The following is a 230,686-nucleotide window of genomic DNA, read 5'->3' on the forward strand; positions in this document are numbered from 1 at the left end:
TCCTGGACGGCTTGAAGCCAGTGACCTGGCAGCGCGACCCCGATCTGGAGTGGTGTCCGCCGGGGCACGGCGACATCTACACCGCGCTGCGCGGCACCGGGATGCTCGAGCTGCTGCGGCGGCAGGGCTACCGCTACGTCTTCGTCTCCAACTCCGACAACCTCGGCGCGGTGCCGGACCCCCGGGTGGCGGGCTGGTTCGCGCAGAGCGGTGCGCCGTTCGCGATCGAGGCGGTACGACGCACGGCGAGCGATCGCAAGGGCGGCCACTTCGCCCGGCGTAAGAGCGACGGCCGGATCATCCTGCGGGAGACCGCGCAGACCCTCGATGAGGACCGCGCGAAGCTGGCCGACCTGGATCGGCACCGGTTCTGTTCGACCAACAACCTCTGGTTCGACATCGACCGGCTGGAGCAGGAGCTCGACCTGCGTGGCGGAATCCTGGGCCTGCCGCTGATCCGCAACGTCAAGCCGGTCGACCCCAGCGACACCAGTTCGCCGCAGGTCGTCCAGATCGAGACCGCGATGGGCGCGGCCATCGAGATCTTCGAGGACTCCGCACTCATCGAGGTCGACCGTGACCGGTTCGTGCCGGTGAAGACCACCAACGACCTCTTGGTGCTGCGCTCGGACGTCTACGACCTGGGTGGCGACTTCGTGCTCGACCAGGCGGCCGCCGCGGTTCCCTTCATCGATCTCGACGGTAGCCACTACAAGTTGGTGACCGAGTTCGACAAGCGGTTCCCGGACGGCACGCCCTCGCTCAAGGAGGCGGACTCCCTGCGCGTCTCCGGCGATGTGACCTTCGGTCACGGGGTGAAGGTCGTCGGCGCGGTCAGCGTCGAGGCCGAGGCGGCCCGCCGGATCGACCCCGGCACGGTGCTCACCCAGGGCTGAACTGGTTGCTCGCGACCCACGGCGGACGCCGCCCACTGCTCGGCGGGTGATCCCTTAGGGTCAGCACATGCCCGAGGCGATCACCCCCGACGAGCACCGGGCGCGCATCCTGGCGCGGATCGAACCGCTGCCGGCGCGCTCGACTCCGCTCCTCGACGCGCTCGGGCTCGTCTGTGTCGAGGACGTCCGAGCCGCGGTGTCGCTGCCGCGCTTCGACAACTCCGGCATGGACGGGTACGCCGTCCGCCGGGCCGAGGTCGCCGGTGCCGATGACCGGGCGCCGGTGACGCTCCCGGTGGCCGGTGAGATCGGCGCCGGCCAGGCGGGTCTGCAGCAGCTGCCGGTCGGTGCAGCAGCCAAGATCATGACGGGAGCGCCCGTCCCGGCCGGTGCCGACGCGGTGGTTCCCTACGAGTGGACCGACCGGGGCGCTGAGCGGGTCGTGATCACCCGGGCGCCCGACGACGGTCAGCACATCCGCGGTGCGGGGGAGGACCTCACCGCCGGCGAACTCGTCGTCGCCGCGGGCACGGTGCTCGGGCCCCGCCACTTGGGACTGCTCGCCTCGGTGGGGGTCGCCCAGGTGCAGGTCCGGCCGCGGCCCCGGGTCGTGGTCGTCTCGACCGGTTCGGAGCTGCGTGCGCCCGGTGAGGACCTGGCCCCCGACTCCATCTACGACGGCAACTCCTTCCTCCTGGCCGCTGCCGCTCTCCGCGCCGGTGCGCGCGTGGACCGGGTCGGGATCGTGGCCGACTCGGCTCAGGAGTTCCTCGAGGTCCTGCGCGACCGACTGGCCGAGGCAGACCTGGTGGTGACCTCGGGTGGCGTCTCCCAGGGCGACTTCGACATCGTCAAGGCGGCGCTGCGGCCCGAGGGCGTCTGGTTCGGGCCGGTGGCCATGCAGCCGGGCAAGCCGCAGGGGTTCGGGATGCTGACCGGGGCCGGCGGTGAGGTCCCGGTGGTGACCCTGCCGGGCAATCCGGTGTCCTCCTACGTCTCCTTCCACGTCTTCGTGCTGCCCGCCCTGCGCCGACGGATGGGTCTGGCACCGGAGGTGCCGCCCACCCTGCGGGCACGGCTTGCGACCGGGCTGACCTCGCCCGCCGGCAAGCAGCAGTACCTCCGCGGGCGCTACGACGCCGCCGCGGGTCGGGTGACCCCGGTGGGCGGTGCGGGTTCGCATCTGATCGGCGGGCTCGCGCGCAGCGACTGCCTGCTCGTCCTACCCCCCGGGACCACGGCCCTGGAGGCCGGAGCAGAGGTGGAGATCACGCTCCTGGACGGAGCCCAGTGGTGAGTCAGGAGCCAGCTGTGAACCAGGAACGATTGACCCACGTGGACGAGACGGGTGCTGCCCGGATGGTCGACGTGTCGGGGAAGGCCGTCACCGCCCGCACCGCCACCGCCTCGGGTCGGGTGCTCGTCTCGGGCCCAGTGGTCGCGCTGCTGCGCGGGGAGGGCGTGCCCAAGGGTGACGCACTGGCGGTGGCACGCCTGGCCGGCATCATGGGCGCGAAGCGCACGCCCGATCTCATCCCGCTGTGCCACCCGCTGGCGATCTCGGGAGTGCAGGTCGAGCTGGCGGTCGCCGACGACGCGGTCGAGATCACCGCCCGGGTCACGACCACCGACCGCACCGGCGTCGAGATGGAGGCCCTGACCGCGGTCTCGGTCGCGGCCCTCACGGTCGTCGACATGGTCAAGGCGGTCGACAAGGGTGCGGTCATCAGCGACGTACGGGTCGAGACCAAGACCGGCGGGAAGTCGGGGGACTGGTCCCGTGCCTGAGCTGCTGCTGGCTGGTGTCATCGTCGCCAGCAATCGCGCGGCCCGGGGTGTCTACGCCGACACCACCGGTCCGCTCATCGTCGAGGCCCTCGGCGAGCTCGGCTTCACCGTCGAGGAGCCGTTGGTGGTCGAGGACGGCGCCCCGGTCGGGCAGGCGATCGCGTCGTACGTGGAAGCGGGTGCCGCGGTCGTGCTCACCACCGGCGGCACCGGGCTGAGCCCCACCGACCGCACCCCGGAGTTCACCCGGCCCCTGCTCGACCGGGAGGTGCCGGGCATCGCGGAGGCGATCCGGGCCGCCGGCCTGGCCCAGGGCATCCCGACCGCGGTGCTCTCGCGCGGCCTGGCCGGCGTCGCGGGTGACTGCCTGGTGGTCAACCTGCCCGGATCCCGTGGCGGGGTGAAGGACGCGTTGACCGTGCTCCATCCGATCCTTCGACACGCGGTCGATCAGCTCGCCGGCGGCGACCACCCGCGTACGGAGCCGTGAGCTTTCCCCGGATCCCGGTGAGCGCGGCCTGGCCCGCGGTACTCCACACCGGCGAGATCACTCTGCGTCCGCTGCGCGGGTCCGACGCCGCGGCCTGGCGGGAGGCCCGGCAGCGCAGTGCGGCCTGGCTGCACCCGTGGGACGCCACCGTGCCGCCCCGGGGTGACTCCCGTCCCACCTCGTTCGCGGCGCTGGCCCGCAGGTTGCGCCGGGAGGCGCGGCGCGGGGCGGCGTACCCCTTCGCCATCGAGGTGGACGGCCGGTTCTGCGGCCAGGTCACGGTGAGCAACGTCGTCCGCGGCTCGGCGATGTTCGCCAGCGTGGGCTACTGGATCGACATCGCCTACGCCGGTCGCGGGATCATGCCCCGGGCCGTCGCCCTGGTCATCGACCATCTGTTCGTGACCGGTCTGCACCGCGTGGAGATCGCGATCCGACCGGAGAACTCCAACTCGCTGCGGGTGGTGGAGAAGCTCGGCATCCGCGAGATCGGCTACGCCCCCTACTACCTGCACATCGACGGAGACTGGCGCGACCACCGGATCTTCGCCGTCACCGTCGAGGAGTGTCCCGACGGGCTGCTCTCCCGCGTCCTGCCCTGACCGTCGCCGCGTCGCCGTGGATGGCGGGTACGTCGGTCGCCGGATGCCCCCGGGCACGCGGTCGTCACACCAGTCACACGCGCAATTTGCGACACACCTGCGAACATCCGCTCCGACCCTCCCGCGCGCTCCTAATCTCTGAGGCGTGGACCCGAGCGCACTCATCTTCGTCGCCCTCGCCGTGGCGTGGGCCGTCTACCTGATTCCGAAGGCGCTCGAGCACCACGATGAGAGTGTGCGGGCCCGCACCGTCGACAGGTTCTCCAAGACCGTGCGCGTCCTCGCGCGCCGCGACCGGTCGAGCAAGGAGGAGGCCGAGTTGGTCACCGCGGAGAGCGGGTCGAATGCCCGCGCCCGTCGGGCACCTGCCCAGGCTCGCCCCCAGGCCACGGAGGCCCCGGCGGTCTCTCCCGCGGCTGCCGAGACCACCGCGCCGGCGCCTCGTCGTACCGCTTCGAAGGTCGCCGCCCGCCGGCGCCGCAACGTCCTCGGCGTCATCCTGCTCGCCCTCGCGACCGTGGCGACCCTGGCCGGGTTCGCGGTCCTCGACTGGGCCTGGACCGCCGTGCCCGGGGGCCTGCTGATCGCCTGGCTGGTGGCGTGCCGGCTGATGGTGAAGCAGGAGCGTCGTGCCCGCGGGGGCACTCGGGTCACGCCCCCGGTGCCGGCCGCAGCGGCGTCCGCGCCGGCCGCCGACCCTGTCACCGAGGAGGTCGCGGTCGTGGAGGCCCCGCTGCCCCAGCCGCGCCGCGGCGAGCCGACCGCAGAGCCCGTCGCCGCGCCCGTCGCCGAGGGGATGTGGACGCCTGTGTCGGCCCCGCTGCCGACCTACGTCACCGCCCCGGCCGCGCACCGCAGCGTGCGCACCATCGACCTGGACTCCACCGGCGTGTGGTCCTCGGGCCGCAACGACGCCGACAGCGCGCTGGCCCGCGAGGCCGCCGAGGCCGCCCGCGCGAAGGACGGCGCACAGCAGCGCCGCGCCAGCGGCTCCTGAGTCGAGGGGCCTCACCGGGCCCGCGTCGATAGGGTAGGCCGAGTGCTCAGAGTCGACGCGATCTCCAAACGGTACGGCGACAAGCCGGCCCTCGATCAGGTCTCCTTCACCGTCCGGCCCGGCCGGATGACCGGCTTCGTCGGTGGCAACGGTGCAGGCAAGACCACCACCATGCGGATCATCCTGGGGGTGCTCGGGGCCGACTCCGGCACCGTGACCCTGGACGGCACCCCGCTCAGCCCCGCGGACCGCCGCAGGTTCGGATACATGCCCGAGGAGCGCGGCCTCTACCCGAAGATGGGCGTCACCGAGCACCTCGTCTATCTGGCCCGTCTGCACGGCTGGAGCGAGCCCGCGGCCACCCGGCACGCCGAGCAACTGCTGGAGGATCTGGACCTCACCCGGCATGCCACTGATGCGATCGAGACCCTCAGCCTGGGCAACCAGCAGCGCGCCCAGATCGCGGCCGCGCTGGTGCACCAGCCGGAGGTGCTGATCCTGGACGAGCCGTTCTCCGGCCTCGACCCGATCGCGGTCGAGCGGGTACAGCGGGTGCTGCATGCCCACGCCGAGGGCGGCCTGCCGGTGCTGTTCTCCTCCCACCAGCTCGACATCGTCGAGCGGCTCTGCGACGACCTGGTCATCATTGCTGCCGGCAGTATCCGGGCCGAGGGCGAGCGCGAGACGCTGCGTGACAGGTACGCCGGCGACCGCTGGGAGCTCGTCGTCGAGGACGCCTCGTGGGTCGCCGGCTGGCTGGGGGAGCGCGGCGAACTGCACGAGGACGACCCCGGGCGGGTGGTGGTCGAGGCCCCGGAACCGGTGCTCCGTCATCTCCTGTCGGCGGCCAGCGACCGCGGAGCGGTGCAGTCCTGGCAGCGCCTGCGCCCGCACCTGGCCGAGATCTTCAAGGAGGTGGTCGCATGACCGCGACCCGCGACACCCCCGATCTGCTGACGGCGCCCCCGCGCACGCCCACGTTCTGGGGCACCGTCCGGCTGGTCGCCCAGCGCGAGCTGCGCACCCGCGTCCGGTCCAAGGCCTTCCTGATCATGACCGGGCTGCTCCTCGCCGGCGCGGTGGCCGTGACGGTGCTGCCGAACGTCATCGGCGGGAGCGACCCCGACACGGTCGCGGTGGTCGGCGAACCGCCGCTCGACCTGTCCACGCTCGTGGACGCCGAGGGGACGCCGTACGTCGAGGTCGAGGAGTCCGGGCTCAGCCAGGCGGAGGCCGAGCAGTTGCTGCGGGACGGCGACGTCGACGCCGTACTCCTCTTCGAGGGCGGGCAGGTCACCGTGGAGGGGCTGCGGGAGGCGCCGGAACGGGCTGTCCAGGCGTTCTCCTCGACGCCGCAGGTCGAACTGATCGACGACAGCGGGCCGGACCCCGCCACGATGTACTTCGTCTCCATCGCCTTCGGGTTGGCCTTCTTCATGGGGGCGATGACCTTCGGCAACCAGATCGCGGCGAGCGTGGTGGAGGAGAAGCAGACCCGCATCGTGGAGGTGCTGCTCTCGGCGGTCTCGGCGCGGGCGCTGCTGACCGGCAAGGTGCTCGGCAACACCCTGCTGGCCGTCGGTCAGATCGCGCTGATCGCCCTCGCCGCCGGTGTGGGACTGGCCGTGACCGGGAAGAACATCGGCGTGGGTGAGCTGGGCCCCTCGATCGTGTGGTTCGTCGTGTTCTTCCTGGTGGGGTTCACGATGATCTCCTCGCTGTTCGCTGCCTCGGCCAGCCTGATCTCGCGTTCGGAGGACATCGGGGCCGCGACCACCCCGGTGACCACGCTGATCATGATCCCGTACCTCCTCAGCTTCGTCGCCAGCTCCAACGAGACCCTCCTGCACGTCCTGGCCTGGCTGCCGATCTCCTCGCCGATCTCGATGCCGACCCTGGTCTACTCCGGCGACGCGCTGTGGTGGGAGCCGATCGGTGCGCTGCTCCTGCTCGTGCTCACCACCGTCGCCGTGATCGCCGTCGGCGAGCGGGTCTACCGCAACTCCCTGCTGCGCACCGGTCGTCGGGTGCGCCTGAAGGACGCGCTCCGCTCCCGCTGACCGGAGTGCCGGCTGACCCGAGTTGTGAGTGTCAGCGAGGCCCATTGCCCTCGCTGACACTCACAACCCACCCGATTGGTTCACCGTCCGGCCGGGTGTTAATGTTCCTTCCGCATCCACGCGATGCGATGGGGCTGTGGCGCAGTTGGTAGCGCGTCTCGTTCGCAATGAGAAGGTCAGGGGTTCGAATCCCCTCAGCTCCACCAAACCTGCAGGTCAGCGGGCCGGTCCGGAATCCTCGATGAGGAGGACGGAGTGGAAAGTCGGCAGGAACTCGGCACTTCATCGCCGCTCGGGGCATCGCCCCGGCACTCTTTCGGGGCACCTCGGCCCGGCTCGGGCGCCCGGCGTACCGAGTTGTCTTGGCGTGTGGGCAGGATCGGGGTCGTCTCGCTGCCTGTCGAGGCGGATTGCGGCTGAGCCGTCTCAGTGAGCGCCTGCCGTGTCGCGCACGGCGGCCAGGGCGCGGCTCCACGCGGTGACTTCGACCAGTAGTTCGGTGAGGTCCGCGGTGTGCTGTTCGTCAGGGGTGAAGGCTCCGGCGATGGTCGGGTCGGTGACATCCAGACCGCTGTAGTCGAAGTCGGTGAAGACGTTGAGCACCACCTGGGCGCGCACGTCGGCGAGCTTCAGCTCGGCGGCGACCTGTCGGAGTTGTTCCACCGCGCGCACTCCGCCGTTGGTGCCGTAGCTGACGAACCCGGCGGCCTTGTCGTTCCACTCGTGCCACAGGTAGTCGATCGCGTTCTTCAACGGCCCGGGCACGCCGTGGTTGTATTCGGGCGTGACGAACACGAAGCCGTCGAACGACCCGATGGCCTGACCCCACCGCTTGGTGTGTTCGTGAGCGACCATGCCTGACATGGCGGGAGCGGGCTCGTCCAGTACCGGCAGATCGAAGTCAGCCAGGTCGACCAACTCGACCTGCACCCCTTCGGGGGCGACCTTCCGGGCGGTCTGCACGGTCCAGTCGGCCACGCTGTCTGCGCGGCGGTGGGTGCGGGTGCTGCCGACGATGACGGCGATGCGAGTCATAAGATTCTCCATCTGTAGATGTAAAGTACACCGATTACTCTACATATTAGGGTGAATGCAGCAAGCACCGAAGAGAGAGGGGGCGGTCCCTGTGAACCCAGACGAAGCGGGCAGGCCGGTGGGGCGACTGCGGCCCGAGAAGCGCGAGGCGATCATGACCGGCGCTCGGGAGATCTTCGCCCGCGAGGGATACGAGCGGGCCAGTGTCGACGCGATCGCCGCCGCGGCAGGCGTTTCGAATCGGACGCTCTACAAGCACTTCGCCGACAAGACCACCCTGTTCGCGGCGGTGATCGCCGAGTCCGCAGCACAGATCGCCGAGGAGGAGACCACGCTCATCGAGCGCCTGCTTTCGCCGGTGAGCACCGCCGAGGAGGTCGAGCCGGCGCTGGTCGCGTTCGCGACCGAGTGGCTGGCCGGAACGACGCAGTCGGCCACCCACCGCGCACTCATCCGCCAGGTCGGCGCCGAAGCGGCCCACCTCGGAGCCGACATCATCACCGCCTGGTGGCAGGCGGGGCCGGGGCGGGTGAGGGCCGAACTGACCGCAACACTGGCCCGGTGGGCCGACCTCGGACTCCTCGGCATCGAACATCCCGAACGTGCCGCTATCCACTTCTCGGAACTCGTCTCGGCCAGGCCGGGGCCGCCCGGCTCACCCTTCACTCAACGGCAGCGGCGTGCCTGGGCCGTCGACGGAGTGGCCGTGTTCGTCCGCGGATACCGCCCACAGCCGACAACCCGACGCCGGTGAACCTCGGGATCGGCCCTGGGCGTCCCGTTCCCCGGTAGGCAAGGTCCGGCTGAGGGCCCGACTGCAGCCTCAGCCGGCCTCCACCCATGGGTGGAGGCCGGCTGGAGGGAAGGCGGTCAGAGCACGAGGCGGCGTACGTCGGAGGCGACGTGTGCGAGGTGGGCGGTGAACCGTGCCGCGAGGGCGCCGTCGATGACGCGGTGGTCGTAGGACAGACACAGCGGGAGCATCAGCCGGGGCACGAAGCCCTCGCCGTCCCAGACCGGCGACATCTTGGAGCGGACGACGCCGAGGATCGCCACCTCGGGGGCGCTGACGATGGGGGTGAAGTTGGTGCCCCCGATGCCGCCGAGACTGCTGATGGTGAAGGAGGCCCCCTGCATCTCGGTGGCGGTGAGCTTGCCGTCGCGGGCCTTCGCCGAGAGCTCGCCGAGCTCGTGGCTGAGCTCGACGATCCCCTTGCGGTCGACATCGCGGACCACCGGGACGACCAGGCCGTCGGGGGTGTCCACGGCGACCCCGATGTGGATGTAGTCCTTGAGCACCAGGGAGTCGCCGGCCAGCGAGCTGTTCAGCTCGGGGTACTTGCGCAGGCCCGACGCGGCGGCCTTGAGCAGGAAGCTGAGCAGAGTCACCCGGTAGCCGTCGGCCTTGGCCGCGGTGTCGAGTTCGCGGCGGTAGACGTCGAGCTCGGTGATGTCGGCCTCGTCGGAGTGGGTGACGTGGGGGACATTGAGCCAGGAGCGGTGCAGGTGCGGGCCGGACAGCCTCTTGATGCGGGAGAGCGGCACCGTGCGGGTCGGCCCGAACTTCGAGAAGTCGACCTCGGGCACCGGTGGGATGCCGCCCCCGCTGGGCGCACCCGCCGGGGCGAGGCCGCGTTCGTAGTGGGTCAGCAGGTCCTGCTTGGTGATCCGGCCCTTCAACCCGGTACCGGTCACCGCGGCGAGATCCACCTCGAGTTCGCGGGCGAGGCGGCGTACGAGCGGGGTCGCCCGTACGCCGGCAGCCGGCTGCTCGTCCTCGGCCGACGCGGTCTCATCCTCGGCGGCGGCCGGAGACTGCACTGCCAGTGCGGGCTCGGCGGCCGTACGGGCCCGCGGTGCGGGAGCGGCCGGTGCCGCGGGCGCGGGCTCGGTCTTCTTTGCCTCCTGGACCTCCGGGGCCTCCGGGGCCTCCGGGGCCTCCGGGGCCTCGGCGGTCTCCGCGGTCTCCGCGGTCTCGGCGGTCTCCGCGGTCTCGGCGATCGCGATGACGCTGCCCTGGCGGACCATGTCGCCGACCTTCACCGACAGCGACACGATCGTGCCGGCGATGGGGGAGGGGATGTCCATGGTCGCCTTGTCGGTCTCCAGGGTGACCAGCGGGTCCTCGGCGCTCACCTGGGTGCCGGGCTCGACGAGCAGCTCGATGACGGGTACGTCGCCGAGATCGCCGATGTCGGGAACCTTGATTTCCATCGTTGCTGTCCTCACGCGTTGGCCGGGTCGTGCCGGTCGGGGTCGATGCCGTACTTCTCGATGGCCTGGGCGACGACCTCGGCGGTCACGACGCCCTCGGCGGCCAGGCTGCGCAGAGCGGCGACCGCGATGAAGTGGCGGTCGACCTCGAAGTGGCGGCGCAGGTTGCGGCGGTAGTCGGAGCGGCCGAAGCCGTCGGTGCCCAGCGAGGTGAAGCGGCCGGGGACGAAGGTGCTGATCTGGTCGGCGTAGGACTTCATGTAGTCGGTGGCCGCCACGACCGGCGTGCTCTTGGTGCCCAGGCACTGCGCGACGTACGGCGTGCGAGGCTCCTCGAGCGGGTGCAGGGTGTTCCACCGCTCGGTGGCCAGAGCGTCGCGGCGGAGCTCGGTGAAGCTGGGCGCGCTCCACACGTCGGCCTTGATCTTGAAGTCCGAAGCGAGCAGGTCGGCGGCGGCCAGCACCTCGCGCAGGATCGTGCCCGAACCGACCAGATTGATCTTCGCGGCCCCACGGCCGGTGCCGGGCCGCAGCAGGTAGAGCCCCTTGAGGATCCCCTCCTCGGCCCCCTCGGGCATCGCCGGGTGCTCGTAGTTCTCGTTCATCAGGGTGAGGTAATAGAAGACGTCCTCCTGCTCGGCGTACATCCGGCGCAGGCCGTCGGCCACGATCACGGCCAGCTCGTAGGAGTAGGTCGGGTCGTAGGAGACGCAGTTGGGGATCATCGCGGCCTGGAGGTGGCTGTGACCGTCCTCGTGCTGCAGTCCCTCGCCGTTGAGCGTGGTCCGCCCGGCGGTGCCGCCGAGCAGGAAGCCGCGGGCGCGCATGTCGCCGGCCGCCCAGGCGAGGTCGCCGATGCGCTGGAACCCGAACATCGAGTAGTAGATGTAGAACGGGATCATCGGGGTGTCGTTGGAGGAGTACGACGTCGCGGCCGCGATCCACGAGGACATCGCACCGGCCTCGTTGATGCCCTCCTGGAGGATCTGCCCGCTGGCGTCCTCCTTGTAGAACATCAGCTGGTCGGCGTCCTCGGGGGTGTAGAGCTGACCGCTCTGCGAGAAGATCCCGATCTGGCGGAAGAGCCCCTCCATGCCGAACGTGCGCGCCTCGTCGGGGACGATCGGCACGACCCGCTTGCCGACCTGCTTGTCGCGCAGCAGCTTGGTGAGGATCTGGACGAACGCCATCGTCGTGGAGATCTCGCGGCCGTTGGATCCGGCGACCTGGGCGGCGAAGGCCTCGACGCCGGGCACGGGCAGTGCGGCCGACTTCTGTCGGCGGCTGGGGAGGTAGCCGCCGAGTTCCTTGCGGCGGGCGTGCAGGTAGGTGTGCTCCGGCGAGCCCTCGGGGAAGGACACGTAGGGGTGGTCCAGCAGGTGCTCGTCGCTGACCGGGATCGCGAACCGGTCGCGGAAGGCGCGCAGCGCGGGCTCGGCGACCTTCTTGGCCTGGTGGGAGATGTTCAGGGCCTCGCCGGCGGCGCCGAGGCCGTAGCCCTTGACGGTCTTGGCCAGGACGACGGTGGGCGAGCCGGTGTGCGCGTGCGCGGCGGCGTAGGCGGCGTACACCTTCTGCGGGTCGTGGCCGCCTCGGGTCAGGCGCCAGATCTCCTCATCGCTCCAGTCGGCGACCATCGCCGCGAGCTCGGGGTCGACCCCGAAGAAGTGCTCGCGGACGTAGGCGCCGTCCTTGGACTTGAAGGTCTGATACTCCCCGTCGACGCACTCCATCATCCGGCGCTTGAGCGCGCCGGTGGTGTCCTGGGCGAGCAGCGTGTCCCAGCCCGAGCCCCACACCAGCTTGATGACGTTCCAGCCGGCGCCGCGGAAGACGCCCTCGAGTTCCTGGATGATCTTGCCGTTGCCGCGCACCGGTCCGTCCAGGCGCTGCAGGTTGCAGTTGACCACGAAGATCAGGTTGTCCAGGTGCTCGCGGGCGGCCATCGAGATGGCGCCGAGCGACTCGGGCTCGTCGGTCTCGCCGTCACCGAGGAACGCCCAGACCTTCCGGCCCGCCGTGTCGGCCAGGCCACGGGCGTGGAGGTACTTCAGGAACCGGGCCTGGTAGATCGACATCAGCGGGCCGAGACCCATCGAGACGGTCGGGAACTGCCAGAAGTCGGGCATCAACCACGGATGGGGGTACGACGAGAGCCCGGCGCCGCCGGTCTCCTGTCGGAAGTTGTCCAGCTGGGCCTCGGTGAGGCGGCCCTCGAGGAAGGCGCGGGCGTAGATGCCGGGGGAGATGTGGCCCTGGGCGTAGATCAGATCGCCGCCGTGACTCTCGGTCGGGCTGTGCCAGAAGTGCTGGAAGCCGACGTCATAGAGGGTCGCGGCGGACTGGAAGCTGGCCAGGTGGCCGCCGAGCTCGGTGGAGTCCTTGTTGGCGCGCAGCACCATCGCGATCGCGTTCCAGCGGATCGCGGACCGGATCCGCTTCTCGATCGCGTGGTCGCCGGGGTGGGTGGGTTCGGCGGAGCGCGGCACGGTGTTGACGTACGGCGTGGTCGCCACGAAGGGTGCTCGGGTACCGAGGCGCTGGGCCTCCTCGAGCATCTGGTCGAGCAGGAACCTGGTCCGCTCCTCGCCCTCGAACTCCAGGACCGCCGCGAGCGCGTCGCGCCACTCCTGCGTCTCCTCAGGGTCGATGTCGGTCATTCCGTGTCCTCCGCTCGGTGATGGGCGACACCATCATCCGAAATGGATGGACATGCGTCCAATGCCTGCCTCCGCAGCAAATCATGCGTTTGACGAATGGATAGTGCGACTTGCCTCGAGCGCATGCGCACGGAAGGCCGCGGAGGCCGGCGGCAACGTCCGGTCGCGTACCCAGGCGATGCCGATCTCGCGGCTGGCACGTACGTCGGTGACCCGCAGGTCGGGCACCGGCTGGGCGCTGCCGAGGCGCAGTTCGGGGAGGAGCGCCACCCCCAGGCCGGCCGAGACCAGCCCGCGCAGCGTCTCCACCTCCTCGCCCTCGAATCCGATCTGCGGGTCGAAGCCGGCCTCGGCACACAGGTCCTCGGTGACCCGGCGCAGGCTGAAGCCGGGCTTGAGGACGATGAACTGCTCCTCGGCCAGGTCGGCCAGGCGGGCGGTACGCCGGCCCGCGAGCCGGTGATCGGGCGGCACCACCAGCCGCAGCGGCTCCAGGAAGAGCCGGCGGCTCTCCAGGGAGGGCAGGCGGGGACGGTCGCCGGTGATCGCGATGTCCACGAGGCCGTTGACCAGATCCTCGACCAGGCCCGCGTCGCCGTACTGCCGCAGATCGAACCTGACCTGGGGGCGCTCGGCCCGGAACCCCCGGATCAGCTCGGGGACCAGCCAGGTGCCGAGGGTGTGGAGGAACGCCAGCGGGACGAACCCCGCATCGGGTGCGGCGATGTCGCCGACCGAGCGCACGCCACGGTCGTACGCGTCGACCATCTGGCGGGCGTGCAGGACCAACTCACGACCTGCCGGGGTGAGCACCAGCCCCCTCCCGGCGCGCTGGAACAGCGGGGTGCCGACCTCGCGCTCGAGCCGGGCCAGCGCCCTGGACAGGGACGGCTGGGTACGACGCGCGCGTTCAGCCGCTTCGGTCACCGTGCTGCCGACCGCCACATCCAGGAATGCGCGGATCGTCTCGATCTCCATGGATGCATGTTCTCACCGCATGGAATCCTCACGTGGGGACGACGTCAGCGACCCTCGCCCAGGCTGGGGACGATGAGGTACTTCTCGCCCGTCGCCGACTTCGCGTAGGCCTTCACCACATCGAGCGAGAGGGCCCGGTCCAGGGAGATCTCCTGGGTGAAGTTCGAGGCGAAGGTCGTGGTGAGCTCGTCCATGACCCGGGCCTGGAGCTCGGCCTGGCGCTGCGGGCCGACCTTCTCCAGGAACGGCATCAACAGCCAGCCGCCGATGCCCCACGCCATCCCGAACCGGCGGTCCAGGACGGTCGGCGAGACGTCGAGCGCGCCATAGACGTAGACCTGCTTGTGCGAGGCGGAGCCGTAGCGGCTGTACTCGCCGGACGCGCGCGAGGCCACTACCTCCATCGCGGCGAGGATCTGCGAGGTCAGGGTGCCTCCGCCGATCGCGTCGAAGGCCAGCGTCGCACCGGTCGCGGCGAGTGCCTCGACGAGGTCGGCGTCGAAGGTCGGCGAGGTGCTGTCCAGGACGTGCTCGGCTCCCTGGCTCCGCAAGAGTTCGACATGCTCGGCCTTGCGCACGATCGCGACCAGTGGGACCCCGTCGGCCAGGCAGAGCCGGTTGAGCATCTGACCGAGGTTGGACGCCGCGGCGGTGTGGACCAGCGCGGTGTGCCCTTCGGCGCGCATCGTGTCGAGGAACGCGAGCGCCGTCATCGGGTTGACGAACGAGGACGCGCCCTCGGCCGGCGTACGGCCCTCGGGCAGGACCTGGAGCTGCTGGACGTGGAGGCGGCGGAACTGGGTGTACATGCCGCCGCCGATCGCGAAGACGGTCTTGCCGAGCAGTGCCTGGGCCGCCTCGGACGTGCCGGCGGCCACGACCACACCGGCACCCTCGTTGCCGACCGGCATGGAGGTGTCCAGCCGGGAGGCCACCGCGGTGAGCGCCGCGGCGGGTACCTCGGCGGTGAGACGCGGTGCCTGCGGCGTACCGGTCTCGCGAGCGGTGCCCAGACGCCCAGGCCCGAGCAGGAGGCCCAGGTCGGACGGGTTGATCGGGGTGGCGTCGACCCGCACGATCACCTGGTCCGGTCCCATCGGTGGGAGGGGAACCTCCTCGATCGAGAGCTCGAGCGTGCCGGCTGAGGTGATCTTCGAGCGAAGCTCGCGGGTCGTGGTGGGGGTCGTCATGGCCAGAGCCTAGGGAACCCCCGATCGATCCCGCCTGCTCCGCGCCGCGATGTGGAACGCGCCGCCGCCGGACCGGCGTCGGTGCGGGGTAGCCTGCCGACAGGGAGGCGCTGATGTGTGAGCACTGCGGATGCCGGGAGATCGAGCCGATCGCCGAACTGATGGATGAGCACTACGCCCTGCTCGACGAGGCCCACCTGATCCGACAGGCACTGGCCGAGGGGGATCGGAGCGCTGCCCTCGGCCGCATCCAGCACCTGGTCGCCCACCTCCACACCCATGTGACCAAGGAGGAGGAGGGCATCTTCACGGCGCTGCGCAACCTGGACGAGTTCGTCGATGAGGTCGAGCAGCTCGAGAAGGAGCACGTCATGCTCGATGACGGCATCGGTGGGCTCGACCCCAGCAGCCCCGGCTTCGAGCAGGCGGTGACCGCGCTGCTGGCCGAGCTGGAGGAGCATGTCGAGAGGGAGAACCTCGGCATCTTCCCGGTCTCCGTGGTCACCCTCGGCGCCGAGGGCTGGGACCGTGTCGACCGGGCCCGCTCGGACCATCCCACCTTCTTGGACGGGGAGCAGACCGCCCGTTGAAGCGCCCGGGCGGAGTACGGAGCGGGCGGGTGCGCGCAGGCCGCAGCGCCCGGCTACGCCGGTGGGGTGGTGCCAGGCGCTCGCTACCTGGAGATGGCCTTGCGGTTCTTCGAGGTCACCGCCTCTGCGGTGCCCACCAGCGCGATGGAGGCGACCACGGCCAGGACGAAGCCGATGATGTTGAGCTCCCAGATGCTGCCGGTGCCGAGCAGCCAGGCGATGGTGCCGCCGATGAGGGAGCCGACCACGCCCAGCCCGAGGGTGGCGAGGATGCCGAGGTCCTGCTTGCCGGGCTTGATCAGGCGAGCCAGTGCTCCGATGATCAGGCCGGCGATGAGTGAACCGATCATGACTCAACCGTACTCACGACCGGTGAGGTCCGGGAGTTCAATAGCCACCCGGGGGCGGCACCATCTCCCCGCGGACGCCGAGCAGCCGGATCGGCCGGTCGTCCTCCAACCGGTCCAGGAGGTCCAGCGCGGTCGAGGCGAGGACCTCGGCGTCGTAGGTGGGCTCCGGCAGCTTGCGGCTGCGGACGGTGGTGAAGAACGGGGCGAACCGCACCTTGAGGTGCACCCTGCGGCAGGGGCGCGCCTCCCGGCGGAGGTCGGCCACCACGTCCCCGGCTAGGACGGCCAGGGCCGCGATCACCTCGGCCCGGGTGGTGAGGTCGCGCTGATAGGTCGTCTCGTGGCCGTGCGCCCGCGCCACCCACGGGGTGTCGTCGACCACGCCTTCTCCCAGGCCGCGACCGAGGGCGGCATAGTGCACCCCCATCCGCGGCCCGAACTCCTGCTGGAGCCGCTCCACCGACGTACCCGCGAGGTCGGTCACCGTGTGCACCCCGAGCGCGGCCAGCCGGGCGGCGACGCGCGTCCCGATCCCCCACACGGCAGTGGTGGGTCGAGCGCCCAGGACCTCGAGCCAGGTCTCGGCGGTGAGCCGGAACCGGCCGCGCGGCTTGCCGAGGTCGGTCGCGATCTTGGCGCGCACGGTGGTGTCCCCGATCCCCACCGAGCAGTGCAGTCCGGTGCTCGCCAGGACTGCGGCCTGGATGTCACGGGCGACGGCTTCGGGGTCCTCGGTGCGGAGGCCGAGGAACGCCTCGTCCCAGCCGAGCACCTGGACGGTGGCGCCCGGCACCTCCCGCAGGGTCGCCATCACCTGGTCGGAGGCGGCCTCGTAGACCGGCCGGTCGACGGGCAGGAGTACGGCGTGCGGGCACTTCCGCACCGCGATCCGGAGCGGCATCCCGGAGCGGACGCCGTACTCGCGCGCCTCGTAGGAAGCGGTGGACACCACCGCTCGCTCGGTGGGATCGCCCCGACCGCCCACGATCACCGGCTGCCCGGCCAGTTCGGGACGTCGGAGCACCTCCACCGCGGCCAGGAACTGGTCGAGGTCGACGTGGAGCACCCAGTCCCTCACCTCGCCCAGTGTGCCCGGTAGTAGGTCGGGCCGTCCGATCTCGCGAGGTGGTCCAGGAGGAACCGGCGCGGCCGGACTCGGCGGAGGGCGAGGCAGCGAGGGTGCGGGGCAGGCGGCGAGACACCGTTGACCGCACCCGAGCGCCTCCGTAGCTTGGCGGCAGCGCCCGGCAGGAGCTGTTGCGCGCGAACTCGAGAGTCAGGAGACTGCCGGTGGCGAGCGGGACGGAGCGGGAGATGAACGGCGCGGAGAGCCTGGTGCGCACACTGCTGGCGAGCGGGGTCGACACCTGTTTCGCCAATCCGGGCACCTCGGAGATGCACTTCGTCGACGCGCTCGACCGGGTGGGTGGGATGCGGCCGGTGCTGGGCCTGTTCGAGGGGGTCGTGACCGGGGCCGCGGACGGCTATGCGCGGATGCTGGACCGACCCGCGAGCACCCTCCTGCACCTGGGGCCGGGGCTGGCCAACGGGCTGTCGAACCTGCACAACGCGATGCGCGCGCAGTCGCCGGTGGTCAACGTCATCGGCGACCATGCGACCTACCACCGCCGCCACGACGCCCCGCTGACCTCGGATGTCGAGGGAACCGCGCGGCCCTTCTCGCACTGGGTGCGCACCAGCCTGAACGCCGACGCGGTCGCGACCGATGCGGCTGCCGCGGTCGCCGCGGCGCGCTCGACCCCCGGCCGGGTCGCCTCGCTCATCCTTCCCGCGGACGCGGCCTGGAACCCGATCTCCGCCGCGGGACGGCCGCTGTCCGAGGGGCTGCCCGCACCGACCCTGGCGCCGGCTCCGAGCGAGGAGACGGTCTCCGCGGTCGCGGCGCTGCTGGGTGCCGGTGCCTCCACCGCCCTCCTGCTGGGCGGCAGGTCCACGCGGGCGCAGAGCCTGGAGTGGGCAGGCCGGATCGCGGCCGCCACCGGCGCGACCCTGATCACCCAGACCCACGCCGCGCGGATCACCCGCGGGGCGGGCCGGGTGCCGGTCCAACGGCTGCCGTACCCGGTGGACCAGGCCCGCGCGATGTTGTCCCGGTTCGACAACCTCGTCCTGGTGGGGGCCAAGGCCCCGGTGGCCTTCTTCGCCTACCCCGATCGGCCGAGCGAACTGGCTGCTCCCGGGATGAACATCCAGGTGCTCAGCGACCCCACCCAGGACGCCGAGGCCGCGCTCGAGCTGCTCGCCGACCGGCTCGGAGCGACCGACGCCGAGCCGCCCCGAGCAGAGCTGTCGGTGCCCGACGTACCCACCGGAGGACCGCTCGACGCGGGCTCGCTCGGGCCGGTGCTCGCCTCGATGCTCCCGGAGGGGGCCATCGTGGTGGACGAGTCGATCACCACCGGGCGGTCGTTCTGGCCGAGCACCATCACAGCGGCACCGCACGACTGGCTGCTCGGCACCGGCGGGGCGATCGGCTACGCGATGCCCAACGCGGTCGGTGCCGCGATCGCCTGCCCCGACCGCCAGGTGGTCTGCCTGGAGAGCGACGGCAGCGGCCTCTACCAGCCGCAGGCGCTGTGGACCATGGCCCGCGAGAACCTCGACATCGTCACCGTCATCTTCTCCAACCGCCGTTACGCCATCCTCGACGGCGAGATGCGCAACGTCGGCGGCGCGGGGGGAGGCGCGGTGGCCGATCAGCTCTTCGGGCTCGACCGGCCGGCGGTCGACTGGGTGTCGGTGGCACGCGGCTTCGGCGTCGACGGGGTCGCCGTGGACGACGTCACCGGGTTCACCAAGGCGCTGCGGCACGGCTTCAACACGCCCGGCCCGTCGCTGGTCGAAGTCCTGCTCTGAGGTCGGCTCCCGTTGCCGCGTCCATCCCCTCAGACCGAGCGACTCGTCGAGGTGCTCGAACTCCTGGCCGGCGCCGAGCGGACCGGCCGGACCCTCGCCGAGATCTCTCGGCACCTCGGCGTCCACAAGGCGACCTGTACGCCGATGCTCGCCGAGCTCGTCCGGGTCGGCTGGCTGGTGCGCAACCCGCGCCGGAAGACCTACCACCTGGGGCCACGGCTGGTCCCGATCGGTGCGGCCGCGCGCTCGGCGATCGACATCGTCGACCTGACCCGCCCCCGGGCGGTCGCCCTGGCCGAGGAGTTCGACGCCGCCTGCATGACGGTGGCCTCGAGCCTGCCCGACCTGGTCGTGGTGGACATCGCGTCCGGGTCGCCGGCCGGGCGGCGGTGGTCCAGCGGACCCACCTCGATCGGGCTCCGGATGGGCGATGCGATCAGACTCCGGCCGCCGCTGGGGGCGGTCCTGGTCGCCTGGGCGGAGCCGGAGCACGTCGACCGCTGGCTCGCGCTGGGTGCGGAGGGTGATCGCGGCGACCTGACCAGGGCGCTGGAGGCCATCCGCGCACGGGGGTACGCCGTGGAGGAGTTCCGACCGACGCCGCAGTCCCTGGAGGAGTTGATCGTCGACGCCGCGGGGGACCTCAGCGGCTCGCGACGGGCCCATCGTCTGCTCGACCAGGGTGTCGCCTCGCTCGGCGCCGAGGTCCTCGTGGAGGAGCTCTCACCGACCGCGATGTATCACCCGGTGTCGGTCAACGCCCCCGTCTTCGATGCCGCCGGCGACGTCACGCACGCACTGTGCCTCACCGACCTGCGCGGCCCGGTCAGCGGCGAGGTGGTCGCCGCGATGGGGCGGGCGATGGCCGAGAGTGCCGCCGAGGTCTCCCGCGAACTCGGCCACCGCTGAGCGGCCCGCTCACCCGGCCGGCCTACCAGGGGTGGTTCCGGCAGGCGTCCACCGGACCGTCGCCCGTCCCGGTCCCGTTCACGGGCGGGGGCGGCGTGGATACGGGGAGCGGTCCCGCGGGGGGGGGGCACCGTTAATCGGTGACCACGAGCACCTCGACGAGGGGGTGGCACTATGCCACCGTTGACAGGCATATTGCCCACTCTTAGCGTGACGCCAGTCACCAGCGCGGGCAGGGCCGCCGGCGTACCTGCCGGCCGTGCGAGCCCGCCGTACTCGAGGGAGCACTGCCCATGACCGTCACCGGAGGGGAACTGCTCGCGCGGGCCCTGCACGAGGCCGGGACCACCGAGGTCTTCACCCTGCACGGGGGCCACCTGGACGCCTTCTACATCGCCTGCGAGCCCCACGGCATCCGGCTCACCGACACCCGACACGAGTCGAGCGCCGGTCACGCGGCCGACGCCTACGCCCGGCTGACCGGTCGGCCGGGGGTGTGCGTGACGACCTCGGGACCCGGCTTCACGAACACGCTGACAGCGATCACCAACGCCTACCTGGATGCGATCCCGACCCTGTTCGTCGTCGGCGCGCCGCCCCTGGGGGAGGTGGAGACGAACCCGCTCCAGGGCGGGTTCGACCAGATCGCGATGGCCGCGCCCGTGACCAAGTGGGCGCATCGGGTCACCCATCCGGAGCGGATCCCCGAACTCGTCGGGCTCGCGCTCCAGCACGCGGTCTCCGGCAAGCCGGGACCGGTGCTGCTCGAGGTGCCCATCGACGTGCTGTTCCGCCCGGTGGCCGATTCCCTGGTCCGGATGCCGGCGATCAGCGCGCAGCCGACCAGGTCCGCCCCGACCGGGGCGCAGGTGGCCGACGTCCTCGCGGAACTGTCCCGCGCCGAGCGTCCGGTGATCGTGACCGGCGGCGGCGCGATGCTCTCGGGGTGCTCGCAGGAACTGGCCGCCTTCGCCGAGCGGTTCGAGGTGCCGGTCTTCACCCCCAACAAGGGAGACGGCATCCTACCGGCGTCCCATCGGCTCTGGGCGGGCGGCGGTACGCCGCTGGCCATGCTCGCCGCGCTCGGCACCGCCCCCGACCTGGTCATCCTGCTCGGTATCCGCACCGGGATGTTCACCGGCGGGCGGCACGGCGTACTCACCCACGCCCGGATCGTGCAGGTCGATCTGGACGCGGCCGAGATCGGCCGGATGCACGACGTGGCGGTGGGTTTGGTGGCCGACTGCGGGGAGACGCTTCGGGCGTTGCTCGCGTCAGCACCGGAGGATGCCGGGAGCTCCGTCGCTCCGGACTGGGTCGAGCAGGCCACCCGGGTCCAGCACGCGCACCGGCAGGTCTTCACCGATCCCTCCACCGAGAGCGGCAGGATCCACCCCTACTTCGCCGCCCGTGAGATCGCCGCCCACCTGCCCGAGCGCACCGTGGCGATCCTCGACGGCGGCGAGGCGCCGGCCTGGGTCGGCATGCACCTGGCCGCGGAGGAACCCGGGTCGGTCCTGCGACTCGGCTATCTCGGCTGCCTCGGCGTCGGGCAGGGCTTCGCGGTCGGCGCGCATCGGGCCGCACCGGAACGGCCGATCCTGCTCGTCACCGGTGACGGCTCCGCCGCCTTCCACATCGCCGAGTTCGACACCATGGTGCGGCACGGCATCCCGGCGGTGACGGTGGTCTTCAACAACCTCGTCTGGGGAATGTCCATCCACGGCCAGGAGGCCGTGTACGGCGAGGGCGGTGTCGCGGTCACCCGGCTCGCCGACAGCGCCTACGAGCAGACCGCGGTCGCCTTCGGTGGGTACGGCGAGCGGATCGGTCGCCTCGAGGATCTCGGTCCTGCCCTGGAGAAGGCGTTCCTGGCCGGTGTACCCGTGTGCCTCAACGTCGAGATCGCCCCCGAGGTGGTGCACCCGATCACCACCGCGATGCTCGGTGATGTCACCTCGACCACCGAGGTCGTCGTGCCCTACTACCAGAACCTTCCCCTGTGAGCGCGGGGCGCCGCACCTGCGTCGTGGTGGGTGGTGCCTCCGGCATCGGCCTGGCGGTGGCGCACGCCTTCGCCGCCCTCGGCGAGAGCGTGGTCGTGGCCGACCTGGACGAGCAGCGCGCCGCCGCGGCGGCGGCCGAACTGGGGGAGGGGGGTCGCTCCGCGCGGGTCGACGTCACCGACGAGGCGAGCATCGAGTCGCTCTTCGCAGACCTCGGCGCTGCCGGACCGGTGCACTGCGTGGTCAACACGGCCGGGGTCAACCTGCTCGGCAGCGTGGTCGAACAGCCTCTGGAGCACTGGCGGACCGTGCTCGACGTATGCCTCACCGGGGCCTTCCTGGTGATCAAGCACGCCGCCCGGGTGCTCGGCGAGGACGGTGCGATCCTGACCGTGTCCTCGCTCAACGGGAGGCAGGCGGGCGCCGGCATGGCGGCGTACTGCTCGGCCAAGGCGGGCGTGGAGATGCTCACGCAGGTCTCGGCTCTCGAGTTGGGCGAGCGGGGGATCCGGGTCAACGCGGTGGCCCCCGGCCTGGTGGACACGCCGCTCGTTGCCCCCATCACGGCCTCGCCGGAGTTGCGTGCGGAGTTCCTCGACAACACCCCGCTGCGCCGGATCGGCACCCCGGAGGACATCGCCGAGGCGATCGTCTTCCTGTGCGCCCCCGGTTCCTGGATCACCGGGGAGACCCTGGCGGTCGACGGCGGAGCGCGCACCCGTCGCTATCCGGGGCTGTACGACGCCCTCACCACCGCCGCGGGCGGGACCGCGTGAGCGCGACCATGCGGGCGGCGGTCTTCCATGCCCGCGGCGACGTCCGGATCGAGCAGGTCGCCCGCCCCGAACCAGGGCCAGGAGAGGTCGCCGTCGCGGTCGCGTTCAACGGGCTGTGCGGCTCGGACCTGCACGAGTTCCAGGCGGGGCCGTTGGTGATCCCCACCGCACCGCACCCGCTGACCGGGGCGCAGCTCCCGGTCATCCTGGGCCACGAGTTCGCCGGCAGGGTCAGCGCGATCGGTCCCGGCGTCACGGGTGTGGAGCCGGGCGACGCGGTGTGTGTGGAGCCGCTGCACCGCTGCGGGGTGTGCTCGTCGTGCCGTCGCGGGCTCGCGCACCTGTGCCAGCAGCGTGCCTTCCACGGCCTCCAGTCGAACGGGGGCGGGCTCAGCGAGGTCACCGTGGTCCCGGACCGACTGGTCCACCGGCTGCCGGCCGATCTCCCCCTCGCGATGGGGGCGCTGGTGGAGCCGATGGCGGTGGCGCATCATGCCGTCGCGCGGGCCCTCGAGGGCGCCGGCCCCGATCCCACCGTGGTCGTCTTCGGGGGCGGTCCGATCGGGGTCGGCGTCTGGTTCGCCCTCCGCGCACGAGGAGTGCGGCGGGTGAGTGTGGTCGAACCGTCTGCCGAGCGGCGGGGCCACCTCGCCGCGCTGGGGGCGGATCCGGTACTCGACCCAGCCCGGGTGGACGTACCGGCGCTGATCCAGGAGGAGACCAGCGGCGCTGGTGCCGACGTGGTGATCGATGCGGCTGGTGTCGCCGCCGTCGTGTCCGCGGGACTCGCCAGCCTGGGGCCGCGCGGGCACCTGCTCTCCGTCGGGGTCTACGGCGGTGAGGCGAGGATGATCCCCAATCCGCTGGTGGGGCACGAGATCCGCTGGTCGGGTTCGATGGCCTACACCGCCGAGGACTTCGCGGCGGTGATCGACCAGATGGCGACCGGTGCCTACGATCCCCACGGCTGGGTCACCACGATCCCGTTCGACGCACTGGTCGAGGACGGGTTCGAACCCATGGCCGCCGGCACGGTGTCCAAGGTGCTGGTCGAGGTCGGCGGGGAGGAAGCGGGTCGCTGAGGCGGCACGGTGCAGGGTCGGAGGTCGTGCCTGACCGCTACTGTGCCGAAGTCACATCCGCGCTGCTGTCACGGAGGATCGATGGCCTACGGCGATTTCCAGAACGAGATCTACAACGCCGGACTCGCCGGGGTGGTGCCCGACCTGCCGATGACCTTCGCCGAGCTGGAACGACGAGCGGAGGCGGCGCTCCCGCCGAGCGTGTGGTCCTACGTGGCGGGCGGATGCGGCGACGAGCGGACCCAGCAGGTCAACCGCACCGCCTTCGACCACTGGGGGCTGATGCCACGGATGCTGCGCGCCAGCCGCGACCGGGATCTCTCGGTCGACCTGTTCGGTCTGCGGTTGCCGACGCCGCTGTTCCTCAGCCCGATCGGAGTGATCGGGCTGTGCACGCAGGACGGCCACGGCGACCTGGCCGCGGCCCGGGCCAGCGCCGCCACCGGCGTACCGATGGTCGCCTCGACGCTCACCGTCGACCCGATGGAGGACGTGGCGGCCGCGGCGGGGGACACTCCCGGCTTCTTCCAGCTCTACTGCCCGACCGACCCGGACCTCGCGGCCAGCCTCGTGCGGCGGGCCGAGGCGGCCGGCTATCGCGGCATCGTGGTCACCCTGGACACCTGGGTGACCGGCTGGCGGCCGCGGGACCTGTCTACCGCGAACTTCCCGCAGCTGCGCGGTCACTGCCTGGCCAACTACCTCACCGACCCGGTGTTCCGCGCCGGCCTGGCCGAGTCTCCCGAGGACGACCCGGCCGCTGCCGTCCGTGCCTGGGCCCGGACCTTCGGCCGACCGCTGACCTGGGATGACCTGGGCTGGCTGCGCGGACTCACCGAACTGCCGCTGATCCTCAAGGGCATCTGTCATCCCGAGGACGCCCGGCGGGCCGTCGACGGCGGGGCCGACGGGATCTATGTCTCCAACCACGGAGGTCGCCAGGCCAACGGGGGGATCCCGGCCGTCGACTGCCTGCCGGAGGTGGTCGCCGCTGTGCCGGACACGCCGGTGCTCTTCGACTCCGGGATCCGCTCGGGCAGCGACGCGGTCAAGGCCCTGGCGCTGGGGGCCACAGCGGTCGGAGTGGGACGGCCCTACGCCTTCGGTGCCGCTCTCGCCGGCACCCGGGGCATCGTGCACGTGCTGCGCAGCCTGCTGGCCGAGGCCGATCTGACCCTGGCCGTGGATGGTTACCCGACCTTGGCCGACCTCGGCCGCGACGCGATCCGGCGTACCTGAGCGGCGGGATTTGAAAGCCCGTCAGCCGGGGTCCTACCGTGGAGAGGTTGACGGGTCGACCGACAATCGGCCCGGTCGACCCGCCGCTCCGCTCGGGGCGGCGTCACACAGGTGTATCTACCTGGTTCTGCGACCTGCGCGGAGGCCAAGGCGGCACGCAAGCGTCGCGGGCGGACCGCGGAAGGCAGGTGGACGTGGCCGGAGCACCGAAGCGGACCGGGCGGACCGGCATCCCCGAGCCCGGCGGGGTCGCCTCGCACGCGCCCGGCGGAGCGGGGACGCCGACCGCGGAGACCGGCCTGATCGCGGCCGTCGGCTGGAGCTACTTCCCGCTCGCCTTCCTGGCCCGACTGCCCTACGCGATGATGGTCGTCGGCGTGCTGACCCTGGTGGTCTCGGGGCGTGACTCGCTGGCCCTCGGTGGACTGACCTCCGCCGCGGTGGGAGTGGGCGCCGCCGCGATGGGCCCGTTCCTGGGTGCGGCCGCCGATCGGTTCGGACAGCGCGCCGCCGTCCTGGTCGCGGGGTGCGGCAACGCCCTCGCCCTGTTGCTGATCGCCTGGGCGGTCTATGCCCCGGTGCCGGACGCCGCCGTGCTCGCGGCCGCCCTGCTCGTGGGCGCCACCGCGCCCCAGGTGGGCCCCATGTCGCGCAGTCGGCTGGTCGGGGCGATCCTGCGCACCGTCCCCGTGCTGCGCCGGGAGACGGCGATGAACCGCACGATGGCCTACGAGTCCGCGGTCGACGAGGTCACCTTCGTGGTCGGCCCGGTCGTGGTGGGCGTGCTGGCGGCACTGGTCAGCCCGGCCGCACCGGTCATCGCGGCGGCCGGTGTCACGCTCGTCTTCGTCACCGCCTTCGCACTCCACCCCAGCGTCCACCAGAGCCTCGGGCATGCCGCCGGCGAGGTCGCGCCCGCGCCGGCGCGCGACCTGTTCCGGGCCCCGGTGGTGGTGGTCGTGCTCGGCGTGCTCGGCATCGGGCTCTTCTTCGGCGCCAGCCTCACCGCGGTGACCTCATTCATGGAGGACGCCGGGCACGCCGAGGAGGCGGGTCTGGTGTACGGCGCCCTCGGACTCGGGTCCGCGGTGCTCGCCCTGGCCGCGATGCTGTTCCCGGAGCGGTTCCGTCTCACCGCCCGCTGGCTGGTCTTCGGTGTGGTGATGCTCCTCGGCGCCGGTGTCCTGGCCGCCTCGAACTCGATCAGCATGCTCCTGCTCGGACTGCTCATCGCCGGCGTCGGTATCGGGCCGACGCTGGTGACGTTGTTCAGCCTCGGCGCGCAGCGCAGCCCGCGCGGCCGCAATGCCACCGTGATGACGATCCTGGGCTCGGCGATCATCGTCGGTCAGTCCGCGGCGTCGGCGATCAACGGTCGGATCGGGGAAGGGCTGGGCACCGGGGCGGCGCTGCTGCTGCCCGCGGTGGCGGCGACGGTCGTGGTCGCCGCCGGCCTGACCAACGCCGTACTGGTCAGACGCTCCGGACCAGCGCGCTGATCTCCTTCACGTAATCGGGCCACAACTGTGCCGGGAGGTCGTGCCCCATGCCGGGGTAGGTGACCAGGCGGGCGCCGGGCACTGCGTCCGCGGTGGCCTGTCCACCTTCGGGCTGCACCAGGGTGTCGGCCTCACCGTGGATCACCAGGGTCGGCACGCTCACCGCGGCCAGCCCCGGACGCCGGTCGCGCGAACCGTAGATCGCGGCGAGTTGCCGGGCGAACCCGGCCGGGTCGTTGGCGCGACGGAACTGCTCCTGCGCCCGCCACACCACCCGCTCCTCGTCGAGCGGGAAACCGGTCGAGCCGAACACCGCCGCGTTCTGCACCGCCCGCTGGCCGGCCTCCTCCACCGTGGTGGCCGGCGGGCCGGTGAGGGCGGCCTGCGCCTCGGGCGTGGGCTTCCCGACACCGGAGGCCGGGGTCGAGAAGATCGAGGTGAGGGTGAGCACCCGTCCGGGGTACTCGATCGCGACCTCCTGGGCGATCATCCCGCCCATCGACCCGCCCGCGATGTGGGCCTGCTCGATGCCCAGCGCGTCGAGGACGGCGATCGCGTCGGCGGCCATGTCGGTGAGCGTGTACGGCGGCTGCGCCTCGTGCTTGGCCACGGCCCTCAGGTCCGGCCGGCCGGCCTCGTGGAGATGGGTGGACAGGCCGGCGTCCCGGTTGTCGAACCGGATCACGTGGAGACCCTCCTGCGCCAACTGCCGGCAGAGGTCCTCGGGCCAGCCGATCATCTGCGCCCCCAGCCCCATGATCAGCAGCAGCGCGGGATCTCCCGGATCGCCGAAGGTCTCGTAGGCGAGGCTCAGGTCACCGGACTTCGCGGTCGGCAGGGTGGGGATCTCAGAACTGGTGGTCACGGGGCGTCCTTCGTCCGTCGTCGGGGGTGAGGCCGGTCACATGCTAGCCAGCACCGGGTCCACCGAACAGGGTTCTAGTTCGGGTCTTTGGGGTGTCGGGACGAAATCGTCCGGATCGAGTCGCTGGATCGGACTGGCGGATCCCGTCATCCGGGTGCTGATCCGTCCCAGTCCAGTTGGCGAGTGGTGGGCCCCTCCGGCCGGCGTGGTCAGGGCGAGCACCCTGCCACGCGCCGCCGGGCCCCTCGAATCGTGTCGAGGGGCCCGGCGGGGAGGGGTGAGGAGGTTCAGCGCGGCTGGCGACCGTTGAAGACGGGGGCGCGGCGGCCGACGAAGGCCTCGACGCCCTCCTTGAAGTCGGGGGTGAGGCCGAGCTGGCCCTGGCCGTCGCTCTCGCGCTGGAGAGCGTTCTCCAGCTCGAACAGGGTGGCGTCGTTGATCGCCTGCTTGGTGATCTCGAAGGAGGTGGCGGCCCCCTGGGCGAGCCGGGTGGCGAGCGCCTTCCCCTCGGCGAGGAGCTGGTCGTCGTCGTACACGAAGGAGGCGAGCCCGTGCTCGAGCGCCTTCTCGGCCGGCAGCTTCTCGGCGAGCAGCGCCATCCGCATCGCGACGTGGCGTCCGGCGGAGGCAGCGATGAGAGCGGTGGCACCGCCGTCGGGCATCAGGCCGATCTTGGTGAAGGCCAGCATGAGGTAGGAGCTGCGAGCCATCAGCACCAGGTCGCAGGCCACCGCCAGAGAGCAGCCGACGCCGGCGGCCGCGCCGTTGACCAGGGAGATCACCGGTACGGGCGTCTCGCGGATCGCGCGGATGACCTCGTTGGCGACGGTGACCGAGACGCCCTCGCCGCTGCCGCTGGCCTTCAGGTCGGCGCCGGCACAGAAGCCGCGACCGGACCCGGTGATGGTCACCGCGCGGATCGAGGTGTCATCGGCGACCGAGCGCAGGGCGTCCCGCAGCTCGACGAACAGCGGCTTGTTGACCGCGTTCATGCTCTCGGGACGGTCGAGGCGCAGTTCGAGCACGCCGTCCTCGAACGAGCGGGCGAGGCCGTTGGCTGTGGTGGTCATGTCAGCTCACTTCCTGGGTTTCCTGGGTGACGAGATCACGCAGGGGGGTCTTGAGGATCTTGCCGGACGCATTGCGGGGGAGTTCGTCGAGGACCACCACGCGGGTGGGCTTCTTGTACGACGCCACCCGCTGGGCCACGAACGCGATCAGTTCGGCTTCGGTGGGTGGGGAGTCGGAGCGATGCGGCACCACGATCGCGACCGGGGTCTCGCCCCAGCGCTCGTGGGGAGCGCCGACCAGGGCGACCTCGCGCACCAGCGGATGGTCGGCGATGACGGCCTCGACCTCGGCGCTGTAGATGTTCTCCCCGCCGGAGATGATCATGTCCTTGAGCCGGTCGACGACGTAGATGAAGCCGTCCTCGTCCATCTTGCACAGGTCACCGGAGTGGAACCAGCCGCCGCGGAAGGCCTCCTCGGTGGCCTCGGGCTTGTTCCAGTAGCCGATCATCGCCTGGGGTCCGCGGTAGATGATCTCGCCGACCTCGCCGACCGCGACGTCGTTCATCTCGGCGTCGACGATGCGGACGTCGGTGAGTGCGGTCGGCTTGCCGACCGAGCCGATCTTGGCCAGCGCGTCCTCGCCGGGGAGCGTGGTGGTGATCGGCGACATCTCGGTCTGACCGAAGGTGCACACGTTGTCGACCCCGGGGAAGGCCTCGGCCATCGCGCGGAGCACCGCCGGGGTCGCCGGGGCGGCACCCCAGGACAGGATCCGCAGCGGCAGGTCGCGCTGGGGGATGGTCGGGCTGGCGCACACCATCTGCCACTGGGTCGGCACGAGGAACGCGTTGGTCACCCGCTCGCGCTCCACCAGGTCGAGGAACCGTTCGGCGTCGAAGGAGCCGGTCGGCACGATCACCGACGGCAGGCCGAGGATGAGATGGGGGACCAGTGCGCCGATCGCCGCGATGTGGAACATCGGGGAGGTCACCGCGCCGACCTCGTCGCGGCGGAACAGATGCCAGGCCTGGATCAGGGTCATCGTCTGACCGAGCAGGTTCTGATAGGAGAGCATCGCGCCCTTGGGCAGCCCGGTGGTGCCCGAGGTGTACATGATCAGGCAGCAGGTGCCCAGGTCGCTCGGGCCGTTGCCGGCGTACGCCGGGGCACCGGTCAGCGCGTCCTCGTAGGAGACCGCGCCGGGGCCGGCGGTGGTGGGGTCCTCGCCGATCACCAGGCAGGGGAGCGCTTCCGGAGCGGGCTCGCGCAGGGGGGCGATCAGGCCGCCGAGGGACTCCTCCACGATCACGCAGCGCGATCCGGAGTCCTCGGCGAGATAGGCGACCTCGCGAGCGGCGAGCCGGAAGTTCACGGGTACGGCGACCGCGTGGAGCAGGTGGACCGCGAGCATCGACTCCACGAACTCGGGCCGGTTGGTCACCAGCACGAGCACCCGGTCGCCGCTCCCCACACCCCGGTCGGCGAGGGCGGTGGCCAGTCGGCGGGAGCGCTCGTCGAGCGTGGCCCAGGTGGTGGTGGCGCCGTCGTACCGGAGAGCGACCTCGGTGGGGCGGCTCCTGGCGTGCTTGCCGACCTGGTCGACCCAGGTCAGGGCGGTGAACGGGGTGGGTGAATCCATGGGTGCCTCCGGATCGCGGGCGCCACGATAGGGCGATCTTGCTCTGAGCGAGCGGTCGCTCGGAACACTAAAGCAGGCATCGCGAAGAGCGTGAAGGGGATCACTAAATATCCGCCGGAACGCTTGACGTTCCACCGTCCGGTCGCTTCCCTAATGGAACGTTCGCTCGGTCCCGAGTGAAGTCCCCTTGAAATTGAGTGCGTGTGGAGGCCCCGATGAATCGACGTCTTGGAGCTCTGGCCGTGTGCAGCATGCTTGTCCTGGCGGCGTGCGGTGGCCGCGGTGATTCGGGCGGTTCATCCGCCTCGGGTGACTGCGACCCCGGCATCACCGATGACAGCATCAAGATCGGCGCGAGCCTCCCGATGTCGGGTGCGGGCGCTGTGTACGGCGCGCTGGCCCGCACCACCGAGGCGTACTTCGAGGACGTCAACGCTGCCGGCGGTGTCGAGATGGGCGACGGCAAGACCCGCAAGGTCGAGTTCGTCGCCAAGGACGACGCCTACGACCCGGCCCGCACCGTGAGCAACGTCCGCAGCCTGGTGGAGCAGGACGGCGTCTTCGGCCTGATGGAGGTCCTCGGCACCTCGCCCAACCTCGCCATCGGCGACTACGTCGCCGGCGAGGGCATCCCGAACCTGATGGCGCAGAGTGGCACCGACGAGTTCATGGACCAGGACGAGAAATGGACGATGGGCTACCTGGCCCAATACGACCTCGAGGCCCGCGTGCTCGCCGACTACGTCATCTCCGAGGCGCCCGACGCCAAGGTCGGACTGATCTACCAGAACGACGGCTTCGGCAAGAACATGCTCGCCGACTACGAGAAGCACTTCGAGGGCACCGGCGTGGAGATCGTCGAGTCCCAGTCCTACGAGCAGGCCGGAAGCTCGGTCGACTCCCAGGTCGTCAACCTGGCCAACTCCGGCGCGGACGTGTTCATCAGCTATGCCACCGGCACCTTCATGACCCAGGCCCTGAAGAAGGCCCACGACATCGGGTGGAAGCCCCGACTGCTGGTGACCCACTCCGGGTCCAGCAGTGCGAAGACGATCATGCAGCCGGCCGGCCCCGGTGCGGAGAACGCGGTCACGATCAGCTGGCTCAAGGACCCCACCGACCAGCAGTGGGCCGACGACGCGGGCGTGAAGTCGTGGAAGGCCTTCGCCAAGAAGCACTCCGGATCGGTGGACGTCGAGGACTCGATCGCCGGCGCCGGGTACACGGCCAGCCAGACCATGCACCACGTGCTGGAGAACATGGACGGCTGCACGCGCCAGGACATGCTCGACGCGGCGCAGAGCCTGGATGAGTCCACCGCCGACCTGTTCCTGCCCGGTGTGTCGGTCAGCACGACACCCGACTACCCCTACTTCGTGACCCAGGTGCAGAAGATGCGCTTCGACGGGACATCCTGGCACCCGTTCGGTGACGTCGAGTCCGCGACGGAGTGACGCGGGTGAGCGACGTCTTGTTGTCGGTGAGGGACATCAATCTCCGCTTCGGCGGAGTGGTGGCCCTCGACGGCCCGTCCTTCGACCTGCATGCGGGTCAGATCTGTGGACTGATCGGGCCGAACGGAGCGGGGAAGACCACCCTGTTCAACTGCATCAGCCGGCTCTACGTGCCTGACTCGGGGCAGATCCGCCTCGGCGACACCGACCTGCTCACCCTGCGCACCGACCAGATCGCCGACGTGGGCATCGCCAGGACCTTCCAGAACCTCGGCCTGTTCGGGTCGATGTCGGTGCTGGAGAACGTGTTGGCCGGCGGGTACCACCGGACCCGCTCCGGGTTCTGGCCGACCGGCCTCGGGCTGCCCTCGGTGCGTGGGGAGGAGCGTCGCGAGGTCGCGGCGGCTCGTGAGGTCCTCGATGACCTCGGCCTCTCGGCGGTGGCGAGCAAGCCGGCCGCCGGCCTGCCGTACGGCACGCTCAAGCGCGTCGAGCTCGCCCGGGCGCTGATGGCACGCCCCCGGCTGCTCATGCTCGACGAGCCCGCCAACGGCCTGATCCACGAGGAGGTGCTCGAGTTGGCCGACACGATTCGTCGAATGGCGGACACCCGGGGACTCTCGGTCCTGCTGGTCGAGCACCACATGGCGATGGTCATGAAGGTCTCCGACCAGGTGGTCGTCCTCAACCTGGGTCGCAAGATCGCGGACGGGACACCGGACGAGGTCCGGGCCCACCCGGAGGTCATCGAGGCGTACCTGGGGGGTGCGGCATGAGTCTGTTGGAACTCCAGGGCCTGAGCGCGGGCTATGGGCCGGTGCAGGTCCTGCACGGGATCGACCTCCGGGTCGATCAGGGGCAGGTCACGGTCGTGCTCGGCGCGAACGGTGCGGGGAAGACCACCCTGCTCCGTGCCCTCTCCGGCATCATCAAGGGCACCGGCACCGTCACGTTCGACGGCATCTCGCTGCTCGGCCGGCCGAGCGAGAAGATCGCGGCCCTCGGCATCTCGCACGTACCCCAGGGGCGCGGCACCTTCGATGACATGAGCGTCGAGGACAACCTGAGGGTTGGCGCGTACCTGCGGCCCCAGCACCAGGCCAAGGGTGCCCTGGACCGCTGGTACGACCTGTTCCCCCGACTGGCCGACCGGCGCAACCAGCAGGCCGGCAGTCTCTCGGGCGGCGAGCAGCAGATGCTGGCCATCGCCCGGGCGCTGATGCCCGAGCCGCGGCTGCTGCTGCTCGATGAGCCGTCGCTGGGCCTGGCCCCCAACACCACTCGGATGGTCTTCGACTCGCTGGGGCGGATCAACGAGGAGACCGGGACCGCGATGCTCGTGGTCGAGCAGAACGCCCACCTCGCCCTCGAGATCGGCAGTGCCGCCGTCCTGCTGGAGGCGGGACGTGTGGTGTCCAGCGGAACCTCCGACGAGCTGCGCGGCCGGGAGGACATCCGCCGCGCCTACCTCGGCTACTGAGCCGGGAGGGAGACACGATGCAGCTCTTTGCTCAGCAGGTACTCGACGGACTGGCGATGGGCGCGCTGTACGGCGCCCTGGCGCTGTGCGTCGTCCTGGTCTACCGGGCCTCGGGGATCGTCAACTTCGCCCAGGGTGAGATGGCGATGTTCGCCGCCTTCATCACCTGGCAGGCATACCAGTGGGGCCTCCCCCTGGTGGTGGCCATCGCCCTGTCGATGGTGGTCTCGTTCATCTTCGGCGCGGTGTGTGAGCGCGTGCTGATCCGCCCGTTCGGGACCAGCGGTGCCGCCCACCTGTCCCTGATCATCGTCACGCTCGGGTTGATGCTGGTCCTCAACAGCGCCGCCGGCTGGATCTGGGGCTACCTCACCAAGGAGGTACCCCCGATGTACGGCGAAGGTTCGGTCACGCTCGGTTCAGCCGCGGTCGCCAAGCAATCGGTGGGCATCATCATCACCGTGGCCGTGGTGGCGGCGCTGCTGTTCCTTCTGTTCCAGAAGACCAGGCTCGGCCTGGACATGCGGGCGGCGGCCAGCAACCCGGAGTCCGCCCGGCTCTCCGGCGTACCGGTGGGGCGGATGCTCATGCTGGGCTGGGGACTGGCTGGGGGGATCGGTGCACTCGTCGGTGCTCTGGTGGCGCCGCAGCTCTTCCTCCAGCCGAACATGATGGCGGCGATGCTCCTCTACGCCTTCGCCGCGGCGACCCTCGGCGGGATCGACAGCCCGGTGGGCGCCCTGGTGGGCGGCCTGATCGTCGGGCTGCTGGAGAACCTGGCCGGCACCTATGTCGAGTTCATCGGCAACGACTTCAAGCAGGCAGTGGCACTGATCATCATCATGCTCGTGCTGCTGGTGAAGCCCGAGGGGCTCTTCGGGACCAAGAAGGTGGCGCGAGTATGACCAGTCCAGCACCGGCGACCTCCGCCTCCTCCCGGCTCCGCGGGGGCTTGCGCGGGCTGCGGCAGGCCCAGCCCCCGCTCGATGCCCCCGTCTGGCTCAAGTGGGCCACCTTCCTCGGTGTCCTGGCGGTGGCCGTGCTGGTGCCGCTCAACTCCGCGCCGTACGTCAACTTCGACCTGTCGATGGTGATGATCTATGCCGTGGTCGGGATGGGGCTCAACCTCCTGATCGGCTTCAACGGCCAGATCTCGCTGGGCCACAGCGCCTTCTTCGCTATCGGCGCCTACATCGCCGCGGTCGGGATCCAGGAGGGGTGGCACTACCTGGCTGTCCTCCCCGTGGCGCTGGTGGTGACCTGGGTGGTCGGCTACCTCTTCGGACTGCCTGCGCTCCGCCTGGGCGGGCTCGCCCTCGCCCTGGTCACCCTCGGCCTGGCGATCGTGACCCCGGCGGCGATCAAGCGGCTCGACGAGTACACCCACGGTCAGGAGGGCATCAACGTCTACACCGCCACCCCGCCGGACTGGAGCGGCCTCGAACGCGATCAGTGGGTCTACTTCCTCTGCCTGGTCGCCCTCGCCCTGGTCTGGGTCATCACGCGCCGGATCTCCACCGGGAGGATCGGCCGGTCCCTGATCGCGGTCCGCGACAACGAGACCGTCGCCCGCACGCTCGGCGTACGTAGCTCGCGGACCAAGACCGCGGTCTTCGCACTGAGTGCCGCCTACGCCGGCCTCGGCGGCGTGCTCTACGTGTACGTCGTGCAGTTCGTCGGCCCGGACTCGTTCGGCCTGGTGATGGCGATCGCCTTCATCTCCCTGGTGGTCGTGGGTGGTCTCGGCACGCTGAGCGGCGCCATCCTGGGTGCCTTCTTCATCGTCTACGTGCCCGAGTGGACCGCCGACATCAACCAGGCGGCTTCGGGTATGGCCTACGGCATCGCGCTGATCCTGTTCATGTTCGTGATGCCCTTCGGGTTGGGCGGCCTGGTCAGGGCGCTGCTTCGTCCGATCGTCGAGCGACTCCCCGGGCGACGCGGACCGCTGAGCATGCGGACGCCTCCTCAGGCCGGGCCGCGGGTCGGTCCCGACGAGTCCGCCGAACGGGACCGCGACCAGATCGGGATCTGACACCTGCCACCATCACCAACAATCGACCAGCCCAGTATCAACATGAAGGAAGACAGATGACATCCACCGACCGCGTCAGCATCGAGGTCGCCGACGGCGTCGCCCAGGTCCGGCTCACCCGGCCCGACAAGATGAACGCGCTCGACCCGGCCATGTTCAACGCGATCGTCGAGGCCGGACTCGAGGTCCGCGACCGCGACGACGTCCGCGCCGTCGTACTCAGCGGCGAGGGACGGGCGTTCTGCGCAGGTCTCGACTTCGGCCAGTTCCAGGCGATGGCCGACGGCAGCAGGACGGGGGCCACCGACGTGACCCTCCCGGTCGAGCCGATCGGCGCCGCCGAGGCCCGCGGCCAGCAGGCCGTGCACGTGTGGTCCCAGGTCCAGGCCCCGGTGATCGCGGCCGTCCACGGCGTCGCCTTCGGCGGCGGGCTCCAGGTCGCGCTCGGCGCCGACATCCGGATCGCTCACCCGGAGACCAAGATGTCGGTGATGGAGGTGCAGTGGGGCCTGGTGCCCGACATGTGCGGCACCCAGCTCCTCCCGGAACTGATCGGCCGCGACCGCGCCAAGGAGCTCGCCCTCACCGGCCGGGTGTTCACCGGCGCCGAGGCGGCCGAGCTCGGCGTGGTCACCCGCACTGCCGAGGACCCGATCGCCGAGGCCACCGCGCTCGCGACCCAGATCGCCGACCACAGCGGCAGCTCGACCCGCGCCATCAAGCGCCTCATCGACCTGGCCGGACACGTCTCGCTGGCCGAGGGCTTCCGTGCGGAGCAGAAGGAGATCCGGGCGCTGATCGGCTCCGATGAGCAGAAGGCGGTCGTCGCCCGCCGGATGAGCTCGGGCGGCAAGGCGCGCTGACGGGCTCCGGCGCGCTCTGAGTCGTGCGCAACCACGAGTGGTCCGGGAAGGAACCGACCATGCCCGATCCCAGGTCGGACCGGTTCCTCCCGGACCATTCGTATCCGCCACCTGACGCCGGACCATCCGTCCTCGGACCGGCAGCCACGTCGGAAGACCCGACGTCAGAGCAGTCGACGTCAGGGCATCCGACGTCACACCAGCCAGGTCAGCCTGCCCGCGTCAGGCGGCCCGCGTCGGAGCGGGCATCGGACTCAGCCGATCTACGCCGGCCGAGCCCGTCGGGCCCCCGATCGGGCCGTGTCCGCGAGGGGTCAGGAGGTCTTGCGTCGACCCATGAAGCCGAACAGGTGGCCGGCGACCTTGCGGATCTGGATCTCGTCGCTGCCCTCGGTGATGCGGTAGCGGCGGTGGTGCCGGTAGATGTGCTCGAAGGGCTGGTTGCGGGTGTAGCCCTCGCCGCCGAAGGTCTGGATCGCCTGGTCGGCGGCGTTGCACACCAGCCGGTTGGCGCGGTAGTTGGCCATCGAGATGTACTCGCTGACCTCGGTCGGGTCGTCGGCCCGGTCGAGCCCGGAGGCGGCGTACCGGACCAGGAGTCGGACCATCTGGGCCTCGGTGTGGAGCTCGACCAGCGGCCACTGGATGGCCTGCTTCTTGGCGAGCGGCTCGCCGAAGGTCTTGCGGGTGGTGGCCCGCTCGACCGCCTTGTCGATGCAGTGCTGGGCGGCGCCGAGGCTGGAGGCCGCCTGACGGATCCGGTTCTCGTGCACGAAGTGCTGCGCGATCGAGAGCCCGTTGCCCTCCCCGCCGAGGATGACCTCGTCGGGGACCCGCACGTCCTTGAAGTCGACGATGGCGTGGTCGGAGGGCATGTTGAAGGTCCAGTCGTAGTGGACGATCTCGACCCCGGGGGTGTCCATCGGGACCATGAACGCGGTGATCCCGCGAGCGTCGCCGTCCTTGCCGCTGGTGCGGGCGAAGACGGTGTCGTGCGAGGCATGGTGGACGCCGGTGTTGAACCGCTTGCGGCCGTTGATCACCCAGGCGTCGCCGTCGCGGACGGCGGTGGTGTCCATCCAGGTGGCGTCGCTGCCGTGCTCGGGCTCGGTGAGGCCGAACGCGACCCGGCGCTTGCCGGTGATCATGCCCTCGAGGAACTCCTCCTTCTGGGCCGGCGTACCGAACTTGTCGACGATGTGCACGAACGGCTGGTTGCCGACGATCGACGCCTCGTTCTGCAGGTCGTTGTGGAGACCGAGGCCCTTGGCCGCCAGGTGCTCGCGTACGACGGCCATCTCCAGGTTGGAGGCGCCGCGGCCGCCCAGGTGCTCGGGCAGGGCGTACCGGTAGATCCCCGCGGCGTCGGCGCGGCGGCGCATCTCGCCGAGGAGCTCCTCCCAGGCGCGCTGGGGGATGCCGTTGTTCTCCCAGTCGGTGCGGGCCCACTCGCGGCGGTGGTCGAAGTACTGGATGTTCTCCTCTTCGAGCGGCTTGATCTCCTTCGCGATGAAGGTGTCGAGCTCGTCGAGGAAGCTCGCGAGTTCGTCGGGGATGGTGAAGTCCATGCGGGTGCTCCTGGCGGGGGTGTTCAGTGTGTACCTAGCGAGCGCTAGCTTAGAAAGCGGTTCTCGGGGTGTCTACAGTGCTGATGCTTCAGGGTCACCGAGTGAACGCTCGGCCCTCGGTCGTAGAATCGCCCGGTGGGGAAGGGTCTGGTGAAGAGGACCGTGATGTCACGCGAGACGCTCGATCCGGCGGTGGGCCCTCGGGTCCGCGCCCTGCGGCAAGAGCGCGGGCTGAGTCTTCGGGTGCTCGGTGAACAGGTGGGCGTGAGCGCGGCCACCCTGAGTCAGATCGAGACCGGCAAGTCCGCCGTCCGGCCCGCCCGGGTGGTCGAGCTCGCCGAGGCACTGGGCGTCGAACCGGGGGCGTTGGCCCCAGGGGTCGACGCGGAGGGCAGGACCCCCGACGAGTCGATCGAGGAGCGTTACCGCCGGTGGCGGGTCTTCGCGCCGCTCGAGATCGATCCCGCCCTGCGGGCCGCGCTCCAGTGCTTCACCGCGACCGGATATCACGGCGCCTCGGTGCGCGACATCGCCCGACGGGCCAACCTCTCGGTCCCCGGCCTCTACCACTACTACCCGAGCAAGCAGGCGATGCTCGGTGCTCTGTTCGAACTCGGCATGAGTGAGCTGCTCGCCCGGACGGCGGCCGCCCGCGAGGAGGGGCGGGACCCCGCCGAGCGGTTCGTGCGGCTGATCGAGGCGCTCGCGCTCTACCACGCGTACCGGGCGGACCTGTCCTTCCTCGGCTCCAGCGAGATGCGGGCCCTCGCCCCGCGCGACCGGCGCCAGCATGCGCGGGTCCGCACCCAGCAGCAGGAGATGGTCGACGACGAGGTCGAGGCCGCCGTCGCGGCCGGCCTGTTCCGCTCCGCCAGCCCGCACGCGGCCTCGCGCGCTGCGGTGAGCATGTGCATGGCCGTGGCCAATTGGTACCGGCCGCACGGGCCACTCAGCCCGGAAGCGGTCGCGCGGCAGTACGTCGGCTACTGCCTGGGGGTCGTGGAGTGCGATCCCGCGGTCTCGCATCGAGTTCAGACCATGGACTACTGAACGATCGATCAGTAGGCTCCGGCGCGTGAACGTAGAAGCCAAGCTGACCGGTCCGCACGCCTCGGACACCCTCTTCGATCTGTCCGGCCGCGCGGCCGTGATCACCGGTGGCGGCACCGGGATCGGGTTCGCGATGGCGCGGGCCCTGGCCGGAGCGGGAGCGGAGGTGACGCTCTGGGGCCGCCGGCTGGAGAAGCTCGACGCCGCGGTCGCCGAGATCCAGGCCGAGGGCGGCAAGGCCCGCGCTCAGCAGGTCGACGTCTCCGATGAGGACGCGGTCGTCGCCGGCATGGCCGAGGCCGCCGCCGCCATGGGCGGCCTCGACATCTGCGTGGTCAACGCCGGCGTCGGCATCGGCAAGGAGCTCCTCATCGAGGCCACCACCGACACCTACCGCAAGACGCTTGCCACCAACCTCGACGGCGCCTTCTGGACCATGCGCGAGGCCGCCAAGCAGATGGCCGCTCAGGCCAAGGATGGCCGCAAGGGCGGCTCGATCATCAACATCGCCAGCCTGGCCGGCATCGAGGGTGCGGGCCGCAACCACGCGTACGGCGCCACCAAGGGTGCGCTCAACTCGCTCACCCGCTCCGCCGCGGTCGAGCTCGCCCGCTACGGCGTCCGCGTCAACGCGGTGCTGCCCGGCTGGATCGCCACCGACATGACCGCGGGCGGCCAGGAGAACGAGGCGTTCAACGCCGCGATCATGCCCCGCGTTCCGGCCCGCCGCTGGGGCGAGCCCGACGACTTCAAGGGCATCGCGGTCTACCTCGGCTCCGACGCCTCCCGCTACCAGACCGGCACCACCATCGTCATCGACGGCGGCTACAGCGTCTTCTGATCCTCACCACACGCCACGAGCCCGTCGAGTCTTCGGCGGGCTCGTGGTGCGTGGGCCGCCGGCGTTGCTCGGCGGCGGTCAGTCGGGGCGGTCAGTCGGCGGCGACCAGGAGGCGGTCGGCCAGCTGGTCGAGCTGCGCCTCGGTGACGCCGTGGGAGACCAGGTAGGCGCGCGCGCTGCCGTACTCGCTCTCGAGCCCGGCGAGGAAGAGCTCCATCGAGCGGGGATCCGCGGTACGCGACTCGGCGGGGAGCTCCTGCACCCGGTGGCCGTAGGCCGGGAGGGTGCGCAGCTGGGCGAGCAGCTCTTCCAGGTCGGCCTGGGTGGCGGCGTAGTCGGCGACGATCTCCTCGTCGAGCACGCCGATGGCCGAGAGCACCATCGCGAACACCACTCCGGTGCGGTCCTTGCCCGCGGTGCAGTGCACCAGGTAGCCGCCGCTGAGCTCGTCGAGCAGCAGATCGACGATCGCGCGGAGTGACTCGCCGGAGTTGAGCAGGTAGCGGGCATAGTGGGCGGCGACCGACTCACTGGGGTGCTCGACGTCGACCTGCGCCTCCCACACGCCGCCCGCGGTGATGCCGATGGCGACGCGGTTGAGGGCGGCGTCCAGATCCGGGGTGAGCGTCTCGTCCATCTCGGCCTGACTGCGCAGGTCGATCCGGCTGCGGATGCCCAGCTTGGCGAGTTCGGCAGCCACCCCGGCGTCGACGAAGGCGACGGTGCCACTGCGGTAGAGGATCCCGGTGCGGACCTGGCGGCCGTCGCCGGTGCGCAGGCCTCCGACGTCGCGGAAGTTTCGGAGGGCGTTGAAGCGGGGGTCGTGGCTGAGCACGGTCACGGGATTCTCCTGACGAGGTAAGCGATCGCTCAGTAAGGCTACCGAGGAGGTAGCCCGCTCACTAGGGTGCGTGCGTGACCATTTCAGAATCTGATTCCAGTCCTCGCCTGTCCCAGCTCTCCCGGTCGATCGCCGGCCGCCGCGCGCTGGTGACGGGCGCCGCCAGTGGCATCGGCCGGGCCAGCGCTCGACTCTTCGCCGATGAGGGTGCCCGCGTGGTGCTCGCCGACGTGGGGGAGGAGCGTGTCGCCGCGGCGGTCGAGGAGATCCGGGCGGTGCACGGCCCCGAGGCCGCGACCGGTGTGGTGGCCGACGTCTCCGACCCCGACGCGCGACGCCGCCTGGTGGAGGAGGCCACGGCATGGCTCGGCGGCCTCGACATCCTGGTCAACAACGCCGGCATCTCCTCCCGCAGTCAGTTGGCCCTGGACGAGGCGGAGTTCGAGGACGCCTGGACCCGCACCATGGAGATCAACCTCTCCGCCCAGGTACGACTCATCCGGCTCGCCCGGCCCCACCTGCTCGACTCCGACGCCGCGCGGGTGGTCAACATCGCTTCCTCCGAGGCGATCGTGACCGGGGCCGGCATGGCGGCGTATGCCGCGAGCAAGGCGGGCGTCACCGGCATGACCCGGGCGCTCGCGGTCGAACTCGGCCCCGACGGGATCAACGTCAACGCGATCTGCCCCGGCCCGATCCGCACCGGCATGACCGCCCCGATCCCCGAGGAGATGAAGGAGAAGTACGCCCGCCGTCGCGTCGCCCTGCGCCGCTACGGCGACCCCGAGGAACTCGCCCACATGGTGCTGAACCTGAGCCTGCCCGCAGCCAGCTTCATCACCGGCATCTCCGTACCCGTCGACGGTGGGATGACCATCCGCCACACCTGACCCGTTCGGCCCCCTCGGCCTCGGGGTCGAGTTGGGCCTCCCGGACGGTCGAGTCGGTCGTTCTGGACGGTCGAGTCGGTCGTTCTGGGAGGCGCAACTGAACGGTCTGGGAGGCGCAACTGAACGGTCTGGGAGGCCCAACTCAACGGTGAGGAACGTAGGGGCCACCAGGAAGAGGAAGGAGCCCCGCGCCGGTCTCCCCGAGGTGGGGGGGCGGGGCTCCTTCCGGTTCAGACGGTCACCGAGTCGAGCAGTGACCGACGTGGGTCAGGCCTCCTCGTCGCCTCGCTTGCGACCGGCGACGAGGAACACCCCACCTGCCAGGAGCAGGGCCAGGCCGAGCAGGCCGGCGACCGGGAGCCAGGGGCTCGAGCCGGTGTCGGGGAGGCCCCCGGCGTTCGGGCCGTCCCCGCCATCGCCACCATTGCCGTTGTTGCCACCGTTCGGACCGGGGCCGGGAGGCGGCGGCTTCGGGAACTCGTTGACCACGTCGAGGGTGACCCGCTCGCCGTCCCCGACCGTCACCACGCCGACCGTCGGGTCGCCGTCGTTCGGGGTGATGGTGACCGACTCGGCGCCGCCGTCACGGGTCTCGGTGAGGGTGCACTCGGCACCGGTCGGGAGATCCGCGTAGGTCACGCTCTGGCCCTGCTGGATGGTGCGCTCGGCACCGTCCGGGATGTCGACATCGGTGGCGGTGCCGTCGACGTCGTAGGTGCAGGCCAGCTCGACGTCGTAGGGACCGTTGCCGGGACCGACGACCGTCTTGTTCACCCTGATCGAACCCGTGTCGAAGGTGTTGGTGACCTCGAACTGCATCGGCTCGACCAGCGGCTCACCCTCGCCCGGCTCCTCGTTCGGCACCGGCAGCACGGTGAACTCGCTGACCTCGTTGCCGTCCGCATCGGTGATCACCGAGGAGTTGGCACCTCCGGTCGCGGTCTCCTCGATGGTGCAGTTGGAGCCGATCAGGAGCGGGTCGTACGTCGCGGTGTAGTCGTTGTCGGCCGACAACTCCCGCGTCGCTCCACCCGGCGTGTTGAGCGGCTGCTCCTCACCGTTGACGTCGGTGTAGGTGCACTCCACGGTCACCTCGAACGGCCCGGCGCCGTAGAGCTCGGCACCCGACCCCTCGATCACCTTGGTGATGGTCGCCTGGCCCGCGCCGAAGAAGTTGGTCACCACGACCCGCTTGGTCTCCGGCTCGTGGTTCTCGTCGGCGGTGATCGTCACCGTCTGTGGAGTGACGATGTGCGCGTTGGCCGCGCCGTCGTCCGGCTCGGTCACGGTGCACACGGCGCCGGCCGCGATGTTGTCGACCTGGTAGTCCATCACGTCGTTCTCGACGTTGTCCTCGTCCGGCAGGACGATCTCGTCGTCCTCGTAGACCACCGTGCCGGGCGCCGGGTGGGAGGCGTCGGTGAGGGTGCAGGTCACTGCGAAGGTGAACGGGCCCTGGGCGATGTCGTACTCCTGCACCGCCTCCGGCACGAACTTGCGCAGGTGCAGCGAGCCGACGTCGTAGGAGTTGGTCACCGTCACGAAGTTCTGCGGGTCAGGCGCGTCGTCGGCCGGGATCGTGACCGTGCGGGGTGCGACGGTGGTGGCCGCCGCATCAGCTTTGTCGGGCTCGGTGGTGATGCACCGGGCACCCACCGGGAGACCCTCGATCGTCCAGAGCTCCCCGTCGGTGATGGTGTGAGTCATCGGGCTCTCATCGAAGCCGTTGCCGACGACCGTGCCGCCGCCGTAGCGGCAGGTGACCGAGACCTCGAACGGGCCGTAGGTGATCGGGTTGCCGTCAGCGTCCAGCGCGTGAGTCTCAACCGTCTTGGTCACCGACATCTCGCCCACGTCGAAGGTGTTGGTCGCGGTGACGATCACCGGGGCCTCGGGACCACCGGCGTCGATGGTGACCTCCTCGGGATCGACTTCGCTGCTGGTCGCCCCGCCGTTCGCCGTCTCCTCGATGTCACACACGGCACCGGTCGGCAGATTGTCGATCTGTGCGGTGTTCGCGGTCACGGTGCCGTCCTCGGCCACCTCGGGCGTGATGGTGACGACATCGTCATAGACCGTGACGCCGTTGGGGTGGGACGGGTCGGTCAGGGTGCAGGTGACCTGGAACCGGAACGGCCCATTGGCGAGCTGCGGGTTGTTGTCCAACGCGTCGCCGGTCGACTCCTTGGTGAGCTCCAGGGAACCGACGGTGAAGGTGTTGGTCACCGTGACGACCTGGGTCGGGTCCGTGTTCGGTCCGATGACGACCGGTTCGACCGGGTCGATGCTGCTGTCCGCAGCCCCCGCGTCGTCGCTCTCCACGGTGGTGCACTCCGCGCCGATCGGCAGCCCGGTGATCGTGTAGGTGTTGCCCGGGTTGAGGGTGAACACCATCGGGCTCCCGCTGAAGCCGTTGCCCCAGACCTCGTTGCCCTGGTAGGTGCAGGTCACCGTCATCTCGTAGGGGCCGCCGTAGACGATCGGGTTGCCGTCCTGGTCCTGGGCCCCGCCGTTGTCGACCTCCTTGGTGACCGCCATGCCGCCGGCATCGAAGACGTTGGTGGCGGTGACCTCGGCGGTGGTGCCGTCTCCGACGGTGATCTGCTCCGGGTCCACCGAAGAGGTGGTGGCGCCACCGTTGTCGGTCTCCGCGATGTCGCAGACCGCGCCGGTCGGCAGGTCGTCGATCTGGTAGTCCATGTCGTCGTTGTCGACGTTGTCCTCGTCCGGCAGCACGATGTCGCTGTCGTAGACGGTGGCGCCGTCGGGGCGGGTGGGATCGGTGTAGGTGCAGGTCACGTGGAAGGTGAACGGACCGTCGGCCAGCGACGGGTCGTTGCCCAGGGCCGGCCCCGTCGACTCCTTGAGGAGATGCAGCGAGCCGTCGGTGAAGACGTTCTCGACCTCGACCTCGACCGGGTTGCCCGGGTCGCCGTCGGCGTCCTCCCGGGAACCGATGGTGACCTGGGCACCCGGGGTGTCGGGATCGGCGTCGGGCGTGAGGTTGACGCTCGCTGCTCCGGCATTGTCCGGCTCGGTGATCGTGCACTCCGCCCCGGTCGGCAGGCCCTCGAAGTCGACGGTCTCGCCGTCCTCGATGGTGGCGGTCATCGGGTTGTCGGCGTCGTAGCCCTCGGCCCAGACCTCCTCGCCGAGGAAGGTACAGGTGACCGCCACGTCGAAGGGACCGTAGGTGAGCGGGTCGCCGTCGGCGTCCACCGCGTCGGAGGAGACGGCCTTGGTGACCGCGAGGTCGCCGAGGGTGAAGACGTTCTCGACGGAGATCAGGTTGATCGCGTCGTCGGGCTCGGTGCTGTCGACGGTGACGGTGCCGATGACCTCGTCGAACTGGCCCTGATCGGTCTCGGTGGCGGTGCACTCCGAACCCCAGGGCAGCCCGTCGACCACCACCGGGTCGGCACCCGGGGTGAGCGTGACCTCGTCGATGTTGCCGACATCGGCGGCGTCCGGGTCGACGGTGCAGGTCGGCTGCACGACGAACTCGTCGGGAGCGTACGCCGCCCCCTCACCGGTCACGGTCTTCTCCAACTGGATCGGACCGGTCGGGTAGGTGATGCCGACCTTGCGGCCCTCCGAGGGCAGGATCCGGGCCCGGGCGCCGTTGTCGTTGGAGACGCCGCTGGTGGCGATCGTGTTCCAGGCGACGGGGAAGGTGCTGTCTACCCGATCGGTCGGGGTGGTGGTGGTCCTGGCTTGAAGAGTCACGCTGTCGCCCGGCTGGAAGAGGTCGTCCTCGGGGAAGGTCAGCACGACCATCAGGGACGCAACGGTCGCCGGATCGACGGAGCCGTCGTAGGGCAGCCAGGACCCGGCTGGGCAGTCGCCGCCACCGATGGGGTCGTCGACCGGCTCGGTGCACGGGTCGTGAGAGGTGGAGTAGAAGGCCTGCGCGCCGATGTCCTCCACCGGTGTACCCGTGGAGTCCACGAGGGTGAGGGTGTCGGCGAAGGTCGGGGTCCACTCCGATCCTCGAGGTAGGTCCACGATCACGCCAGTGTCCCCGGTGTGCGGGAGGTCGTCGATCGCGACCAGTTCGTCGATCGGCAGCGTGCCGGAGTTGGTGATCGTGTACCGCCAGGTCTCGGTGTCACCCGGATAGGTGACCGGCACGCACGGAGAGCGGTAGAACCCGTCCGCGTCGGCGGCCGTGTCGCAGTAGTCGTCGGGGAGCTCGGTGCCGTCCGGCACGAGACTCTCGTCCAGCCAGACCTCCGGGATGCCCTCCTCCTCGACCGGGACGTCGGCGCGGACCTTCTTCACCGTGCTCAGCGCGGCCACACGGACCGGGGAGACCGAGGTGTCGTCCCAGCATTCGCCGGTGTCAGCGTCGTAGTTGGGCGAACAGGCATCCGGATCGAAGGGCTCATCGGCGATCACGGTGTCGGTGTTGGTGACCACATCGTCAGGGGTCAGACCGGGCCGCAGCATCAGGTCGATGGTGATGGTGTAGGTCTGGCCGGGCTCCAGCACCGTGCCCTCGGGCATGGCGAAGGTGATGGTGTCGCCGTCCTCGGTGATCTCGATCGGCGGTGAGGTCGTGGGCAACGGGTCGCCGTTGGGCGGGGCCGGGGCATCGCCGCTGAGCTCGAAGCTGTACGGCGTGGAGCCGGGCGCGGCATCCGGGTCGAAGATGAGCTGGTTGCCATCGGCATCCGAGGGCAACACATCGGTGAAGACCGGGTTGGTCAGCGGCGCTTCACCGGTGTTGGTGTAGGTGAGGGTGAACGGGATCGCCTGGCCCGGCTGCACCTGCCCTGCCGGTGTCTTGTCGACCTCGACCCCGACGATCAGGTGTTCGTAGGTGTAGGTCGCGTCGGCACTGTCCTCGTCAGTGAGCCGGAGCGGGTCGCCGTTCTCGTCGATCCCCACCTGCACGGACTCGCCGTTGACGTCGACGGTGTCGGTGAAGACACCGGCGTCGCTCTCGCCCGGGGCTGCGACGCTGTCCGACCGGGTGGTGGGCACCGGACCGCCGGAGCGGAGGTCCTCTCGGCGCTCGACCTGGAACGGGACCTGGATGTGGGGGTGGGCCGGGTTCTGCCAGCCGGTCTCGTCGCCGGCCATGAACCGGAACCGGAGTCCGTGGACGTCGGCGGCCGGGGCCGCGGCGATGAAGTCCTTGGCCTGCTGCAGGGTCAACTCGCTGTCGTCGAACGGCGGTCCATCGCCCGGGATCGGTTGGCAGGTCCAGTCGCCACCGACGGCCTCCTCGCCGCTCGCGACGTTGGCCGCGGTGAAGTCACCACCGGTCAGATAGCAGGCTTGGACGTGCTCGACGGGTTGGGGGAGGGCCCAGGAGGGGTCCATCTGGAGGAAGTCCATCGCGTTCCAGAAGCTGGCGTCGTCGTCCTCCAGCTGCTCGATGTAGGGACGGGTGGCACCGCTGCTCTGCTCGCCGATCGTCACCGTCACCGGGGAGTTGTCGCCCTCCTTCTGCGAGGCGGGTGAGATCGACTTGTCAGCGGCGATCTCGTAGCTGGCGTCCTCGAGGTCGATGGTGGCGGTGCCCTGGTCGCAGGCATAGCGGTCGCCCTGCGCCGGGGGGCAATCGCCGATCGGGTCGACATCGGCGACGATGCCCTGTGCGGTATCGGCGATCGGGCCGTCGTCGGTGGTGATCGGCGCACCGGTGGTGCGGTGGGTGGCTCGCAACCGGAGGTCCATCTCGAGGACGCCTTGGCCCCCGGTGACGATCCGGCCGTCGAAGAGCACCTGGACGGTCTGCACGCTGGTGCCGCCGGCACACGCCATCGTGGCGGGGGTGAGCGCCAGGGCCTCGTCACGGGTGAAGGTGGTGACGGTGTCGTCGACACACGTGATGGTCACGGTCGTGTCGGTCGCCCCCTCGGGCACCACGATGTCGGCGAAGCTGTTGAGATCGAAGTAGTCGAACGGGTCCTGGACGTCCGTGGACCCCGGAGCGGTGTCGGTGATCTGGAGTTGGTCGACCATCAGCGGGGTGGTGTTGATCGTGGTGACACTCACTCGGCTCAGCGGGTACTGGTCGGCGGGAGTACCGGGCTCCGGGACCGCCAGGGGACCGCCGCTCCAGGTCTTGTCGGTGGTGGAGGTGATCGGCACGTCGGTGATCACCACGTCATCGAAGTCGTCGGCGGAGACCGGTTCGGTACCGTCCTGCGGGTAGCCGGTGGCGTTGGCGGTGTTGCGCACCACGCCCGGGTCCGGCTGGTTGTAGTCGTCGACCGCCAACGCCGGTGAACCGTCGGACCGCTTGGTGTCGCGGATCTGCCAGACCAGCGTGACCTCGCGGTTGTTCTCGAGGGAGCGGGCCACCCCGGAACCGACAGGGGGAGCATCCAGGTCGCCGGCCGAGGTCTCGGCACGGGTCGGGCTCTCCGCGAAGGTCAATCGGACCGAGAGGGTCGAATCCTGCTCGGCGGCGGTGAGGTCCATGCCCGGGAAGGTTCCGTCACAGGCGCCCGGGCAAGGGTTGTTCGCAGCGGAGGTCCAGGAGGTGCCGTCCCACAGTTGGACGTCGGTGACCTGGTCGTAGGCGATGTAGGGGTCTGTCGCGTCGGTGATCGGGTCGATGCTGATCAGGTTGAAGGCGTCGTAGACGCTGTCGGCGACATCGGTGCCCTCCGGGTCCGCCACGTCGGTGATGTCGACGGTCGCCAGACCTGTTCGCCCCCCGGTGGACCAGAACAGGGTCGAGGGGATGGTGTCGCCGGAACGCTCGATGACCGACTTGACGCCTCCGGAACTGGAGGTGCCGAACTCCTTGTCGATCAGGTCGCCGCTGCCCTGGCCGTCGGTGGGCAGGATGTCGAGAGTGTCGCAGGCCGGGTCGGAGGTGCCCGTGGGAACCCCCGGATTGGGGCTGGACGCATCGGTGACGGCGCAGTTGGTGAGGACCGTGTCGGGCTCGTCCGGGTCGGTGTTGTACGGCGGCTGGAAGTAGCGGCCGTCATCGCGCAGAGAGACGGTGAAGTTCGGTTCCAGGTCGGTGCCGGGCGGGAACCCGTCACCATCACCCGTGTATTCGTAGTCGAAGCGGACACCGCCGGCGACCTCGGAGATATCGGCGGGTACGTCGTAGGCGAAGGCGGCCTCGGGTCCGTCGACCGGACCGGTCAGGACCTTCCAGCCGTCGCCTTCCGGACCGCCGGTGGGATCGCTGGTGTCGTAGTAGTAGATGGTCAGTGAGGCGTCGGAGGGGATCGGGGTCGCGGTGATCGACTCGAGGTCGAACGCGTTCCAGAACTCGTCACCCTCGATCGGCTCGGAGGGGTCCTGCAGCACGATGTGGTCGGCATCTCCGGTGCTGCCCTCGGGGGTCTCCGGCGGATCGGGTCGCTCGGTGGTGCCCCCTTGGAGGGTCACGGTCGCGATCTGGCCGGGGACGTCGACGATCTGCCCGGGCCGGATCTGCTTGTCGACGTACGGCTCGATGGTCTCGTCGTAGATGTACAGGTCGGCGTCGGCGGTGGCGTCGTCGGTGACACCGTCGTTGTCCCCCTCGACGGCCACCTCGTTGTTGACCGTGTCGGGCAGGGTGGGAAGGTCGGCGTCGGTGTCGACGTCGAACGCCGCGGAGGCGGAGGCCTCCGCGCCCGGCTGGATGTCGCCCTCGAAGACGAGCTGGAAGGACGTCACCGACTCCGGCCCACCCGCCGGCGGGTCCGGGACCTCACCGTCGCCGAAGGTGACCTCCTCACCGGAGGGCTGGTAGATCACGGTGCCGCTGGTGGCGCCCTCGGGGTAGGTGATGCCGGTGGAGAAGCCGCCGAAGGTGTACTCCGCCGGGAAGGAACCGGTGGACGGCTCGGTGATGGTCATCGAGTCGATCGGGAACGGCGAGGTGTTGGTGCCGCCGATGGTCGCGGTGCTGGACTCGCCCGCGATCACCACCTCGGGGTCGAAGGACTTGCTCGCTTCGACACTGACGTCGTTCGCCTGGAAGGTGAAGTCCGCAGCCGCGGTGGCGGTGTCACTCTCACCGTCGAGCGTGACCTCGGACTGGACGTCGTTGTTCACTACGGTGTCCTCGGGGAGCGCTGCGGCCTCCTCCGTGGTCTCCAGCGCCAGGTCGACCGAGGCACTCTCCCCGGGCGGGATGGCACCGGTGAAGGTGACTCGGGTGCCGAGCACCTCGGTGCCCGCGGGCGGTGTGTAGTCGGCGTCGACCACGGTCCAGCCGCCCGGCTCGATGTAGACCTCGTAGGTGGTCTCGGTCGTGCCCTCGGGGGGCGTGACGGTGCCGAAGCCGGTGAAGCCGAGGTAGGTGAACGGATTGGGGGTGGCGGTGGGGTCGACCGGATCCTGGATCACCAGGGTGTCCACGGTGGCGTTGGAGTCGTTGGTGCCGCCGAGATCGGCGGTCACGGGCGTGCCGGCAGCAGCGAGGGCGGAGGTCGGGTCGAGGGTCTTCGTGGCGCTGGTGTCGAGATCCAGGGGCACGTTGATGACCACGTCGGTGGAGGCGTCCACGTCCTCGGCGTTGGTAGCCTCCGCCCAGGCGTTGTTGGTGATGGTCTGGCCGTTGTAGTCGTAGGGGACGTCCTCGGGCACCTGGACGGTGACCTCGATCTGGCTGGTGGTGTTGTCGAGCATGCCGGTGGCGCCGGCGCCGATGTCCTCGTTCCAGTTCACCCGGAAGTTCTGGCCGTCGATGATCGGCTCTTCCGAGTCGTTAGGGCCCGAGGGCACCACGTCCACGATGGTGAGGGGCTCGGGGACGTCGTCGGTGGTGATCGCGCCGCGGCAGCCGACGTCGCTGATCGCCGAGCAGCTCACGTTGATGGAGTAGGTGAAGGTGTCGCCCGGCCCCACGGGTCCCGGTGTGGAGGCGGTCTTGGTGATGTCCAGCACCGCTGTCACGTCGTCCGGCGCCGGATCAGGGAGTACAGGGTCTGCGGAGGCGGGCACGACGGCCAGCCCCATCACGACGAGCCCTGCGAGCAGGAGGACGATCCAACGGCGAAGCACGTAACAGCCCCTTGAGGTCGCTTAGCACGCGTGCCTTCCAGTCGCACGCGTACCTTGAAAGTACCGTAAATTGGGCCTGAGAGCTTCCCTAGAACCCACTGAGCCATGCGCGCGTCGACAGGTCGATCCCCTGCCCGTCGCAGGTGCGGACGACAGCGTCGAAATCGTCCCGGAACGCCGATCGAGCCGGCGTACAGGTACGCCGACTCGATCGGGTGTTGCTGGGGGCGAGCGGTCCGGGGCGGACCCGGGCCAAGGCAGTGTCTCGGCCGGTGGGTGACGTGCCGGACCGCTCGGTGTCCGGGCGGGTCAGACCGCCGCGGCCCGCTTGTCGCTGAGGGGGGCGCCGGTCTTCTCGACGGCCTCCTCGAAGGTGACCTCGGGGGCCAGCTCGACCACGGCGAAGCCGTCCCCGGTGACGTCGAAGACGCCGAGGTCGGTGATCACGCGCTGGACGACGCCGCGGCCGGTGAGCGGCAGGTCGCAGCTGGTCACCAGCTTGTGGCCGCCCTTCTTGGTGACGTGGTCCATCAGCACGATGATGTGGCGGGCGCCGGAGACGAGGTCCATGGCGCCGCCCATGCCCTTGACCATCGCGCCGGGGACCATCCAGTTGGCGAGGTCGCCGTTGACCGCGACCTGCATCCCGCCGAGGACGGCGACGTCGATGTGGCCGCCGCGGATCATCGCGAAACTGGTGGCCGAGTCGAAGAACGACGAGCCGGGCAGCACCGAGACGGTCTGCTTGCCGGCGTTGATCAGGTCGGGGTCGACCTCGTCGTCGTAGGGGAACGGGCCGACGCCGAGGATGCCGTTCTCGGCGTGCAGGGTGACCGTCGATCCCTCGGGGATGTAGCCGGGGATCAGGGTCGGCAGGCCGATGCCGAGGTTGACGTAGTCGCCGTCGTGCAGCTCCTGGGCGGCACGGGCGGCCATCTGGTCACGGTTCCAGGACATGTCAGGACTCCTGCGAGGGCTGGGAGGGACGGGGACGGGTGGTGCGCTGCTCGATGTCCTTGCGCTCGGCCTGCTCGGGGGTGAGCTCGACGACGCGCTGGACGAAGATGCCGGGGAGGTGGACCTCGTCGGGGCCGATCTCGCCGATCTCGACGACCTGCTCGGCCTCGACGACGGTGATCCGGCCGGACATCGCGACGGGCACGTTGAAGTTGCGGGCCGCGGCATGGAAGACGCAGTTGCCGGCCCGGTCGACCTTGGCGGCGCGGATCAGGGCGTAGTCGGCGACGATGCCCTCCTCGAGCACCATCTCCTTGCCGTCGAAGGTGCGCACCTCCTTGGCCGGGGACTCCTCGACGACGTTGCCCTCGGCGTCGTAGCGCCACGGCAGGCCGCCCTCGGCGACCAGGGTGCCGACCCCGGTGGGGGTGTAGAACGCGCCGATGCCCGAGCCGCCGGCACGCAGCCGCTCGGCCAGGGTGCCCTGCGGGGTGAGCTCCACGGTGAGTTCGCCGGAGAGGTACTGCCGCGCGAACTCCTTGTTCTCGCCCACGTAGGAGGCGATCACGCGGGAGATCCTGCGGCCCTCGAGCAGCAGCCCGAGGCCGGCGCCGTCGACGCCGCAGTTGTTGGAGACGACCTCCAGGTCGCCGGCGCCCTGCTCGAGGAGGGCCTCGATGAGGAACCACGGGATGCCGGCGAGGCCGAAGCCGCCCACGGCGAGGCTGGAGCCTGCCGGGATGTCGGCGACCGCCTCCGCTGCGGAGGGGACGAGCTTGTCGAGAGTCATGACTGCTCCTGCTGGTTGAGAAGGTGCTCGATCAGAGCGGGGGTGATGGTGTCGGGCTGCTCGGCGGGCGCAAGATGCGCGGAGTCCGGTACGACGAGCAGACGGGCCTCGGGGATGCCGTCGGCGATCACCTGGAGCCACGCCGGCGGGGTGGCCTGGTCGTCGGCGCCGGCGACCACCAGGGTCGGTGCGGCGATGCCGGCCAGGTCGGGCCGCAGGTCGAGGACGCCGATCGCGTCGCAACAGCCGGCGTACCCCTCGACGGGGGTGTCGGCGATCATCGCCTGGTAGTAGGCGTGCTCCTCGGGGTGATCGGCGTACCACCCGGGGCTGAACCAGCGCTGGACGACGGCGGGGGCCACCGCGCCGGTGCCCTCCGCCCGGACCAGCGTGGCCCGGTCGACCCACGCCTGCTCGGGGTCGAACTTCGCCGCGGTGCAGAACAGTGCCAGCCGGTCGACCCGCTCCGGGTTGCGGGCGGCGACCCGCATCGCGGTGGCACCGCCGAGGGAGAGTCCGACGACGTGCGCGCGAGCGATGCCGTAGCGGTCGAGGACGCCGACCAGGTCGTCGGCGAGGTCGTCGATCGTGTACGGCCCGGCCGGGACGGGCGAGACGCCGTGGCCACGGGTGTCGTAGCGGACCACTCGGAAGTGCTCCTCCAGGGCGGTCACCTGGGCGTCCCACATGGCGTGGGTGGAGCCGAGCGAGTTGGACAGGATCACCGCCGGGGCGTCGGCCCGGCCGGTGACGACGGCGTGCACGTCGACCGCGCTCATCGGACCGCCTCGAAGACCGCGGCCAGGCCCTGCCCGCCGCCGATGCACATCGTCTCCAGGACGTAGCGGGCCTCGCGGCGCTGCGCCTCGCGGGCGGCGGTGGCCAGGATCCGGGCACCGGTGGCGCCGATCGGGTGGCCGAGCGAGATGCCTGAGCCGTTGGGGTTGAGCCGCTCGTCGGTGGCGTCGATCTTCCACTCCCGCAGCACCGCGAGCACCTGCGCGGCGAAGGCCTCGTTGAGCTCGATCAGGTCGATCTGGTCCAGGGTGAGGCCGGCCCGGTCGAGGGCGGCCGCGCTGGCGCCGACCGGACCGATCCCCATCGTCTCGGGGGCGCACCCGGTGACCGCCCAGGACTTGAGCGCGAGCAGAGGTGTGAGCCCCTTCTGCTCGGCGATCTCACGGGTGGTCACCACGCACATCGCGGCGCCATCGTTCTGACCCGAGGCGTTCGCCGCGGTCACGGTGGCCTCGGGGTCGATCCTGGACCGGATGGCACGCAGGGTGGACAGCTTCTCCACGGTCGCGTCGCCGCGGGGGTGCTCGTCGCGGTCGATGACCACGTCGGGCTTCCCGCGCTTGCCCGCGATCGTGACCGGCACGAGCTCCTCGGCGAACCTGCCGGCCTCGTGGGCGGCGACGGCGCGCAGGTTGGAGCGTACGGCGAGCTCGTCCTGCTCCTCGCGGCTGATGGCGTACTGCTGGCGGAGGTTCTCCGCGGTCTCGATCATGCCGCCGGAGATCGGGTGGCTCAGCCCGCCGGCGGTCTCCCGGGCGCGGTCGAGGCGGTCCATCAGGTTGATGCCGCCCTGCTTGACGCCGGTGCGCAGCCCGAGGGCGTAGTGCTCGACGTTGGACATCGACTCCGCCCCGCCGGCCACGACGACCTTCGCGGCGCCGGTGGCGACCTGGGCGGCGGCGTACAGCACGGCCTGGAGGCCGGAGCCGCAGCGGCGGTCGATCTGGAGGCCGGGTACGCCGGTGCCGAGGCCGGCGTCGAGCGCGGCGATCCGGCCGATGGCGGGATTCTCGCCGCTGGCGTAGCCGTTGCCCAGGACGACGTCGTCGACGTCCCCCTCGCCGAGACCGGTGCGAGCGACGAGCTCCTTGAGGACGAGGGTGGCGAGCTCGGCGGCCGAGAGGGAGGCCAGAGCGCCACCGAAGCGGCCGACCGGGGTACGGATCGGCTCGCAGATCACGATGTCGTGGGAACTCATGCCGCGACTCTATGTCGGGCCACTGTGACGTGTGAAAGACTCATTCGATGCGGATTGAGAGGCAGTAGATATTGGAGCTGCGTCACCTGCGATATTTCGTCGCCGTCGCCGAAGAACTTCACTTCGGTCGGGCCGCGGCCCGGCTGCACATGGCCCAGCCCCCGCTGTCCCAGGCGATCCGCCAACTCGAGGCCGAGCTGGGGGTGGAGCTGCTGCGGCGCAGCACCCGACGGGTCGAGCTGACCGAGGCCGGCACCCGCTACCTCGACCGCGCGCACGGGATCCTCGGCCGGATCGACGCCGCCGGCGAGGAGGCCCGCCGCTACGCCTCCGGCCATGCCGGACACCTCACCCTCGGCTGCGTCGGTTCCGCCACCTACTCGCTGCTGCCCGCGCTGGCCCGCGCGCTGCGCGAGGAACTGCCCGGACTGGAGGTGACCTTCCGCGGCGAGATGCTCGTCCCCGAACTCGTCACTGCGCTGGAGAACCACGAGATCGACCTCGCCATCATGCGCCCGCCGGTCGACGTCAGCCGGATCAACCTGCGCACCGTACGCCGCGACCGGCTCATCGTCGTGCTGCCCGAGGGGCACCGGCTCACCCGGCGTACCGTCCTGCGGATCCAGGACCTTCGTGCCGAGGACCTGGTGATGCACAGCGGCGGCTCGGTGATGAACGACCTGGTGCTCCAGCTCATCCGCACCGCCGGCTTCGTGCCCCGGATCCGGCACGAGGTGGGGGAGACCTCGACGCTGGTCACCTTCGTGGCCGCCGGGCTCGGGATCGCGGTGGCCCCCGACACCGTGGCCGAACTCGGGGTCAGCGGTGCGACCTACCGACCGCTGCTCCCCGAGGGCCTCGGCGTCGACCTGGTTGCCGGCACCCGCGCGGGCGACGAGTCGCCCCAGGTCGTCCGGGCGCTGGAGGTGCTACGCCGGCTGGTACGACGCTGACCGGCTGACCGCTGTTCGGTCGGGAGGCCTCAATCGATCAGGTCGTCCAGTGCCCTCCCCACCAGGTCGGCACGCTCCTCATCCGAGGTCAGCTGCTCCAGGCCGAAGCCCAACAGCAGCGTGTCGTCGGTGGCGGTCGCGGCGTAATTGGTCGCCGCTTCGGCCCCGAGTTCCCAGGCCGCCGCCGACGTCGGGCTCCCCGTGGGCGCGGTACCGATGGTCCAGTCGCTCGCCGCCGCGTCCTCGAAGCCGTCGGCGTCGTCGACCCCGTCGACCACCACGTGGGTGTCGTCGACGAAGACCCCGATCTCGCCCGAGTTCGGGTCGCTCACGTAGCTGATCGAGACCTCGACGTCACCGCCCGCGAACCCGCTCAGGTCGTAGCCGACCTGGCTCCATCCGCCGCTGTCACCGGACAGGGCGTTCCAGTCGCCGGTCGTGCCCGGTGGCGTGCAGTCGGCGCCGAGGTAGCTCACCAGGAACGGGTGCAGGGCCAGCAGGAACGGGTTGGTCGTGCACTCGGCCGGCGGCTCCGAGGAGGTCGCCCCGCCGACCTCGGGCAGCGTGGTCCATTCCTCGCTCCCCGCCGGGCGCGCCTCCACGATCACCTGGTCGTAGCCCGGCTCGACGGAGTAGGAGAGCTGGAAGTCGAGCTCGGCGCTCGCCCCCGTCGGCACCGTGACGGTCCGGGTCAGTCGCGCGTACGACGCATCCTCGTGCAGCACCCGCGCGAACCTGTCTCCCTCGATCGGCGCGTAGGGGCTGCCCTGAACGGAGGGGTACTCCGCCACGCCGGAGCTGGCGAATTGCGGGAACTCCCCGACCGGGAGCTCGTCGCTCGTCGGGGTCCACACGCCCGCCTCGTCGAGCGGGTTGGCACCCTCGACGACCGGCCCGCCGAGTTCGGCGGAGAAGCCGGTCAGCGGGTCCTCGGTGCCGGCCACGGAGGCCGGATCGGCCAGGTCCCGGCGACCGAACGCCCCGAGGTAGTACTGGCGGAAGTCGTCGGCCAGGATCAGGCAGTCCTCGAAGAACCCGTCGGAGCTGCCATCGGGCCGCGGGGAGACGACGCACTCCTCCTCGGGGGCACCGTTGAGCCCGTAGTAGAGCCCGCCCACCGAGGTGCTGATGCCCGCCAGGCCCTGGTATTGCGCGGTCTCGCCGGCGTGGAGCAGCTTGCCGCCGGCGTTGAGGTAGTCGCGCACCGCCAGGGTGAGGTACTGCTGGCGCTCGGCCACCGAGACGTCGGCCAGGTCGCCGAACGGCGTCGTGGTCAACTCGTCCTCGGGATCCTGGGTGATCCGGTTGTCGCCGAGGTACCACAGCACCGCGTCGTAGTGCGAGAGCACAGCAAGGTCGTGCGGCACACCCTGGGTGTCGACGTCCCAGACGTCTGCGGTGTAGCCAGCGGCCTCGACCGCAGCGACGTGGGCGTCGGCGTACTTCGGACCGGTCGTGCCCGCCGGATAGGTGGGGTTCACGCCGGTGTAGTCCTCGTTGGCGATCACCAGCACGTCGCTGCCGGTGTCGGCGGCGACCCGGTAGGTGAACCGGTTCGAGGAGACGAAGCCCTGACCCGGCAGGCGACCCGAGAACCACACCTGCACGCGGTCGCCGGGTTCGGCGAAGCGGACCTGGCCGCGGTACTCGGCGTAGTAGTCGTCGTTCTCGTCGCCGTAGCGTTCCCCGCCCGCCCATTCGGGGGCGGAGACGGTGCGGACCCGGCCGCCGTCGATGCGGTAGTTCATCTCCAGGCCCCGCAGCGCGCGCTTGGCGACGACGCCGACGGTCTGCGGGTCGCCGTAGGAGACCTCGAAGGTGTCCAGGACGAAGTCCGGTGCGTCTCGTCCGACCACGGAACTGGGGTCGTCGGGGTCGGCGGCGGACTCGGCCACGGACATCGCGAACGGGATGTTCTTCTCGAACTCGGCCTGGACCAGTTCCTCGTCGTCGGGGAACTCGAAACCGCTGCCGCACTCGGTGTCGACCCACTCGTCGTCCGGAACCGACTGGGCGGCCGCTGCACAGGTCGACATCTCGGGGGTGAACCCGAGCACGCCATGGCGCTCGGTGAGATCGGTGTCGGTGTCGCCGTTGGTGGTGTACAGCTCGGCGGAGATGTCGGGGTCGTAGCCCGGCACGGCCGGATCCTCGTCGTCGCCCGCCATGGTCTCGTAGATCACGTCGTCCGGCGTCGGGGTGGCGACCTGCCAGCCTGTGCCGTAGAGGAGCAGTTCGGCGGCGGAGTGGTAGTTGACCAGGAACTCCGGGCTGATCCGCTCGATGAAGTCGTCGAGGACGACGGTCTCCGGCTCCGAGGCCGGCCCGGCTCCGCGGTAGGTCTCACTGGCCGGGTTGGGCGATGAGCCCTCGTTGTCGTAACCCCACTTGGTGGGCCAGTTGCGGTTGAGGTCGACGCCGTCTCCGGGGGCGATCTGCCCGTCCGCGTTGTTGTCGCGCAGGTTCTTGCGCCACAGCCGCTGGCCGGGCTCGAAGGTGAAGTCGTAGCCGTCCGGGTTGGCGACCGGGACGAACCACAGTTCGGTCGTGCTCAGCAGCCGTCGGATCGAGCGGTCCTCGTAATAGCCGTCGATCACGTAGTTGGCCAGCCGCCGGGTCATCTCCGGCGTGATCCACTCCCGGGCGTGCTGGGCGGAGAGGTAGACCACGGCGGGACGTCGGCCGTCGACGGTACGGCGGGCGTTGCGGGTCACCTTGAGGGCGACGAGGTCCTCGCCGTTGAGGGTCTGCCCCAGCGTGACCAGCTTGGCGATCTGCTGGTTGCGCTGAGCCAGGACCTGGAACTCCCGCTTGAGGCCGTTGCGGCCGGCGTAGGTGCGCCACACCTCGTAGCCGTTCTCCTCGGCCAGGGTCGCGCGCTGGGTCACGGTCAGCCCGTCGATCCGCTTCGGCTCCAACTCGACGCCGCGGTCCTCGAGCCGCCGGGCCTGGTCACTGCTGAGGATCGCCTCGACCCGGACCTGCGACTTCTCCGCCCCTTCGGAGCGCCCCGCGGGTGCCCGGGTGACCTCGACGTCGTGTCGGTCGACACCGAGGTCGAGGATCTCCTCGAGCTGGTCGCCACCGACGAGGCCGGTGTAGACCTCCATCCGGTCCTCCGGAGGCGGGGCGGGTGGGGCGGCCCCGGCCGGCGGGACCACCAGCAGGCTCCCGGCGAGCACACCGGTGACGGACAGGGCGATGAGACTGCCGAGACGACGACGCATGACCAGCTCCGAGGGACAGCGTGAGTGAATCTCCTCAAGCTCCACCCGGGAGGCGGGAGGTGTCAAGGGACCGGCCAGACCAGCCGCCCCGGGTGGGTCAGCCGCGGATGCGGCGTACGACGGCGGCGATCAGGCGCCAGCCCAGCATGGTGAGGGTCAGGAAGCAGACCGAGACGATCAGGAAGGCGGGCGCCATCCCCTCCCCGGAGAGCGCGCGCAGGGCCATCCCGCCGAGGTAGGTGACGGCGAGGACGACCAGGCCGGTGGCCCAGATCCTGGTGGGCGCGAGCAGATCTGGCTCACCGCGGCGGCCGAGGGAGACCAGCACCCAGGCGAGCGCCAGCGCGGCGAGGAAGGGCCAGGCGATCCGCAGGATCTCCCACACCGGAGCACCCTGGTCATGGGTGTTGTAGCCACCGGCCGCCAGCGCCAGCACACACACCAGGTCGGCGACCACCGACCACCACCCGGCCTTGGTCATCGGGCTGCTGGTCGGCGTGATACTCGAGGCGGACACGTGTCGCATGCTAGGCGGCAGGCGGTGAGCCCACCCAAAGCCCGCGAGCGGGCTCAGATCCAGCGGGAGAACCAGATCCGGTCGAGCCACTCGGACTTGGTGAGCAGCTCGTTGGTGTAGATCGGCCAGAACCAGGCGAAGTTGATGATCACGAGCACCACGAAGGCCCCGCCGATGACCACGCCGACGGTACGACGCGGCGAGGGCGACCGGGACGGGCCGATCAGCTTGCCCAGGCAGAGCGCGACGGCGAGGACGAGGAAGGGCAGCATCACGATGGTGTAGAAGCTGAAGATCGGCCGGTCGTCGTAGAGCAGCCAGGGGAGCCAGCTCGACAGCGCGCCGACGGCCGCGACGCCGAAGCGCCAGTCCCGTCCGAGCAGCCACCAGGCCAGCGAAGCGAGCAGGGCGACGCAGCCGACCCACCACAGCGCCGGAGTGCCCAACAGGATCACCTGGCGCAGGCAATCGCTCCCGGCGGGCGCCGTACAGCCGCGTTCGCCGGGAGCGATGCCGGTGTCGGCGGCGACGCCCACGGGTCGGTTGAGCAGAGGCCAGCCGACGGGATCGGAGGCGTAGGTGTGCGTCGCGCAGTTGAGGAAGTGGGTGTGGAAGGTCATCACGTCGCGGTGGTAGGACACCAGCGACCGCAGCGACTGGGTGAGCTCGCCGAAGCCGGACGCGTCGGGCTCCGCTGCGCTGGGCCAGCGTTCGTCCTGGACCAGGTCCGGCACATACTCCTCGTCCTGGCACTCGCCGGTGCCGGCGTAGCGGGTGTACTGGGTGCTGCTCAGGTGCTCCTCGTACTGGTCGGCATGGGCGAGCCAGCCGCCCCAGGACGCGGCGTACACGATCCCGGCCACGACCACGAGCTGGATGAAGGCGGGGAGACCGTCGACCAGCGCCGACTTGAGCCAGGCGAGGCGTACGCCGAACGAGCGTCTCGCACCGGCGCTCCACAACCAGCACAGGATCCCGAAGGCCGCCAGCACGTAGAGGGCCGACCACTTGGTGCCGGCGGCGAGACCCCAACAGACCCCGCCGAGCAGGAGCCAGGGGCGGAACAGCAGCCGCCCGATCGGCCCCCAGCCGCCGTCGTCGACCTGCACCGGTTGGAGTCGGGCCATCCGGACGCGGCTCCAGTCGCGGTCGGCGACGATGCAGTGCACCCCGCAGAGCACGAAGAACGCGACGAAGATGTCCAGCAGCGCCAGCCGCGACATCACGAAGTGCAGGCCGTCGAAGGTGAGCAGCAGACCGGCCACGACGCCCAGCAGGAGGGATCCGGTCAGTCGCAGCGTCAGCCGGATGAGCACGAGTACCATCAGGCTGCCCACCACGGCCGCGGAGATCCGCCACCCGAACGGTGTCATCCCGAAGAAATGCTCCCCGAGCGCGATCAGCCACTTGCCCACCTCGGGATGCACGATCATCGACGGATCGGGGCCGAAGATGCCGGAGGTCTGGCCGTCCAGGATCTTCTCGTCGGCCCCGGTGACGTACTCGCGCACGTAGCCGAAGTGGAGCAGCGACCAGGCGTCCTTGGCGTAGTAGGTCTCGTCGAACTCGAACACCTTCGGCTGGCCCAGGTGCCACAGTCGCAGCCCGAAGGCCAGCAGGGTGACCACGAGTGCGGCCAGCCACCCGACCAGCCGGTCGCGGGTGCCTGCCCAGGTGCGTGCCCGCAGAGCCGCCCGCTGCCAGGCACTCGGTCGCCCGGTGGCCACAGGGACCAGTTCGTCATTCGACGACCTGGGCTGTTCGCGGACCGGGGAGCTCACCCGCTGAACCCTAACGGGGCCGCCGAGGCGACTCCTGCCACCGGTGCTGCGATGATCCCAGGGTGGAGCCCGGAGTGCTGGTCCTTGCCGCGACACCCATCGGACAGGTGGGCGACGCCCCGCCCCGGCTCGCCGCCGAACTGGCCGCGGCCGACGTCGTGGCCGCCGAGGACACCCGCCGGTTCAAGCGCCTCACCACCGACCTCGGGGTGAGCGTGCCGGGGCGGGTGCTGTCCTACTTCGAGGGCAACGAGTCCGGCCGTACGCCGCAGCTCCTCGAGGCCCTGCTCGCCGGCGACCGGGTGCTCCTGGTGACCGACGCGGGGATGCCCAGCGTGAGCGACCCCGGCTACCGGCTGGTGGCCGCGGCCGTGGAGGCCGGCGTCCGGGTCACCGCGGTGCCCGGCCCGTCAGCGGTGCTCACCGCGCTCGCGGTGAGCGGCCTGCCGGTGGACCGGTTCTGCTTCGAGGGATTCCTGCCGCGCAAGAGCGGGGAGCGGGCCCGGCGACTCTCGGCCCTGGCCGGCGAGGAGCGCACCCTGGTCTTCTTCGAGGCGCCGCACCGCACCGAGGCGGCCCTCCGCGCGATGGCCGAGGCCTGGGGTCCCGACCGGCGCGCCGCGGTCTGCCGCGAGCTGACCAAGACCCACGAGGAGGTACGCCGCGGGCCGCTGGCCGATTTGGCGGCGTGGGCGGGCGAGGGGGTGCGCGGCGAGGTCACGCTGGTGATCGAGGGGGCCACGCCGAGCGCCCCCGTCGCCGCCGACCGCGACAGCCTGCGCGCGGCCGTCGCCGAACTCGAGGAGGACGGCGTACGCCGCAAGGAGGCGATCCTCGAGGTGGCCAGGCTGGCCGGCGTACCCAAGCGGGAGGTCTACGACGCCGTCCACAAGGACGAGTGAGCGCGGCCCTCAGGCGGCGAAAGCGAAGGACGCCGAGCGCAGGCCGGCCCAGGAGCGGAACTCCTCACCCGTGACCGTGAAGCTGGCTCGCGCCCCCCGGATGACGACGCGCTGCACCCACGGCCCGGCTCCCGGGTAGGTGTGGACCCGCACGCCGCGGATCTTGCCGGCCGAGGGCCAGCGGGCCTCGAAGGCACTCACCGGGATGCGCACCCGCCACCGGTTCACCGGGTCGTAGGCGTCGCGCCCGCTGCGCAGGTAGGGACGCGATCCGGCCAGCATCCAGCCGCCGTTGCTGGAGGAGAACTGGGTGAAGGCCGGGGCACCCCGGTAGGTGCGGACCTGGTGACGGGTCGCCCGCACGGCCCGGTCGGAGGCGGGGTGCTCGGCGGTGCGACCGCCGTAGACCTGGTCGGAGGTGGTGTCGTAGACGTCGAAGTAGCCGTGCGCGTCGTAGCGGCGTTCGAAGGCGGCGTAGGAGCGTGCGGCCACCGACTGGGCGCGCACCGCCGCCGGCGCCCAGGTGGCGGGCATCTCGAGCGGGACGACGCCGCGGAGGTAGGACTCGAGAGGGACGAGGTTGACCGTGCGCCGCTGCTGGCTTCCCCTGCTCGGCATGGCCGAGCGGAGGGTGCCGCGGTAGCTGCGGGTGCCGCTCCCCTTGATCAGGGTGATCGGGGCGCCGCCCGCCTGGAACTCCAGGGTGCCGCGCACCGTGCGGTACCGGTGCCACCCGTGGTTGCGGTAGGCCAGGGCGCTCCGGCCGCCCGCGAGCGGGGCGATGCGCCAGCGGTCGGCCTGCCGGGCCGCCCGTCGGCCCTTCCCGAGGTCGAACCGCGTCGCCCGGCCGACCACCTTCGCGATCAGCCCGGAGCGGTTCCCGACGACCACGTGGCGACCGGGATCGCCGGTGATCAGCACCCGCATCAGGCCGGCCGCTCGGCCCTCTCGGGTGCCCGGGTAGTAGTGGCCGAGGATCTGGCGGTGGCCGAGCCCGCGCTGGGCGGCCCCCTGGGCGCCGTACTGCGACATCCCGTGGCCGTGGCCGTACCCCTGGCCGCGCACGGTGATCGCGCGGGCCCCGTCTGGGACGGGCTCGGCGGCAGCGGGCGCGACCGCGCCCCCAGGGAGGACGGCGGCGCCGAGGGCCACGCCGAGGGCTCCCGGCAGGACCTGTCCGAGGCGGCGCAGGAGCGGTCGGGTGGAGGTCATCTGGCTCCTTCGAGAGGGGGAGTCGTCTCGCTGGACCGTGCACAGAAACCTCATGGCAACACATCTGCCCCACCCATGTCAGCCCCTACCGGTGCGTAGCCGGCCGTGATCGAGCGGTCGACGGAGGTCCCCGCGGGGTGCGCGTGAGGCGGTACGACAGGCGTGACACCCTGGGCTGGTCATGACTGCCGATCCACGCGCCGCCGAGGCTCCACCGCTGCCCGATCCGCTCCCGCACCCGGTCGTCGACAACCATTGCCATCTCGACATCGGCCGGGGTGCGGACCCGACGCCGGTCGAGCAGGCGCTGGCGGCCGCGGCGTCGGTCGGTGTCACGCGGGTGGTCCAGATCGGGTGCGACCTGCCCAGTGCGCGAAGGGCCGTCGAGTGGGCGGCGACCTACGACGCCGTCGTGGCCGGGGTGGCGCTGCACCCCAACGACGCGCCCACCCACGCCGACCTCGACGCCGCCCTGGCCGAGATCGACGCCCTGGCAGGAGCGCACCCGAAGGTGCGGGCCGTGGGGGAGACCGGGCTGGACTTCTTCCGCACCGGCGAGGAGGGGATCGCCGCCCAGAAGGAGTCCTTCCGCCGACACATCGAGATCGCCAAGCGGCACGACAAGACCCTCGTGATCCACGACCGGGACGCCCACGATGCGGTCCTGGAGATCCTGGACGAGGAGGGTGCGCCCGATCGCTGGGTGATGCACTGCTTCTCCGGTGACGCCGAGTTCGCCAAGCGGTGCCTGGATCGGGGGGCCCATCTCTCCTTCGCCGGCACGGTGACCTTCAAGAACGCCGATCACCTGCGCGACGCGCTCGTCCTGGCACCTCAGGACCGGGTGCTGGTCGAGACCGATGCGCCGTTCCTGACCCCGGTGCCGCATCGGGGCCGGACCAACGCGTCGTACCTCATCCCGCTGACCATGCGGACGATGGCGCAGGTGCGCGGGGAGGATCTGGGCGAGCTGTGCGCCGCGGTGGACGCGAACACCGAGCGTGCCTTCGGGGGCGCCTGGTAGGGCCTGGCCGGGCCCAGGAGGACGGGAAACGCACCTCGTCGCTGGGACGCGACCGACGACGATGGACCCGAATGTGACGCATGTGGCAGATGAACGCCAGTGTGACGTTCGGGGTGTGAGGCATCCCACGTATCCCCTCGGAGAGTGGGACGGGGACTTGCGATGACGCGGTCGACCTTGTTGTGGTAGTGCGCGAAAGCCGGGATCGGGTCCGATTCCGTCAGCGCTGGGCCGACACCCCCACCTCGTGGAGGCCACCGCGCCGTACGCCCTTCCCGGAGCTCTCGGGACTCGCGCGCGGAGCGGGCGCGGGCGGCCCCCGAGGCCCGGGGAGTCCGACGTTCGGAGAATCGTGCCCAGCAGCACCCCCGGCCCCCTCAGCCGCCTGAAGAACCGCAAGCTCGTCCGCCCCCTCGTGACCGGTCTGGTCGCCACCGCCGCTGTCGCGGTCGTCGGCACCACCGTGGGATACCAGTCCCTCTCGACCACCGCCACCGTCAGTCTCGACGGCGAGAAGCAGGAGGTCACCGCCTTCGGCGACACCGTCGGCGACGTCCTCGACGCGGAGGGCGTGGAGATCGGGGATCACGACGTCGTCGCCCCCGGCCTGGATGAGAAGGTCAGTGATGGCAGCAGCATCACCGTCCGGTTCGCCCGCCCGGTCACGCTCGACGTCGACGGCGCGGAGAAGACCCACTGGGTGACCGCGACCAGCGTCAACGCCGCGCTCGCCGAGATCGGCCGCTCCTACGACCAGGCCGACCTGTCGGTGAGCCGTTCGGCCGGCATCGGCCGCGAGGGCATGGACATCGACGTGGTGACCCCCAAGACCGTCACCGTGAAGCTGGCCGGCGCCAAGCCGACGAAGACCACCATGACCGTGGCCACCGTGGGTGACGCCCTCGACCAGCTCGGGGTGAAGGTCGAGAAGCGCGACGAGGTCCGCCCCGCCGCGGGCCGCGAGCTCAACGACGGCGACACCATCGTGTTCACCGACATGCGGGTCGCGAAGAAGAACGTCAAGGGCGAGAGCATCGACTTCGACACCGTGGAGCGTGCGGACGACTCCGCCTACGAGGGCGAGGAGGAGACGGTGCGCGAGGGCCGCGAGGGCGCCCGCAACGTCACCTACCGACTCGTCTACCGCAACGGCGAGGTCGTCAAGGAGACCGTCCTGAACCAGCGGGTCACTCGCGAGCCGGTCGACGAGATCGTCGAGGTCGGCACCAAGGAGGAGCCGGAGGAGCCGGCCGCCGACTACTCCGGTGGCAGCACCGTCTGGGACCAGCTCGCGCAGTGCGAGGCCGGCGGCAACTGGGCGATCAACACCGGCAACGGCTACTACGGCGGCCTGCAGTTCAACATCGGCACCTGGCAGTCCTACGGCGGCACCGGCCTGCCCAGCGAGAACAGCCGTGAGGAGCAGATCCGGATCGCCGAGAAGGTCCGTGCCGCCACCGGCGGCTACGGCTCCTGGCCGGCCTGCTCGTCCTCCCTGGGTCTGCCCCAGTGAGGCACTGACCCACCTCGCCACCCTGGCGCCGACAGGCCCGGCCGACATCGTCGGCCGGGCCTGATCCTGTTCCGGGCCGTTCATCTTGTCGGCGCCGAGCCGGACCGGGCCCCGACGCCGGACGCGGGCACGGCCGGTTGCGTTTCGGAGGAGCGTGCGGCGCGCCCGTAGACTCCTCGGCATGTCTGAGACCTCCGCTGGGCCGCGGTTGCTGGGGCCCGCGGAGGTGCGGCACCTGGCCGCCGAACTCGACCTGCGACCGACCAAGCAGCGCGGCCAGAACTTCGTCATCGACCCCAACACGGTGCGCCGTATCGTGCGCGAGTCCGCGGTAGGGCCCGACGATGTGGTCGTCGAGGTCGGTCCGGGACTGGGGTCGCTCACCCTGGCGCTGCTCGAGGTCGTCCAGCGGGTGGTGGCGGTCGAGGTCGACGAAGTGCTGGCCACGCGCCTGCCGCAGACCATCGGCGAATACGCCCCGGGGCAGGCCGACCGGTTCGAGGTGGTGCGCGCCGACGCCCTGCGGGTCGAGGAGATCCCCGGCCCGCCGCCCACCGCGCTGGTCGCCAACCTGCCCTACAACGTCTCCGTGCCGGTGCTCCTGCACCTGATGCAGTTGCTGCCCTCGCTCCGGCACGGTCTGGTGATGGTCCAGTCCGAGGTGGCCGACCGGCTCGCCGCCGCGCCCGGTTCGAAGGTGTACGGCGTGCCGAGCGTCAAGGCCGCCTGGTACGCCGACGTACGCCGGGCGGGGGCGATCGGGCGCAACGTCTTCTGGCCGGCACCCAACGTCGACTCGGGCCTGGTCGCCTGGACCCATCGCGAGCCGCCGTCCACCTCGGTGTCACGCGAACGTGTCTTCGCGGTGATCGACGCCGCCTTCGCCCAGCGCCGCAAGGCCCTGCGCGGCGTGCTGAAGGGACTGGCCGGATCCGGCGAGGCGGCCGAGGCGGCGCTGACTCGTGCCGGGATCGACCCGTTGGCGCGCGGCGAGTCCCTCGCCATCGACGACTTCGTGCGGATCGCGGAGGCGCTGGCTCCGTGACCCTTCCCCCCGATCAGGTGAGCGTGCGCGCGCCCGCCAAGATCAACCTGCAGTTGCGCGTCGGCGCACCCCGATCCGACGGGTTCCATCCACTGGCCACCGTCTACCAGGCCGTGGGGCTCTACGACGACCTCACCGTCCGGGAGGCCGCGGAGTGGTCGGTCTCGCTCGCCGGCGATGAGTGGGTGGACCTGTCGGCGGTTCCCGACACCGGCGAGAACATCGCGATCCGGGCGGGCCGGGCGCTCGCCGCCTATCACGGCCTCGAGCGGTCGGCCCGGATCGAGATCCGCAAGGGCATTCCGGTGGCCGGGGGTATGGCCGGCGGATCAGCCGACGCGGCCGCCGCTCTTGTCGCCCTGGACCGGTTGTGGGATCTGCGCACCAGCGACCATGACCTGCTCGCCCTGGCAGCCACCCTCGGCTCCGACGTCCCCTTCGCGCTGGTCGGCGGTACGGCGGTGGGCAGCGGCCGCGGAGAACTCGTCGAGCCGCTCACCGATCACGGCGAGTGGTGGTGGGTGTGCCGGTTCAGCCAGGAGGGCCTCTCCACGCCCAAGATGTACGCCGACTACGACCGCGACGTCCCGTGCCCGCCGGAGCCGGTGATCGAGGAGGCACTGCTGGACGCCCTGGCCGGTGGTGATGCCGAGGACCTGGCCGACGCGCTCGGCAACGACCTGCAGGCGGTCGCCTTCGCCCGGCGTCCCGACCTCGCGGCCGCCGCGGACGACGGCCTCGACGCGGGTGCGGTCGCGGCATTGCTCTCCGGCTCCGGTCCGACCGTGCTGTTCCTGTGCCGGAACGCCGACCACGCCCGCACGGTGGCCGGGGAGATGATCGCGCGCGGTCACGACCGGGTCGCTGCCGTCCCAGCCCCTGTCGCCGGTGCCCATGTCCTTCCCAAGGAACCGAAGCTGTAATGGTCAATCTGCTCAATCTCGAGAACGTCTCCAAGTCCTACGGCATCCGCCCGCTCCTCTCCGATGTCTCCCTCGGTGTCGGGGTCGGGCAGCGGATCGGGATCGTCGGCCGCAACGGCGACGGCAAGACCACCCTGCTGGAGCTGATGACCGGCCTGGAGGAGCCCGACTCCGGTCGGGTGTCGCGCCAGCGCGGGCTGCTGGTGGGCTACCTGCACCAGGGTGACCAGCTCGACGACACCCACAGCGTGCGCGAGGCGGTGCTCGGCGGTCGCTCCGACCACGAGTGGGCCGCGGACCCGAAGCTGCGCGAGGTCGTCGAGGTGCTGCTCGCCGGCATCTCGCTCGACCGTGCCGTGCACGGGCTCTCCGGCGGCGAGCGACGCCGCTGCGCGCTGGTGCAACTGCTCCTCGGTGAGCACGACCTGCTGATCCTCGACGAGCCCACCAACCACCTGGATGTGGAGGCGGTCGCGTGGCTGGCTGCCCATCTGGCGGGCCGGCCCTCCGCGCTGGTCGTGGTCACCCACGACCGATGGTTCCTCGACGCGGTGTGTGAGTGGACGTGGGAGGTCCACGACGGTGTGATCGACGCCTACGAGGGCGGGTACGCCGCGTTCACGCTCGCCAAGGCCGAGCGTCAGCGCCAGGCGGCCGCCTCGGAGGTACGCCGGCAGAACCTGGTCCGCAAGGAGCTGGCCTGGCTGCGCCGCGGCGCGCCCGCCCGCACCAGCAAGCCCAAGTTCCGGATCGATGCCGCGAACGCGCTCATCTCCGACGTACCCCCGCCGCGGGACCGGATGGAGCTCCAGCGCTTCGCCACCCAGCGGCTCGGCAAGGACGTCCTCGACGTCGAGGACGTCGACCTCTACCGCGGTGAGCGGCAGCTGCTCTCGCACTGCACCTGGCGGATCGGGCCGGGCGACCGGATCGGGATCGTGGGTGTCAACGGTGCCGGCAAGACCTCGGTGCTCGGGCTGCTGGCCGGCGAATTCACCCCGGCGGTCGGCAAGGTCAAGCAGGGGCGCACGGTGTCCTTGCAGTACCTCACCCAGCAGCTCGACGATCTGGACCCCGACCTGCGGGTGCTGCCGTCGGTGGAGTCGATCCGACGGCTCAGCAAGACGATGGACGGGCAGGAGCTCACCGCGACCTCGCTCCTGGAGCGGTTCGGCTTCACCGGGGACAAGCTCACCGCCCGCCTGGGGGACCTGTCCGGAGGCGAGCGCCGTCGCTTCCAGCTGCTGCGTCTGCTCCTCACCGAGCCCAACGTGCTGCTGCTCGACGAGCCGACCAACGATCTCGACATCGGCACCCTCCAGGTGCTCGAGGACTTCCTGGACTCGTGGCCGGGCACGTTGATCGTGGTCTCCCACGACCGTTACTTCCTCGAGCGGGTCACCGACTCCACCTGGGCGCTGCTCGGCGACGGCCAGATCTCGATGCTGCCCCGCGGCGTCGATGAGTACCTCGAACGTCGCCTGCCCGGCCCGCCCGCCGCAGTGCCGGGCTCCGCGCCCGGCCCCGGTGCCACCGCCGGCGCCGGGAGTTCGAGCGGCCCCGCGGGCGCGGCGGGCCCCGGAGGGTCGGCGGCGACCGAGCCGGCCGGCACCCCGAAGGCCAAGGCGGGCTCGGCCGAGGAGCGTGCCGCGAAGAAGGCCCTCGCCCGGATCGACAAGCAGCTGGCCCGGATCGCCGAGGAGGAGGGGCGACTCAACGCCCTGGTCCTCGAGCACGCCACCGACTACGACAAGCTGGCGGCGTACTCCGCCGAGCTCTCCGCGCTGGCCGCGGAGAAGGACGATCTCGAACTCGAGTGGCTCGAAGCGGCCGAACTCCTGGAGTAGAGGTGGTGGTGAGTCTCAACGCGGGCCATGGACCTCGCTGAGACGCACAACCCGATCCGGGGTCAGCTGAAGGGCACGAGCAGTTTGCGCAGGAGGCCGGCGAGCTCGGTCTGCTGCCGGGGGGTGAGCTCGGCGAGGAAGCCGGCCTCGGCGTCGAGCAGCGCGCGGAAGGCCCCGTCGACGGCGGTCTTGCCCTCGGGGGTGAGGCGGACCAGCACCCCGCGACGGTCCTCGGGGTCGGGATAGCGCTCGACGAAGCCGCGGGCGGCGAGCCGGTCGACCCGGTTGGTCATGGTGCCGCTGGTGACCAGGGTCTCGCGGAGCAGGCGCCCCGGGGAGAGCTCGTAGGGGGATCCCGCCCGGCGCAGTGCGGCCAGGACGTCGAACTCCCAGGACTCGACACCGTGCGTGGTGAAGGCCTCGCGGCGGGCGAGGTCGAGGTGCCGGGAGAGTCGGGAGAGCCGGGAGAAGACCGCGACCGGTGCGAGGTCGAGCTCGGGCAGCTCCCTGGCCCAGGCCTCGCTGAGCTCGTCGACCTCATCGCGCATGCGCCGATCGTAACGTAGCGGTCGAGAATCTTGACATCGAGATAGCTGGAGAGCAGTCTCGACGGGAGGAGGGCGAGATGAGCGAGTGGAACCCCGAGCACTACCTGCAGTACGCCGGTGAACGGGGGCGTCCGTTCGTCGAACTGCTCGCCCGGGTGGGTGGGCACCATCCCGACCGCGTCGTCGACCTTGGTTGCGGACCGGGCAACCTCACCCGACTCCTGCGCGAGCGCTGGCCCGCCGCCGAGGTCGTGGGCGTCGACGCCAGTGCGGCGATGATCGACCGGGCCAGGGCAGGCGGGGGCGGGGTGGACTACCGCCACCAGGAGCTTCACCAGTGGCTGGACCGGGCCGAGCGGGCCGGTGCGACGGTCGATGTCCTGCTCAGCAATGCCACCCTGCAATGGATCCCGGACCACCTCGCGCTGCTGCCGCGGCTGCTGCGTCGTACGACCTGGCTGGCGATCCAGGTGCCGGGCAACTTCGCGGCGCCGAGTCACACGATCCTCCGCGAGCTCTCCGCCCGCCCCGAGTACGCCGAGTACACCAGCGGCGCGGCCGTGCCGTGCAGCCATGAGCCCGAGGAGTACCTCGAGGCCGTGCTGCCTCTCACCGCGCACGTCGACGCCTGGGAGACGACCTACCGGCACGTGCTCAGCGGCCCCGACCCGGTCTTCACGTGGGTGGGGGCCACCGGGGCGCGTCCGACCCTGGACGCGCTGCCGCCGGGGCCGCGCGGGAGGTTCGAGACGGAGTATCGCGAGCTCCTCGGCGAGGCCTATCCCAGACGCCGGGGGCGGGTGGTGCTGCCGTTCCGCCGCATCTTCCTGGTGGCGAGCAGCGATGCTTCTGGTGAAGGAGAAGCGAGATGAGGATCCATCACGTACAGCTCGCCATCCCTGCACGCGGCGAGCCGGACGGACGCAGGTTCCACGGGGAGGGAATGGGACCCACCGAGGGGCCCAAGCCGGCCGAGCCGGCGGTCCACGACCCCTTCGGAAATCGGGTGGAGGTCGTGTTGGTGAACGCCCTAGGCTGAACGGGCCGGGAGAGCGCGGGGCCGTGTGGGGAATGGCCGGCACCGGCAGGGTGTTCTCCCGCAGATCCCGGCTTCACCTGATCTTCTCCTGACGCACGGCCGGGCTGGGCCAGCGGTCCAGCGCGGTCCCGAACCGGCACCGTCCGAGGTGGCACCGCTGTGCCCGACGACTCGAGGTGACATGACCGCCGACGCAGCCCGATCCGCATCGACCCTCCCGACCTCCGTCCGGGCCCGCACGCCGGTGGTGGTCAGGCTGCTGGTGCTGGCGACCTTCGTGGTGATCCTCAACGAGACGATCATGATCAACGCGATCCCGCGGCTGATCACCGATCTCGGGGTCACCGAGAGCGCGGCGCAGTGGGTCTCGACCGCGTTCATGCTCACCATGGCCGCGGTCATCCCCGTCACCGGTTGGTTCCTGCACCGGGTCACCACGCGGACGGCGTACGCCACCGCGATGATGGTCTTCAGCCTCGGCACCGCGGTCGCGGGACTCGCACCCACCTTCGAGTTCCTGCTCGTCGGGCGCATCATCCAGGCCGCGGGCACCGCGGTGATGATGCCGCTGTTGATGACCACCCTGATGACGCTGGTCCCGGAGCGGGACCGAGGTCGGGTGATGGGCAACGTGGCGATGGCGATCTCGGTCGCACCCGCGCTGGGGCCCACCGTTTCCGGGCTGATCCTGCAGGTGGGGTCGTGGCGGCTGCTGTTCGCAGCCGTGCTACCGATCGCCCTCCTGGTCACCTGGGGCGGGCTGCGCCGACTCGAGAACGTCGGGGAGCCGGAGGTGAGCCAGATCGACTGGCTCAGCGTGATCCTGGCGGCGTCCGGCTTCGGTGGGCTCGTCTTCGGGCTAAGCCGGTTCGAGACCGGGGAGATCGGTGCCGCTGGTGGCATCGTCGCGGCCGGGGTCTTGCTGATCGCGGCGTTCGTCGCGAGGCAGCTGTGGCTCCAGCGGCGGGGCGCACCGCTGCTGGATCTGCGCACCCTCACCCACCCCACCTACGCCAAGGGACTGGCGCTGCTCTCGGTGGCCTTCATGACGATGATCGGCACGGTGATCCTGCTCCCGCTCTACCTGCAGAGCGTGCGCGGTCTCACCCCGCTCCAGACCGGGATGCTGGTGATGCCCGGCGGTTTGCTGATGGGCCTCCTCGGCCCGACCGTGGGCCGGGTCTACGACCGCCTCGGAGCCCGGATCCTGATCGTCCCGGGCTCGGTCGGCGTCGTCGCCGCCACGCTGTTGCTCGCCCAGGTCTCGATGACCTCGCCGTACTGGCTCGTGCTGAGCGCGCATCTCCTGCTGATGGTGTCCATGGCAGGCCTGTTCACGCCGGTCTTCACGCTCACCCTGGGCGACCTGCCGCAGCCCCTCTACTCCCACGGCAGTTCGATGCTCGGCACCCTTCAGCAGGTCGCGGCCGCCTTCGGCACGGCACTGATGATGACCGTGATGGTGAGCCGGGCCAACGTCCTGGAGGACGCCGGCGCCACCCGGGCCACAGCCCAATTGGGCGGCATGCAGACCGCCTTCCTGGTGGCCGCCGGTCTCGCCCTGGTCCTGATCGTGCTCGCCCTGCTGATGCCCAACCGGACCCGCCGCGGGTCCGAGGCCGAGGACCCGTCGTCCGAGGAGGAGGTCGAGTGCGCCCAGCCCTGACACGGACGACGGGTGATCGCCGGCGTCAGAGGGTCGTGGCCCCGGTCGGCATGGTGGTCGTGGCGACCTGGAGCACCTTCTTCTCCCCGACCAGCTTCTTCTGCAGGTAGTTGGCGATCCAGGTGAGGATCAGGTTGGTGATCACGTAGAGCGCGGTGATCACGATCACCGTGGGCACCACGTTCTGGAACTCCTGGGGGAGCTGCTTGGGGATCTTCGTGAGCCCCACGGGCACCACGATGAGGATCAGGCTGGTGTCCTTGAGCGCCACCACGCACTGGCTGATGATCGCGGGGATCATGATCCTGACCGCCTGCGGCAGCAGGATGAGGTTCATCGTCTGGGTCTTGCGCATCCCGATCGCGTACGCCGCCTCGGACTGCCCCTTCGGCACCGCGAGCACACCGGCTCGGCAGATCTCGGCGAGCACGGCGCCGTTGTAGAGGCTGAGGGCGAGCACCGCAGCCCAGTAGGCGGCCGCGCTGATCGGGAGGTCGCCGAAGACCGTATAGAAGCAGAAGACCATCAGCATGATGACCGGCAGCGCGCGGAAGAACTCGACGAACAGCCAGCATGGCCAGCGCACCCAGGCCCGGTCGGAGAGCTTGCCGACCCCGAAGACGAAGCCGATCACGAGCGCGCCGAGCACGGCCAGCCCCGCCATGCTGAGGGTCTGCCACCACGCCTCACCGATCGCCTGGATGTAGAACGGGGTGAGGAACGGCTCCCACTTCTCGTAGGCGAACTGATCGGCGTCGTAGAGCCGCCAGAGCACGATCGCCGCCAGGGCGACCAGGACCAGGACCGCCAGGACGGTGTAGAGCCGGTGGCGCGCGCGGGTCTTTGGCCCGGGGGCGTCGAAGAGGACGGAAGCAGGCATCAGGCGATCCTCCAGCGGCGCTCCATCGAGCCCGCGATCAGCGACACGACCTCGACCAGCACGATGTAGCCGATCGAGAAGGCGATGAAGATCTCCAACCGGGCATCGGCGTTGTCGTTGGTCATGGACTTCATCTGGCTGGTGGCCTCGATGACGCCGAAGACCGCGGCGACCGAGGTGTTCTTCAGCATCGCGATCAGGGCGCTCGCGGTCGGCGGCACCGAGGCCCGGAAGGCCTGCGGCAGCACGATCTGGGACATCACGCCGCCGAAGGGCAGCCCGATCGCCCGGGCGGCCTCCGCCTGGCCGAGGGACACCGAGTTGATGCCCGAGCGCAGCGACTCACACACGAAGGTCGAGGTGTAGAGCGTCAGCGACACCACGGCGGCGGTGAAGAATGAGGTGAAGTCGAACTGCCCGATGTGGACGTCGACCCAGTTGAAGGTGATCCCGATCCGAGGCGCTGCGAACTGGAAGAAGAAGAAGATCATCGCCAGCGGGGTGTTGCGCACCAGGTTGACGTAGAGGGTGCCAGTCACCCGCAGCACCTTGACCGGGCCGACCCGCATGGCGACCAGGATCGTGCCCAGGATCAGGGAGAGGACCGCTGAGATGATGAACAGCAGCGCTGTGTAGGTGAAGGCCTTCCCGATCTCGGGGAGGTAGTCGATGACGGTGTCCACGCGGTTCCTTCTCGGGTGGTGGGTGGAGCAGAGCGCTGACGCGCCGAACCGACGGTCGGCCGGGCCCCTCAGTGGAGCCCGGCCGACCGGTCAGATCACATGCACTCGTCCATCTCGGGAAGCTCGGGAGCCTCCTCGCCCGAGGCGCCGAGGGTGGCGTCCCACGCGTCCTGGTAGGCGCCGTCCTCGGAGGCCTCGGTCAGCGTGTCGACGATCCACTGGCACATCTCCGGGCTCTCCTTGGAGTAGCCGACGCCGATGCGCTCCTCGGAGAACTCATCACCCACGACCTTGAGCATGCCCTCGTTCTGCGAGGCGTAGCCGAGCAGGATGGAGCCGTCGGTGGACATCGCCTCGACGGTGCCGTCGAGCACCTTGTCGACGCACTGGGAGTAGGTGTCGAAGCCGACCGGCTTCATGCCCTCGGCCTTGACGTTCTCCAGCGAGGTCGAGCCGGTCACCGAGCAGACCTCCTCGCCCTGCAGGTCGGCCGGACCGGTGACGTCGGAGTCCTCGGGCACCAGCAGCTGCTGGCCGGTCACCATGTACGGGCCGGCCTGACCGACGACCTGACGACGCTCGTCGGTGATGGAGTACGACGCCGCCACGAGGTCGACCTTGTCGCCCTCCAGGAAGGGTTCGCGGTTGTCGGAGACGGTCTCGACGTAGGACACCTTGCTGGTGTCCTCGGGGTCGATGCCGAGGCTGGCCACGAGGATCTTGGCGATCTCCACGTCGAAGCCCTCGGGGATGTCGCCGCCGGTGGGCATGAAGCCCAGGCCCGGCTGGTCGAACTTCACGCCGACGCGGACGGTGCCGGCGTCCGCGATCTCCTTCATCTTGGTGCCGTCGTCGAAGTTGTCGGCTGCGTTCTCGGAGACGCTGACGTCGCTGCCGCTGTCGTCGTCGCTCCCGGCGTCGCCGCAAGCCGCGAGGCCGGCCGCCAGGACGACCGCCGCGGTCACGGCCTTGAGCCTGGTGTAGCGCATCGTTACTCCTTCATGTCCAGTGCTGTGTCCCAATTGGATGGATCGGTGGTGCGGGTGGTGCGGCTCAGTGCTTGAGGATCTTGCCGAGGAAGTCCTTGGCGCGATCGCTCTGCGGGTTGCTGAAGAACTCCTCGGGGGTGTTCTCCTCGACGATCTGTCCGTCGGCCATGAACACGACCCGGTCGGCCGCCGTACGGGCGAAGCCCATCTCATGGGTGACCACGACCATGGTCATGCCCTGCTTGGCCAGGTCGACCATGACGTCGAGCACCTCCTTGATCATCTCGGGGTCGAGCGCGGAGGTGGGTTCGTCGAAGAGCATCACCTTGGGCTCCATCGCCAGCGCGCGGGCGATGGCGACGCGCTGCTGCTGGCCACCGGAGAGCTGGGCGGGGTACTTGTCCGCCTGGACGCCGACCCCGACCCGGTCGAGCAGTTGGCGGGCACGGGACTCCGCCTCGGACTTGCTCTGCCTGCGCACCTTGATCGGCCCGAGCGTGACGTTCTCCAGGATCGTCTTGTGGGCGAAGAGGTTGAAGCTCTGGAAGACCATGCCGACCTCGGCGCGCAACTGGGCCAGCGCCTTGCCCTCATCGGGGAGCGGCTGGCCGTCGAGGCTGATCGAGCCGGATCCGATCGTCTCCAGCCGGTTGATCGCCCGGCACAGGGTCGACTTCCCCGAGCCGGAGGGGCCGATCACCACGACCACCTCGCCCTTGCCGATGGTGAGGTTGATGTCCTGCAGCACGTGGAGCTGACCGAACCACTTGTCCACGTGATCGAGGACCACCAGCGGCTCATGCGTGGCAGGGGCGGCCGGTTCGTTCTCAAGCGCCGTCATGGCAGATGACACTAAACCCATCGAGTGGCCTCGGCCACGACACGTGGGTCTTCGGTGTGGACTGTGATCTGCCTGTGACCTGACGGTACGCCGCATCCGAGCGGTGTGCTGGTTCCGATCGGCTCGCGGACGCTTCCGCCGGCCTCGCGAGGTGTGCAGCCCTGGTGGTCCGCGCCGGCCCTCCGTCGGGCAGCTTCCGCGTCGGCCGTCGATCGGACCAGGCTCAGGCTCGGGGCTCGGTCGGACCCTGGTCGAAGATCCGCCAGGGCGCAGTCGTCGAGGCGCGGGTCAGGTGGTAGGCCCACGAGACGGCGCCCGTGCCGAGCACACCGCCGCCGCGGTACGGGCGCCAGTTCACGGTGAGCCACACGGGAACCACGACGACCTCGTCGGTGGCGCTCAGGCCGTGGGCCATGGGTGACTCGCTGACGTGCTGGTCGACCACCACATCCGTCAGGCTCTCGACGTCGTCACACCGGCCGGCCACGTCCTCGGTGGACCCCTCGGCGGCCAGCGCCTCGGCGGTCTCGCAATCGTGTGCGTTCACAGCGTCGAGGAACGTGGTCACCACCGCCTCCGGTGAGGCCTCCGGGGGTGGCATCGCGATGTCCGCGGACTTCGGGGGAGGGCGGAACAGCAGGAACGCCGTGATGAGGAGCGCGAGCACGGTCGAGACTGTCGCGATCACGGCGAATCGACCCGGACGGAAGGACACGTGCGAATCCTCCCAGCGGGCGACGGGTCGACCGTACTCCCGGGACGGATCTGAGACAGGCGCCGACAGGGCCCCCGGGGGGAACGCCGGGGCACGAGGTTCGACGGGTGCGGCTCGGATCACTTGCGAGTTCCCGGATGGACCTTGCCCCGCCGTACCCTGGCAGGGTTATGAGCAGCGCCAGCCCCACCTCGCGCACGTACGAGGTCCGCACCTACGGGTGCCAGATGAACGTCCACGACTCCGAGCGACTCTCCGGTCTGCTGGAGGACGCCGGCTACACCTCGGCAGCAGACGGTGAGCAGGCCGATGTGGTGGTCTTCAACACCTGCGCGGTGCGGGAGAACGCCGACAACAAGCTCTACGGCAACCTGGGCCACCTTGCGCCGATCAAGGCGGAGCGGCCCGGGATGCAGATCGCGGTCGGCGGCTGCCTGGCGCAGAAGGACCGCGACACGATCACCGCGAAGGCGCCCTGGGTCGACGTCGTCTTCGGCACCCACAACATCGGCTCGCTGCCGGTGCTGCTCGAGCGCTCCCGGGTGGCCGAGGAGGCCCAGGTCGAGATCCTCGAGTCGCTCGACGTCTTCCCCTCCACGCTCCCGACCAAGAGGGAGTCGGCCTACGCCGCCTGGGTCTCGATCAGCGTGGGGTGCAACAACACCTGCACCTTCTGCATCGTGCCCAGCCTGCGAGGCACGGAGAAGGACCGGCGGCCCGGTGACATCCTGGCCGAGATCCGCGCCCTGGTCGCCGAGGGCGTCACCGAGGTGACCCTGCTGGGCCAGAACGTCAACGCCTACGGGGTGGAGTTCGGTGACCGGCAGGCCTTCTCCAAGCTGCTCCGTGCCTGCGGTGACATCGAGGGGCTGGAACGGGTCCGGTTCACCTCACCTCACCCCGCGGAGTTCACCGACGACGTCATCGAGGCGATGGCCGAGACGCCGAACGTGATGCCCTCCCTGCACATGCCGCTGCAGTCCGGCTCCGACCGGGTCCTGCGGGCGATGCGCCGCTCCTACCGCTCCAAGAAGTTCCTGGGCATCATCGAGCGGGTCCGGGCGGCCATCCCGCACGCCGCGATCACCACCGACATCATCGTCGGGTTCCCCGGTGAGACCGAGGAGGACTTCCAGGCGACGCTCGACGTGGTGCGGGAGTCGCGGTTCTCCTCGGCCTTCACCTTCCAGTACTCCAAGCGCCCCGGCACCCCCGCCGCCGTCCTCGAGGACCAGATCGACCCGGCGGTGGTCAAGGACCGCTACGGCCGGCTGGCCGAGCTGGTCAACCAGATCGCCTGGGAGGAGAACAAGCGCCAGGTCGGGCGCACCCTCGAACTGCTGGTCGCCGAAGGGGAGGGGCGCAAGGACGAGGCGACGCACCGTCTCTCCGGGCGGGCGCCCGACAACCGGCTGGTGCACTTCGAGGCCGACCTCTCCCGGGTCGACGTCGACGAGGTCCGCCCGGGCGACCTGGTGACGGTGGAGGTCACCTACGGCGCCCCGCACTACCTGGTGGCGGACGGCCCGGTCCGGGCGGTACGTCGTACCCGGTCGGGCGACGCCTGGCAGGCCCGCCAGGGGCGGCCCGCGGAGGCCCCCGGCTCGGTCGGATTGGGCATGCCCACCCTCGGCGTCCCCGCCCCGCTGCCCGACGCCCCCGTCTGCGGCTGACCCGCCGCCCCGATCGACCGGCTGCGGCCAGGGTCACAGGACACCCGGTTCCACCGGCGACTCGACTTAGGTTAGGTTTACCTGAATTGTCGCCTGAGTCCGGAGTCCGTCTTGCCCCGCACCTCCCGCCCCCTGCAGATCCACCCCATCGTGCTGCGTCGCGCGGAGGTGGTCCGCGTCGTCGACGTCTCACCCAATCTCCGCCGCCTGACGCTCGCGGGACCAGACCTGTCCGAGGGTGAGATGGGCGCCGGGTACTCCCGGCCCGAGTTCCGCTCCGACGGGTTCGACGACCACGTGAAGCTGGTGGTGCCCGGTGCGGACGGCGCCCTGCCCCGGATCGGCACCCAGGAGGAGAACCGCTTCGCCTGGAACCCCGAGGTGCTCGCCCATACCCGGGACTACACGGTGCGGTCGTGGGAACCCGGCGCGACGAGCTTCGAGATCGACGTCGTACGACACGAGCAGGGCCTCGCCGCGGACTGGGCGTTCGCGGCGCAGCCCGGCGACGAGGTGCACTTCGCCGGTCCCAAGTCGTGCGCCCTACGCAACGACGAGGTCGACTGGCACCTGCTGGTGGGCGACGAGACGGCGTTGCCGGCGATCTCCCGCTGGCTCGAGGAGGCGCCCGAGGGGACGCGCGGACAGGCGATCATCGAGGTGCCTTCGGAGGCGGACCGGGTGAGCGTGCCCTCCAAGGCCGAGGTCGAGGTGACCTGGCTGGTGCGCGGCAGGACCCCGGCCGGTACTAGCACCCAGCTCGCCGACGCCGTCCGCCGGCTGGTGCTGCCCGAAGGGCGCGGCTATGCCTGGGTCGCGGGGGAGGCGCTGACGATCGCACCCATCCGGCGGCACCTCCGGCACGGACTCGGCCTGCCCAAGGAGGACGTCGAGGTCTCCGGCTACTGGCGCCGGGCCGCCGACCAGCCGGCTACCGAACCCGCCGACGACGCCGAGCGGCTGATGCCCATCACCGGCGACGACGAGCCGGCCGACCCCGTGGACGACGTCCACGAGATGAGCGAGCTGCTGCCTCCCGTGGTGACCCGGGTCGCGGTCACCCTCGGGATCTGCTCGCTCATCGCCGACGGGCACGACACCGCCGCCGCGCTGGCCCGCGAGACCGCGGTGGCGCAGGGGCGCCTGGTCCCGCTGCTGGACGCGCTGGCCGCCCTCGGCCTGGTCGAGGAGGAATCCGGCCGCTACCGCAACACCGCTCGCGGCGGCGTACTCACCGAGGAATCGGCGATCGAGCACCTGTCCCTCGACGACCCGGCCAACCGGGAGGCCCTCGCCCTCGTGGACCTCCTCGACGTGCTCCGCACCGGCGTTCCCGCCGCCCGCCTGGGCGGGCTCGCCCGGCCCCGACGACGCGCCACCGACGCCGCGCTGGACCTGGCGCACCACGAGCGCGCCGCCGAGGAGCTCCACTACGTCCTCGAACCGCTCGCCGCGCTGGCCCCGGTGGCCGGCGCGCGCACCCTCGCGGTGTACGGCGACGCGGCCGGCCGGGTGGCCGACGCCCTCGCCGGCGGCCGAGCCGTCCACCTGCCTGGAGACGGCGAACAGCCCTGGCCGCAGCACGACTGCGCGGTCCTGGTCGGGACCCTGGAGGGACGTGACGACGAGGAGGGGGTCGGCCTGCTCCGTGCGGCCCTCACCGGCGGGACCACCCTGGTGCTGGTCGAGCGCACCAGCGACCGGGCCGCGACCGACGACCACGACGCCGAGGACGCCCTGGTCAGCCTGGTGGCGTCCGGTCTGCCGCTGCGTTCCGGTGCTGCCGTCGACGAACTGCTCCGCCGTGCCGGTGCCGTTGCCCTGGAGCACCATGTCCTGGGCTGGGGGTTCAGTCCGCTCTCGCGCGTGGTCGTCGCGCATGTCTGAGGCCGCCACGAGGCAACCGCTGGCGGAGGGCGCGGCACCGGGCACCGGCACGGGTCGGCGTCCGAACATGCCGCTGGTGCTGGCGGGAATCGGCGCTGCCCTCGTGTGCGCGGTGCTCCTCAGCGTCTTCGTGGGCACCGAGCGGGTCGCGCCGGACCGGGTGAGCGCCGTCCTGATCGGCACCGGGGACCGGGAGGCACACGTGCTGGTGTGGGAGTACCGGGTGCCGCGCACCCTGGTGGCCGTGGCGGTGGGCGCTGCCCTCGGTGCGGCCGGCGCCCTGATCCAGGCCTACACCCGCAACCCGCTGGCCGATCCAGGCATCCTCGGGGTCAACGCCGGTGCGGCGCTCGGCGTCTCGCTGGCCGTCTGGGCCGGTGCGTCCGCCTCGGTCACCGCCCTGGTCTGGCCCGCCCTGGCGGGAGCGTGCCTGGCCACGGTCGCGGTGTTGTTGCTCGCCAGCACGGGGCGTGGACCCGCCACCCCGGTCCGGATGACCCTCGCCGGAGTCGCGCTGGCCGCCGTGCTCGGCGGCCTCGCCACCGGCATGCGCCTGATCGACCCGCAGACCTTCGAGCGCTACCGCTCCTGGGCGGCCGGGTCGGTGGCCGGGCGCTCGCCCTCCGACCTGGCCGAGGTGGCGCCGTACCTGCTGATCGGGTTGGTCGCCGCGGTCGCGTTGGTGCGCTCTCTGAACGCGGTCGCGCTCGGTGAGGATGTGGCCTCCTCGCTGGGGGTCAGCCCCCGGCGCACCCGCCTGCTCACCATCCTCGCGGTCACCATGCTGGTAGGGGCCGCGACCGCGGTGGCCGGCCCGATCGGCTTCCTCGGGCTGATGGTGCCGCACGCCTGCCGCCTGCTGGTGGGCAACGACCAGACCCGGGTCATCCCGCTCTCGATCCTGATGGCCCCGGTGGTGCTGCTGCTGGCCGACACCGTCGCCCGGGTGATCGTCCCGCTGCGCGAGGTGCCGGTCGGGATCGTGACCGCCTTCATCGGGGCACCGGTGCTGATCTGGCTGGTCCGGGACCGGAAGGTGAACACGCAGTGAGCGCCCTGATCCGAACCGAGCCGGGCTCGCTCGTCCTTCGCGCCTCCGCAGGCGTCTCCGGCCGCGTCCACACTCGCACGATCCTCGGCTGTGCGGTGATGCTGCTCCTGACCGGCGCGGTGACCGTCCTCGCCCTCATGCTCGGCTCGGTCCGCTACTCGCCCGCGGAGGTCCTGCAGGCCCTCTTCTCGGACGCGCCGGGCACGGCCGAACTCTTCGTGGTCCAGTGGCGGCTGCCACGGGCCGTCGCTGCCGTTGTCTTCGGCGCCGCGCTCGGAGCCGCGGGTGCGATCTTCCAGTCATTGACCCGCAACCCGCTGGGGAGCCCGGACATCATCGGTTTCACCGCCGGCGCCTCGGCCGGCGGCGTCGCCGTGGTCGCCCTCGTCGGGTCCGGGTACGCCGTCGTGGCCGGTGGTGCCCTGCTCGGCGGGTTCGTGGTGGCGGTGCTGGTGATGCTGCTGTCCCGCGGCGGGGGAGCGGGCGGGTTCCGGCTGATCATCGTGGGCCTGGGGCTCAGCGCCATGCTGGCCAGCCTGGAGAGCTGGTTCATCCTCACCGCCGACCTCGACATCGCCCAGGTGGCCGCGGTGTGGGGCGTCGGATCGCTCAACGGCATCGGTTTCGAGCACAGCGGCCCGGCTCTGGTGCTGAGCCTGCTCGCCCTCGCCGGCTCCGGACTGCTCGGCCGCCGGCTCGGGTTGCTGGATCTCGGCGACGACCTGTCCGCCGGTCTCGGCGTACCGCCCTCCGGCACTCGGGTGGCCGGAGTGGCCGCCGGCGTGGTCCTGGTCGCGCTGGTGACCGCCGCGACCGGCCCGATCGCCTTCGTCGCTCTGGCGGCCCCACATGTGGGCCGGTGGATCGCTCGCTCCGCGGGGGCCTCGCTGGGGCCGGCGGCCCTGGCCGGCGCCCTGATCCTGGCCAGCGCCGACCTGCTCGCCCAGCACGCCGTCCCCGGTCACAGCCTGCCTGTGGGCGTGGTCACCGTCGCGGTCGGCGGCCTCTACCTGATCACCCTCCTCATCCGCGAGAACCGGAAGGGCACCCTGTGAGTACGTCCCCCCTGCCCGGCCCACCCTCAGGACGCCGGCCCGCTGTCCTGCGCGCCGATCGGCTCACGATGGGCTACGAGCAACGGATCGTGGGCGAGGACCTCTCCTTGGACATCCCGGGCGGTGAGTTCACCGTCATCATCGGACCCAATGCATGCGGCAAGTCGACCCTCCTCCGCTCCCTGGCCCGGCTGTTGAAGCCACGCGCCGGCACGGTCCTGCTGGACGGGTCGGACATCCACCGGCTGCGTGCCCGGGAGGTGGCGGCCCGGCTCGGGCTGCTGCCCCAGTCGGCGATCGTTCCCGCCGGCATCAGCGTCTTCGACCTCGTCCGCCGCGGCCGCTACCCGCACCAGTCCATCCTCTCGCGCTGGAGCCAGGAGGACGAGGACAGCGTCCGCCGAGCCCTGGCCAGCACCGACCTGACCGCGCTCGCCGACCGCCCGGTCGACGAACTCTCCGGCGGCCAACGACAGCGCGCCTGGGCGGCGATGGCACTCGCCCAGGACAGCCAGATCCTGCTGCTCGACGAACCGACGACCTACCTCGACGTCTCGCACCAGATCTCCCTGCTCGACCTGTTCGCCGAACTCCACGAGGAGGGCCGCACGGTCGTGGCCGTCCTGCACGACATCAACCACGCGGCGAGGTACGCCACCCATCTCGTCGTGATGGCCGAGGGCCGGGTCGTGGCCCAGGGGACGCCGCGCGACGTACTCACCACCGAACTGCTCGACCGGGTCTTCGACATCGAGGCCACCATCATCGAGGACCCCGTCAACGGCGGCCCTCACGTCATCACCAGACACCGGGGCCGGCTCGCGGCCGCGGACTCAACCCTGCGAAAGGTCACTCCATGAAGTCACGTCTCCTCACCCTCGCCGCCGGAGCGGTCGCAGCCACGATCGCCCTCACCGGCTGCGGCGGCTCCTCGGAGGCCGACGACGAGACCGGCGCCTCCGCGGAGACCCGGACGGTCACCGACGCCAGCGGCGAGGAGGTGGAGGTGCCGGCCGACCCGCAGCGCGTGGTCACCCTGCACTACGCCGCCACCCAGTCGGTGCTCGACCTGGGCGCCCCCCTCGTCGGGCAGGGCGTCGTCGAGGAGGACATCCTCCCCGAGGACGAGGTCGAGGAGGTCATGGCGATCCCGATCGTGGCCACCGACAGTTCCGAGCCCGACCTGGAGCAGATCGCCGGTGTCGAGCCCGACCTGGTGCTCGCGCCCAACACGCTGGAGGAGGAAGTGCTCGACCAGTTGCGCGACGTCGCTCCGGTCTACGTGTTCACCCTGCGCGGCGGCGACCGGGCCAACTGGACCCAGCGGGTCGACGAGGTCGCCGACGCGCTGGGCCGCGAGGAGGAGAAGGAGGAGCTCGCCACCGAGTTCGAGGCCCGGCAGAGCGAGCTGGCCGCGGAGTACGCCGATGTGATCGAGGGCAAGTCCGTCGGTGTCATCGGCGCGTTCGAGGAGAACAACTTCTACGCCTGGGGCGAGGACAACATGACCGCCACCATCCTGTTGCCGCTCGGCTTCACCTGGTCGGCCCAGGAGAACGCCGTCGTGGAGGGCGAGGAGGAGCCGGAGGCCACGGTCTCCTTCGAGAAGATCGGCTCCACCGTGGGCGACGCCGACATCCTCTTCCTCGACTCCGACTTCCGGGAGCAGGTCAACCCGTTCATGGAGGGCCTCCAGAAGACGACCCTGTACCAGGACCTGCCGGCGGTGAAGGCCGGCCATGACTACCCGGGCGGCAAGAACACCGTCGCCGGCTACACCGACGCCAACTACGTCCTCGACCGTGTCGAGGACGCTCTGCAGGACATCCAGGGCTCCTGATCGCCATACCCTCCACCGGGGTGGGACCTGGCCGGTCGGCGTCCGCCGACCGGCTGCTCACCTCACCCTGCCTCGACCCGACGGTGGGGCGGACCTCAGCGCGCCGGGCCCACCGGGCCACCGACCGAGATCAGTCGGCCGGCGGTCGGACGTGCTCGAGGTAGTGGCGCAGCTCCGCGATCGACTCCTCGATGTCGGAGAGGGCCCGGTGGGCCTCCTTCTTGCGGTAGGTCGCGCCGTACCTGCCCTCGAAGACCAGCTTCCACGCCGAGACGTCCAGCATCCGGTAGTGGAGACGTGCGTCCAGCCGGGGCCACTCGTTCGCGATGAACCGGCGGTCCTGGTGGATGGAGTTGCCGGCCAGCACGATCCGCGTCGTGCCGTCGCCGAAGTGCTGGTCGCAGAACGCCAGCAGCTGGTTCTCCACGGTGCGGCCGTTGGTGCCCTGCAGGTTCTGGTCCATCAGCGCCTGACGGACCTCGGCGTGGGTGTCCCAGAACTCCCCGACCATGCGCCGCTTCATCAGCCCCGGGCCCACCTTCTTGACCGCCTCGTAGCTGCCCAGCGGCTCGAACGCCCAGTCGGTGGCGATCGCTGCCACCTCGACGATCCGATCCTCGACCGGGTCCAACCCGGTCATCTCCAGGTCGACCCACAGCAGCGCGGCACTCATGGGCCGAGCCTAGTGCTCCATCACTGAAGTCGAGTTGCGCCTCCCGGACGGTCCAGATGGCCCGACTCGACGGTCCGGGAGGCCCGAGTCGGCCTGCGCAGGTGGGGCGATCGGCCCTACGGTCGAGGCATGACCGACTTCCTCGCCCTGCACCGGCCCGGTGAGCCGCTGCTGATGCCCAACGCCTGGGATCTCGGGTCCGCCAGGATCCTGGCCGAGCTGGGGTTCGCCGCGGTCGCCACGACGAGCAGCGGGTACGCCGCCACCCTGGGCAGGCGGGACGGCCGAGTGACCCGCGAGGAGGCGCTCGGGCACGCCGGCGCGATGGCGGCGGCGGTCGGCGTACCGGTGAGCGCGGACCTGGAGGACGGGTACGCCGAGGATCCGGCGGGCGTGGCCCGCACCGTCGCGGAGGCGGTGGCGGTGGGCCTCGCCGGGTGTTCGATCGAGGATCACTCCGGCCGGGAGGACGAGCCGATCCGTACCCCGGAGGCGGCCCGCGAGCGGATCGAGGCGGCGGTGGAGGCTGCGGCGGGCAGCGGCCTGGTGCTGACCGCACGCGCGGAGAACTACCTGCACGGCCGTCCCGACCTCGGGGACACCATCGCCCGGCTGCAGAGTTTCCAGGAGGCCGGGGCCGACGTGCTCTACGCGCCCGGAATCGGGAGCCCCGCAGACATAGCGACCCTGTGTCGGGAGCTGGACCGCCCGGTCAACGTCCTGCTCGTGCCCGGCGGGCCGGGACCGGCCGAGCTCGCCGAGTTCGGGGTCGCCCGCATCTCGGTCGGCGGCACCTTCGCCTGGACCGCGCTGTCCGCGCTGGTCGAGTCGGCGCGGGATCTGCTCGCCGGGGGCACGGGATTCTTCGACCGGGTGCAACCCGGCAGGGGGCTGGTCGACCGGGCGTTCGGCGACCAGTAGCCCTGCGTTCCCGCCACCCGCGGCGCCCGACCGACGGGGCACGGCGCTACGTCGCGCCGCGGCTTGTCAGACTGGGCACCATGTCGTCGTACACCCCGGAACCGGACGGCGACCGCGCGCGGCCGCCGATCGTGGCGGTCGTGGGCGCCACCGCCGCGGGCAAGTCGGGGCTCTCCCTCGACCTCGCCGAAGCGCTGGGCGGGGAGATCGTGAACACCGACTCGATGCAGGTCTACCGGGGCATGGACATCGGTACGGCCAAGCTGGCCCACGCTGAGCGGCGCGGCATCCCGCACCACCTGCTCGATCTGCTCGACGTGCGCGACCCCCTCACCGTGGCCGAGTTCCAGGGGTGGGCGCGCGCGGCCGTCGCCGAGCTCCGCGACCGGGGCCGGACGCCGGTACTGGTCGGCGGCAGCGCGCTCTACACCCGGGCGGTGGTGGACCGGTTCGAGTTCCCCGGCACCGATCCCGCGGTGCGGGCCAGGCTGGAGGCCGAGCTCGACCGACTCGGTCCCGCCCGGATGCACGAGCGGCTGCGCGCGCTCGACCCCGAGTCCGCCGACCGGATCCTGGTCGACAACGGCCGTCGTACCGTCCGGGCGCTCGAGGTCGTCGAGATCACCGGCCGCCCCTTCACCGCCACCCTGCCGCGACTGGAGTACGTCGACCCCGACACGGTGCAGATCGGCGTCGACATCGACCGGCCCTCGCTCGACGAGCGGATCGCCCGACGGGTGGACCTGATGCTCGAGGACGGCTTCGTGGCGGAGGTCGAACGGCTCCTCGACGAGGGCCTGATGGCCGGTCGGACCGCGTCGATGGCGATCGGCTACCGCGAGGTCGCGGCGCACCTGCGGGGGGAGCTGACCCTGGGGGAGGCCCGGGAACGCACGGTGATCGCCACCCGGCGCTTCGCCCGGCGACAGGATTCCTGGTTCCGCAAGGACCCCCGCATCGTGTGGGTCCACTTCGACGCCCCTGACCGACTCGAGCGCGCGGTCGCCGCGGTCCGGGCCCTGCGGCCCCCCGTATGAGTCCGAGCACGAGGAGGAATCCCCGCAATGTTGCGCCGGGCGAGGGGTCGCGATTCCCCGGACCGGCCGGGGCGCCGTACCCTCGCACGGTGGACAGCTGGACGGAGATCACCGACCTCGCCGACCTGATCGATCTGGTCGGGGAGCCGCATCCTGCGCTGAACGAGAAGGTGCACGCCACCCTGACCGAGCAGGATCTCGTCTGGCTGGCGGCGAGCCCGCTGTGCTTCGTGGGCACCTCGGACGCCGAGGGGCGCCAGGACGTCTCCCCGAAGGGTGACCCCTCCGGTCAGCTAGTGCACGTGATCGACGAGCGCACCATCGCGCTGGCCGAGCGGCCGGGCAACCGTCGCGTCGACGGCTACCGCAACCTGCTCCAGAACCCGCAGATCGGCCTCAACTTCGTCATCCCCGGCCGTAACGAGACCGTCCGGATCAACGGCCGTGCACGGCTGGTCCGGGACGCGCCCTGGTTCGACGCGCTGGCGGTTGCCGGGAAGCGCCCGCTGCTGGCGACGGTGGTGGAGATCGAGGAGATCTTCTTCCACTGCGCGCGGGCGTTCCTGCGCGGCAAGGTGTGGAAGCACGAGCAGTGGGAGCGCGACACCGAGATCCCCGAGTACGCCAAGGTCCTCTACTGAGCGATCGGCGACCCCCGGGAGCAGCACCCGGAAGGAGCGCCGGTGGGGGCCGTAGGCTGACCCGGTGACCTGGACAGAGATCCGCAGTGAGGCCGAGTTGCGCGCCCTGATCGGCACACCGCTCCCGCAGGTGCGCGACAAGGCGCGCCCCGGTCTGGTGGAGTCCGACCGGGCCTGGCTGGCCGCCTCGCCGTTCTGCATGCTCGCGACCGCGGACGCCGAGGGCCGCCTGGACGTCTCTCCGAAGGGTGACCCCGCCGGCTCCCTGGTGCACGTGCTCGACGAGCACACCATCGCGCTGGCCGAGCGGCCGGGCAATCGCCGTGCCGACGGCTATCTCAACATCCTCGCCAATCCCCAGGTGGGGCTGGACTTCGTGATCCCCGGCCGCGGCGACACCCTGCGCATCAACGGTCGCGGACGACTGATCGCGCAGGCGCCCTTCCTGGACCGGATGCGGGTGCGGGGCGCCCGCCCGCTGCTGGCGCTGGTGGTCGAGATCGAGGAGGTCTTCCACCACTGCGCGAAGGCATTCCTCCGCAGTCGGCTGTGGGAGCCGGAGACCTGGGCGCCGACCGAGACGGTGCCGCGACGCGCCGTACTCGCCAAGCAGGTCGATCACGACCCCCGCAGCGAGCAGGAACTCGACGACTACTACGGACCGACGTACGCCGAGCGGCTCTACTGACCCGCGCGAGGAGGAATCCCCGATGCATTACCCGTTCCTCAAGGGACACGGCACCGAGAACGACTTCGTGATCCTGCCCGACCACGACGGCAGCGTGCACGGCGATCTGCCGCGCGCCAGGGTGGCGGCGCTGTGCGACCGCCGCGCCGGCCTGGGGGCGGACGGCGTGATGCGGGTGATCCGGACGGCGTCGTACGTGCGTCAACCCGGCGACCCCGATGACCTCGGCGCGGGGGAGTGGTTCATGGACTACCGCAACTCCGACGGATCCCTCTCGGAGATGTGCGGCAACGGGGTCAGGGTCTTCGCCCGGCATCTGGTGGCCGCCGGCCTGGTGGACGCGGAGGCGGCCGCCGCCGGCATCCCGATCGCCACGCGGGCGGGGCTGAAGGTGGTCCGCGTCGAGGGTGACGACATCACCGCCGACATGGGCCGCCCGCGCCTGCTGGGCACCAGCGTGGTCGCCGTCGACGAGCACACCTGGCCGGCCCGCCACGTCGACATGGGCAACCCGCACGCGGTGGCCTACGTCGAGGATCTCGCGGACGCCGGTCCGCTGATCGAGCCGCCGAGTCACGACGTGGAGACCTATCCCGAGGGCGTCAACGTGGAGTTCGTCGTGCGACGCGGGCCGCGGCACGTGGCGATGCGGGTGCACGAGCGGGGCAGCGGGGAGACCCGCTCCTGCGGCACCGGCGCCTGCGCGGTGATGGTGGCCACCGCCGAGGCCGACGGCAACCGGCCCGGTGAGGCGGATGTCGTCTACACCGTCGACGTGCCCGGGGGGCGGCTCACGCTCACCTGGACCACCGAGGACCGGGTGCTGCTCACCGGGCCGGCGGTGCTGGTGGCCGAGGGGCACACCGCGCTCTGAGCGGGCTCCGGGTCGGCGCCCGATCCATAGGCGCGGCTTATGTCTGCCTTCGGTGAAGAATGTGTGCCCCAGGCCACAACTGGAACCTGTTCTACTTTATGCTCCCGACATGGATATCAACGGAAGCAGCGCGATCGTCACCGGCGGCGCGAGCGGAATCGGTGAGGCCGCGGCCCGCCAGCTCGCGGCCAAGGGTGCGATCGTCATCGTGGCGGACCTCCAGGCCGACAAGGGCGAGGCGCTCGCCAAGGAGATCGGCGGCATCTTCGCCCAGGTCGACGTCACCAACACCGAGCAGATCACCGAGGCCGTCGAGCTGGCCGGGGCGACCGCGCCCCTGCGCGCCTGCGTCAACTCCGCCGGTCGCGGCGCCGCCCAGCGCACCATCGGTCGCGACGGCAAGATCGAGTCGGCCTACAACCTCGACATCTACCGCAAGATCATCGAGATCAACCTGATCGGCACCTTCGACATGACCCGCCAGGCGGCCACGGTGATGAGCCGCAACGAGCCCGACGCGGACGGCCAGAAGGGCGCGATCGTCAACCTCGCCAGCGTGGCCGCCTTCGACGGTCAGATCGGCCAGGCGTCGTACTCCTCCTCCAAGGGTGGCGTGGTCGGCATGACCCTCCCGGTCGCCCGCGACCTGGCGGCCGCCGGCATCCGGCTCAACACCATCGCCCCCGGCCTGATCGACACCCCGATCTACGGCACCGGCCCCGAGGCCGAGGCCCGCAAGGCGAAGCTGGGCGAGAGCGTGCTCTTCCCCCACCGCCTCGGCAAGGCCGACGAGCTGGCCTCGATGGTGGTCGAGTGCATCACCAACAGCTACATGAACGGCGAGGTCATCCGCGTCGACGGCGGCATCCGGATGCCTCCCAAGTGACCCTCTGATCCCACACGCAGCACGCGTACGACGGCCCGCCGGGTGTTCCCGGCGGGCCGTTCGCGTCCTCGCCGGGACGGGATGGGCACGACCACGAGACCGCGGCGGAATGGGTCCCACGACCCCTAGTAAACAGAACCTGTTTCACCTAGGGTGGCGTGGCTACGAGTGTGGCGCACGTCATGAGGAGTGGGAATGGGCAACAGCAACACCAAGTTCGAACTGCAGGGCCTGTGTCATCTGGCCCTCGTCTGCGAGGACATGGAGCGCACGGTCGAGTTCTACACCGAGGTCCTGGGCATGAGGCTCCCCAAGACCATCGACATCCCCGGCGGAGGGCAGCACTTCTTCCTCGACATGGGCTGCGAGGAGTACATCGCCTTCTTCTGGTTCCCCGACGCACCCAAGCGCGCCCCCGGTGTGGCCTCGGCAGAGGCGCTGCCCGGTGTCGGCGAGATCATGACCGCCCACGGTTCGATGAACCACGTGGCCTTCAAGGTGCCGGCCGAGAAGTTCGACGAGTACAAGGCTCGGCTCGACGCTGCCGGGGTCGCCACCGGACCGATCCTCAACCACGACGACAGCCCCTCGACCGTGGCGCGGGAGATGCACGACGGCGTCTACATCCGCTCGATGTACTTCTTCGACCCGGATGGGATCCTGCTGGAGTTCGCCTGCTGGACCCGCGAGCTCGGCCCGGACGACGTGCGTGTCGCGCCTCGTCGCGCGGACGGTTCCTACTCCGAGCGGGGCGTCGTCGGCACGTCCGTCAACGCCTGATGCCCCGCCTCCGCCAGGTCCCCCGGCACGAGGTCGACGATGACCGGGTCCTGAGCTGGTACGACCGGCTCTTCGGGGATCGCGACCCCGTCGCCGAGCCCGGCACCGCCTCCGGCACCCCGGGTGACTGGTGGACCGTCTTCGCGCTCTCGCCGGATATCCTGCGGCACGCGACCGCCGGCTTCGCGGTCTACCGCAGCCCGGAGCGCCGCCTCGACCCGGTGCTTCGAGAGCTCGGCCAGGCCCGGGCCGGCTGGGTCCGGGGCAGCCAGTTCGTCTTCTCCCAGCACTGCAAGTCGCTGCGCGACCTCGGGGTGAGCGAGGAGCGGATCGCCGCGGTGTCCACCGGGGCGGCCTCGCCGCTCTTCGACGAGGCCGAGCGGTACGTCCTGGCCTACACAGACGCGCTGGTCGACCAGGGCGGCCGGGTCTCCGACGGGCTCTTCGCCGGACTCCGGGAGCACCTCGACGACCTCGAAATCCTGGAACTCACCTACATCACCGCGATGTACGACATGCACGCCGTCATCGCCAAGGCCCTCCACCTGGAGTACGACAACCGCGAGGACCCGATCGTCGAGATCGGTGGCGGCGGCCTCAACGGGTAGCGCAGCCTTCGCCGGGCGCGCGGGATCACCCGCGCGCCCCGGCGAGGCCCCGGGTGGAGGGCGCCAGATCGAAGGCGCTAGCTCGAGAGTCCGAGCGCGTCGAGGACGTCGCTGACGGTGCCCCCGGCAGCGAGGGTACGGCGTGAGCGCAGCCCCGCCTTGGGCCATCCGATGCTCACCGCACCGGCCAGCGCGCCGTCCGGGCCGCCCCACAGCGCGAGTCGCTGACCCTCGTTCTCGACGACCAATGGGTCGTCGCCGGGCGCGGGGTCACCGAAGACCTGGATGGTGGTGCCGTGCTGGTCGCTCCACACGTACGGCACCGCGGTGTCGGCCTGGGGGTCGTCGGGGGCGGTGATGGTCTGCGCCACGAAGCGGGCCTGGTCGCCGGCGGTGGTCCAGTGCTCGCGGCGAGTGCCGCGGCTTCCGTCCGGGCGGTCCCAGCGGGCGACGTCCCCGATCGCGAAGACATCGGCGAGGCCGGCCACCCTGCCGTACTGGTCGCACAGCACCCCGTCGCCCACCGGCAGTCCGGAGGCGGCGAGCCAGCCGGTGTCGAGCACCGCGCCGATGCCCACGACCGCGAGCCCGGCCGAGACCGAGCTCCCGTCGCCGAGTTCCGCGCGCACGCCACCGTCGGGCCCATCCGCCAGGGAGAGGATCGAGCAGCCGGTGCGCAGCCGGACGCCGTGAGCGCGGTGCTGATCCAGGATCCACCCCGCGACCCGATCACCCAGCCGATCGGCGAGCGGCCGCTCCACCGTGTCGACCAGGACGACGTCCTTGCCCGCGGCCCGAGCGGCACTCGCGACCTCGGCCCCGATGAAGCCACCGCCCACCACCAGCACCGACTCGCTGGCCGACAGATCGGCGTGCAGCGCCTCGGCCTCGGCGAGGGTGCGAAGGACGTGGATGTGCCGGCCCGGCCAGGGGGAGGGCCGGGCGCGGGCGCCGGTGGCGAGCACCAGGACGTCGTACCTCAGGGCCGCGCCGTCGGCCGTGACCACGCGACGGGCGTCGGTGTCGATCTCCACCGCCTCGCTCCCCAGCACCAGTTCGATCTGCTCGGCGGCGGCCTGCTCGACGCTCAGCAGCCAGCGGGGCTCCAGCGGGTGCGACTTGGACAGCGGAGGCTTGTCGTAGGGGGTCACCGTCTCCCGGTCGAGCAGCCGGACCGGGCCGGCGTACCCCTGGATCCGCAGCGACCGGGCGAGGTTCACCCCGGCCACCGAGGCGCCGACGATCAGTACTCCGTGCTCGTGCGCGCCGTGCTCGGATGATGCGCTCACCCGTCCTCCTCGTGGTCGTGTGCAGTGAGGGTTTCCGGGCGCCGCAGCGCTGTCAAGGGCGTCTCGCGGACCAACTGTTGCCCGGCCCGTCACCGGCCCGTACGTCGGGCGTCGGGCACAGGTCGGGTGTGGGCGCTGCGATCGACCCATGGTGTGGCTCGGGCGCCGGGACGCCCTCCGTGCAGGAGTAGGACTCTCCGCCTCCGCGGGGCTGCTGGCGACCGGCCTGGCCACGAGCCGGTTGGGGGCGAGGAGCGAGGTGTGGAGGGGAGCGCGGCAGAACCGCCGGCGGATCGATCAGCCGCACGGCGCGCGGACCGGCGATGTGACCGCGGAGTCGGCGGTGATCTGGGCCCGTGCTGCCGACGACGGCCGGATGGTCGTGCAACTGAGCAGCAACGGTCGGCAGGTGCGCACCGTCACCGGTCCGGTCGCCGACCCGCGCACCGACCGGACCGCTCGGATCGTGCTGCGCGGGCTCGAGCCCGGGCGGGAGTACGCCGCCAGGGTGTGGTTCGCGGGCGAGGACGGCACCGCCGGGCGGTTGGAGACGGTCCGGTTCCGTACGGCACCGCGACATCCCACGCCGGTGAGCTTCGCCTGGTCGGGGGACACCTGCGGCCAGGGGTGGGGGATCGAGACCACCCTCGGATTGCCCGGCTACGGCCTTCTCGCCTCCTTGCGACCCGACTTCTTCCTGCACGTCGGCGACACGATCTACGCCGACGAGCCGATGGTCGAACGCGACCGCGACGACTTCGGGCACCCCTGGACCAACGAGCTCACCGAGTCGGTCAGCCGGGTGGCCCAGACCCTGGAGGACTTCCGGGGCCGACACCGCTACGTGCTCTCCGATCCGACCGTGCAGGAGCTCTACCGGCAGGTCCCGACGGTCGCGATGTGGGACGACCACGAGACCCTCAACAACTGGTACCCGGGCGAGATCGTGGACGACGCCCGCTACGACCTCGAACGCAGCTGCGACGTCCTCGCCGCTCGGGGCCGCCGGGCCTGGGCCGAGTACCAGCCGGTCGCGATCGAGCAACTCTCCCGACCCGGCCGCATCCATCGTGCCCTCGGCTACGGGCCCCACCTGGAGGTCTTCTGCCTCGACATGCGCTCCTACCGTGACCCCAACGGCGCCAACCTCGACGGCTCGGCGGCCTCGAGGAGATCCGGCCCTGCTGCCGACCCCGCTGCCGACCCCGCTGCCGTCCCCGCTGTGGACCACGGGATCCTGGGCGCGGCCCAGGCCGCCTGGCTGCTGGAGTCGGTGAGCCGCTCCCGCGCCACCTGGAAGGTCATCGCCGCCGACATGCCGCTCTCGGTCGCCACCAGGTACGCCGACGACAGGGACTCGGTGGCGCAGTTCCACGACGGCGGTCCGCGCGGCCGGGAGCAGGAGATCGCCCGGCTGCTCAGCGGTCTGCAGCAGCGCGGCGTGCGCAACGTGATCTGGGTGACCGCCGACGTGCACTACACCGCGGCGCACGAGTACCACCCGGACCGGGCGGCGTACCAGGACTTCGACCCGTTCTGGGAGTTCGTCTCCGGGCCGGTCGCCTCCGGGACCTTTCCCGTCAAGCAACCCGACCGGACCTTCGGCCCGCGCATCGTCTTCGCCGAGGGCAACCCCGACGACCGCAGGATGTCGCCCGCAGCCGGCAAGCAGTACGTCGGCCAGGTCGAGGTCGGCGCGGACGGCATCCTCACCGTGACCCTCCACAGCACCGGCGCCGGCCCGCTCTGGTCACGGTCGTTCGAGCCGGAGGAGGGTCCCGACCCCCTGCAACTTTCCCCGGTGCACCGGTGAAAGTCGCGCTCCCTGAGTGATGCGGCGCCCGGGAGTGACCGTGTCACCGGTGAAGGGTGGGGCGGATGATGCCGGTGAGAACGCGCACTCACCCTCCAGCGGGAAAAGGAATCGCGGGGGTGTGCGGGGTGCGCCTACTCTTGGAAGCAGACATGACGAACTCATCCGAACACACTCCGGAGCTCGAGCAGCTCGAGGACAGCATCATCGATCTGGATGCCGCGCTCGCGGCGACCGAGTCCTGGGACGCCGAAGCCGGCTTCGAGTCCGGCTATGCCGACGAGGATCCCGAGGACGACCCCACCGTGGGGGCGATGGAGCTCGCCGAGCGGCACGCGCTGCGGCGGGTGGCCAGCCTGCGCACCGAGCTCGAGGACATCACCGAGGTCGAGTACCGCCAGCTCCGGCTGGAGCGAGTCGTGCTCGTCGGCGTGTGGACCGAGGGCAGCATCGAGGACGCCGAGAACTCCATGGCCGAGCTGGCTCTGCTGGCCGAGACGGCCGGCTCCGAGGTGCTCGAGGCGATCATCCAGCGGCGGCAGGCACCCGATCCGGCGACCTACATCGGCCGCGGCAAGGTCGAGGCCCTCGGTGAGATCGTGAAGGTGACCGGTGCCGACACGGTGATCTGCGACGGCGAGCTGGCCCCGAGTCAGCTGCGCAACCTCGAGGACCGGGTCAGCGTCAAGGTCGTCGACCGCACCGCGCTCATCCTGGACATCTTCGCGCAGCACGCGAAGAGCAAGGAGGGCCAGGCGCAGGTCGAGCTGGCCCAGCTCAACTACATGAAGCAGCGGCTCCGCGGCTGGGGCGGCAACCTCTCCCGCCAGGTAGGCGGCCGGGTGGCCGGCGGTGCCGGCATCGGTGGTCGCGGGCCCGGTGAGACCAAGATCGAGACCGACCGCCGGCGGATCAACACCAAGATCGCCAAGCTCAACCGCGAGCTGCGCGAGATGAAGGGCACCCGTGAGACGAAGCGGGCCGACCGCCGTCGTCACCACATCCCTGCGGTAGCGATCGCCGGCTACACCAACGCCGGTAAGTCCTCGCTTCTCAACCGCCTCACCGGAGCCGGCGTCCTGGTCGAGGACGCACTGTTCGCGACCCTCGACCCGACCACGCGTCGTACCCAGACCTCCGACGGACGGGTCTACACCATGTCCGACACGGTCGGGTTCGTACGACACCTGCCGCACCAGCTGGTGGAGGCGTTCCGGTCCACCCTCGAGGAGGTTGCGGACGCCGATCTGGTGGTGCACGTCGTCGACGGGTCCCACCCCGACCCCGAGGGGCAGATCTCGGCGGTGCGGGAGGTCTTCGCCGACATCGAGGCATCCCAGGTGCCCGAGCTGATCGTGCTCAACAAGATCGACGCGGCCGATCCACTCGTCGTGCAGCGGCTGCTTCGCTCCGAGCCGCACATCGTGGCCGTCTCGGCCAGGACCGGCGAGGGCATCGAGGAGGCGCTCGCGGCGATCGAGGAGGATCTCCCGCGTCCCGAGGTGAGCATCCACGTGCTCCTTCCCTACGAACGCGGCGACCTGGTCAACCGGCTCCACCAGCAGGGCGAGATCGACTCCGTCGAGCACACCGCCGAGGGCAGCATCGTGCGCGGCCGCGCCAATCCCGACCTGGCCGGCGAGCTCGCGGCGTACGCCGTCTGACCCCACCACGGGGGCCGTCCCGAGCTCACCTGTACATCGCCCGCCCGACGACACCCGGACCACCACGCGGCACGCCACCCGGTGCGACCGACTCGATGGTCGACGAGGGCCGACTCGACCGTCCACGAGGACCGACTCGACGGTCCACGAGGATCGACTCGATGGGGCCCGTGGCAGGATCGCTGCGTGAGACACTCCTTGGCGGGCCGGGCGGAGAGCCTGATGCAGGCCCGGTTGTTGGCACACCTGCGCGATGAGGGGCCGCTCTCGCGGGTCCAGCTGGCCGACCGACTCGGGGTCTCCCGTACGACGATCGCGGCCGAGGTGACCAGGCTGGGCGATCTCGGCCTGGCCCAGGAGGTCGGCCCGGCGGCCTCCCGCGGAGGACGTCGGTCCACGCTGGTGGACCTCGATCCCGCCATCCGGTTCGTGGGTATCTCGATCGGTGCCACGGGGATGTCGGTCGGGCTGACCGACGGGCGTCTCCAGGTGGTGGCGACTCGGACGGTGGCCTCGGACATCCGGTCCGGGCCGGAGGTCGTCATGGCCACGGCGCTGGAGCAGGCGCGCGAACTGATGCAGGCCGAGGGCGTCGAGCACGCGCTCGGCGCGGGGGTGGGGGTGCCGGGGCCGGTCGACTTCCACCGCGGCGTCTCGGTCAGCCCGCCGATCATGCCGGGATGGGACGGCTACCCCGTCCGCGATGCCGTCGCCCGCGAGCTCGGCTGCCCGGTCGTGCTGGACAACGACGTCAACGTCCTTGCGGCGGGGGAGCAGCACTCCGGGGTGGCCCGGTCGGCCCGCGACTTCCTGTTCGTCAAGATCGGCACCGGCATCGGCTGCGGCATCGTCGTGGACGGTGAGCTCTATCGCGGGGTCGACGGGTGTGCCGGCGACATCGGGCACATCCGGGTGGAGGAGTTCGGGCCTACCTGCGCGTGCGGCAACACCGGCTGCCTGGAGGCGTTCTCCGGTGGTGCGGCCCTGGCCCGGGAGGCGCTCGCGGCGGCCCGTTCGGGGCGGTCGCCGGTGCTGGCCGAGCTCTTGGCGAAGAAGGGGGATCTCAGTGCGGCGGACATCGGGATCGCGGTCTCACGCGGCGACGCCCAGGCCGTCCAGCTGATCCGGGAGAGCGGGCATCGGGTGGGCCAGGTGCTGGCGAGCCTGGTCTCCTTCTTCAACCCCGGCCTGATCGTGATCGGCGGCCGGGTCACCGGACTCGGGCACGCCCTGCTGGCCGAGATCCGCGGTGTCATCTACCGCCGGTCGTTGCCACTGGCCACGGGCAACCTGCCGATCGTGCTCAGCGAGCTGGGCGAGGAGGGCGGGGTCATCGGGGCTGCCCGGATGATCAGTGGCTCGGTCTATGCGCCGTACGACGGCAGCTGACTTTCGCAGTCATCTTGCGAAAGAGTGCCAACTCCTTGACGTGATCGCGATCACATCGATACGTTCGCGAACGGTTCTCGTCCCCCATGTTCGACGGGAAAAGAAGGAGATGGATCGTGCGCAGAATTGTTCTCGGAGGCGCCGCGGCCACCCTGGTCTCGGGTCTCTTGGTCCTACCACTGGCGTCGTCCGGCGCCACCGCATCGGCGGCACCAGCGCCGCCCCCGGACAACGAATTCCAGAAGGTCACCCTCAACGACCGCCCCGGTGAGCCGATGGATCTGGCCGTGCTCCCCGACGGCGATGTCCTCCACACCACCCGCGCCGGCCAGATCTGGCGCAACGACGCCTCGAGCGGCCTCAACAAGCTCGCCGGCACGATCGATGTCTACCGCCATGACGAGGAGGGGCTGCAGAGCATCGCCCTGGACCCCGAGTTCGAGAAGAACAAGTGGGTCTACCTGTACTACTCCCCGCCGCAGAACACCCCGGTCGATGACCCGGCGACCCCCGACGTGAACGAGGGCGATGCGCCCTCGACCGGTGAGCCGGCCGACTTCGAGCCGTTCAAGGGCTCCATCCAGCTCTCCCGGTTCAAGTACCGCCAGGGTGAGGTCGACATCGACTCCGAGCAGCAGATCATGCAGGTCCCCGTCGATCGCGGGCGCTGCTGCCACGTCGGTGGCGACATCGTCTTCGACTCGGTGGGCAACCTCATCCTCTCGACCGGAGACGACACCGACCCGTTCGAGTCCGACGGCTACGCGCCGCTGGACGACTCGGAGGGAAGGGCGCCGACCTTCGACGCCCGACGTAGCGCCGGCAACACCAACGACCTGCGCGGCAAGCTGCTGAGGATCAAGCCGAGGTCCGGTGGCGGCTACACCATCCCGAAGGGCAACCTGTTCAAGGAGGGCACCCCGAAGACCCGGCCCGAGATCTACGCGATGGGCCTGCGCAACCCCTTCCGCATCGAGATCGACCCCTACACCGATGCGGTCTACGTCGCCGACTACAGCCCCGACGCCAGCTCCGCCAACCCCGATCGGGGCCCGGCGGGACAGGGCAAGTGGACCGTGGTCAACCGCCCGGCCAACTACGGCTGGCCGCTGTGTGCGACCGCGGAGCTGCCCTACATCGACTACGACTTCGCCACGGGTACGTCGGGTGAGCCGTTCGACTGCGCGGCACCGGTCAATGACTCGGCGTACAACACCGGGCTCACCAAGCTTCCGCCGGTGACCCAGCCGACGGTCTGGTACTCCTACTCGCTCTCCGAGGAGTTCCCGGAGCTCGAGACCCAGGGCGGGATCGCGCCGATGGCCGGCCCGTCCTACGAGTTCGACCCGAAGGTCGCCAAGGGTGCGAAGTCGGTGGCCTGGCCCGAGTACTACGACGGCATGCCGCTGTTCGCCGAGTGGGGTCGTGACTACATCAAGGGCATGAGCGTGAACCAGGCCGGTGAGCTCTCCTCGATCGAGCCGGTGCTCGACTCGATGATCACCGACAACGTGATGGACATCGAGTTCGGCCCCAACGGCGCGCTCTACATGCTGGAGTACGGCGACGGCTACTTCAGTGAGAACGAGGACGCCCAGCTCTCCCGGATCGACTACGTCAAGCGGGGCAACCGCAGCCCGGTCCCGAAGATCGCGGCCGACGTCGCGGCCGGGCCGGAGCCGCTCGAGGTGTCCTTCTCCAGTGCGGGCACCACTGATCCGGACGGGGACAAGCTCACCTACGCCTGGGACTTCGACGCCGACGGCAAGGTGGACTCCAAGGTCCGCTCCCCGCGGTACGTCTACGACGAGCCGGGTGTCTACAAGGCGACTCTGACGGTCACCGACCAGGGCGGCAAGGGCCGGGGCAAGCACGCCTCCGCCGATGTCGACGTGGTCGTGGGCAACCAGGTCCCGGTGGTCGAGTTCGTGACCCCGACCGCGGATCAGTCCTTCGAGTGGGGTGACACCGTCCAGTACGAGGTGAAGGTGACCGACGACCAGGAGGTCGACTGCAACCGTGTGACGGTGACCTACGTGCTGGGGCATGACGAGCACGGTCACCCGCAGAGCACGGCGGCCGGCTGCACGGGTTCGCTGGTCACCACCATCCCCGGCGGTCACGACCCGGAGACCGACGAGCTCCATGCCGTTTTCGTCGCGGAATACACCGACCCGGGCGAGGCGGGTCTGCCCGCTCTGACCGGGAGTGCCGAGGTCGCGCTGACCCCGAGTCACTGAGCATCTCCGCACACTGCCCGGTGGTCGACGACACGTCGGCCGCCGGGCAGTTCCGTGTTCAGCCCGGACTTTGTCCAACAAGTGTCGAAAGTCCATCATCAAGTTTGCTTAATTCGCTCAAGGGTCTTGTAAGGCTGTGAGGTCAGTCACTAGCTTGACCCTCGGAGTCGGCGAATGGCGCCGCTCCTCGGACCAGATCCGCAGGGAGGTGCGCATGGACGACACGAGCAGCCGGTTCGGTGGCGGGTCGGTGTGCGGCATCGGCGCGGAGGTCAACGTCGGCCACGTCGCGGCGACGGCGGTCGACCCCGAGGGCCGGATGCGGGGTGAGTTCCGCAAGGACATCGACCTGGGTTCCCTGCCCCCCGCCGAGGCGATCCAGCGCCTCGCCGAGGTGGTCGGAACACTGCTGGGCGCGCTCGGCGGCGACACCCGGGTCGCCGGCATCACCGTCGGCGTACCGGGCCTCGTCGACGCCGATCACGACCGGGTCGTCCTGGCTCCCGACCTCGGGTGGCGTGACATCCGACTCGGCGAGGCGCTCGCTGCCGCGCTGCTCACCCGGGGCCACGACGCCGTGCCCGTGCGTGTCGACAACGAGGCGGACCTGGCCGCCCTGGCGGAGCTCGACCGGGTCCGCCGCACCGCTTCTGGCACCGAGTCGTCGACCGCCCACGAGACCGACGACATGCTCGTCGTCTTCGGCGTGGCCGGTGTCGGAGGAGGTCTCATCGCCGACGGCCGCCTGGTCCGCGGTCACCGCGGCTGGGCCGGGGAGATCGGTCACATGACGGTGGAACCCCACGGCCGCCCGTGCACCTGCGGCCGGGTCGGGTGCTGGCAGACCACCATCGGGCTCCGGGCGCTCCTGGCTGCCGCGGCAGACCCCGACGACCCCGTCCAGGATCCCGCCCTCATCCTCGATGAGCTCCTCTCTGTCCTCGTCGCCCGGGCAGGCGCCGGTGACAGTCGCACCGTGACCGCGCTCGAGCGGGTCGGCGCCTGGCTCGCCACCGGGATCGCTCCGCTGGTCAGCGCGCTCGACCCCGGCCGGGTGGTGCTGGGCGGCTACTTCGCCGCTCTCGGCGAGTGGCTCGCTCCCGTCGTACGTCGCGAGCTGGACGCCGCCCTGCTCGTCCCACAGGCCGGCGGCACCCACGTGGCCATCTCCGAGTTGGGGCTGGCCGCCGCTCAGCGCGGAGGTGGCCTGGCCGCCCTCGAATCCGTCCCGACCCGATCCCACGGCACCCGGCCCGCCGGGCTCGCCCCGAACGGAGGAACCCGATGACCGACCCGTCACCGGAGCAGGAGACACCGGCAGCAGGCCAGAGCGCGCTGCTGCAGATGCGCGGCATCGTGAAGCGATTCCCCGGTGTCCTGGCGCTCGGCGGCGTCGACCTCGACGTACGGGCGGGGGAGGTGCACTGCCTGCTCGGTCAGAACGGCGCCGGCAAGTCCACGCTGATCAAGGTGCTCTCCGCGTCCTACCAGCCCGACGAGGGCGAGATCGTGTGGCAGGGGAGCGCCACGAAGCTCTCCACGCCGGACGCCGCGATGGGTCTCGGGATCTCGACCATCTATCAGGAGCTCGACCTGGTCGACGGGCTGACCGTCACCGAGAACATCTTCCTCGGCCACGAGATCTCCTCCGGCGGCTTCAGCCGCCGGCACGAGGCGACCGCCCGGGCCCGTGCCCTGCTCGCCCGCCTCGGGCACAGCGAGATCACGCCCCACCGGCTGGTCGGGGATCTCTCGCCGGCCGCCCAGCAGATCGTCAGCATGGCCCGCGCGCTCTCCCACGACACCAAGCTGCTCATCCTCGACGAGCCCTCGGCCGTGCTCGACCAGGAGGAGGTGCGCAACCTGTTCCGGGTCGTCCGCGACCTGACCGAGCAGGGGGTCGCGGTGGTCTACATCTCGCACCGACTCGAGGAGATCCGGCAGATCGGCGACCGCATCACGGTGCTCAAGGACGGGCGGACGGTCGCGACCGGCCTGGCCGTGGCCGACACCCCGACCGCGGAGCTGATCCGGCTGATGACCGGCCGTGACATCGAGTACGCCTTCCCCCCTCGCCCCGCCCACTCACATGACACCGAGGTGGTGCTGGAGGTGCGCGGGCTGAGCGGCGAACGGTTCCGCGATGTCGACCTGACCGTGCACGCAGGGGAGATCGTCGGCCTGGCCGGCCTGGTCGGTGCGGGGCGTTCGGAGATCCTGGAGACCGTGTACGGCGCCCGCCGGTCCACCCAGGGCACCGTCGGTGTCGGTGGCCGCAAGCTGCGCCGGGGCTCGGTCCGGTCCGCCGTCGCGGCGGGAGTCGGGCTGTGTCCTGAGGAGCGGAAGAGCCAGGGTCTCCTGCTGGACCAGGCGGTCTACCGCAACGTCACCATCTCCTCGCTGCGGCGCTTCGCCAAGAGCGGCTTCCTGGACTTCTCCGAGGAGCGTCGGGCCGCGGAGGAGCTCAGCCGCTCCCTGGACGTGCGGCCCCCGGGCGTGGACCGGCCGGTGCGCAACCTCTCCGGTGGCAACCAGCAGAAGGTCGTGCTGGCCCGCTGGCTGTTACGCGAGTGCAAGGTGCTGCTGCTCGATGAGCCCACCCGCGGCGTCGACGTCGGCGCCCGCACCGAGATCTACAACCTCATCCGCCGGCTCGCCGACGAGGGCGTGGCCGTGGTCGTGGTGTCCAGCGAGGTCGAGGAGGTGCTCGGTCTGGCCGACCGGGTGCTCGTCGTACGCGAGGGCTCCGTGGTCCACGAAGGACCGGCGACCGAGATCGACGAGTCGAGGGTCCTGGACCTCGTGATGGAAGGAGACGTCGCATGAGCGACGGCAGGAATCTGCGCGTGCGCCCCGCCCACGGGCCGGTGCGTTCCACGGACGGGGTGTACCGGCAGCGGAGTCGCACTGGCGTTCAAGTGACGGGGGCGGTCCGATGAGCGACTCTTCGACAGACCCGACCCCGCCGCTCGAGCCCGCCGAGGCGGCCGAGACCGCGCGGGTGGAGAAGGAGGCGGAGAAGGCCACCGAGCAGACCACCCGCGGCTGGGCCGCGGTGGGCGCCGGGCTGGGGCACAACCTCGGTCTCGTGGTGGCGCTGGCGCTACTCGCGGTGGTCGGGCTGATCACGGCCGGCGACCGGTTCGCCTCGGTCGACAACGTGATGACCATCCTGCGGTTGGCCGCGGTGATCGGCGTGGTCAGCATCGGGATGACCTTCGTGATCACCGGAGGGGGCATCGACCTGTCCGTCGGCGCCATCGTCGCGCTCTCCTCGGTGTGGGCCACCACCCTGGCGACCCAGCAGATGGCCAACGACGTCCACTGGCTGCTCATGGTGACCACGGCCCTGGTGGTCGGTGGTGCCTGCGGCCTGGTCAACGGTCTGCTGATCTCCTACGGCGGGATCGTCCCCTTCATCGCCACGCTGGCGATGCTGGCCAGCGCCCGTGGCCTGGCCGAGATCCTCTCCGACCGGAAGACCCAGATCGTCAGCGTGCCGGGATTCACCGACGCGCTCGCCGGCGACTTCCTCGGCGTGCCCCGCCTGGTCTGGATCTTCGCGGTCGTGGCCGTCATCGGCTGGATCGTGCTCAACCGCACGACCTTCGGACGCCGTACCCTCGCGGTCGGCGGCAACCCGGAGGCGGCCAGGCTGGCCGGCATCGATGTACGCCGGCACACGGTGCTGCTCTACGTGGTGGTCGGTGTGTGTTGCGGCATCGCCGCGATCATGCTGGTCTCGCGCACGACCACCGGCAGCGCGACCCACGGCATGCTCTACGAACTGGACGCGATCGCCGCGGTGGTCATCGGCGGCACCCTGCTCTCCGGCGGGCGCGGCACCATCGTCGGCACCGTCTTCGGCGTGCTCATCTTCACCACGCTCTCCAACGTGTTCACCCTGAACAACCTGTCGATCTCGGCCCAGTCGGTCGTCAAGGGCCTGATCATCGTCGTCGCCGTGCTGCTGCAGACCCGGCTCGCCCGGCGACCATCCAGCTGAGGGACGACGGGTCCCACTGACGGTTCGCTTCGCCAACCCCCCCGCCCGACGGGCACAACATCAAGGAGCACCACCATGAATCTGTCCACCAACCGCCGGCTCCGGCGCCTCGGCACCGGCCTGGTGGCCGGGGTCGCCGTCCTCGCCCTCGCCGCATGCACCGGTAACGAGCCGGAGGAGACCAGCAGCGACGGCGGCGGCGGGTCCTCGGAGGCCGAGGCCGGCTCGAACGACGAGGCCGGCGACACGGTCACGATCGGCTTCTCCGCACCGGCCGCCGACCACGGCTGGATGGCGGCGATCACCGACCAGGCCGAGGCCACCGCCGACGAGTACGAGGACATCGACCTCCAGGTCGCGGCGGGCACCAACGACGTCAACCAGCAGATCGGTCAGGTCGAGACCTTCATCAACGATGGTGTGGACGCGATCGTGCTGCTGCCCTTCGATGGGGCCGCGATGACGCCGGTGGCGCTCAAGGCGATGGAGGCCGGGATCCCGGTCATCAACGTCGACCGCGAGTTCGACGACTCCAACGCCGCGCGGGTCACCGTGCTGGGCGACAACTACGGCATGGGCGTCTCCGCCGGCCAGTACGTCTGCGAGCAGGCCGAAGGCAATCAGGACGCCGTCGTCGCCGAGATCGCCGGCATCGACTCGCTGCCCCTGACCCAGGACCGCAGCCAGGGGTTCAAGGACGCGCTCGCCGAGTGCGGCCTCGACGTCGACAACCGGGTCGCCGCGGACTTCACCGTCGAGGGCGGCGAGCGGGCGGCGTCCCAGTTGCTGCAGGCGGCCCCCCAGATCGACTTCCTGTGGAACCACGACGACGACCAGGGCGTCGGCGTCCTGGCCGCGATCAACTCGGCCGGCCGCGATGAGTTCACCATGATCGGCGGTGCCGGCTCGGCCAACGCCATGCGCGAGATCCAGTCCGGCGAGAGCGTGCTCAAGGCCACGGTCATCTACCCCTCCAGCCAGGGGGCCGACGGCATCAAGCTGGCTCGGCTGGTCGTCCAGGAGAAGGCCATGTCGGACCTCGTCGAGCAGACCGTGCCGCGTGAGGTCCAGCTCTACGCCCCGGTCGTCACCGAGGAGAACGTCGACCAGTACATCGACTCGGCCTTCGAGTCCTGAGCCGTCCATCCCTGACCCGCGTGCGCTCGGGTGAGCAGGTGCCGGGCCCCGGCACCTGCTCACCCGGACCACCGCCGTACCGCGCCGGCCGGTAGACCCGGGCAGTCCCCTCCGCAGGCCCGGACAGCTCGGCGCGCCGACACGAACACCGAGAAGGAACGAGGTCCGATGACCCACCACAAGCCCGCCCTCCGCGTCGGGATGATCGGCTACGCCTTCATGGGCGCGGCCCACTCCCAGGCATGGCGCACGGCTCCGCGCTTCTTCGACCTCCCTCTCGACCCGGTGATGAGCGTGGTCTGCGGCCGCGACACCGACCGGGTCGCCGCGGCGGCCGAGCAGCTGGGCTGGGCATCGAGCTCGACCAGTTGGGAGGAGGTCGTCGCCCGCGAGGACATCGACCTGGTCGACGTGTGTACGCCGGGCAACACCCACGCCGAGATCGCCATCGCGGCGCTACGGGCGGGCAAGCACGTGCTGTGCGAGAAGCCGCTGGCCAACACCGTCGAGGAGGCCGAGGAGATGGCGGCGGCCGCGGAGGAGGCCGCGCGGGGCGGGACGCGGGCGATGGTCGGATTCACCTACCGCCGGGTGCCGGCGATCGGCCTGGCCCGGCGGATGATCGCGGAGGGACGGATCGGCGAGATCCGGCACGTGCGCGCCCAGTACCTCCAGGACTGGCTGGTCGATCCCGAGGCGCCGCTCTCGTGGCGGCTGGACAAGAAGCTGGCCGGTTCCGGGGCGCTGGGCGACATCGGCGCCCACGTCGTGGACCTCACCCAGCATCTGGTGGGCGACACCATCGCCGAGGTCACCGGCACCCTGTCCACCTTCGTGACCGAGCGGCCGATCGCGGCCTCCTCCAGCGGTCTGTCGGCCAGCGCCGGCACCGAGCGCGGACCGGTCACCGTCGACGACGCGACGGCGTTCCTGGCCCGCTTCGAGGGCGGGTACCTCGGGGTCTACGAGGCCACCAGGTTCGCGACGGGTCGCAAGAACAGCATCCGGATCGAGATCAACGGAACCCGCGGCAGCCTGGCCTTCGACTTCGAGGACATGAACGTCCTGGAGTTCCACGACGGATCGATCCCCGACTGCGAGGCCGGGTTCCGGCGGATCATCGTCACCGAGGCCGACCACCCCTGGGTCTCGGCCTGGTGGCCCCCGGGGCACGGGCTGGGCTACGAGCACGGCTTCACCCACCAGGTGGTCGACCTGACCCGAGCCATCGCGGCCGGCGAGCAGCCGGCGCCCTCCTTCGCGGACGGGCTCCAGGTCCAGCGGGTGCTGGCCGCGGTCGAGGCCAGCGCCGAGCACCGTCGCTGGGAGGCCGTCGCCGGCTGACCCAGCACCCCACACTCCACCACCTCTCGGGCGAGTCCACTCGTCGCAGCTCCAAACGAAGGGACCGAGCACATGTCGAACCACCACCTCCATTCATCCCGCCGCATCCGGCGGGGAGCACTGCTGACCGCCGCGGCCCTGCTGGCCGGCGGCGCCCTGCTCGGCACCGGCCCGGCCACCGCCGAGCCCGCGGCCACCCAGTCCTCGGCCGACACTCGGGCAGCCGCGGACCGGCACCGAGCGTCGTACGACGTGCTGGTCTTCTCCCGGACCGCCGGCTTCCGGCATTCCTCCATCCCCACGGGCATCGCCGCGATCGAGAAGCTGGGCGCCGAGCACGGCTTCGAGGTCACCGCGACCGAGGACCCCACGGTCTTCACCGACGAGGGGTTGGCCGACTACGAGGCCGTCGTCTGGCTCTCCACCACCGGCGACGTGCTCGACGAGGAGCAGCAAGGCGCCTTCGAGCGCTACATCCAGGCCGGTGGCGGGTACGTCGGCGTCCACGCCGCCTCCGACACCGAGTACGACTGGCCGTGGTACGGCGGCCTGGTCGGCGCCTACTTCAACGGGCACCCCGCCCAGCAGACCGCGACCATCAAGGTGAGCCCCGGCCTCAATCCGGCGACCAGGAGGTTGCCGAAGCGCTGGACCCGGTTCGACGAGTGGTACAACTTCCGCAACTACACCCGGGGATCGGTGCGGGTGCTCGCCCGGCTCGACGAGCGCACCTACGACGCGGGCCCGACCGCGATGGGACACGACCACCCCATCGCCTGGTGCCACCGCTACGACGGCGGCCGTGCCTTCTACACCGGGCTGGGGCACACCGAGGAGTCCTACTCCGAGCCGGAGTTCCTCGCCCACCTGCTGGGCGGGATCGAGCAGGTCGCCGGTGCCGCCTGGTTCAACTGCTGGACGTGGCGATGAGCGCCGAAGGCACCGGCACCGGACGGCTCGGTGTGTGGCTGGTCGGCGCCCGCGGCTCGGTCGCGACCACGACCATCCTCGGCGCGCTCGCCGTACGGGCCGGGCTGAGCGGCCGCACCGGGCTGGTCGCCGAGCTCCCCGAGGTGGCCGCGGCCCGGCTGCCCGCCCTCGACGACTTGGTCTTCGGTGGACACGACATCGGGTGCGACCCGCTGGTCAAGCGGGCCGAAAGACTGGTCGCCGGCGGTGTCGTCCCCGCCGACCTGTTGCCCGCTGTCCGGGAGGAACTCGAGGCCGTGGAGGCTCGGCTCCGGCCGGGATACGACACCTCCGCGGTGCGGACAGGATCCGGTGAGACCCAGGCCGAGGCGGTCGAGCGACTCGCGGCGGATCTGACCGCCTTCCGCATCGAACACCGACTCGACCGGGTGGTGGTCGTCGACGTCGCGAGCACGGAGGCGCCGGTCGAGCTAGGCGACTCCGGTGCGCTGGTCGACCCGGTCGCTCTCGATGCCGCCCTGGCAGCGGGCGAGGCTCCGTTGCCGCCGAGCTCCGCCTACGTGCTGGCGGCCTACCGTGCCGGGTGCCCGGTGGTGTCCTTCACCCCGAGCCCCGGCCCCCGGCTCCCCGTGCTGAGTGCCATCGCCGCGGGGCACGGGCTGCCCTGGGCCGGGTCGGACGGCAAGACCGGGGAGACCCTGCTCAAGTCGGTGCTCGCCCCGATGTTCGCCACCCGGGGGCTGCGGGTCAACGCCTGGTCCTCCTTCAACATCCTCGGCGGCGGCGACGGCGCGACCCTGGCCGACCCCGACCGGGCGGCCAGCAAACTGGACAGCAAGGGCACCGGCCTGGAGGCGATCCTGGGCCATCCCGTGCAGGGGCCGATGCACATCGACTTCGTTCCCGACCAGGGCGAGCAGAAGACCGCGATCGACCACGTCTCCTTCGAGGGGTTCCTGGGCGCCCGGATGTCGCTGCAGTTCACCTGGACCGGATATGACTCCGCGCTCGCCGCCCCGCTCGTGCTCGACCTGGCTCGGCTCACCCTGCGGGCGCACGAGCTGGGCGAGTCGGGGCCGCTGCCCTTCGGGTTCTTCTTCAAGGATCCCGCCGGACCGGCCGGGACGACGCCCGAGCACCGGCTCGCCGCCCAATGGGACGCGCTCGTCGCCTGGTGCGCCGACGGGGGAGCGCGATGACGCCTCGGGACCTGGCCGAACTGGTCCGGCTGCCCGCCGTCCTGACCGTGCCGGGAGACACCCTGGCCGGATCCGCGGCGCTCGGGCCACTGCGCGGTGACGGTGCACCGCCGGCATGGCGGACCGTCGCGATGCCGGTCGCCTCGACCTGCCTCTACTGGGCCGGCATGGCGCTCAACGACTGGGCCGACCGTGATCTGGACGCCGTGGAGCGGCCCGAGCGTCCGATCCCCTCGGGGCGGGTCCGTCCCAGGGAGGCGCTCGGACTCGCCGCCGGGCTCACCGCTGCCGGCGTGGCGGTCGCCGCGGTGGCCGGTGGGGCGCGCGGGGCGGTCATCGCCACCGCGCTCGCCGGGGCGGTCTGGGCCTACGACACCCGGCTCAAGGACACGCCGGCCGGGCCCCTCACGATGGGCGCCGCCCGTGGCCTCGACGTACTCCTCGGTGCCGCCGGGCACCGGTCCTCCGGCCCGGCACCGGACGTCACGGTCCCGCGGGCGGGCGGCGCCGGTGGGGGCGGTCTCCGCGCCGCCACCCTGCCGGCCGCCCTCCTGTTCGCGCACACCAGTGGCGTCACCCTGCTCAGCCGGGGCGAGGTGCACGGCACCCGCCCGGCGGCAGCCGCGGTCGCCGGCGCGCTCACGATGGTCACCGGCTCGGCGGCCGGCGCCCTGGCCCTCACCCGGGAGGGCCCCTCCTCGCGGGCGGGCGCCGGCGTGGCCGCCGCGCTCGCCGCGACCTACGCCGCCACCGTCGGCCGCGCCCAGGCCGCTGCGGTGCACACGCCCGACGCGGGCACGGTCCGCCGGGCGACCGGCGCCGGGATCCGCGGCATGATCCCGCTACAGGCCGCCCTCCTCGCCCGGCGGGCACCGCTGGCCGCCCTGGGCCTGCTCGCCGCCGGGCCGGTCGCCAAGCGGGCATCGAAGGTGGTGTCCCCGACATGAGCGAACCGACCGCACTCCGCTTCGGCTACGGCACCAACGGGATGCACAGCCACCGGCTCGAGGATGCCCTGGGCGTGCTCGACGATCTGGGCTACGACGGTGTCGCCCTGACCCTCGACCACCTGCACCTCGACCCGTTCGCGGCCGAGCTGCCGGCCCGTGTCGGCGACGTGCGTCGCCGGCTCGACTCGCTCGGCCTGGCGGTCGTCGTCGAGACCGGTGCGCGCTACCTGCTCGACCCGCTCCGCAAGCACCACCCGACCCTGCTCCACGACCCTGCTGCGGCCCGACGGCGGGTGGACTACCTCCACCGGGCGGTGGAGGTGGCCGCCGACCTGGGGGCAGAGGCGGTGTCGTTCTGGTCCGGAGCGCTGCCCTCCGGCGTCGATGCCGGCACCGCCTGGGACCGGCTCGCCGACGGAGTGGGCCAGGTGCTGGATCTGGCCGAGCGTCGCGAGGTCGTCTGCGCCCTCGAACCAGAGCCCGGGCACTTCGTCGACACCCTCGACGGCGTCCTTGAGCTCCGCGAGCGCCTCGGCGATCCGTCCCTGTTGCGGGTCACGCTCGACCTGGGGCACGTGGTCTGCAACGAGCCCAGGCCGATGACCGAGACGATCCGGAGAGCGGGCCACCTGCTGGCCAACGTCCAGGTCGACGACATGGTCGCCGGTGTGCACGAGCATCTCGAACTCGGCACCGGCGAGGTCGACTTCATCGCCGCGCTGGCCGCCCTGCGCGAGGTCGGCTACACCGGACTCGCCTCCCTCGAGCTTCCCCGCCAGTCCCATGCCGCACCGCAGGTTGCGCGCGACTCGCTGGCCTTCCTGCGAGCGGCCGAGACACCGCCGGTGGCCGTCCCGCCGGCCACAACGCCGGCCACAACGCCGGCCACAACGCCGGCCACAGCGGCGGAGCGGCCACGGCGAGCAGCCGGGGAGGTGATCGTCCGATGAGCTCGACGATCCCCTCCCTGGACCCCGCCCTCGCCGAACGGCTCGAGGCGGTCTGCCTCGAGATCGAGGCCGATCCCGCTCGCATCCGGGTGCGTTTCCCGGCCGCGGCCCGCGAGATCGGTCGCACGCCCGGCACCTCCGCGGACGTCGGCCAGGACCGCCTCGAGGACCGGGTCCGGGTGCGCCTGCTCGAGGCCCTGCGCCGAGCGGTCCCCGACGTCGAGCGGCGCAACACCGAGGTGCACGACCTCTACCGCTTCGGCGACGCCGACGAGCGCCGCGCCGTACTCCTCGGGCTGGACCGGCTCGACCTCGACGACCGGGCCCTCGACCTGGTGCACGACGCTCTTCGCACCAACGACCCCAGGCTGGTGGCCGCCGCCCTGGGACCGTACGCCGCCACCCACCTCGAGGCTGCCGACTGGCGGCAGGGCGTGCTCAAGTGCCTGTTCGTGGGGGTGCCGCTGGCGCTGGTCACCGGCCTGGACGATCGCGCCGACGCGGAACTGTCCCGGATGGTCGGCGACTACGCCGCCGAACGCCGTGCCGCCGGCCGGTCGGTGCCCGACGACGCCCTGCCCCTCCTCCTGCCGGTTCGACCCTCGGAGTCCTGATGCGCATCTTCGACCCTCACATCCACATGACCTCACGCACCACCGACGACTACGAGGCGATGTACGCCGCGGGGGTGCGCGCCCTGGTCGAGCCGGCCTTCTGGCTGGGCCAGCCGCGCAGCAGCGTGGACTCCTTCGTCGACTACTTCGACGCCCTGGTGGGGTGGGAACGGTTCCGGGCGGCCCAGTTCGGGATCGCCCACCACTGCACCATCGCGCTCAACCCCAAGGAGGCCAACGACCCGCGCTGCCTGCCGGTCCTGGACCTGCTGCCGCGCTATCTGGCCAAGGACGGTGTGGTGGCCGTGGGCGAGATCGGGTTCGACTCGATGACCCGTGAGGAGGAGAAGGCCTTCGCCCGGCAGCTCGAGCTCGCTCGGGAGTTCGCCCTTCCCGCCCTGGTGCACACCCCGCACCGGGACAAGCTCGCCGGCACTCGCCGCACCCTCGACCTGGTCGAGGCCGCCGGGGTCGACCCGGGCATGGTGGTCGTCGACCACCTCAACGAGGTCACCGTCGACGTGGTCGAGGAGGCCGGTGCCTGGATGGGCTTCTCGATCTACCCCGACACCAAGATGTCGCCGGCCCGGATGGTGGCGATCCTGCGGGCCCGGGTCGAGTCCGGTCGCGGGCTGGGCCGGGTGCTGGTCAACTCCGCGGCCGACTGGGGCCGATCCGACCCGCTGAGTACGCGGCGTACCGGCGAGGCGATGCTCGCTGCCGGCTTCACCGAGGACGACGTCGAGCGGGTGCTGTGGCACAACCCGATCGAGTTCTTCGGGCAGAGCGGTCGGCTCCTGCTCGACGTACCCGAGACCGACAGTGCGGCCACGTTCGCCGGCAACTCGCTGCTGCGGGGTGAGCGATGAGGCTCCGACACCGAGACGGCAGCACCGTCCACCTCTCCTACGGGAGCAACGTCCACCCCGCCGAGAGCGTGGACGGCATCATCGACCAGCTCGGCCGGTACGCCGTCGAGGTGCGCGCCCGGCTGGGAGCGCCCAGGCTCGGTCTCGGCCTGTGGCTACCCGCGAGAGCCGCCCACGAGCTCGCCGGGGATCCCGCGGCGCTGGAGCGGCTGCGGGGAGCGCTGGAGCGGCACGGCCTCGAGGTGGTCACCCTCAACTGCTTCCCCTACCGCGGGTTCCACGACGAGGTGGTCAAGCGTGAGGTCTACGCCCCCGACTGGACCACGCCCGAACGGCTCGACTACACCCTCGCCGCCGCCCGCGTCCTGGCCGCGCTGTTGCCCGACGATGCCGCCCGGGGAAGCATCTCGACACTGCCGCTCGGCTGGCGCACGCCGTGGTTCGCCGACCGGCAGGCCGCGGCCGCCGCCCGGCTCGAGCAGCTCGCCGCCGGGCTGGACGCGCTCCGGGTGGAGACCGGCCGTACCGTCCGGGTCGCCTTCGAACCCGAGCCCGGCTGCGTGATCGAGACCTCCCGCGACGCGGTCGCACGGCTGGCCGGCTCGCCCGCGCTGGCCTCGGGGATGCTGGGGATCTGCCTGGACACCTGCCACCTGGCCACGGCGTTCGAGGAGGCCCGGGAGGCGCTTGACAGGTTCGACTCCGCCGGGCTGCCGCTGGTCAAGCTGCAGGCCTCGGCCGCCATCCACGCCCAGGACCCCGGCGATCCCGCCACCCGCGAGGCGCTGTCGGCGTACGCCGAGGACCGCTTCCTGCACCAGACCCGCGAGTGCCGCGGGCCGCGGGTCGAGGGCCGCGACGACCTGCCCGAGGCGCTCACCGGTCACCGGCCGCTCCCGGCCGAGCAGCCCTGGCGGGTGCACTTCCACGTGCCGCTGCACGCGGCCCCGCAGCCGCCGCTGCGCAGCACCAGCGACCATCTCGCCGACACCCTCGAGGTCCTCCTCGGCGGCGAGACCGCGAGGCTCGACCACGTCGAGGTCGAGACCTACACCTGGAGCGTGCTGCCCGCCGCGCAGCGCCCCACCGGCGACGACGGCCTCATCACCGGCCTCGCCGCCGAGATCGCCTGGACCCGTGACCGGCTCATCGAGGCCGGCCTCACCGAAGGAGCCCTCGTATGAGCGACAAGCTGCTGGTCATCGACGTGGTCGGCATGACCCCCGAACTGCTGGCCCACATGCCGCGGGTGCGCCGGGTCGGTGAATCCGGCTTCACCGCCGAGCTGGGCACGGTGCTGCCCGCGGTCACCTGCTCGGTCCAGTCCACCTTCCTGACCGGCACCCTGCCGCGCGACCACGGGATCGTCGGCAACGGGTGGTACTTCCGCGACCTCGGCGAGGTCTTCCTCTGGCGCCAGCACAACGCGCTGGTGCAGGGGGAGAAGCTGTGGGACGTCGTACGGCGGCGCCGCCCCGGCGCACGGGTGGCGAACGTGTGCTGGTGGTACGCCATGGGCGCCGACGTCGACACCACGATCACGCCTCGGCCCGTCTACCACGCGGACGGCAAGAAGGAGCCGGACTGCTGGACCTGGCCGCCCGAGCTGCACGACCAGCTGATCGACGAGCTCGGTCCCTTCCCGCTGTTCAACTACTGGGGACCCACCGCCTCCATCGCCAGCTCGGAGTGGATCATCGCCGCCGCCCGCCGGGTGCTGCCCGACCACGACCTGACCCTGGTCTACGTCCCGCACCTCGACTACGACCTGCAGAAGTTCGGCCCCGACAGCCGCCAGGCCGCGGCCGCGGCCCGCGCGGTCGACAGGGCGCTCACCCCGCTGCTCGACGACGCCGAGCGGGCCGGTGTGCGGGTGGTCCTGCTCAGCGAGTACGGCATCCGGCCCGCCTCACGGCCGGTCGACATCAACCGGCTGCTCCGCCGCGAGGGGCTGCTGCACGTCCACCACAACGCCACCGGTGAGCTGCTCGACCCGTGGACCTCGCGCGCCTTCGCGGTCGCCGACCACCAACTCGCACACGTGTACGTCAAGGACCCCGAAGACCTCGAGGAGGTCCGCCGGCTGGCCGGCGAGCTGCCCGGCGTGGCCGAGGTGCTCGACCGCGCCGGGCAGGCGGCCTACGGCCTGGACCACGAGCGTGCCGGCGACCTGGTGTTGGTGGCCGATCCCGACGCCTGGTTCACCTATTACTACTGGCTCGACGACGAGCATGCACCCGACTTCGCCCGCGGCGTGGAGATCCACAAGAAGCCCGGCTACGACCCCGCCGAGCTGTTCATGGATCCCGAGGACCGGTGGGTCAAGCTGCGCGCGGCCGCCACGCTGGCGCGGAAGAAGGCGGGGCTGCGCTACTCCATGAGCGTCGTACCGCTCGACCCGGCACCGGTCTCGGGCAGCCACGGGCGACTTCCCGATCGTCCGGAGGAGGGACCGGTGCTGGTCTGCTCCGACCCCGCAGCCAAGCGGGAGCGGATCGAGGCGACCGAGGTGCGCGACCTGCTCGCCGGCCTCCTCGGTCCCGCGCCACGCGACTGAGCTCTCTCCGCCGTACTCGACCCCGACCCCCGCACCGACCTGGAGGACACCGATGACCCGACCGATCACCCTCTTCACCGGCCAGTGGGCCGATCTTCCCTTCGAGGAGGTGGCCAGACTGGCGGCCGAATGGGGCTACGACGGCCTGGAGATCGCCTGCTGGGGCGACCACCTCGACCCGTGGCAGGCGGCCGAGGACGACGGCTACGTCCGGGGCAAGCTCGACCTGCTGGAGAAGTACGGCCTCCAGGTCTTCGCGATCTCCAACCACCTCAAGGGTCAGGCGGTCTGCGACGATCCCATCGACGCCCGCCACCAGGACATGCTCCCGGCGAAGATCTGGGGCGACGGCGACCCCGAGGGCGTGCGCCAGCGCGCCGCCGAGGAGATGAAGATGACCGCTCGGGCCGCCCAGCGGCTCGGCGTCAACACCGTGATCGGCTTCACCGGATCCGCGATCTGGAAGTACGTCGCGATGTTCCCGCCGGTCAGCCAGGAGCTGATCGACGCGGGATACCGCGACTTCGCCGACCGCTGGAACCCGATCCTGGACGTCTTCGACGAGTGCGGGGTGCGTTTCGCCCACGAGGTGCACCCCTCCGAGATCGCCTACGACTACTGGACCACCGTGCGCACCCTCGAGGCGATCGGTCACCGGCCGGCGTTCGGGCTCAATTGGGACCCCTCGCACTTCGTCTGGCAGGACCTCGACCCGGTCGGGTTCCTGTGGGACTTCCAGGACCGCATCTACCACGTGGACTGCAAGGACGCGAAGCGCCTGGTGGGCAACGGTCGCAACGGCCGGATGGGCTCCCACCTCGCGTGGGCCGATCCGCGGCGCGGGTGGGACTTCGTCTCCACCGGCCACGGCGACGTCCCCTGGGAGCAGTGCTTCCGGATGCTCAACGCGATCGGGTACGACGGCCCGGTCTCGATCGAATGGGAGGACGCCGGCATGGACCGTCTCGTCGGCGCTCCCGAGGCACTCGCCTACGTCAAGAGCAAGCTCTTCGATCCGCCGGAGGCCGCCTTCGACGCCGCCTTCAGCACCTCAGACTGACCGGCCCCTGAAACCGGTCGGACCCCACAGAGAGGAAAGCACGATGTGTTTTGGATTTGACGGCGACGGCGCGCTGCGCGAATCGCTCGAGAAGAAGGGCATGAGCCGACGCGGCGTGTTCAGCGCCATCGGACTCACCGCGGGCGCCGCCGGCCTGGCAAGCGTCCCGGGCCTGGCCCCCGCCGCCGCAGCCGCTGCGCCGGCGAAGGCCGAGCAGGGCGGGGGCACCGTCCCGAAGAACAAGATCAGCATCCAGCTCTACTCGCTGCGTTCGGTGATGACCGGTGACGGCATCAACGAGACGCTCTCCGCGCTCGGCGAGATCGGGTACCCCCGGGTCGAGCTCGCCGGCCTGTACGGACGCACCGCCAAGGAGATGCGACGGACCCTCGACCGGCGGGGCCTCCGAGCAAGTTCCAGTCACGACGGGATCAGCGCCTCTCGTCAGGAGCTGGCGACCAAGCTCGACAACGCCGAGATCCTGGGGCAGAAGTACATGGTGGTGCCCTACCTCAATTCCGACCTGCGCGAGGACTGGCAGCGCTGGGCGGAGCAGATGAACGTCGAGGCGGAGGCCGCCCGGCGACGGGGGATCGCCTACGGCTACCACAACCACGCTCACGAGTTCACCACCGACTTCGGCGACGGCACGACCCCCTGGGACGTGCTGACCTCCGAGCTCGACCCCCGCTTCGTGCACCTGGAGGTCGACCTATACTGGGCCGTCACCGGTGGGATCAACCTGGGCCTCAACCCGGCCAACGCGACCACCTTCGCGATCGGTGTCATCCACCAGGCACCGCAGAAGGTGCGCCAGTACCACGTCAAGGACCGGGATGCAGCGACCGGTGACATGGCAGACCTGGGGACCGGCGTGATCGATTTCCGACCGATCTTCGCCTCCCACCAGGTCGAGGAGTACATCGTGGAGAACGACACCCCCGACGTCACCCCGCTCCAGACCGCCGATGTCGGCTACTCCTACCTCCGCCGGGTCCGCTTCTGACCCTTCCGTCCCTCCTGCATCTGCGCCGACTCACCTGTCCTCGGACCGGTGGGTCGGCGTACTTGTGGGCCCTGACCCGCTGCCATCACCCGGGTCGGGTGCATCGAGCCTCGCCCAGCCGTGTCCCCGACCTTCCGTCGACGTGCGCCTCGTCGCACGTTGAGTCGGATCTTGTGGCACGTTGAGTTGGGCGTGGTGGTGCATTGAGTCGGGCTTGGTGGACGTCGGCGCACACCGCGGCCATCCCGACGGTCGAGGAGGGCCGACCTGACGGTCCGGGGGCCCGTCTCGACGCTCCGGGAGGGCGATCACACGGTCCGGGAGGCCCGACCCGACGGCGAGCGGGGAAGTGTCGGTCTTCGGGGCTAGGGTGCTGGCGTGCCGAAGACCTCTGCCCCGACTCCCGTCCGCGAGCTGCTCGCCACGGCCGTGGCCGCGCTGGGCGGCAGCGAGCGCGAGGGGCAGGTGCGGATGGCCGAGGCGGTGGCCGAGGCGTTCGACGGTGAGGAGCACCTGCTGGTGCAGGCGGGCACCGGCACGGGCAAATCGTTGGCCTACCTGATCCCGGCGCTGCTGCACGAGCAGCGGGTGGTGGTCGCGACCGCGACCCTCGCGCTCCAGCACCAGCTGGTCGAGCGAGACATCCCGCGGTTGGTCGGCGCCCTGACGGAGGAGAAGGAGCTCGACACCTCCTACGCGGTCCTCAAGGGGCGCTCCAATTACGCCTGTCTGCACCGGATCCGGGAAGGGGTTCCCGACGATCAGGGCACCCTCGTCGACGTACCTGCCGAGGGTGCGGGCAGCCCGATGGCGCGCAAGGTGCTCGAGCTGCGCGAGTGGGCGGAGAAGGAGGCCGGCGGGGTCGGAAGCGGCGAGCGAGACAACGCCCCGCGTCACACCGACCGGGAGTGGCGCCAGGTCAGCGTGACCCATCGCGACTGCCTCGGCGCCGCCAAGTGCCCCTTCGGGCAGGAGTGCTTCGCCGAGCTGGCCAAGGAGAAGGCACAGCGTTCGCAGCTGATCATCACCAATCACTCGCTGCTGGCCATCGACGCCATCGAGGGGATCCCGATGATCCCCGATTACGACGCTGTCGTGATCGACGAGGCGCACGAACTGGTCGCGCGGGTCACCCAGGCCGCCACCGACGAGCTCACGGCGCCCGACGTGGAGCGGGCCGCGCGGCGCAGTCAGCGCCACGTGGAGGGCGGGGAGGCCGACGACCTGGCCGACGCGGGTGACGTGCTGCGCGCCGCGATGGCGGAGGCCACGGCCGGGCGCTTCGAGACCCTGCCCGCCGACCTGCACGATGCGCTGGTGCTCGTGCGTGACGCCGCGCGCGCCTGTCTCTCCGCCTACCCCAAGCCCCAGCCGGGCCAAAACACCGACGCCGGCTTCCAGCAGGCCAAGGGCACTGTGCAGGAGATCTTCCAGATCGCCGAGCGGATGGCCGCCCACAGCGAGGCCGACGTGCTCTGGCTCAACGAAGCCCGCGAGCGCATTCCGGCACGGTTGTGCGTGGCTCCGCTTCAGGTGTGGGCGCAGATGCGCACCAGGCTGCTCACAGAGAAGACGGTGGTCTTCGCCAGCGCCACCCTGATGCTCGGCGGTGACTTCGGCTCGGTGGCGACCAGCCTCGGACTCAAGCTAGCCGAGCGAGTCACCGAGGGTGACAAGTCCCTGGAGCGCACCGAGGAGGTGCTCCCGTGGCGCGGCCTCGACGTGGGCAGCCCCTTCGACTACGGCCAGCAGGGCATCTTGTACGTCGCCCGCCATCTGCCCCCGCCGGGCCGCGACGGGCTCGGGCCGGCGCAATTGGACGAGATCGCCGAGTTGGTCGACGCGGCCGACGGCCGGGCGTTGGGCCTGTTCTCCAGCCGTCGCGCCGCCGAGGCAGCGGCGGAGGCGGTCCGGGAGCGGCTCCCGCACCTGACCACGTTGGCCCAGGGAGACGCCCAACTGCCGGAGCTGGCGGCACAGTTCGTGGCCGACCCACACACGGTGCTGTTCGGCACCTTGTCGCTGTGGCAGGGCTTGGACGTGCCCGGAGACACCTGTCAGTTGGTGCTGATCGACCGGATCCCGTTCCCGCGCCCCGATGATCCATTGATCAGTGCGCGGCAGCGCGCGATCGACAAGGCTGGCGGCAACGGCTTCATGCAGGTCGCGGCCACCCATGCGGCGCTGTTGCTGGCCCAGGGCGCCGGCCGCCTCATCCGCACCACCAGCGACAGGGGAGTCGTGGCCATCCTCGACCCCCGGCTCGCGACGGCGCGATACGGCAACTTCCTCAAGGCGAGCCTGCCCCGGATGTGGCCGACCACCGACCCGCAGCTGGTCCGCCAGGCCCTGGCTCGGCTCTCCGCGGCGGCGTCCGAATAGCCGAGCTCCGGACGGCCCGGTGATCGGTCCGTCCGGAGCTCCAGCTCAGGTCAGCCTCGGGTGGGCTCGCCCACCAGGAGCCGGGCACGCAGCTTGGCCAGCGTGCGCGGGCTCAGCCCGAGCCCGTCGACGGCGTACGCCTCCATCGAGCCGTACTCCTCGGCGACGCGGTCCAGCCCGCTGCGGAGATACTCCTCCTCCACCCGCATGAACGGCTCGTAGATCTCCCGCTGGGCCGCCGGCATCGCGGCCAGTTGCGCCTGGATCGCGGGCGACTCGAAGAAGTAGGTGTTGCTGAGCAGGTAGTCCTCCGTCACCGTCGCCTCATCCACCCCGAGCAGGGTCAGCAGGACGGCGTTGGCCCACCCGGTGCGGTCCTTGCCCGCGGTGCAGTGGTACAGCCCGGCGCCCTCGGCGTTCGCCAGGCCGGTGAACAGGTCGTGGTAGGCCGACTTGGCGCTCTCGGAGTCAACCATCGCCAGCTCGGCCTGAGCCATGTAGGTCCGGGCCTCCTGGGCGGTGGCGATGTCCGGGAGCTGCGACCCGCCCGTGCCCGGGTTGCCGAGGCTGCCCAGCACGTCCAGGTGGTGGTAGGCCATCCCGGGGATCTGGACATCGGGTTCTGTGGCGGCCTCGTCGGTGGTGCGCAGGTCATAGTCGTCGCTGATCCCGAGCCCGCCGACCGTAGCGGCGTCCTCGTCGGTCAGGGCGAGGGCGGGGGAGCGGTAGACCGCGCCGTACTTGACCCAACGACCGTCGGTGGTGCGGTAGCCCCCTGCATCACGCAGGTTCGGTGCGCTTTCCAGACCCAGGACGCGGGCGGTGACCTCGAGCGGCTGACCGTACGCGGGGACGAGCTTCACCCAGGGGCGGTCTGCCCGCGAGGTGAAGGTGAGCGTCCCGTGCCTCCCGACGGTGAGGCCGGTGGCACGGCGGCTCTCCTCGCCGGCCTCGTCGCCGACGTACACCCTGACCAGTTGGGTGCGCTCGCTGGACCAGGACACCGTCCAGCGGTTGGCGCCGCGCGCCTTCTGCACGGTCGCGGAGGTGAACGGGATGACCTGCTGGCGGTGGTGATGGCCGGCGTGGGGGCGGTCGGAAGTGTGGGACGTCGAGGCCAGCGCCGGTGAGACCGGACCGAGCAGGATGGCGGAGGAGGCGAGGACGGCAGCCGCCGTCTTGAGGGCAGGCTGGATCAGGGGGGTGTTCATGGCGGGCACCATAGGGAGGCAATGGAAATGCTCGAGTGACGGCGGGATGCCGGTGAGGGACGAGTCGGCGACCGATCGGTGAACAGGGCGAGTTGCCCATGGCGACGTGTCGCGGAACGCAGGAAGGGACCCGGCCGAGGCCGGGTCCCTTCCTGTACTTCGGTGTGAATGTGGTGCGGGTCAGGAGCGGTGCCGAGCGGGCTTGACCACCTTGGCGCTGACCTTGAACTTCGCCCCGTTGTTCTTCGCCTTGCCGGCGCAGGAGAGGTCGGTGCCTCGCCAGCAGTTCATCGCGGTGCTGGCGTTCGCCAGGGTCACCTCGACGTGCTTGACCCGGCGCGGGTTGAAGGGCACCGCGACGCTGCCGTTGCCCTGGGCGTTGATCTTGATGAACCTGCGCTGGATGGCCCCGCCCTTGCGCTGCACGCTCACCATCGCCGCCGTACCGATCCTGCGGCGAGGCAGATCGACGCTCACGCGCAGCGAACGATGCGGATTGAGCTTGCGCGGGATGTAGCGCTGCGTGGCCGAGGCCAGGTGGTTGATCCGGTAGGTGCGCGTCGCCGTCTGCTTCGAGGGGCGCAGCACGGTCCGGCCCGCCGGGCGGGCGGCCGGATAGCGGCCGGCGCGTCCCTCGCGGTAGGTGGCTCGCGGGTTGCGGTTCTCTGCCGCGAAGCGGGCGAAGGCCTTGCGGAGCTGGGTCTTCTTGCTCCGTACGACGCCGCTCACCGCTCGACTGGAGTACTGGTCGTACCGAGGTCCGCGCGAGCTGTCCGCCCGTTGCCAGATCTGTCGGACGATGACCGGCATGCCGCCCTGCTGCTTCCCCCACTGCTCGGAGAGGAAGCGGAAGAAGATCCAGTCGCCGTACTGCATGAAGCCGTTCTTGGCGCTGGCGTCGTCCATCGACGTGCGGGGCGAGGTCAGCGGGCTGTATCGCAGGTATTGGCGGTTGTCGTTGATGCCGTTGTAGACCTCGTCCTCCGCCCAGACAGCGGTGCCTTCCATCAGCCAGCGGTCCTCGGTGGCGTCGTAGGCGAACTGGACGGCGTGGAAGTACTCGTGCGCGGCCGTGACGCGAAGGTTCTCCAGGGGCGTGTGCCGACTGCCGTACTGCGCGGTGGCGTAGTCGTTGTCGAGCACGCAGAACGCCGGGACGTCCCAGCGACCCTTCGGCGGCTGGGTGCCGGCGTCGACGGTGCAGTAGCCGTAGAACCCGAGGTTGTAGACGTCCTGCAGGTAGACGTCGGGAAGGTTGTTGCCACCCTTGCCCTTGTCGGACTTGGGACTGCGATAGCCGGCCTTGCGGTAGGTCCGGTGGACGTGACCCATGGTGGAGACCACCTGGTTGACGTAGGCCTGCGAGGCGCGGTTGGGGCCGCTGGTGTTCCAGTGCACGCACACGACGCCGTTGCTGCAGTCGGTGCGGTCGTAGGCGGGGCGCTGGTTGAGGCTTCGCGCCGCCACCCGGTCGGAGGCGGAGAGGTCGTCCTCGCGTAGCCACAGGTCCCGCAGCAGCATGGTGACGTCGCGCCCCTCCTGGAGGGTCTGTTGCGCTTCGCCTTCCGGCTTGGCCCGCATGAGGCTCTGTGCGTCGGCAAGCACGCGTTCGGCAGCGTCTCGCTCGGAGACAGGGGCCAGATCGTCGGCAGTGGGCAGGGCCCGACCGGGTGCCGTGGTGCTCTCGCCGACCTCGGCCGAGGGTGTGGCGAATGCCTGCGGTCCGAGCAGCAGCCCGGGCACGAGCAGGGGGAGCACGACGAGCAGTCGTCGGACGGTGCGTGGGGAAGACATGGAACTCCGGGGTCGAGGGTCCGGGACACGATGCCGTGGTGTGGTCCGGCCCACCCCTGGGGGCGGCGACCGGGCCGACGCCGGTCGGCACCCCGATGAGTGTAGGGGTGAACTCCCCGATCCGGGACCTCCCGTCCGGGGCGCGTCGGTACGTCGTCGCATCCAGGCCAGCCGAACTCCGTGTCGGATCAGCGTCCAGGACGGCCCACGCCCGCCCGCTCACCCCCGGCGCGGCGACCGGGCCCCGTAGCTTCACATCCGGCGCAGGACGGCGGTGACCTTGCCCAGGATCGTGGCGTGAGTGCCGTCGATGGGGTCGTAGGCGGCGTTGTGCGGCAGGAGCCACACCTGGCCACTCCTGCGCTGGAAGGTCTTGACGGTTGCCTCCCCGTCGATCATCGCGGCGACGACCTCGCCGTTCTCCGCCGTGGGTTGCTGGCGGATCACCACGTAGTCACCGTCGCAGATAGCGGCATCGACCATCGAGTCGCCCGAGACCTCGAGCAGGAAGAGCTGGCCGTCACCCACCAGTTGCCGGGGGAGAGGGAAGACATCCTCGACGCGCTCCTCGGCCAGGATCGGGCCGCCGGCCGCAATCCGGCCGACGACGGGCACGTAGGACGCCGGGGGCGTGGCATCGCCGACCCCGGTCTCGTCCAGCGAGCTCTCGTCGGCACTGGACATGGCCTTGCGTGCGGCCAGCACCTCGGGGAGGAAGACCTCCAGAGCGCGGGGGCGGTGGGGGTCGCGGCGGATGTAGCCGCGCTTCTCCAGGGTCTTGAGTTGGTGGGCGACGCTGGAGGTCGAGGTGAGACCGACGGCCTGACCGATCTCCCGCATGCTCGGCGGGTAGCCGCGCTGCTCGATGCTGTCGCGCAGGGTGGCCAGGATCCGCTGCTGTCGCGGTGTGAGACCCGATGAGTCCGCCGGCCCGTCGGGCAGTTCGGTGACTCGCGGGCCCGCCGAGGGTGTCTTCGCCATGTCGGTCACGCTAGCCCCCGCCCCACCATGCTTCAAACATCTGTTCGAACTCCGCGTGTCCGCACTCTCTCCCTTGGTCGGGGCAGGGTCAAGCGCTCACGTCGTGTCCCATCCGAAAACTCTTGCGATCAGCTCTTGCGACCTTCGAACAAGTGATCTAACGTCGATCACCTGTTCGATCGAACGTGTGATCGAAGAGTTCTCGCCCAGAGTGACGAACTCGTTCCAAGACTGTCGGTGGTCGCGGATAGACCTGACCTTCGTGCAGTACTTCCCGCCGACCGAGCTTCCCCAGGAGTCACCATGAGCATCGCTTCCCACGCCCCCACCTCGGCACGACTGGCGCCGCGGGGTTCGGTTCGACTGACTCGCCGCGGGCGTCTGACCGTGTTCATTGCCGCGCTGGTCGCGGCCGTGGGCCTCGGCTTCACGCTGACGCCCGATTCCTCGGCGACCCAGGAGGCCGAGCAGACCGAGACCGTGTTGGTCGGCACAGGTGACACGCTCTGGCACATCGCCGGGCGCATCGCGGAGCCGGGCGGCACCGGAGCGATGGTCGATCACCTCATCGAACTCAATGACCTCGACAGTGCCATGCTCATCGCCGGCCAGGAGCTCGAGGTCCCTGCGGCCTGAGTGGCCTCCCAGGTGGACCTCGTCTGAGCGAAGAGTGGGATCTCCACGCCGGTCGATTCGACCCCGGCCGGCGTGCCTTGGGGAAGGGCGGAGGGCGGAGCCTGATTGGCTCCGCCCTCTGTGGTGTCTGGGGAACTGTCGGCCGATCCGAGTCGGTGCCATTCCTGGAAGGACTCGGGTCAGTTCACCAAGAGGAGGATTGCGGTGAGCACACCTGCGAGGGCCTGGCCTGCACTCACCACGGCGAGGGTTCCTCCCGCGGGTAGTCGCGGGGGAGGACCGTCTCCCGCACCTTCCTCGATGGGGCCGCGTTCCCGGTCGACGTGGTGGGCCATCGCGATCCCCGCAAGGTGGAAGCGACGCGCCGTGGCGTACTCCGCGAGTCCCGCGGTGAGCAGGGCGAGGCCCACCGCTGTCGCCTGCCAGGCCGGATGGTCGGTGGCGAGCAGTCGTGCCGCCGCGGCCGCGGCCACCACGGTTGTCAGTGTCGTGCGCCGCCAGGCAAGAGTGGTGCGCTCGAGCTGGAGGCCCATGTCGATCGGGCCGCGCCGCGAGTTCCGGCTCATCGCCACAGGATCCCTGCTGCGATCACCGCTCCGGTCACGATGATCCCGACTACGATGATCAGGCCGAGGCCGAGTCCGGGTAGCGGCGTCTGGGTGCGCATCGCGCGCTCGGCCTGGACCCAGGTGATCCAGGCATTGAGGGTGGCGATCACTCCCAGCGCCAGCAACAGCACGGTGGCGATCTCCCTGGGCAGAGTCGCAAGGGGGACGTCGATCGCTTCGAGGGCGACCGCGGCCGCCATCAGGGCCAGTCCGGTCCTGATCCAGGCGAGGAACGTGCGTTCATTGGCGAGTGAGAAGCGCGGATCGGGCTCCTCACCCCGCTCGAAGACGAAACGGGGGAATCGGCGCTCGGCCGGCGCGTCCGGACGCTGGGTCGGTGGCTCCTCGGGCGGAGTGGTCATCGGGTGGCGCGATCGTCGGGCCGGTGGCGCGGGCTGTGCGAGTCGCCCGGGGGGCGCTGTCGTACCCGCTGCCGAGATTGACCACCTCGATCCCTGGTGCACATGGATCGAGCATGTCATGGAGTGCGACGACCTCGCTGGCATCGGCGCCGCGCCCGTGCTCGCGTGAGTGGTCGCGGACGGCAGAGTGTTCCCTCGGCCGTGCCGCCACCTGCGGTCAGGCGCTCGCCCGGCCTGGCTGGGGCCCACCGGAGGCCAGAGGGGCGGGCGGCCTCGGCGGGATGGGTCAGCGGGCGGCGCGGCGGCCGCCGGAGGGCCTCGGTGGGTTCGTTGGGGCGGTCGACCCTTGTGGTGCCGCGGCGTCCTCGGGCGTCTCCTCGGTGTTGGCCGGGCGGTCGGAAGTGCCGGGGGAGGGGGTGACGCCCAACTCACGCAGGGCGCGAGCGACGAGCATCAGTCCGATGAACAGACAGGCGACCGCTCCGAGGCAGGCAAGGGCGAGCAGCCACCAAGCGGACCGCTCTCCGCCCCGGGCCGCCGAACCGAAGTCGATGGCGGCGTAGACGAGATAGCCCCAAGCGACCACCAGTGCGGTGATCGCGAGTGCGAGGGCGGCTAGTCGGGGCCGGAACCGCCGTGGAGGCTTCGCTGCTCGTCGAGATCCCCCATGCTTGCCCGCCACGGGCGTCATTGTGACCGATGAGGTGGGTGATTGACGACTGGACACCCGTTCCGAGGGGGCTGAAGTGGTCCATCTCGCGTACCCGCAGGGCGACACGCCGCACTCGCCGCAGCCAGGTTGCGTCGCTCCGACGACCGACGTAGGCTGACACAACATCTAGTAGTTACAGCGGTGTAGTTCTCCACATCTAGTTCACAGGGGTGTGGCACTCTCTCCACAGATGATTGCTGGTTTCGCACACTTCATCCACAGGTTCGGCGTGGTTCCAAGACATCGTGAGGGGGATCCCATGCACTGCCCGTACTGCCGGCACGCTGACACGAAGGTCCTCGACTCCCGAGTCGCTGACGACGGGGGTTCGATCCGCCGGCGTCGGCACTGCTTGGGCTGCGAGCGCCGGTTCAGCACGGTCGAGTTGATGCAGCTCACTGTGCAGAAGCGGTCCGGAGCGACCGAGCCGTTCAACCGTGAGAAGGCGATCTCGGGAGTCCGCAAGGCCTGCAAGGGCCGCCCGGTCACCCCCGATCAGCTGGACTGCCTCGGCCAGGAGGTCGAGGACACGCTGCGCAACAGCGGGTACGCCGAGGTTCCCTCCCAGGAGGTGGGCATGGCCATCCTGGCGCCGTTGCGCAAGCTCGACGAGGTGGCCTATCTGAGGTTCGCCTCTGTCTACCGCCAATTCACCAGCGTTGAAGACTTCGAGGCCGAGATCGCCATGTTGCGAGCCGAGCGCCTCGTCGCCAGCCCGCCGACGTCGGGCTGATCACAGACGGCCCGGGCAGGTTGTGGGGAAGCGACCTGCCCGGGCTCTCCACCGAGCACCGACCTCCCATCCTTCGGGTGTCTTTCGTGACGCCTGAGACTGTCGGTGCTCCGCGCAACACTTGAAGCACGCACGACGACATCCACTACACACAGCCAGCGATTCGGGACAGGGGACAGCAGCATGACCGAGACGGCGAGCGGCGCAGATCAGCAGGATCTGGCCGGGCGGGGGCTCCACGTCGAGCGGGTTTTCAGCACCAAGGGCGTGCACCCATACGACGAGGTCACTTGGGAGCGACGCGACGTCGTTCAGACCAACTGGAAGACGGGCGAGACCGTCTTCGAGCAGCGGGGTGTCGAGTTCCCCGACTTCTGGTCGGTCAACGCCTCCACCATCGTGACCACAAAATACTTCCGTGGTGCCGTCGGTACCCCTCAGCGTGAGACCAGCCTGCGCGACATCGTCGACCGAGTGGTGCGCACCTACACCGAGGCCGGAGCCGCGCACGGATACTTCGCCGGCGAGGAGGACGCCGCGGTGTTCTCCGACGAGCTCACCTATCTCCTGGTCAACCAGTACTTCGCGTTCAACTCCCCGGTGTGGTTCAACGTCGGCACCAAGAGCCCGCAGCAGGTCAGCGCCTGCTTCATCCTCTCCGTCGACGACTCCATGGACTCGATCCTGAACTGGTACAAGGAGGAGGGGTTCATCTTCAAGGGCGGTTCCGGCGCCGGGCTCAACCTCTCCAGGATCCGCTCCTCGAAGGAGCTGCTCTCCTCCGGAGGTACGGCGAGCGGCCCCGTCTCCTTCATGCGCGGCGCCGACGCGTCGGCGGGCACCATCAAGTCCGGTGGCGCCACCCGTCGGGCGGCCAAGATGGTCGTCCTCGACGTCGATCACCCCGACATCGAGGAGTTCGTGGAGACCAAGGCGCGCGAGGAGGACAAGATCCGCGCGCTGCGCGACGCCGGTTTCGACATGGATCTCGGCGGTAGCGACATCACCTCGGTGCAGTACCAGAACGCCAACAACTCCGTCCGCGTCACCGACGAGTTCATGCGCGCGGTCGAGGAGGGCACCACCTTCGGGCTGCGGGCTCGGATGACCGGCGAGGTGATCGAGGAGGTCGACGCCCGCGGCCTGTTCCGCAAGATCTCCGAGGCCGCATGGGCGTGCGCAGACCCGGGCCTGCAGTACGACGACACCATCAACGACTGGCACACCAACCCCGAGACCGGCCGGATCACGGCCTCCAACCCGTGCTCGGAGTACATGTCCTTGGACAACTCCTCGTGCAACCTCGCCTCGCTCAACCTGCTCAAGTTCCTCGGCGAGGACGACACCTTCGACGCGGCCCGGTTCCAGCAGGCCTGCGAGGTCGTCTTCACCGCGATGGACATCTCGATCTGCTTCGCCGACTTCCCGACCGAGGCGATCGGGCAGACCACCCGGGACTACCGCCAGCTCGGCATCGGCTACGCCAACCTCGGCGCACTGCTCATGGCGATGGGCCTGGGCTACGACTCCGAGGGGGGCCGGAGCATGGCTGCGGCGCTCACTTCGCTGATGACCGCGGCCGGCTACAAGCGCTCGGCTGAGCTCGCCGCGGTGGTCGGCCCCTACGCCGGCTACGCCCGCAACGCCGACGCCCACAAGCGGGTGATGCGCAAGCACCAGGCGGCAAACGACCAGGTCCGCCCGCTGCACACCGAGGATGGTCGGGTGCTCAAGCTGGCGACCAGGGCGTGGGCCGACGTCGTCGAGCTGGGCAAGGTCAACGGCTTCCGCAACGCCCAGGCTTCGCTGCTCGCGCCCACCGGCACGATCGGCTTCATGATGGACTGCGACACCACCGGCATCGAGCCCGACTTCTCCCTGGTCAAGTTCAAGAAGCTCGTCGGTGGAGGATCGATGCAGATCGTCAATCAGACGATTCCGCGAGCGCTGACCAAGCTCGGCTACCAGGGCGAGCAGATCGAGGCCATTGTCGACTACATCGCCGAGCACGGCCACGTGGTCGATGCGCCGGGGCTCTCGCCGGCGCACTACGAGGTGTTCGACACCGCGATGGGCAAGCGAGCGCTCAAGCCGATGGGCCACGTGCGGATGATGGCGGCCACCCAGCCGTTCCTCTCCGGGGCGATCTCCAAGACGGTCAACCTTCCCGAGACGGCGACCGTGGAGGACATCGAGAACGTCTACCTGGAGTCCTGGAAGCTGGGGCTCAAGGCCACCGCCATCTACCGCGACAACTGCAAGGTCGGGCAGCCCCTGGCCGATGCGAAGAGCGAGCGGTCCGACGCGGCGGCAGAAGTGGTCGAGAAGGTGGTGGAGAAGGTCGTCTACGCCCCGACCCGAAAGCGCCTGCCGAAGTCACGGACCTCCCGCACCACCTCCTTCACCGTGGGCGGCGCAGAGGGCTACATGACCTCCGGGGCACACGACGACGGTGAACTCGGCGAGATCTTCCTCAAGCTGGGCAAGCAGGGTTCCACCCTCGCCGGCGTGATGGATGCCTTCTCGATCGCGGTCTCGATCGGCCTGCAGTACGGCGTCCCGCTGGAGACCTACGTCTCGAAGTTCACCAACCTGCGCTTCGAGCCGGCCGGGCTCACCGACGACCCCGACGTGCGGATGAGCCAGTCGATCATGGACTACATCTTCCGCCGCCTGGCGCTGGACTACCTGCCCTTCGAGGAGCGCTCGGCCCTGGGCATCTACTCCGCCGAGGAGCGCCAGCGCTACCTCGAGACCGGCTCTTATGAGCCCCTCGAGGAGACCGGATCGGCAGCCGAACTCATCGAGGCCGCCCAGCCTGAGCGCGCGCGTGCGTCGGTCGAGGAGGAGAGTTCGGCCTCCGACCTGGAGACGGTGGAGGCAACGGTCGATCGAGAGGCACCCGCAGCTCGCACCACCGCCGAACTGCTCGAGCAGATCAGCGGCATGGCCGTCGACTCCCCGCTCTGCCTCACCTGTGGCACCAAGATGCGTCCGGCGGGCTCCTGCTACGTCTGCGAGGGTTGCGGCTCGACCAGCGGGTGCAGCTGAAAATGACCGAGGTTTCCGTGTCCCCTACGGGGCCCGGATTTGAGCGAACAAGAAAGTGAGAGCTCCCTTGAACTAACCAAGATGCGGTGTCCCCCCGACGGGCCAACTCCCCGACAGTGGACACCGCATCTGCGGGGTCGAACATGGTTGGGCCAGTCGCCGTCTGGCACCGCGAACCTCCGTCAACGACCCCAACCGGTGGAAGAGGAACATCGTGATCAGGCAGAGCCAGCACACACACCAGGGCGACGCCCCGGCGCTGGATGCTGCCTCGAACGACGGCGCTGATCCGACCCGACTCATCCCCGACCTTGACCGGCCCGGCCTCCCGCAGTGTGGGGAGCCGGGCCGGCCCCACGTCTGGCACCTGTCGAGCGCTATCCGCTCGGGTGCCGGGGCCTGCGTCGTCGCATCGGACGGGCCCACGAAGCTCTCGCCGACGGTTCAGCGTCGGTGCGAGGTGATCAACTGCACGCGGGCTATCGAGGCCCAGACAAGAACTCGAGGCCCGGTCCTGGCAGACCGGGCCTCGGAGGCACCGACCGAGTGGCCGAGTGCGGGGCGTTCACCCGTATTTGACCACCCCCGGTGCCGGCTTGTCCATACGGCACCAGGGGCGGGGGTGAAGAGAGAGATGACCAAGAGGAACACCAGGCAGACGAGCGCGAAGGCTGCGTCGGCTGCCAGCAAGGTGCTGAGCAACCCGAAGGCGGGCAAGGCCGCGAAGTCGGCTGCCGCCAGCGCGTTGTCGCAGACGCCGAAGCGGAAGTGACTCTCGGCGGCCCTCCCTACGGGGAGGGCCGCCACCCCGGCCGTGCCGTCCGGCGCGACCACTCTCTTCAACCTCTAGGAGGCCCGCATGAAGCGGACCGTGGACAACTCGTTCACCAAGCTCGACGAGAACCTCAACCTCGACCCGTTCGTGCGCCTGAAGGCGCAGAACCTGCACAACACCATCCGCGACGACCTCACCAAGGCCGGCCTCATCGCGGGCAGCTTCCTCCAGGGGTCGTTCGCCCGCAAGACCATGCTGAAGCCGCTCAAGGACGTCGACATCGTGTGCCTACTGCCCGCCGACCTCTGGGAGCAGCTGCGCGGCCCGGACGGCCCGGGCAGGGCCATGGAGTCGTTCAAGGCGCCCATCGTGGACCGGTGGCCCGACGTCCAGTTCGACGTGGGCGATGAGCCGTCCGGCAAGGCGCTGCGGCTCACCCTCAGCGACGTCGACTTCACCATCGACCTCGTGCCGGCCTTCGACACCGACAACGACTACGTCCTCATCGGTGACCGCTTCGAGGGGACCTGGGAGCTGAGCAACACGCGCATCCAGCTGAAGCGTGTCTCTGACCGGAACCAGGCGACCAATGGCCGATTCGTCCACCAGGTCCGCGAGGTCAAGGCGCTCTCGAAGCACCACGAGGAGCTCGACTTCGTCTCCGGCATCGTCGTGGAGTCGCTCGCATACGCCGCCATCGGCCGCAAGATGCTCGACAAGGACGCGGTGGCCGCCGTCCTCGAGTACGCCAAGGACGCCGTCAAGGGCCCGGTGCTCGAGCCGGCCGGAGAGGACGACGTCACCATCAAGTGGACCAGCGAGGAGCGGGAGACCGCGGCTCGGGTGTACGCCGAGGCCTCCCGCAAGGCGGCCGAGGCGCTCCGGCTCGAGCGTGCCGGCGACATGGACGGCGCCATCAGCGTGTGGCACTCGCTGTTCGGGGACGTGTTCCCCGACGCGCCGGCCCGCCCCGTCCTCGACGTGATGACCGCCTTCGCGGCCGGCAGTGTGTCGAGTGCGGGACGTCCGAGCACCACGACGGTCGCGCAGCAGGCCGCGGCCCCGGGCCGCTCCTGGACCCGCGGACCGGACCGTGGCGAGGGCTCGGTCATCGGCCAGCCGGGCACGTGGCTCTCACGCTGAGCGACGTCCTGGAGGACCCGGAGCGCGTGCGCCGGGTCCTCCAGGACGAGCTGTTCGGCGTGACCGTCGACGACCTTCGTGAGCCTCGGTACGGCGGCCTGGTCATCGACCTCACGTTCGCGCCCCTGCCCGAGCTCGCGGCCGCCGGCTATGAAATCGAGCGCGGTCGCGTCAGCGTCCGGCCCAGCGGGGACATCTACGCGTTCCCGCTCGGGCCCGACCGGACCTGGCACCACCGCAACCCGTCGCCTCTGGGGCTTCGGTTCGGGAAGCTCGCCGGCGACCTGTGCCTGTGGTACCCGAACGACCCGCGGTCGCTGCGATGGGACTGGGACGACGGGCTCGAGCAGTACGTCACTCGTGTGCACCGCCACCTGCTCTTCGAGGAGTACTACCGACGCGAGCGCCAGTGGCCGGTCGAGGACGCCCCGCACGCTGACCCCGTCAACGGCGCACACCCCATCCGGAGCGCCTTCATGCGCAAGGAGGAGCGCCGATGGGCGTCCTGACCGTCCACCTGCTGACCGCCGGAGTCGCTTCCCACGTGATTGCGGGCGGGGAAGCACCGGCAGCGCCAGCGAGCGACGACAACTCGACGAGCGTGTGGCTTCTCCTGGCCATCGCCCTCCTCGGGTCCTCGGTCCTCGCAGGGGTCATCACCAGCGTGCTCGGCAATCTGCGGGCCGCAGCGACAGCCCGCCGCGAGGGGTACGCGAACGCGGTTCGGTCGCTCATCTCGCGCGGCGAGTATCCATACCGAGTCCGACGCCGGGTCTCCGACGACCCCGAGGTCCTGTCAGCTTTGGTGGAGCGAGGTCACGACTTGCAAGAGCAACTCGCGGCCTGCCGGACCTGGGTCGCATCCGAGCATCAGGTTCTGGGCACCCTGTTCGAGGCGGCGCTCGCCGCGATCGACGGGACCGTCGGGCCGGCGATCAAGGACGCATGGAACCAGCCGCCCATCACCGTCGCCGCAGGGATGAACCTCGACGGCTGGGGGCCGGGCGATCCGTGGCCGCACGTCGCCAAGTTGGAGCGGGCGATCGCGTTCCGCTTCGGCCCTCGCCGCTTGGTCCCGTCCAGCCTCTGGCAGAGCCTGATCTGATGCGCCCTGGCTGCGGTGTCTGGGGCGCTTCTTTAGCGGCGAAGGATCTGGCTGGACTGACGCCTAGAGCGTCGGCGAGTCGCCATACGGCGCCTAACGAGACACTGCGCTTTCCTCGTTCAACCGAGCCCGTTCTAAACGTCTGCGGCGCCAAAGCGTCCCCGTACCGTCTCACGCTCGACGGTGCACCATGGCTCCGAGTCGCTCTCGAACACCGAAGGGACGGTCGGGATAGGTGGAAACGAACGTTGAGCAGGTTCGTGCGGAGATCCGCTTCGCCCTGAACCAGCTGAGCGTCAGGAACGGCCAGCACGAATTCGAGACCCTGACCCGCATGCTCGCGCGCGCGACCGTGAGCCGCAACATCCTCCCCGCGACCGGGCCGGTCTCATCCGGGGGAGACCAGGGCCGCGACTTCGAGTCCTACCCCACGGAGATGCCGGGTCAGGTCCAGCCCCTCGGCCAGGAGCTTGGTCTGCCCGATAAGGCGTTGGTCGGCTTCTCCTGCACGCTCCAGAAGGATGGACTACGCGGCAAGATCCGAGGCGACGTCGACAAGATCATGGCGGACGGCGAGCCCGTGGAGTTCGTCGTCGCCTACTGCGAGGCCGACATCCCCGTCTCCCGGCGCCACGCGATCGAGCGCGATGTACGAACCAAGCACGGCATCCGCGTGGTGATTTTCGATGGCAACGCCATCGCTGAGCACCTCGCCGACCACGCCACCTTCTGGATCGCCGAAACGTACCTCCACGTGCCGTCGCGCGTCCTTCCACCTCCGCCGGACCGCCCCGAGTGGTACGAGCAGGACCTGGTCAGATGGCGGGCGGACCACGAGGGCGTAAATACGATGGGTCGGCTCGTCGACCTCGCCGGCTGCCTCCACTACGCCTGCGGGACCCATGACGGGCGGCCCGACATCCCGTTCTGGCTGGAGAAGCTCCAGTACGCCCTTGCGGCCGGCAGGCCAGCAGCGCTGCGGCGCCGGGCCCTCTACGAGTACATCGTGGCCAATGTACGGGGCTTGGGGGACCTTCGTCCCGCAGAGGAACACGTCGCCGACTTCCTGAGTTCGTCCCTCGAAGCTGAAAATCCCAGCGACCTCGCGGACGCGGCTGTCGTGCTGATGTACGCGTTCGGTGCCTTCGCTCGGGGCAGGACCCGTCTCACGGCAGGGACGCTCCAGGGGTACAACACCGGGCTCCAGCAGCGGATCCGAGTCCTCTTGGACGAGGAGCCGACACCCGGCTACCGATGTCAGCTCCTCGAAACCCTCGATCCTGCGGCTCCAGCCAGATGCCGTCGCCGCGGAAGCGGCGGGGCTCCCGTACCGCGCCGACGACGACATCACGGCCAGCACCTTCGAGGAGCGGATAGCCGCCCTCGACGCCGGTGAGATGCGGCCCATTCCGGTCCCGCTCATCGACCCCCAAGCTGCCATCGAGACGCTGTTGTCGCTGACGCACGCGCTGCCCGAGGCGCCGCTGTTCCCCGTGGAGCCCCTCAGCCGGCTCCTGTCTCTCTACACGCCCACGCTCGTCGATGAGCTGGGGTACGACGAGATCGCGACCGCAATCGACCGGCGTGTCGCCGAGGCAAGCGGCGAAACGGTGGCAGCTGATCGCGCCCTCGACCGCGCCCACGCCCTCTTCAACGGGCGACGCATCCTTACGGGCCTCCGGCACCTTCACCGGGCCCGGCTCGGGTTGTTCAACGGCGACGCGAGGTCACGGATGGTCGAGGTCACCCTCGGGACCGCGGCGGCGTACCGAGAGTTGGGACTTCTCGCAGCCGCGAAGTACTACAGCCTCATAGCAGTCGAGCTGTGCGACAGCGAACATCTCGAGCAGCACTCCGAGGGAGTGGCTCAGGCGGCAATCGCCGACTACCACCAGGGCAACTGGGTCAGCGCCACCTACCTGAACTGCCACGCCCTGATGGCGCATCGACTCATGGCCGAGCAGCCGCTCGATTTCGAAGTACACCCGTGGCTCTCCGGGCCTTCTTCGAGCTGTCCCAGATCCGGTCCGCCGCCGACAAACTCGGGACGCCCTACTCCGAGTACGTGCAGAAGGCGATCGGAGCGGTCGGCGCCGGCCAGTTCCTCAATGACCTACTGCACGACGCGCTTGAAGGGCAGCCACCGTGGTGGGACGCGCTTACGGCCGACGAGCACGTGGCCAAGGTGGTCGCCGGCCTCGGTGCTCCGCCGTTCGCCGATACCTCCGAGCATCGCTGCATCCGCTTCAGCTGCCTCGGTGTGACCTGGACGGTCGTGTTTCGCAATCTCTATGCCGACACGGCGGTCGGCGAGAGGTGCGCGGCCGCTCTTCAAGTGACCCTCGCGCACCTGGCGCAGCACGACCCGGGCTTCCTACCCACGCAGGTCACGGTCTTCGTCACGGCGGCGCCACCGGGGAAGCGGGTCCACGTGGAAGAAATGCCGTCGACGCCGGAGGAGTCGAGGCTCAGCGTTCAGCTCCCACGATCCGGGAAGCGGACCCGTGAGCACATTAACGAGGTGGCCCGCGAGACGCTCGGGGCGGTGACAAGCGCCGTAGTCCTGCCCTCCACGCTCAACGATGACAAGTTCAAGGACCTGCTGACTGCTGCGATGGAGGACGACCTCCTCTCTCTCATCGTCTTCGGCGCGCCCTACGACGCTGCCTGGGGTGCGGTGGTGCCGGAGGCGGAGTTCGCCACGTGGCCAAGGTCGGCCCCTCTCTTGGGCGACCCCAGACAGAGCCAGTTGGCGGTTCATCCGGACCTTTCCATGCCGGACGTGCCCGGCCCGGGCTACACGAGCGCGCACAGCCTCGCTGAGGTTGAGCACCGATACCGCGACCTGCCGCCCCGGATGGCGCCGACGCTGCAGGCCCTGCGAAATGACGCCGCCTTCGCGGAAGCTCTCGCCGAACTGCGAGCCGAGGGCTGGACCGATTGGCAAGTGCTCATCGCCGTCCACAACCTCGCGAAGAACGCCCGCCTGCAGCTGGTCGTGCCCGCCAACCAAGAGGAGGCCAAGGCGATGACCAAGCGCTTCATGGCACCAGAACCACCCGGTGACCCCATGCCCGTCGAACTCTTCACCGCGGACGCCCTGCGCCTGGCGATCCGCACGGCCGTCGGCTCGAGCGCCAATTCGTGGTGGAAACTCGAACTGCGGCAGAACCCGCTGAACCCAGACGCCATCCTGAGGCTGCTCCGCACCCGCTACGGATGGGCCACGGACGACGTGGAGCACCCTGATCCGTTCGCAGCACGAACAGAAGAGCCGGAGGCGCCGGCCGATCACGCCTGAGCGCCCGGGAGGCCGTCCGGACCCGCAAGGGGGGGCAAACCCGTGCCGCGTTAGTGCTTCCAGCCCTTCGGCAGCCAACTTCGGGCCCCGCGTAGCCGGGCCGCGAAATGCGGTTTGAGCATCTCTCAGCGCACCCCCTATGGGCAATGAGGTGGCGGGGGGACTCACTCCGTTCTCCGCATGCGGTGATGGATCCAGTCTTCTTCGCCCGTGTGTCTGCGACGTCGAGAGCAGTGACCGCGGCAGCTTCAGCGAAGAAGCATGGTGTCAGACGTGATCGCAGTGCCTGTGTCTCTCCGGAGTCAGCACCCCGTCCCGTCGGGAAAGCTCGGCCTGGTCACGTCCGCGTCGCACTGCGGTCAGGGCGCGCCCCGTGAGCGCCGTGAGCCCTCACGGGGACCGTCCGGGGCGGTACTGCTCGGCGACGAACAGGAGAAGGGCATCATGCAGCTCCGTGGACTGCCTCGTGACTTTGCTGTCTGCGCAGTGCGGGAACACCTTCAGTACAGGTCAACTGGGTAGGCCATGGCGACAGGCTTGTTTCCGGCATCGAGCCGGGCAACCCGCTGGGTGGCGTGACTGCGACCGTTGGGCCGGAGCATCTACGCTGCCGGCATGGCCGGTGACCCAGATCCGTACGCCCAGACCCTCGACGCCATCGACGTCCGTCGGACCAGCCTGTCGGTAGGCGCGCCGGCCGCGGGGGAGGAAGGCGGATGGTCTGCGGGGGAGATCGAGGCGGCGCTTACCGAGCTGGACGCGGACGAGGCCGCCCTGCGCGCCCATTGGCGATCCGCCACGCAAGTCGTGCTCGATGGTCAGCCGGAGCGATGCGCAGAGTGCGGGCAGCCGCGCGACTGCCCTACGGCGAAAGCGTTGTTCTTGGAGTATGCAGACTGACTGAGCGGCCACCTGTCACGTCCGCGCGGGGGTGTTGCGGCCGGATTAGCGCCCCAGTTCGGGACTTCTAGAACCCCGTGATGACGGCCAGAGCGACGAGGACCGGCGCGGAGGCGGCGACCCTGCTGTCGGCTCTTGGACTCGACAGTTGGGTGGTCATGCGGCACGTCGGAGAGGTCTTGTTCACGCCCGTTTCAAGCACCTTATAGCGGCTATGGCGCCTTGTAGCGTCTATCGCACCACGGGCAGCCTTGGCATCGGAGCGCGGGCTTGCTCTCCGCTACGGCCCGTGACGACTCCAAGCTAAGCGGGGACCCGGTACCCGTGCCTCGCGGAACCGCGCGACCATCTCGGGCGATATCGCGCGACTTTCGATGTTGTCAAGCATAGAACCAATACTTCGCCGAGGTGATCGCGGCACGGGTGTCGGGGCGGTCGCGTTCACGGCATACCCGTGGTCCGTCACGCCAAGCAAAGACACCGGGTGTTCGCGGAGCCTGGCGGCGGCATCACCAGCCGTTGAGATCCGCCTCGTCACGAGATACTGAAAACGCGCTCCAGCCCTGCCCGCGAAGCCACACGTACCCGGTGACGGTGTCTGGCGAAGGGCTTCGGCCAAGCCAGACGCCGTCAATACCCTCAATGTCTATGTCGGCCTCCGGCAGGCCTTCGGTCTCGAACGAGCGAAGCATGGCAAACCCTTCGATGAGCTCGACCCACAAGGGACTGCTGCACGAACGGGTGACAGGTTGGGTCACGCAGCCTGTGTGGCTGGCGCGGTCATGATGGTCTCGAACTCGATGGGGGTCAACCGCCCGAGAGCGGCCTGCCTACGGCGACGGTGATAGGTCCTCTCGATCCAGGTCACGATCGCGATCCGGAGCTCCTCGCGGGTGGCCCAGGCTCGGCGGTCGAGGACGTTCTTCTGCAGCAGCGAGAAGAACGACTCCATGGCCGCGTTGTCCCCGGCTGCGCCGACTCTGCCCATCGATCCGACCATGCCGTGACGGTTCAGGGCGTGGACAAACTTCCGGCTGCGGAACTGGCTGCCGCGGTCGCTGTGAACGATGCAGCCGGCGACGTCGCCGCGGCGTGCGACAGCGTTGTTCAGCGCCGCCACCGCCAGCCGGGACTTCATCCTCGAGTCGATCGAGTAGCCGACGATCCGGTTGGAGTAGACGTCCTTGATCGCGCAGACGTAGAGCTTCCCCTCACTGGTGCGGTGCTCGGTGATGTAGGTCAGCCACAGCTCGTTGGGGGCCTCGGCGGTGAACTCGTGCCGGATCCTGCCCTTCTCGTCGACCACCGCGCAGAGGTCGTCGTGGACCGGCGGGCCCGGCTTCTTCGCCTTGCCCTTCTTGGGCTTGCCGAAGGCCGACCACCAGCCCAGCTGCGAGCAGATCCGCCACGCGGTCCGATCGGCCATCGGCTCACCGGCATCACGCGCTTCGTCGACGAGGAACCGGTAGCCGAACTCCGGGTCGTCCTTGTGGGCGTCGAACAGAGCATTGGCACGGTAGGCCTGCTCGAGCTCGGCGGCGGTGACCGGACGCTGGAGCCAGCGGTAGTAGGGCTGGCGCGCGATCTTGAGCACCCGGCACGTCACCGCGACGGGAATCCCGTCGCCGGCCAGCTCGCGGACGAGCGGGTACATCATTTTCCCGGGAGGTTGGCCTGCGACAGGTAGGCGGCTGCGCGACGGAGGACCTCGTTCTCCTGCTCCAGCAACCGAACCCGCTTCCGCAGTTCTCGCTCGGTCGCCGACTGAGCAGCGGTGGTTCCCGGCTTCACACCGTCCTCGACGTCGGCGGTCTTCATCCAGTTCGTCAGGCAGGACTCGCTGATGCCGAAGTCGGCAGCGATCTGCTTGAGGTGGACGCCCGGCTCACGGTTCCTGGCGACACGAACCACGTCGTCGCGGAACTCCTTGGGGTACGGCTTCGGCACAGCAACATCCTTCCAGTGGCACCCCTCGGCACCACAGATCAGATGTCACCTACCCGTGCAGCAGTCCCGGGCGTTGAACTTGACGCGCTGTTGCGCGAAAGGGTGTGGGATCGACCGGTTGAGATGGGCCGTGGCAGGGGACACTGGATGGGCCCGACCGGACCCGCCAGCCACTAAGGTCGCGACGCAAACCTCGTCGACAGCAAGGACGCCCGGGAGGACTCAAAGCGGCGGGGGACACCTACTACCTGGTCAGGTCCAGCTGAGCATCACGGCCACCCGCGCCACGGGCCCGGGGGTCTGAGCAAACGTCGCGGTGGGGTGGGGGTGGAAGCCTCCACCCCACCGCGACGCGCGACAGGGACCTTCGGATCCGACCTGACCGATGCGCGGGGCGGTCAGGCGGTCAGCGCCCTGGCCTCGTCCGCGGGGAGCGGCAGGATGTCCAGGTCGGTGCCTAGATGAAGCACTTCGCACGCCACGCCGCGACCGCCCAATGCGGAGTAGTACGTCGAGGCGGCGGCGCGGTCCTCGGCCGTGACAGGGGGCGGGCCCGGTCGGCAGTGCAGCAGGGCGACACTCCCGCCATCGAGGCGACCTGTGAGGGTGCGACGTAGGAAGAGCGCAAGGTCTTCCGCCTGATCGGGAGCCATCACCGCAGGTATCTCGGCGATCTCCTGGAGCAGTGGCAGGGGGCGGTGATCGGGGCCGATCAGTGCCACGTAGAGGCGGGGCTCGTGCCGTCCCAGCGGTGCGATCAAGGTGCGCCAGAACTCTTGGACATCGACCTGGGTGAGGAGTTGCGGGGCGAAGGGCGTGTTGGTCATGCCTCCACGGTGCAACGGCTGCGCGGACCGCGCGAACGCTTCTCCACAGGGCCGAGAGTTGGGCCGGAACAGATGCACAGTGATGCGTCGGTGGCCGGTCCTCCCCAAGCGCTGGCCAGGGGCTGTCGAACTCCGGAGGATGAAACCAGAGTCGGGGCATGACGAACACGCGACACCGCCGGGCGCCCTCCGCCCCCACTGCTCCCGGCCGAAACTCGGGTGGGCCGGCACGGACGGGCAGACGGCCTCCGGGCGTGGCTGAGGTGGAGGAGGCGCTGTCCCTCGCTCTCGCCGATCCCGTGGCCCTCGTGGAGGCTGCTTCCCAGTTGCGTCATCTGCGTCGGCTCACGGTTCGCGAACGGATCGCTCGGGCCTGGGTCGATCCGGGGTACGAACAGCTGTGGCGGGCTCTGGCCCGCGTCGCTCCGGCTCCCGTTCGACGATATTGCCTCGAGTTCGCGGCGGCCTGCCGGTGGGGCACCGATGACCACCGGATGTGACCGGGCCCGAGCAGGCGTGACCCCTGTGGAGAGTCGGTGCTACCACGGCCGCACGCCCGACATACGCTCCCGGTCATGGAGCTGAACGCCGCCTACGATCTGGCGTGTGCGTTGCTGGTCGAGCATGGGCTCGCGCACTGGCAGGTGACCTTCGACGCGGCGAAGCGTCGCGCAGGGGTCTGCGACTTCGCCGAGCGTCGGATCGGGCTCAGCGCACCACTCACCAGACTCCACGACGATGCTCAGGTGCGCGACACGATCCTCCACGAGATCGCGCATGCCCTGGCGGGTCCGCGCCATGCCCACGATCAGCACTGGCGCCGAATCGCGATCGCGATCGGCTCTTCGGGGGATCGCTGCACCCCGGCAGATGCACCCCGCGTGCCCGCGGCGTGGCTCGGGGTCTGCCCGAGCGGGCACGTCGTCGAGCGGCATCGGCGGCCCGAGCGGGTGGCCTCCTGCCGGGAGTGCAGCACCACCTTCGACCTGGCGCACGCGCTCACCTGGACCCGCCGCGGACGGCCCGCCCGGATGCACCCGAACTACGAGGCCGAACTCGACGCGCTCACGCGAGGCCAGGCCCAGACCCGGTTCTCGGTCGGCAGTCGGGTCCGGGTGAGTGCGCAAGGAGAGTGGCAGGGCCAGCAGGGCACCGTGGTGAAGCTGGGGCGCACCAGCTATCACCTACGGGTGGGGCGCTCGGTGCTCCGGGTGCCGTTCGCTCTGGTGGAGGGGGCCCGGTGAGCACCGTGACCCGGTCACCTCGGCACCCACCCACGGGGCAAGATGGCCTCGTCGGGATCGGAGCGAAGGGACGAGCATGGCGCAGCAGACCGTGAACGCCTCGACAGCTTCGCCGTCCCGGCGCGGGCGATGGCTGTTCTGGCCCGGTGTGATCCTGGTGGTCGCCGGCCTCGCGCTCCTCGGGTACGTCGCCTGGCAACTGTGGGGCACCAACTACGTCTCCCAGCAGCGCCAGGAGCAGGCAGTCACCGAGATCTCGGAAGCCTGGCAGCAGGGCGACTCGGTCGTGGCGACCGATTGGGGCGAGGCCGAGGCGATCATCCGCATCCCACGCTTCGGCGACGACTACGCGATCCCGGTCTTCGAGGGCACCGGCGACGAGGTGCTCTCGGCCGGCTACGGACACTTCGCCGACACGGCTGAGCCGGGGCAGATCGGCAACTACGCGCTGGCGGCCCACCGGGTCACGCACGGCGAGCCGCTGCGCGACATGCCCGAGCTCGATGTCGGCGACCAGGTCATCGTGGAGACCCGGCAGACGACGTACACCTACGAACTGGTCAGCGGCGGTGATGACCTCATCGTCGACTTCCACGACATCTGGGTGACCGATCCGCTGCCCACCAACCCGGAGGGCGGTGTCCAGCCGCCCCAGAAGAAGAACCAGCGGCTCCTCACGCTCACCACCTGCTCGGAGCTCTTCCACACCGACAACCGGATGATCGCCTTCGCCACCCTGGTGGACACGGCACGGCGCAGTTGAGCGGGAGTCGCCGGGCCCGGGTGGCATCGGAAGCCGAGCGGTCAGCTGTCCTGGTCAAGGTCGAGACCGGCGGCACGTGCGGGCGCGGCGTACGCCTCCGCCAAGCTGCTCACCGTCTCGTGCGCGTTGAGTCCACTCGGGTTCGGCACCACCCACAGTTCGCTCTCCTCCCAGTCCTCCGGCTGTCTGCCCAGAGTGGCCTTGGGCATGCCGAAGGCCGTCCGGTACGCCGTGATGCCGGCGACCGCGATCACCCGGGGCCGCTCACGGCGGACCAGTTCACGCAGGATCACACCGCCCTGACGAAGCTCGGCCGGGGACAGCTCGGAGGCGCGCACCGTGGCGCGGTGCACCAGGTTCGAGATCCCGATGCCCCGGGAACGCAGGTGTTCCCGGTCCTCCTCGGCCATGCCCGTGCGCTCGATCGGGCGAAGGATGATCCCCGCTTGTAGCAGTGCCGGGTAGAACCGGTTCACCGGGTGCGCGAAATGGGTCTGGGTGGCGGCGGTCCACAGACCCGGGTTGATGCCGACGAACAGGAGTTTGAGCCCTCCGCGGGGAGGGAGCAGGTCGGGGACCTCCTGGTCACGGTAGGACTCGAGTTCGGCGCGGGTGAAGCGAGGCACGGTCGAACCCTAATCACACCGGTGGTGTGGCGGCGCTGTCGGCGGTGATCGGCGGTGCCGGCCGCAGGCAGGTGCCCTAGGGTCACAGCCATGCCGACGTGGAACACCTTCATCGAGGGGGACAACCTCGAGGTCCTCCACGGGCTCGCCGTCGGCGGCGAGCGGTTCGACCTCATCTACATCGATCCGCCGTACAACACCGGCAACGACTTCGCCTACGACGACGACAGGCGTGGACCCGACGGCGGTCGGGCGGGACGCCATCAGGCGTGGCGGGCGATGATGCGGCCGCGTCTAGAGGCCGCCCGCGAGGTGCTCGACCCGGCGGGCGCCCTCTATGTCAGCATCGACGACCACGAGGCAGCTCACCTGCGCCTTCTCCTCGACGAGGTCTTCGGTGAGGGCAACTTCCTCGCTCAGATCGTGGTCAATCTCAACGCCAAGGGCCGCCAGCTCGGGCATGGGTTCGCTACCTCGCACGAATACCTCCTCAGCTACGCGCGAGATGCCCGGCGTTGTCGGCTCGATGCGAGCAGCCCCGATCACGTGGACGAGAGGGACTTCCCGTTGACCTCGCCCGAGGGGCATCGGTTCCGGCACCTGCCGCTGCGCAACACCAACAAGAAGTTCAACCCGATCACCGCACCGACACTGCACTTCGCCATCTGGGGTGACCCCGCGACCGGCCTGGTCAGCCCCGATCCGTTCGACGGTGCGGTCGAGATCTCACCGGTCTTCGGCGATGGGGCGCCGGCCGTGTGGCGGTGGAGTCGGCCGCGCATTGCGGCCCGCGCCACGGACCTGGTGTGTCGCACCATCAAGGGGCGACGCGGGGAACGCGTGGACGTCTTCCAGCGGGACTGGCTCCATCCGCAAGAGGGACGGCGGCGAAAGAAGCTGCGCACCATCTGGCTCGCCGAGGAGATCGGCTCGACCGACACGGCCGTGGCCGAGCTCAAGGACCTGGTGGGGCACGTCTTCGAATCCCCGAAGCCCACCGGCCTGATCCGCCGGATCCTGGGGACGATGCCGGAGGAGGCACGCGTGCTCGACTTCTTCGCGGGATCGGGCACCACCGGGCACGCGGTCGCACTCGCCAACCTCGCCGACGGCGGCACCAGGAGGTGCCTCTCGGTGAATGTCGCCGAGCCCACTCGCGAAGGGTCCAACGCGCAGCGGGCAGGGCTCTCGAGCGTCGCCGACATCACCCGTGCCCGCCTGCGTGCCGTGGCCGAGACACTGGGCGGCGGTCTGGATGAGCGGGTCTGGCCGTGCTGAGCCGCGGGGGTCTGTGCAGGGCCGCCGGAACGGGCCAGTTCGGAGCCACACAGCATCGCGTGCACTGGGTCCTCCACAGAGCCCCGATCCTCCGATGACGAGCCCCGGAGTGACTACCTAGCGTCTCGAGTACGCCGGAGAGCCCGGCGAGGCTCACTCGGGAGGTTCCGATGTTCCGTTCGTCCATGACCGACCCGGCAGCGCCCAGGGAGGCGGCACAGCCACCACCGCCCACGGGGCGACGACCGCCGGTGAGCGGCTTCGTGGTGGTTGCCACCGTCCTCGGTGGTCTCGTGGCGGCGATGCTGCTCGCGGTCCTGGCCACGGCGGCGCCGGCTCACGGCGCACCCGACACGGTCGGGCGGAGTCCGGTGATGTCGGCATTACGGGGTGGGGCCGCGCCGCCCGGCACGATCGTGCAGATCACGGGTACCGCGGACGTGGGCTTCGGGCTCCGGTTCGCCTCGGGTCGCTGGACCTACCCGCCCACCCGCTCCGAAGCGTTGGCCGAGTGCGGTGAGTACGCGAGCGCCTTCGACAGGGTGCGGTGCCGCACTCGGGTTCGTACCCACTATCGCGACCTGGCGGTGACCCAGCAGGCGCTCCGGTGGGCACGATGACCGCCGCCTGCTCCGCTCGCCTGCCGCAGTGGGGGAGGACGGACGGCACGCGGCGGAAGGTGACCAAGAGGACAGTGGCCTCGCCCGGAGCCACGGCGAGATCCTGGCACGATGGACAGCATGCGCAATATGGCCGCGCTGGCCGAAGACATGACCTGGGAACGGGCCTATGGCGCCGGTCGACGACGAGTCGGGGCCCGGCTCCGTCGGATCTCCGACAAGCGCTGGCAGATCGGCCAGTGCGCGGTGGCGGCGGGAGTCGCCTGGTTCGTGGCCCACGAACTGTTCGGGCATCAGGCGCCGGTGTTCGCGTCGGTGGCGGCGGTGCTCAGCCTCGGCACCTCCTACGTGCAGCGCACCCGACGAGTGGTGGAGGTCGCCTTCGGGGTTGCGATCGGTGTCTTCCTCGGAGACCTTCTCGCCAACTGGCTCGGCCAGGGCGCCGCACAGATCTCGCTGATCGTCGCCCTGTCGATGGTGGCCGCGATGTTGGCCGGTGGCGGCACGTTGTTCATCAATCAGGCAGCTGTCCAGTCCATCTTCGTGGTGGGGTCGCTGGCCACCGTCGACGCCGGCTTCGTCCGGTGGAGCGATGCGCTGATCGGTGGCGGGGTGGCGCTGGTCGCGGCCAGCGTGGTGCCGGGCGCGCCGCTTCGTCAGCCGCAGCGCCAGGCAGCGGTGGTGGTGCGCAAGATCGCGACCCTGCTGCGGGCCACAGCGGAGGTGATCCGCGAAGCCGACGCCGTGTACGGCATGAAGGTGCTCGCCGACGCCCGGAGCACGACACCGCTGATCCGCGAGCTGCAGGCGGCCGCGGCCGAGGGCATCGCGGTGGTCGCGATCTCGCCGTTCCGGGTCAGACACCGCCCGCACGTGCGCCGGATGAACGACCTGATCGAGCCGTTGGACCGGGCCATGCGCAGCACCAGGGTCCTGGTCCGCCAGGTGGCGGTCGCCGCCTACCGCGGGGTGCCGGTCCCCGAGTCGTATGCGGATCTCGCCCTCGCCCTCGCCGAGGCGACCGAGGACCTGGCAGAGCGCGTGGCCGCGCACGAGTCGCTGGGGGAGGAGTCGGTGGAGGACGGGCTGGTGCAGTCGGTGCGTCCGCGCCTGCTGGAACTCGCGGAGTCCTCGGGCCGGGTCGAGCGCAGTGACGTGCTCAACGCGGATGCGATCCTGCTGCAGCTGCGCAGCGTCCTGGTCGACCTGTTGCAGCTGACCGGGATGGGCCAGTTCGAGGCCACCGATGCGCTGCCCCCGGTCCGCCGGATCGGCGAGTGACGACCCGTACCGGTGAGCGGCCCCGGTGTCGTGGTCACAGACTCTCTCGGAGCTCGCGCACCACCGAGTCCACGACGGCGACGAGGTCGCCGGAGGTGCGTTCGGCCACGGCCCGCTGGCGCTGGTAGGACGCTCCGCGGGTGATCATGTCGGCGACCGAGGCGAGTTCGCGCTGACAGCCCAGATCTGCGGCGACGGGTGCGAGGCGGTCCAGCAGGTCGGCCAGATCCTCGGTGACCAGTCGCTCGTGATTGTCGGAGTCGAGGATCACGATGGCGTCGAGTCCGTAGCGGGCTGCGCGCCACTTGTTCTCCTGGACATGCCATGGCGGCAGGACCGGTGGCTGCTCCCCGGCCGCGATCCTGCGGTCGAGGTCGACGACCAGGCAGTGGGTCAGTGCGGTGAGGGCGGCGAGTTCGGAGAAGGTGGCGACGCCGTCGCACACCCGGGTCTCCAGGGTTCCCAGGTGCGGCGCCGGCCGGAGGTCCCAGCGGATCTCTGAGAGTACGTCGATCACCCCGGTGGTGAGCTGGTCGTGGGCGAAGGCCTCGTACTCGGACCACTCGGTGAACTGGAACGGAAGCCCCGCGGTGGGCAGCTGTTGGAACATCAGCGCCCGATTGGACGCGTATCCGGTGTCCACTCCGGACCAGATGGGAGAGGAGGCCGAGAGGGCCTGGAGGTGTGGGTAGTAGGTGAGCATCGCGGAGAGCACTGGGAGCACCCGCTCGCGCACGGGCAGGCCGACGTGGACGTGCAGGCCCCAGATCAGCATCTGGCGCCCCCACCATTGGGTGCGGTTGATCAGTTCCGCGTAGCGATGGCCCGCGGTGAGCCGCTGCGTGGTCCACGAGGCGAACGGGTGGGTGCCGGCGCCGAAGAGATCGATGCCCAACTCCTCGCAGGCAGGCAGGATCGAGGTCAGCGTGCCGCGCAGGTCGGCCATCGCTTCCTCGACGGTGTGGCACACGTCCGTGACGAGTTCGATGGTGTTGCGCAGCAGTTCCTGGTGGAGCTTGTGCGGCTGGGGCATCCGGGGACGGGCACGCGCGAACAGGTGCGCCGCCTCGTTGACCAGATCGCGGCTGTGGCGATCGACGAGGGCCAGTTCCCACTCCACGCCGAGGGTGGGCTCCGGGGAGCCGTGGAAGTCGATGCGCACCCACCCAGCGTGTCATGGTTCGTCCCGGCGTGGAGGTGCCTCGCACGCGGGTCGAGTCCGGCCGCGACTGCACGGGAGCGCTGTGCGGCGCCGGCGTGTGGCCGGGGTGAGGCAGGTGCGAGGCCGGTGCGAGACCGGGGTGACACGGATGACACCACTCGTCCCTGCGGGGCTCGTGACCCGGCGCCGCGCGACTGGCATCCTCGGACCGTGGAGGCACGCGAGATCAATCTGTCCCTGGATTTCTGCCTACGGGTGGGGGACCTGTTGATGTCCACCGGAGCGGGTGCTGCGGACGTCGCGAACACGATGCGCAACCTTGCCCGTCAGTTCGGACTCAGCACCGCCGACATCGACGTCACCTTCGTCAACCTGTCCATGCACTATCAGGCCGACCCCGAGGAGGCGCCGCACGTCGCCACCCGGCAGGTCAAGAGCCGGGCTACCGACTACGACCACCTCACCCGGCTGGACCATCTGGTGCGCGCCGTCCTCAACGGACGGATGGACCTGCGCGAGGCGCGCAGCGAGTTGGGTCGGATCACCTCGACTCCGCGTAGCCGACCACGTTGGCGGATCACCGTGGCGATGGCCGTTCTCTCCGGGGCACTCGCGGTGTTCCTGGGTGGTGACGTGCGGGTGGCCCTGCTGGCGGCGATGTCCGCGGCACTGATCGACCGGGTCCAGCCGCTGCTGGCCCGCCGCCGGATCCCGGAGTTCTACGTCCAGGCGGCCAACGCCGCACTGGCCACGCTGCTTGCGACCGCGGTGGCCGCCGCGCCGGTGAACATCGATGTCTCCCGCGCGATCACCGCCAACATCATCGTGCTGATGGCCGGCCTCGGGTTCGTCGGCGCGGTCCAGGACGCTCTCACCGGGTTCTACCTCACCGCCTGCGCCAGGTTCACCGAGGTCTTCCTCGCCACCGCCGGCATCATTGCCGGGGTGAGCGGCGGCCTCGCGGTGGCGGGCGCGATCGGGGCGCATATCCCGTACGTCGCCCCCGGGGAGATCACTCTTCAGGACGCCACGATCACCATCGTCGGGGGCGCGGTGAGCGCTGCCGCCTGGGCCTACGCCGTCTACGCGCCCGGCCGGATCATCGCGCCGATCGCGGTGGTCGGAGGGGTGGCCACCGCGATCTACGTCGCAGTGCCCAACGAGGAGATCGGCCGTTCCTGGCAGGTCGGCGCCGCGGCACTGTTCATCGGTCTGGTGAGCTACTCGGTCGCCGGCCGGATGAGGGTGCCACCCCTGGTCATCATGGTGGCGGGGATCGTGCCGCTCCTCCCGGGCCTGTCCATCTATCGCGGACTGATCCTGCTCTCCTCCGAGGAGGGCAGTTCCACCGGGCTGTTGGCGATGTTCACGGCCGCCTCGATCGCGCTGGCCCTGGCCGCGGGCGTGATCCTCGGTGAGTACGTCGCCCAGCCGCTCAAGCGTGAGGCCCGCCGGGTCGAGCAGCGGCTGGCCGGCCCCCGACTCGTCGGCCCCGTCCAGGTCGCGCAGACGCGGCGGCGGGAGGACACGGCGGACAGGTCCCAGCGTCGCGCCGAGCGTCGGACCCAGCGTCGGGCCCGAGGTGGAGTCGCTGCGTCCCTCGGGGACGAGGTCACCGACTGAGCAGCCCGGTCGGGGCACGCTCGGAGCCAGCATCGCTCGGTCACGAGGTCATCGGCCGAGCGCCGCGAGTCGCTCCAACCAGCCGGCTGCGGTCCCGTCGTACGGCGGGCGCCGAGCGACCACGTCGTCGTACACGCGTTCGGCGGACTCCTCGGCCATCGTGATGATCTCCGGCGGATAGCCGTAGAGCAGTTGGTGCTCCTCGAACTCCTCCTCGTCGTCGATCGTCGTGGTGCCGTCGGACCGGGTGACGATGTCGAGGTCCAGGTCGACCGCGCGCAGCACGTCGTCGTCCCATTCGGCCGGCGTGGTGATGTCGGTGTAGAGGGTGCACCAGATCCCGGGGGCGTGGAACCCGGCCAGGAAGGCGCCGCGAGCGGGCACGAGCATCACGGTGTCGACCCGGCTGTGGAACTCCAGGCCGGGCCGGTGGTTGTGGGTGCCGGCCGGGAAGCCGACCCAGTCGCCGAAGGTGTCCTCACCGAGGAAGTGGCCGTCGTACTGCCAGTGTCGACGGCCGCCCCACTTCGTCATCTCGACGGAGACGGGGCGGCCGGCTTCGAAGCGGGGCATGGCTCCAATCTGCCACGCGGGGACCGGCCGTGGGAGCGGTCGATGGGCCTACTTCGGCCTGGCGTGCCTGGCGCCCAGGGCGATGAGGTCCTGGTAGCGGGAGCCGGCGAACTTGGCGACGTGGTGCACCGCATGGGCGTCTGGGCCGATGAGCACCCGGGCGCGGTTGCGGCGGATGCCGTTGATGATCACCTCGGCGGCCCTCTCCGGCGTCGTACGGGCCAGCTTCTCGTCGAAGAACCGGGCGAGTTCGGCCTTGTCCGCGCCGCCGCCGACCCGGCCCGACCGGACGATCGCGGTCCTGATCCCGCCGGGGTGTACGGCGGTGACACCGACGCGGTGCCCGGCCAGCAGCATCTCCTCGCGCAGCGCTTCGGTCATGCCGCGGACGGCGTACTTGGAGGCGTTGTAGATGCTCTGGCCGGGCATCGAGACCAGCCCGAAGAGCGAGGACAGGTTGACCAGGTGGGCGTCGCCGGAGGCGATCAGGTGGGGGAGGAAGAACTTCGTGCCGTGCAGGACGCCGGCGAGGTTGATCCCCAGGATCCAGTCGATGTCCTCCCAGTCCAGGTCGTCCAGGTCGCCGGACAGGGAGACCCCGGCGTTGTTGATCACGACGTTGACCCGGCCGAAGTGCTCGGCCACGCGGCCGGCGTACGCGCCGAAGGCCGCGCGGTCGGCGACGTCGAGCCGGTCCGCCCTCACCTGAGCCGCGCCGGCCGCCTTGACCAGGTCGACCGTCTCGGCGAGGCCGCTGTCGTTGATGTCGGACAGGGCGAGCAGGGCACCTCGCCCCGCCAGGTCCACGGCCAGGGCGCGGCCGATACCGGAGCCTGCGCCGGTGACGACGACGACCTTGTCGGCGAGCTTCTTCATGCGGCCACTTCCGTCGGGATGAGGATCGCTCAACGGTAGGCCACCGGAGCGTGCGGCCGGCGGAACAGGCGGCCCGGCGCTCCGAGCACGTTGATCGGGTCAGCCCGGGCTCACATCGTCGCCACCACCGTGCGCGCAGTCCTCCAGATCGCCCCTGGCCGGGAATTGGCGCAGGATCGACCCAACCGATCCCTCGCGGAGTCCGTCAGGGGGATGGAGAGTCGGCACACGGAGCGGAGAGGACGGCCCGATGAGCTCGGAGGACGAGGCGTTCGTCGAGTACGTCGCCGCGCGCAGGGATCACCTGTTCCGGGCCGCTGTGCTGCTGTGCGGTGACCGCCACCAGGCCGAGGACCTCGTGCAGACGACGCTGACCAAGCTCTACCTCGGCTGGCGGCGGGTCAGCCGGGCCGACATCGTCGACGCCTACGTGCGCAGGATGTTGGTCAACGCGCACTTGGACGAGACGCGTCGACCGTGGCGGCGGGAGCGCCCCGAGGCCGATCCGCCCGAGCGCTCGACGTCCGGGGTCGAGGGCCCCGACGACGCGCTGTGGAACGCCCTGGCCGCGCTGCCCCCCAAACAGCGTCGCGTCGTGGTGTTGCGCCACTACTGGGGGTTGTCGGTGGCCGAGACCGCCCACGACCTGCGGATCAGCGAAGGCACCGTGAAGAGCCAGACCTCGGCCGCCCTCGCCGCTCTGCGGCGAGCTCTCCGACCTGCCCCCACCACCTGCGGAGGATCCCGATGACCGGCCACGAACCCGACGACCACGAGCTCACCGAGCGGCTCCAGCGGATGGCGGCCGGCGTGCCCGTGCCCACCGGCGACCCCGGGGAGGATCTCGCCCGTGGCCGGAGGCGCAAGCGCCGCCGGCACGCCGTCGCCGCACTCGGTGGTGTCGCGGCCGTCGCGGTGATCGGTCTCAGCGTCGCCGCCATCGACCTCCCGGGCGGTTCCGCGGACCGGACCGACACGACCGGGTTCGCGGCCTCCGGTGCGCCGGGGACCGCCGCGGGGGAGGCCGGCGGCCAGACTCCGACACCGCTCCCCGAGGATGCCGAGGAGCCGCCCCAGGCATGGTTGAACGGCGGGCAGCCCAGCGCGATGACCGACCTGCCCGACGCCGGGTTCCCGTCGGGGGGCGCCGAGGACTCCACCCTGCCGAAGACGCTGGTGCCGCCGCCCGACAGCGGAGCCGCCTGCGCCTCGGCGACCGAGGGGCAGGGTCCGTTCGACCGCGCGCTCGGCACCTACCGCGACATCGTGGCCGACCATCTCGACCCGGCCGGGACGCACCTGCAGAAGCGGGTGTCGAACGAGCAGGGCGCCGGCGGTCCGTCGGGCTGTTCGATCGGCACCAGGCTCGGCTGGACCGAGGCCGGCCAGGAGGGGGAGGCCGTGGTCCGGGTGGAGGTGGCGAACAGCTGGCGTTCCTCCGCTCTGGGTCACGAGGTCGACGGGTGGGCCGTCGTACCCACCTCGGAGCCGGGCGTGCGCACCCTGCGTACGGCGACCGACGAGGGCACCACCGCCGTGGCGGTCACCCGCGAGGACGGCACGGTCGTCTCGCTGCTGGCCGCTCCGCTGTTCGACAACCACTCAGACGTGGCGCTGGACGGCTTCGGCATCGATGTCGACCGGCTGACCGAGACCGCTTCCGACCCCCGCTTCCAACTGCCCTGATCTCGCGATGTGCTGAACCCCGCGCTGCGCTGAACCCTCACCGCGCACCGGCTTCATCCCGCGCCGCTGCTCGACAGACCTCCTTGCCTTGTCTTTCGAGCGGCGCGCTGGGCCGGAGTTCGCCTCCGTGCCCTCAGGTGAGGGCGGCCGCGAGCTGGTCGAGACCCCAGTGCAGATCCTCGGTCGAGATCACCAGCGGAGGGGCGAGCCGGATGGTGGAGCCGTGGGTGTCCTTGGCCAGGACCCCGCGGGCCAGGAGCGCTTCGCACAGGTCGCGGCCGGTGCCCAGTGCCGGATCGATGTCCACCCCCGCCCACAGGCCGCGAGCGCGGAAGCCCGTGACGCCGTGCCCGCTCAGCGCGGCCAGGCGGTCGTGCAGCACCACGCCCAGCTGAGTCGCCCGATGCTGGAACTCCCCGGTCTCGAGGAGTTCGACGACCGCCAGGCCCACGGCGCAGGCCAGCGGGCTGCCACCGAATGTCGAGCCGTGCTGACCGGGGTGCAGGACGCCGAGCACGTCACGGTCGGCCACCACCGCCGAGACCGGCACGACTCCGCCGCCCAGGGCCTTGCCGAGCAGGTAGATGTCGGGTACGACGCCCTCGTGGTCGCAGGCGAAGGTGCGACCGGTGCGTCCGAGCCCGGACTGGATCTCGTCGGCGATCATGAGCACCCCGTGCTCGGTACACAGGTCGCGGACGCCGGGAAGGTAGCCAGGCGGCGGGATGAGGACCCCGGCCTCACCCTGGATCGGCTCGAGCAGGACGGCGACGGTGCGCGGGGTGATGGCCGCCCGCAGGGCGCCCAGGTCGGCGTACGGGACGCGGACGAAGCCGGGCGTGAAGGGCCCGAAGCCGTTGCGGGCGTCCGGGTCGTCGGAGAAGCCGACGACGGTGGTGGTGCGGCCGTGGAAGTTGCCCGACATCACCACGATCTCGGCCTGGTCCGCCTGGACACCCTTGACGTCGTACCCCCACTTGCGCGCGACCTTGAGGCCGCTCTCGACCGCTTCGGCGCCGGTGTTCATCGGGAGCACGAGGTCCTTCCCGCACAGCGCGGCCAGCCGGGCGGTGAAGTCGGCGAACCGATCGTGCACGAAGGCGCGGCTGGTCAGGGTCACCCGGTCCAGCTGGGCGTGGGCGGCGGCGAGGAGTGCGGGGTGGCCGTGCCCGAAGTTGAGCGCGCTGTACCCGGCCAGCATGTCGAGCAGCCGGCGCCCGTCCACATCGGTGGTCCAGGCCCCCTCCGCGTGGCTGAGCACGACCGGCAGCGGATGGTAGTTGTGCGCGGCATGGGCCTCGGCTCGGGCGAGCTCCTCCGGCGTACGACGGGGGGTCTCGGGGCTGTCGGCGGAGGTGGTCTCCACAGTCGTCATCAGCGGCTCCTCGCGGCGCAGGATTGTCTGACAATTTCGTGGTGTCACTGTAACCCACCGGTGACTGGCCGAGCGGGTTTTCCCTCTGCGGTCGCACCTCCAGGTCATACCGGTGCCTCAGGGTGCACACAGACGGGCCACAGGACCGCCTCGGATGGTGGGGGCATGAGCAAGAGCAACCCCTCAGCAGCCCCCGACTCGACCCTGCCGCTCGGATCCCCCAGGTACGCCGACCACATCGGCACCGCGGCGGGGTCACGTCCCTCGGACGGGGCGACGCCACCGCCTGCTGCCCCGCCTGCTGCCCGGCCGTACCCGACCGGGGCGTCTCTCCCGGACACTCGTGCTGCCGGCCCGACTCGTCCCCACGCAACCGGCGCCCCCGATCCGTACATGAGTACGTGGCAGGCTGCCGGGTCCCCCGCCCCCCAACCTGTGGCGGGCAAGCCCGGCCTGCGGCAGCGGGTGTTCGGCTGGAAGAGCATGCTCGCGGTCGGGATCGCAGGGCTGGTCATCGGCGGTGCCAGCGGTGCGGGGATCACCGCCGCGGTGAGAGACGGTGACGCGGGACGCCCCGACTTCGGCCCCGGACAGGGGCAGTTCCCCGGCGGTGGCAGCGGTCAGCAGCCTCCCGCGCAGGAGGGCGAGGACGGGACAGGGTCGGACGGCCTCAGCCAGCAGGGCACCGGAGGCGAGGGCTTCACCCAGGAGTACGGCGAGAGTGAGCGTTCGGGCCCGACCACCTGAGCCGTACCCGCGGCGGTCCCTCCCTCCCCAGGTGGGAGGCACGTCTGGCGGAACCGATGTGCGGTTGTCGGTGGCGGACGGGAGAATGGGGGCCTCATGTCCGAGACACCCCCGACCCCCACCGGCGACGCCCACGACTCGAGCGACTCCAGCGAGTCCCGCCCCTCCCACGTCCAGGAGACGGCGGAGCCGCCGACCGGAGGGCTGCGCATCACCTACCCGCCGCAGCTTCCGGTGACCCAGCGTCGCGCGGACATCGCCGAGGCGATCCGCGAGCACCAGGTGGTGATCGTGGCCGGGGAGACGGGGTCGGGCAAGACCACCCAGCTCCCGAAGATCTGTCTGGAGCTCGGTCGTGGGCGGGCCATGGCCGTCTCCGGGGACGGCGACGGCGACGGAATCACGGACGCGAACACGAACGCGAACAGAGCCGGGGAACGCGGAGGGCGCCGCCGCGGTCGTCGTACCCCTCGTGCCACCGGTGGACTGATCGGGCACACCCAGCCGCGCCGGATCGCGGCGCGCAGCGTGGCCGAGCGGATCGCCCAGGAGCTGGGCACCGAGCTGGGTGATCTGGTCGGCTATCAGGTGCGGTTCACCGACCGCACCAGCAAGTCCAGCCGGGTCAAGCTGATGACCGACGGCATCCTGCTCGCCGAACTGCAGCGCGACCGCGATCTGACCAGGTACGACACGATCATCATCGACGAGGCGCACGAGCGAAGCCTCAACATCGACTTCCTGCTCGGCTACCTCAAGCGCCTGCTGCCGCGCCGTCCCGACCTCAAGCTGATCATCACCAGCGCGACCATCGACCCGGAGCGTTTCGCGGAGCACTTCGCCGACGCGCGCACGGGTGAGCCGGCGCCGATCATCGAGGTGTCCGGGAGGACCTACCCGGTCGAGGTCCGCTACCGGCCGCTGATGACCTTCGCCGGAGCCGAAGGAGCCGACGGCGGGGCCGGCGCAGGGCGGGGGCGCACCGGCCCGGAGGCCGACGACGAGGGCGAGGTGATCGTCCGCGACCAGACCGAGGCGATCGTGGACGCGGTCAAGGAGCTCAGCGCCGAGGGGCCGGGCGACATCCTGGTCTTCCTGCCCGGCGAACGCGAGATCCGCGACACCGCCGACGCCCTGCGCAGCGCGCTGGGAGTCGACCGGCAGCGCGGAGCCCCGGTGGAGATCACGCCGCTCTACTCGCGCCTCTCGGCCGCCGAGCAGCACAAGGTCTTCCAGCCGCACACCGGCCGTCGGATCGTGCTGGCCACCAACGTTGCCGAGACCTCGCTGACCGTGCCGGGCATCCGGTACGTCGTCGACACCGGGGTCGCACGGATCAGCCGCTACAGCGTGCGTACCAAGGTGCAGCGGCTCCCGATCGAGCCGATCAGCCAGGCCAGTGCCAGCCAGCGATCCGGCCGCTGCGGCCGCGTGGAGGCCGGCATCGCGGTCCGGCTCTACAGCGAGGAGGACTTCGAGGGGCGGCCCGAGTTCACCGACCCCGAGATCCTGCGTACCAACCTGGCCAGCGTCATCTTGCAGATGGCCAGTCTGGGGCTCGGGGACGTGGCCAGGTTCCCCTTCGTCGAACCCCCCGACCGACGCAACATCTCCGCGGGCACCCAACTCCTGGAGGAGCTCGGTGCGCTGGGCGCCGGCGAGACCCCCGACCCGAAGGAGAGCGGACGAAGTCCGCGGAGACTGACCGGGCTGGGCCGCCGGCTCGCTCGGTTGCCGGTGGACCCGCGACTGGGTCGGATGATCCTGGAGGCCGAACGGCTCGGTTGCGTCCGGGATGTCCTGGTCATCGCCGCAGCCCTCTCCCTCCAGGATCCGCGCGAGCGTCCCGGGCCCGACCAGCCCGCCGAGCAGGCGCGGGCCGACCAGCTGCACGCGCGGTTCAAGCACGAGGCCTCCGACTTCCTGACCTTCCTCAACCTGTGGCGCTACCTCAAGGAGCAGCAGCGGGAGCTCTCCTCCAGCGCGTTCCGGAGGATGTGCCTGCGCGAGCATCTGCACTACCTGCGGGTTCGCGAGTGGCAGGACTTCGAGTCCCAGCTGCGTCAGGTCTGCCGGGAGATGAAGATCGATCTCGGCAGCGCCGGATCCGAGCCGGGCGGCACCAGCAACACCAGCGACGAGACCAGCCAGCAGACCAACCAGCAGGCCAAGGGCGCCGCGTACGACGCCGACGGCATCCATCAGGCGCTCCTGTCCGGGTTGCTCTCCCACATCGGGCTGCTGGAGGAACGCGAGAAGAGCTCCGGTGCCGGGCGGGAGAAGAAGCGCCGCGGCCCGCGCGAGTACCTCGGCGCCCGTGGCGCCCGGTTCGCGGTCTTCCCCGGCAGCGTGCTGTCGCGGAAGAACCCGCAGTTCCTGATGGCCGGCGAACTCGTCGAGACCAGTCGACTCTGGGCCCGGCAGAACGCCGCCATCCAGCCGGAGTGGGCCGAGCGCCTGGCCGGCGACCTGGCCAAGCGCACCTACTCCGAGCCGCACTGGAGCACCCGCCGCGCCGCCGTGATGGCGCGGGAGCGGGTCACCCTGTACGGCGTACCCCTCGTCGCCGACCGGCCGGTCAACTACGGCCGGATCGACGCCGACCTGTCCCGGGAGCTGTTCATCCGGCACGCCCTCGTCTACGGGGAGTGGCCGGGGGCGGCCAAGCGACACCGGTTCCTGGCCGACAACCAGCGCCTGCTCGAGGAGGCGGCCGAACTCGAGCACCGTGCCCGTCGCCACGACATCGTGGTCGACGAGCACGCGCTGTTCGACTTCTACGACGCCCGGGTCGGCCGGGAGGTGGTCTCCGGGGCGCACTTCGACACCTGGTGGAAGATGACGCGGCGTGAGCAGCCCGCGCTACTCACCTTCGACCCCGCGATGCTCACCCTCGACACCGCCGAGGAGGTCACCGCGGCCGACTACCCGACGGTCTGGGAGGACGGCGGGCTCACCTTCGACCTGAGCTACCACTTCGAGCCAGGGACTGCCGAGGACGGGCTGACCGTCGACGTGCCGGTGGCGACGCTCAACCGGGTCGGCGCCGACGACTTCTCCTGGAACGTCCCCGGCCTGCGCGAGGAGTTGGTCACGGCGCTGATCCGCAGCCTGCCCAAGAACCTCCGGGTCAGCTTCGTCCCGGCACCCGATCAGGCGCGCGAGTTCCTGCGGGTGACCCCGCCGGGGGAGGAGCCGCTGCTGGACGCGCTCGAGCGCTGGGGCCGCAGCACCAAGGGCGTGGTCATCCCGCGCGATGCCTGGGACTGGACCAAGGTGCCCGAGCATCTGCGACCGACCTACCGCATCGTCGACGAGGCCGGCCGGGAGCAGGCGCGCGGTAAGGACCTCGACTCGCTCAAGGCGCCGCTGCGCGGCGAGTTCGAGCAGGCGATCGCGGAGGTGGCGGCCGACGCGGGGCTGTCCTCGACCGGGCAGACCGCGTGGACCTTCGGTGAGGTGGCGCGCGAGGTCACCGAGAAGCGGGCGGGCCACGAGGTCACCGTGCACCCATGCCTGGTCGACGAAGGGGCCAGCGTCGGCCTCCGGGTGGTCGGCTCGCGCGAGGAGGCCGCGGCCAGACACCGTCTCGGCGTCAGCCGGCTGCTGATCTTGGACCTGGACCGTCTCGACCCCCGGCTGGTGCCCCGGATCCTCGACTCGCTGACCACCGCCGACAAGCTGGCGCTGGTCGGCTCGCCGTACTCCTCTGCCTCCGAGCTGGTGGGTGACGCTCGCACCGCGGTGGTGCGGGCGGCGGTCGATTCCCGGCCGGAGGCCCGCGACCGCCCGTCGTACGACGCCCTGCTGGCCGCGGCCGGCTCGGATCTCGAGGCCTCGGTGCGGGCGGTGCTGCAGGATGCGCTGCGGGCCCTGGAGGGCTACCGCGAGGTCGACAAGCTGGTCTCCGGGCGCACCGACCTGCGCACCCTGCCGGCCCTCACCGACCTGCGCGGACAGCTCGCCCGGCTGGTCCACGACGGGTTCATCGCCGAGGCCGGGCCCGCCATGCTGCGCCGCTATCCCACATACTTCAGGGCGATGGTGCACCGTCGCGACCGGTTGGAGAGCAACCTCTCGGCGGATCAGCGGCTGATGGACCAGTACCTCCCGCTGGAGGAGGCCTACCTGCATCAGGTGGCGGCGCTCCCGGAGGGACGGCCGCCCGGCGAACGCCTCCGGCGGGTCCGCTGGATGCTCGAGGAATATCGCGTCTCGCTGTGGGCCCAGCAGTACGGCACGGCTTTCCCCGTCTCCGACACCCGCATCCGCAAGGCGTTGGGCTGACTGTCAGGCGGAGCCTGGGGCGCGGCGTACCCTGGGCCGCGTGAGCCGCGACCACCACCGACCGATGACTCCGGGAGACCGGTTCTTCGACGGCCTCACCGGAGGTGTCGATCCCGCGCGGGTCCGCGAGGCCGCTGACCAGGCTGCGACCCTCCTGGTGCGCGGAGCCCGCGCCGGGGACGACCCGGGCGTCGCTGAACGCGTCGTGCACCTGGCCGAGGACGAGGGGCTGGAGACCATCGCGGAGGTGTGGGCGGGTTCGCCTGCCGACACCCTCGCCGGATGCCTGTGGCGCCTGTTCCTCCTGCGCAGCTGGGTGTACGCCGACCCCGACGGTGCGGCCCGTCAGTTCGAGGCGGGGAGGCAGGGGGCGCAGGTCGCCCGGGTCGTCGCCGGTGTGGCCGATCCGCCCGGCCCCGCGGAGATCAAGGCGATGATCGACGAGGTGCTGCGCGGGGTGGCCGGTGCCGACTTCGCCGACGTCCTCTTCCGCGCCGCGGCGTTCGCCAGGGTGGTGGCCACCGGCCGTGCTCACGAGCCGGGCATCCCCGGCGAGGACGTCCGCCGGATGCTGCACCTCTCCGAACAACTGGAATCAGCCGGCCACCTCGAGCTTTCCCACCCGCTGGTGTGATCCCTGCCTGCGCCCGTGGAGCGCGGGCCCGCAACTTTCCCCGGTGAACCGGCGAAAGTTGCACTTTTCGGGCCGAATAAGGCCTGGAAGCGCACCGATTGCCCCGGTAGTGGTGCTGAAGTGACGGTCGGGACGAGGGATCGGGGCGGGTGCGGCACACTGAGCCGTCGGTGTCACCGGTGGGGTTGAAGCGGAGGCTAGGATGATCGACGAACACGCCGGGCCGCGGCAGCCCCGGGTCCCAACATCAGCCGCTACGAGCGGCCACGCGCCGTGAGGCGCTCCCGGCCCGGCGTGTTCACCAGACTCCGCGCCCGACTGCGCGGGCGGATCCGGGCCCCTTTCACGCGACGTGCGGTCGGGCCCACCATCGGCTACGCACCTCGGGCGGACGGGCGTCCTGATCCCGGCGAGATCGTCTGGGCGTGGGTGCCGTACGAGGAGGACGCCACCCGCGGCAAGGACCGGCCGGTCCTGCTGATCGGCCGTGCGGACGGTCAACTGCTCGGCCTGATGCTGACCAGCAAGGACCATGACCGGGACGCCGCCCAGGAGGCCCGATGGGGGCGGCACTGGATGGACATCGGTGCCGGGGCCTGGGACGGCCGTCGTCGACCCAGCGAGGTCCGCCTCGACCGGCTCCTCCGGCTGCCGGAGTCGGCGGTACGGCGGGAGGGGGCCGCCTTGGACCGGCGGATGTTCTCGCGAGTGCTGGAGGCGGCGATGCCCTTCCACGAACGCACGCTCGGGTAGGGGATGGCGGAGGGGCGCACCTCACGTCGCTGATGAGGACGGCCGTGCTTGGCGAATCCTTTACAGTGGACCGGCCTGGCCATCGGCCGGGAGAATCGTGCTGGCGCAGGGGTGTGGCAGGTCCACCGTGCGGCCATCGAGGAGCAGGAGGAACGGTGCGACGCGTGCGGGCGAGCCTGGCGGTGACCTTGACGATCGGCTTGGCGGCGACCCTGGCGGCATGCAGCGATGACAGCGACCCGGAGGCCGACGCACCGAGTTCCTCGGCATCCTCGGCCTCCCAGTCGGCTCCGGCCGAGCCGGCCGAACTGACGATCGGCGTGTGGGGCACCAAGACCGAGGTCAAGGCCTTCGACCAGGTGGTCGACGAGTACAACGCCGCCACCGACGCGGCGAAGGTGACCCTGGTCAGCTGGCCCGACTCCGCGGCGATGCAGGCGGCGATCCAGGCCGGCGGCGACGTCCCAGATGTGTTCCTGTTGCCGCGGGCCGACGTACCGGTCTTCAGTGACAACGACCTGATCGAGCCGGTCGACGAGCCGCTGGCCGCCCGGGCGGTCGACCTCGGCGACGGCTACTCGCGGCAGGCCATCGAGGAGTTCTCCGCGGACGGCCGGTTGCAGTGCATGCCGTACGGCGTGTCGCCCGAGGTGATCTACATCAACACCGACCTCGTCGACTTCGAACGGATGCGGGTTCAGGAGTTCGAGGCGCCGGCGGACGAGACCTACGAACGCTGGTCGTGGGACGAGTTCAATGCGGCCGCGGAGTTCGCGACCCGTCCTCGGCGCGGCATCAGCGGCCTGGCGATCGAGCCGACCCTGGAGCAGATGGCACCGTTCATCCTCTCCGGGGGTGGACACCTGGTCGACGACGAGGAGGCCCCCACGTCGCTTGCCTTCTCCGATGACGACACCCGCGCCGCGCTCGAGCCGACGCTGGAGACGCTGCGCAACGCCGCGATCAATCTGCCGCCCGAGCAGCTCGCGAAGAAGTCTGCGGTCGAGTGGTTCAAGGAGGGCAAGGTCGGCATGATCGAGGCGGACCGGTCCCTCGTGCCCCAACTCCGCGAGATCGACGACCTGCGCTGGGACGTCATGCCGATCCCGCGGATCGACTCGGCGGCCACCATCGGTGACTACACCGGGCTGTGCCTGAGCAGCGCCAGTGACTCGCCCGGCGCCGCCGCCGACCTGCTCACCGCCCTCATCTCCGATCAGTACGTCGCGGAGGTCGCCCAGACCGGCTACCTGGTGCCGGTGAACCAGCGGGTCGCCCTGTCCGAGCGTTTCCTGCAGACCAATCGGCAGCCGCTGAACAGCAAGGTCTTCGTGAGCAGCATCCGGACGATGTCGGTGCCCCCGGAGGCACGCAAGTGGCCTGCGGTGGAGGCGGCGGTCTCCGACTCTCTCCACCAGTTGGTGGAGGAGCGTCCCACCGTGGACCTCGAGGCCGTGACCGAGCAGATCGACGAGGACTCCCAGCCCGTCTTCGGGCAGTGACCCTGCTCCGGGCGACTCGGCCCCACTCCGCGCTCCCGGCTGGGGGGCTGATCCTCCGCCCGAATCCGTAGGTTCCCACCTGCTGTCTGCGGACACCGTCCGGGCACACCGACGGCGTGAGCGCGCTCGAGGGGGCCGCCGGACCGAAGACACGCCCACGACCCCATGCCGGCGCAACCGGCTTGCGACTCGCGACGGCGCCCGCCGTCGGGCTCGCGCGGGCGGGCCGTGGGGCAGGGGGCCGCTCAGGCGGCGTCGGCCTCCAGGATGGCCTGGGTGAGCACGGGGGCGGTGAGCGCGATCTGCCAGCCCCGGGCGGAGTGGGCGGAGAGCAGGCTGGTCACCGCGTCGAGGAGTTCGCCGGGATCGCGGGTGCGGGGCGGGGCCCACAGCACCCGTCGCAGGGTGTCGGGGGTGAGCAGGTTCTCCGCGGGCAGTTGATGCCGCTCGGCGATCTCGGACAGGCGGGCCCGAGCGGTGCTGAGTCGGTGTGCCGCGACCGGATCCTTGTCGGCCCAGGCCCGGGGGACCGGGGGACCGTCGCCGCGCGGCGTACGGACGGGGAGCTCCCCCTCGGGCTGCTCGGCGACCTCGGCGAGCACTGCGGCGAAGCGCGAGGCATAACGCTCCGCGCCGCGGCCGTGGAAGCCCTTGGTGGCCAGCAGGCGACCGCGCTCGGTGGGAAGCGTCATCGCAGCGGCCACGATCGCGGAGTCCGGCACGATCCTGCTCGGGGTGACATCACGCTGGGCCGCGATCTCGTCGCGAAGCGTCCACATCGCCCTGACCGCCGCGAGCCCGCGCCGGCCCTTAACCTTGTGCATGCCGGAGGTACGGCGCCAGGCGTCCACCCGAGGGGTGGGCTCGAAGTCGCGGAGGTGGTCGAACTCCTGACGGGCCCACTCCGCCTTGCCGGCCTCCTCCAGTTGGGCGGCCAGCGCCGTCCGGAGTTCGACCAGGACCTCGACGTCGAGAGCGGCGTACTCGAGCCAGGGCACGGGCAACGGGCGGGTGGACCAGTCCGCGGCGGAGTGCTCCTTGCGCAGGTGGAACCCGAGCACGGTCTCCACCAAGGTGCCGAGCCCGACCCGGGGATACCCCAGCAGCCGGCCGGCGAGTTCGGTGTCGAAGAGGGCGTCGGGGCGCAGGCCGACCTCGGCCAGACAGGGGAGGTCCTGGGTGGCGGCGTGCAGGATCCACTCGGTGCCGCTCAGCGCGTCCGCGAGCGGCGCCAACGTGCTCAGCCCGATGGGATCGATGAGCCAACTGCCCGACCCCTCGCGGCGGAGCTGGATCAGGTAGGCGCGGTTGGAGTAGCGGTAGCCGCTGGCCCGCTCGGCATCGATCGCCACCGGCCCTGAACCGGCCGCGATCGCCGCGGCCGCGTCCCGCAGCCCGGCGTCGGTCTCGGTCACCGGGGGCAGGCCGTCGCGCAGGGTCAGCAGCGGGGCGGTCTCGGGCTCGGTGTCGGTCTCAAGGCCGGGCTCGGGCCCGGTGGCGCCCTCGGCTCCGGCCCGGTCGTCGTCCCGGACGTCCGAGGCATGGGGGGAGGGGGAGTCGGACGCAGTCTCGTCCGGAGACTCGGGGAGGTTCTCGGTGTGCTCGTCTGTCATCAGATGGGAGTGCCTCAGGCCGGGCCGCGCTGTCCCCGGCTGGTGGGGATGATGGCCACGCCCTCGGGTACGGGCGGTAGTCCGGCCGCCGTACACAGTAGTTCGCCCCAGGCCTCGGCATGTGCGCGGATGTCGGGGAAGGCGCCCTCGGCGACGGGCGTCCACGAGGCGCGGATCTCGACCTGCGCGGTGCTGTCGTCGTCTGCCATCCCGCCGAAGCTCTCGGTGGCGACCCGGGTGACGCTGCCAGCTGCCGCAAGGTGCTCGGCGCCGTGCGCCTCGAGGGCCTCGAGAAGCCAACTCCAGGCGACCTCGCCGAGCATCGCATCGGTGATCTGGTCGGCATCGACCTCGGCCCGCACGTAGGCGACCAGGCGGAAGGTGCCACCCGCCCATGCGTCGTTGCCCTGCGGATCGTGCAGCAGGATCAGACGGCCGGTGCCGACCTCGTCGCCGGCGACGTTGACATCGGCCGACAGGGCGGTGGCGTACGGCGCGATCCGCTGCGGGGCGGGCATCTGCTCGCAGAAGATCTCCGGGCGCAGTCGGGCAGTGTGGAGATCAGCGACCGCTGCCCGGAACTCGGGCGGATCATCGTGCGCACCCGTGCTCGGGCGCGTCTCCTCACGCGCGGCCATGTGCCCAGCGTAAGCCGGATGATGCTCCGGGATGTGCGCACACGCCGGAGAAGGTGGGACCCTGTGCCCGTGAACGACCTCCTCGACAGCGCCTTCCTCAAAGCGGCCCGGGGCGAGCAGGTCCCTCACACGCCGGTCTGGTTCATGCGTCAGGCGGGTCGTTCCCTCCCCGAGTATCTCCGTCTTCGCGAGGGGATCGCGATGCTCGACGCCTGTCTCGATCCCGAGATGGTCGTGGAGATCACCATGCAGCCGGTGCGCCGGTACGGCGTGGACGCGGCCATCTTCTTCTCCGACATCGTGCTGCCGCTCAAGGCGGTCGGGGTCGATCTGGACATCAAGCCCGGGATCGGCCCGGTCGTGGCCAAGCCCGTCCGCACCCTCGACGACGTCGCCGCCATCCCCGACCTCACGCCCGAGCACGTGCCGATGATCACCGAGGCCGTGCAGGGTCTGGTCGGCGAGTTGGCCTCGGTCAACGGGGGTACGCCGCTGATCGGGTTCGCCGGCGCCCCGTTCACGGTGGCCTCCTACCTGGTCGAGGGCGGACCGTCCAAGGAGCACGCCCGTACCAAGGCGATGATGTTCGGGGCGCCCGAGGTGTGGGACGCGCTGATGCGCAAGATCGCCGGGATCGCCTGTGCGTACCTGCAGGTGCAGGTCGAGGCGGGCGCGTCCGCGGTACAACTCTTCGACTCCTGGGCCGGGGCCCTCACACCGGCCGATTACGCCGCCTCGGTGATGCCCCACTCGGCTCGGGTGCTGGAGCAGGTCGGGCGCCTCGGCGTACCTCGGATCCACTTCGGTGTCGGCACCACGAACCTGCTCGGTCTGATGGGCGAGGCCGGAGCCGACGTCGTCGGCATCGACTGGCGTACGCCGCTCGCCGACGGCATCGCGCGGGTGGGTGATCGGGCGGTGCAGGGCAACCTCGATCCCAGCCTGGTCTTCGCCCCGACGGAGCTGATGCTCGAGCGGGCCGGCGAGATCATCAAGGCCGGCCGGTCGGCCAAGGGGCACATCTTCAACCTCGGCCACGGTGTCATCCCCTCCACCGACCCGGACCAGCTCGCCCGGCTGACCGACTTCGTCCACTCCTACCCGCTGGACTGATCACCGCCCTGAGGCGGGTGTGGTCCCTGGCGCCTCAGTGGTCACACGACCCGGCCGAAAGTGGCGCTACCTGGCCGATTTTTCGGCTGGGTAGCGCCACTTTCCCCGGTGAACCGGGGAAACGTCCGGCTCCCCGCTTCCCTCACTCGGAGGGAGGGTCGCTCCGGGGAGCACGGCGGCGGAGGAACCACAGAGCAGGGACGGCGACCAGGGCGAGCAGCCCGAGCCAGGGCAGCAGCAGCCCGGCCGCGACACCGACGCCGGTGATGAAGGTGAGCATCGCGTGCCAGCCGGTGTCCAGGCCGCTGAGGAACCCGCTCTGCTCGTCTTCGGGAGCCGGCTCCGCCCAGGCCCTGGTGATGCTCACCGAGACGGTCGAGTATTCGGTCTGATCCGCGAGCCGAGCCTGGGTACGGAGCAGTGAGTCGAGGTCGGCCTGGCGGCGGGTGAGCTCACTCTCGATCGCGACGATGTCCTCGATCGACTCCGCCCGGTCGAGCAGGGCGCGGACGCGGGCCAGGCTGGCGCGCTGGGCGGCGATGCGGACCCGGGTGTCGGTGAGTTGCGCGGTCACGTCCTGGGTGGAGATCGTCGAACTGGTGGGCGTCGCGATCTGTTCCAGCGCCGCGACAGTGTCATCGAACTCGTCCACCGGCACGCGCAGCTGGAGCCGGGCATCCGAGGCTCGCCCGTCCTGGTCGCGGTAGGCCTCCTGGTCCGCGACGAAGCCGCCGTGGCTCTCGACCACCCGGACCACCTCGGCATGGTCGGCGGCGACGTCCTCGGAGCTGAGTTCCATGGTGGCGGTCTTGATCAGGTCGGCGTTCTGCACCGAGGACCGGGCGAGAGCGGCGATGTCCTCGCCGGTTTCCGAGCCCGGTGCGCGCGGCGAGTCCGACTTCCCCGTAGCTGCCCGTCCGCCGGCGGCCTCGTCTGCTGCCACCGCACTGTCTGGCACGGAGGTCGAGCCGCCCGAATCGCCCGTGTCGGCTGAGCCGTCGGAGCCGCCGCACCCGGCGAGGACGACGAGGATCACCACGAGGGCCACCCAGCCCAGCACCGTCATCGCTCGTCGATGGCGGGCGCGGCCTCGGGTGGTGTTCGGGTCTCCGCTTCGGGCCGGTCGGTGCCGGAGTGCTGGTGAAGGATTCATGAGGGTGTGACGTGGCCGCCTCGGATCCGGTTCCCCTGCCGGGCGAGTACGTCGAGGGCGAGCGGCCGGCCGGCAAGGAGCCCTCGGCTCGCCGCAGCCGGGTCGGCGATGGGAGACTGTGCTGGTGCGTGTGGTCGTCATCGGAGCGGGGGTCGGCGGTCTGGCCGCGGCCCATGATCTGGCCCGACGGGGCCACCGGCCGGTGGTCCTGGAGGCGGAGGATCGGGTCGGCGGCAAGCTGTACCGCCGCGAGGTCGGCGGCGTCACCGTCGACGTCGGTGCGGAGGCGATGCTGCATCGCCGGCCCGAAGGGGGCGCGCTGGCCAGCGAACTCGGCCTCACCGTCGAGCATCCCACCGCCGCCTCGTCCCGCATCTGGACCCGTGGCCGGCTGCGGCCGCTGCCGCGGTCGCTGATGGGTGTGCCGATGGATCTGGCCGCCCTCGAAGCCTCCGGCATCCTCTCCGACGCAGGACTCGCGCGGGTCCGGCAGGAGCCGGACCTCCCCGTCGACGAACTGCCGGCCGACGTCGCGGTCGGCGATCTGGTCGCGCGCCGGTTCGGGGAGGAGGTCACCGATCGCCTCGTCGAGCCCCTCCTCGGTGGCGTGTACGCCGGCCACGCCCGCCAGATCTCGGCCGCCGCCGCCGTGCCGCAACTGCTGGCGATGGCACGGCGGGGGCCGCTGCTCGCCCAGGCGGCCGCCGTACCGTCCACCGGCGGACCGGTCTTCGCCGGGCTGCCGGGTGGGATGGGCCGACTGACCGAGGCCCTGGCCGCCGACGAGAGGGTCACCGTGCGCACCGGCGCCCGGGTGGTGGGCCTCGCCCGCCGAGAGCGCGGTTTCGCGCTGACGCTGACCGACGAACAGATCCTGGCGGACGCCGTGGTGGTCGCCACGCCCGCTGCGGCCGCTGCCGGGCTCCTGGGCGACCTCGCACCCTCGGCCGCGGTCGAGTTGGGCGCGATCGAGTATGCCGCGATGGCCGTGATCACCCTGGTGTTCCGGCGCTCGGAGGTGGCCGGTGCCGCGCTCGACGGCAGCCTCTCCGGGCTGCTGGTCCCGCCGCGGGACGGACGCCGGATCAAGGCCGCCACCTTCTCCTTCGCCAAGTGGGACTGGGTGCGCCGGGCCGGCGAGGCCGACGGTCTGATCCACCTGCGCACCTCCATCGGCCGCGCCGGCGAGGAGAAGTCACTGGCCCACCCGGACGAGGAACTGGTCGCGCATTCCTTGGCAGATCTCGGCGAGGCGACCGGCCTGACAGCGGCCCCGGTCGCGACCCACGTGCAGCGTTGGGACGCCGGGCTCCCGCAGTACGCCGTCGGACACCTCGACCGCGTCGCCCGGATCCGTGCCGACGTGGCGCGGGTGCCGGGCCTGGAGATCTGCGGGGCGGCGTACGACGGAGTGGGGGTCCCAGCGGTGATCGGGACGGCCCATGCCGCCGTGGCCCGCCTGCTCGAGTCGGACCCCTCGCACGAGATCACTTCCCACCAGAAAGCACAATGAGCACATGACCCAGGATCCGCAGGCCCACCTCAAGTCGAACGCCGCCAAGATCAACGAGCTGAACGCCACCCAGCGCTTCACGATGTGGTCGGTCTTCCGCCTCGAGGACCGGTTCGGCGGCGCCGACGACGCGGCCCGGAAGGCGGAGGCCGACGAGGTCGAGACCGTGTTCGCCGCACTCGCCGAGGAGGACGTCGTCATCCGCGGCGTGTACGACGTCGCGGGGCTTCGTGCCGACGCCGATCTGATGATCTGGTGGCACGCCGAGACCAGCGACGCCCTCCAGACGGCGTACCACCGCTTCCGGCGGACCGCGTTCGGGAGCCGATTCACCCCGGTGTGGTCGCAGATGGCGCTCCACCGCCCGGCGGAGTTCAACCGCTCCCACCTGCCCGCCTTCCTCGCCGACGAGCGTGCGCACGCCTATGCCGCGGTCTACCCGTTCGTGCGCTCCTTCGAGTGGTACCTGCTCGAGGACAACGAGCGGCGCCGGCTGCTGGCCGAGCACGGTCAGATGGCCCGCGGTTACCCCGACGTGCGCGCCAACACCGTGCCGAGCTTCGCGCTCGGCGACTATGAGTGGATCCTCGCCTTCGAGGCCGACGACCTCACCCGCATCGTGGACCTGATGCGGCACCTGCGCGGCTCGGAGACCCGACGTCATGTGCGCGAGGAGGTGCCCTTCTACACCGGCGCCCGCGTCGAGCCCGCCGATCTGGTCGCCCGGCTGCCCTGAGTGCGGAGTTGTGAGTGACAGCGCGGCCCAGGGACCGCGCTGATGCTCACGACTCGGCAGAGCGGTCGGCGGGCTCCAGGGAGAGCGAGATGGAGTTGATGCAGAAGCGGTCGCCGGTGGGGGTGCCGTAGCCGTCGGGGAAGACGTGGCCGAGATGCGAGCCGCAGTTGGCGCAGCGGACCTCGGTGCGCTGCATGCCGTACGAGGAGTCCTCGAGGTATTCGATCGTGTCGGTGATGGGCTGGTAGAAGGACGGCCAGCCGCAGCCGGAGTGGAACTTGGTGTCCGACTCGAACAGCTTGGCCTGGCAGGCCTTGCAGCGGTAGACGCCGGTCGTCTCGGTGTCGGTGTACTCGCCGGTGAAGGCGCGTTCGGTGCCGGCCTGACGCAGCACCTGGTACTCCTCGGGCGAGAGTTCCTCGCGCCACTGCTCGTCGGTCTTCTCCACGTCGTAGGCCATGCGGCCAAGCCTACGCGGGCGCCGAGCGCGGCACTCAGAAGCCGGTGATGCAGTACGGCGCCGGGCCGGGGTCGGCCATCGCAGCGAACCGCTGCACGACCTCGGCCGCGCCTCGGATCCGCCCGGCCGCGGCGAGCGTGCCCACTGCCACTCCGCCGAGGTACAGGGCGCCGAGGGTGTCAGCGGCCATCCGCAGGTCCGGCGCCGCCTCGGTGCGGACGACCTTCGCACCGCCGCTGGTGGTGAGCTCCCAGTGGCCCTCGGCGTGACCCAGCGGGTCCTCGACCGCGATCACCAGGGAGTCCTCGGCGCCCCAGGGCCGGGCCTCCAGCGCCGTCGGTACGTCGAGCACCCGCACCCAGAGCAGGTCGTCCAGGGTGCTCTTCACCGCGAACGGCTCGACCAGCGCATGGGGGAGCGGATCCTCGCTCGGGGCGCGGTGCCAGACCGCCTGCTCGATGAGGTCGATGTCCGCGAGGTAGCGCCACAGTGCGAAGTACGGCGCCGGCCCGGTGGCGACCAGGTCGCGGATCCGCACCCGGTGGCGCCCGGTGACCTCCTCCGACTCGGGACGGTAGGCCACATAGCCGTCGGGGCGGCCGGACACATCGAGATGGACAGCGACCCGGAGGAGGTGATCGGGCCCGCCGTCCGCGGGGTTGTACCGCCCGGTGAGGGTGTCTTCGTAGAACCGGGGCCGCTCGACCGACCCGCGGGTGCGGGCCTGGAAGGCGTCGTACACGGTCGTGATGGCCGGCCAGGCATCGGCGGGCTCGACCAGCACCGTCGTCCCGGCCGCGCGGGCGGCCTCCTCGTCGCGCAGCCTGAACCGGGCGGTGGTGTCCACCTCCACCTTCCGGGTGAAGGTGGCCATGCCGAAGCCGAACCGGCCGTAGATCGAGCCCTCCGACACGGTGAGCGCGGCCAGTGGCAGGCCGCGGGCGGCCGCGTCGGTGAGATCGTCGGTCATCAACCGGCGCAACAGCCCCTGCCGCCGGTGGGTCGGAGCCACCGTGACGTCGGTGATCATGTGCAACGGGAGCGTGCCGGCACCGGTGTTGATCGTCTTGTCGAAGGAGGCGAAGGTCGCCACCGGGTGCCGCTCGGCGCCGAAGCTCGGCCGGTCCAGCCATGCTCCGGTGAGCACCGCTGCGTCCGCCGCGATGTGCTCATGCCACATCGTGCGGGTCTCCTCGGAGGGCCGGCGGTCGTGGAACCCGCGCTGGACCGACACCAGCCAGGCGTCCAGCAGCGCCGGCTCGTCGGCAGCGGTGAGGCGGCGGAAGGTGAGGCCGGAACCGGTCATGGGTCGCAACCTACGTCGCTTCCCGCGCCCACGCATCCGGATAGGTTGGTCGCCATGGCGAAGACTCCGGCGGCCGAGGTCGTGGCGGGGGAGCGTGCGGTGCGCATCTCCAGCCCGGACCGCGTGATCTACCAGGCGACCGAGCGGACTCCGGAGGTGACCAAGCTCCAAGCGGCCGAGTTCGTGGCGGCCGCGGGAGAGCACCTGATGCGCGCGCTGCGGGAGCGGCCGACCGCCCTGGAACGGTGGCCGGACGGGTGGCGCGAAGGGATGCGGCTGGCCGTCGGCCCGCAGGATCGGGACGCCGACGGGTTCTATCAGAAACGGGTGCCCAAGGGGGCGCCGGACTATCTGGAGACCGTACAGGTGCGGTTCCCGAGCGGCCGGCCGGCCGACGAGATCTGCCCGACCGAGATCGCGGTCCCGGTATGGGCGGTCCAGATGGGCACGCTCACCTTCCACCCCTGGCCGGTACGCCGCGCCGATGTCGACCACCCCGACGAACTCCGGATCGACCTCGACCCCCAGCCCGGCACCACCTTCGCCGACGCCCGACGGGTGGCGGGGGTCGCCCGGGAGTTGCTCGAGGAACTCGGCCTGCGGGGCTATCCCAAGACCAGCGGCAACCGCGGCATCCACATCTACCTGCGGATCCGGCCGGAGTGGTCCTTCGAGGACCTCCGGCATGCGGCGATCGGGTTCGGACGCGAGCTCGAACGCCGCGACGACGGGGTCACCACCGCCTGGTGGAAGGAGGAGCGCGGCGAACGGATCTTCGTCGACTTCAATCAGAACAACCGCGATCGCACCATCGCCAGCGCCTACTCGCTGCGGCCCCGGCCCGGGGCGCCGGTCTCCACCCCGCTCACCTGGGCGGAGCTCGCCGACCTGGAGGACCCCCGCTCACTCAACCTGTTCACGGTGACCGACCGGTTCGCCGAGGAGTGTCCTTGGGCGGACATCGACGAGACGTCGTACTCCCTCGAACCTCTGCTGGGGCTGTGGGAGGAACTGCCGGGCGGTGAGCTCAACTTCCCCCCGGACTACCCCAAGATGCCGGGCGAGCCACCCCGCGTGCAGCCCAGCAAGAAGGTTGCCGAGCACTGGGACGAGCACGGCAACCGGATCGAGGGCGCCCGCTGACCGACGGGCCGGTCACCCGGTCACGCCGGCGGAGACACGCTCACACCTTTGAGCTCAGTGAGCCTGCTCGTCGAAGTTCTCGTGCTCGAGCAGGTGGAGCACCGGGACGCCGATCTTGCGACGGGCCTTGGAGGTCCAGTCGACGTGGAAGAACTCGGCCACCACGTGGGAGCGGGTCAAGATGATGGCTTCGCGGCCGTCGACCTCCTCGAGCTTGGTCTTGAGGCGATCGATGGGCGGGTCGATGACGATCTCGCCGGTGGCTTCGATCTCGAGGGCCTTGAAGTGCTCCAAGGTGTCGTCGAGTTCCTGCTGGGCGTAGTCGCGGGCCTCGTTGCGCACCGCGTCGAAGTCGACCTCGCTGGCCTGCATCGCGGGCGCACCCATCAGGTCGCCGCCGCCGAGGTTGCCCATCGCGCTCTCGACCCGGGCTGCGGCGTCCTCCATCGGGATCAGGACGTGGTAGCGCACGGGACCCTCGACGGACTGGTGCAGGGACCAGACCCGCTCCGCATCGGCCCGGGTCAGGGCCTGTTCGATCAGAAGGACCACGTCGTAGCTCATGCCCGAAACTGTAGTCCAGCGGCGGCCGCGAGAGTACGCCGCAGCAGCCCGCCCTCCGACCAGGCCGGCCGCGGTCAGTCCCCGTCGGAGCGGAGCACCTCGGACAGGTCGTAGGAGACCGGCTCGTCGAGTTGGTCGTAGCCGCACGATTCGGGGTCGCGATCGTGCCGCCACCGCTTGAACTGGGCGGTGTGCCGGAAGCGGTGGCCCTCCATGTGGTCGTAACCCACCTCGATGACCCGCTCGATGCGCACCGGAGTGAAGGAGAGGTCCTTCCCGGCGCTCCAACGGCTCTGGGTGCCGGGCACGCGGTCGGGGTTGGCGATCGCCCACTCCTCCCAGGCGGCCCACGGGTGCTCGGAGATCGGGACGACCAGCGGCTGGAGCTCGTCGTAGAGCTCAGCCCGGCGCGAGGCGGTGAACGAGGCGCAGACGCCGATGTGCTGGAGCCGGCCCTCGGCGTACAGCCCGAGCAGGAGGCTGCCGATCAGCGGTCGCTCGGGGGTGGAGGTCTTGTGCTCCCGGTAGCCGCAGAGCACGACGTCGGCGGTGCGGCTGTGCTTGATCTTCAGCATGCTGCGCTGGTTGGGGCCGTAGACGGCGTCGAGCGGCTTGGCCATCACGCCGTCGAGCCCTGCCCCCTCGAACCGTGCGAACCAGCCCTCGGCCTGCACCGGGTCGGTGGTCGTCCGGGTGAGGTGGAAGGGGCCCTTCACGGGGAGCTGCGCCAAGGCCTGCTCCAAGTCGGCGCGGCGCCGGTGGAAGGGTTCGTCGAGGTAGGACCGGTCGCCGAGGGCGAGCAGGTCGAAGGCGACGTACTCGGCCGGTGTCTCCCGCGACAGCTTGGTGATCCGCGAGGCCGCCGGGTGGATCCGCTCCTGCAGCACCTCGAACTCCAGCCGCCGCGGTCCGTCGTCGGGGGTGCGGGCGACGAAGACCTCCCCGTCCAGCACGCACCGCTGGGGCAGTTGGTCCTTCGCCGCGGCCACCAGCTCCGGGAAGTAGCGGGTGAGCGGCTTGGTGTTGCGCGAGGCCAGCTCCACCTCGTCGCCGTCGCGGAAGAGCAGACACCGGAAACCGTCCCACTTCGGTTCGAAGGAGTGGCCGCCGGAGGTCGGCACAGCCTTGACCGACTTGGCGAGCATCGGCTGCAGCGGCGGCATCACGGGCAGGTCCACGCTAGGCACAGTAGCCGGACCCGGGGACAGCCCGGAGGGATCGGGTCGTCCCCGTGACCGTGCCGGCGCAGAGGTGTCCTAGGCTGGCGCTGATTCGCGGTGTCCCCGGCACATGGGACGCCCGAACATTCCCCGGTTGGTCTGCCGGCAGGGCCCGCCTGACTTTGAATCAGGACTAGCGACGTAGGTTCGACTCCTACCCGGGGAGCAAGAAACACCTGGTCAGCGGCCACATGGTCGCCAAGCCCGGCCGCCGCAGGCCCGATCTTGCTGACACCTGGTGCTAACACCCGCACTCCTCCGAGGCGTCCGCGACTACGCCTCGCAGGTGGCGGTGCCGATGAACGGGCAGTTGGTCGCCCCGGGGGGTGAGAGAACCCCATGGCGCCTCGGCACTTCCGACTCACTGAAATGCGGGCGCCTGGCGAGAGAACTCCCAGGTGAGGTCCACCGATGGGTCGTCGGTGTCCGGGGAGTCATCTTCGGTCCAGTGCTCAATGACCGCGTACCGCTTCTTGTTTCGCGGCACATTGAACGACTCGGCCAGCTTCGACCCCGAGTCAGACTCCGCGATGACCTCGTGGTCCCCCGAGGGGAGGCTTAGCGGGAAGTAGATCCAGTTGTGCTGGTCCTCGGTATCAAAGTCGCCGTCAACCACCGTGAGCCCGTCGATCTGAACCGTCAGGCGAACCTCATCATCGTCGAGGGACTGGTTGCTCACGATGAGGACCAAGTCCGCATCAGCCTCACCGACAACTCTGACGGTGGCGTCGTCGGCGGTGACGTCAGCGTGCGGAGAGACATCCCCTGCTGTCCCGACCCCGCACCCACCAAGAGTCAAGGTTGCGAGGGTAAGGACGAGAGCACGGAGCACAGTCACGAGTATGGGACGTCGCGGTTCGCGACTCGGTTCCACTGGCACGACGCATCCTCGGCGAGACTGTCCGCGCTGCCGCCTACACGACGGACTCTCCCGAGATGGACAAGCAGACCTACCGCGAGCGGGGTTGGGAGTAGCGACGCTCGCATCTGCTGCGGAGCGCTCGCCACTGCCGATAGGCAGACCGCGTGCACCGGGCCGAATACGGTGTGTCCATGTTCGGAAGGCGACGGCCAACCCAGCCGTCTGAGGACCCTGCGGTCGCGTTCATTGAGGCATTGCTCGACAGAGCCTCGACAACCCATCCCGCAGGTGCGTGGCAGGGTCGTGCTCGCCACGCGCTGACGATCTGCGCCTGTGTGACGCCGGATCACTCGCCGGACTGGATCATCTTCGACACCGAGGAAGGGATTGGTTGGCGCCGCTGGCCGGATGACCTTCCGGACATCGAGGTGGTCCATGCTCCGCTAGAAGCCGGCGGGCATGCCGACCCTTCCGAGGTCCTGGCGTGGCTTCAATGCACGGCAGAGGATCCGTGGGGGGCGGGCGGTGACGGCAGTGGCGACGCCGATGTCCTAACCGAGTTGCAGCGCTGGATCGCCATTTCATGACGTCTGCCCTCGCCCGATCGTGCCGCGAGTGGTGTGGCGCGGAGGAGTGACCTTTCAGGGTCCACGCTTTCGCTCGCGATGCGCTTTGATCGGGTGTAGGAGCGGCCAATAGAGCCCTCGATGCATCTCATCGGCATGCCATAACTCTCCGGGGGTGGCACGAACACCTCGTCGTTCGAACTCCACGCGCAGAATGTCCCTGGCATCCTCCACGCTCATCCTCCGACGGCTGGGGATGATGCGCTCGGCAGCCGCGCGGAGTGCCTCGAGATGGGCCTCGTGGACTGGGAACGGCGGTGGCTCCTCGTGCACCTCAGCAGTATCGCCGAACGCGACGATCTTGGAACCACCTCGGGCTACCGACGCACCGGCCGCCGTCGCCGACGGCTCTGCCGAGACTCGGTCCGTGCGGGCTTCGCCCAGACCAAAGAAACTGCGCGACGGGTTTGCGGCTGGCGCAGGAGGTGGCTGACAGCGCCCGACTCTGCCTGAGTGGGACGAGATGTGGGTAGGTGCGAGGGGTCAACCCCGTGACTCGGTGAAGTGTCGGCTGCGCCGTGCTCCAATAGTGAGAGCGAGAGCAATGCCCCCGAGGAGAACCGCTGCGCCGGCAGCTGCCAACCCCTGCACGAATCTGTCCTCGCCGGCCCCGACACATCGCGCCTGGACCTCATCGGCGTCGGGAGGAGCTTCTCCACCGGGCACGTTGTCAGCGTCATTGAGGACCGTGTCGTACGGGGCCGCGCACGTGTAGTCACCCTGACTGGCGCTGTCGACCGTCGGATTATTCAGAACCATCCAGGTCGCCACCGCGGCCAGGGCAACCGCCAAGAAACCGATCCAGGGGGCGGCACGGCGCGCTCGACTCATGGCGAGATCTTGTCAGGCCGAGTCGGTCACCTGGACTCGAATGCCGCAGAAAGTACACGCTCGACGACGGTCACCTTCGTGTCTGGCCGGGGGGGTGCTGTGCGCCACGGGCGTTAGAGACCTCATCTGGCGCTTGTAGGGAGGTGCCCGACTCTGCCGCCGAGCGCGCGCACTGAGAGACGACGCTCGACCGCTACCCTCATGCCATGGGCACCCTGACCGCTGAGAGCGCGTCGCTGCGCGCGGCGATCGCGACTCATCGTGCTGCCGTCGACGGGGTGCTCGCGAGGTATGCGGCCATCAATCCCCGGCTCTCCGGCTCGGTGTCCCGCGGCGACGCGACGAGTGCCAGCGATATCGACCTCCTCGTTGACCTGCTGCCTGAGGGTGGCAACGAGCTGCTGCGAGTGGCCGGCATCGCCGAGGAGCTCAGCGACCTCTTGGGGACCAGGGTCGACGTGGTGGCCGAGTCGTTGCTTCGGCGCGAGGTCTCGGCCACGGCGCTGGCTGACTCGGTGGCCGTGTGAGCCGCCGCGACCGGGGGCGGTTCGACGACATGCTCGCCGCCATCGAGCGATGCCGGGCGTCCCGTGGGCCGCGATCGCCGGTCTTCGCAACGTGGTGGTGCACGAATACTTCCGCGTGAACCCCGACCTCATCCGCGACATCGTGGACAACCAACTCGGACCGCTCGCGGGTCACCTCCGAGAGCCCGACGTGGACCAGACCGAGTAGTCGCAGGAGCGGCGCGGCGGCGTGGGACGGTTGCGAGTTGCTTTACTGGTTCAAGGCGCGCCTTCGGCGCGCGGCGGCGGCCGGCCTCCGGGCATGCGGCGGGCGACGTGTCCCACACGGGTCCGCGGACACCTCCGAGCCAGGGGCAGGGCTCTTGTCGGGACTAGTGAGGGCTCCGTCCTCGAGCGCGTCCCGGGTCCCGACGGCAGTGGTTGACCCGCTCGGGCCACAACGGCAAGGTGGACGGCGTGGTGCTCAGCCCCTCACCAGTGGTGTCCGGCGCGGCGTCGATGCCGTGGATGCTCGCTCGTCCGTATGGTGAGGCCGGGGGAGCACCATGGACCTGGTCCTGATCAGCGTCATCTTCGTCGTCTTCCTCGCCCTGCTCTTCGACTTCACCAACGGCTTCCATGACGCGGCCAACGCGGTCGCGACCACGGTGGCGACCAAGGCCCTGCCGGGCCGGGTGGCCGTGCTCTACGCCGCCGTCTTCAACTTCTTGCCCGCGATCGTCGGCGTGACCCTGGTGGCCAGCACCATCGCCAACACGGTGGACGTCGACGCGCTCGCCCCGGTCGGGGAAGGGGCGGTGCCCCTCGGGGTGCGGGTCACCTTCGCCGCGCTGGTGGCCGCCGTGGCCTGGAACTACTTCACCTGGTGGCTCGGCCTGCCATCCTCGTCCTCGCACGCGCTGATCGGCGGGCTGGTGGGTGCGGGGCTCGCGGCGGGCGGGCCGGAGGTGATCAGTTGGCGCGAGGTCACGATCATCGTGGTGGCGATCTTCGCCAGCCCTGCGATCGCGGGAACTGTCGCGTGGCTCGCCTTCAGGCTGATCCGTCTGGTCCAGCGTCGGGGAGGGCTGGAGGACGACCACGAGGTCTTCCGGTGGGGGCAGATCCTCTCCGCCGGCGCGGTCTCGTGGGGGCACGGCTCCAACGACGCGCAGAAGACGATGGGCCTGGTGGCGGCCACGCTGGGCGCGGCCGGCTACCTGAGCCCCGAGAGCGGCGGCGACTACGTGCCACCGGTGTGGGTGGTGCTCGCCGCGGCCACCATGATCTCGATCGGCACCTACTGGGGCGGGTGGGCGATCATCGACACGATGGGGTTCAAGATCACCCGGCTGACCCGCGCCAGCGGCTTCGCGGCGAACGTCGGGGCGATCACGGCGATCTTCGGAGCCTCCAACCAGGGAGTGCCGATCTCCACCACCCACGCGGCCGCCAGTTCCATCGTCGGCGCCGGCATGTCCTCGCGCCGGAGGATCAACTGGCTGGTGATGCGCGACATGGCGATCGCGTGGTTCGTGACGCTGCCGGTCGTGGGAGGTCTCGGGTATCTCACCTATTTCGTCACGACCCTGCCCACCAATGCCGCCTGGATCACCGGGATCGGGCTGATGCTCTCGCTGTTCGTGTGGGCAGGTTGGCTGATGACCCGTGCCGAGGGGCACGCGGAGGTGGCCGAGGAGGCCGACCGAGCCGAGCGGGAGAACCACGGGCCGCAGCCCGAGTTCGTGCCCCTGGCCGGGCCGGCGGGGCACGTCCCGGGCCGGATCACCGCGCAGCTGAGGGCCGTGGAGGGGAGCGGTGCCGAGGAGGAGGAAGCCGCCTTCCGGCGTGGTCCGGCCGGCCACGTCCCTCGCCACCGCACGATGGATCCGAGGAACGGCGCGGAGGACCGAGCCGGGGTCGACGGAGCCGGCGGCGAGGGTACGCCGGGGACGGGTCCGTGATCGGCCCGAGCGCGTGCGTCACCGCGCCGCCCGTCGGTTTGGGCGAGGACCAGCGGGGATGAGTGGCCACCGGTAGTTTGCCGGTCATGGCCACGAAGAAGATCTCCAAGCAGAGGTACGAGGCGGAGTTGTTGCGGCTCCAGTCCGAGTTCGTGCAGTTGCAGGAGTGGGTGAAGGCCAGCGGCGCTCGGGTGGCGGTCCTGTTCGAGGGACGCGACGCCGCCGGCAAGGGCGGCACGATCAAGCGGATCACGCAGCATCTCAACCCGCGGATCGCGCGCATCGTGGCACTACCCGCGCCGACGGATCGGGAGCGGACCCAGTGGTACTTCCAGAGGTACGTCGCGAACCTCCCCGCCGCCGGGGAGATCACGCTCTTCGACCGCTCCTGGTACAACCGCGCCGGTGTCGAGAAGGTGATGGGCTACTGCACTCCCGAGCAGCACCGGCTGTTCCTCGAGCAGGTCCCGATCTTCGAGCAGATGCTGATCGAGGACGGCATCCTGCTACGGAAGTACTGGTTCTCGGTGAGCGACGAGGAGCAGCTGAAGCGCTTCCGATCGCGGGGCAGCGACCCGACGCGGCGGTGGAAACTCTCGCCGATGGACGTCGAGTCGATCACCCGCTGGGAGGACTACTCGCGGGCCAAGGACGAGATGATGGCGCGCACCGACCTCCCGAACTCGCCGTGGTACGTCGTCGAGAGCGACATCAAGAAGCACGCGCGGCTCAACATGATGGCCCACCTGCTCGCCAGCATCCCCTACGAGCACACCCCGCCCCTTGACATCACCCTGCCGGACCGCCCCGAACCGGAGGGCTACGAGCGTCCGCCGCGCGAGCGGACGACCTATGTGCCGGACCACGTCTCGACGCTGCTCTGAGCGCAGCGCCCGGTGGAACGACGGGTCGTCTCGCCCACGTTCGGAGCGCACCGGAGGTCGACGGTGCACCTCGACCGACGGGACCGACGAGGGCCGGTTCGACCCACCCGGGAGGGAGCGATCGCTACGCCGGCGGAGGGCCGTAATCCGGCCGGGCTCGTGTATCGGAATCATCACAAGCCTGCGACCAGTGAGAACGTGACTCGCCCGTAGGGGTCGAGTCGTGAAACCTTCGGACTCGGCCGACTCGATCGGCGCTGATGCGACCCCCGGAGGCAGAACAATGGTGACCCGACTCGCGATCGTGAACCGCGGCGAGGCAGCAATGCGACTCATCCATGCGGTGCGTGACGTCAACGCCGGGGGTGGGCCGCCGATCCGCACCGTGGCGCTGCACACCGACGGCGAGCGGCGGGCCACCTTCGTGCGTGAGGCCGACGAGGCCTACGGGCTCGGCCCCGCCTCGGCACGCCCCTACCTCGACCTGGCCGTGCTCGAGCGCGCCCTCGTGGAGACCCGTGCGGACGCCGTGTGGGTCGGGTGGGGGTTCGTCGCCGAGGAGCCCAAGTTCGTCGAACTGTGCGACCGGCTCGGGGTGACCTTCGTCGGTCCCAGCGCCCAGGCGATGCGCCGGCTGGGTGACAAGATCGGCTCCAAGCTGCTGGCCGAGGAGGTCGGCGTACCGGTGGCGCCGTGGAGCGGGGGGGCGGTCGACACCCTGGAGGACGCGCGGGCGGCGGCCGAGCGGATCGGCTACCCCCTCATGCTCAAGGCGACCGCCGGTGGTGGCGGTCGCGGCATCCGCCGCATCGACCGGCCGGCCGACCTGGACGACGCCTACCAGCGCACGCGGGACGAGGCGGAGCGCTCCTTCGGCAGCGGCGTGGTCTTCCTGGAGCGGCTGGTCACCGGGGCCCGGCACATCGAGGTGCAGCTGATCGCCGACGGCCAGGGCACCGCCTGGGCGGTCGGCGTCCGGGACTGCTCGGTCCAGCGGCGCAACCAGAAGGTGATCGAGGAGTCCGCCTCCCCGTTGCTCGACCCCGATCAGGTGGCCGAACTGAAGTCCTCCGCGGAGCGGCTGGCGCTGGCCGTGGACTACAGCGGCGCCGGCACCGTGGAATTCCTCTACCACCCGCAGGAGCGGACCTTCGCCTTCCTCGAGGTCAACACCCGGCTCCAGGTGGAGCATCCCATCACCGAGGTCACCACCGGCCTGGACCTGGTCAAGGCACAACTGCACATCGCGGCGGGCGGTCGTCTGGAGGGGGAGCGGCCCACCGAGGTCGGCCACGCCGTGGAGGCCCGGCTCAACGCCGAGGACCCGGACCGCGACTTCGCCCCGTCCCCCGGGCACATCACCCGGTTGGAGCTCCCGGCGGGCCCCGGCGTGCGGGTGGACACCGGCGTCTCGGAGGGCGACACCATCCCTGCCGACTTCGACTCCATGGTGGCCAAGATCATCGCGCACGGGCGTGACCGCGACGAGGCGCTGGCCCGGCTACGGCGGGCGATGGCGGAGACCACCGTCGTGATCGAGGGCGGCACCACCAACAAGAGTTTCGTGCTCGACCTGCTGGCCCAGCCCGAGGTCGTCCGGGGCGAGCCCGCCTGGGCCGACACCGCGTGGATCGACCGGGTGCGCGAGGAGGGCCGCCTGGCCGCGACCGCGCACGCCGGGGTTGCGCTGGTCGTCGCCGCCGTGGAGGCCTACGACGACCAGCTCCACATCGAGGTCACCCGGCTGTTGGAGACCGCCCGCGGTGGGCGGCCCCAGGTGCAGCACCAGGTCGACCGGCCGATCGAGCTCAAGCTGCGCGGGGCCACCTACCGGGTCACCACCGCGAGCACCGGACCGCACCGCTTCCGGGTCGGCGTCGACGACGGCGTCGAGACCAGGACCGTCGAGGTCGAGGTCGAGCGGGTCGACGACGTCCACCGCCGGGTGTCCGTCGCCGGCTGTGACTACCGGGTGGTCACCGCGACCTTCGGGCCGATCACCACCGTCGAGGTGGACGGTGTGACCCACCGGGTGAGCCGCGAGGAGGGCGGCGTACTCCGCGCCCAGGCCCCGGCGCTCGTGGTCGACACCCGGGTCGTCGCCGGCGACGAGGTCGAGGCCGGCGCTCCCGTCCTCGTGCTGGAGAGCATGAAGATGGAGACGGTGCTGCACGCGCCGTTCGCCGCGCGGGTGCGCGAGGTCCAGGTCAGCGTCGGTAGCCAGGTAGAGACCGGGGCTCCGCTGATCCGGCTCGAGCAGCTCGAGGACGTCGCGGAGGAGGTCGTCGCCCAGGCCGCCGGTGGTGCTCTCGATCTGCCGCAGGAGGCGGCGGAGCAGACGCCGGCCGAGCTGGCCGCTCGCGGTCGCACCGAGCTGACCGCCCTGCTGCTGGGGTACGACGTGGCACCCGAGGAGAGCGGCGCGCTGGCCGACTACCTCGCCGTGCGCTCGGAGCTGCAGCGCTCCGGTGCCCCCGTCATCGCGGACGAGCTGCCGGTGCTGCGCACCGTCGCCGAACTCGCCGAGCTCGGGCGCAACCGCCCGGCCGTCGAGGAACAGCACACCGAGCTGCGCGTGCACAGCTCCCGCGAGCACTTCCACACCTACCTGCAGAGCCTCGATGTCGAGCGCGGCGGCCTGCCCGACCACTTCAGCGACAAGCTGGTGCGGGTCCTGCGACACTACGACGTCACCGACCTCGACCACTCCCCGGAGCTGGAGCAGGCGGTGTTCCGGGTGTTCCTGGCCCAGCAGCGGGCGACCGAGCAGGTGCACGTCGCGGGCGCGCTGCTGCAGCAGTGGAGCGCCGACCCGGCCCCGGAGGGGGAGCTGCGCGATGAGGTCCGCGACCTGCTGGAGCGGTTGGTGCGCGCCACCCAGCTGCGCTTCCCGGTGCTCGGCGACCTGGCCCGCAGCGTGCGGTTCCGCTGGTTCGACCAGCCCCAGGTCGACCAGGAGCGGGCCAGCGTGCTGGCCGGGGTCGCCGACGAGGTGGCCGCGCTGGCGGCCGAGGACGACGCACCCCGGCGGGCCGAGCGGATCAACGCGCTGGTGGCCATCCCCGAGCAGACCGTCCGGTTCCTCGCTGAGCGGCTCGAGGACGGCGTACCCGCCAGGGAGCCGATGCTGGAGGTGCTGGCCCGGCGTCACTACCGCGAGTACGACTTCCACGACCTGCAGACCCCCACGGTCGAGGGCCGGCCGTTCGTGACCGTCGACTACTCCGTCGACGGGCGCCCCACCCGGCTGTTCTCCACCGTCGGCACCGTGGCCGAGCTGCGCGATCCCGCCGGCGCGCTGGCCTCCTCGGTGGCCGCCCAGGTCGCCGCCCGCGATGCGGATCACGGCGCGGTGGTCGATCTCTACCTCTCCTGGCCCGAGGCCCCGGAGGACCACGAGGCGTGCAGCGCCGCCCTGGGCGAGATCGCGGCGAACCTCCCGTTCATGCCGGAGGTACGCCGGGTGATGCTCGCCGTCTCCCCGGGGGCTGGCCGTCCGGTCGGCTACTACACCTTCCGGCCCGACGAGGGGGCCGAGGGCGGCGTGGTCGAGGACGACCTGGTGCGCGGCGTGCACCCGATGGTCGGCCGCGGCCTGAACCTGTGGCGGCTGCGCAACTTCGAGGTGACCCGCCTCGACGCCCCGGAGGACGTGCTGCTCTACGAGTGCGTCGCGAAGGAGAACCCCACCGACCGGCGCCTGGTGGCGCTGGCGCAGGTGCGGCAGGTGGCCGTCGTCCGCGACGAGGCCGGGCAGGTCACCGGCGTGCCGCACGCGGAGCGCGCGGTGGAGCACTGCCTGGAGGCGATCCGCCGGGTCCGCAGCAGCCGCGGCGCGGCCGGCACCAAGCTCGACATGAACCACGTGTGGGTCAAGGTCTGGCCGGTGGTGGAGGCCGATCTGACGCAGTTGCGCGGCCTCCAGGACAAGATCACCCCGCTCAGCGAGGCGGCGGGCATCGAGGAGGTCCGGGTCCAGGGTCGGGTCGGTGACGGCGAGGCCGCGGTCCCACTCGTGATCCGGTTCTTCTCCCAGCCCGGCGCCGGCGTGGTCTCCTCCGTCGAGGAGCAGCCGACCGAGCTGCTCAAGCCGATGGACGACTACACCGCGAAGGTGGTGCGGGCGCGGCGCCGTGGCCTGGTCTACCCCTACGAGCTCCAGTCGGTGCTCTCGGGGCCCGATGGCCTCGTGGTCGAGCACGACCTGGACGACACCGGTGCGCTGGTGCCGGTGGACCGGCCGCGCGGGCTCAACAAGGCTGGGATCCTGGTGGCCGTGGTGACCACGCCCACCGTCCTGCACCCGGACGGCCTCACCCGGGTGGTGCTGTGCGGTGACCCGACCAAGGCGCTCGGCGCGGTGTCGGAGGCGGAGTGCACCCGGATCATCGCGGCGATCGACCTGGCCGAGCGGATGCAGGTGCCGGTGGAGTGGTTCGCCCTCTCCGCCGGTGCGCGGATCGCGATGGACTCCGGCACCGAGAACATGGACTGGGTGGCGGCTGCGCTGCGCCGGATCGTGGAGTTCACCCAGGACGGTGGCGAGATCAATGTGGTGGTGGCCGGCATCAACGTCGGTGCCCAGCCGTACTGGAACGCCGAGGCCACCATGCTCATGCACACCCGCGGCATCCTGGTGATGACCCCGGACAGCGCGATGGTGCTCACCGGCAAGCAGTCGCTCGACTACTCCGGTGGCGTCTCGGCCGAGGACAACTTCGGCATCGGCGGCTACGACCGGGTGATGGGCCCCAACGGGCAGGCGCAGTACTGGGCGCCCGATCTCCAGGGCGCCGTCCAGGTGCTGCTCAGCCACTACGACCACACCTACGTCGTGCCGGGCGAGGCGGCGCCGCGGAAGGCGCCCACGACCGACCCGGCCGAGCGCGACATCAGCAGCTACCCGCACCGGGTCGACGGAAGCGACTTCGCCACGGTCGGCGAGATCTTCTCCGCCGCGCACAACCCCGACCGGAAGAAGCCGTTCGACATCCGGACGGTGATGCGGGCGCTGGCCGACCAGGACCACCAGACCCTGGAGCGCTGGGCCGGCATGGCGGACGCCGACACGGCGGTCGTCTTCGACGCCCGGCTCGCCGGCGAGGCGGTCTGCCTGCTGGGCATCGAGTCCCGGCCGGTGCCCCGCCGGGGCTTCCCGCCCACCGACGGACCCGACACCTACACCGCGGGCACGCTCTTCCCGCGGTCCTCGAAGAAGGCGGCGCGGGCGATCAACGCCGCCAGCGGCAACCGGCCGCTGGTGGTGCTGGCGAACCTGTCCGGCTTCGACGGGTCGCCGGACTCGATGCGCAACCTGCAGCTCGAGTACGGCGCGGAGATCGGCCGGGCGATAGTCAACTTCCGGGGCCCGATCGTGTTCTGCGTGATCTCCCGCTACCACGGCGGCGCGTTCGTGGTCTTCTCCAAGGCGCTGAACCCGAACATGACGGTCCTCGCCGTCGAAGGTTCCTACGCCTCGGTGCTGGGTGGCGCGCCGGCCGCTGCGGTGGTCTTCGCCGGCGAGGTGGAGAAGCGGATCAGTGCGAGCCCCGAGCTGCGGGAGCTGGAGGCGCGGATCGCCGAGGCCGACGACCTGGAGCGCGGCCAGCTCCTGGTGGATCAGGCCGAGCTACGGACCTCGCTGCGGGCGGAGAAGATCAGCGAGGTCGCGGCCGAGTTCGACGGCGTCCACGACATCCACCGGGCGGTGCGGGTCGGCTCGGTCGACGCGGTCATCACCGCAGCCCGGCTGCGCCCGGAGATCATCGAGGTGCTGCGCGGCGCGCGATGAGGCGCGACCGCTGACCGTTCGGCAGGGTAGGTAGCCGTGCGCGCACGTCCCGACCGGAGTTTCCGGTTGGGACGTGCGCATTTCCCCACCTGCCGTGCCGAACGACCGTCCTGTCCGAGGCCCGTCCCTCGCCCCGAGGGGATGCCGGAACCCGGCGAAGGGGATGGTCGGCGGGCCCCGGAGGCACGCCGTAGGCTCGGCGGCATGAGCGAGCTGACTGTGATCGTGATGGCGGCCGGCGGGGGCACCCGGATGAGATCGAAGACCCCGAAGGTGCTGCACCCCATCGCCGGCCGGAGCATGGTCGGGCACGTGCTGCACGCGGTCCGGGACGCCGGCGCCGACCACGTCGTCGCGGTCGTCGGTCACCAGCGGGAGCTGGTCGGCCCGCACATCACCGACCTGATCCCCGACGCCGTGCTCGCGGTCCAGGAGGAACAGCTCGGTACGGCGCACGCGGCCGCGGCCGGGCTGGCCGCGGCCGGGACGGTGCGCGGCACCGTCGTCGTCCTGACCGCCGACACCCCGCTGCTGCAGGGATCCTCGATCCGGGCGCTGGTCGAGGACCATGAGGCCGGCCAGCGGGCCGTGACGGTGCTCAGCGGGGTCGTCCCCCATCCGTTCGGCTACGGCCGGATCCTGCGGGACGCGGCCGGGGAGGTCACGGGCGTGGTGGAGGAGAAGGACGCCACCGAGGAGCAGCGCGCGATCACCGAGATCAACGCCGGGATCCTGGCCTTCGACGCGACCTTCCTGGCCGACGTACTCCCGCGGATCGGCAACGACAACGTCAAGGGCGAGTACTACCTGCCGGACGCGATCCTGCTCGCACACCAGGAGGGCGCGCGGGTGGGGGCGCACGTGCTCGATGACGTCCGTCAGACCGAGGGGGCCAACGACCGGGTGCAGTTGGCCGCGCTGGGCCGGGAGCTGAACTCCCGGATCCTGACCCGGTGGATGCGCGCGGGCGTCACCGTGATCGACCCGGCCACCACCTGGGTGGAGGCCGATGTCGATCTCGCGCCGGACGTGACCCTGCTTCCGGGCACCCAATTGGTCGGGGCCACCACCGTGGCCGAGGACGCCACCATCGGTCCCGACACCACCCTGACCGACTGCGAGGTCGGCGTGGGCGCGACCGTCGTCCGCACGCACGCCCAGCTCGCGGTGATCGGCGAGGGCGCCACGGTCGGCCCGTTCTCCTACCTCCGGCCGGGCACCCAGCTCGGCGCGACCGGGAAGATCGGCGCGTTCGTGGAGACCAAGAACGCCCAGATCGGCGACGGCGCCAAGGTGCCGCACCTGTCCTACGTCGGCGACGCCGAGATCGGCGAGGGCAGCAACATCGGGGCCGGCACGATCTTCGCCAACTACGACGGGGTCGACAAGCACCGCACCACCGTCGGGCGGCACGCCAGGACGGGCTCCAACAACACCTTCGTGGCGCCCTCGAGCATCGGTGACGGCGCGGGCACCGGCGGCGGCACCGTGGTGCGCGGGACGGTGCCTCCGGGCGGGCTGGCGGTGAGCTCGGGCCCGATGCGCGTGATCGAGGGATGGGCGCTGCGCAAGCGGGCGGGCACACCGCAGGCCGAGGCCGCTGCGAACGCCCTGGCTGCCGAGGACTCCGTCAGTTCCGACCCGGCCGCGGCGGCCGGCGACCCCGATCCCTCGGCGTCGGTGTGACCAACCCGTGAACGGAAGGTTGACATGACGTGTCTCACAGTGGCGAAGTCGTTTTGGGGCAAGTCGGACCCGTGCGACAGAATCCACGGGTAAGGGCCCCAGGCGACAGGGAGCAGCTGGTGACGACCGACATCAAGCGCACGACCGAGAAGCATCTGATGGTTTTCAGCGGCCGGGCGCACCCCGTGCTCGCCGAGGAAGTGGCCGAGATCCTGGAGACCGAGTTGGTCCCCACCTCGGCCTACGAGTTCGCCAACTCCGAGATCTACGTCCGCTACGACGAGTCGGTGCGCGGTGCCGACGCCTTCGTGATCCAGAGCCACACCTCTCCGATCAACGAGTGGATCATGGAGCACCTGATCATGGTCGACGCGCTCAAGCGCGCCTCGGCCAAGCGGATCACCGTGGTGATGCCGTTCTGGGGCTACAGCCGCCAGGACAAGAAGCACCGCGGCCGCGAGCCCATCTCCGCCCGGTTGATCGCGGACCTGTTCAAGACCGCCGGCGCCGACCGGATCATCAGTGTCGACCTGCACGCCGACCAGTTGCAGGGCTACTTCGACGGGCCCGTCGACCACCTGATGGCGCTGCCGCTGCTGACCTCCCACATCAAGGAGAAGTACGGCCACGAGCAGCTCGCGGTGGTCTCGCCCGACGCAGGCCGGATCAAGGTCGCCGAGCGCTGGGCGGCCAAGCTGGGCGGCGTACCCCTGGCCTTCATCCACAAGACCCGTGACATCACCCGGCCCAACGAGACCGTGGCCAACCGCGTCGTGGGTGAGGTGGCCGGCAAGATCTGCGTCCTGACCGACGACATCATCGACACCGGCGGCACCATCGTGAAGGCCGCCGAGGCGTTGATGAAGGACGGCGCTGCGGGCGTCATCATCGCGGCCACCCACGCCATCCTCTCCGACCCCGCGGTCGACCGGCTCAAGAACAGCCCGGCCACCGAGGTGGTCATCACCAACACCCTGCCGGTGGCCGAGGAGAAGCAGTTCGACAAGCTCACCACCTTGTCGATCGCGCCGATGCTGGCCCGGGCCATCCGCGAGGTGTTCGAGGACGGCTCGGTCACCTCCATGTTCGACGGCCACGCGTAAGCAGTCGGCCCGGATCCGCCGATCCTGCGCCCAGTCGCGCGCCGTCACCGTCACCGCCGGGTGAGGCGCGGGACCGGCGGGCCCGGACGGCAGCTTCGGATTGGGGCCTGGTCGGGCAGGGCGGCTAGACTGCGGGAGTTGCCTCGGCGAGGGAGCGGCGTTCGCGCCGGCTCCGTGATCGACAGGGCAGGCTCTTCCCCGCAAGCGCCGTGCGTCCTGGTGATCGCACGGCGTTCGTCATCTCGACTCCGCCGCCCCGCCGGGACCGCGTCCGGCCCGATGGGCCATCACGTCTGAGAAGTCGAGGAGACACCATGTCCAGCGAGAAGATCACCGCCGAGGTCCGCAACGAGTTCGGCAAGGGCGCCGCCCGCCGCATCCGCCGCGAGAACAAGATCCCCGCCGTCGTCTACGGCCACGGGGCGGACCCGATCCACCTGACCCTGCCGGGTCACGAGCTCATGCTCGCGCTCAAGCACCACGGCGCCAACGCCCTGCTCGAGCTCAGCTTCGAGGGCAAGACCCAGCTCGCCCTGACCAAGCAGGTCCAGGTCGACGACCTGCGCCGCGTCATCGAGCACGTCGACTTCGTCGCCGTCCGCGCCGGCGAGAAGGTCACCGTCGAGGTGCCGGTCCACGTCGTCGGCGACGCAGCCCCCGGCACCCTGGTCACCACCGAGAACACCACCATCGCCCTCGAGGCCGAGGCCACCCACGTGCCCGAGGGCATCGAGGTCTCCGTCGAGGGCGCCGAGGCCGGCACCCAGATCACCGCCGAGCAGCTCACCCTGCCCCGCGGGACCACCCTCGCGGCCGACCCCGAGCTCCTCATCGTGCACGTCGCGGTGGCCAAGGCCGCCGAGGAGCCCGAGGCGGAGGCCGCCGAGGGCGAGGCTGCCGAGGGTGAGGCCGCCGAGGCCGCCGAGGGCGAGTGACCCGGAGCAGTCATGAGTGAGGTGGGCGAGGTCTGGCTGATCGTGGGTCTGGGTAACCCCGGACCCAACTACGCCGGGCATCGCCACAACATCGGCTATCTCGTCAACGACGAGCTGGCCTCCCGACTGGGCGGGTCGTTCCGTGCCCACAAGTCCGGTCGGGCAGACGTGGTGGAGGGTCGCCTGGGCGGAGTGCCCGGGCGGCCCGGCCCCCGCGTCGTACTGGCTCGCCCGCGCTCGTACATGAACGAGGTGGGTGGGCCGGCCAAGGCGCTGGCCAGCTTCTACAAGGTCGACCCGGCGCAGATCGTGGCGATCCACGACGAGCTGGACATCCCGTTCGACACGATGCGGCTCAAGCTGGGCGGCGGCGACAACGGACACAACGGGCTGAAGTCCTTGCGCGCGTCCTTCGGCACCGGCGACTTCCACCGGGTCCGGGTCGGGATCGGACGCCCTCCGGGGCGTCAGGACGTCGCCGACTTCGTGCTGTCCGGCTACTCCTCCGCCGAGCGCAAGGACCTGCCCTTCCAGGTCGACCGGGCCGCGGACGCCATCGAGTGCCTGGTCACCGAGGGTCTCGAGAAGGCCCAGCAGCGCTTCAACTCCTGACCTGGCCGGGTCGGGTCGGCCGGGTGGCCGGAGTACTCCGGTCCGCCCCTCCCGGCCGGCGCGGCCGGGGCAGCCGCACCGTGGGTGGAGCTCCGTCCAGTTCCACGAGATGCCGGTACGCCGCCACCGCGGCGAGCTGACTGCGCACCACGAGTTTGTGCCGGATCGCCTTGACCTGGCTGCGCACCGTGGCCGGGGCGATGGCGAGCGTCTCGGCGATCCGGTTGACCGGGTTGCCGTCGTAGAGGAGCCGCAGGACGGTCAGCTCCCGGGGCGTGAGCGAGGCCAGCCGGGCGGTGAGCTCGGCATGCTCCTCACGCAGCTGCTCCCACGCCCGCTGCAGCGGCTCCGCACCCGCGCCGAGGAGGTCGGCACCTCCCTCGACGGCGCGCAGCGTCTCGTCCACCGCCGCCAGCGGCGTGTCGATCGGCAGGAACGCCCGTGCCCCCGTCTCGACCAGGGCTCCCCATCGGCCGCCGCGCTCGCACTCGGTGAGGACCACCCACGGCACCGGCAGCGCCGTCATCACGGTGCGGGCGCTCTCCAGGATGTCCCAGCGGTCGAGTTCGCTGATCAGCAGTCCCACCTCGGGCCGCACCGCCCGGGGCCGATCCGTGTCCGGCCAGCGCAGGGGCAGAACCGTCTCGCCGCGGGCGTGCAGGGCGGTTCGGACCGCTTCGCGGATCAGCGCCTGATCCGCCGCGACAGCGACCCTCATCCCTGCGAACTCCTGGCCAACATGGTGCGATCGTCCTTCTCTTCTGGGGCTGCGGTCCAGACCGGTGGACCGAGCTGGTATCTGGTCGCCTTCTGGGCGCACTTGGGTGATGTGTCTCCCGTTCACGGTGGGAAGAGGCCCCGGATCCTCGGATCGAGTGTCTGGCCTCGGGTCACCCGGAAAGACAAGAATTCGCCGACCTCACCGAACTTGGGGACACGCCAGGGATCCGGCCGCTATCGTCCGGAAGCGGAAGGGGAACCGGTGCCGAAATCGGGTAGGTATCGAATTCACCGTTCGCACTACGCCTTCTCGGGTGGTCGCCCTCACCGGCGACATGCAAGACAGAAGACGTGATCAGGAGGGGGTCCGTCGGACAGTGCCGGGAAGGTTCTCGTGGGGGAGCCCTCCGTCCGACGAGCGTCCGCCCTGTCGTTGCGATGGAGCGCGATGAATACTCGAGCATGGAACGTTCGACTTCAGAACCTTGACGGTCGGAGCTGGAAGGGCCTTGCGGTCCTCTTATTCGTGATCCTGACACCACCGTTGATCCAGTGGTTGTTGATCGAAGAAGACCTGTTGGCCGTGGGGGCCAACCTCGATGGTCTGGTGCTGGCTCCGACTGTCCTGGTGGCTGCGGCCGGCTTGTTCGTTGCACGACGGCTCCGCCCGGACAGCCTGGCACCCTGGATCCTGGCAGCCGTCACCGCGATCGGCATCAAGGCGGTCGGGCTGGCCGGGATGCAGTTGTCGGGTGAAGGTCTCACCACCAACGCGCATCGCTGGCTCGGCGTGGTGGACCTGGCCTTCGTCTGCTGCCTGATCGGGCTGGCCGCCCTCAACCGGCGGCCGTGGTTCGCCGCGATGCCGGTGGTCTGGGGACTCGTGCTCGGCCTGACGGCGAGCGTCGCACGTGGGCTCGTGCTGCGTACCGACCTGCTCCTCCGGGACGGCCCGCCCGAGCGGGTGGTCCAGTGCGCGGCGATCGTCGGCCTGATCAGCGTGCTGGGCCTGGCGGTGTATCGCAGCTCACGGCACCTGCCCGAGGTTTGCCGTTGCCTGGTGGCGGGAGTGGCCCTCTTCGGGCTGACCCGCCTGCTGCAGGCGGCCGGCCCCGGTGACCCGGTGCTGGCGATGTTCGCGGTGATCTCTGCGGCCCTGGCCGGCGGCGCGCTGCTGGAGGCCTCGGGGCGGGCGCTGCGGGCCAGTCTCGCCGCCCAGCAGGAGGGCGCCAGGGCGCTGGAGGACCACGTGGCCCAGATCGAACTGGAGGGCCGCACCCACCGCACCCAGCTGCACGAGATCGAGTCGGCCGTGATCGGGGTCGTCCGGGCCCACGAGCTGATCCGCCGGTCCGAGGGTGTGACCGAGGAGCGGCGTAACCGCCTGGAGCTGATGATCGACGACGAGCTCGGCAGGCTCGAGCGCCTGCTGCAGCAGCGTGACGGGATCCTCGTCCCCGCCGGTATCGTCCCCCAACCGACCGAGCAGCCGGTCGCCCCCGCGGCGGTGATGGAGACGGCGGCCGAGAAGTCCGTCTCGACCCAGCCGTCCGGGCGCGGCGGGGAGCGGGAGGTGGACGGCGAGGAGTTCGACCTGGACCGCACCCTGAGCACCCTGGCGACCGCGCACGAGGCCAAGGGCACCCCGGTCACCTGGCACCCGACCGGGCAGCGCCTGCGCGGCCACTGCGACGAACTGGCCGAGGTGCTCAACATCTTGTTGGACAACGCCGCACGTCATGCCCGCTCGGGCGCCTCGGTGGCGGTCGAGGAGAAGGACGAGTCGGTGGAGATCCTGGTCTCCGACTCCGGTCCGGGCGTCGATCCCGACTTGCGCGAGCGGCTCTTCCAGTTCGGTGAGCACGCACCGGGGTCGCCAGGACAGGGGATAGGGCTGCATCACGCCTCCGCCCTGATGTCGCAGGTCGGTGGATATCTCCGCCTGGGTGACCAGGTGGAGGGCCGGGGAGGCGCCACCTTCGTCGTCGGATTGCCGAGGGCGTCATGACCGGCCCGAGCGTTCCCCGCGCGAAGTTCCGCGTCGCCCTTGTCGAGGACCACGCCCTCTTCGCCGAGTCCCTGGAACTGGCCCTCTCCGTCGAGGGGTACGACGTGAAGCGGATCCCGCTGGATCCGGAGGCGGTCAGCCAGGCCAGCCTGATCAACGCCGTCCTCAGGGCACGCCCACGGGTCGTCCTGCTCGACTTCGACCTGGGCCGGACCGGTGACGGCGTCCATCTCATCGGTCCCCTGGTCAAGGAGAACATCAACGTCGTCATCGTCACGGCGAGCACCGAGGCGACCCGCTGGGGCCAGGCGCTCTGGCACGGCGCCAGAGCGGTGCTGCCCAAGTCCCGGCCGCTCAACGACATCCTCGGCGCCGTGCGACGCCTGCACCACGGGCAGGCGGTGCTGGACGTGAGCGAGCGGGAGCGGCTGATCGGGCTGTGGCGCACCCATCGGGCCGAGATGGGAGCGCTCGGGGAACGGATGGAGCGGCTCACCCATCGGGAGAGCGAGGTGCTCGGCCACCTGATGCTGGGCCACACCGTGCACGAGATCGCCGCGGTCAGCGTCGTCTCCGAGGCGACCGTGCGCACCCAGGTGAAGTCCATCCTGGCCAAGCTGGAGGTCTCCTCGCAGATCGCTGCGGTGGGACTCGCGCACCGGGTCGGGTGGACACCCCCGCCCGTGTGAGCGTTCGGGCGTCGGCCGCCGGCGGCCGCGCATGCCTGATTTGCGGCATGCGGACCGGCGGTCGACCTCGTCCTCCCGATGCTCGCCGTAGCGTGCGAACACCCGGCCGGATCGAGCATCGCCCCGCTCCGGACACGTCCCACCGAGAGGGAGGCAGCGCATGGTCGCCTACGTCGCCCCACCCGCGCCGCCCGCTCCGGCCGGGGTCCGCTCCTGGGCACGCGGCCACACCCGGTCGCTCGGCCGGGTGTGGCCGCTGCTGCTGCCGACGACGGACCTGGTCGTCGCCGGAGCCGTCGCGCTGCTGATCGGGCTGTCGGTGACCCAGGCGGGGATCGCAGTGGTCCTCTGGGTCGCGCTGGTGGCGCTGACCGCTCGGGTGGGCTCCCCGACAGCCGCCCCGACCGCGGGCGTCCTGCGGGCCGTGGTGAGTGCCGGCCTGGCCTGCTGGATCGCCGGAGCGGTGCTGACCCTGCCGACCGGCGACGTGCAGTTGGCCGTGCTCGTGCTCGCCTGCGGGCTCGGGTCCTGGCTGACCCGCGCCCTGCTCCGACCCAGGAGCCAGCGGGTGCTGGTCGTGGGTGGGGAGGAGCGCCACCAGGTGGCCGCCGACCTGCTGGCCGGCAGCCAGGGCCGGCTGGTCCCCGTCGGTGTCAGCGACCCGGACGAGGCCGATCTCGCGGTCATCGAGCACGGCCCCGACGCCGTTCTGGTGCTGCCGGGCGTCGACGCCCGAGTCGTGCGCCGGCTGAGCTGGGATCTCGAAGCATTCGGAACGCCTCTCCTGGTCGGCACGGGCCTGATCGATGTGGCGGTACGCCGGAGCCAGCCCCTCCGGCTCGGCAGCGTCGGCGCGATCCGGGTCCAGCCGCCACCGCGGCGCGGTGCCCGGCGCTGGGTGAAGCAGGCGTGGGAACGCGCCGCCGCGGCGCTCGCCCTGGTGCTGCTGGCCCCGCTGCTGCTGGCGGTGGCGGTCGCGATCCGGCTGGACTCCCGCGGACCGGTGCTGTTCCGGCAGACCCGGGTCGGTCGACACGGCCGCCCCTTCACCATGATCAAGCTCCGCACGATGACCACCGACGCTGAGCGGGTCAAGAGCTCACTGGGCCAGCGTGAGGGCCACGTGCTGTTCAAGATGACCGCTGATCCCCGGATCACCCGCGTGGGTCGCTGGCTGCGGCGAGCGTCGCTGGATGAGGTCCCGCAACTGTTCAACGTCGTCCGCGGGGAGATGTCACTCGTCGGACCGCGCCCGGCGCTTCCCGACGAGGTCGCCCGCTACGACATCGACCCGCTCCGCCGACTGGCCGTGACGCCGGGGCTCACCGGCCTGTGGCAGGTCTCCGGGCGGTCCGACCTGTCCTGGGAGGACTCGGTCCGCCTCGACCTCGACTACGTCGACAACTGGTCGCTCCGGCTGGACCTGGGCATCCTCGCCCGTACCGTGCGGGCCGTCCTCACCGGCAACGGCGCATACTGAACCTTCCGTGGCCGCCGCTCCGGTGGCCGCCCCCGTCCCGGCCTCTGCCCAGGCCTCCGATGCCGGCCTCCTGAGCCCCCCGCGGTGCCCCACGTCCGCGAGAGCGTGGCTCAGGAGGCCCTCGGTCGCGATCGGGCAGGCACGCACGTCGTCTCGGCGGGTGCGGGCCGGTCGACCCGGTGCCGACGGAGTCCCGGGGAGCGGGATCGGCGGGGGTCAGGCGTCGCGCAGCAGGCCGTCGTCGTCCAGGGTGTGGACCGCGCCGGTGCGCGGGCAGTGCCAGTGGCCCTCGGCGTCCTCGACGAGTGGCACGCCGGCTCGCCCGACCCAACCGATCCGGCGGGCCGGCGTACCGGCCACCAGGGCGTAGTCGGGGACGTCACGGGTGACCACCGAGCCGGCCGCCACCAGGGCCCAGCGGCCGATGGTCACCGGTGCCACGCAGACGGCTCGGGCACCGATGCTCGCTCCGGTGCGGATCGTGACCGCGACGAGGTCCCAGTCCTCGGCACCCTTGAGGTCGCCCTCCGGGGTGACGGCGCGGGGGAAGGTGTCGTTGGTGAGGACGACGGCGGGGCCCACGAAGACGCCGTCCTCGAGTAGGGCGGGTTCGTAGACCAGGGCGTGGTTCTGGATCTTGCACCGGTCGCCGACGACGACTCCGGGGCCGAGGTAGACCCCGCGCCCGATATTGCACTCGGCGCCGACGCGGACGTCCTCGCGCACCTGGGTGAGGTGCCAGACGCGGGTGCCGGGGCCGAGGGTGGCCGTCGGGTCCAGGTCGACGCCGTCGGCCACCCGGGCGCCCTCCGCTGCGGTCGGGGCTGCGGTCGGGGCTGCGGTCGGGGCTGCGGTCGAACCGGAGGCAGCGGGCGCAACGTGCCCGGTGGGCGCGGCAGGCGGAGTCATATCTCCAGCACACCGCGCCCGGGCGGTTGGCGGCGTGGGCCTGAGGGCCGCGTACCCCGGATGGGGTAGTCCTCAGCCTGGATCCGGCGAGCCTGCCCCTGCTGCGCGCCGCCATCCGGGCGTCGGCGGCGTTGTCGCGCCTCGACGGAATTCCGCAGTGCCGGCACCCCCCACCGTTGACGCTCGCGACGGTGACGGTCGGTGGATCCGGGCTCACCGCACGACGGTGGGCGACCAGGCCTCCTCGAGGAGCACCCGGGGGACCGCGCCTGGGGTGAGATCGAGGGCCCACACGTCGGTGACGCTGGGCCGGTCCGGGCGGGGGAGCCCGTACAGGACGGTGTCGTCGTCGAGCCAGGCGAGTTGGTCGTCCACGTTGCGCGTCTCACCGTCGAGCATCGTGCGCTCGCCGCTGGCGAGGTCGAGGACCGCGGGGGCCCAGCGGCTGCCGCCACCGGGCTCCTTGACGACCTGCTTGAAGGCGATCCGGCTGCCGTCCGGCGAGAGCGAGGGGCACTCCACCGTGTCGGCGACGGTGGTGAGGGTGCGCGCCGCCAGGTCCCCACGGGCCAGATAGGTCTTCGAGCCGGTGGCGACGGTGGCGTAGAACGTGCGGTCGTCGAGGAAGGTGACGCCCCAGGTGTTGCGATCCACCGGCGCCCGCTCCTCGCCGTCGAGGATCAGCGTGAAGCTCTCCAGGTTGCCGAGGCTGCGCCCGTTCACCTCGCGGATCACGGTGGCGGTGGAGAAGCCGGTGGTCATGTAGGAGTGACCGGTCACGAACACGGTGGTCGCCACCAGGCTGCCGTCGGGGGAGAGCCGGGTCCGGCTGGGGATCCCGGGCAGGTCGGTGGCCCCGATGCGCTGCCAGTCGCTGTCGTAGTCCTCGGCGGAGTAGCGGGTCACGACCCCGGGCTCGGTGCGCAGGCAGGAGGCCCCGGTGCCACCGGCGGCGACCCGGTCGCAGCTGACGTCGGTGAAGGCGCGCGGCCCTGCGGGGTCGGCCAGCGACGCCTCGGCGACGTGGCCGTACTCGGCGTCGGCCCCGGTGTGCCGGAAGACCAGGTGCGGCCCGGGTCCGAGCTCGGTGAGTCCCGCGGTGGCCATCGCGGGGGCGCGATCCTCCTGCGCCTGGGTACGACGCAGCTCGCCGAGCCCGAACGCGGTGGCCGCTCCGACCACCAGCACCACCACCAGCGCGAAGACCACGCCGCGGGCCCGGCCTCCGGAGACCCCCCGGTCTGGCCGGTCAGAGGGGGCGTCGACGGCCGCGTCGGCATCGTGTGTCTCGGGTGCGGGCTCCCGGGTCATGCCGGTAGGTCCGTCCGGCGCAGGACGCGCACCCCGACGGGGAGGGCGAGGACCAGGACGGCAGCCACGACGAGGAGTGCGTCCCGGGGCCCCACGGCGTACCACAGGACGCCGAAGCCGCTGGCCGCCGCGAGCCGGGCGACGGCGACGGCGGTCTGGGCCATCGCGATCCCGGTGGCGCGCGCGGTCGCCGGGACGACCCGCTCGGCGACGGCGGGCAGGACGCCGTCGGTGGCGGCGTAGAACAGGCCGAGCAGGAGGAGCACACCCGCGGTGGCGATCATCCCGCCCGACCCGCCCGCCGCGCACAGGTAGGCGCCCGCCAGCGGGAGGTGGCCCAGCACCAGCACCTTGGCCCGTCCGATTCGGTCGGCCAGTCGGCCGACGGGGATGGCGAGGGCGAGGAAGACGACGTTGGTGCCGACGTAGAGCATCGGGAACCAGGCGGCGGCGAAGCCGCTGTTCTCCAGCAGCGCCAGATAGACGAAGCCGTCGCCGACGGTGACCAGGGCCAGGCCCCCGGCGACGAGCACCGTACGCCGCAGGCCGGGCGTGCTCGCCGCGCGCCAGCGCACCCGGGGGCGGGGCTGCGCCGGGGTGGGCACCGCGTCGCGGGCGGCCCGGGCTCCGGCCCGCCACGGCACGAAGAGGGCGAGGGCGGCGACGCCGAGCAGGGCGAACCCGAGCGAGACCACCAGGACGGTCCTGTACCCGTCGGTGATCTGCCACAGGATCACGAAGGCGAGCAGTGGTCCGAGCGCGGCGCCGGTCGTGTCCAGGGCCCGGTGGACGCCGAAGGCGCGACCCAGGTGCGCCGAGGGGCTGCTCGCCGCGATCATCGCGTCGCGGGGCGCCGTCCGGATGCCCTTGCCGACCCGGTCGGCGGAGAGGACGGCGGAGATCGAGCCGAATCCACCGGCGAAGAGCAGGCCCACCCGGGCCAGCGCGGAGATCCCGTAGCCGGCCAGCGCGACCGGCATCGGCCGGTGCCAGCGGTCGGCGGCCCAGCCGGCGGCGATCCGCACCACCGCGGACACCCCCTGGTAGAGCCCCTCGACGACGCCGTAGGCGACCGGGGAGAGACCGACCACGGCGGTGAGGTAGATGGGCATGATCGCGGCGACCGACTCGCTCGACACGTCGGTCAGCAGGCTGACCGTGCCGAGCACCAGCACCAGCCGGGCCACCCGCGGGCGCGCCCCCGCGGGCGCGGCCGACGCGTCACCGCGGGTGGGGCGGTCCCTCAGGGTCAGATACATCGGGCGCTTCCTGATCGGTTGGGCTCGGACGTCGGCGGGAGGCTCGGCGCCTGCGGGCGGTCGCGTCAGGTGACGTGGAGGACGGCGTAGACCGAGTACGCGCGTGCCTCGCCCGTCCCGGTCAGTTCGGTGACGGAGACGGTCACCGCGTCGCTGCGGCGGCGGAAGGCCGCGCCGGGCAGGTTCTCGACCGAGCGGGTCTCGACCTCGCGGTAGCCGTGGGCGGCCAACCGCACCCGGTAGTCGAGCAGCGGGTCGCAGCCCTTCGCGCAGGAGGCGGTCAGCGCGACCTGGACGACGGAGCCGGCCCGGCTCACGCTGCTGGTCCCGACCGTGCTGCGGGCTGCCGGCCGGAGGGCGGGCGGTACGCCGGCGACCAATTGCCCGACCGCCAGGTCGCTGGTCGGCGGGGGACCGCCCAGCAGCGGTCCCCACACCTTCGGCGAGGGCCGCGGGGGGATCACTCCGACCTCTCCCAGGTCGCCGGCGTCGGCCTCGGCACCCGCGGCCACGGGAACCCGGCTGCCGCGGGAGCGCTGTCCGCCCTGCTCCGCCGACCCGGCCGAGGAGGGGGACAGGCTCGGCCCGCCGTTCGGCCCGGCCGGGTCCGCGGACCCGCTCCCGGATCTGTTCCCGCGGTCGCTCGCGGCCGGGTCGGAGGGCGAGGACGCGACCCCGTCGGCCGCACGGGCGTCGCCGTCGGCCGGCGTACCGGCCGGGTCGCCGGGTGCGAGCGCCCAGTAGAACACTCCGCCGAGGATCACTCCCGCGACCGTGAGCAGCAGCACGCGAGGCACGCGCAACGGTCCTCCCTGGGTGGTTCGTCTCGGTGACTCCGGACCGAGCCGGCGGGATGATGAGGGGCGCCCACGAGATCCCTGCCGAAGGATCACGTGGACGACCCGCTGGAGAGAGTCCACGCACCCTGGTGCTGGCCGGATCGGGATCACCGCGGTGATGCCCCAAATTGGGGACGCGGTAGGCCGGGTCGCCGCGACCCCGCCCACGACCCGGCGGTGCGCTCGCGCCGACAGCCGGCCGCTCCCGCGTCGTTCGCCGGACCTGGTCGCCGGGAGTCGGTGAACCGTGGCCGGTGACCCGCAGCGCCGGTCACCAATAGTGGGGAACCGGACCCGGTGCGCGGCCGGGGGGCCGCGGTTCCCACCACATAGTGCGAGGCGTGGGCGCGGCCATGCGGTCCGTGGTGACCGATGCGGCCGCGGTCGCGCTCGGACGAGTCGTGGGGACCTCGGAAGGAACGCGCGTGTCACAGACAACAGCCATGGCCTCGGTCGTCATGCCCGCTCACGACGAGGCGACGCTGATCGGCGACCACCTCCATCGTCTGCTCGACCAGATGCCGCCCGGTGCCCTGGAGGTGATCGTGGTCTGCAACGGCTGCCACGACGACACCGCCGAGCTGGCCAGGGCCGTGCCCGGCGTCCGGGTACTGGAGATCCCAGAAGCGTCCAAGGCGGCGGCGGTGGCGGCGGGCAACGCGGCCGCATCGGTCTTCCCCAGGCTCCACCTGGACGCCGACTGCGCCATGACCGGGCGGGACGTCCTGCGGCTGGCGGCGTCGCTGGCCGACGGCTCGGGCACGCTGGCGGCGGCACCCGAGCGGCGGCTGGTGCTGGCGCGCTCCTCCTGGGCGGTCCGGGCCTATTACCGCGTCTGGCAGCGGCTGCCCCAGGTGCGTGAGGGGATCTTCGGTCGCGGTGCGATGGCGGTCTCGGCCGACGGCCAGGCGCGGATCGACGCACTCCCCAAGGTGCTCAGCGACGACCTCGCGGTCTCGGAGGCGTTCAGCCCGGCCGAACGACGGGTGGTGCCGGACGCGGTCGTCACCGTCCGTGCGCCCCGCAGCACGCGGGACCTGCTGCGTCGCCGGATCCGGGTGGTGACCGGTACCAAGCAGGCCGATCGGCTCGGCACCCGCGGTCCGGCCGCGGTCACCTCTCCGCGCACGCTGCTGCGCATGCTCCACGGCGAACCCCGACTGGCGCCGTCCATGTCGGTCTTCGTGGCCGTGACCCTGCTGGCCCGGTGGTCGGCACAGCGACGGGTGCAGGCCGGGGACTACTCCACCTGGCTGCGCGACGAGTCCTCCCGCCGGGTCTGACCCGGCCCGTCCGCTGTGCGCCTCGGGCCGACGAAGAGAGAGCCGTTGATGACTTCCCGATCCCCGTTCTCGCGGCCGGCAGCCGCGTTGGTGGCGTTGCTGGTCCTCTGGGCCGGGCTGAGCCTGGTCACCCCGTCGGCGGCCACCGCTGCGGGAGACCCCTGCGGGCCGGAGGGCAACGCGATCGCGTGCGAGAACAGCCGGCCGGGGTCGCCGCCCTCCGAGTGGGAGATCGACGGGGCCGGGGACGAGGACATCCAGGGGTTCGCCACCGACATCAGCGTGGACGTCGGCGACCGGATCGACTTCAAGATCGACACCGCGGCCTCGGCCTACGACATCACGATCTACCGGATGGGCTGGTACGGCGGGGACGGCGCTCGCGAGATCGACACCGTCGAGCCCTCGGCGGCGCTGCCGCAGATCCAGCCGAACTGCCTGTGGGACGTCACCACCGAACTCACCGACTGCGGCAACTGGGGGGTCTCGGCGTCCTGGGACGTTCCCGAGGACGCCGTCTCCGGGGTCTACATCGCCCGCCTGCACCGCCCGTCGAACGACAGCGAGAGCCACATCACCTTCATCGTGCGCGACGAGGCCAGCCACTCCGAGGTCCTCTTCCAGACCTCCGACCCGACCTGGCAGGCGTACAACACCTACGGCGGCTCGGACTTCTACCAGGGCGCGGGCAACGGTCGGTCCTACAAGGTCAGCTACAACCGGCCGGTGATGACTCGCGACGGGATCGGCGGGCGCGACTTCTTCATGTCCAACGAGTACCCGCTGGTCCGGTTCCTGGAGCGCAACGGGTACGACGTCTCCTACCTCTCCGGCGTCGACACCGACCGGCACGGCGACCTGCTCACCAACCACGACGTGTTCCTCTCCGTCGGCCACGACGAGTACTGGAGCGGTGCCCAGCGGGAGAACGTCGAGGCGGCCCGTGACGCCGGTGTGAACCTGCAATTCCTCAGCGGGAACGAGGTCTACTGGCGCACCCGGTACGAGCCGTCCGCGGACGCCGGTCGGACGCCGTACCGCACGCTGGTGTCGTACAAGGAGACCTGGGGGAACGCGAAGATCGACCCGGAGGACGGGTGGACCGGCACCTGGCGGGACCCGCGGTTCGCGTCGCGGGCCGACGGGGGTGGGATCCCGGAGAACGCGCTGACCGGCACCATCTTCATGTCGAACTACACCGATCTTCCGGTCACCGTCTCCAAGGCGGAGGGCAAGCTCCGGCTCTGGCGCGACACCGGGCTCGCGTCGATGACCGCCGGCTCGACCGCACTGGCCCCGCACACGGTGGGCTATGAGTCGGACGAGGACCAGGACAACGGCTTCCGGCCGCCGGGGCTGATCGACCTGGCGACCACCACCGGCGAGGTCGAGCAGTACCTCTACGACTTCGGCAACAACACCGGCCCGGAGACGACCACGCACAACCTGACCCTGTACCGGGCGGAGAGCGGGGCGCTGGTCTTCGGGGCCGGCACCGTGCAGTGGACCTGGGGCCTGGACAGCTATCACGACAGCCCGTTCGAAGCCGAGCCCGCCGACGCGCGGATGCAGCAGGCCCAGGTCAACCTGCTCGCCGACATGGGCGCCCGGCCCGCGACCCTGATGGCGGGGCTGAAGGCGGCGACCGCGTCCACCGACACGGTTGGACCGACGGTCGAGATCACCTCTCCGGCGGCCGGCTCCGCGCAGAAGAACGGGGCGCGGGTGAGCGTCACGGGCACCGCCACCGACACCGGCGGCGTCGTCGCCGGGGTCGAGTACTCCACCGACGGCGGGTCGAGTTGGCACCCGGCCGACGGCGCCGCCGCGTGGTCCTTCTCCTACACCCAGCACGGCGTGGGCAGCACCCAACTGCGGGTGCGGGCCGTGGACGACAGCGCCAACATCGGAGCTGCGAGCACGCGCTCGTTCGCCGTCAGCTGCCCGTGCAGCATCTTCGGCCAGGCGACCCCGTCGGTCCGCCCCACCTCCACCACCCCGGTCGGCACCCTCGCCGCCGAGGATGGCGAGCCGGTGGAGCTCGGTCTCCGTTTCACCCCGTCGGTGGACGGGTTCGTCAACGGCGTCCGGTTCTACCAGGGCGCGGGCAACACCGGGTCGCACACCGGGACCCTCTGGTCAGCGGCCGGGGCGAAGCTCGCCACCGCCACCTTCAGCGAAGCCTCCGGGACCGGTTGGCGCGAGGTGGTCTTCGACGCCTCCGTCGCGATCAGTGCCGGGTCGACCTACGTGGTGTCCTATAGCGCGCCGAACGGGCATTACACCGCCGCCCCCGACGCGTTCAGCGCGAGCTCGGTCGAGGCACACCCGCTCCGGGTCGCCGGCGGGTACGGCGCGACCGCCGCGGGGGTCCACGGCACCCTCGGCCGGTTCCCGACGAGCTCGTACGGCAACACCTCCTATGCGGTCGACGTGCTCTTCTCCACCACCGACACCTCGGCGCTGGTGGTCACCGGCCGCTGGCCGAGCGCCGGCTCGGCGTCGGTGTCCCGGGACACCGCGATCACGGCGACCTTCTCCCGGCCGACGGCGACCCGGAGCGTCCGTGTCGCCGACCAGAACGGCGATCCGGTCGCCGGGTGGACCTCGTACGACGCCGCCACGCGCACGGTCACCTTCTCGCCCGGCGTACCGCTGGCCGGCTTCGTCGAGTACGACGTCGAGATCAGCGCCACAGACACCGAGGGCAACCCGGTCACCACCGGGCGGGCGTGGTCCTTCCGCACCGCGGCCCCGGCCGGCGAGGAGGGGGTGTGCCCCTGCACGCTGTTCTCCGAGGAGACCACGCCCGCGGTGCCGACCGTCGCCGACCCGGGTCAGGTGACGTTGGGCGTGCGGTTCACGCCGACCGAGGACGGCACCGTCACCGGCGTCCGGTTCTACAAGGGCCCGACCAACTCCGGCACCCACACCGGCACGCTGTGGAGCGCCTCGGGGGCCAGGCTGGCCGAGGGCACCTTCGCGAACGAGCCCAGTTCGGGCTGGACCGCGCTCACCTTCGCCGAGCCGGTGCCGGTCACCGCGGGCACGATGTACCTCGCCTCCTACCGGACCGAGGTCGGCAACTACAGCGTCACCGCCAACGACTTCGCCACCGCGGACCGGTCCCGCGGTCCGCTGCAGGTGACCTCGTCGGCCGGCGCCTACACCTATGGAGCAGGCTTCCCCAGCAGCACGACCGCGACCAACTACCTGGTCGACGTGGTGTTCAAGGCGGTCGACCCGACCCTGGCGCTCCTCGCCCGCACACCCGCGGACGGCGCCGCGGACATCCCGCGTGGCATTCCGGTCAAGCTGACCTTCTCCGCGAGGATCGCGGACGGCTATCGAGTCACCCTCCGCAGCGGGACCGAGACCATCGCCGGTACGACGTCGCTCGACCCCACCCGGCGGGTGCTCACCTTCACCCCGGGCGCGTTGCTGCCCGCCGACAGCGAGGTGACGGCCACGCTCTCCGGCGTCGTCTCGACCGAGGGGGTGGCGTTGGAGGACCAGCAGTGGACCTTCCACACCCGCGCTCCCGACTCGGCCAGTGCCCAGTCCCTCTTCGCCGATCTGGTGCCGGCGGTGAGCGCCACCAACGAGAGTGCGGCGGTGGAACTCGGCACCGCCTTCATGCCCACCCGGAACGGACGGATCACCGGTGTGCGCTTCTTCAAGGGCGCCGGGAACGACGGCACCCACGTCGGCCACCTGTGGACCGCGGACGGGGACCTGCTGGCCTCGGCGACCTTCACCGCGGAGACGGACACCGGCTGGCAGACCGCCACGGTCTCCCCGGCCGTCCCGGTGACCGCCGGGACGACCTACGTCGCGTCGTACCTGGCTCCGCAGGGCCACTACGCCGCCACCGGCGGCTTCTTCGGCACGGCCTTCAGCTCGGGCGACCTCCAGGCGCCGGCGCGGAACAACGGCCGCTACCTGTACGGCGCCGCAGGGGGCTTCCCCGTCTACGACTACGGCGCCACCAACTACTTCGTCGACGTGCTCTTCGAACGCGACCCCGCGACCATCGCGCTCGCCGGGGTGAGCCCGCAGGACGGCGCGGGCGGCGTGCTCCTGGACGCCACCCCCTCGCTCCGGGTCACCGAGCCGCTCGCGAGCGGGTGGAGCTTCGGCCTGTCGATCGACGGGACCCGGGTGCCCGGTGAGGCCACGCTGTCCGCCGACGGGAGAAGGCTCAGCTTCGATCCGGACGCGCCGCTCCCGGCGGGCGCGACCGTGACCGCCAGGGTGGACGGGATCGCGTCGGTGGAGGGCGCCGCGCTGGGTGGTCCGGTGACGTGGTCCTTCAGCACCGACGCCGACGAGGCGGTCACCCTGCTGGGGTCCTCGGAGCCGGCGATCGACGCGGTCAGCGACCCCGACGCGGTCGAACTCGGGATGGCCTTCCGGACCTCGGTGGCCGGGTCGGTGACCGGCATCCGGTTCTACAAGGGGAGTGGCAACACCGGGCAACACGTCGGGTCGCTGTGGTCCGCGGACGGCACCCGGCTGGCCCAGGTCGCCTTCACCGCGGAGGCCTCCTCCGGCTGGCAGGAGGCCACCCTCGACCAGCCGGTGGCCCTGGTCCCCGGGGAGACCTATCTGGTCTCGTACCTGGCCCCGAACGGGCACTACTCCGCGACCGGCGGCTACTTCGGCTCCGCGAGGACCACAGCCCCGCTCACCGCGCCCGGAGGCAACAACGGCCGCTACCGGTACGGCCAGGCGGGCGGCTTCCCGAACGGCTCGTGGAACTCGACCAACTACTTCGTCGACGTCCTCTTCCGCCCGCAGGGATGACCCGGCGCCGCCGCCGAGGCGGTGTGCAGGAGCGCGCCGAGGAGGCCGTCCGAGAGCGGTCGGGCGGAGTGGCCCCAATCTGGTGTATAGCCACGACGGCCGTGCCACCCGGCCCCGCCCAGCCGATGGAATCGGGGAAGCGGCCGTGAGTCAGCGGCCGCGCCGGTGCCGGGCGCTGCTGGGCACGCGGTCGGTGCGAGCGACAGGACACGATATGGAGAAGCTCGGGATCGCGGTGGTAGGGGCGGGTTACTGGGGGCCCAATCTGATCCGCAATTTTCGAGGAAGCACCGACTGGGAACTGCGCGCCGTCTGCGACCTGGACACCGAACGTGCCCGGCAGGTCGTCGGCGGCTCGGACCTCCTGGTGACCGCGGACCTGGATGAGGTCCTGGCCCGCGAGGACGTCGACGCGGTCGCGGTCGCCACACCGGCCCGCACCCACCGGCCGATCGCCGAGCGCGCCCTCCGCGCCGGCAAGCACGTGCTGGTGGAGAAGCCGCTCGCCTCCTCGGTCGCAGACGGGAGCCGGATGGTCGAGGAGGCCCGCTCACAGGGCCTGGTGCTGATGACCGACCACACCTACTGCTACACCCCGGTCGTCCAGAAGATCCGGGAGCTGGTCTCGAGCGGGTCGCTCGGCGAGATCCTGTTCGTCGACTCGGTGCGGATCAACCTGGGCCTGCTCCAGCCCGACGTCGACGTGCTGTGGGACCTGGCTCCGCACGACCTCTCCATCCTCGACTTCGTCCTGCCGGGCGGACTCCGCCCGCTCGGCGTGGCCGCCCAGGGGGCCGACCCGCTCGGTGCCGGGAAGAGCTGCGTGGGCTATCTGACCCTGCCGCTGCCGGGCGGCGCGATGGCCCACGTGCACGTCAACTGGCTCAGCCCGACCAAGATCCGGCAGATGGTCATCGGCGGCAGCGAGCGCACCCTGCTCTGGGACGACCTCAACCCCCAGCAGCGACTCAGCGTCTTCGACCGCGGCGTCGACCTGATCCAGCAGAGCGTGGACAGCGCCGACCGGCGGACCGCGTCCATCTCCTACCGGCTCGGGGACACCTGGGCCCCCGCCCTGCCGGAGCGGGAGGCGCTCGGCGCGATGGTGGCCGAGTTCGCGGCCAGCATCCGTGAGGAACGCGCCCCGGTGACCGACGGCGAGGCCGGTCTGCGGGTCCTCTCGGTCCTGGAGGCGGCGGCCACCAGCCAGCGGGCCCGCGGGGCTCAGGTGGACGTCGTCCCAGCCGACGTCCCGGCTCTGGAGATCGTCCGATGAGCGCGCTGCAGGGGGCCTCGGCCCTGGTGACCGGCGGGGCCGGCACCATCGCCTCCACCATCGTCGACCAACTCCTCGACGCCGGTGTCGCGCACGTCGACGTCCTGGACAACCTGGTGCGCGGCCGGCGCGCCAACCTCGATGACGCCCTGGCCTCCGGGCGGGTCCGGCTGGTGGAGGGGGACATCCGCGACCGCGACCTGGTCGGCGACCTCACCCGCGGCAAGGACCTCGTCCTGCACCAGGCCGCCATCCGGATCACCCAGTGCGCCGAGGAGCCCCGGCTGGCCCTCGAGGTGCTGGTGGACGGCACCTTCAACGTCGTGGAGGCGGCCGCGGACGCCCGGGTGGACAAGCTGGTCTACGCCTCCTCGGCCTCGGTGTACGGCCTGGCCGAGGAGTTCCCGACCGGGGAGCGGCACCACCACCACAACAACGACACGCTGTACGGCGCCGCCAAGTCCTTCAACGAGGGCCTGGTCCGCAGCTACCGGGCGATGACCGGGCTGGACTACGTCGGGCTGCGCTACTTCAACGTGTACGGCCCCCGGATGGACGTGCACGGCGCCTACACCGAGGTGCTGGTGCGTTGGATGGAGCGGATCGCCGACGGCCTGCCCCCGGTGATCTTCGGGGACGGGCGGCAGACGATGGACTTCGTCTGCGTGCCCGACATCGCCCGGGCCAACATCCTGGCGGCCGGTGGCGACGTGGTCGAGGGCGTCTACAACATCGCCAGCGCCACCGAGACGAGCCTGCTCGACCTGGCCGAGGCGCTGCTCCGGGTGATGGGCTCCGACCTCGGCGTCCAGCACGGACCCGAGCGCGCGGTCAATGGCGTCACCCGGCGCCTGGCCGACATCTCCGCCGCCCGCCGGGACCTGGGCTGGGAGCCCCGGATCGGCCTGGAGGACGGGCTGCGGTCGCTGGTCGAGTGGTGGGCACCGCTGCGCGAGGAGATCGCGGCCGGCCGGGAGCGGGTGGCCTCATGACCGGACTCCTGCCCGAGGCGGCGCTGACCCGGATCAGCGTGATGCAGCCCTGGCTGGGCGAGGACGAGGTCGCCGCGGTGGCTGAGGTACTGCGCTCGGGCTGGGTGGCCCAGGGGCCGAAGGTGGCCGAGTTCGAGGCGACGTTCGCCCGGCGTCTGGAGGCCGCGCACGCGGTCGCCACCTCCAGCTGTACGACGGCCCTGCACCTGGCCCTGGTCGTGGCCGGTGTGCAGGCCGGCGACGACGTCGTGGTGCCGAGCCTCTCCTTCGTGGCGACGGCGAACGCGCCGACCTACGTCGGGGCCCGGCCCGTCTTCGCCGACGTGGACGGGGTCACCGGCAACCTCACCGCCTCCGGCGTGGCGGCGGTGCTCACCCCGCAGACCCGGGCGGTGATCGTGGTCGACCAGGGCGGCGTACCCGTCGATCTGGCCCCGATCCGGGCGCTGTGCGACCCGCGCGGGATCGTGGTGATCGAGGACGCCGCCTGTGCCGCGGGCTCGCTCTACCGCGGTCATCCCGCGGGTGCCTGGGCGGAGCTGGCGACCTGGTCCTTCCACCCGCGCAAGCTGCTCACCACCGGGGAGGGCGGGATGCTCACGACCTCGCGGCTGGACTGGGCCGAGCGCGCCCGCCGGCTCCGGGAGCACGCGATGAGCGTCTCCGCGGCCGAGCGGCATGCCAGTGTGCTGGCCCCGCCGGAGCGGTACGACGAGGTGGGGTTCAACTTCCGGATGACCGACCTCCAGGCGGCCGTCGGCCTGGTCCAGCTGGACCGGCTGCCCGCCATCGTGGAGCGGCGACGGGAGCTGGCCGCCCGTTACGCCGAGGCGATCGCCGGGATCGACGGGCTCCGGCTGGTCGCCGACCCGCCCCACGGCCGGACCAACATGCAGTCCTGCTGGGTGGAGGTGGGCCGGTCCTACCGGACCGACCGGGAGGGGCTGCTGGCCGAGTTGGCCGAGGCCGGCATCTCTGCGCGACGCGGGATCATGGCCGCGCACCGGCAGCGGGCCCATGCCGCCGCGGCCCGGGAGGCCGAGCTCCCCGAGACCGACCGGCTCACCGACACCACCCTGATCCTGCCCCTGTTCCATCAGCTGACCACGGCCGAACAGGACCGCGTCATCGCCGTCCTCGCCCGACCCGTCCGGGGAAGTCAGGGACCATGACCGGCCTGGTGATCGCCGCGGCCGGCGGTCTGACCCGGGAAGTGTTGGTCATCCTCGCCCAGGTGGGGGACTACGACGAGCTGGTGCTGCTCGACGACGACGTCTCCACCTGGGGGAGCGTCATCGGTGGCGCGACCGTGCTGGGTCCCACCGACCTGGTCGTGGACCGGCCCGACCACGAACTGCTGGTCTGCGCGGGCATGGGGGCGACCCGTCGCCGGATCGTGACCGCGTGGGCCGCCCTAGGCGTGGACCCCGCCCGTTACGCGCGGGTGGTGCACCCGGCGGTGGAGGTGCCTATCGGGTGCAGCCTCGGCCGCGGGTCGATCGTGCTCGCCGGCGCCGTGCTGACCGCCGACGTGAGGGTGGGGCGACACGTCGTCCTGATGCCGCAGGTGGTGCTCACCCACGACGACGTGGTCGACGACTACGCCACCCTCTGCGCCGGGGCGACCCTCGGCGGTGGCGTGCACGTCGGCGAGGGGGCCTACCTGGGCATGAACTCCTCGGTCCGACAGAACCTCACCGTCGGTGCCCATTCCACCCTCGGGATGGGCTCGGCCCTGCTGACCGACCTTCCACCGGCCGAGACCTGGGGAGGCATCCCGGCGCGCCGGCTGCGGACCCCGCACCTGCCCGCCGCCCGTTCCTCGACCGGCGACCCGACCCAGGAGGACCCCGCATGATCCCCGTTCCCTTCCTCGACCTGGCGGCGCAGCATGCCGAGGTCGCCGACGAGGTGCGCCTCGGCTGGGAGGAGGTCTGCGCCCTGACCGCCTTCGTCGGCGGCCCGGAGGTGGCGGGCTTCGAGCAGGAGTACGCCGACTTCCTCGGGACCCGCCACTGCGTCGGCGTCGGCAACGGCACCGACGCGCTGGAACTGGCCATGCGTGCGGTCGGCGTACGGCCCGGGGGCGAGGTCGTGATCCCGGCCAACACCTTCATCGCCACCGCGGAGGCGGCCTCCCGGATCGGGGCCACACCGGTCCTGGTCGACGTCGACGAGGAGTATCTGCTGCTCGACCCCGATGCGCTCGAGCGGGCGCTCACGCCCCGCACCCAGGCGATCGTGCCGGTGCACCTGTTCGGGCAGACCGCGCCGATGGAGCGGGTGCTGCCGATCGCCGAGGCGGCCGGCGTACCGGTGATCGAGGACGCCGCCCAGTCGCAGGGGGCACGTCGCCAGGGGCGGCCGGCCGGGTCCTTCGGCACCGTGGCCGCCACGAGTTTCTACCCGGGGAAGAACCTCGGCGCCGCCGGCGACGGTGGGGCCGTCCTCACAGACGACCCCGAGATCGCCCGGAGTGTCCGGCTGCTCTCCGCGCACGGGTCCCTGACCAAGTACGTCCACGAGGTGGTCGGCCTCAACTCCAGGCTCGACGCCGTCCAGGCCGTCGTCCTGCGGGCGAAGCTGGCCCGGCTGGAGAAGTGGAACGACCTGCGCCGGCAGGCGGCCGACCGCTACCGAGAACTGCTCGACGGCCTCCCGGGTGTCCGGCTCCCCGCTTCTGCTCCGGGCAACGAGGACGTGTGGCACCTCTACGTCGTCCGTATCGCCGGCGGCGAGCGGGACCGGGTGCTGGCCGAACTCGGCGAGGCGGGCATCGGCGCCGGCATCCACTACCCGACCGCTGTGCACCTCACCCCGGCGTACGCCCAGCTCGGGCTCGGCCCGGGCAGCTTCCCCGTCGCCGAGCGGGCGGCCGGAGAGATCCTCTCGCTGCCGATGTTCCCGCACCTCACCGCCGAGCAGCAGGAGCGGGTGGCCGACCGGTTGACCCACGCCGTGCGGCCGGCGGGCGGCCCCGGCGGTGCGGCCTGACCATGGTCGAGACAGCCGGATCGGGACGGCCGGGGCGAGCCCTCGTCTGGAGTTTCGCCAACACCGCGTTGGCCCGGTTGGGCACGCTGGCGATCTCGGTGGCGCTGGCGCGTCTGCTCGGTCCGGCCGAGTTCGGCACGTACGCCGTCGCGCTGGTCGCGCTGATGGCGGTGCTGAGCTTCAACGAGCTCGGTGTCAGCCTGGCGATCGTGCGCTGGCCGGATGACCCCGCGAGGATCGCGCCGACGGTGGCCACCATCTCGGTGGCGATGAGTGCCGTGCTGACCGCGATGGCGATCTGGGCGGCCCCGTGGTTCACGGGCATGATGGGCGATCCGGCGGCGACTCTCCCGGTCCAGCTCCTCAGCCTCTGCGTGTTGGTCAACGGACTGGTCGCCACTCCTGCGGCGCTGATGCAGCGCGCCTTCCGACAGGACCAGCGATTGGTGGCCGACCAGGTCAACACCTGGGTCGGAGCGCTGGTCTCGATCGCGCTGGCCGCGGCCGGGCTGGGTGCGCTCGCCCTGGTCGTCGGCCGACTGGCTGGTGCGGCCCTCTCCGGGCTGCTCTTCTGGCACTACTCGCCGCTGCCGTACCGCTTCGGCCTGGACCGTGAGCTCGCCCGCCGGCTGCTCGCCTTCGGCGTCCCGCTGGCGGGTGCGAGCATGGTCGTCTTCGCCGTGGGCTTCCTCGACCAGCTGGTGGTCGGCCGCGTTCTCGGCCCGGCCTCCCTCGGCGCCTACGTGCTCGCAGTGAACCTGGCGGCCTGGCCGGTCACGCTGCTCTCCCTCCCGCTGCGGGCGGTGGCGCCGGCGTTGTTCGCTCGGATGCAGCACGATCCGGCGCGGATGCACCGGGCCTACGGACAGGTCCAGCGGCCTCTGGCAGCGGTCGCCCTGCCCGGCTGTGTCGCCATCGCCGCGTGCGCCCCCCAGCTCGTCGCGGTCGTGTACGGCGAGGCATGGTCCGCGGCCGGACCGGTGCTCCGCTGGCTGGCGCTGTTCGCGGCCCTGCGGATCGGATTCGAACTCTGCTACGACTACCTGGTCGTGCTCGGCCGCACCCGGGCGGTCCTCCGGGTCCAGCTCGCCGGGCTGGTAGCACTGGTACCGGCGGTCTGGCTGGGCCTCCGGGAGGCGTCGCTGGCCGGCGCGGGTGCGGCGCTGGTCGCGGTCGCCGTGGGCGTGACGTTGCCCCTCTACCTGGTGGAACTGAGGCGGGCGGGTCTGGGACCAGGTCCGGTGCTCTCCGCCTGGGCTGCGCCCGCGGTCGCCGCGGTGCCGGCCGCCGGCGTACCCCTCGCGCTGACCGCAGCGGGATCGTCGGACCTGGCGGTGCTGCTGGTCGGTGGGACGTTCTCGGCTGCGCTGGCGGCGGCGCTGCTCCGATGGCGCCGCGGCGACCTCGCGGTGTGGCGCCTCCAGGACGGGACCGACGAGCGCACGGAACCGGTCCCGGCCGCTGATCCGCGGTGACGCCATGAGGATCCTGGTGTCCCCGCACAGCATGGAGATCGGCGGCAGTCAGACCAACGCCATCGAACTCGCCGCCGCCTGCCGCGACCGCGGTCACGAGGTGGTCGTCTACGCGGACCCCGGCCCGCTCTCGGACCGGGTGCACGAGCTCGGCCTCGAACTCCTCCCACGCCGCCGGGCCCGGATCCGGCCCGGCGTCGAGACCGCGCTGGATCTGCGCCGGCTCGTCGTCGAGCGTGGCTTCGAACTGCTGCACGGCTACGAGTGGCCCCCGATCCTGGAGGGGTACGCCGCGGCCCGGCTCACCCCCCGTGCGGTCGCGGTCGGCACCGTGATGTCGATGTCGGTCGCGCCCTTCCTGCCCTCCGGCCTGCCGCTGGTGGTGGGGACGACGCGGATCCGTGACCACGTCGCCCCCCGGCGGCGGGGCGAGGTGGCGCTGCTCGAGCCGCCGGTCGACACCCGGCTCAACGCCCCCGGCCTCGACCTCCCGCCCCCCGTGGAGCTCGACCGTGACGCGCTGACCGTCACGGTGGTGTCCCGCCTTGCCCAGGAGATGAAGCTCGAGGGCATCCTCAGCGCGATCCGCACGGTCGACCGGCTGGCCGACGTACGCCGGATCCAGCTGCTGATCGTGGGGGACGGTCCCGCGGGCGACCAGGTCCGGGCGGCCGCGGGCGAGGTCAACCGGCGGCACGACCGCGACGTCGTGCTCGCGGTCGGCGAGTGGCCCGATCCGCGCTGGGCCTACGCCGCGGCGGACGTGTGCCTCGGCATGGGCGGCTCGGCGCTGCGCGCGCTCGCCTTCGGCAAGCCCCTGGTGGTCCAGGGGGAGCGCGGCTTCTTCGAACTCCTCACCGAGACGTCGCTGCCGACCTTCCTGGAGCAGGGCTGGTACGGGGTGGGACCCGGACCCGAGCACGGCGAGGGTCGGCTGGAGTCGGCCCTGGCTCCGGCGCTCGACAGCCCCGCCGTACGCGGCGAACTGGGCGAGCTGGGCCGCCGGTTGGCGGTGCAGCGCTTCGGGCTGGACACCGCGGCGGGAGTCCAGGAGCGCATCTACGCCGACGCGCTCGCCGGCCGAGACTCCCTCGCCAGCACCGTCGGCGACGCACTTCGGTCAGGCGTCGGACTGCTCGACTACAAGGTTCGGCGCCGCCTGGACCGGGCCCGTGGGCTGGCCGCTCGCGACGACTTCAACGCCCGCCCGGTGTGAGTCCGGATCGGCAGGCCTCCGCGAGCCCGCTGACACGGAGGAACTCGGCGGCCCGCTCGGACCAGTCGTGCTCCGCCGCCGCGGCGCGCCGGGCGGCGACCCACCCGGGGGTGACGCCCTCGGTGAGCGCCGACCGGATCGCGGCGACGAACTCCTCCGGCGACCGGCCGGTCCGGATATGGGGTGTGGCGAGACCTTCGACGGCGGGCAGCGGGGTCGAGACGGCGGCTCGACCGGCGGCGAGGTACTCCAGGGTCTTCAGCGGGAAGCTGGCGCGGTTGAAGTCGTCCTCGACGTACGGTGTGACGCCCACATCGACCATGCGGAGCCAGGCGGGCAGTTCCTCCCACGGCTGCTGACCGGTCCAGTGCACCCGCGGATGGGCCAGCAGCCGATCCAGCCGGTCGGGCTCCCAGGAATGCTGGCGCGGGCCGACGAGCAGGAGGGAGAGCCCGGCCGCGGGGATGGCTTCGAGCAGGGTCAGATCGATCCGCGGCGAGAGCTGGCCGATCATGCCGACGACCGGTCGGGGCAGACCGAGCACGGTCTCCGGCTCGGCGTCGAGCCCGTCCGGGGTGTGTCCGTCCAGGTCGGCGTAGTGGGCGAGGTCGCAGCCGTTGGGCAGGACGAAGCCGGTCCGTCCCCAGCGCCGGAGGATCTGTGGCGAAACGGCCCCCACCACGTCGGCCTGGTCCAGGCGGCGGGACTCCAGCCGGCCGAACCTGTCCGGCGCCTTGCCCATCAGCCCGGCACCCGCGACGAAGTCGTCGGTGGCGTAGTAAAGGGTGCGGACGCCCGGGAGGGCGGTGAGATCGGGGTGTGGGGAGGTCGAGACCACCAGATCGGGATGCCTCTCCAGCCGGGCGACCGTGCGGCGCAGGGTCTGGCGGACGAGCGCCGTCGTGAAGGGCGCCACCCCCCGGCGGAAGGGCAGGGGCGGACCGACCGGGCGGAGTCGGAGCAGACCTGGACGTTCCTCGACGAGTGCAGGGCGTAGCCCCTGCCCGGTTCCGCGGCTGCGGATCACCGACCGCGCCGGGTCGACCCACAGCACATCGACGTGGTCGAGAAGCCGCTGGACGAGCTGGCGGTCGGTGCCGGCGATGCCCTCCCAGCTCACTCCGGCCAGCCAGACCACGAGGGGACGCGGGTCCGAGCCGATCCCGCGGGCGGAGTTGGGGGAGGACGATTCCATGGGGCTCACCTCGGGAGCAGCGAGTCGGAGCAGTCCAGCTCGGCCGGCCGCCGGCGGGGGCGCAGCAGGCTGCGGATCGCCTCGCGGGAGAAGTCCTGTCCACGGAGCACCCAGGAGACCTCGCTGGCCAACAACGCGGCCAGGTAGGCGCAGGCCGCGGGCACCGAGTGCCTGCGGCGGTAGAGGCGGAGCCGGTTGAGCACCTGCATCGCGTGGATCCTGGCCGAACGACCGGACTGTCCGCCGACGTGCCAACACACCGCCCGCGGGTCGTACCGGGTGGCGAGGCCGGCGTCGCGGGCGCGCAGGCACAGATCGGTCTCCTCGGAGTAGAGGAAGAAGGACTCGTCCCAGCCGAGTCGGTCGTGGCACTCCCGGGAGATCAGCAGTACCGCCCCCAGTGCCCAGTCGACCCGGCGCGGCTCCTCGTAGGCCGCCCCCGCCGGGATGCGTTCGGTGAGCCACGGCAGCCCCGTGCGGTTGAGCCCGAGCGCGCGCGGGAGGGTGGGCTCGCGTCCCAGCGAAGGGAAGAGCGCCCCCTGGTCGTCGAGCACGCGGGGCGCAGCGATCCCCGTGTCGGGGAGGCACAGTGTCTCGAACAGTGCGGGGACCGAGTTCGCCCCCAGACGCACGTCGGGGTTGAGCACCAGGATCGGGCCGTGGCCGGCCAAGGCGGCCACGCCCGCGTTGATCCCGGCGGCGTATCCCCGGTTGGGGGCGCGTACGACGAGGCAGTCGCCTCGGGCGGCGACATGGTCGGCGGTGCCGTCGGGAGAACCGTTGTCGACCACGACCACCCGGGCGGGCAGGCCGCCCATCGCGTCGGGCAGCGAATCGAGCAGCGCGTCGATCACGTGGCGGCTCCGGTAGGTGACCACCACCACGTCGATGGGCTCTGCCAGGCTGCGGGCCACCTCGGTCTGCTCGGTCACGGCTGTACCTCTCTTCCGTCCCGCGGGCCACCCAGCCAGGTGTTGTCCCGCCACTCGTTGCCGGCTGCGCTCCAGGCCGTGACCGGCCCCCAGCGCCCGGCGCGCGGGAACCCCGCGGTGGAGAACCTGTTCCCGATCACCCTCAGGCCCAGGCCGGTCGACGGGCCGGCGTAGAGCGTGTAGCCGCCGCCGGCCAGGATGTTGTTCTGCAGCAGGCCGGCCGAAGGCGCGTACCGCGGATCCCCGATCCACACCGCGGAGGTCTGGGCGTGCCGGTTGAGGATCCGGTTGCCCATGATCCGCCAGCCGCGGTAGCCGTCGGCGGTCACGCCGTCGTAGTGCGATCCGCTGTGGCCGGCGAGTCGGTAGATGAACGAGCGCCGCAGCACGCACAGATTGCTCAGTCGGACGCCGTCCTCCACGTCCATCACCCGGATGCGGATCGCCCGGAAGGAGCCGACCTCGTCGGCGGCCAGGCCGGCGAGCGTCGCGCCCGGGGTGCCCTGGATCGTCGTCCACTGGATCGTGGCCCGCTTGCCCCGGACCAGGATGCCGTAGGAGGCGCCGGAGTAGACGTGGACGTTCTCGACCAGGACGTCGTCGGCCTCGATCGTGAGTTGGCCGCGGATCCGCAGATTTCGGACGACGGCGCCGTCCCGGGTGACCGTCCTGGACCCGACGGTGCGCATCGGGCCGCGTGCCCCGGTGTTGTGGATCGTGGCCCGGAACGGAGGCGGGGCGGACGCGGGGGTCGACACCGGTGAGGGCGCCGGCGCCGGCGCCGAAGCCGCTTTCGCGGAGGCGTTCTGCTGCTGGGAGTCGCGGGGGTCGAGCAGCGCCCAGGTGCCGAGGAGCGCGCCCACGAGCAGCACGACGACCACGATCACCCCGATCCGCCGCTGGGTCCACGTGACGTGCTTCAGCGTGGCCATGACGCCTCCTGGCGCTGATCGGGGGTTGACTGGGCCGGCGTACCGGCCCGCTCGAGCCGCTCCTGCCGCTCGAGTCGGTACGCCGCGCCCGTGAGGCCGACGACGATGAACAGGATGGTGGTGGCCACCGGGAAGCTCAGCCCGTCGTAGGTGCCCAGTCCGAACGCGGCGGCGGCGACCCCGGCGGCCAGGCCCTGCGCACGCTCGGCGTGGGCGGGGCCGCAGGCGATCAGCCGGGCCTGGCGGGCGGAGAGGAAGGCTGCCGCCAGCACCGCCAGGAAGGCGAGCAGGCCGATGACGCCGAGCTCGATCAGGGTGAGGAGGTACTGGTTGTCGAGGATGCGGTAGCTCGGGAGGAAGGTGGAGCCGCCGCGGCCGAACCACAGATTCCTGCTCACGAACTCCCCGACCAGTTCGTAGGAGCCGGTGCGGGACGCGATGCTGCCGTCCTCCCCGGCCCCGCCGAACAGGCTCAACAGACTGCCGGTCAGCCCAGGAAGCGCGATCACGACGAAGCCGAGGATGCCGAGAGCGCCCGCGAGGGCGTAGAGCCGGGTACGGGCCGACCAGATGGCGGAGAGGACCGTCAGCCCGACCAGCGTGGACAGGACGGCCGAGCGGGAGTTGCACACCACCATGCCGACGGCGAGCAGGAAGACGCAGACCCAGGGCCCGATCCGACCGGCCGTGGGGTGGCTGCGTGCCCGGGCGATCGCGACGGGGAGCAGGGTCGTCAGCACGGCGCCGAACTCGATCGGATGCAGCGTCGTGCCGAAGGGGCGGGTGAAGCTGCCTCGGATGGACAGGTCCCCGAGCGGGATGTTGAGTTGCAGTCCGGGGACGGTGAACCACCGGATCAGCGGCGTGTTGAACACGAACTGGCCGATCCCGAGCGCGGCGAGCAGCGTGCCGGCCAGGACCAGGCGCCGGAGCATGGCGTCCAGCCGCTCGGAGTCGGGCACCCCGTCGTGGGCCAGCAGGGCGACACCGAGCCAGCCGCCCAGCGAGACCAGGCCGAGGGTGGCACTGCTGCTCTCCAGTCCGGTGATCGGTCGTGACATCGCTACGGCGTAGCTGGCGCAGAAGCACAGGAACAGTCCCAGCAGGGCGATCCGCACGGGTTGCACCTGCCACGGCGCCGACCAGGCCCGGGCGGTGTGGAAGTACATCCACCAGCACAGACCACCGACCGCCAGCACCTGCGCCGGGGTGCCGGCGCCGCCGAGCGGACCGATGACATAGCGGGACTCGATCGCGAAGGCCAGGACCAGCACCGCGGTCAGGTAGGTCACCGCGTCCAGCCGGCCGTGCCGATGGCGGGGGGAGAAGGGCGCCGCACGCATGGCTACTCGCCGCGTCGGCGGTGCCCGCCGGCGAGTTCGGCCTCGAGGTCGTCCAGCAGCTGCTCGGGTGACTCGTCATCGACATCCGGATCCGGCCGCGCGCGCGCCGCCCTCCTGCCGCCCCGCGCCCGGTTGGGGGAGACGACGGAGTCGACTGCGGCGGGCGCTGTTGCCGGGTCGGCGTCGGCTCGGCCGTCCTCGGCGGCGCCGGGGTCCTCGGAGTCAGACTCGGGCAACGAGTCGGAAGGTGAGTCGGTCGTCTCGTCGGCGGTCAGGTCAGCCGTCTGGTCGACGGTGGCCCGGCCGTCCTCTGAGTCAGAGTCGGGCAACGAGTCGGAAGGTGAGTCGGTCGTCTCGTCGGCGGCCTGGTCGACGGCGGCCAGGCCGTCCTCGGAGACAGAGTCGGGCAACGAGTCGGAAGGTGAGTCGGCCGGCTCGTCGGCGGTCTGGTCAGCCGTCGGGTCGGAGGCTGCGCTGGGATCACCGTCGGGTCGACGGGACGCGCGCCGCAGCAACAATCCGTCCACGGCGGCGACGGTCAGCAGGCTGAGGGCAAGCAGTCCGGCCGCCAGCATGCCGAGCACGCGGAGCCGGGTCGTCTCCACGGTGTCCGGGGCGCTGTCCTGGGACACCATGACCATGGTGATCTGCCGGTTCTCCGCGATGTCCACCTCCTCCTGGAGGTGACGCAGGGTGCCGGGCAGTCGCTTCAGCACGGTGCTCAGCATGCCGGCGGCTCCACCGGGAGTGTCCGCGGTGGCGGTCACAACCAGGATCGGGGCGCTGGTGGTGAAGTCGGCCTCCACGAGGTACTCGGCGCCGGGGACCGCATCCTGGATCTTCTCGGCCACATCCGCGGACTGGATCGACCGTGACAGCACATCCGCGGACTGCTTGAGCCCGCCGAGACCCAGATAGCGGTTCTGGCTCGGGTCCTCGGTGCTGACGGGGGGCACCAGCACCACGCTGGCCTCGGACTCGTAGGTCGGCTTGACCAGGCCGAAGGCGACGTACCACAGGCCACCGCTCACCACGAGGCACAACAGCAGGAGCCACCACCGCCGCAGGCAGCTGCGCCAGACATCACGCAAATACATGACGGCCTCCCTTGTTCGGGGTATGTGGCGGAGGGATCGCCCCAGGGAGGGGCGCCCTTCCTAGAGTGAGGGCGACCCGAGCAGGCGAAGGGGGCTGGCGGTGACCACTGCCGAGGTGATGCAGGTGCTCCGCCGGCGGTTCTGGGTGGTGCTTCTGGTGCTGGTCGGTACGGCAGCGGTGCTCTACTCGGTGCATGCCAGGCCGGGTGTCTACAGTTCGCGCGTCGACGTCGTCCTGATCGCACCGCCCGCTGCTACCTCGGCCACCGACGCGTCGCTGGTCTCCTCCTCCGAGAACCTGATCGCGCTCGCCGGCCTGGTCGAGCGCCGGGTGAACGCAGGCGTCGAGAAGCCGGCCGCGACCAGTCAGGAGGTCGACCTCGCCGGGATCGGCATCCAGGACGGCGTCCTGCTCACCCTGCCCAACGCCGGCGGCCAGTGGAACTACAACTTCACCTCGCCGATGCTCAGTGTGCAGGCGGTCGGACCGGACCCGGACGGGGTCGCCGAGCGCCGCGATGCCGCCATCGCCGATGTGCGACGTGCCCTGCTCGAGCTTCAGCAGGAGGAAGGGGTGCGTCCCGAACGCCGGGTCTCCACCCGGGTTGTGCCGGCCGCACCACCCGTCTTCTACAACCGTGGCTCGGACCTGCGTGCCGTCGCCACCGTGCTCCTGATCGGTGGCGTCCTGGCCGTGGCGGGAGCTGTGCTGGTCGATCATCTTCTCAGGCGCCGTCGCTCTCGGTCCGTGCAGGAATCAGACGAGCACGCGCCCGTCGCTTGAACTCGGCCGCGCGGCCGCTGCGCTGCACCAGGGACTTCGCGGTGCGGACCGTGGCGTCCTGCCCGCGGAGGGCGGCACTGAGCATCAGCCCGCGGGCGCCGGGGGAGAACAGCAGGACATCGCGCACCGAGCTGGCGTGGGTGCCGAACCGTGCCTTGTAGTCCGCGTCACCGGGGCCGTAGTCGATCGAGGTGATCTCGGGGTCGGCGCAGGAATCCTCGAGCAGGCGCCGCAGGACGTAGTAGCCGAGCCGGAACTGCGCGAACTCCGGGTCGAATCCGGGCGACCCGACGAGCAGGTCACCGCCTCGGACGACGCCCCACCAGAAGGCGGCCGGCCGGTCATCGACGTAGGCCATCCACACCCGGAGCCACCCGTGTTCGGCGGCGGCGGCCAGCAGTGCGCGTTGTACCGGCTGGTCGGCGAGGCTCACGCCGAGACCGGACTGGTAGGACCGTGCGGCGACCGCCTCGACGTCCGGGAGCCGGTGCAGCTCCTCGGGCCGATCGAGCCGGCGCAGGGTGAGCCGTTCGCCCAGCACCCGACGGACCTTGTTGTCGTCGTAGCGGATCTGCCGCCGCGACTTGGCCGAGCGTGCCGCCAGCAACTCGTCCCACGAGGAGGGCAGTTCGGTCGTGTGCAGGACCACCTCCGGGCGCGCGAGCCGGGTCCTCGCGCGGCCCGTCGCCATCGCCGCCCGGTACAGGTCGCTGTCGACGTCGACCTTCTGCAGCACCACCACATCGGCGTGTCCGGCGCGCAGGGCGCCGTCCAGCGCTCTGATGACCGTCTCTGCGTCGGCGGGTCCGTGGGTTCCGAGGACCCCGCCGAAGGAGACCACCAGGCTGCGGGCGCGCGGGCCGGGCACTGTCCGGTACCCCACCTGTAGATCGAAGCGCTGCCGGACCAGTCGGGAGACGACCAGGCCCGGGGCGGCGTCGGGTAGGGGCACCGTCAGCACCCAGGGCCGGATCACCGTCGGATCGGCCGAGACCACGGTCAGGAAGTAGTCGAGATCGGAGTCCACCCTGGAGGCCCCGGCCGCAGCCCAGGTCTCGCGCAGGGCCTCGACCTCTCGGATGCTCGACGCCACCCCGGGCACCGCGGGGGCGGTGACCGAGCGCGATCGGACCGCCTTGCCCATCCGGGCCGGTGTCGTCGTCATCGCCATCCTCGCTCCGGCGTTCTCGTCGGCTGGTGCACGACTGGGGCCTGTGTCCCGATTGCACCCGTTCGGGCGGCGCGGGGCGATGCGCCGGCGAGCTTCACCCCACAATTGGGTAGCCGATCGGTGCCCCGACCCGGCACCCTCACGCCGCCCAATCCGGGAGCCGGAGGCCGTGCCCGAAGAACTCCTCGACGGCGGCCCGGATGCGGGGGGCGGCGTGGCCGTCGCCGTACGGGTTGACCGCCCGGGCCATCGCGTCGTACGCCGCAGTGTCGGTGAGCAGCCGGGCCGTCTCGGAGACGATCCGGTGCTCGTCGGTGCCCACGAGTCTCACCGTGCCGGCTGCGACCGCCTCGGGACGCTCGGTCGTCTCGCGGAGCACCAGCACCGGCTTGCCGAGCCCGGGGGCCTCCTCCTGGACGCCGCCGGAGTCGGTGAGGACCAGCGTGCTGGCGGCCATCACGGCCGCGAAGTCACTGTAGGAGAGCGGCTCGGTGACGGTGATGTTCCCCAGCCCGGCCAGGGGCGGGAGCAGGACGTCCCGAACCGTCGGGTTGAGGTGGGCCGGGAGGACGAACCGCACCTGCGGGAACATCCCGGCCAGGCGGGCCACCGCCGCGGCGGTGCGGGCCATCGGCGCACCCCAGGACTCGCGCCGGTGGCTGGTGACCAGCACCAGCGGGGAGTCGCCCAGGCCCTGCAGCGCCGGGTCCTGCAGGGGCAACCGGCGGTCCACGACGTCCAGCAGGGCGTCGATGACGGTGTTGCCGGTGACCACGATCTCCTCGGCCGGGATCCCGTCATGGATCAGGTTGTCGCGTGCCGCGGTGGTCGGGGCCAGGTGGAGGTCGGCCAACTGGGAGGTGAGCCGGCGGTTGATCTCCTCCGGGAACGGGTCGTACCGCTCCCGTGTCCGCAGGCCGGCCTCGACGTGCATCACCGGCACCTTCTCGTAGAAGGCGGCCAGCGCGGCCACGAACGACGTCGTGGTGTCGCCCTGCACCATCACGGCGTCAGGCCGGTGCTTGCGCAGCACCTCGACCAGACCGTTGAGCACCCGGCCGGTGAGCTGGTGCAGCTCCTGCCGCGGACGGATCACGTCCAGATCGACGTCGGGCTCGATCCCGAACAGGCCGTTGACCTGGTCGAGCATCGTCCTGTGCTGGCCGGTGACGGCCACGACCGGGGTGAGGGTGGAGGAGGTGGTGAGAGCGGTGACGACCGGCGCCAGCTTGATCGCCTCCGGGCGGGTGCCGTAGACGACCAGCACCCGTCGTGGACCTGAGGAGTCGGGTGCGCTCGCACGCGGCCGACTCAGCAGTGCGGTGAGGTCGGTGACCGGAGCATCGGGCGGGAGCATGGGAGTGGGAGGTGTCATCGGGTCAGGTCACCGCCACAGACCGACAGTGTCGTAGACGACCTTGCCGGCCAGGCGGGCCCGACTGAGCGAGCGGAAGTGGTCGTGCTCGACGAGCAGGACGACGATGTCGGCGTCCGCGATCGCGGAGCGGGCCGGTTCGAGCCGCACGTTCGGGTAGTCGGCCAACTGCGCCGGCAGGAAGTTGGCGTGGGGCTCGGCCACGCGCAGGTCCAGGTCGGGCAGCGCCTCGGCGATCGCGGCGACGACCTCGATCGCCGGGCTCTCGCGGAAGTCGTCGACGTCGGCCTTGTAGGTCAGTCCCAAGCAGACGACGGTGGGGTCCCGGAAGCGCGCGGTCTTGCTCACCACCTGGGCGGCCACGTGCCCGGGCTTGGCGTCGTTGACCTCGCGGGCCACCCGGATCAGCCGGGCGCGACCGGGATCGGCCCCGACGATGAACCAGGGGTCGACCGCGATGCAGTGTCCCCCGACCCCGGGACCCGGCGTCAGCACCTGCACGCGCGGGTGGTGGTTGGCCAGCCGGATGATCTCCCAGACATCGAGTTCCAGGTCCTCGCAGACGAGGGAGAGTTCGTTGGCGAAGCCGATGTTGACGTCCCGGTAGGCGTTCTCGACCAGCTTGGCCATCTCCGCGCTGGCCGCGTCGGAGAGGACCAGTTGGCCCTGGCTGAACACCCGGTAGATCTCGGCCGCCTTCATCGCGCAGCGCGGGGTGACACCGCCGACCACCCGGTCGTTGGTCACCATCTCGATCATGATCCGGCCGGGCAGGACACGCTCGGGGCAGTGCGCGACGTACACGTCCGGCACCCCCTCCGAACTGTGCGGCAGCACCAGGTCGGGGCGCAGGTCGGCGAGCCACTGGCTGATCTGCAAGGTGGTGCCGGGCGGCGAGGTCGACTCCAGGATGACGATCTCCCCGCCGCGCAGGCGCGGTGCGATCTGCTCGGTGGCGGCCCGGACGTAGCGCAGGTCGGCCTGGTGCTCCTCGTCGAAGGGGGTTGGTACGGCGATCACGTAGGCGTCGGCCTCAGGGGTCTCGGTGCTCGCGGTGAGCCTGCCCGCGGCCACGGCGCCGGCCACGGCCGCGCCCAGATCGGGCTCGGCGAAGGGCACCTCGCCGTTGGCGACCTGCTTGACCGTCGTCTCGTTGACGTCGACGCCGATCACGTCGACGCCGCGGACGGCCAGACAGGCCGCGGTCGGTAGTCCGATGTAGCCCAGGCCGATGATCGCTACCCGGCCGGTGAAGGGTGTGCTCATGACGACTCCTCGAGCGTTGTCGAGCGGGATGGCTGGTGGGGTGCCTTCGTGGCGGGGGCCCGGAGGCGTGACAGGTACGTCGTGACGGTGACCGACCCGGAGGGGGAGTCGGTGCGTGGCCGCGGCGGCGCCCAGGACGACCGCGCGTCGGGGAGGTACGGCGGGCGTGGGCTCGCGACCTCCCGGGCCAGCAGGCGCAGGAAGGCGAGGTTGCCGACCAGGTAGCGCCGCCACAGCCGGCGGGGTTCCTGACGGACCCGGTAGGCCCACTCCATCCCGAACCGTTGCCACAGCCGCGGGGCGCGGCGGGTCACGCCGGCCAGGACGTCGAAGGAGCCGCCGACCCCGTGCAGGACCGGAACGCCCAGGGTGTCGGCGTAGGTGCCCAGGAAGATCTCCTTCTTGGGGGTGGTGATGCCGAGGAACAGCAGATCGGGACGGGCCTCCTCGATCTCGGCGGCCACCGTGGCGGAGTCCTCGTCGGGGAAGTAGCCGTCCTTGGTTCCGCATACCACCGCCCCGGGCCACTGTCGGCCGATCTCGGCCCTGACCCGGTCGAGCACCTCGGGCTTGGCGCCCAGCAGGAACACCCGCAGCCGGCGCCGGTCGGCGAGCGCGAGGAGAGCCTCGAAGAGGTCGATGCCCGCGACCCGTTCGGGGAGGGGGCGGCGCAGCAGTCGGCTCGCCCAGACCACCGACTGACCATCCGCCAGGAGGATGTCGGCCTCGAGGAGTGAGCGGCGCAGCAGCGCGTCCTCGGTCAGCTTGACGATCTTGGCGGCGTTGAGCACGCCGACCAGGAACCGTTGCCGCGTGCTCACGGCGCGCTCGGCGAGCTCCACCGCGCTCTCCAGGGGGATCGCCGCCACATCGAGTCCGAAGAGCCGGCGGGTTGGAGCAGAGGTGGGGGAGCGGCGCAGCGCAGTGGTCACCGCTTCTCCTCCTCGGGCGCGGCCCAGGCGTAGAGCAGCCAGGCGAGTTCGTAGGGGCGGCACTCGTGGTCGACCACGCCGGCGGGTAGCAGCTTGTCCAGTCCCGGCACGGCCGTGCCGGGTCGGACGGCGGTCGCCAGCGCTCCGAGTCCGCGGGCCGCCTTCCTGGGCTCCCGGCGCCCGACCTTGCGCCAGACCAGTCCGAACCGGTCGCTCATCATCTCCTCGACCGTCTCCGGATGGCGCTCCAGCCAGGCCACGCCGGCCTCGATCGCGGCGCCGTGGTCGGTCCCGCCGGCCGCGGCGAGGTCGTGCAACACCATCGGCGCCATGCCGTGCTGGTGAACGCTGTAGACGGGGTAGCGCTCGACCACCGTGCCGTCGCGGGCGTCGTAGTGCCACCACCACTGACCCGCTCGGCCCTGGAGCGCGACCAGACGGGCCGCGGTCCGCTCGGCGGCCGCGAGGAGCGACTCGTCTCCGGTCAATCCTGCTGCGCGGGCCAGTGCCTGCAGGGGGTAGACCTGATCGGCGAAGCTGCCCACGTGGGCGCGCAGCCCGCGAGCGCGACGGCCGGGCACACCGGGCAGTTGGTGCGGGTAGAGCCCGGTGGGCCCCTGTTCCGCGACCAGCCGCCGCCGCGCCTGCTGGATGACCCGCTGGGTGATCCGGCGGTCGTCGGTGACCCGTGCCGCGGCCACCGCGGCGGTCATCGCCCAGCCGACCGTCACCGTGGCGTGCGGCTGGCCGGATCCGAGCGCGGTGAGGAGGCGGGCCACCAACCCGGGGTCGTACTCCTCGGCCGCTTCCGCCCGCGCCCAGCAGGCGAGTGCGACGGCGCCGAGGTCGTGGTCCGGCCGGGCCTGCACGGCGCAGTCCACCGCCAGTTCGGCCGCGGTGCGCCCACCGAGCACCTCGCGCTGGACCGCCGGGTCGAGCCGGGCCAGGCCCAGGGCGGTGATCGCGGCGTACCGCAGGCTGCGGCCCTCGCGGGTCACCTCGATGCCGTCGGGGCCGCGGATCCCGCGAACCGTCTGGACCAGCGCGCCGCCGGCGGGATCCACCGCCAGGGCGAGGCCGCGCGGGGCCATCTGCAGCAGGTGGGCGATGGTGCTGGTCTCGCCAGAGACCTGGGTGGTGCTCTGCGCGGTGGTCTGCGGCTCGGGCCCGGGCAGCCTCTCGGTGAGGCCGGTGACCGGGCGGGAACGCATGGTCGTTGCCGTCGAGTCGTTCACAGGTGCTCCCCTCGGTGTCGTTGCGACACTGCTGGGCAGCCGTGACGCCCCGGGGGGTCGGGCGCGAAGCTACCCAAGAAAGGGCATCGACCCGACACGTGGGCGGCAACCGGTCCAGACCGTGACTTGACCGGGGCCCCAGCGGGCGGGGCGGGAGGGGGCGCGCCCACCCCGTAGGGTGACGCCGTGACTTTCGAAGCTGGTACGCCGTCCGCCGACGTCCTCGCCGACGACCATCTGCTCGCCGCTTGGCTGGCCGAGACCGCCGGTCGGCGGCTGCTCGAGGTCCGCGCCGAGGGGTTGGAGGGCAAGGCGCTCAAGGACGCCGGCGACCTGGCCGCCCACGATCTGCTGATGGAACTGGTGGCGGCGCACCGCCCCGAGGACGGCGTGCTGTCCGAGGAGGGCAAGGACTCCGAGCAGCGGCTGACCCAGGACCGGGTGTGGATCATCGACCCGCTGGACGGCACCCGGGAGTTCTCCGAGCCGCCGCGCGATGACTGGGCCGTCCACGTGGCCCTGTGGGAGCGGACCTCGGACGGGGCGGGGGACCTCACCGCCGGTGCGGTCGCCCAGCCGGCGCTCGGCGAGACCTTCCACACCGGACGGCCTCCGGTGGTGCCGGCATCGACCTCCGACCGACCGCGGATCGCGGTCTCGCGCAGCCGCCCGCCGGCCTTCGTCGAGGCGCTGGCCACCGAGCTCGGTGCCGACCTGGTGCCGATGGGCTCTGCCGGGGTGAAGATGATGTCGGTGGTCCGCGACCTCACCGACGCCTATGTGCACGCCGGCGGCCAGTACGAATGGGACTCCGCCGCGCCGGTCGCGGTCGCGCGCGCGGCCGGCCTGTTCACCTCGCGGGTCGACGGCACCCCACTGGAGTACAACCAGAAGGACGTCTATCTCCCCGACGTGATCGTGTGTCGCCCCGAGCTGGCCGATCGCATCCTGGCGTTCATCGAGACGCACGGCACCGGGGCCTGAGCGCCCTTCGGCGGATTGATTCGGGCGGAGTCGGCAGCCGAGGTTAGGGTTGCCTACGTGAGTGACACCCCGCGCCGCCCGAAGAAGCCCGAGACCACCCTGGTGGTGACCGCATCGGAGGACCTCGGTCCCGGGATGGTGCGGCTCCGGTTCTCCTCGGAGGACCTCGGCGCCTTCGCCGCGAGCACCCAGACCGACCGCTACGTCAAGCTGGTCTTCGAGACCCCTCAGGGTCCGGTGCTGCGCACCTACACCGCGGTCGAACCGGATCTGGCTGCGGGCACCGTGACCATCGACTTCGTCGTCCACGGCACCGAGGGCGTGGCGGGGCCGTGGGCGCGGGCGGCGGCGCCGGGCGACAGCATCGTGGCCCGCGGACCCGGTGGCGGCTACGCCCCCGACCTCACGGCCGACTGGCACCTGTTCGCCGGCGACGAGAGCGGCCTGCCGGCGATCCGCGCGGCCCTGGCGGCGCTCCCGGCCGAGACGATCGGGTACACCCTCATCGAGGTTCCCGACGCGGCGCACGAGCAGACTCTCGACGCCCCCGCCGGCGTCCAGGTCGCCTGGCTGCACACCGACGGCACCGACGTCCTGCTCGACGCCATCAAGGCGCTGCCCTGGCCGGAGGGCCGGGTGCAGGCCTTCGTGCACGGCGAGGCGCAGACGGTCATGCACGGCATCCGCCCCTACCTGTTCAAGGAGCGCGGTCTCCCGCGCGCCGACGTCTCGATCTCGGGCTACTGGCGTCGCGGCCGCACCGAGGAGACCTTCCGGGACTGGAAGAAGGAGCTCGCCGAGGCCGAGTCCGGCACCGCCTGAGCTCGGCCCGCATCGGCCCACATCGGCTCACCTGCTCAGCGGAACGGGTGAGGGGTCCACGGGTTCGCCGGGTACGACGCGGGATCGTGCGGTCCGACTGCCGTAGAGCACGCCGGCGACCACGACGGCCGCGCCGAGGACCTCGCCCGGTCGTAGGGTCTCGCCGAGGAGCGCCCAGGCACTGCTCATCCCGACCACCGGCACCAGCATCGAGAACGGGGCCACGACCCCGGCGGGGTGACGCGCCATCAGCCAGGTCCACAGACCCGAGCCGAGCAGGGTGCCGATCAGGACCGTGTAGGCCAGACCGAGCAGGGCGGGTACGGCGGCCGGGTCGTCCCACGACGTCAGCGAGGTGAGGATGCGGTCCGGGCCCTCGAGGATCAGGGCGGCGGCCAGCATCGGCACCGGCGGCACCACCGACATCCAGAGCATGAAGCGCCACGGGTCGCTCGCCCGGGCACGGGCATTGCACAGGTTGCCGATCGCCCAGCCGAAGCCGCCGGCCAGCACGAGAAGGAAGGGCAGCAGGGTCGCGGTGCCGGCCTGTTCCCAGCCGACCAGGGCGAGGCCGGCGGTGGCCACCGCCAGCCCGGCGAGCTGGCGCGGGCTGACCCGGTCGCGGAACACCGCCGCGCCCAGCGCCACCGTGAACGGCGCCGAGGACTGCAGCACCAGGGAGGCCAGCCCGGTCGGCATCCCGGCTGCCATGCCGGCGTACAGGAAGAGGAACTGGAGGGTGCCGAACCCGAGGCCGTAGCCGAGCAGCCAGCGCAGCGGTACGTCGGGGCGCGGCACCAGCAGGACGGTGGGCACGGCGATCACGGCGAAGCGCAGCGCCACCAGGAACATCGGCGGGAAGAGCCCCAGCGAGGCGTCGATGGCCAGGAAGTTGAACCCCCAGCACGCCGCGACCAGGGCGGCGATGAGGCGGTGGCGAAACGGCATGGCTCCATCCTGGAGGCGAGCAAAGTGAAGCACCAGCGAAATGTGCTGAAGGCTCCTTGTAGCCTCCCTACATGGATGTGCGACATCTGCTCCTCCTCCGTGACCTGGAGGAGCGCGGCAGCGTCACGGCGGTCGCCGAGGCGACCCACCGGACGCCGTCGGCGGTCTCCCAGCAGCTCCGTGGCGCCGCCCGGGAGCTGGGCCTGCCACTGGTCGAGGCGCACGGCCGGGGAGTTCGGTTGACCGAGGCCGGCCGGCTGCTCGCCCACGGAGGCCGCGACGTCGCCCGCACCCTGGCCGAGGTGACCGCTCGCTGGGACGCCTTCCGCGGGCACCCGGCCGGGCAGGTCTCGGTGGCCTGCCTGCCGAGTGCGGCCGCGTTCCTGCTCCCCGCCGTGCTGCGTGAGCTGTCCGTCGCCGAACCCGGCCTCGACCTGGTCTGCACCGACGTGGATCTGGCCGAGGATGCCTATGCCGCCCTCGTCCTGGACCACGACCTGGTGATCGCGCACAGCCTCACCCGGGCCGCGCCGGCGGGCACCGACGGCCTGGTGACCCGGGTCCTGGCCCGCGAACCGCTCGACATCGCGATGCGCCGGGGGCACCCACTCGCCGCCCGGGAGTCCCTCAACCCCGAGGACCTCGTCGGCTGGGAGTGGTACGGCGTGCCGTTGGGCTTCCCGTTCGACACGGTGCGCCTCGCCGTGGAGGAGGCGACCGACGCTCGGATCGAGGTGGTCCAGCGGATCCGGGACAATCGGCTGGTCGAGGCCCTGGTCGCGGACAGCGACCGGCTCGCCGTGCTGCCGCGCTTCACCACCCCACCCGGATCCGGTGTCGAACTCAGGCCGCTGGCGGCCATCCCGACGGCGAGGTACGTCGTCGCGGTGCTGCGCCCGGACAAGGCCGAGCGGCTCGCCGTACGCCGGGTCCTGGCCGCGCTGGTCAGCGCCGGCGCCTCGGCCGAGGCCGGCGCCGGGCCCGGGTGAGGTCGCGGTGGGACAGCCCGCCGAGCCGGCGCCCGACCGCTCGGCTGACGTGTCCGAGGGAGGGGAGGGGTGGCCTCAGCGCCCGTTCTCGCTGAAGTGCTGATAGTCCTTCAACGACTGCCAGGAGCCGCCCCAGCCCCAGCCGATCCCGGCGAACGCCTCGGTGACGGCGTCGCCGTCGTGGATCATCCCGGGGGCCCGCCGGGAGCGGTCGATGTAGGCGGAGGCGAGTTCGGGGAGGACGACATCGCCGTTGACGTAGGGGTTCTGGAACGGGTTGACGTCGACGGCGAGGCCGTAGGCGTGCTGGGAGTAGGTGGTCTCGCCGCGCACCGGGCGGCAGGCGAAGGCGGCGGTGTCGTTGCCGTCGCCGGTGGGCTCGGCCTCCTGGTCGGCCTGCGTCGGGATCCGCATCTCCTCGATCGGGAATCGGGCGTCGTAGAGCTCCCGGAAGACCGAGACCAGGTCGTCGGCGACCCGAGCGTTGACCAGCAGTTCGCCGGTGTGGCGGGCGTCGTCGAACCCCCAGAAGGTCAGCCTGATCCAGGCCAGTTCCCCGCGGCCGACCGGACAGCCACGAGCCCAGGTCGACCGGGCGATCACCTTCGCCGGGGCGGGTGCGGCGACCCTGGAGGCGAAACCGTCCCCGGGCAGCATCGGCAGGCGGTCGGGCAGGGTGAAAGCGCGCGTCCGAAGCTCCGGGGGAGTACGCCGGATCTCGCCGTACCCCGCCGCCGTGGTCGGCAGCACCCGGGTGCCCAGCCAGTCGGGAGGGGTGGTGCCGGGCGGGGCCGGACCGGTCGTGGTGGCCGTCGGGGAGGGGCTGGACGGCGACGGTGTGGCGCTCCCCGCTGGGCTCTCGGGGGAGCCGGCGGTGGAGCCGGGGGTGGAGCCGGGGGTGGAGGCCGGCGGGGGGTCCGAGGTGGCGCCGTCGTCGTCGGCGCACCCGGCCGCGGCGCCCGCCGAGCCGGCGAGCAGCACCGCGGCGACGACGTACCCGCCCCAGGGCCTCACCGTTCCACGGTAGGCACGCGACCCTGAGCCCGCCAGGATCCGGCGGCCCCGATCGGGCCTCGTTAGACTCGGCTCGCACCCACCCCCGTCTCTGCTCGAGAGGGGGCGTTCGTGGTGCGCCTGCTCAACCCACAGGAGCTCTCGTGACCCTCTCCGCACTGACCGACGCGGTCCTGGCCGACCCCACGCTCGGCGAGGTGCTGGCCGACGCGGCCGGGGGAGCGGTGCGCTCCCTCGATGTCACAGGGCCGGAGGCGATGCGCCCCTTCCTCGTCGCCGGGCTGGTCCGGGAGGGCCGCACCGTGCTCGCGGTCACCGCGACCAGCCGGGAGGCCGAGGACCTCGTCTCCGACCTGGGCGACCTGGTCGACCCCGACCGGGTGGCCTACTTCCCGAGCTGGGAGACGCTGCCGCACGAGCGGCTGAGCCCACGCAACGACACCGTCGGTCGACGGCTGGCGGTGCTGCGCCGGCTCGCCCACCCCGACACCGCCGCGGATGCGGGGGACGGTCGCGGACCGCTCCAGGTCGTCGTGGCGCCGGTGCGCAGCGTCCTACAGCCGCAGGTCAAGGGGCTGGGCGATCTCGAGCCGGTCGAGGTCGTGGCCGGGCAGGCGGCCGAGCTCGAGGACGTCGTCGCCCGATTGGCCGACGCGGCGTACACCCGGGTCGACCTGGTGGAGAAGCGCGGCGAGTTCGCGGTGCGCGGCGGCATCGTCGACATCTTCCCGCCGACCGAGGAGCACCCGCTGCGGGTGGAGTTCTGGGGCGACGACGTCGAGGAGATCCGAGCCTTCTCGGTCGCCGACCAGCGTGCCCTGGAGACCGAGCCACGCGCCCGGCTGTGGGCGCCGCCGTGCCGGGAGCTGCTCCTCACCGACGACGTGAGGTCGCGCGCCAAGGCGCTCGGCGAGACCCACCCGCAGCTGCTCGAGCTGACCGACAAGATCGCCGCCGGCATCTCGGTGGAGGGCATGGAGTCGCTCGCTCCGGTGCTCGTCGACGAGATGGAGCTCCTGGTCGACCTGCTCCCCGTAGAGAGCCACGTCCTCGCGCTCGACCCCGAACGGGTACGCCGCCGCGCGCACGACCTGGTCGCGACCAGCGAGGAGTTCCTGGGGGCCAGTTGGGCGGCGGCCGCGTCCGGGGGCACCGCGCCGATCGACCTGGGTGCCGCCTCCTACCGGGAGCTGGCCGACGTCCGCGAGCACGTGATCGGCTCGGGCCGGGCCTGGTGGTCGATGAGCCCGTTCGGTATCGAACTGGAGCCGGAGCTGGCCGGTGGCGACACCGCCGGCGTACCGACCCGCGCCCTGCCGATGCAGCCGGTCGACCCCTACCGCGGCGACGTGGAGCGGGCGATCCGTGACCTGACCGGGTGGCGCGAGGCGCGCTTCCGCACCCTGATCGTGCACCCCGGCCACGGTCCCGCCCAGCGCAGCGTCGAGGTTCTCGGCGAACACGACCAGCCGGCCCGCTTCGCCGAGCGGCTGCTCGACCTCTCCGACGACGTCGTCACCGTCACCTGCGGCAGCCTCGCGCACGGCTTCGTCGACCCGATCAACCGGATCGCCGTGATCACCGGCGAGGACCTCTCCGGGCAGAAGTCCTCCACCCGGGACATGGCCAAGATGCCCGCCCGGCGCAAGCGGCAGATCGACCCGCTGGAGCTCAAGCCGGGCGACTACGTCGTGCACGAGCAGCACGGGGTCGGCCGCTTCCTGGAGATGAAGCAGCGCGTCGTCGGCGGCGCCACCCGCGAGTACCTCGTGCTGGAGTACGGCTCCTCCAAGCGTGGTGCCCCGCCGGACAAGCTCTACGTGCCCGCCGACACCCTCGACCAGGTCACCCGGTACGTCGGCGGCGAGCAGCCCAGCCTGGACCGGCTCGGCGGCGGCGACTGGACCAAGCGGAAGAACCGGGCGCGCAAGGCGGTCCGCGAGATCGCCGCCGAGCTGATCAAGCTCTACGCCGCCCGCCAGGCCACCCAGGGCTACGCCTTCGGGCCCGACACCCCGTGGCAGCGCGAGCTGGAGGACGCCTTCCCGTTCACCGAGACCGCCGACCAGCTCTCCACGGTCGAAGAGGTCAAGGCGGACATGCGTCGTACCGTCCCGATGGATCGGCTGATCTGCGGCGATGTCGGCTACGGCAAGACCGAGATCGCGGTCCGGGCGGCGTTCAAGGCGGTGCAGGACGGCAAGCAGGTCGCCGTCCTGGTGCCGACCACGCTGCTGGTCACCCAGCACCTGTCCACCTTCATGGAGCGGATGAGCGGCTTCCCCGTCGTACTCAAGGGGCTCTCGCGGTTCCAGACCGACAAGGAGGCCAAGGAGGTCATCGCCGAGTTGGCCGAGGGCAAGATCGACGTCGTGGTCGGCACCCATCGGCTGCTCAACCGCGACATCCGGTTCAAGGACCTCGGCCTGATCATCGTGGACGAGGAGCAGCGCTTCGGGGTCGAGCACAAGGAGGCGATGAAGCGACTGCGCACCTCGGTCGACGTCCTCGCGATGAGCGCGACGCCGATCCCGCGGACCCTGGAGATGGCGATCACCGGGATCCGGGAGATGTCCACGATCACCACGCCGCCCGAGGAGCGGCATCCGGTGCTCACCTACGTCGGCGCCTACGAGGACCGTCAGGTCACCGCCGCGATCCGGCGTGAACTCCTCCGCGACGGCCAGGTCTTCTACATCCACAACCGGGTCAACTCGATCGAGAAGGCCGCCGCCCACCTGCGTGAGCTGGTGCCGGAGGCGCGGATCGCCACCGCCCACGGCCAGATGAACGAGAAGCAGCTCGAGCAGGTGATGGTCGACTTCTGGGAGAAGCGTTTCGACGTACTCGTGTGCACGACGCTGGTGGAGTCCGGCCTGGACGTCTCCAACGCCAACACCATGATCATCGAGCGTTCCGACGCGCTCGGCCTCTCCCAGCTGCACCAGCTCCGGGGCCGGGTGGGGCGCTCCCGGGAGCGTGCCTACGCCTACTTCCTCTACCCGGCCGAGAAGCCGCTCACCGAGACCGCCCACGAGCGGCTGGCCACCCTCGCCCAGCACTCCGACCTCGGCGGCGGCATGGCGATCGCGATGAAGGACCTCGAGATCCGCGGGGCCGGCAACCTGCTCGGCGGCGAGCAGTCCGGCCACATCGCCGACGTCGGCTTCGACCTGTACGTCCGGCTGGTCGGCGAGGCGGTCAACGACTTCAAGGCCGGCCCGGACGGCGCCTCCGACCAGCTCGACGAGGTGCGCATCGAACTCCCCGTCGACGCCCACCTCCCGCACGACTACATCCCCTCCGAGCGGCTGCGCCTGGAGATGTACAAGCGGCTCGCCGAGGTCCGCAGCAACGAGGACGTCGACGCGGTCAACACCGAGCTCTCCGACCGGTACGGCGAGCCGCCGGTCGAGGTCGTCTCCCTGCTGCTGGTCGCCCGCTTCCGCGCCCGCTGCCGCAAGGCCGGGATCACCGAGGTCACCATCGCCGGCAAGAACGTCCGCTTCGCCCCCGTCTCGCTCCCGGAGTCCAGGGCGCTGCGGCTGCAGCGGATGTACCCGAAGTCGCTGGTGAAGACCCAGACAGACACCATCCTGGTCCCGCGCCCGATCTCCAAGGGCTTCCCGGCCACGCCGCTGGACGGCATCGGCCTGCTCGACTGGGCGGGCGGCGTCATCGACGCCGTCATCGACCCTCCCGCCACCACCTGACCCACCCACCCCCCCACCCACCCTCCCCGCTCGATTGAGTCGGCCCCATGGACCGTTGAGTTGAGCTTCGTGGACCGTCCACTTGGGCCAAATGGACGGTCCACAAGGCTCAACTCGACCGTCCGGGAGGCTCAACTCGACCGTCCGGGAGGGGCGAGTCGACCGTCCTCCCCAACATGGGTGAACGCTCCGACGGCTTTACCGCGTGACCTCGGGGCCGGGGATGGACTGTGCCCGGCGCCGCGGCCGCGGCGCCGCCAGTCCATTTGGGGGAGCGATGAACGAGTTGTCGGTGTCGATCCGTCGCGGCGTGGTGGTGGCGGTGATCGCGCTGGCCCTGGTCGGGCTCGTGGTCGCCTGGGCGCTGGGTCGCGACGACCCGCAACCGGGCAACGCCGCGGGAGACACGCCGCCGTCCGCGGGCGCCACCCCGGCGCCGACGGCGTCGCCGTCCCAGACCGGGTCCGCCTCCGCGCAGGCATCCCAGAAGCCCGACGAGTCCGCGAAGCCGGAC

General features: G+C 71.0%; 194 protein-coding genes and 2 tRNA genes (2 of these 196 only partly in view). 127 read left to right on the top strand and 69 right to left on the bottom strand.

The window, feature by feature from the left end; all coding sequences use genetic code 11:
- The 9 genes from G515_RS0105370 to G515_RS0105410 form a co-directional block, all read left to right on the top strand.
- Positions 1–896: the 3' portion of a UTP--glucose-1-phosphate uridylyltransferase gene (locus tag G515_RS0105370; RefSeq protein ID WP_028659326.1), read on the top strand. 484 nt of this gene lie to the left of the window's left edge; only the last 896 of its 1,380 coding nucleotides appear in the window; its start codon lies beyond the left edge, outside the window; it ends in the stop codon at positions 894–896.
- Positions 897–963: 67 nt separating this feature from the next.
- Positions 964–2,193, top strand: coding sequence for a molybdotransferase-like divisome protein Glp (gene glp / locus G515_RS0105375; protein WP_028659327.1), 1,230 nt, complete (start codon positions 964–966; stop codon positions 2,191–2,193).
- Positions 2,194–2,255: 62 nt separating this feature from the next.
- Positions 2,256–2,684, top strand: coding sequence for a cyclic pyranopterin monophosphate synthase MoaC (gene moaC / locus G515_RS0105380; RefSeq protein ID WP_051217954.1), 429 nt, complete (start codon positions 2,256–2,258; stop codon positions 2,682–2,684).
- On the top strand, positions 2,677–3,174 hold the full coding sequence (locus tag G515_RS0105385; protein ID WP_169570444.1) for a MogA/MoaB family molybdenum cofactor biosynthesis protein: 498 nt from the start codon (positions 2,677–2,679) through the stop codon (positions 3,172–3,174). Before moaC ends, G515_RS0105385 begins: the two co-directional genes overlap by 8 nt.
- The gene (locus tag G515_RS0105390) at positions 3,171–3,776 is read left to right on the top strand and encodes a GNAT family N-acetyltransferase (RefSeq protein WP_245565221.1); all 606 of its coding nucleotides are present in this window, start codon (positions 3,171–3,173) and stop codon (positions 3,774–3,776) included. The genes G515_RS0105385 and G515_RS0105390 overlap by 4 nt, the downstream gene beginning before the upstream one ends.
- 145 nt (positions 3,777–3,921) lie before the next feature.
- Positions 3,922–4,773, top strand: coding sequence for a divisome protein SepX/GlpR (gene sepX / locus G515_RS0105395; protein WP_028659331.1), 852 nt, complete (start codon positions 3,922–3,924; stop codon positions 4,771–4,773).
- A gap of 42 nt (positions 4,774–4,815) precedes the next feature.
- The gene (locus tag G515_RS0105400; protein WP_028659332.1) at positions 4,816–5,700 is read left to right on the top strand and encodes an ABC transporter ATP-binding protein; all 885 of its coding nucleotides are present in this window, start codon (positions 4,816–4,818) and stop codon (positions 5,698–5,700) included.
- Positions 5,697–6,833 (top strand): ABC transporter permease, encoded by a 1,137-nt coding sequence (locus G515_RS0105405; protein WP_051217906.1) that lies wholly within the window; start codon positions 5,697–5,699, stop codon positions 6,831–6,833. The genes G515_RS0105400 and G515_RS0105405 overlap by 4 nt, the downstream gene beginning before the upstream one ends.
- A 130-nt stretch (positions 6,834–6,963) precedes the next feature.
- Positions 6,964–7,039 (top strand) — tRNA-Ala (locus G515_RS0105410).
- 220 nt (positions 7,040–7,259) lie between these two features.
- On the opposite strand, the gene G515_RS0105415 is transcribed toward G515_RS0105410, so the two are convergent.
- Entirely contained in the window at positions 7,260–7,868 is a 609-nt protein-coding gene (locus G515_RS0105415; RefSeq protein ID WP_028659334.1) for an NADPH-dependent FMN reductase, read from the bottom strand.
- A gap of 91 nt (positions 7,869–7,959) precedes the next feature.
- Between G515_RS0105415 and G515_RS0105420 the strand changes: the two genes are divergently transcribed.
- The gene (locus tag G515_RS0105420) at positions 7,960–8,622 is read left to right on the top strand and encodes a TetR/AcrR family transcriptional regulator (protein ID WP_028659335.1); all 663 of its coding nucleotides are present in this window, start codon (positions 7,960–7,962) and stop codon (positions 8,620–8,622) included.
- Positions 8,623–8,738: 116 nt separating this feature from the next.
- On the opposite strand, the gene G515_RS0105425 is transcribed toward G515_RS0105420, so the two are convergent.
- From G515_RS0105425 to G515_RS0105440, 4 genes are all read right to left on the bottom strand, one after another.
- A complete protein-coding gene (locus G515_RS0105425) occupies positions 8,739–10,082 on the bottom strand; it encodes a 2-oxo acid dehydrogenase subunit E2 (RefSeq protein ID WP_036554360.1) in 1,344 nt (447 codons plus the stop codon).
- Between the two features lie 11 nt (positions 10,083–10,093).
- A complete protein-coding gene (aceE, locus tag G515_RS0105430; protein WP_028659337.1) occupies positions 10,094–12,742 on the bottom strand; it encodes a pyruvate dehydrogenase (acetyl-transferring), homodimeric type in 2,649 nt (882 codons plus the stop codon).
- Positions 12,743–12,823: 81 nt separating this feature from the next.
- Positions 12,824–13,720, bottom strand: coding sequence for a LysR family transcriptional regulator (locus G515_RS0105435; RefSeq protein WP_028659338.1), 897 nt, complete (start codon positions 13,718–13,720; stop codon positions 12,824–12,826).
- A 44-nt stretch (positions 13,721–13,764) separates the two neighbouring features.
- Complete coding sequence (locus tag G515_RS0105440) at positions 13,765–14,910, bottom strand: MDR/zinc-dependent alcohol dehydrogenase-like family protein (protein WP_028659339.1); 1,146 nt, start codon at positions 14,908–14,910, stop codon at positions 13,765–13,767.
- Between the two features lie 113 nt (positions 14,911–15,023).
- On the opposite strand from G515_RS0105440, the gene G515_RS0105445 reads away from it, so the two are divergent.
- Positions 15,024–15,500, top strand: a complete 477-nt coding sequence (locus G515_RS0105445) for a hemerythrin domain-containing protein (protein WP_028659340.1) — start codon at positions 15,024–15,026, stop codon at positions 15,498–15,500.
- Positions 15,501–15,583: 83 nt separating this feature from the next.
- Here the strand turns inward: G515_RS0105445 and G515_RS0105450 are convergent, their stop codons facing one another.
- The gene (locus tag G515_RS0105450) at positions 15,584–15,850 is read right to left on the bottom strand and encodes a GlsB/YeaQ/YmgE family stress response membrane protein (RefSeq protein ID WP_028659341.1); all 267 of its coding nucleotides are present in this window, start codon (positions 15,848–15,850) and stop codon (positions 15,584–15,586) included.
- 37 nt (positions 15,851–15,887) lie between these two features.
- Complete coding sequence (locus G515_RS0105455) at positions 15,888–16,928, bottom strand: DNA polymerase IV (RefSeq protein ID WP_211220953.1); 1,041 nt, start codon at positions 16,926–16,928, stop codon at positions 15,888–15,890.
- 236 nt (positions 16,929–17,164) lie between these two features.
- Between G515_RS0105455 and G515_RS0105460 the strand changes: the two genes are divergently transcribed.
- The 7 genes from G515_RS0105460 to G515_RS19670 all read left to right on the top strand — a co-directional run bounded on the left by G515_RS0105460 (position 17,165) and on the right by G515_RS19670 (position 26,238).
- Positions 17,165–18,727, top strand: coding sequence for an acetolactate synthase large subunit (locus G515_RS0105460; RefSeq protein ID WP_028659343.1), 1,563 nt, complete (start codon positions 17,165–17,167; stop codon positions 18,725–18,727).
- Positions 18,728–18,739: 12 nt separating this feature from the next.
- A complete protein-coding gene (locus G515_RS0105465; RefSeq protein ID WP_028659344.1) occupies positions 18,740–19,636 on the top strand; it encodes an IclR family transcriptional regulator in 897 nt (298 codons plus the stop codon).
- Between the two features lie 293 nt (positions 19,637–19,929).
- On the top strand, positions 19,930–21,642 hold the full coding sequence (locus G515_RS0105470; RefSeq protein ID WP_028659345.1) for a thiamine pyrophosphate-binding protein: 1,713 nt from the start codon (positions 19,930–19,932) through the stop codon (positions 21,640–21,642).
- Positions 21,639–22,418, top strand: coding sequence for an SDR family NAD(P)-dependent oxidoreductase (locus tag G515_RS19665; protein WP_036554367.1), 780 nt, complete (start codon positions 21,639–21,641; stop codon positions 22,416–22,418). The genes G515_RS0105470 and G515_RS19665 overlap by 4 nt, the downstream gene beginning before the upstream one ends.
- Positions 22,415–23,500 (top strand): alcohol dehydrogenase catalytic domain-containing protein, encoded by a 1,086-nt coding sequence (locus G515_RS0105480; protein ID WP_245565222.1) that lies wholly within the window; start codon positions 22,415–22,417, stop codon positions 23,498–23,500. Before G515_RS19665 ends, G515_RS0105480 begins: the two co-directional genes overlap by 4 nt.
- 81 nt (positions 23,501–23,581) lie before the next feature.
- Positions 23,582–24,739 carry an alpha-hydroxy-acid oxidizing protein gene (locus G515_RS0105485; RefSeq protein ID WP_028659347.1) on the top strand — a complete coding sequence of 386 codons (1,158 nt, stop codon included), beginning with the start codon at positions 23,582–23,584 and terminating at the stop codon, positions 24,737–24,739.
- Between the two features lie 194 nt (positions 24,740–24,933).
- On the top strand, positions 24,934–26,238 hold the full coding sequence (locus tag G515_RS19670; protein ID WP_245565224.1) for an MFS transporter: 1,305 nt from the start codon (positions 24,934–24,936) through the stop codon (positions 26,236–26,238).
- On the opposite strand, the gene G515_RS0105495 is transcribed toward G515_RS19670, so the two are convergent.
- The 3 genes from G515_RS0105495 to G515_RS0105505 all read right to left on the bottom strand — a co-directional run bounded on the left by G515_RS0105495 (position 26,213) and on the right by G515_RS0105505 (position 29,755).
- Positions 26,213–27,103 carry an alpha/beta fold hydrolase gene (locus G515_RS0105495; protein WP_245565225.1) on the bottom strand — a complete coding sequence of 297 codons (891 nt, stop codon included), beginning with the start codon at positions 27,101–27,103 and terminating at the stop codon, positions 26,213–26,215. The two genes, G515_RS19670 and G515_RS0105495, sit on opposite strands and share 26 nt — an antisense overlap.
- 287 nt (positions 27,104–27,390) lie before the next feature.
- Positions 27,391–28,173, bottom strand: a complete 783-nt coding sequence (locus G515_RS0105500; protein ID WP_028659349.1) for an enoyl-CoA hydratase — start codon at positions 28,171–28,173, stop codon at positions 27,391–27,393.
- 1 nt (position 28,174) lies between these two features.
- Positions 28,175–29,755 (bottom strand): long-chain-fatty-acid--CoA ligase, encoded by a 1,581-nt coding sequence (locus G515_RS0105505; protein ID WP_028659350.1) that lies wholly within the window; start codon positions 29,753–29,755, stop codon positions 28,175–28,177.
- 215 nt (positions 29,756–29,970) lie between these two features.
- Between G515_RS0105505 and G515_RS19675 the strand changes: the two genes are divergently transcribed.
- The 6 genes from G515_RS19675 to G515_RS0105535 are packed head-to-tail and all read left to right on the top strand — an operon-like array spanning position 29,971 to position 35,587.
- Positions 29,971–31,209 carry an ABC transporter substrate-binding protein gene (locus G515_RS19675; protein ID WP_157571012.1) on the top strand — a complete coding sequence of 413 codons (1,239 nt, stop codon included), beginning with the start codon at positions 29,971–29,973 and terminating at the stop codon, positions 31,207–31,209.
- Positions 31,210–31,214: 5 nt separating this feature from the next.
- Positions 31,215–31,985, top strand: a complete 771-nt coding sequence (locus G515_RS0105515; protein WP_245565227.1) for an ABC transporter ATP-binding protein — start codon at positions 31,215–31,217, stop codon at positions 31,983–31,985.
- A complete protein-coding gene (locus G515_RS0105520) occupies positions 31,982–32,689 on the top strand; it encodes an ABC transporter ATP-binding protein (RefSeq protein WP_028659352.1) in 708 nt (235 codons plus the stop codon). The genes G515_RS0105515 and G515_RS0105520 overlap by 4 nt, the downstream gene beginning before the upstream one ends.
- A gap of 17 nt (positions 32,690–32,706) precedes the next feature.
- A complete protein-coding gene (locus G515_RS0105525) occupies positions 32,707–33,594 on the top strand; it encodes a branched-chain amino acid ABC transporter permease (protein ID WP_028659353.1) in 888 nt (295 codons plus the stop codon).
- Positions 33,591–34,724 carry a branched-chain amino acid ABC transporter permease gene (locus G515_RS19680; RefSeq protein WP_051217909.1) on the top strand — a complete coding sequence of 378 codons (1,134 nt, stop codon included), beginning with the start codon at positions 33,591–33,593 and terminating at the stop codon, positions 34,722–34,724. The genes G515_RS0105525 and G515_RS19680 overlap by 4 nt, the downstream gene beginning before the upstream one ends.
- A 56-nt stretch (positions 34,725–34,780) precedes the next feature.
- Positions 34,781–35,587, top strand: coding sequence for a crotonase/enoyl-CoA hydratase family protein (locus G515_RS0105535; RefSeq protein ID WP_028659354.1), 807 nt, complete (start codon positions 34,781–34,783; stop codon positions 35,585–35,587).
- 314 nt (positions 35,588–35,901) lie between these two features.
- Here the strand turns inward: G515_RS0105535 and G515_RS0105540 are convergent, their stop codons facing one another.
- Positions 35,902–37,155 carry an acyl-CoA dehydrogenase family protein gene (locus tag G515_RS0105540; protein ID WP_028659355.1) on the bottom strand — a complete coding sequence of 418 codons (1,254 nt, stop codon included), beginning with the start codon at positions 37,153–37,155 and terminating at the stop codon, positions 35,902–35,904.
- Positions 37,156–37,290: 135 nt separating this feature from the next.
- On the opposite strand from G515_RS0105540, the gene G515_RS19685 reads away from it, so the two are divergent.
- Both G515_RS19685 and G515_RS0105550 read left to right on the top strand, forming a co-directional pair.
- Positions 37,291–38,205: a TetR-type transcription factor C-terminal domain-containing protein gene (locus G515_RS19685; protein WP_211220954.1), complete on the top strand. Its 915-nt coding sequence runs from the start codon at positions 37,291–37,293 to the stop codon at positions 38,203–38,205.
- A 25-nt stretch (positions 38,206–38,230) separates the two neighbouring features.
- Positions 38,231–39,046 (top strand): SDR family NAD(P)-dependent oxidoreductase, encoded by an 816-nt coding sequence (locus G515_RS0105550; RefSeq protein ID WP_211220955.1) that lies wholly within the window; start codon positions 38,231–38,233, stop codon positions 39,044–39,046.
- A gap of 91 nt (positions 39,047–39,137) precedes the next feature.
- On the opposite strand, the gene G515_RS0105555 is transcribed toward G515_RS0105550, so the two are convergent.
- Positions 39,138–39,887 carry a tyrosine-protein phosphatase gene (locus G515_RS0105555; RefSeq protein ID WP_028659357.1) on the bottom strand — a complete coding sequence of 250 codons (750 nt, stop codon included), beginning with the start codon at positions 39,885–39,887 and terminating at the stop codon, positions 39,138–39,140.
- Positions 39,888–39,961: 74 nt separating this feature from the next.
- Between G515_RS0105555 and G515_RS0105560 the strand changes: the two genes are divergently transcribed.
- Complete coding sequence (locus tag G515_RS0105560) at positions 39,962–40,777, top strand: SDR family NAD(P)-dependent oxidoreductase (RefSeq protein ID WP_211220956.1); 816 nt, start codon at positions 39,962–39,964, stop codon at positions 40,775–40,777.
- Positions 40,778–41,044: 267 nt separating this feature from the next.
- Here the strand turns inward: G515_RS0105560 and G515_RS0105565 are convergent, their stop codons facing one another.
- From G515_RS0105565 to G515_RS0105585, 5 genes are all read right to left on the bottom strand, one after another.
- Positions 41,045–49,747, bottom strand: coding sequence for a DUF5979 domain-containing protein (locus tag G515_RS0105565; protein ID WP_028659359.1), 8,703 nt, complete (start codon positions 49,745–49,747; stop codon positions 41,045–41,047).
- A gap of 309 nt (positions 49,748–50,056) precedes the next feature.
- Complete coding sequence (locus G515_RS0105570) at positions 50,057–50,704, bottom strand: CoA transferase subunit B (protein WP_028659360.1); 648 nt, start codon at positions 50,702–50,704, stop codon at positions 50,057–50,059.
- A gap of 1 nt (position 50,705) precedes the next feature.
- The gene (locus G515_RS0105575) at positions 50,706–51,494 is read right to left on the bottom strand and encodes a CoA transferase subunit A (protein ID WP_028659361.1); all 789 of its coding nucleotides are present in this window, start codon (positions 51,492–51,494) and stop codon (positions 50,706–50,708) included.
- Complete coding sequence (gene pcaD, locus G515_RS0105580) at positions 51,491–52,273, bottom strand: 3-oxoadipate enol-lactonase (protein ID WP_028659362.1); 783 nt, start codon at positions 52,271–52,273, stop codon at positions 51,491–51,493. Before pcaD ends, G515_RS0105575 begins: the two co-directional genes overlap by 4 nt.
- Complete coding sequence (locus tag G515_RS0105585) at positions 52,270–53,490, bottom strand: acetyl-CoA C-acetyltransferase (RefSeq protein ID WP_028659363.1); 1,221 nt, start codon at positions 53,488–53,490, stop codon at positions 52,270–52,272. The genes pcaD and G515_RS0105585 overlap by 4 nt, the downstream gene beginning before the upstream one ends.
- A 71-nt stretch (positions 53,491–53,561) precedes the next feature.
- Here G515_RS0105585 and G515_RS0105590 point away from each other — a divergent pair, with 71 nt between their 5' ends.
- Complete coding sequence (locus G515_RS0105590) at positions 53,562–54,443, top strand: LysR substrate-binding domain-containing protein (RefSeq protein WP_028659364.1); 882 nt, start codon at positions 53,562–53,564, stop codon at positions 54,441–54,443.
- A gap of 29 nt (positions 54,444–54,472) precedes the next feature.
- Here G515_RS0105590 and G515_RS0105595 read toward each other — a convergent pair whose 3' ends face one another.
- The 3 genes from G515_RS0105595 to G515_RS0105605 all read right to left on the bottom strand — a co-directional run bounded on the left by G515_RS0105595 (position 54,473) and on the right by G515_RS0105605 (position 59,968).
- Entirely contained in the window at positions 54,473–57,670 is a 3,198-nt protein-coding gene (locus G515_RS0105595) for a M14 family metallopeptidase (protein WP_028659365.1), read from the bottom strand.
- A 97-nt stretch (positions 57,671–57,767) separates the two neighbouring features.
- Positions 57,768–58,187: a DUF3054 domain-containing protein gene (locus G515_RS0105600; RefSeq protein WP_245565231.1), complete on the bottom strand. Its 420-nt coding sequence runs from the start codon at positions 58,185–58,187 to the stop codon at positions 57,768–57,770.
- Between the two features lie 53 nt (positions 58,188–58,240).
- Entirely contained in the window at positions 58,241–59,968 is a 1,728-nt protein-coding gene (locus G515_RS0105605) for a dolichyl-phosphate-mannose--protein mannosyltransferase (protein ID WP_245565232.1), read from the bottom strand.
- Positions 59,969–60,030: 62 nt separating this feature from the next.
- Here G515_RS0105605 and rsmI point away from each other — a divergent pair, with 62 nt between their 5' ends.
- Positions 60,031–60,870: a 16S rRNA (cytidine(1402)-2'-O)-methyltransferase gene (gene rsmI, locus G515_RS0105610; protein WP_036554372.1), complete on the top strand. Its 840-nt coding sequence runs from the start codon at positions 60,031–60,033 to the stop codon at positions 60,868–60,870.
- Between the two features lie 9 nt (positions 60,871–60,879).
- On the opposite strand, the gene G515_RS19690 is transcribed toward rsmI, so the two are convergent.
- On the bottom strand, positions 60,880–62,082 hold the full coding sequence (locus G515_RS19690) for a SpoIID/LytB domain-containing protein (protein ID WP_036554374.1): 1,203 nt from the start codon (positions 62,080–62,082) through the stop codon (positions 60,880–60,882).
- A 181-nt stretch (positions 62,083–62,263) separates the two neighbouring features.
- On the opposite strand from G515_RS19690, the gene G515_RS0105620 reads away from it, so the two are divergent.
- The 5 genes from G515_RS0105620 to G515_RS0105640 all read left to right on the top strand — a co-directional run bounded on the left by G515_RS0105620 (position 62,264) and on the right by G515_RS0105640 (position 68,434).
- Complete coding sequence (locus G515_RS0105620; RefSeq protein WP_036554375.1) at positions 62,264–63,106, top strand: TatD family hydrolase; 843 nt, start codon at positions 62,264–62,266, stop codon at positions 63,104–63,106.
- 352 nt (positions 63,107–63,458) lie between these two features.
- On the top strand, positions 63,459–64,619 hold the full coding sequence (locus G515_RS23890) for a resuscitation-promoting factor (RefSeq protein WP_281168283.1): 1,161 nt from the start codon (positions 63,459–63,461) through the stop codon (positions 64,617–64,619).
- A 181-nt stretch (positions 64,620–64,800) separates the two neighbouring features.
- The gene (gene rsmA / locus G515_RS0105630) at positions 64,801–65,664 is read left to right on the top strand and encodes a 16S rRNA (adenine(1518)-N(6)/adenine(1519)-N(6))-dimethyltransferase RsmA (protein WP_028659371.1); all 864 of its coding nucleotides are present in this window, start codon (positions 64,801–64,803) and stop codon (positions 65,662–65,664) included.
- Entirely contained in the window at positions 65,661–66,587 is a 927-nt protein-coding gene (locus G515_RS0105635; RefSeq protein ID WP_028659372.1) for a 4-(cytidine 5'-diphospho)-2-C-methyl-D-erythritol kinase, read from the top strand. The genes rsmA and G515_RS0105635 overlap by 4 nt, the downstream gene beginning before the upstream one ends.
- Entirely contained in the window at positions 66,587–68,434 is a 1,848-nt protein-coding gene (locus G515_RS0105640; protein ID WP_028659373.1) for an ABC-F family ATP-binding cassette domain-containing protein, read from the top strand. Before G515_RS0105635 ends, G515_RS0105640 begins: the two co-directional genes overlap by 1 nt.
- Before the next feature lie 62 nt (positions 68,435–68,496).
- On the opposite strand, the gene G515_RS0105645 is transcribed toward G515_RS0105640, so the two are convergent.
- Positions 68,497–68,982, bottom strand: a complete 486-nt coding sequence (locus G515_RS0105645; RefSeq protein WP_028659374.1) for a MarR family winged helix-turn-helix transcriptional regulator — start codon at positions 68,980–68,982, stop codon at positions 68,497–68,499.
- A 77-nt stretch (positions 68,983–69,059) separates the two neighbouring features.
- Between G515_RS0105645 and G515_RS0105650 the strand changes: the two genes are divergently transcribed.
- Together G515_RS0105650 and G515_RS0105660 are read left to right on the top strand one after the other, a co-directional pair.
- Positions 69,060–69,854 (top strand): methyltransferase domain-containing protein, encoded by a 795-nt coding sequence (locus G515_RS0105650; RefSeq protein ID WP_028659375.1) that lies wholly within the window; start codon positions 69,060–69,062, stop codon positions 69,852–69,854.
- A 348-nt stretch (positions 69,855–70,202) separates the two neighbouring features.
- Positions 70,203–71,687, top strand: coding sequence for a DHA2 family efflux MFS transporter permease subunit (locus G515_RS0105660; protein WP_051217911.1), 1,485 nt, complete (start codon positions 70,203–70,205; stop codon positions 71,685–71,687).
- Between the two features lie 25 nt (positions 71,688–71,712).
- Here G515_RS0105660 and G515_RS0105665 read toward each other — a convergent pair whose 3' ends face one another.
- The 5 genes from G515_RS0105665 to G515_RS0105685 form a co-directional block, all read right to left on the bottom strand.
- A complete protein-coding gene (locus G515_RS0105665; protein ID WP_036554378.1) occupies positions 71,713–72,567 on the bottom strand; it encodes an amino acid ABC transporter permease in 855 nt (284 codons plus the stop codon).
- Complete coding sequence (locus G515_RS0105670; protein WP_028659378.1) at positions 72,567–73,250, bottom strand: amino acid ABC transporter permease; 684 nt, start codon at positions 73,248–73,250, stop codon at positions 72,567–72,569. The genes G515_RS0105665 and G515_RS0105670 overlap by 1 nt, the downstream gene beginning before the upstream one ends.
- A 95-nt stretch (positions 73,251–73,345) precedes the next feature.
- Positions 73,346–74,239: a glutamate ABC transporter substrate-binding protein gene (locus G515_RS0105675; RefSeq protein ID WP_028659379.1), complete on the bottom strand. Its 894-nt coding sequence runs from the start codon at positions 74,237–74,239 to the stop codon at positions 73,346–73,348.
- A 64-nt stretch (positions 74,240–74,303) separates the two neighbouring features.
- Positions 74,304–75,080, bottom strand: a complete 777-nt coding sequence (locus G515_RS0105680) for an amino acid ABC transporter ATP-binding protein (protein ID WP_051217912.1) — start codon at positions 75,078–75,080, stop codon at positions 74,304–74,306.
- A gap of 223 nt (positions 75,081–75,303) precedes the next feature.
- On the bottom strand, positions 75,304–75,795 hold the full coding sequence (locus G515_RS0105685; RefSeq protein ID WP_028659381.1) for a hypothetical protein: 492 nt from the start codon (positions 75,793–75,795) through the stop codon (positions 75,304–75,306).
- A 170-nt stretch (positions 75,796–75,965) separates the two neighbouring features.
- Between G515_RS0105685 and miaB the strand changes: the two genes are divergently transcribed.
- The 6 genes from miaB to G515_RS22525 all read left to right on the top strand — a co-directional run bounded on the left by miaB (position 75,966) and on the right by G515_RS22525 (position 83,301).
- Positions 75,966–77,468, top strand: coding sequence for a tRNA (N6-isopentenyl adenosine(37)-C2)-methylthiotransferase MiaB (gene miaB / locus G515_RS0105690; RefSeq protein ID WP_028659382.1), 1,503 nt, complete (start codon positions 75,966–75,968; stop codon positions 77,466–77,468).
- 111 nt (positions 77,469–77,579) lie between these two features.
- Entirely contained in the window at positions 77,580–79,355 is a 1,776-nt protein-coding gene (locus tag G515_RS0105695; protein WP_028659383.1) for a siderophore-interacting protein, read from the top strand.
- Complete coding sequence (locus tag G515_RS0105700) at positions 79,348–80,406, top strand: FecCD family ABC transporter permease (protein WP_084653134.1); 1,059 nt, start codon at positions 79,348–79,350, stop codon at positions 80,404–80,406. Before G515_RS0105695 ends, G515_RS0105700 begins: the two co-directional genes overlap by 8 nt.
- A complete protein-coding gene (locus G515_RS0105705) occupies positions 80,403–81,461 on the top strand; it encodes a FecCD family ABC transporter permease (RefSeq protein ID WP_051217913.1) in 1,059 nt (352 codons plus the stop codon). Before G515_RS0105700 ends, G515_RS0105705 begins: the two co-directional genes overlap by 4 nt.
- Positions 81,458–82,321: an ABC transporter ATP-binding protein gene (locus tag G515_RS0105710; protein ID WP_281168285.1), complete on the top strand. Its 864-nt coding sequence runs from the start codon at positions 81,458–81,460 to the stop codon at positions 82,319–82,321. Before G515_RS0105705 ends, G515_RS0105710 begins: the two co-directional genes overlap by 4 nt.
- Entirely contained in the window at positions 82,318–83,301 is a 984-nt protein-coding gene (locus tag G515_RS22525; RefSeq protein WP_051217914.1) for an ABC transporter substrate-binding protein, read from the top strand. The genes G515_RS0105710 and G515_RS22525 overlap by 4 nt, the downstream gene beginning before the upstream one ends.
- Before the next feature lie 130 nt (positions 83,302–83,431).
- Here the strand turns inward: G515_RS22525 and orn are convergent, their stop codons facing one another.
- Positions 83,432–83,974: an oligoribonuclease gene (gene orn, locus G515_RS0105720; protein WP_028659387.1), complete on the bottom strand. Its 543-nt coding sequence runs from the start codon at positions 83,972–83,974 to the stop codon at positions 83,432–83,434.
- Positions 83,975–84,103: 129 nt separating this feature from the next.
- On the opposite strand from orn, the gene G515_RS19700 reads away from it, so the two are divergent.
- The 8 genes from G515_RS19700 (at position 84,104) to G515_RS0105760 (ending at position 90,409) form a co-directional block, all read left to right on the top strand.
- Positions 84,104–84,895: an isocitrate lyase/PEP mutase family protein gene (locus tag G515_RS19700; protein ID WP_036554382.1), complete on the top strand. Its 792-nt coding sequence runs from the start codon at positions 84,104–84,106 to the stop codon at positions 84,893–84,895.
- An 80-nt stretch (positions 84,896–84,975) separates the two neighbouring features.
- Positions 84,976–85,932, top strand: coding sequence for a tRNA (adenosine(37)-N6)-dimethylallyltransferase MiaA (gene miaA, locus G515_RS0105730; protein WP_051217915.1), 957 nt, complete (start codon positions 84,976–84,978; stop codon positions 85,930–85,932).
- A gap of 89 nt (positions 85,933–86,021) precedes the next feature.
- On the top strand, positions 86,022–86,573 hold the full coding sequence (locus tag G515_RS19705; RefSeq protein WP_051217916.1) for an MSMEG_1061 family FMN-dependent PPOX-type flavoprotein: 552 nt from the start codon (positions 86,022–86,024) through the stop codon (positions 86,571–86,573).
- Between the two features lie 64 nt (positions 86,574–86,637).
- Positions 86,638–87,261 carry an MSMEG_1061 family FMN-dependent PPOX-type flavoprotein gene (locus G515_RS0105740; RefSeq protein WP_028659389.1) on the top strand — a complete coding sequence of 208 codons (624 nt, stop codon included), beginning with the start codon at positions 86,638–86,640 and terminating at the stop codon, positions 87,259–87,261.
- Between the two features lie 22 nt (positions 87,262–87,283).
- Positions 87,284–88,135: a diaminopimelate epimerase gene (gene dapF / locus G515_RS0105745; RefSeq protein WP_028659390.1), complete on the top strand. Its 852-nt coding sequence runs from the start codon at positions 87,284–87,286 to the stop codon at positions 88,133–88,135.
- 109 nt (positions 88,136–88,244) lie between these two features.
- Positions 88,245–89,021: an SDR family NAD(P)-dependent oxidoreductase gene (locus G515_RS0105750; protein ID WP_028659391.1), complete on the top strand. Its 777-nt coding sequence runs from the start codon at positions 88,245–88,247 to the stop codon at positions 89,019–89,021.
- A gap of 195 nt (positions 89,022–89,216) precedes the next feature.
- On the top strand, positions 89,217–89,801 hold the full coding sequence (locus G515_RS0105755; protein ID WP_028659392.1) for a VOC family protein: 585 nt from the start codon (positions 89,217–89,219) through the stop codon (positions 89,799–89,801).
- Positions 89,801–90,409 (top strand): carboxymuconolactone decarboxylase family protein, encoded by a 609-nt coding sequence (locus tag G515_RS0105760; protein WP_028659393.1) that lies wholly within the window; start codon positions 89,801–89,803, stop codon positions 90,407–90,409. The genes G515_RS0105755 and G515_RS0105760 overlap by 1 nt, the downstream gene beginning before the upstream one ends.
- Positions 90,410–90,486: 77 nt before the next feature.
- On the opposite strand, the gene G515_RS0105765 is transcribed toward G515_RS0105760, so the two are convergent.
- Positions 90,487–91,698 carry an NAD(P)/FAD-dependent oxidoreductase gene (locus G515_RS0105765; RefSeq protein WP_051217917.1) on the bottom strand — a complete coding sequence of 404 codons (1,212 nt, stop codon included), beginning with the start codon at positions 91,696–91,698 and terminating at the stop codon, positions 90,487–90,489.
- Positions 91,699–91,846: 148 nt separating this feature from the next.
- Here G515_RS0105765 and G515_RS19710 point away from each other — a divergent pair, with 148 nt between their 5' ends.
- The 20 genes from G515_RS19710 to G515_RS0105865 all read left to right on the top strand — a co-directional run bounded on the left by G515_RS19710 (position 91,847) and on the right by G515_RS0105865 (position 117,808).
- Positions 91,847–93,511 (top strand): alkaline phosphatase D family protein, encoded by a 1,665-nt coding sequence (locus G515_RS19710; protein ID WP_084653139.1) that lies wholly within the window; start codon positions 91,847–91,849, stop codon positions 93,509–93,511.
- A 152-nt stretch (positions 93,512–93,663) separates the two neighbouring features.
- Positions 93,664–95,175, top strand: coding sequence for a GTPase HflX (hflX, locus tag G515_RS0105775; RefSeq protein ID WP_028659395.1), 1,512 nt, complete (start codon positions 93,664–93,666; stop codon positions 95,173–95,175).
- A gap of 186 nt (positions 95,176–95,361) precedes the next feature.
- A complete protein-coding gene (locus G515_RS0105780) occupies positions 95,362–96,564 on the top strand; it encodes an ROK family transcriptional regulator (protein WP_028659396.1) in 1,203 nt (400 codons plus the stop codon).
- Between the two features lie 116 nt (positions 96,565–96,680).
- Positions 96,681–98,804, top strand: coding sequence for a PQQ-dependent sugar dehydrogenase (locus G515_RS0105785; protein ID WP_245565233.1), 2,124 nt, complete (start codon positions 96,681–96,683; stop codon positions 98,802–98,804).
- Between the two features lie 214 nt (positions 98,805–99,018).
- On the top strand, positions 99,019–100,092 hold the full coding sequence (locus G515_RS19715; protein ID WP_051217919.1) for an ROK family protein: 1,074 nt from the start codon (positions 99,019–99,021) through the stop codon (positions 100,090–100,092).
- Positions 100,089–101,630, top strand: coding sequence for a sugar ABC transporter ATP-binding protein (locus G515_RS0105795; RefSeq protein ID WP_028659398.1), 1,542 nt, complete (start codon positions 100,089–100,091; stop codon positions 101,628–101,630). The genes G515_RS19715 and G515_RS0105795 overlap by 4 nt, the downstream gene beginning before the upstream one ends.
- Before the next feature lie 109 nt (positions 101,631–101,739).
- Positions 101,740–102,810 (top strand): ABC transporter permease, encoded by a 1,071-nt coding sequence (locus G515_RS0105800; protein ID WP_028659399.1) that lies wholly within the window; start codon positions 101,740–101,742, stop codon positions 102,808–102,810.
- A gap of 75 nt (positions 102,811–102,885) precedes the next feature.
- Complete coding sequence (locus tag G515_RS0105805; RefSeq protein WP_028659400.1) at positions 102,886–103,947, top strand: substrate-binding domain-containing protein; 1,062 nt, start codon at positions 102,886–102,888, stop codon at positions 103,945–103,947.
- 168 nt (positions 103,948–104,115) lie between these two features.
- On the top strand, positions 104,116–105,291 hold the full coding sequence (locus G515_RS0105810; RefSeq protein WP_028659401.1) for a Gfo/Idh/MocA family protein: 1,176 nt from the start codon (positions 104,116–104,118) through the stop codon (positions 105,289–105,291).
- Between the two features lie 72 nt (positions 105,292–105,363).
- The gene (locus G515_RS0105815) at positions 105,364–106,221 is read left to right on the top strand and encodes a ThuA domain-containing protein (protein ID WP_028659402.1); all 858 of its coding nucleotides are present in this window, start codon (positions 105,364–105,366) and stop codon (positions 106,219–106,221) included.
- Complete coding sequence (locus tag G515_RS0105820; RefSeq protein ID WP_084653142.1) at positions 106,218–107,420, top strand: inositol-3-phosphate synthase; 1,203 nt, start codon at positions 106,218–106,220, stop codon at positions 107,418–107,420. The genes G515_RS0105815 and G515_RS0105820 overlap by 4 nt, the downstream gene beginning before the upstream one ends.
- Positions 107,417–108,367 (top strand): SCO3242 family prenyltransferase, encoded by a 951-nt coding sequence (locus tag G515_RS0105825; protein ID WP_028659404.1) that lies wholly within the window; start codon positions 107,417–107,419, stop codon positions 108,365–108,367. The genes G515_RS0105820 and G515_RS0105825 overlap by 4 nt, the downstream gene beginning before the upstream one ends.
- Entirely contained in the window at positions 108,364–109,320 is a 957-nt protein-coding gene (locus tag G515_RS19720; RefSeq protein ID WP_084653144.1) for a sugar phosphate isomerase/epimerase family protein, read from the top strand. The genes G515_RS0105825 and G515_RS19720 overlap by 4 nt, the downstream gene beginning before the upstream one ends.
- Positions 109,317–109,934, top strand: coding sequence for an EboA domain-containing protein (locus G515_RS0105835; protein WP_051217920.1), 618 nt, complete (start codon positions 109,317–109,319; stop codon positions 109,932–109,934). Before G515_RS19720 ends, G515_RS0105835 begins: the two co-directional genes overlap by 4 nt.
- A complete protein-coding gene (locus tag G515_RS0105840) occupies positions 109,934–110,803 on the top strand; it encodes a TatD family hydrolase (protein WP_028659406.1) in 870 nt (289 codons plus the stop codon). The genes G515_RS0105835 and G515_RS0105840 overlap by 1 nt, the downstream gene beginning before the upstream one ends.
- A complete protein-coding gene (eboE, locus tag G515_RS0105845; RefSeq protein ID WP_028659407.1) occupies positions 110,800–111,987 on the top strand; it encodes a metabolite traffic protein EboE in 1,188 nt (395 codons plus the stop codon). Before G515_RS0105840 ends, eboE begins: the two co-directional genes overlap by 4 nt.
- Complete coding sequence (locus G515_RS0105850) at positions 111,984–113,360, top strand: alkaline phosphatase family protein (protein ID WP_028659408.1); 1,377 nt, start codon at positions 111,984–111,986, stop codon at positions 113,358–113,360. The genes eboE and G515_RS0105850 overlap by 4 nt, the downstream gene beginning before the upstream one ends.
- Positions 113,361–113,412: 52 nt before the next feature.
- Positions 113,413–114,420 carry a sugar phosphate isomerase/epimerase family protein gene (locus tag G515_RS0105855; RefSeq protein ID WP_028659409.1) on the top strand — a complete coding sequence of 336 codons (1,008 nt, stop codon included), beginning with the start codon at positions 113,413–113,415 and terminating at the stop codon, positions 114,418–114,420.
- 43 nt (positions 114,421–114,463) lie between these two features.
- Entirely contained in the window at positions 114,464–115,426 is a 963-nt protein-coding gene (locus G515_RS0105860) for a sugar phosphate isomerase/epimerase family protein (RefSeq protein ID WP_028659410.1), read from the top strand.
- Between the two features lie 378 nt (positions 115,427–115,804).
- Positions 115,805–117,808 (top strand): ATP-dependent DNA helicase, encoded by a 2,004-nt coding sequence (locus G515_RS0105865; RefSeq protein ID WP_028659411.1) that lies wholly within the window; start codon positions 115,805–115,807, stop codon positions 117,806–117,808.
- A gap of 50 nt (positions 117,809–117,858) precedes the next feature.
- Here the strand turns inward: G515_RS0105865 and G515_RS0105870 are convergent, their stop codons facing one another.
- From G515_RS0105870 to lexA, 3 genes are all read right to left on the bottom strand, one after another.
- The gene (locus tag G515_RS0105870) at positions 117,859–119,019 is read right to left on the bottom strand and encodes a tyrosine-protein phosphatase (RefSeq protein ID WP_051217921.1); all 1,161 of its coding nucleotides are present in this window, start codon (positions 119,017–119,019) and stop codon (positions 117,859–117,861) included.
- A 180-nt stretch (positions 119,020–119,199) separates the two neighbouring features.
- The gene (locus G515_RS0105875; protein WP_028659413.1) at positions 119,200–120,813 is read right to left on the bottom strand and encodes an MXAN_6640 family putative metalloprotease; all 1,614 of its coding nucleotides are present in this window, start codon (positions 120,811–120,813) and stop codon (positions 119,200–119,202) included.
- Positions 120,814–121,065: 252 nt separating this feature from the next.
- A complete protein-coding gene (lexA, locus tag G515_RS0105880; protein ID WP_028659414.1) occupies positions 121,066–121,794 on the bottom strand; it encodes a transcriptional repressor LexA in 729 nt (242 codons plus the stop codon).
- A gap of 303 nt (positions 121,795–122,097) precedes the next feature.
- Here lexA and G515_RS0105885 point away from each other — a divergent pair, with 303 nt between their 5' ends.
- Positions 122,098–122,430, top strand: a complete 333-nt coding sequence (locus tag G515_RS0105885; RefSeq protein WP_028659415.1) for a LysM peptidoglycan-binding domain-containing protein — start codon at positions 122,098–122,100, stop codon at positions 122,428–122,430.
- A 179-nt stretch (positions 122,431–122,609) separates the two neighbouring features.
- Here the strand turns inward: G515_RS0105885 and G515_RS22530 are convergent, their stop codons facing one another.
- The 3 genes from G515_RS22530 to G515_RS0105900 form a co-directional block, all read right to left on the bottom strand.
- Complete coding sequence (locus tag G515_RS22530) at positions 122,610–122,996, bottom strand: DUF202 domain-containing protein (RefSeq protein ID WP_028659416.1); 387 nt, start codon at positions 122,994–122,996, stop codon at positions 122,610–122,612.
- Entirely contained in the window at positions 122,993–123,400 is a 408-nt protein-coding gene (locus G515_RS19730; RefSeq protein ID WP_036554388.1) for a YidH family protein, read from the bottom strand. Before G515_RS19730 ends, G515_RS22530 begins: the two co-directional genes overlap by 4 nt.
- A gap of 286 nt (positions 123,401–123,686) precedes the next feature.
- Positions 123,687–123,986, bottom strand: coding sequence for a hypothetical protein (locus G515_RS0105900; RefSeq protein WP_028659417.1), 300 nt, complete (start codon positions 123,984–123,986; stop codon positions 123,687–123,689).
- 385 nt (positions 123,987–124,371) lie between these two features.
- On the opposite strand from G515_RS0105900, the gene nrdR reads away from it, so the two are divergent.
- From nrdR to G515_RS0105935, 7 genes are all read left to right on the top strand, one after another.
- Positions 124,372–124,845: a transcriptional regulator NrdR gene (nrdR, locus tag G515_RS0105905; RefSeq protein ID WP_028659418.1), complete on the top strand. Its 474-nt coding sequence runs from the start codon at positions 124,372–124,374 to the stop codon at positions 124,843–124,845.
- Positions 124,846–125,028: 183 nt separating this feature from the next.
- Entirely contained in the window at positions 125,029–127,896 is a 2,868-nt protein-coding gene (locus G515_RS0105910; protein WP_028659419.1) for a vitamin B12-dependent ribonucleotide reductase, read from the top strand.
- A 634-nt stretch (positions 127,897–128,530) separates the two neighbouring features.
- Positions 128,531–128,668: a hypothetical protein gene (locus G515_RS23460; protein WP_169570446.1), complete on the top strand. Its 138-nt coding sequence runs from the start codon at positions 128,531–128,533 to the stop codon at positions 128,666–128,668.
- Between the two features lie 87 nt (positions 128,669–128,755).
- The gene (locus tag G515_RS19735; protein ID WP_169570449.1) at positions 128,756–129,814 is read left to right on the top strand and encodes a nucleotidyltransferase domain-containing protein; all 1,059 of its coding nucleotides are present in this window, start codon (positions 128,756–128,758) and stop codon (positions 129,812–129,814) included.
- A complete protein-coding gene (locus G515_RS23265) occupies positions 129,799–130,323 on the top strand; it encodes a hypothetical protein (RefSeq protein WP_157571013.1) in 525 nt (174 codons plus the stop codon). Before G515_RS19735 ends, G515_RS23265 begins: the two co-directional genes overlap by 16 nt.
- Entirely contained in the window at positions 130,311–130,919 is a 609-nt protein-coding gene (locus tag G515_RS0105930; RefSeq protein ID WP_211220957.1) for a hypothetical protein, read from the top strand. Before G515_RS23265 ends, G515_RS0105930 begins: the two co-directional genes overlap by 13 nt.
- 334 nt (positions 130,920–131,253) lie before the next feature.
- On the top strand, positions 131,254–132,315 hold the full coding sequence (locus G515_RS0105935; RefSeq protein ID WP_157571014.1) for a hypothetical protein: 1,062 nt from the start codon (positions 131,254–131,256) through the stop codon (positions 132,313–132,315).
- Positions 132,316–132,646: 331 nt separating this feature from the next.
- Here the strand turns inward: G515_RS0105935 and G515_RS0105940 are convergent, their stop codons facing one another.
- Positions 132,647–132,904, bottom strand: coding sequence for a hypothetical protein (locus tag G515_RS0105940; RefSeq protein WP_028659424.1), 258 nt, complete (start codon positions 132,902–132,904; stop codon positions 132,647–132,649).
- A gap of 2 nt (positions 132,905–132,906) precedes the next feature.
- On the opposite strand from G515_RS0105940, the gene G515_RS0105945 reads away from it, so the two are divergent.
- A complete protein-coding gene (locus G515_RS0105945; protein WP_028659425.1) occupies positions 132,907–134,220 on the top strand; it encodes a hypothetical protein in 1,314 nt (437 codons plus the stop codon).
- Between the two features lie 615 nt (positions 134,221–134,835).
- Positions 134,836–135,120 carry a hypothetical protein gene (locus G515_RS0105950; RefSeq protein ID WP_028659426.1) on the top strand — a complete coding sequence of 95 codons (285 nt, stop codon included), beginning with the start codon at positions 134,836–134,838 and terminating at the stop codon, positions 135,118–135,120.
- Between the two features lie 509 nt (positions 135,121–135,629).
- On the opposite strand, the gene G515_RS0105955 is transcribed toward G515_RS0105950, so the two are convergent.
- The 3 genes from G515_RS0105955 to G515_RS19740 all read right to left on the bottom strand — a co-directional run bounded on the left by G515_RS0105955 (position 135,630) and on the right by G515_RS19740 (position 137,894).
- Positions 135,630–135,878 (bottom strand): hypothetical protein, encoded by a 249-nt coding sequence (locus G515_RS0105955; protein ID WP_028659427.1) that lies wholly within the window; start codon positions 135,876–135,878, stop codon positions 135,630–135,632.
- Positions 135,875–137,067 (bottom strand): IS3 family transposase gene (locus G515_RS0105960; protein ID WP_157571015.1). Its coding sequence is split into 2 segments (ribosomal slippage): positions 135,875–136,780 and positions 136,783–137,067, totalling 1,191 coding nucleotides; the frame shifts between segments, so codons are not numbered across the junction. Before G515_RS0105960 ends, G515_RS0105955 begins: the two co-directional genes overlap by 4 nt.
- Positions 137,068–137,465: 398 nt before the next feature.
- Complete coding sequence (locus G515_RS19740) at positions 137,466–137,894, bottom strand: hypothetical protein (RefSeq protein ID WP_036554392.1); 429 nt, start codon at positions 137,892–137,894, stop codon at positions 137,466–137,468.
- Between the two features lie 254 nt (positions 137,895–138,148).
- Between G515_RS19740 and G515_RS0105975 the strand changes: the two genes are divergently transcribed.
- The 3 genes from G515_RS0105975 to G515_RS0105985 all read left to right on the top strand — a co-directional run bounded on the left by G515_RS0105975 (position 138,149) and on the right by G515_RS0105985 (position 139,901).
- Positions 138,149–138,394 (top strand): hypothetical protein, encoded by a 246-nt coding sequence (locus G515_RS0105975; RefSeq protein ID WP_028659430.1) that lies wholly within the window; start codon positions 138,149–138,151, stop codon positions 138,392–138,394.
- Between the two features lie 75 nt (positions 138,395–138,469).
- Positions 138,470–139,138, top strand: a complete 669-nt coding sequence (locus G515_RS0105980) for a SprT-like domain-containing protein (RefSeq protein ID WP_028659431.1) — start codon at positions 138,470–138,472, stop codon at positions 139,136–139,138.
- Between the two features lie 76 nt (positions 139,139–139,214).
- On the top strand, positions 139,215–139,901 hold the full coding sequence (locus G515_RS0105985; RefSeq protein ID WP_028659432.1) for a class E sortase: 687 nt from the start codon (positions 139,215–139,217) through the stop codon (positions 139,899–139,901).
- A gap of 41 nt (positions 139,902–139,942) precedes the next feature.
- Here the strand turns inward: G515_RS0105985 and G515_RS0105990 are convergent, their stop codons facing one another.
- Complete coding sequence (locus tag G515_RS0105990; protein WP_028659433.1) at positions 139,943–140,527, bottom strand: mismatch-specific DNA-glycosylase; 585 nt, start codon at positions 140,525–140,527, stop codon at positions 139,943–139,945.
- 90 nt (positions 140,528–140,617) lie between these two features.
- Here G515_RS0105990 and G515_RS0105995 point away from each other — a divergent pair, with 90 nt between their 5' ends.
- The 3 genes from G515_RS0105995 to G515_RS0106005 all read left to right on the top strand — a co-directional run bounded on the left by G515_RS0105995 (position 140,618) and on the right by G515_RS0106005 (position 143,706).
- Complete coding sequence (locus tag G515_RS0105995; RefSeq protein WP_028659434.1) at positions 140,618–141,805, top strand: site-specific DNA-methyltransferase; 1,188 nt, start codon at positions 140,618–140,620, stop codon at positions 141,803–141,805.
- 251 nt (positions 141,806–142,056) lie between these two features.
- On the top strand, positions 142,057–142,425 hold the full coding sequence (locus G515_RS19745; protein ID WP_157571016.1) for a hypothetical protein: 369 nt from the start codon (positions 142,057–142,059) through the stop codon (positions 142,423–142,425).
- Positions 142,426–142,536: 111 nt separating this feature from the next.
- Positions 142,537–143,706: an FUSC family protein gene (locus tag G515_RS0106005; protein WP_028659435.1), complete on the top strand. Its 1,170-nt coding sequence runs from the start codon at positions 142,537–142,539 to the stop codon at positions 143,704–143,706.
- Positions 143,707–143,740: 34 nt separating this feature from the next.
- Here the strand turns inward: G515_RS0106005 and G515_RS0106010 are convergent, their stop codons facing one another.
- Positions 143,741–144,868, bottom strand: a complete 1,128-nt coding sequence (locus tag G515_RS0106010) for a glutamate--cysteine ligase (protein ID WP_028659436.1) — start codon at positions 144,866–144,868, stop codon at positions 143,741–143,743.
- 210 nt (positions 144,869–145,078) lie between these two features.
- Between G515_RS0106010 and G515_RS19750 the strand changes: the two genes are divergently transcribed.
- Positions 145,079–146,491 (top strand): threonine/serine exporter family protein, encoded by a 1,413-nt coding sequence (locus G515_RS19750; RefSeq protein WP_245565235.1) that lies wholly within the window; start codon positions 145,079–145,081, stop codon positions 146,489–146,491.
- Between the two features lie 48 nt (positions 146,492–146,539).
- Here G515_RS19750 and G515_RS19755 read toward each other — a convergent pair whose 3' ends face one another.
- The gene (locus G515_RS19755) at positions 146,540–147,064 is read right to left on the bottom strand and encodes a DUF402 domain-containing protein (protein ID WP_051217923.1); all 525 of its coding nucleotides are present in this window, start codon (positions 147,062–147,064) and stop codon (positions 146,540–146,542) included.
- 48 nt (positions 147,065–147,112) lie between these two features.
- Positions 147,113–147,940, bottom strand: coding sequence for an SDR family NAD(P)-dependent oxidoreductase (locus G515_RS0106025; RefSeq protein WP_028659437.1), 828 nt, complete (start codon positions 147,938–147,940; stop codon positions 147,113–147,115).
- 250 nt (positions 147,941–148,190) lie between these two features.
- On the opposite strand from G515_RS0106025, the gene G515_RS19760 reads away from it, so the two are divergent.
- Positions 148,191–148,691, top strand: coding sequence for a SigE family RNA polymerase sigma factor (locus tag G515_RS19760; RefSeq protein ID WP_036554397.1), 501 nt, complete (start codon positions 148,191–148,193; stop codon positions 148,689–148,691).
- Complete coding sequence (locus G515_RS0106035; RefSeq protein ID WP_028659438.1) at positions 148,688–149,626, top strand: hypothetical protein; 939 nt, start codon at positions 148,688–148,690, stop codon at positions 149,624–149,626. Before G515_RS19760 ends, G515_RS0106035 begins: the two co-directional genes overlap by 4 nt.
- Before the next feature lie 133 nt (positions 149,627–149,759).
- On the opposite strand, the gene rocD is transcribed toward G515_RS0106035, so the two are convergent.
- Positions 149,760–151,001, bottom strand: a complete 1,242-nt coding sequence (gene rocD, locus G515_RS0106040; RefSeq protein WP_028659439.1) for an ornithine--oxo-acid transaminase — start codon at positions 150,999–151,001, stop codon at positions 149,760–149,762.
- Positions 151,002–151,394: 393 nt separating this feature from the next.
- Here rocD and G515_RS0106045 point away from each other — a divergent pair, with 393 nt between their 5' ends.
- The 5 genes from G515_RS0106045 to G515_RS0106065 all read left to right on the top strand — a co-directional run bounded on the left by G515_RS0106045 (position 151,395) and on the right by G515_RS0106065 (position 158,924).
- Positions 151,395–151,748 carry a hypothetical protein gene (locus tag G515_RS0106045; protein ID WP_157571017.1) on the top strand — a complete coding sequence of 118 codons (354 nt, stop codon included), beginning with the start codon at positions 151,395–151,397 and terminating at the stop codon, positions 151,746–151,748.
- 96 nt (positions 151,749–151,844) lie between these two features.
- The gene (gene hrpA / locus G515_RS0106050; RefSeq protein WP_084653148.1) at positions 151,845–156,035 is read left to right on the top strand and encodes an ATP-dependent RNA helicase HrpA; all 4,191 of its coding nucleotides are present in this window, start codon (positions 151,845–151,847) and stop codon (positions 156,033–156,035) included.
- A 40-nt stretch (positions 156,036–156,075) separates the two neighbouring features.
- A complete protein-coding gene (locus tag G515_RS0106055; RefSeq protein ID WP_245565237.1) occupies positions 156,076–156,669 on the top strand; it encodes a hypothetical protein in 594 nt (197 codons plus the stop codon).
- Positions 156,670–156,963: 294 nt separating this feature from the next.
- Positions 156,964–157,422, top strand: a complete 459-nt coding sequence (locus tag G515_RS19765; protein ID WP_245565239.1) for a type II toxin-antitoxin system PemK/MazF family toxin — start codon at positions 156,964–156,966, stop codon at positions 157,420–157,422.
- A gap of 164 nt (positions 157,423–157,586) precedes the next feature.
- Positions 157,587–158,924, top strand: a complete 1,338-nt coding sequence (locus tag G515_RS0106065; RefSeq protein WP_028659443.1) for an extracellular solute-binding protein — start codon at positions 157,587–157,589, stop codon at positions 158,922–158,924.
- A 245-nt stretch (positions 158,925–159,169) separates the two neighbouring features.
- Here G515_RS0106065 and G515_RS19770 read toward each other — a convergent pair whose 3' ends face one another.
- Positions 159,170–160,537, bottom strand: coding sequence for an HRDC domain-containing protein (locus tag G515_RS19770; protein WP_084653152.1), 1,368 nt, complete (start codon positions 160,535–160,537; stop codon positions 159,170–159,172).
- Positions 160,538–160,551: 14 nt separating this feature from the next.
- Complete coding sequence (locus G515_RS0106075; RefSeq protein WP_028659444.1) at positions 160,552–161,175, bottom strand: DUF3000 domain-containing protein; 624 nt, start codon at positions 161,173–161,175, stop codon at positions 160,552–160,554.
- Between the two features lie 21 nt (positions 161,176–161,196).
- Here G515_RS0106075 and hemE point away from each other — a divergent pair, with 21 nt between their 5' ends.
- Positions 161,197–162,288, top strand: coding sequence for a uroporphyrinogen decarboxylase (gene hemE, locus G515_RS0106080; protein ID WP_051217958.1), 1,092 nt, complete (start codon positions 161,197–161,199; stop codon positions 162,286–162,288).
- Between the two features lie 142 nt (positions 162,289–162,430).
- Here hemE and G515_RS19775 read toward each other — a convergent pair whose 3' ends face one another.
- Positions 162,431–163,354 carry a DUF4349 domain-containing protein gene (locus G515_RS19775; RefSeq protein WP_051217924.1) on the bottom strand — a complete coding sequence of 308 codons (924 nt, stop codon included), beginning with the start codon at positions 163,352–163,354 and terminating at the stop codon, positions 162,431–162,433.
- Between the two features lie 211 nt (positions 163,355–163,565).
- Here G515_RS19775 and hemG point away from each other — a divergent pair, with 211 nt between their 5' ends.
- Both hemG and hemQ read left to right on the top strand, forming a co-directional pair.
- Positions 163,566–164,954 (top strand): protoporphyrinogen oxidase, encoded by a 1,389-nt coding sequence (hemG, locus tag G515_RS19780; RefSeq protein WP_051217959.1) that lies wholly within the window; start codon positions 163,566–163,568, stop codon positions 164,952–164,954.
- A gap of 4 nt (positions 164,955–164,958) precedes the next feature.
- The gene (hemQ, locus tag G515_RS0106095) at positions 164,959–165,690 is read left to right on the top strand and encodes a hydrogen peroxide-dependent heme synthase (protein WP_028659446.1); all 732 of its coding nucleotides are present in this window, start codon (positions 164,959–164,961) and stop codon (positions 165,688–165,690) included.
- Between the two features lie 46 nt (positions 165,691–165,736).
- Here hemQ and msrB read toward each other — a convergent pair whose 3' ends face one another.
- Both msrB and G515_RS0106105 read right to left on the bottom strand, forming a co-directional pair.
- The gene (msrB, locus tag G515_RS0106100; protein ID WP_028659447.1) at positions 165,737–166,150 is read right to left on the bottom strand and encodes a peptide-methionine (R)-S-oxide reductase MsrB; all 414 of its coding nucleotides are present in this window, start codon (positions 166,148–166,150) and stop codon (positions 165,737–165,739) included.
- Positions 166,151–166,184: 34 nt separating this feature from the next.
- The gene (locus G515_RS0106105; protein ID WP_036554402.1) at positions 166,185–167,456 is read right to left on the bottom strand and encodes a GNAT family N-acetyltransferase; all 1,272 of its coding nucleotides are present in this window, start codon (positions 167,454–167,456) and stop codon (positions 166,185–166,187) included.
- Positions 167,457–167,510: 54 nt separating this feature from the next.
- Between G515_RS0106105 and G515_RS0106110 the strand changes: the two genes are divergently transcribed.
- Positions 167,511–168,599 carry a DNA polymerase domain-containing protein gene (locus G515_RS0106110; RefSeq protein ID WP_028659449.1) on the top strand — a complete coding sequence of 363 codons (1,089 nt, stop codon included), beginning with the start codon at positions 167,511–167,513 and terminating at the stop codon, positions 168,597–168,599.
- 54 nt (positions 168,600–168,653) lie between these two features.
- On the opposite strand, the gene G515_RS0106115 is transcribed toward G515_RS0106110, so the two are convergent.
- Both G515_RS0106115 and G515_RS0106120 read right to left on the bottom strand, forming a co-directional pair.
- Entirely contained in the window at positions 168,654–169,163 is a 510-nt protein-coding gene (locus tag G515_RS0106115; protein ID WP_028659450.1) for a hypothetical protein, read from the bottom strand.
- 74 nt (positions 169,164–169,237) lie between these two features.
- Positions 169,238–170,341, bottom strand: a complete 1,104-nt coding sequence (locus tag G515_RS0106120) for an ATP-dependent DNA ligase (RefSeq protein ID WP_028659451.1) — start codon at positions 170,339–170,341, stop codon at positions 169,238–169,240.
- 129 nt (positions 170,342–170,470) lie between these two features.
- Here G515_RS0106120 and G515_RS0106125 point away from each other — a divergent pair.
- Positions 170,471–170,549, top strand: a tRNA-Gln gene (locus G515_RS0106125).
- A 195-nt stretch (positions 170,550–170,744) separates the two neighbouring features.
- Here G515_RS0106125 and G515_RS0106130 read toward each other — a convergent pair.
- Positions 170,745–171,215 carry a hypothetical protein gene (locus G515_RS0106130; RefSeq protein ID WP_157571018.1) on the bottom strand — a complete coding sequence of 157 codons (471 nt, stop codon included), beginning with the start codon at positions 171,213–171,215 and terminating at the stop codon, positions 170,745–170,747.
- A 194-nt stretch (positions 171,216–171,409) separates the two neighbouring features.
- On the opposite strand from G515_RS0106130, the gene G515_RS23270 reads away from it, so the two are divergent.
- From G515_RS23270 to pth, 10 genes are all read left to right on the top strand, one after another.
- A complete protein-coding gene (locus G515_RS23270) occupies positions 171,410–171,832 on the top strand; it encodes a hypothetical protein (protein ID WP_157571019.1) in 423 nt (140 codons plus the stop codon).
- A gap of 1,076 nt (positions 171,833–172,908) precedes the next feature.
- Entirely contained in the window at positions 172,909–173,229 is a 321-nt protein-coding gene (locus tag G515_RS0106140) for a nucleotidyltransferase family protein (RefSeq protein ID WP_028659454.1), read from the top strand.
- 49 nt (positions 173,230–173,278) lie between these two features.
- Positions 173,279–173,437, top strand: a complete 159-nt coding sequence (locus G515_RS23010; RefSeq protein ID WP_084653158.1) for a HepT-like ribonuclease domain-containing protein — start codon at positions 173,279–173,281, stop codon at positions 173,435–173,437.
- Positions 173,438–173,774: 337 nt separating this feature from the next.
- The gene (locus G515_RS19785) at positions 173,775–175,172 is read left to right on the top strand and encodes an inorganic phosphate transporter (RefSeq protein WP_051217925.1); all 1,398 of its coding nucleotides are present in this window, start codon (positions 173,775–173,777) and stop codon (positions 175,170–175,172) included.
- Between the two features lie 86 nt (positions 175,173–175,258).
- On the top strand, positions 175,259–176,056 hold the full coding sequence (gene ppk2 / locus G515_RS0106155) for a polyphosphate kinase 2 (protein WP_028659455.1): 798 nt from the start codon (positions 175,259–175,261) through the stop codon (positions 176,054–176,056).
- Between the two features lie 283 nt (positions 176,057–176,339).
- Entirely contained in the window at positions 176,340–181,847 is a 5,508-nt protein-coding gene (locus tag G515_RS0106160) for an ATP-binding protein (protein WP_036554407.1), read from the top strand.
- A 204-nt stretch (positions 181,848–182,051) separates the two neighbouring features.
- Positions 182,052–183,533 carry a bifunctional UDP-N-acetylglucosamine diphosphorylase/glucosamine-1-phosphate N-acetyltransferase GlmU gene (glmU, locus tag G515_RS19790; RefSeq protein ID WP_036554410.1) on the top strand — a complete coding sequence of 494 codons (1,482 nt, stop codon included), beginning with the start codon at positions 182,052–182,054 and terminating at the stop codon, positions 183,531–183,533.
- A 119-nt stretch (positions 183,534–183,652) separates the two neighbouring features.
- Entirely contained in the window at positions 183,653–184,636 is a 984-nt protein-coding gene (locus G515_RS0106170) for a ribose-phosphate diphosphokinase (protein ID WP_028659457.1), read from the top strand.
- A gap of 314 nt (positions 184,637–184,950) precedes the next feature.
- A complete protein-coding gene (locus G515_RS0106175; RefSeq protein ID WP_028659458.1) occupies positions 184,951–185,571 on the top strand; it encodes a 50S ribosomal protein L25/general stress protein Ctc in 621 nt (206 codons plus the stop codon).
- Between the two features lie 12 nt (positions 185,572–185,583).
- Positions 185,584–186,183 carry an aminoacyl-tRNA hydrolase gene (gene pth, locus G515_RS0106180; protein WP_028659459.1) on the top strand — a complete coding sequence of 200 codons (600 nt, stop codon included), beginning with the start codon at positions 185,584–185,586 and terminating at the stop codon, positions 186,181–186,183.
- Here the strand turns inward: pth and G515_RS0106185 are convergent.
- Positions 186,173–186,901, bottom strand: a complete 729-nt coding sequence (locus tag G515_RS0106185; protein ID WP_028659460.1) for a helix-turn-helix transcriptional regulator — start codon at positions 186,899–186,901, stop codon at positions 186,173–186,175. The two genes, pth and G515_RS0106185, sit on opposite strands and share 11 nt — an antisense overlap.
- A 528-nt stretch (positions 186,902–187,429) precedes the next feature.
- Here G515_RS0106185 and G515_RS0106190 point away from each other — a divergent pair.
- The 3 genes from G515_RS0106190 (at position 187,430) to G515_RS0106200 (ending at position 191,080) form a co-directional block, all read left to right on the top strand.
- Positions 187,430–188,911, top strand: a complete 1,482-nt coding sequence (locus G515_RS0106190; RefSeq protein WP_169570451.1) for an ATP-binding protein — start codon at positions 187,430–187,432, stop codon at positions 188,909–188,911.
- On the top strand, positions 188,908–189,600 hold the full coding sequence (locus tag G515_RS0106195) for a response regulator transcription factor (protein WP_028659462.1): 693 nt from the start codon (positions 188,908–188,910) through the stop codon (positions 189,598–189,600). Before G515_RS0106190 ends, G515_RS0106195 begins: the two co-directional genes overlap by 4 nt.
- Before the next feature lie 160 nt (positions 189,601–189,760).
- A complete protein-coding gene (locus tag G515_RS0106200) occupies positions 189,761–191,080 on the top strand; it encodes an exopolysaccharide biosynthesis polyprenyl glycosylphosphotransferase (protein ID WP_051217926.1) in 1,320 nt (439 codons plus the stop codon).
- Between the two features lie 216 nt (positions 191,081–191,296).
- On the opposite strand, the gene G515_RS0106205 is transcribed toward G515_RS0106200, so the two are convergent.
- The 4 genes from G515_RS0106205 to G515_RS0106220 all read right to left on the bottom strand — a co-directional run bounded on the left by G515_RS0106205 (position 191,297) and on the right by G515_RS0106220 (position 195,362).
- Positions 191,297–191,989, bottom strand: a complete 693-nt coding sequence (locus tag G515_RS0106205; RefSeq protein ID WP_084653165.1) for an acyltransferase — start codon at positions 191,987–191,989, stop codon at positions 191,297–191,299.
- Positions 191,990–192,202: 213 nt separating this feature from the next.
- Complete coding sequence (locus tag G515_RS0106210) at positions 192,203–193,300, bottom strand: hypothetical protein (protein ID WP_051217927.1); 1,098 nt, start codon at positions 193,298–193,300, stop codon at positions 192,203–192,205.
- Positions 193,297–194,559, bottom strand: coding sequence for an MFS transporter (locus G515_RS0106215; protein ID WP_051217928.1), 1,263 nt, complete (start codon positions 194,557–194,559; stop codon positions 193,297–193,299). Before G515_RS0106215 ends, G515_RS0106210 begins: the two co-directional genes overlap by 4 nt.
- 65 nt (positions 194,560–194,624) lie before the next feature.
- Positions 194,625–195,362: a hypothetical protein gene (locus tag G515_RS0106220; protein ID WP_169570454.1), complete on the bottom strand. Its 738-nt coding sequence runs from the start codon at positions 195,360–195,362 to the stop codon at positions 194,625–194,627.
- A 479-nt stretch (positions 195,363–195,841) separates the two neighbouring features.
- Here G515_RS0106220 and G515_RS0106225 point away from each other — a divergent pair, with 479 nt between their 5' ends.
- The 9 genes from G515_RS0106225 to G515_RS0106265 all read left to right on the top strand — a co-directional run bounded on the left by G515_RS0106225 (position 195,842) and on the right by G515_RS0106265 (position 209,440).
- Positions 195,842–196,681, top strand: a complete 840-nt coding sequence (locus G515_RS0106225; protein WP_028659468.1) for a glycosyltransferase — start codon at positions 195,842–195,844, stop codon at positions 196,679–196,681.
- A 48-nt stretch (positions 196,682–196,729) separates the two neighbouring features.
- On the top strand, positions 196,730–201,487 hold the full coding sequence (locus G515_RS0106230) for a DUF4082 domain-containing protein (RefSeq protein WP_028659469.1): 4,758 nt from the start codon (positions 196,730–196,732) through the stop codon (positions 201,485–201,487).
- A 214-nt stretch (positions 201,488–201,701) separates the two neighbouring features.
- On the top strand, positions 201,702–202,763 hold the full coding sequence (locus G515_RS0106235) for a Gfo/Idh/MocA family protein (protein ID WP_051217929.1): 1,062 nt from the start codon (positions 201,702–201,704) through the stop codon (positions 202,761–202,763).
- On the top strand, positions 202,760–203,755 hold the full coding sequence (locus G515_RS0106240; protein WP_028659471.1) for an NAD-dependent epimerase/dehydratase family protein: 996 nt from the start codon (positions 202,760–202,762) through the stop codon (positions 203,753–203,755). Before G515_RS0106235 ends, G515_RS0106240 begins: the two co-directional genes overlap by 4 nt.
- Positions 203,752–204,927: a DegT/DnrJ/EryC1/StrS family aminotransferase gene (locus tag G515_RS0106245; RefSeq protein WP_028659472.1), complete on the top strand. Its 1,176-nt coding sequence runs from the start codon at positions 203,752–203,754 to the stop codon at positions 204,925–204,927. The genes G515_RS0106240 and G515_RS0106245 overlap by 4 nt, the downstream gene beginning before the upstream one ends.
- Complete coding sequence (locus tag G515_RS19795) at positions 204,924–205,613, top strand: LbetaH domain-containing protein (RefSeq protein WP_051217930.1); 690 nt, start codon at positions 204,924–204,926, stop codon at positions 205,611–205,613. The genes G515_RS0106245 and G515_RS19795 overlap by 4 nt, the downstream gene beginning before the upstream one ends.
- On the top strand, positions 205,610–206,749 hold the full coding sequence (locus tag G515_RS0106255; RefSeq protein WP_036554413.1) for a DegT/DnrJ/EryC1/StrS family aminotransferase: 1,140 nt from the start codon (positions 205,610–205,612) through the stop codon (positions 206,747–206,749). The genes G515_RS19795 and G515_RS0106255 overlap by 4 nt, the downstream gene beginning before the upstream one ends.
- 2 nt (positions 206,750–206,751) lie before the next feature.
- The gene (locus tag G515_RS23895) at positions 206,752–208,224 is read left to right on the top strand and encodes an oligosaccharide flippase family protein (RefSeq protein WP_036554417.1); all 1,473 of its coding nucleotides are present in this window, start codon (positions 206,752–206,754) and stop codon (positions 208,222–208,224) included.
- A gap of 4 nt (positions 208,225–208,228) precedes the next feature.
- The gene (locus tag G515_RS0106265) at positions 208,229–209,440 is read left to right on the top strand and encodes a glycosyltransferase (protein ID WP_028659474.1); all 1,212 of its coding nucleotides are present in this window, start codon (positions 208,229–208,231) and stop codon (positions 209,438–209,440) included.
- Here G515_RS0106265 and G515_RS0106270 read toward each other — a convergent pair.
- Genes G515_RS0106270 through G515_RS0106290 form a run of 5 tightly spaced genes read right to left on the bottom strand, consistent with a single transcriptional unit; the run spans position 209,421 to position 214,939 of the window.
- On the bottom strand, positions 209,421–210,635 hold the full coding sequence (locus G515_RS0106270; RefSeq protein ID WP_028659475.1) for a glycosyltransferase: 1,215 nt from the start codon (positions 210,633–210,635) through the stop codon (positions 209,421–209,423). The two genes, G515_RS0106265 and G515_RS0106270, sit on opposite strands and share 20 nt — an antisense overlap.
- Before the next feature lie 5 nt (positions 210,636–210,640).
- Entirely contained in the window at positions 210,641–211,567 is a 927-nt protein-coding gene (locus tag G515_RS23465) for a glycosyltransferase family 2 protein (RefSeq protein ID WP_051217931.1), read from the bottom strand.
- Positions 211,564–212,499 (bottom strand): right-handed parallel beta-helix repeat-containing protein, encoded by a 936-nt coding sequence (locus tag G515_RS23470; RefSeq protein ID WP_028659476.1) that lies wholly within the window; start codon positions 212,497–212,499, stop codon positions 211,564–211,566. The genes G515_RS23465 and G515_RS23470 overlap by 4 nt, the downstream gene beginning before the upstream one ends.
- The gene (locus G515_RS0106285) at positions 212,487–213,842 is read right to left on the bottom strand and encodes an O-antigen ligase family protein (protein ID WP_028659477.1); all 1,356 of its coding nucleotides are present in this window, start codon (positions 213,840–213,842) and stop codon (positions 212,487–212,489) included. Before G515_RS0106285 ends, G515_RS23470 begins: the two co-directional genes overlap by 13 nt.
- A 2-nt stretch (positions 213,843–213,844) precedes the next feature.
- Entirely contained in the window at positions 213,845–214,939 is a 1,095-nt protein-coding gene (locus G515_RS0106290; RefSeq protein WP_028659478.1) for a hypothetical protein, read from the bottom strand.
- Between the two features lie 100 nt (positions 214,940–215,039).
- On the opposite strand from G515_RS0106290, the gene G515_RS0106295 reads away from it, so the two are divergent.
- Positions 215,040–215,723, top strand: a complete 684-nt coding sequence (locus tag G515_RS0106295) for a YveK family protein (protein WP_028659479.1) — start codon at positions 215,040–215,042, stop codon at positions 215,721–215,723.
- Here G515_RS0106295 and G515_RS0106300 read toward each other — a convergent pair.
- The 5 genes from G515_RS0106300 to G515_RS0106320 all read right to left on the bottom strand — a co-directional run bounded on the left by G515_RS0106300 (position 215,665) and on the right by G515_RS0106320 (position 221,702).
- Complete coding sequence (locus tag G515_RS0106300) at positions 215,665–216,888, bottom strand: GNAT family N-acetyltransferase (RefSeq protein ID WP_169570456.1); 1,224 nt, start codon at positions 216,886–216,888, stop codon at positions 215,665–215,667. The genes G515_RS0106295 and G515_RS0106300 overlap by 59 nt on opposite strands.
- A 145-nt stretch (positions 216,889–217,033) precedes the next feature.
- Entirely contained in the window at positions 217,034–218,269 is a 1,236-nt protein-coding gene (wecB, locus tag G515_RS0106305; RefSeq protein WP_245565248.1) for a non-hydrolyzing UDP-N-acetylglucosamine 2-epimerase, read from the bottom strand.
- 9 nt (positions 218,270–218,278) lie between these two features.
- The gene (gene wecC, locus G515_RS0106310; protein WP_028659482.1) at positions 218,279–219,535 is read right to left on the bottom strand and encodes a UDP-N-acetyl-D-mannosamine dehydrogenase; all 1,257 of its coding nucleotides are present in this window, start codon (positions 219,533–219,535) and stop codon (positions 218,279–218,281) included.
- The gene (locus G515_RS19810; RefSeq protein WP_211220958.1) at positions 219,532–220,467 is read right to left on the bottom strand and encodes a WecB/TagA/CpsF family glycosyltransferase; all 936 of its coding nucleotides are present in this window, start codon (positions 220,465–220,467) and stop codon (positions 219,532–219,534) included. Before G515_RS19810 ends, wecC begins: the two co-directional genes overlap by 4 nt.
- Positions 220,464–221,702 (bottom strand): hypothetical protein, encoded by a 1,239-nt coding sequence (locus G515_RS0106320; protein WP_211220959.1) that lies wholly within the window; start codon positions 221,700–221,702, stop codon positions 220,464–220,466. Before G515_RS0106320 ends, G515_RS19810 begins: the two co-directional genes overlap by 4 nt.
- A gap of 186 nt (positions 221,703–221,888) precedes the next feature.
- Here G515_RS0106320 and G515_RS0106325 point away from each other — a divergent pair, with 186 nt between their 5' ends.
- Together G515_RS0106325 and G515_RS0106330 are read left to right on the top strand one after the other, a co-directional pair.
- Entirely contained in the window at positions 221,889–222,686 is a 798-nt protein-coding gene (locus G515_RS0106325) for a 3'(2'),5'-bisphosphate nucleotidase CysQ (RefSeq protein WP_051217933.1), read from the top strand.
- A gap of 57 nt (positions 222,687–222,743) precedes the next feature.
- Complete coding sequence (locus G515_RS0106330; RefSeq protein WP_245565249.1) at positions 222,744–223,508, top strand: siderophore-interacting protein; 765 nt, start codon at positions 222,744–222,746, stop codon at positions 223,506–223,508.
- Positions 223,509–223,535: 27 nt separating this feature from the next.
- Here the strand turns inward: G515_RS0106330 and G515_RS0106335 are convergent, their stop codons facing one another.
- On the bottom strand, positions 223,536–224,456 hold the full coding sequence (locus G515_RS0106335; protein WP_028659486.1) for an EamA family transporter: 921 nt from the start codon (positions 224,454–224,456) through the stop codon (positions 223,536–223,538).
- A 71-nt stretch (positions 224,457–224,527) separates the two neighbouring features.
- Between G515_RS0106335 and G515_RS0106340 the strand changes: the two genes are divergently transcribed.
- Positions 224,528–225,445, top strand: a complete 918-nt coding sequence (locus tag G515_RS0106340) for a LysR family transcriptional regulator (protein ID WP_028659487.1) — start codon at positions 224,528–224,530, stop codon at positions 225,443–225,445.
- Between the two features lie 75 nt (positions 225,446–225,520).
- On the opposite strand, the gene G515_RS0106345 is transcribed toward G515_RS0106340, so the two are convergent.
- Positions 225,521–226,459 carry a M15 family metallopeptidase gene (locus G515_RS0106345; protein WP_245565250.1) on the bottom strand — a complete coding sequence of 313 codons (939 nt, stop codon included), beginning with the start codon at positions 226,457–226,459 and terminating at the stop codon, positions 225,521–225,523.
- A 143-nt stretch (positions 226,460–226,602) separates the two neighbouring features.
- Between G515_RS0106345 and mfd the strand changes: the two genes are divergently transcribed.
- Positions 226,603–230,172 (top strand): transcription-repair coupling factor, encoded by a 3,570-nt coding sequence (gene mfd, locus G515_RS0106350; protein WP_028659489.1) that lies wholly within the window; start codon positions 226,603–226,605, stop codon positions 230,170–230,172.
- A 292-nt stretch (positions 230,173–230,464) separates the two neighbouring features.
- On the top strand, positions 230,465–230,686 hold the 5' end (the start) of the coding sequence (locus tag G515_RS22535; RefSeq protein ID WP_157571022.1) for a hypothetical protein. The gene runs 507 nt beyond the window's last position; only the first 222 of its 729 coding nucleotides appear in the window; it begins with the start codon at positions 230,465–230,467; its stop codon lies beyond the right edge, outside the window.

Origin of the sequence: Nocardioides insulae DSM 17944, from assembly GCF_000422825.1 — a bacterium.
Lineage (GTDB): Bacteria > Actinomycetota > Actinomycetes > Propionibacteriales > Nocardioidaceae > Nocardioides > Nocardioides insulae.

What these genes read in the sequence shown, in the direction of transcription:
- rsmA (WP_028659371.1), top strand. Translation starts at nt 64,801, where the DNA reads ATGTCTGAGACCTCCGCTGGGCCGCGGTTGCTGGGGCCCGCGGAGGTG.
- G515_RS0105820 (WP_084653142.1), top strand. Translation starts at nt 106,218, where the DNA reads ATGAGCGCCGAAGGCACCGGCACCGGACGGCTCGGTGTGTGGCTGGTC.
- G515_RS0105840 (WP_028659406.1), top strand. Translation starts at nt 109,934, where the DNA reads ATGCGCATCTTCGACCCTCACATCCACATGACCTCACGCACCACCGAC.
- glp (WP_028659327.1), top strand. Translation starts at nt 964, where the DNA reads ATGCCCGAGGCGATCACCCCCGACGAGCACCGGGCGCGCATCCTGGCG.
- G515_RS0106335 (WP_028659486.1), bottom strand. Translation starts at nt 224,456, where the DNA reads ATGCCGTTTCGCCACCGCCTCATCGCCGCCCTGGTCGCGGCGTGCTGG.
- G515_RS0105640 (WP_028659373.1), top strand. Translation starts at nt 66,587, where the DNA reads ATGGTCAATCTGCTCAATCTCGAGAACGTCTCCAAGTCCTACGGCATC.
- G515_RS0105435 (WP_028659338.1), bottom strand. Translation starts at nt 13,720, where the DNA reads ATGGAGATCGAGACGATCCGCGCATTCCTGGATGTGGCGGTCGGCAGC.
- G515_RS0106175 (WP_028659458.1), top strand. Translation starts at nt 184,951, where the DNA reads ATGTCCAGCGAGAAGATCACCGCCGAGGTCCGCAACGAGTTCGGCAAG.
- G515_RS0105995 (WP_028659434.1), top strand. Translation starts at nt 140,618, where the DNA reads ATGCCGACGTGGAACACCTTCATCGAGGGGGACAACCTCGAGGTCCTC.
- G515_RS0106110 (WP_028659449.1), top strand. Translation starts at nt 167,511, where the DNA reads ATGGCGAAGACTCCGGCGGCCGAGGTCGTGGCGGGGGAGCGTGCGGTG.
- G515_RS0105485 (WP_028659347.1), top strand. Translation starts at nt 23,582, where the DNA reads ATGGCCTACGGCGATTTCCAGAACGAGATCTACAACGCCGGACTCGCC.
- G515_RS0106205 (WP_084653165.1), bottom strand. Translation starts at nt 191,989, where the DNA reads ATGACTCCGCCTGCCGCGCCCACCGGGCACGTTGCGCCCGCTGCCTCC.
- G515_RS19755 (WP_051217923.1), bottom strand. Translation starts at nt 147,064, where the DNA reads ATGCCCCGCTTCGAAGCCGGCCGCCCCGTCTCCGTCGAGATGACGAAG.
- G515_RS23460 (WP_169570446.1), top strand. Translation starts at nt 128,531, where the DNA reads ATGACCAAGAGGAACACCAGGCAGACGAGCGCGAAGGCTGCGTCGGCT.
- G515_RS0105470 (WP_028659345.1), top strand. Translation starts at nt 19,930, where the DNA reads ATGACCGTCACCGGAGGGGAACTGCTCGCGCGGGCCCTGCACGAGGCC.
- G515_RS19715 (WP_051217919.1), top strand. Translation starts at nt 99,019, where the DNA reads ATGGACGACACGAGCAGCCGGTTCGGTGGCGGGTCGGTGTGCGGCATC.
- G515_RS0106300 (WP_169570456.1), bottom strand. Translation starts at nt 216,888, where the DNA reads ATGACGACGACACCGGCCCGGATGGGCAAGGCGGTCCGATCGCGCTCG.
- G515_RS0106230 (WP_028659469.1), top strand. Translation starts at nt 196,730, where the DNA reads ATGACTTCCCGATCCCCGTTCTCGCGGCCGGCAGCCGCGTTGGTGGCG.
- G515_RS0106185 (WP_028659460.1), bottom strand. Translation starts at nt 186,901, where the DNA reads ATGAGGGTCGCTGTCGCGGCGGATCAGGCGCTGATCCGCGAAGCGGTC.
- G515_RS0105665 (WP_036554378.1), bottom strand. Translation starts at nt 72,567, where the DNA reads ATGCCTGCTTCCGTCCTCTTCGACGCCCCCGGGCCAAAGACCCGCGCG.
- G515_RS0105525 (WP_028659353.1), top strand. Translation starts at nt 32,707, where the DNA reads ATGCAGCTCTTTGCTCAGCAGGTACTCGACGGACTGGCGATGGGCGCG.
- G515_RS0105910 (WP_028659419.1), top strand. Translation starts at nt 125,029, where the DNA reads ATGACCGAGACGGCGAGCGGCGCAGATCAGCAGGATCTGGCCGGGCGG.
- G515_RS19760 (WP_036554397.1), top strand. Translation starts at nt 148,191, where the DNA reads ATGAGCTCGGAGGACGAGGCGTTCGTCGAGTACGTCGCCGCGCGCAGG.
- G515_RS0105810 (WP_028659401.1), top strand. Translation starts at nt 104,116, where the DNA reads ATGACCCACCACAAGCCCGCCCTCCGCGTCGGGATGATCGGCTACGCC.
- G515_RS22525 (WP_051217914.1), top strand. Translation starts at nt 82,318, where the DNA reads ATGAAGTCACGTCTCCTCACCCTCGCCGCCGGAGCGGTCGCAGCCACG.
- nrdR (WP_028659418.1), top strand. Translation starts at nt 124,372, where the DNA reads ATGCACTGCCCGTACTGCCGGCACGCTGACACGAAGGTCCTCGACTCC.
- miaB (WP_028659382.1), top strand. Translation starts at nt 75,966, where the DNA reads ATGAGCAGCGCCAGCCCCACCTCGCGCACGTACGAGGTCCGCACCTAC.
- hrpA (WP_084653148.1), top strand. Translation starts at nt 151,845, where the DNA reads ATGTCCGAGACACCCCCGACCCCCACCGGCGACGCCCACGACTCGAGC.
- G515_RS0105875 (WP_028659413.1), bottom strand. Translation starts at nt 120,813, where the DNA reads ATGTCTTCCCCACGCACCGTCCGACGACTGCTCGTCGTGCTCCCCCTG.
- G515_RS0105870 (WP_051217921.1), bottom strand. Translation starts at nt 119,019, where the DNA reads ATGAACACCCCCCTGATCCAGCCTGCCCTCAAGACGGCGGCTGCCGTC.
- G515_RS23470 (WP_028659476.1), bottom strand. Translation starts at nt 212,499, where the DNA reads ATGGCCACGCTGAAGCACGTCACGTGGACCCAGCGGCGGATCGGGGTG.
- wecC (WP_028659482.1), bottom strand. Translation starts at nt 219,535, where the DNA reads ATGAGCACACCCTTCACCGGCCGGGTAGCGATCATCGGCCTGGGCTAC.
- G515_RS0106215 (WP_051217928.1), bottom strand. Translation starts at nt 194,559, where the DNA reads ATGTATCTGACCCTGAGGGACCGCCCCACCCGCGGTGACGCGTCGGCC.
- hflX (WP_028659395.1), top strand. Translation starts at nt 93,664, where the DNA reads ATGACGAACTCATCCGAACACACTCCGGAGCTCGAGCAGCTCGAGGAC.
- G515_RS0105500 (WP_028659349.1), bottom strand. Translation starts at nt 28,173, where the DNA reads ATGACCACCACAGCCAACGGCCTCGCCCGCTCGTTCGAGGACGGCGTG.
- G515_RS19730 (WP_036554388.1), bottom strand. Translation starts at nt 123,400, where the DNA reads ATGACCACTCCGCCCGAGGAGCCACCGACCCAGCGTCCGGACGCGCCG.
- hemE (WP_051217958.1), top strand. Translation starts at nt 161,197, where the DNA reads ATGCTCCGGGATGTGCGCACACGCCGGAGAAGGTGGGACCCTGTGCCC.
- G515_RS0106225 (WP_028659468.1), top strand. Translation starts at nt 195,842, where the DNA reads ATGGCCTCGGTCGTCATGCCCGCTCACGACGAGGCGACGCTGATCGGC.
- G515_RS0106140 (WP_028659454.1), top strand. Translation starts at nt 172,909, where the DNA reads ATGGGCACCCTGACCGCTGAGAGCGCGTCGCTGCGCGCGGCGATCGCG.
- G515_RS0105415 (WP_028659334.1), bottom strand. Translation starts at nt 7,868, where the DNA reads ATGACTCGCATCGCCGTCATCGTCGGCAGCACCCGCACCCACCGCCGC.
- G515_RS19785 (WP_051217925.1), top strand. Translation starts at nt 173,775, where the DNA reads ATGGACCTGGTCCTGATCAGCGTCATCTTCGTCGTCTTCCTCGCCCTG.
- G515_RS22530 (WP_028659416.1), bottom strand. Translation starts at nt 122,996, where the DNA reads ATGAGCCGGAACTCGCGGCGCGGCCCGATCGACATGGGCCTCCAGCTC.
- G515_RS0105535 (WP_028659354.1), top strand. Translation starts at nt 34,781, where the DNA reads ATGACATCCACCGACCGCGTCAGCATCGAGGTCGCCGACGGCGTCGCC.
- G515_RS0106160 (WP_036554407.1), top strand. Translation starts at nt 176,340, where the DNA reads ATGGTGACCCGACTCGCGATCGTGAACCGCGGCGAGGCAGCAATGCGA.
- G515_RS0105650 (WP_028659375.1), top strand. Translation starts at nt 69,060, where the DNA reads ATGAGCGAGTGGAACCCCGAGCACTACCTGCAGTACGCCGGTGAACGG.
- G515_RS0105750 (WP_028659391.1), top strand. Translation starts at nt 88,245, where the DNA reads ATGGATATCAACGGAAGCAGCGCGATCGTCACCGGCGGCGCGAGCGGA.
- G515_RS23895 (WP_036554417.1), top strand. Translation starts at nt 206,752, where the DNA reads ATGGTCGAGACAGCCGGATCGGGACGGCCGGGGCGAGCCCTCGTCTGG.
- G515_RS0105520 (WP_028659352.1), top strand. Translation starts at nt 31,982, where the DNA reads ATGAGTCTGTTGGAACTCCAGGGCCTGAGCGCGGGCTATGGGCCGGTG.
- G515_RS0106210 (WP_051217927.1), bottom strand. Translation starts at nt 193,300, where the DNA reads ATGACCCGGGAGCCCGCACCCGAGACACACGATGCCGACGCGGCCGTC.
- moaC (WP_051217954.1), top strand. Translation starts at nt 2,256, where the DNA reads ATGGTCGACGTGTCGGGGAAGGCCGTCACCGCCCGCACCGCCACCGCC.
- G515_RS0106235 (WP_051217929.1), top strand. Translation starts at nt 201,702, where the DNA reads ATGGAGAAGCTCGGGATCGCGGTGGTAGGGGCGGGTTACTGGGGGCCC.
- G515_RS0105425 (WP_036554360.1), bottom strand. Translation starts at nt 10,082, where the DNA reads ATGGAAATCAAGGTTCCCGACATCGGCGATCTCGGCGACGTACCCGTC.
- G515_RS0105860 (WP_028659410.1), top strand. Translation starts at nt 114,464, where the DNA reads ATGTGTTTTGGATTTGACGGCGACGGCGCGCTGCGCGAATCGCTCGAG.
- G515_RS0106340 (WP_028659487.1), top strand. Translation starts at nt 224,528, where the DNA reads ATGGATGTGCGACATCTGCTCCTCCTCCGTGACCTGGAGGAGCGCGGC.
- aceE (WP_028659337.1), bottom strand. Translation starts at nt 12,742, where the DNA reads ATGACCGACATCGACCCTGAGGAGACGCAGGAGTGGCGCGACGCGCTC.
- G515_RS0105835 (WP_051217920.1), top strand. Translation starts at nt 109,317, where the DNA reads ATGAGCTCGACGATCCCCTCCCTGGACCCCGCCCTCGCCGAACGGCTC.
- lexA (WP_028659414.1), bottom strand. Translation starts at nt 121,794, where the DNA reads ATGGCGAAGACACCCTCGGCGGGCCCGCGAGTCACCGAACTGCCCGAC.
- G515_RS0106255 (WP_036554413.1), top strand. Translation starts at nt 205,610, where the DNA reads ATGATCCCCGTTCCCTTCCTCGACCTGGCGGCGCAGCATGCCGAGGTC.
- G515_RS0105620 (WP_036554375.1), top strand. Translation starts at nt 62,264, where the DNA reads ATGACTGCCGATCCACGCGCCGCCGAGGCTCCACCGCTGCCCGATCCG.
- G515_RS0106075 (WP_028659444.1), bottom strand. Translation starts at nt 161,175, where the DNA reads ATGGCCGCGCGTGAGGAGACGCGCCCGAGCACGGGTGCGCACGATGAT.
- G515_RS0105645 (WP_028659374.1), bottom strand. Translation starts at nt 68,982, where the DNA reads ATGCGCGATGAGGTCGACGAGCTCAGCGAGGCCTGGGCCAGGGAGCTG.
- G515_RS0106200 (WP_051217926.1), top strand. Translation starts at nt 189,761, where the DNA reads ATGGTCGCCTACGTCGCCCCACCCGCGCCGCCCGCTCCGGCCGGGGTC.
- G515_RS0105760 (WP_028659393.1), top strand. Translation starts at nt 89,801, where the DNA reads ATGCCCCGCCTCCGCCAGGTCCCCCGGCACGAGGTCGACGATGACCGG.
- G515_RS19675 (WP_157571012.1), top strand. Translation starts at nt 29,971, where the DNA reads ATGAATCGACGTCTTGGAGCTCTGGCCGTGTGCAGCATGCTTGTCCTG.
- G515_RS0106195 (WP_028659462.1), top strand. Translation starts at nt 188,908, where the DNA reads ATGACCGGCCCGAGCGTTCCCCGCGCGAAGTTCCGCGTCGCCCTTGTC.
- G515_RS0106270 (WP_028659475.1), bottom strand. Translation starts at nt 210,635, where the DNA reads ATGGAATCGTCCTCCCCCAACTCCGCCCGCGGGATCGGCTCGGACCCG.
- pth (WP_028659459.1), top strand. Translation starts at nt 185,584, where the DNA reads ATGAGTGAGGTGGGCGAGGTCTGGCTGATCGTGGGTCTGGGTAACCCC.
- G515_RS0106290 (WP_028659478.1), bottom strand. Translation starts at nt 214,939, where the DNA reads ATGTATTTGCGTGATGTCTGGCGCAGCTGCCTGCGGCGGTGGTGGCTC.
- G515_RS19720 (WP_084653144.1), top strand. Translation starts at nt 108,364, where the DNA reads ATGAGCGAACCGACCGCACTCCGCTTCGGCTACGGCACCAACGGGATG.
- G515_RS0105950 (WP_028659426.1), top strand. Translation starts at nt 134,836, where the DNA reads ATGGCCGGTGACCCAGATCCGTACGCCCAGACCCTCGACGCCATCGAC.
- G515_RS19775 (WP_051217924.1), bottom strand. Translation starts at nt 163,354, where the DNA reads ATGACGGTGCTGGGCTGGGTGGCCCTCGTGGTGATCCTCGTCGTCCTC.
- G515_RS19700 (WP_036554382.1), top strand. Translation starts at nt 84,104, where the DNA reads ATGACCGACTTCCTCGCCCTGCACCGGCCCGGTGAGCCGCTGCTGATG.
- G515_RS0106240 (WP_028659471.1), top strand. Translation starts at nt 202,760, where the DNA reads ATGAGCGCGCTGCAGGGGGCCTCGGCCCTGGTGACCGGCGGGGCCGGC.
- G515_RS0105460 (WP_028659343.1), top strand. Translation starts at nt 17,165, where the DNA reads ATGAACGGCGCGGAGAGCCTGGTGCGCACACTGCTGGCGAGCGGGGTC.
- G515_RS0106025 (WP_028659437.1), bottom strand. Translation starts at nt 147,940, where the DNA reads ATGAAGAAGCTCGCCGACAAGGTCGTCGTCGTCACCGGCGCAGGCTCC.
- G515_RS0106265 (WP_028659474.1), top strand. Translation starts at nt 208,229, where the DNA reads ATGAGGATCCTGGTGTCCCCGCACAGCATGGAGATCGGCGGCAGTCAG.
- miaA (WP_051217915.1), top strand. Translation starts at nt 84,976, where the DNA reads ATGTCGTCGTACACCCCGGAACCGGACGGCGACCGCGCGCGGCCGCCG.
- msrB (WP_028659447.1), bottom strand. Translation starts at nt 166,150, where the DNA reads ATGGCCTACGACGTGGAGAAGACCGACGAGCAGTGGCGCGAGGAACTC.
- G515_RS0105450 (WP_028659341.1), bottom strand. Translation starts at nt 15,850, where the DNA reads ATGATCGGTTCACTCATCGCCGGCCTGATCATCGGAGCACTGGCTCGC.
- G515_RS0105885 (WP_028659415.1), top strand. Translation starts at nt 122,098, where the DNA reads ATGAGCATCGCTTCCCACGCCCCCACCTCGGCACGACTGGCGCCGCGG.
- G515_RS0106045 (WP_157571017.1), top strand. Translation starts at nt 151,395, where the DNA reads ATGAGTACGTGGCAGGCTGCCGGGTCCCCCGCCCCCCAACCTGTGGCG.
- G515_RS0105680 (WP_051217912.1), bottom strand. Translation starts at nt 75,080, where the DNA reads ATGACGGCGCTTGAGAACGAACCGGCCGCCCCTGCCACGCATGAGCCG.
- G515_RS19710 (WP_084653139.1), top strand. Translation starts at nt 91,847, where the DNA reads ATGGTGTGGCTCGGGCGCCGGGACGCCCTCCGTGCAGGAGTAGGACTC.
- G515_RS0105440 (WP_028659339.1), bottom strand. Translation starts at nt 14,910, where the DNA reads ATGACGACCCCCACCACGACCCGCGAGCTTCGCTCGAAGATCACCTCA.
- G515_RS0105850 (WP_028659408.1), top strand. Translation starts at nt 111,984, where the DNA reads ATGAGCGACAAGCTGCTGGTCATCGACGTGGTCGGCATGACCCCCGAA.
- G515_RS19690 (WP_036554374.1), bottom strand. Translation starts at nt 62,082, where the DNA reads ATGACCTCCACCCGACCGCTCCTGCGCCGCCTCGGACAGGTCCTGCCG.
- eboE (WP_028659407.1), top strand. Translation starts at nt 110,800, where the DNA reads ATGAGGCTCCGACACCGAGACGGCAGCACCGTCCACCTCTCCTACGGG.
- G515_RS0105575 (WP_028659361.1), bottom strand. Translation starts at nt 51,494, where the DNA reads ATGACTCTCGACAAGCTCGTCCCCTCCGCAGCGGAGGCGGTCGCCGAC.
- G515_RS0106285 (WP_028659477.1), bottom strand. Translation starts at nt 213,842, where the DNA reads ATGCGTGCGGCGCCCTTCTCCCCCCGCCATCGGCACGGCCGGCTGGAC.
- G515_RS0106035 (WP_028659438.1), top strand. Translation starts at nt 148,688, where the DNA reads ATGACCGGCCACGAACCCGACGACCACGAGCTCACCGAGCGGCTCCAG.
- G515_RS0105445 (WP_028659340.1), top strand. Translation starts at nt 15,024, where the DNA reads ATGTGTGAGCACTGCGGATGCCGGGAGATCGAGCCGATCGCCGAACTG.
- G515_RS0105825 (WP_028659404.1), top strand. Translation starts at nt 107,417, where the DNA reads ATGACGCCTCGGGACCTGGCCGAACTGGTCCGGCTGCCCGCCGTCCTG.
- G515_RS0105675 (WP_028659379.1), bottom strand. Translation starts at nt 74,239, where the DNA reads ATGCGCTACACCAGGCTCAAGGCCGTGACCGCGGCGGTCGTCCTGGCG.
- G515_RS19740 (WP_036554392.1), bottom strand. Translation starts at nt 137,894, where the DNA reads ATGACCAACACGCCCTTCGCCCCGCAACTCCTCACCCAGGTCGATGTC.
- G515_RS0105935 (WP_157571014.1), top strand. Translation starts at nt 131,254, where the DNA reads ATGCTCGCGCGCGCGACCGTGAGCCGCAACATCCTCCCCGCGACCGGG.
- G515_RS0105805 (WP_028659400.1), top strand. Translation starts at nt 102,886, where the DNA reads ATGAATCTGTCCACCAACCGCCGGCTCCGGCGCCTCGGCACCGGCCTG.
- G515_RS0105540 (WP_028659355.1), bottom strand. Translation starts at nt 37,155, where the DNA reads ATGGACTTCACCATCCCCGACGAACTCGCGAGCTTCCTCGACGAGCTC.
- G515_RS23010 (WP_084653158.1), top strand. Translation starts at nt 173,279, where the DNA reads ATGCCGGGCGTCCCGTGGGCCGCGATCGCCGGTCTTCGCAACGTGGTG.
- G515_RS0106105 (WP_036554402.1), bottom strand. Translation starts at nt 167,456, where the DNA reads ATGACCGGTTCCGGCCTCACCTTCCGCCGCCTCACCGCTGCCGACGAG.
- ppk2 (WP_028659455.1), top strand. Translation starts at nt 175,259, where the DNA reads ATGGCCACGAAGAAGATCTCCAAGCAGAGGTACGAGGCGGAGTTGTTG.
- G515_RS0105755 (WP_028659392.1), top strand. Translation starts at nt 89,217, where the DNA reads ATGGGCAACAGCAACACCAAGTTCGAACTGCAGGGCCTGTGTCATCTG.
- dapF (WP_028659390.1), top strand. Translation starts at nt 87,284, where the DNA reads ATGCATTACCCGTTCCTCAAGGGACACGGCACCGAGAACGACTTCGTG.
- G515_RS0105660 (WP_051217911.1), top strand. Translation starts at nt 70,203, where the DNA reads ATGACCGCCGACGCAGCCCGATCCGCATCGACCCTCCCGACCTCCGTC.
- hemQ (WP_028659446.1), top strand. Translation starts at nt 164,959, where the DNA reads ATGACCCAGGATCCGCAGGCCCACCTCAAGTCGAACGCCGCCAAGATC.
- G515_RS0105855 (WP_028659409.1), top strand. Translation starts at nt 113,413, where the DNA reads ATGACCCGACCGATCACCCTCTTCACCGGCCAGTGGGCCGATCTTCCC.
- G515_RS0105405 (WP_051217906.1), top strand. Translation starts at nt 5,697, where the DNA reads ATGACCGCGACCCGCGACACCCCCGATCTGCTGACGGCGCCCCCGCGC.
- G515_RS0105985 (WP_028659432.1), top strand. Translation starts at nt 139,215, where the DNA reads ATGGCGCAGCAGACCGTGAACGCCTCGACAGCTTCGCCGTCCCGGCGC.
- G515_RS0105505 (WP_028659350.1), bottom strand. Translation starts at nt 29,755, where the DNA reads ATGGATTCACCCACCCCGTTCACCGCCCTGACCTGGGTCGACCAGGTC.
- G515_RS0105570 (WP_028659360.1), bottom strand. Translation starts at nt 50,704, where the DNA reads ATGTCCTGGAACCGTGACCAGATGGCCGCCCGTGCCGCCCAGGAGCTG.
- G515_RS0106245 (WP_028659472.1), top strand. Translation starts at nt 203,752, where the DNA reads ATGACCGGACTCCTGCCCGAGGCGGCGCTGACCCGGATCAGCGTGATG.
- wecB (WP_245565248.1), bottom strand. Translation starts at nt 218,269, where the DNA reads ATGACACCTCCCACTCCCATGCTCCCGCCCGATGCTCCGGTCACCGAC.
- G515_RS19795 (WP_051217930.1), top strand. Translation starts at nt 204,924, where the DNA reads ATGACCGGCCTGGTGATCGCCGCGGCCGGCGGTCTGACCCGGGAAGTG.
- G515_RS0105700 (WP_084653134.1), top strand. Translation starts at nt 79,348, where the DNA reads ATGTCTGAGGCCGCCACGAGGCAACCGCTGGCGGAGGGCGCGGCACCG.
- glmU (WP_036554410.1), top strand. Translation starts at nt 182,052, where the DNA reads ATGAGCGAGCTGACTGTGATCGTGATGGCGGCCGGCGGGGGCACCCGG.
- rocD (WP_028659439.1), bottom strand. Translation starts at nt 151,001, where the DNA reads ATGACGACTGTGGAGACCACCTCCGCCGACAGCCCCGAGACCCCCCGT.
- G515_RS0105815 (WP_028659402.1), top strand. Translation starts at nt 105,364, where the DNA reads ATGTCGAACCACCACCTCCATTCATCCCGCCGCATCCGGCGGGGAGCA.
- G515_RS0106115 (WP_028659450.1), bottom strand. Translation starts at nt 169,163, where the DNA reads ATGAGCTACGACGTGGTCCTTCTGATCGAACAGGCCCTGACCCGGGCC.
- G515_RS0105800 (WP_028659399.1), top strand. Translation starts at nt 101,740, where the DNA reads ATGAGCGACTCTTCGACAGACCCGACCCCGCCGCTCGAGCCCGCCGAG.
- orn (WP_028659387.1), bottom strand. Translation starts at nt 83,974, where the DNA reads ATGAGTGCCGCGCTGCTGTGGGTCGACCTGGAGATGACCGGGTTGGAC.
- G515_RS0105930 (WP_211220957.1), top strand. Translation starts at nt 130,311, where the DNA reads ATGGGCGTCCTGACCGTCCACCTGCTGACCGCCGGAGTCGCTTCCCAC.
- G515_RS0105980 (WP_028659431.1), top strand. Translation starts at nt 138,470, where the DNA reads ATGGAGCTGAACGCCGCCTACGATCTGGCGTGTGCGTTGCTGGTCGAG.
- G515_RS0105595 (WP_028659365.1), bottom strand. Translation starts at nt 57,670, where the DNA reads ATGCGTCGTCGTCTCGGCAGTCTCATCGCCCTGTCCGTCACCGGTGTG.
- G515_RS0106005 (WP_028659435.1), top strand. Translation starts at nt 142,537, where the DNA reads ATGGACAGCATGCGCAATATGGCCGCGCTGGCCGAAGACATGACCTGG.
- G515_RS19770 (WP_084653152.1), bottom strand. Translation starts at nt 160,537, where the DNA reads ATGACAGACGAGCACACCGAGAACCTCCCCGAGTCTCCGGACGAGACT.
- G515_RS0105795 (WP_028659398.1), top strand. Translation starts at nt 100,089, where the DNA reads ATGACCGACCCGTCACCGGAGCAGGAGACACCGGCAGCAGGCCAGAGC.
- G515_RS0105585 (WP_028659363.1), bottom strand. Translation starts at nt 53,490, where the DNA reads ATGAGTTCCCACGACATCGTGATCTGCGAGCCGATCCGTACCCCGGTC.
- G515_RS19680 (WP_051217909.1), top strand. Translation starts at nt 33,591, where the DNA reads ATGACCAGTCCAGCACCGGCGACCTCCGCCTCCTCCCGGCTCCGCGGG.
- G515_RS19735 (WP_169570449.1), top strand. Translation starts at nt 128,756, where the DNA reads ATGAAGCGGACCGTGGACAACTCGTTCACCAAGCTCGACGAGAACCTC.
- pcaD (WP_028659362.1), bottom strand. Translation starts at nt 52,273, where the DNA reads ATGAGCGCGGTCGACGTGCACGCCGTCGTCACCGGCCGGGCCGACGCC.